The following is a 228,181-nucleotide window of genomic DNA, read 5'->3' on the forward strand; positions in this document are numbered from 1 at the left end:
AGCTTCAGCCGAAGCATCGCCGATGCTTGCTGCCTCGTGCGCGACGGCCTCAGCGGCTTCTGGCTGCGGCGCATCCGCGGCAACGGCGGTTTCCGCCTCGGCGACGACGCTTTCGGCAGCCGTCTCGGCCACGGACGCCTCGTCCGCCGCATCCGGCGTGACGAAATCGACGGTCGGCAGCGATGCCAGGGCCGACACCGACGCGGTTTCCGCCTGCTCCTCGCCGACCGCCGCGGGCACGGCGACGGTCTGCTCGGTCACCGGAGCGACGGCGGCCTCCGCGACGGTAGGAACCTGCTCGTCGGCCGGCTCGCCGGCGACAAGCGCGAGGTCCTCGCCCGGCACGGCCTGCGCTTCTGCCGGCTCAGCCGGGGCGGTCTCCACAGCAGCGGCCTCGGCAGCAGCAGCCTCGACGGGCTTCTCAGCCGGCTTGGGCGGCAGGGGCGGACGCTTCTCCATGCGATAGCCAAGCGCGCGCAGGATCGAGGCGAAGTCCTCGCCGGCCGAACCGGTGAGCGAGGTCATCGCCTGCGTCACTACGAAGCCGCGGCCGTCGAAGGCGCCGGCGGGCTTTTCGCCCGGTGCATTGTCGCGCCAGGCCAGGGCGGGACGAATCAGGTCGGCCAGCCGCTCCAGGATGTCGACGCGCACCGCGCGCTCGCCCGCCTGCTTGTAGCCGAGCACGCGATAGGCATCGCGCGGCAGCGCCTTGTCGACCGGGAACGAGGTCCGGCCCGAGCTCGCCAGATGCTGCGCGCCGGTCAGCGCGGACATGTCGACATTGCCCTGCTTCTCGGCCCACAGCAGCGCAGCGAGCGCGCGCGCCGCCGGCTTGAGCAGCGCCGGGACGTAGATGTGATAGGCGCCGAAGCGCACGCCATATTTGCGCAGCGTGGCGCGCGACGGCTGGTCGAGATCCTTCATCTCGGCCGCGATCTTGGCGCGCTCGATGACGCCGAGCGCCTCCACCAGTTGGAACGCGATGCCGCGGCCGATGCCGGTGATGTCCTCGGCCTTGGACAATTCGAACAGCGGGCCGAGCAGCTTCTCGATATGCGTCTTCAGCCACAGATCGAGCCGCGCCTGCACCTTGTCGCGCGCAGCACCCGTCAGCCGCTCGTCGGCGATGATGCGCAGGCGCGGATGCAGCGCGTCGTCGGCCGCGACCAGCTTGGCGACCGCGTCGCCGGTCCAGCGCACCGTGCCGTCGGCGGTGAGCACGATGTGCTCGTCGGGCGCGCTGGACAGCTTCTCGGCGCGCGCCTCGATCTCGCCGGCCAGCGCCTTCTGGGCAGCAGCCTGCAAGGCCTTGGCCTCCGAGCCGGCTTCGGCGGCGTCGGGCGCGAAGGTGAATCCATCCAGACGGCCGATCGCGTGCCCTTCAACGATCACTTCGCCGGTCTTGCCGATTTCCGTATTCAAAACACTGTTCTCCCGCAGGCGCCGCATCAATACACTGGTACGACGATCAACGAAACGCTCCGTGAGCCGTTCATGAAGGGCGTCTGACAATTTATTTTCGAGCTCGCGGGTAATCCCCTGCCAATAATCAGGGTCGCGCAGCCAGTCTGGCCGGTTGGCCACGAAGGTCCAGGTACGAATCTGTGCAATCCGCCCCGACAGCGTGTCGATGTCGCCATCGACGCGGTCGGCCTGATCGACCTGTGCGGCGTACCAGGCGTCCGGAATACGCCCCTTCTGCATCAGGAAGCCGAACACGGTGGTCACCAGCTCCGCATGGGCGGCCGGCGACAGCCTGCGATAATCGGGGATCTGGCAGGTCTCCCAGAGACGCTCGACCGCGGACGCGCCATGCGCCATGTCGCGCACCTCGGCGTCGCGCGCGGCATGATCGAGCACGCGCAGATCCTCCGCGATCGGCGCGCGCGTCAGCGCCTCATGCCCCGGCGCGATCGCCAATGAGACCTGAAGCGCGCTCAAGGACGCGAAATCAAGCCTGGAGTTCCGCCATTGCAGCACCTTCACGGTATCGAAGGTGTGGTTCTGGAGCGCATTGACCAGCTCGGGCTCGAACGGCGCACAACGCCCGGTGGTGCCGAACGTGCCGTTGCGCGTCGCCCGTCCGGCACGGCCCGCGATCTGGGCAAACTCCGACGGCGTGAGCCGGCGGAACTGATAGCCGTCATATTTGCGGTCGGACGCAAAGGCGACGTGGTCGACGTCGAGGTTGAGCCCCATGCCGATCGCGTCGGTGGCGACGAGATAGTCGACGTCGCCGTTCTGGAACATCGCCACCTGCGCGTTGCGGGTTCGCGGCGACAGCGATCCCAGGACCACAGCGGCGCCGCCATGCTGGCGGCGGATCAGCTCGGCGATGGCGTAGACCTCGTCGGCCGAGAAGGCCACGATGGCAGTCCGGCGCGGCTGTCGCGTGATCTTGCGGTCGCCGGCGAATTCGAGCTGCGACAGCCGCGGCCGCGTCACGGTCGATACGCCCGGCAGCAGCCGCTCGATGATGGGGCGCATCGTCGCAGCCCCGAGCAGCAGCGTCTCGTCGCGGCCCCGCCGGTTGAGGATGCGGTCGGTGAAGACGTGGCCGCGCTCGAGATCGGCGGCGATCTGGATCTCGTCGACGGCGAGGAACGACACGTCGAGATCCCTGGGCATCGCCTCGACGGTCGACACCCAGTAGCGCGGGTTCTTCGGCTTGATCTTCTCCTCGCCGGTGATCAGCGCAACGGCCTCGCTGCCGACGCGATCGGCGATCTTGTTGTAGACCTCACGCGCGAGCAGCCGCAGCGGCAGTCCGATGATGCCGGAGGAATGCGCGAGCATGCGCTCGATCGCCAGATGCGTCTTGCCGGTGTTGGTGGGGCCGAGAACGGCGGTAACGCCGCTTCCGGGAGCACGGTCGGACGCGCGCTCGAAAGGCGAGGCTGCCGAAGAAGACGAAAAAGCCATTCGTTAAATTGGGTCTCGAGGCCGGCGTTGCAGGCGCGCGGGTCAGGCGCGATGGATGCTGGATTTATCGTCGTTCTGAGAGGCTGCGATCCTCACACCTGTGTCACATTGCTACGCATATAGGGACGCAGCTTAAGCTTCGGAACGCCTTGAGAACGAATCACGCCCGAATCGCTGACTCCAGCGCCTTTCCGGCTTCGTTCACCGCAACATCTCGCGCCGCGCGATCAAGGCAGCACTAGATCAAGTTTTCACGGTCTCGACAAGCAACGCTTTCGCGAGGGAACTGGCGCTGTTTCGAGCAGGCCCGAGTCGAATCAGAATCGGCGAAGAGTCAAACGGATTCACGCGAGCCGTCGTTCAGGCCGCGCGCCGGATCACACATGCTGGCTTTCCGGACGGCCTCGCAATGACGGCGCCGGCCGGACAACGAGGATTCCGCCGCGCGCTACTGCGTTTTCGCGACGTGCGGCGAAGCCTGGGTGATGAAGGAGGTCGCCTCGAGCATCGCCTTGCCGAAAGAGGTCGGAATCACGACCCGGAACGGCACCAGGATGCGCGTGCCCGCGAGCGGCACGAAGAAGATCTCCATGTTGCGGGCCTGGGCGAGATATTTGATCACCGGCCGGTCCGGGATGTAACCCGCAACCGGCGTGAAGTAGACCGCGCAGACCAGCGCCGGGCCGCGATAGCCTTTGTCCGCCTTGACGTTCTCCATGCGCTTGTAGTCGAGCTTGAGCTCGTAGCGCATGCGGCCGTCGAACACGGGCGCAGCGCCGCGGCACGAGTCCGGCGACAGCAGCTCGCCATTGCCCGGCACCCGCACCAGCGAGGCCGTCATCGGATCGAGCACGCCGCGCTTGTGGGCATCCGTTACCGGAATGCGGTCGGGATCGACCGGCGGCGTCGGCTCGATGGCGAAATCCTTCACGGTGCCGTTCTGCAGATTGATGCGGATCTGCTCGGACTTCTTTCCCGTGGTGGTCGAGGCCTGGTAGCTCTGCCCGACCAGGGCGCCGTTGACGACGCGTCCCTGCACCGACCCGGTGCCCGATCCTTGGGAGAAGCTCTTGAGCAGGCCCGCGGTGCCGCCCTGAGCTGCGGCGCCATACTGATCATCCCCGATTTCGACCGCCCAGGTGCCCTTGCCGACGGGGATGCCAGCCAGCGAAGCCTCATATTGGGCGTCCAGCCGGGCCTGTGCTCGGGCGCCGTGGGGGGCCAGCAGCAGGAGCGCCGCGATGGAGCCGGCCACCGCCAGGCGCCGGAAACGGAAGAAGGCCGTGCTGTTGGTCACGTCGAAATGGTCCTGCCGATCCGCTTGTCGGGCCCCGGCCCCTGTGCCGCGCCACTGCTGTTACTTACGCCAAAAACGCTCCTGAACAACGCGAACCGGTCACATCCTGGCCGATTGTCCAGCGCTTTACGTCCGGCTCCGCTTCCGGCGAAGCCGCATCGGGCGGCCCAACTCCCCATGAGCCCCTGCAGTCCGCCGGGCTCGAGGGGCCGGTTTGACGCGCCATCGCGCGAACGTCCACTCATCACGCCCGAATACGCCCTTTATGTGGTCTCCTGCGATCGGCTAAGATTTTGATTGTACGACGTCTTTCGGCGAAAAACGGCCATGCGGACGCCTATGGCCGGACGCCGTGCCGCGGACGCAAATACCGCCGCCGTGAAGCGAGGCAGCCCTGCGATTCGGCGCGTGGCAAGGTGCCACCGGCCCCATCCCTCAAAACCTTGACGAAAAGCCGCATCCCCCCTATAGGACCGCATCTCCCAGAGACGAGCTGGACGAGTTTTGGACCCCCGCGGCCCGCCGACACAGGCGGACGAAGGGTGCGGGGATGAGAGAGGATTTACTGCCATGTCGCGGCGCTGTGAACTGACGGCCAAGGGCCCCCAGGTTGGCCACAAGGTCAGCCACTCCAATATCAAGACCAAGCGGCGCTTCCTGCCGAACCTGTGCAATGTGACCTTCATCTCGGATGTACTCGGCCGCAACGTGCGCCTGCGCGTCTCGACCAACGCGCTCAAGAGCGTCGACCACAATGGCGGCCTCGACGCCTATCTGCTCAAGGCCAACGCTGCGGCGCTGTCGCCGCGCGCGCTGGAGCTGAAGCGCGCCATCGAGAAGAAAGCGGCGGACGCTGCCCCGGTCGCCAAGGCGAGCTGAGAGAGCAAGCCGAAATCCACGATTGATGCAGAAGCCGGACGCGTCACAGGCGGGGCTTCGAGCGAAGCGAGATGTCGAAACGGCCGGATCGAGAGATCCGGCCGTTTTGCTTGCGGATGCCGTGACCAGCCGACAACTCTGGACACGGCAGCCGGCGCGGGGCGACCGGACACGTCGAGTGACCATCCGTTCGTACGGCGGCGCCATTCGATCACTTCGCTATGTCCGTCGCGCGGCGCGCAACAGCGACCCAGACGAAGTGCCATAGGAACCGACCTCCCCAACACCAGCCCGATGCTCTACACTCGTTGCGGTAGCATTATCGCGGACATTCCTTTGTCATGAAGAATATTGTCATCTGCTGCGACGGCACCGGCAACGAGATCAGCGAAAACATCTCGAACGTGCTCAAGCTCTATCGCTGTCTGCGCAAGACCGACAAGACGACGCCACTCCAGGCCGTGTTCTACGATCCCGGCGTCGGCACCCTGACACAGCCGGACAGCTGGCATCGCTTCAGGGCCAATTTCAACATGGTGCTGGGGCTCGCCACCGGGTACGGCCTCGACGACAACATCATCAGGGCCTACTGCTTCCTCGCCACGCATTACCAGCAAGGCGACCGCATCTTCCTGTTCGGCTTCTCACGCGGCGCCTACACCGTGCGCGTGCTTGCCGGACTGATCCACAAGGTCGGGCTGATCTCGCCCGATCAGATCAATCTCGCCGGCTCGGGCGTGATCGCCTACAAGAAGTACTCCTCCGACAATCCGAAGGCCGGACGCGGCATCACCACCGAGGTCGAGAGCACCGAGGACGACGGGCCGATTCCCGAGAGCCGCGACGACCAGGCCGCGCAATTCGCGCGCATCACCTCGACACGCTGGCCAACGATCCATTTCGTCGGCGTGTGGGACACGGTGGCCAGCGTCATCGTGCCGCGCACCGACCGGTTCCTCGCCCTCCCCAGCCTCGAGGAGCTCGCCTTCTCGATCGAGAACCCGAGCGTGAAGATTTTCCGGCAGGCCGCTGCGATCGACGAACGGCGCTGCATGTTCCGGCTGAAGCCGTGGAACATGCCGCAGACCTTCACGCCGAACCGCTTCAACAAGGCGCATGCGGGACCGCAGGACGCCAAGCAGGTGTGGTTCGCCGGCGTACATTGCGACGTCGGCGGCGGTTATCCCGAGGCGCAGTCGGCGGTCTCGAAGTATCCGCTGCTGTGGATGATCGACGAGGCGGTCGAGGCGGGGCTGGCGGTCAATCCGCGCACGGTGAACCAGCTCGCCTGGGGCGTGCAGCGCAAGAACAGCCCGTTCTCCTATGTGGCGCCGAGCATCCAGGGCCCCCTGCACGATTCGATGAGGCCGGCCTGGCGGCTGCTCGAATGGCTGCCGAAGAGCGCGACGTACAAGGAGTGGCCGGAGCGCAAGGCGCGTTTCGGATTCTACATTCCGAATTGCGAGCCGCGCTTCATTCCCGAGGGCGCGTTCATCCACGAGAGCGTGCTGATGCGGATCGCGGAATCGCAGGACTACCGGCCCGTCAATCTGCCCGCGTCCTATGAGCGCGTACCGCTTCCGGTCAAACAGAAGGCGGAGTAGCAGCAACAGCGCGTTGCGGGTCGAGCAGCGTCTTCGGAGGCTCGCGCGTGGCGGATCGCCTCAGATCATGCGCAGATGGATGACGCCGTCGGTCACCTCGCCACGGGCGAACTGCTCGCGCGCCATCTGCTCGAACGCCGTGCGGTTTCGCTGCAGATAAGCGAACGCCTGATTGCGTGTGCCGAAGCAGGTCTCGAGATGACAGACCTGCCGCGTAGCGCCGATTGCAAGCGCAAATGCGATCGTCTGGCCTCCACGCTGCGTCTCGTCCTTTGCAATGCGAACGTCTGTAGCTGTCAACTTGGCCACGTCAGCCTCCTCGGTACGAAGGTCGGATCTGTACGCGGGACGCGGTTGAGGCGTAATGATCAGGCATGGATCGCCCGTCTGTTCGAGCACCAGCAACGGATCTGAAGTTCCGCTAGTTCCACCGGCGCAGCCGACGTCGGAAGGCGAGATGAAGCAGCCCTAGCGAGCGACCTTCTTCCGCCGCTTCGGCGCAGGCGCAGCAACAGGACCCGCTTGCGCAGCTTCCGCTTCCTTGGCGAGCCGCAACACGCGCAGCCGCTCCATGTTCTTGCGGACCGCCGTCGCGCGCTGATCCCATTCGGCGCGCGCCTTCGCCCCGTCCTCGGCGGCGACGCGCTGGCGCTCTGACCGCGCAATGCTTTCGGGGGAGCGTTCTGACATCTTCTTGGTGGCCATCGACTGATCCTTCCGGAGATGCGGGTTACCGTCGAGACGCAGAAAGCCCGCTCAATACAGGATCGAGCGGGCAAACCAGCCATTTCAGTACATCCGTGAAATGGCCCAAGACGTCAGATCAGTACGATCAGACCAGCGCGAGATTTTCTGCGCTGGTTTTACCGCGCATCTTGTCCGTCTTGACCTCAAAACTGACTTTCTGGCCTTCAGCCAAGCCAGCGAGACCAGCGCGTTCAACCGCGCTGATGTGAACGAACACGTCGTTCCCGCCATCCTCCGGCTGAATGAAACCAAAGCCCTTCTGGCCGTTGAACCACTTGACGGTACCCTGCATGTCTATCTCCAAATCATTAATCGCGCGACCATCACGCGATCCTCATTCAACTGAGCAATGACTTTTGGAAATAGCCCACGGGCACATTCAGAAAGGCACAGCGGCTAATCGAACTACCTCAAAGTAGAGATTTTCTGGGGGATTACAAGGCCGCGCGGCAAATATAGTTTGCCGAGGGCTGGGACCGTGAGTCGGCTCGCGCTGGCAATATCAGCAAATTGCCCTTATCTTCACAGGACCATCGGTAACGGCCTGGCCATCGATGGCTGAGAGACACTCGTGCTCCCGCCTTCCGACGAAGGGGATCAACGTGTCTTGCACGTATCGTGGCTCATCACATTGTGAGCAACACGTTTCATTGACGCCGCTCTGCTGAGCGCGCCGCTCCCCCGCCGCCGCGCCGATCGGCTTCGCCAACCTAATTTCATCGATAGAGATGAAGACAAGGAGGACACTTTTGCAGGTTCTTGTTCGTGACAACGACGTCGAGAAGGCGTTGCGCATCCTGAAGCGGAAGATGCAGCGCGAAGGCGTATTCCGCGAGATGAAGCGCCGCAGATCCTATGAGAAGCCATCGGAACGCAAGACGCGCGAGAAATCCGATGCGATCAGGCGCCAACGCAAAGTCGCGCGCAAGCTGGCCATCCGCGAAGGCCTGCTGCCTGCGCCGGTCAAGAAGGTACCTGCGTCGCGGCCGGGCGTGCTGCCCTCCACGACCTCGACGCGCCCCGATCGTGATCGGCCGCGGGATTCACTCACCTCTGCAACGCCGCGCAGCTGAGCGAACGACGGCATGTCCGCCGAAAACGACGGACCCGACGGACCCGACGGAAAGAGGCTGGCGTTCACGCCAGCTTTTTCGGTTGTTTACCGGCGTTGTCGGCCGCTTCGCGCGCCAGGCGCTCGGCCTTCAGTCGCTCGCGGTTCTGATCGAACGCGGTCTGAGCCTTTTCATAGTCGCTCCTCGGCGGCTCGGCCGGCTTGAAGGCCTTGTGAGCCTCGCGCACGGCGGCCGTTGGCTTGCGCTCCGACATGATGACAGTCCTCGTTGGAATGGTGAACGCCGCTGCGACATCCTGTCGAGACTGGCATAGCATGGGCACGGTTCAATGACGGCCTCGGGTAGGCGGAGCCCGCTGTCTTGGCGCGGACCGGCTTGGACGACCACCCTGCGGCCTCATCGGGGGGCCCTTCCTATTATAATCCAAATACGCCGAAGATGTTGCAAGGAATTGAACCCGACCCGGCGCTCCATCGTTCCGACCGGCCGACGGCTTACGCACAATCACGCCATCCCGTGCTTGCGGCCGGGCACGGCAGCGAGCAGCTCGCGCGTATAGACGTGTTCGGGATTGGCGAACAGCGCCGCGGTCGGCTTCAGCTCGACGATCTCGCCCTTCTGCATGACGGCGATCCGATCGCAGATCTGCGCGGCCACCCGCAGGTCATGCGTGATGAACAGCATCGACAGACCAAGGCGCGCCTTCAAATCTTCCAGCAGCCGCAGCACCTGCGCCTGGACGGACACGTCGAGCGCCGACACCGCTTCATCCGCGACGATGATCTCCGGATCGAGCGCGAGCGCGCGCGCAATGCCGATGCGCTGACGCTGGCCGCCGGAGAATTCATGCGGGTAGCGGCCGATGGCGCCGGCGTCGAGCCCGACCATGCCGAGCAATTCCTGCGCGCGTTTCAGCGCTGCGTCGAGCGCGGTGCCGCGCGCAACCATGCCGTCGGCGATGATGCGGCCGACCTTGCGGCGCGGGTTGAGCGAGGCGAACGGATCCTGGAAGATCATCTGGATGCGATGACGCTGCGCGCGCAATGCGCGGCCGTCCAGCGCCGTGAGATCGACATCGCCGATCCGCACCGTGCCGCGATCGGCCTCGATCAGCCGCATCACGAGACGCGCAACGGATGACTTCCCCGAGCCGGACTCGCCGACGAGTCCGAGCGTCTCGCCCTGATGGATCGCGAAGTTGACCGCATGCGCCGCGCGGGTCTCGCGCTTCGGACGGAACCAGCCGGTCGGCGTCACATATGTCTTGTCGAGGCCGATCACCTCCACCGCCCGAGGCGCATCCTCGCGTGATTGCCGTGGCGGCGGATCGAACGACGGCACGGCGGCGAGCAGCGCCTTGGTGTAGTCATGCTGCGGATGGCCGAGCACGGCGGCGGCCGTGCCCTCCTCCACCACCTTGCCATGGCGCAGCACCACGACCTCGTCGGCGATATCGGCGACGACGCCGAAATCATGGGTAATGAACATCACCGCCATGTTGTGGCTGGCCTGCAGGTTGCGGATCAGCTTGAGGATCTGCGCCTGGGTCGTGACGTCGAGCGCGGTGGTCGGCTCGTCCGCGACGAGCACGGCCGGCTCGAGCGCGAGTGCCATCGCGATCATCGCCCGCTGGCGCTGGCCGCCGGAGAGCTGATGCGGATAGGCGCGGATGATCCGTTCGGGATCGGGCAGCCCGACCTCACGCGCCAGCTCCAGCGCCTTGGCGCGGCGCTCCCGGGGGCTCAGCAGATCATGCGCTTCGAACACCTCCATCAGTTGCTCGCCAATCCGCATCAGCGGATTGAGCGCGGTCATCGGCTCCTGGAACACCATGGCGATGCGGCGGCCGCGCAGATCGCGCCAGCCTTCGGCATCGACGGCAAGCAGGTCGCGTCCCTCGAAGCGGATCTCGCCGCTTTCGACTCTGACAGTATCCGGTAGCAGGCCGAGCAGCGCATGCGCGCACATCGACTTGCCCGAGCCGGATTCGCCGACCACGCAGACGATTTTGCCGGCGGAGAGATCGAACGAGACGCCGTCGACCGCATGGGCGCGCTCTGCGCCCGGCGGCAAGGCGATACGGAGGTTCCTGATGGCAACGACGGGATCGGCCATCTTCTCACCTGCCCTCGCGCGACAGGCGCGGGTTGAGCGCATCGTTCAGCCCCTCGCCGATCAGATTGAGGCCGAGCACCGACAGCAGGATCGCGACGCCAGGAAACACCGTGATCCACCACGCCTGACGAATGACGGTGCGACCGGCGCCGACCATGTAGCCCCAGGAGATCAGGTTGGGATCGCCGAGGCCGAGGAACGACAGCGAGGATTCCAGGAGGATCGCGGTCGCGACCATCAGCGAGGCCAGCACGATCACCGGCGACAGCGCGTTGGGCAGGATCTCGCGCCAGATGATCCAGGCATTGCTCTGTCCGGTGACGATGGCCGCCTGGACATATTCGCGGGTGCGCAGGCTCAGCACCTCGCCACGCACCAGCCGCGCCACAGGCGGCCAGCTGACGAGGCCGATGGCGGCGACGATCGAATAGATCGACGGCTGCAGGATCGCGACCAGCACGATGGCGAGCGCGAAGCTCGGGATGGTCTGGAAGAACTCGGTGAAGCGCATCAGCGCATCATCGACGCGGCCGCCGAAATAGCCGGCGATGGCGCCGAGCGGCACGCCGACGATCAGCGCAACGAGTGTCGAGACGAGACCGACCAGCAACGAGACGCGGGCGCCGAAGATCAGGCCGGCGAGCACGTCGCGTCCGAGCGCATCGGTGCCGAGCGGGACCTTCGACAGCGTGAACGGCGGAACGAACGGCCGCTGCACCATGCGCCATGGTGAATTGGGGAAGTAGACCGGCCCGGCCACCGCGATCACGATCGCCAGAACGAGAATGATCAGCCCGATGATGCCGCTCGGGCTGCGCAGCATGGTGCGCCAGAACTGCCTCATGAGGCGTACTCAATGCGCGGATCGACCAGTCGGTAGACGAGATCGGTGACGAGATTGAAGATCAGCACCATGGCCGAGGAGACCACGAACACGCCAAGCAGCAGGTTGTAGTCGCGCTGGATCAGCGCGTCGTACATCAGCCGGCCGATGCCCGGCCAGGCGAAGACCGTCTCGGTCAGCACCGCGCCGCCAACCAGGGTGCCGGCGTGCACGCCGGCGAGGGTCACCACCGGCAGCAGCGCGTTGCGCAGCACGTGGCGGCGCAGGATGACGCCATCGCGCAGGCCCTTGGCGCGCGCGGTCTTGACGAAGTCGAGGCGCTTGACTTCGAGCATCGAGGCGCGGGTCATGCGGGTGTAGGTCGCCATGAAGAACAGGCCGAGCGTGGCAGCCGGCATGGCGAGATGTGCGGCGACGTCGAGCGCGTGGCGGACTCCCGTATAGCCGGCACCGACCGTTTCATAGCCGAAGCTCGGCAACCAATCGACCCAGACCGAGAACAGCAGGATCGCGATCAGGGCGATCCAGAACAGCGGCGTCGCGTAGAAGATCAGCGCGAGCACAGTAATTGCAGTATCGAGGATCGTGCCGGCGAAGCGCGCGGCGAGCGCGCCGAACAGGATGCCGAGACCGAGCGAGATCGCGAACGCGGTGAGCGTCAGCAGCAGGGTCGCCGGCAGCCGCTCGGCGATCAGCCTGGCGACCGGCGCCTGCTGGCGGAACGAGAAGCCGAGGTCGAGGCTGGCGATGCCCTTGACGTAGATGAGGAGCTGTTCCGGCAGCGGACGGTCGAGGCCGAATTTTTCGCGCAGCTGCGCCACGAAAAGCTGGTCGGAGGCGCCGGCTTCGCCGGCCATCACCACGGCCGGATCGCCCGGCGCCAGCCGGATCAGGAAGAAATTCAGCACGATGATGGCGAGAAGGACGATGACGCCCTTCACGACGCGCTGGGCGATGAAGGAGAGCATGAAAGCCCCGTGGAAGTCAGCTCGACGGAACAGCGAAACACCGGAGCGCGGGGATCATGGCCGCGCCCCGGAACGCACCGCTATTTGTCGAGCCAGGCATCGCGAAAGCCGTCGTTGACGCCGATGCCGGTGGTGATGAGGTTCTTCACCTTGCACTTGGTGATGGTCGGGAACTGCAGCTCGAGCAGCCAGGCCACGGGCACGTCCTCAGCCAGGATCTTCTGCACCTTGTCGTAGGCCTCCTTGCGCTTGGCATCGGTCGGCGCCGTGGCGCCCTCCGCGAACAACTTGTCGACCTCCGGGTTCGAATAGCCCTCCACATTGTTGAACAGCTGGCCCTTGGCGATCGCCGAGGTGATGTAGTTGCGGGAGACGCCGAGCGCGGGATCGCCGTACTGATAGAGATAAGTGAAGGCGATGTCGTAGTCCCACTCCATGATCTTCTGGTTGCCGCCTGGGACGTCGGTCGCGATCGTCTCGATGTTCATGCCGACATCCTGCAGGTTCTGCTTCACCGCCTCGCCCCAGCGCTGCCAGGTCTCGCCATAGGCCAGCGGCAGCATGCGGATCTTCTCGCCCTTGTAGCCGGCCTCCTTGAGCAGCGCCTTCGCCTTGGCCGGGTCATACGGATATTTCGGCACGTCGTCGCTGTAGAACTTGATGGTCGACGCCGACGGGCCGGTGGCCACCTTGCCGAGGCCGTTCCAGATCACGTCCTTGGCGAAGTCGCGGTCGATGGCGTACATGATCGCCTGACGCACCTTCTTGTTGGCCAGGATCGGATTGCGGTTGTTGAGCCACATCCAGGCCAGCGGCGAGAAGAACTCCCAGCCGGCGCCGGTGACGCAGGCGCCCGGCAGCTTGGAGACGCGCGGCACGTCGAAATTCTCGATCGAGCCGCCCGGCAGCACGTCCACCTTGCCGGTCTCGAAGGCGACCGCGCGCGCGGCGGCGTCGGGAATGATCTGCCAGTAGACCTCGTCGAGATAGGGCTTACCCTTCTCATGGTAGTTCGGATTTTTCACCATCCGGATGAAGGAGCCCTTCTGCCATTCCTTGAACATGAAGGGGCCGGTGCCGACAGGCGCGTTGTTGTTCGGATTGGTCTTGTAGTCGGTGCCCTCATACAGGTGCTTCGGCACCATCGGCATCGAGCCGACCTCGAAGATGCCGATGAAGGGACCGAACGGCTCCTTCAGCGTGAACACCACCGTGAGATCATCCGGCGCCTCGACTTTCTCGACCATCACGAGGTTGTTGCGGGCGCGCGCATGCGTCTGCCTCAGCATCTCGATCGAGAACAGCACGTCGGCCGAGGTGAACGGCTTGCCGTCGTGCCAGGTCACGCCGGCCTTCAGCTTGAAAGTGTAGACCTTGGCATCCGGGCTGATGGTCCAGCTCTCGGCGAGGCCGGGCAGCGGCTCGAGCTTGGGGCTGTAGCGCAGCAGGCCTTCGAAGATGTTGCCGGCGACCATCTGCGTCGGGCCGTTCTGGACCATCGCGAGCATCAGGCCCGGCGGCTCGGGCTGAATCACCGCGTTGACCACGCCGCCGACCTTCGGCTCCTCCGCTTGCGCCGCGGACAGTCCGCAGCCAATGACTACACCCAGCAGCACCCGTTTCAACATGATGAACTTCCCAAATGTCATTGCGGGCCGCGATGCATCAAGCGCGCCAAGGTGCGCGATATCGCCATGCGGCTTCTGATGTGATGCCTGCTCTGGGCGCATGGGCTGTTGGATCGTCCGCGCGCAGCGCCGTAGAACGGGCTCCAATACGACCGCGAGCAACGCTTTGGAAACGTCGCCAGGACCTGTGTCAGTCGCGCAATGCGCCCCCGGACGACGCGGCTCACAGGTCGAGCCCCTTGATGCAAAGGCTCACACGATCGCAATCGCGGCCGCAAGATGAAACTCGCGACAGCGTTAGCCCAAAAATTGAACAGGGAAAATCAGCGCCGCAGACGCGCGATCGCGCCGGAAACGATCTGCATGATCACGCCGATGATCCAGCCGACCATGATCAGCGACGTCCAGACGATGTGCGGATCTTCGCGCAGGATGATGATGGCGACGGCGAAGAACGCCGTCAGGGTCGCAAGGAAGGTCCCGACGGCGCTCAGGAATTCGGCCGTATCGATCTTCGTCTCCGCAGGTGAGTCCTCGTCATGCGGATGAAAAGGGAGTTGCGGCGTGTCGATGCCGAGATAGAAGCCCAGTGCCCCAGATAGCATCATCACGATCAGGAAGCCCTGCGTGGTCAGCAACGGAACGCTGGAGCCGACATGCGCCCCGACGAAGACGCCGCAGGCGGCCCCCGCCAGAGCCAAACCCGAGCGTTCGAGGATATGGGCAAACTTCCTGACGCGAAACCGCATGACCTGCCCCCAAATGTCAGACCCGCCACGCGCATGCAGCGGATTCGACGCCTGGACCGTCCTAACGGCAAGACCGTCACCCAAACGTCAAATCTGAAGCTGCACTCGCGCGAAAATTTTAGCTACATTTCTTTTGACGCCAGCACTGCCCGAAAGGGAGGGCGAATGCTGGCGCGAACATATTAGGCGGCCCTGGTCAGGTCGGCATTGAGGTGGCTCAACCTCGGCATGACCTCCTGCTTCAAGAGGCGCAGCGAGTTGTGCCAGGCTTCCGGCCTGTGCTTGTAGTCGAAGCCGAACACGCACAGCGTGCCGAAGCCGCCGACCTCATGCCAGATCTTCTCGATCTTCTCGGTCACCGTGGCTGGCGAGCCGACGATCCAGTTGCGCTTGGCGCAATAATCTACCGTCACGTCGGAATCAGGCACGTCGGGTGAGTGCTTCAGATAGTCCTTGAAGCCGAAATGACCGAGCAGGGGCAGGAAGTATTCGCCCATCATCCGTCCCATCATGTCGCCGGAGGACAAGCGCCAGGCTTCCTCGTCCGTATCGGCGACGAATACCTCGCGCACCAGCCGCCAATCGCTGCGGCTGGGCTTGCGGCCGGACTTGGCGGCGCCGGCCTCGACCGAGTCCCAGTGCGACGACACATAGGCGGGGTTGAGGTTGAGGCTCATCGGGATGAAGCCGCGCTCGCCGGCGAGCTTCAGCGTGTCGGAGTTCTTCGACAGGCCGGCGACGCCGATCGGCGGATGCGGCGTCTGGATCGGCTTGATGTGTGGCTTGAGGAAGTCGAACATCACATCGGGCTTGGTCACCGTCCAGTACTTGCCCTTGTACGTCCATGGCGCGTCCTCGGACCACATCTTCAGGATGATCTCCAGCGCCTCGCGCGTCATCTCGCGGTTCTGGCCGCTCATGCCGTCGACGTTGAACATCGCCCAGTCGCTCGGCAGGCCGGATGCGGCAATGCCGAAATTGAGGCGGCCGTCGGAGAGGTGATCGAGCATCGCGACGCGATTGGCGAGCTCGGCCGGGTGATGATAGGGCAGCAGGAAGCCGCCGGGCCCGAGCCGGATGTTCTTGGTTTCGCGGAAGGCCTGCGCCAGAATCAGGTCGGGCGCCGGATGCGGCTCCCAGGGCGCGGTGTGATGCTCGCCGATCCAGGCTTCCTGATAGCCGAGCTCGTCGAGCCACCGCAGGACCTGCAGGTCCCACTCCTGCCCCTCCTTCAATCCGCACTCCGGCGGATGCGAGGGCATCGTGAAATATCCGATTTCCATGGCGCTTTCCTCTCGCGTTTATATTGCGGCGCATCTTTGCGATGCGCTCATCGTCACGCGAGACGAAACACGACCAGACGAGTCGGCATCGCCGCACGTGGTCTGCGAAGTCTAGCACTTCGTCCGACAGCGACAATCGTCAGCCGTGTCGCGGGCGGAATGATGACCGCAGAATTTTGCAACGCTGATGCGCAACATTGCGGTCATCAATTGCACGTCAGCGTGCGCCGAACGTCGTCCTGCCGAACAGCTCCTTCTGCGTCGACGGCTGCGAGCGCCAGTATTGCGGAGGTGCGGCGACTTGTCCGCCGAGCTCCGCTGCGGCGTGCCAGCCCCAGCGCGGGTCATAGAGCATGCCGCGGGCCAGCGCGACCATGTCGGCCTTGCCCGAGGCCACGATCTCCTCGGCTTGCTGCGCCTGCGTGATGAGACCGACCGCAATGGTGGGAAGCGCCGTCGCCTGTTTCACGGCCGCGGCGAACGGCACCTGATAGCCGGGTCCGAGCGTGATCTTCTGCAACGGCGCCACGCCGCCCGAGGAGACGTCGATCCAATCGGCGCCGCGGCGCTTCAGCTCTTGCGCAAACGTGATGGTCTGATCGAGATCCCAGCCGCCGTCGACCCAATCGGTCGCCGAGACGCGCACGCCGACCGGTCTGTCCGCCGGAAATACCGCCCGCACCGCATCGAACACGTCGAGCGGAAACCGCATGCGGTTTTCGAGCGAGCCGCCATAGGCGTCGCTGCGCTGGTTGGCGATCGGCGACAGAAACTGATGCAGCAGATAGCCATGCGCGCCGTGGAGCTCGATCGCGTCGATGCCGAGGTGCGCGGCTCGTTGGGCTGCGGAAACGAACGCATCGCACACCCGCTTCAGTCCGGCTGCATCGAGCTCCTGCGGCGCGAGCTCGCCATCCTTGTGCGGCAGGGCCGAGGGCGCGACCGTCTGCCATCCGCCGTCCGCGAGCGGAATCTGCTGTCCGCCATCCCACGGCTTGTGGCTGGAGCCCTTGCGGCCGGCATGGGCGAGCTGCATCGCAACCGCAGCCTTCGCATGTTTGCGAACCGAGGCCAGGATCGGCTTCAGCGCAGCTTCCGTCGCATCGTCCCACAGCCCGAGGCAGCCGGGGGTGATGCGCCCGATCGGCTCGACATGCGTCGCCTCGATGCAGAACATCGCCGCGCCCGACAGCGCCAGCGTGTTGATGTGGGTGAAGTGCCAGTCGTTGGCCGCACCATTCTCGGCCGAGTACTGGCACATCGGCGACACCATGATGCGGTTGGCGAGTTCGAGACTGCGCAGCTTGATCGGAGTGAACAGGGCGCTCATGCTGAGTTCCAGGTTGCGACGGTTGACGCGATGATCTGATGGCGGCGAGTGTCGATCATGGACGAGGCGCGGTCAACGCGAGCCGCCGCAGCGGCGCCGCGGCTCACTCCACCAGCGTGAACTGCAGCAGCAGCGTGCGCTGGATCATCGAGAAATTGTCGTCGGACACCAGCGTCAGCACGGTCTCGCCCTCCGGCGTGACATGCGCATCGATGCCCTCGAGATTGTCGATCTCCTGCCCGAGATCAGCGGAGAAGATCGCCGGACCATCGACCAGCGCGCCCGGCGCGATCTGCGCAAGCATCAGCCGGCGGATTCGAATGCCGACCCCGTTGAACAGCGAGAACTTGCGTTCGAGCACCAGCAGATCGCCCGACGGCAGCAGCACGGCATCGCTGACGTCGAACTCGTTGCTGCGGACGATGCTGAACTGTCCCGCCGCGGGTCCGCCGATCAGGAAGGCGAGCAGATTGCCGTTCGGGTCCAGACCGCGCTCGGAGAGCGCGATCAGGGCGCCGGCGAGCGGCAGGCCCTTCGGCACGACTACCAACGCTTCCAGTCCCTTGTTGTGGGGTAGCCGCTTGGCGGCCGGCGGCAGCGGCACGATCTCGCCGCGCGCGCCGGTTCCGCCCTTGGCGAAATCGTAGCGCAAGAGCTGGTTGACGCGCTCGAGGCCGACATAGACGATGTCGCCATCGCGAGCGAGCGACTCGGAATCATACCAGCCGCGATCGGTGATGGGCCGTCCGTCCGGACCGAGCAGCGGCGCCGCTTCGACATCGGCGAGCCCCGCGATTTCGCGGCCGGAATAAGCAATGCGGCCGGTGAACCAACCGCCCTTGTCGCTGACCGCGAGGAAGCGTTCACCCTTGGCATCGAGCCGGATGCCAGACAGGCCGCCGAAGCCGGGATAGGACGAGGTCAGCGCCACGCCGCTGCGATACTGCAGCATCCCGAAGCGCAGATGGGTCCTATCGCGGAGGTCGAACGCAGGCAGCGGTCGCGCATTGACCTCGATCTTCACCGGCGACGTGACGGAGTGCTCGTCGGAAACTGCGCGTCTGCGGACAGGCGTCGGAGCGAGTTGCGCACGAGCCGTCGTGGACCATGCGAATGCCGACACTCCGCCGATGGTCAGCGCGAGAAAGCGCCTGCGGTCGGCAATCGCCTGCAGCGACATCGTCAGCGGAGCCCCCTCCCCCACCTCCTCCGAGGCGGAGGAGGGACGCAGCCGGCCGACGGCCGCTTACGAATGCAGCCTGCGCTTTTGCCCCGGCGCAGGCTGCGGCGCAGCGTGGGTCTCCGTGAACAATTCGGCGAGCTTCTCGGTGATGGCGCCACCGAGCTCCTCGGCATCGACGATGGTCACCGCACGACGGTAGTAGCGCGTGACGTCGTGGCCGATGCCGATCGCGATCAGCTCGACCGGCGAGCGAGTCTCGATCTCCTCGATGATGTGGCGCAGATGCCGCTCCAGATAGTTGCCCGGATTGACCGACAGCGTGGAGTCATCGACCGGCGCACCGTCCGAGATCATCATCAGGATCTTGCGCTGCTCGGTACGCCCGAGCAGGCGCTTGTGCGCCCAGTCGAGCGCCTCGCCGTCGATGTTCTCCTTCAGCAGCCCCTCGCGCATCATCAGGCCGAGATTCTTGCGCGCCCGCCGCCACGGCGCATCGGCCGACTTGTAGATGATGTGGCGGAGATCGTTGAGGCGGCCGGGATTGGCCGGCTTGCCGGCGGCGAGCCACGCCTCGCGCGACTGCCCGCCCTTCCAGGCCCGCGTCGTGAAGCCGAGGATCTCGACCTTGACGCCGCAGCGCTCGAGCGTGCGGGCGAGAATGTCGGCGCAGGTCGCGGCCACCGTGATCGGGCGTCCGCGCATCGAGCCGGAATTGTCGAGCAACAGCGTGACGACCGTATCGCGGAAGGTCGCCTCCTTCTCGCGCATGAACGACAGCGGCTGATAGGGATCGATGACCACGCGCGACAGCCGCGCCGGATCGAGGACGCCTTCCTCGAGATCGAACTCCCAGGCGCGGTTCTGCTGCGCCATCAGCCGGCGCTGCAGCCGGTTGGCGAGCCGCGCCACGATGCCTTGCAGGTGCGCAAGCTGCTTGTCGAGATAGGAGCGCAGGCGCTCCAGCTCGTCGTGGTCGCACAGGTCCTCCGCCGCGATGATCTCGTCGAACTTCGGCGCGAAGGCGTGATATTCGGGGCCGCGCGGCTCGTTCGCACCGCCGCGGTTCGGACGCGTCGCCTCACCCGGCGTCTCGTCGTCGCCGAGTTCGCCGTCATCGAGCGTGTCGGACGCCGAGGCCTGTGCCGCCTCCATGGCGCTCTCCGACATCTCGTCCGACGTCGTCTGCGCCTGGTCTGCGCTCATCTCCTGCGCAGCGTCGGATTCGGGCGAGCCCTCGGCGCCGGACTGCTCATTGTCGCCGTCGCGGTTGTCGTCGTTGTCCTCGTCCTCTTCCGAATCGGCGTTGCGCTCATCGCCGAGATCGAGCGCCGACAAGAGATCGTGGACGAGGTCGCCGAACTTGGCCTGATCCTCGGTGAAGCGGCCGAGCTCATCAAGACGCTGGCCGATCCTGTCCTCCAGGAACGGACGCCAGAGATCGACCACCTTGCGCGCCGCATTCGGCGGCGCCATGCCGGTGAGGCGCTCGCGCACCATCATGGCCAGCGCATCCGACAGCGGCGCGTCGGCGCGGTCGGTGATCTCGTCATATTTGCCGCGATGGAAGTGATCATCGAGCATCGCCGTGAGATTCCTGGCGACGCCGGCCATGCGTTTTGCACCGATCGCCTCGACGCGGGCCTGCTCGACCGCCTCGAACACGCCACGCGCCTGCGGATTGCCCGGGATCAGCTTGCGATGGATTTTCGGATCATGACAGGCAAGCTTCAGCGCGATCGAGTCGGCATGGCCGCGCACCACGGCGGCGTCACGCTTGGTCATCTTGCGCGCCGGCTCGGGCAGCCGAGCCTTGCCCGGCGCAAGGCCGGGACGCTCGGCCGCGAAGGAGACTTCGAGCTCGGGCGCCCTGGCGATCGCGCGCAGGCACCCCGTGACCGACCTCTTGAAAGGTTCGGTCGGTGCTTCCTTGACGCCAGGACGGGGCTTGTTGCTCGGTGTGGTCATCTGATTCCTGCGGCTATCGTCCCGGCGAACGCCAGGCCCGATAACCACCGGCGTTCGTTTGTTCGCACTCGCTCTCCCGCATCACCCGACGAGAGAGGCCGCGGCGTATGGGTCCCGGCCCGAGGCCAGGAGGACGCCGGTGTGTCAGCTCAGCGCCACGTTGATGGAGGATTCCGGCAGCTCCGCATTGAAGCAGCGCTGATAGAATTCCGCGACCAGCGGACGCTCGAGCTCGTCGCACTTGTTGAGGAACGTCACACGGAAGGCGAAGCCGATGTCGCCGAAGATCTCGGAGTTCTCGGCCCAGGTGATCACCGTGCGCGGGCTCATCACCGTCGACAGATCGCCATTGGCGAAGGCGTTGCGCGTGAGGTCGGCGAGCCGCACCATCTTGTTGACGGTGTCGCGGCCCTGTGCGTTCTGATAGTGCTTGGCCTTGGCCAGCACGATCTCGACCTCCTCGTCATGGGCGAGGTAGTTGAGCGTGGTGACGATCGACCAGCGGTCCATCTGGCCCTGGTTGATCTGCTGCGTGCCGTGATAGAGGCCCGAAGTGTCGCCGAGCCCGATGGTGTTGGCGGTCGCGAACAGACGGAACGCCGGGTGCGGCTTGATCACCTTGTTCTGGTCGAGCAGGGTCAGCCGGCCCGACACTTCGAGCACGCGCTGGATCACGAACATCACGTCCGGACGGCCGGCATCATATTCGTCGAACACCAGCGCGACGTTGTGCTGCAGCGCCCAGGGCAGGATACCATCCCGAAACTCGGTGACCTGCTTGCCGTCTCTGACCACGATCGCGTCCTTGCCGACGAGGTCGATACGGCTGATGTGGCTGTCGAGGTTGACGCGCACGCAGGGCCAGTTGAGTCGCGCCGCGACCTGTTCGATATGGGTCGACTTGCCGGTGCCGTGGTATCCGGTCACCATCACACGGCGATTCTTGGCGAAGCCGGCCAGGATCGCAAGCGTCGTGGCGCGGTCGAAGCGGTAGTCGGCGTCGACCTCGGGGACATGCGGGTCGCTTGCGGAAAAAGCCGGCACCTCAAGGTCGCTGTCGATCCCGAACACCTGCCGCACCGACACCTTCATGTCGGGCACACCGGTCATCTCCTGCGCATTGGTCGTAGCGGCGGTCGTCATTCATCCTCCGGGGTCCCGGGCATTCCCGAAACCAGATTTCATGTTTGGCTGCGGTTGAAGGGCTTCGACGCCAGCCTAGCAGAGAGCACGCGCGGGCAGAAGCCTAAGCCTTGATCAAAGTTCCGTCGTTATATCATCGAGATAGGCATGAGTGGCCGTTTTCGAAAGGCTGCCCTGCGAATCGTGCCACCTTTTCGCCCACCGGCTCTTCCCAGGATCTCGACGTGGCACCCGGAGCCGGGGTTCCTACTTATCGAGGAGCTCCAGCCCACCCTCTCCACCAACAGGAACCGCGTGGCCCATCTGTTCGATCCCCTCATTGCCTTCGTCTCAGCGCATGCGGGACTGGCCTATCTCACCCTGTTTCTGGCCGCCCTGCTGGAGGCGATCCCGATCATGGGCTCGGTGGTTCCAGGCACGACCATCATCCTGGCGCTGAGCGCGTTGATTCCGGGCGGCGAGCTGACCCTGCAATGGGTGCTGGCGGCGGCCATCCTGGGCGCGGTGCTGGGGGACGGCGGGGCGTTCTGGGTCGGCCATCGCAGGCAGCGCGAGATCCTGACGAGTTGGCCGTTCTCGAACTATCCGCGCCTGGTGGCGCAGAGCGAGGCCTTCTTCCACCGTTTCGGCACCCTGGCGATCTTCTTCGCCCGCTTTGTCGCGCCGATCCGCGCCGTCGTGCCGATCACGGCCGGCGCGCTCGACATCCCTCCGCCGCGCTTCTACGCCGTGAACATCCCTGCCATCGTGCTGTGGGCCTGCGCCCATGTCCTGCCCGGAGTATTCGCCGTGCAGCTGTTGCACCGCTATGGCGGCATTCCGCATCATAGCCATATCGCCAAATCCACCTGGATCATCGCGGCGATCGCCGGAACGATCGTGGTCTGGCTGGTCCTCAGATTGATGCGGAAGCGGCGCGAGACGCAGCTGGCGGCCGGCGCCGCGGATTAGAACGGCTACAGCGAATCCAACATGGCGCCGCGGCCGGGTGCGGGTCCGATATAGCGGGCGCGCGGGCGGATCAGGCGGCCATGCTGCAGCTGCTCGCAGGCGTGGGCGATCCAGCCGACGCAGCGGGCCATCGCGAACAGCGCCAGCTCGCTGCCGGCGGGCAGACGCAGACTATGCACCAGCACCGCAAGCGCGTAGTCGATGTTAACGAACTCGCCGGTCGCCTCTGCGATCCGCTCCGGCACCTCGCGGGTGAATTTGCGCGGCGCGCCGGCCCGCGTCAGCGCCTCCAGCAGCGAGATCGCGCGCGGATCACCGCGCTTGTAGACGCCATGCCCGAACCCGGCGAAGCGCTCGCCCAGCGCCACCCGCTCGCGGATCAGCGGCGCGACATCGCGATCGATGAGTGCCTTCACCAGTTGCGACGCCAGCACGCCGGCACCGCCGTGCTGCGGCCCTTTGAGCGCCGCAAGACCCGCGATGACGGCATCGTAGAGGCTGAGGCCCGTCGACGCCGCACAGCGGACGGTGAAGGTCGACGCGTTCAGCTCATGATCGGCAAGCAGCACCAAGGTGCGGCGGATCAGGTCCGGCGCATGTTCGTGTCCGGGCGCCCAGCTCCGCGCTACCTGAACATGGAGCGGATCGGCTGACGCGGGCTGGTTCAGCATGGTTGCGACCACAAGCCGAACGATGCGGGCGCCGACCAGCGCCCGACCGTCGGGTGCGCGGTTGAAGGCCGCGGGATCAGCATGTGTCGCCAGCGCCAGCACCGCGATGGCGCGGTCGATCGGCGCCGCGCGCCGCGCGGCATCGGCGATGAGACTCATCTCCTCCGACACGGCCGTAAGGTTGTCTGGCGCAAACGGATCGAGCGCGGTCACGTCCCACAACAGTGTCGCGGCATGCTCCAGCGTGTCGCGCGCGGCCAGGTCGACGCAATTGACGCCGCGATAGATCGGACCGGCTTCGGTGATCGTCGACACGGCGGAATCGAACACGGGGAGATCCGCATCGAAGCTGCGGAAAGCGCGCGGCTCGGGGGCCGGCGCACGACGCTCCTTCAGGGCGCGGATGTCCTCGGCGCGATAGCGGCTGCTGCGCGAGTTCGGCGACGGCTCGGAGCGGACCAGGCCGCGGCTGACATAGGCGTAGAGGGTGGCCGGCGAGATCGCGAGCTCGGCCGAAGCTTCACGGGCAGATAGGTAAAGTCCGTTGTCTTTTTTCATATTGATCAGCTTAATCAAGATTGATCAAGTTGTCGACTGAGCGGATCTTGCCGGCGTGACCACTCGTGAAGGAGACCCGCCATGACCATCCACCTCGGCAAGACCCCGATCGGCCTCGACGGCATCGCCGCCGCCGAGACCGTGCTCAGCCACGTCGACGGCCAGCAGGGAGAGCTCATCATCGCCGGCGCCCGTGTGGCCGATCTCGCCGCCGCCAGCGGCTTCGAGGGCGTGACCGCCCGGCTATGGAGCGCGGCCACGAAGCGCACCGTCGGCGAGGCCGAGGTCCGCGCCAGCCTTGGTCGTGCCCGCGAGCGTGCCTTTGCCCGGCTGCCCGAGCTGCTCGCCGCGACCTCCGGCCTGTCGATCATCGACGGCTTCCGCGCCGCCGTCGCGGCGCTGCGCCACGAACCCGGGCTCGACGACGAAGCCACGATCGTCGGCGCCTGCCCGGTGATCGCCGGCGCCTTGGTCCAGCGCGCACAGGAAGCGCAGCCGATTGCCCCCGACCCTGATGCCAGCCACGCCGCCGATACGTTACGGATGGTGCGTGGCGATAGGCCCGAGAGCGGGGAGGTGGCGGCCTTGGACACCTATCTCGTCACCGTCAGCGATCACGGCATGAACGCCTCGACCTTCGCCGCGCGGGTCGTGGCCTCGACCCAGGCCGACCTGTTCGCGTCGGTGACCGCCGGCTATTGCGCGCTCACCGGCCCGCTGCATGGCGGGGCGCCGGAGCCGGTGCTGGAGATGCTGGACGCGATCGGGACGCGCGACCACATCAAGCCGTGGGTCGATGCGGCGCTCGGCCGCGGCGAGCGGCTGATGGGGTTCGGGCATCGGATCTATCGCGTGCGCGATCCGCGCGCCGACGTGCTCAAGGGCGCGATCGAGCGGCTGGCGGGCAGCGGGGCTGATCTGCCGTTTGCGAGCGAGGTAGAGGCTTACATCCGCCAAGCGCTGCGGCAGAAGAATCCGGAGCGCGTGCTCGACACCAACGTCGAGTTCTTCACCGCCATCCTGCTCGATGCGCTGAAGATGCCGCGCCAGGCGTTCACGCCGATCTTCGCGGTGGCGCGTGCGGCAGGCTGGACGGCGCATGCCCGCGAGCAGCAGCGGACGGGGCGGCTGATCCGGCCCAGCTCGGCCTATATCGGGCCGAGGCCCTGAACCGTCGAGCGCGACGCGCGGCAGCCTCGCGCGCTGTCGCGCATCAGCCCCTCACCACCGTCTTCAAGTAGTTGTAGGCCTTGATGATCTCGATCAGGCGATCCTCGGTGGAGCGGTCGCCGCCATTGGCGTCGGGATGGTGCTGCTTCACCAGCGCCTTGTACTTGACCTTGACGTCTTCGAGCGTCGCATCGGGACCAAGGCCCATCACCTGCAGCGCCTTGCGCTCGGCGTTGAAGACCTTGCGCGTCTCGGCTTTGGGGGCCGACTGGGGATCCGGACGCCAGCTGCCGCGGCCGTTGATCTCGGCGAAGACGCTGAACGGATCGGCGGCATCGCCGAGATCGCCCTCGGCGCTGCCGGTGCCGCGCTTGGCCGACGTGTTGGCACCCATCTTCCAGGTCGGGCGATGTCCGGTCAGCGCATCCTTCTGATAGCGCGCGACCGCCTCGGCGTTCATCCCCGAGAAGAAATTATAGGACTGGTTGTACTCGCGCACGTGGTCGAGGCAAAAGTGCCAATACTCGCGCACGTTCTCGCGTCCCTTGGGCGCGCGGTGCGAGCCCTTGTTCTTGCAATCCGGCCACTGACAGGGCTGGGCCTCCTCGCGCACCACCGGCTGCCGCGCAGCCTGCTTCTTGGGCTTGATGCGGATGGAGTCGAAGAATTTGTTTGAATCGATCGGCATGGCGGACTTTGACTACGCAACGCCGAAAGCTTCAAGTCTTGACATTGCGAATACCTCTGGCGGGGACCGCCGATTGACGAAAAATAATTTGATGCGTATTTCCAGAGACCATGCGGACCCGAGATGCTATCATTGAAAAGTTGCGCGAAGCTTTCTCGCCGGAAAGCCTCGATGTTCAGGACGAATCACATCTGCACGAAGGCCATATGGGCCATCAGCCGAGCGGTGAGACCCATTTCCGCGTGTATATTGTGTCGCAGGCCTTCGCCGGCAAGAGCCGTGTCGACCGCCACCGCCTGATCAACGCCGCATTGGCAGCGGAACTTGCCGGCTCGGTGCACGCGCTCGCGCTGCATGCGAAGGCGCCGGGCGAGGCTTGATCCCCAATTAGAACGCCGTGCCTGCACGGCGCGGCCGCGTCTCCTCGGTTTCGCCGCGGGGCACCGGTACGATGCGCAGCGCGGTGATGCGATTGCGCTCCCGGCGCAGCACGCGAAAGCGGAAGCCGTAGAACGTGAAGCTCTGGCCGCGCTCGGGGATCGAGCGCGCCTCGTGAATCACGAGACCTGCGACAGTGGTCGCCTCCTCGTCCGGCAGCGTCCAGTCCATCGCGCGATTGAGATCACGGATCGGCACCGAACCGTCGACGACGACGGATCCGTCTGGCTGCACGCGCACGCCGGCGACCTGCACGTCCTGCTCGTCGGAGATGTCGCCGACGATTTCTTCCAGGATGTCCTCGAGCGTGACGATGCCTTCGACCTCGCCATACTCGTCGACCACGAGCGCGAAATGCGTCTTGCGGCGGCGGAACGCTTTCAGCTGTTCCGACACCGAACGCATCTCCGGCACGAACCAAGGCGGCAGCGCCAGCGAGGCGACGTCGATGTGCGACACATCGCCCTCGGCGGCGCGGATCGCACGCAGCAGGTCCTTCGCATGCAGCACGCCGATGATGTTCTCCGGCGTCCCGCGCCATAGCGGGATGCGGGTATACTCGGTGGCGAGCACCTCGCGCACCAGTTCCTCCTGCGGCAGGTCCGCATTCACCATCACCATCTCGGTGCGATGGACCATCACGTCGGACACCTGCAATTCGCGCAAGTCGAGCAGGCCGCCGAGCATGTCGCGGTCCTGCTTCTCGACCTTGCCTTCATGATGTAGGAGATCGACGGCGCCGCGCAGGCGTTCGGTCGGCGACAGGATCGGCTGATTGGCCCCGACCTTGAAGCCGATCAGCCGCATCAGCCCACGCACGATCGCTTCGATCACGGCCAGCACGGGACCGAGCACGATCACGGCGGCCCGCATCGGTCTGGCAACCGTGAGCGAGACGCGATCGGGCGCATTGATCGCGATCGTCTTCGGCAGCACCTCGGCGAAGATCACCACCAGCGCGGTCATCACGCCGGTCGCATAGAGCACGCCGACCTCGCCGAACCAGGCGGTGAAGATGCCGGTCGCCAATGCGGACGCGGCGATATTGGCGATGTTGTTGCCGAGCAGCAGCGCGCCGATCAACCGCTCGCGCATGTCGAACAGGCTCGACACCACATCGGCGTCGCGATTGCCCTGCTTCGACAGCCGCAGCATCGAGGCGCGGGAGGCACCGGTCAGCGCGGTCTCGCTCAGCGCAAAGAAGGCAGAGGCGGCGAGGAGGATGATGACGACGGAGAGTGTGATCCAGTCCATGACGCCGATGTCGCTCTGTAGGGAGGCCGCCGATGATCCTTTGGCACTGCTCAACACGGCGTAAAGCCCGGGATCAGCTTCTGCTGCGCAATTTGGCCTGCAGGAAGTCGCGAACGCGCGCCGGATCGACGTCCTTCGCGATGACGGCGCGGCCGATGGCTTCCATCAGGATGAAGGTGAGCTTGCCCCGCTTGACCTTCTTGTCCTGCGCCATCAAGGCCAAAAGCCGGTCGGCGTCGCCGATCCCCTCCTGGGCGAAGCCGGCGATGTCCTGCAGATGGGTCGGCAGACCGACCGCGGCAAGGTGACGCTCGATGCGTGTGACGTCGTCGGGCGGCAGCATGCCGAGCTCGGCCGAGAACTGCGCCGCCAGCACCATGCCGACCGCGACGCCCTCGCCGTGGAACAGCCGGTCGGAGAAGCCGGTCACGGCCTCCAGCGCATGGCCGAACGTGTGGCCGAGATTGAGCAGCGCCCGATCACCGGTCTCGCGCTCGTCGCGGGCGACGATCGCCGCCTTGGCGCGGCAGGAGGTCGCGACCGCGTGCTCGCGCGCCGCACCGCCCTTGACGACGTCGGCGTGGTTGGCTTCCAGCCAGGCGAAGAAGCTGGCATCGCCGAGCAGGCCGTATTTGGCGACCTCGGCATAGCCGGCGCGGAACTGGCGCGGCGACAGCGTGTCGAGCACCGCGGTGTCGGCGATCACCAGCACCGGCTGGTGGAAGGCGCCGAGCAGGTTCTTGCCCTGCGGCGAGTTGATGCCGGTCTTGCCGCCGACGGAGGAATCGACCTGGGCCAGCAGCGAGGTCGGCACCTGCACGAAATCGACCCCGCGGCGCAGGATGGCGGCCGCAAAGCCGGCGAGATCGCCGACCACGCCACCGCCGAGCGCGACGACGAGGTCGTTGCGCTCGATCCTGGCCGCGATCAGTGCCTCGCTGACCTTCTCGAGGCCGGCATAGGTCTTGGAGCCCTCGCCCTCCTCGACCACGATCGTGGACGACGGGATTCCCGCCTCCGCCAGGATCGCCTCGGTCGGCTTCAGCCAGTGCGCGGCCACGGTGCGGTCGGTGACGATGGCCGTCCGGACACCCGGCCGCAGCGCCGCGATGCGCTGGCCGAGCGAGGCGAGCACGCCACGGCCGATGACGATGTCATAGGCTCGCTCGCCGAGCGCGACGTCGACGATGATCGGATCGGAATGCTTCAGTGGTGCCGTCATCGGAGCGCGCCCATCGCTTGCCCAGGATCGGGGAGAACTGGATCGGGTTGCGGTCCGGCAGGCTGCGCATCAGCCTCCGGTGGGGAGAGGAATGACTGCAGGGCCTCGAGGCAGTCCTCGACGACCCGGTCGTGCGGCACGTCGCGCGAGAAGATCGTCAGGTCCGCGAGCTGGTAGATCGGCTCACGCTCGGTCAGCAGGCGCGCCACGGTGCCTTCGGGATCGGCGGTCTGCAGTAGCGGCCGGTCCGCCCGCCGCCTGACGCGGCGCATGATCACATCGGCATCGGCCTTCAGCCACACCGAGACCGCCTTCTCATGGATGCGGCGCCGCGTTTCCTCGCGCATGAAAGCCCCGCCGCCGGTCGCCAGCACACCGGGCCCGTTTTCAAGCAGGCGGGCGATCACCCGCGCCTCGCCATTGCGGAAATAGTCCTCGCCGCGCGATTCGAAGATTTCCGGTATGGTCATGCCGGCTGCGGTCTCGATCTCGGTATCCGCATCGACGAACGGCAGCCGGAGCCGCGCCGCGAGCCGCCGGCCCACGGTCGACTTGCCGACCCCCATCATGCCGACCAGCACGATCAGCCGCTTGCCGAGGCCTGCGAGAATCGCGGCCTCCTGGGCGACAGGTCCAGATGCTGGTTGCGTCGGTTCGGTCATTTCTCCGCTTCTAACCCAGGCCCTGCTGCTTTCAAAGGCATCCTGTTCCGCTCCCCGAGCCAAGGCGAGCTGCCCGGTCTGCCCGACGGGCTTGCAAGGCCGATGCGAACATGTTGGATGAAACCGTTCCCTTTCTGGTGGCCTGCGCGACCGACATGCCCAGCCTGTTCCGCTTCCTGACCGTCATCGCCATCATCGTCGGCGTGGTCTATGGCGCGATCTACGCGCTGGCGAATTTCGTCAACCCGAAGCCGCGCGAGATGACGGTGACGATCCCGCCGGACAGGTTCCAGAAGAGATGATCGGCACCGCTGCGGCGAACCGAAAAGCCACAGGGCATTGATTAAGAATTTTACGATTGTCTGAAGCAGCCGGGCGCCGCGATATCGGCCAGATTTGCAGTCACCGCTCGACGTGCCGGCACGAATACCTCGTAGTGATTCGATCGCCTCGGACGCAGCGGATTTCACGACATGAAGGTCAAGGCCTCCGACGCCAGGCTGATGAGCCTGTTCCTCGACATGATGGCCGCCGAGCAGGGCGCCGGTCAGAACACGCTGGACGCCTATCGCCGCGACCTCACCGATCTCTCCGACTTTCTCGGCGGCAAGGCCAACGGCTTCGCCACGGCCGACACCCAGGCATTGCGCGACTATCTCGCCGATCTCGACACCAGGGGCTTCAAGTCCTCCAGCGTGGCGCGGCGGTTGTCGGCGATGCGACACCTGTTTCGCTTCCTGCTGAGCGAGCGCATCCGCAGCGACGATCCCGCCGCGATCCTGACCGGCCCGAAACGCGGCCGGCCGCTGCCCAAGGTATTGTCGATCGGCGATGTCGACCGGATGCTGACCCGCGCGAAGGAGCTGAGCGAGGGCACGGACGCTTCGCCGGCGCAGCGGCTGCGCGCGCTGCGGCTGTATTGCCTGCTCGAGGTGCTCTACGCGACCGGCTTGCGCGTCTCCGAGCTGGTGGCGCTGCCGCGGACGGCCGCCCGCAACGATGCCCGCATGATCGTGGTGCGCGGCAAGGGCAACAAGGAGCGGCTGGTACCGCTGAACCAGGCCTCGCGCCAGGCGATGGCCGACTATCTCGCCGCCCTGGATGCGCTGAAGCCCGAGAAGAAGGCCAGCGCGACGTTTGGCAAATGGCTGTTTCCCTCGTTCGGCGAGAGCGGCCACCTCACCCGCCAGCACTTCGCCCGCGACCTCAAGGAGCTCGCGGTGGCGAGCGGCCTGCCAGCCCGGCTGGTGTCGCCGCACGTGCTGCGCCATGCCTTCGCCAGCCATCTGCTGCACAACGGCGCCGACTTGCGCATCGTCCAGACCCTGCTCGGCCACACCGACATCTCGACCACCCAGATCTACACCCATGTGGTCGAGGAACGGCTCAAGAGCCTGGTGCGCGACCTGCACCCGCTGGCCGAGACCTGACCTCGCTTCACACCTTCCCGAAACCAAATCCGCCGGCGTGACGCCCGGCCGGCTTGACTTCGCGCCCGTCTGCCCTGAAAGAGCGCCATCCTGCCCGCGATCCCGGCGCGATGCCGGGAGGCTGGGCACCGATCGTACCCTAAGCTCCTGAAGTCCTTCGGCTTCAGGTCCGAAGGCCGAACCGATTTCGTCTCCCAGCGCTCTTCCTTCAGCTCTTCCATGCCGGATCCCATGCGCAGCTACCTCGATTTCGAAAAGCCTGTTGCCGAGCTCGATTCCAAGGTCGACGAACTCCGCGCGATGGCCGCCTCCGGCACCGATATCGGCGAGGAGGTCAGCCGGATCGAGGAGAAGGCCGGCCAGGCGCTGGCCGAGCTCTACGCCACGCTCACGCCGTGGCAGAAGACCATGGTGGCCCGCCATCCGCAGCGACCGCACTTCACCGATTTCGTGGGCGGGCTGATCACCGAGTTCACCCCGCTCGCCGGCGACCGCAAGTTCGGCGAAGACGCCGCTTTGCTCGGCGGCTTCGGCCGCTTCCGCGGCGAGCCGATCTGCGTCATGGGCCAGGAAAAGGGCGCCACCACCGAATCCCGCCTCAAGCATAATTTCGGCATGGCCCGCCCGGAAGGCTACCGCAAGGCGGTCCGCCTGATGGAAATGGCCGAGCGGTTCGGCATCCCCGTGCTGTCGCTGGTGGATTCCGCCGGCGCCTATCCCGGCATCGGCGCCGAGGAGCGCGGCCAGGCCGAGGCCATCGCGCGCTCGACCGATGCCTGCCTGGCGCTCGGCGTGCCCAACGTTGCGATCATCACCGGCGAGGGCATGTCGGGCGGCGCCATCGCGCTGACCACCGCCAACCGCGTCCTGATGCTGGAGCATGCGATCTACAGCGTGATCTCGCCGGAAGCCGCCTCCTCGATCCTCTGGCGCGACGGCACCAAGGCGCAGGAAGCCGCCAACAGCATGAAGATCACCGCCCAGGACATGCTGCGCTTCGGCGTGGTCGACACCATTCTCAAGGAGCCGGTCGGCGGCGCCCACCGCGATCCCGCGGCGATGATCGCGGCCACCGGCGAGGCGATCGCCCAGGCGCTTGACGAGCTGAAGGGCCTCGACGCCGACGCCATCCGCAAGCAGCGCCGGCAGAAGTTCATCGAGATCGGCCGCAAGCTCGGCTGAGCGGGCGGGAGCCGAGCCCTCGGCGCTCGCGGTTTTGTGAGTCTTTCCAGCCGTTTGGCCGCATTTCGGCCCCGCCAGCGGGCTCTGCTGTTTAGGAGTTGTTGACCAAAGCGGCCAGGGCCTCGCGGCACCGCCGGAGCGCGGGTTGCGGGTCGTGGGGTCAAAGGCTACAATTTTAATCAATGGTTTGACGGCATGACGCAGGGTCGACCCGTGATTTATCCAGCTTTCGGGCCGATCGGGCGAGATGAGACTGGGGTGTTGCGGCATGCCGGGTTTGCGGGGAGCATTGTCTTGATCAACCGCGCTTTCGTCCGGGTTCTCCTGACCTCGGCGGCGTTGGCCGCCGGTGCGCTGCTGACGGGTTGCAACAGCGATCAGGTCGCGCTCGCCACCAACGCCAAGGCCAACCAGCCGGTGTCGCCGAAGCTCGTCGCGACGATGGGCGAGAAGGACATGGATCTGCAGTCGCCGATCCTGGTTCGCGTGTTCAAGCAGGAGGCCGAGCTCGAGGTCTGGAAGCAGGACCGCTCCGGCAAGTTCGCGCTGCTCAAGACCTATCCGATCTGCCGCTGGTCCGGCGACCTCGGACCCAAGGTGCGCGAGGGCGACCGCCAGGCGCCGGAGGGCTTCTACTCGATCAATCCGAGCCAGATGAATCCGCAGTCGGCCTACTACCTGTCCTTCAACACCGGCTATCCGAACGCCTTCGACAAGGCGCTGGGCCGCAGCGGCTCGCAGCTGATGGTGCATGGCGACTGCTCCTCGCGCGGCTGCTTCGCGATGACCGACGAGCAGATCGCCGAGATCTATGCGCTTGGGCGCGAGTCGTTCTTCGGCGGCCAGCGGGCCTTCCAGTTCCAGGCCTATCCGTTCCGGATGACGCCGGTGAACATGGCCAGGCACCGCAACAATCCGAACATGCCGTTCTGGCGCATGATCAAGGAAGGCTACGACCATTTCGAAGTCACCCGGCAGGAGCCGAAGGTCGACTTCTGCGAGAAGAAGTACGTCTTCGACGCCCAGAAGCCGCCGGGCGCGACGCATGATCCGGTGTTCGACGCCGCCGCCAAGTGCCCGGCCTATGTCGTTCCCGACGAGATCACCGCCGCCGTGCGCGACAAGCAGCAGGCGGACGAGGTGGAATACGCCAAGCTCGTCGCCAAGGGCACGCCGGTCGCCAAGCTCAACACCGGCATCGATGGCGGCATGAATCCGATCTTCGCGAGCCGCGTGCCGGGCGCCTCCACCGGCCTGTCCGATGCCGGCGAAGCGCCGGGCCTGTCGCTCGCCAACTTCTCGCCGGCGCCAGGCACGATCCCCGGTCATGTCAACCCGCCGCGCGCGCCCGGCGCCGACGAGGTTGCCGCGATGCCGGCCAGTGCGGCTCCGGCTCCCGCAGCGGCGCCCTCCACCCGCGTGGCAGCCGTCAGTGCGCCGGAGAAGCCGAGCTTCATGTCGAGCCTCGCCCGCAAGGTTGGGATCGGCGGCAATGCGGCGGCCGACACCAAGGCTGCGACGGCGAAGCCCGAGACCAGGACCGCGGAAGCCAGGCCCTCGGAGATCAAGCCCGCCGAGATCAAACCTGTGCCCAAGCCGGTCGCGGCGAAGCCCGCCGAGACCAAGCAGGCTGCCGCGCGGCCGCCGTTCAAGCCCGCCGCCGGCGACGCGCCCGCCACCACGGCCTCGGCCCCCGCCCAGACCCAGACCGCACTGGTCTCCGGCGCCGTCCCGGTGCTGCAGTCGAACTCGTTCGACAGCCGGTTCGCAGGATTCAAATAGTAAGTCGTCCATCGAGCGCCGCTTTTTTGCGAGACACCGAGGGCCGCCGGACACGCGCAAGCTAGCCGCGCGCTCGGTGCCACCCTCCCCTGGAGGGGGAGGGTCGATCGCACGCGAAGCGGGCGAGCGGGGTGGGGTGATCTCTCCACGCATGCTTTTGCGCGCGGAGACATCACCCCACCCCGCCTCACGTTTCGCTTCGCTCCTCGTGAGGCGACCCTCCCCCTCCAGGGGAGGGTGAGCACCGCGTTTGTGGTGCCGTCGTGGTCAGCAATCTCAAACTGCATTTGGGGATGCGCGTCATTGTCCTCGCGGCGCTCTTCGCGTCCGAGTGATGCATCGATCTCACCCTCCTCCGAAGCGAGGGTGCAGGGAAGGCCGGACCTCGACTGAGGCCCGTGGCCCGCCTGCGAAAAAAAATGCAGGCGGCAGGTACCACAGGTCCAGCCGGACGACCCGGCCCTCCCTGCGCGATAGTCTTAACGGCTGCTTCGCGATCTCCCTGGGGACCGGGCTGTCTTGCCCCCATCACCGGCGAGATGCGCGGGGCATCATCAGCCGACTTGACCTCAGCATCGGGAGGCCAGGACCACGCGACTTGACCGTGCGAGCCGATGTTGTTCGTCCGCGCGAATGATCACGCTGCAAACCGGCCCGCCCATCGCATCCCGCACTCCACGCTTCGTGACGACCGCGCAGCGCCCCTCGTCGATGAGGCGGGACGAACGGAATAAATCACGAAATTCCGAAAACGAGAAGCGGCATATTTTTGCTGATGGGACTGGACAGCCCAAATCAGCTTGACCGCGCAGGAAAATTCAGTTTTTCCGCGCGGCGCGTTTCTCATCGCTGCGAGGCATGGACCCGCCCGCCGCACGCGGGACGCAGGACCGAATCGCCCGACGGGCAGAGGCGCCAGCGTCGTCGCCCAAGCCTTCATGGCCAAGCCGGCCGGTTGACGGCTGGAATATCATGTCATATTAAAAGTTACATGAGACCCAACAGCCAGCTGTCCGGCATCCTGCACGTCCTGCTCCACATGGCGGAGCACGACGGCCCGGTCACGTCCGAGGCGCTCGCAGCGATGATGCAGACCAATCCGGTCGTGATCCGCAGGATCATGGCCGGCCTCCGGGACAGCGGCTATGTGCGCTCCGAGAAAGGCCATGGCGGCGGCTGGACGCTCGCCTGCGATCTGGCGACCGTCACCCTGCGCGACGTCTACGATTCACTCGGGCGCCCGTCGCTGTTCGCCATCGGCCATCGGAGCGAGACTCCCGACTGCCTCGTCGAGCAGGCGGTCAATGCGGCGCTCGACACCTCCATCCGGGCCGCCGAGACCTTGCTGCTGTCCCGTCTCGGCGCCATCACGCTGGCGGCGCTGAGCGCTGATTTCCACGACCGCCTCGAACGACGGAAGCGACCCCGCAAAGGAGACATTTGTCATGCCGGCTGACATCGCCGACGGCGCCCAGCAGTTCATCCGCGCGTTTTCCGATCCCGAGTTCGTCGCGCGCTACACGGATGGTCCGCGGCGCTTCGTGCCCGGTCTCGACGGGCTGCACCGGATGACGGCGGTCTTGCTGGCCGAGCGGGCGCCCGAACACGCGAGGGTGCTCGTGCTGGGCGCGGGCGGCGGGCTCGAGCTCAATGCGTTGGCGGAAGCGCAACCATCGTGGACCTTCGTCGGCGTCGATCCGGCACCGCAGATGCTGCGACTCGCCGAACGCACGCTCGGCGCGCGGACGAGCCGGGTCGAACTGATCGAGGGCACCATCGACGACGCGCCGGCCGGCCCGTTTGACGCGGCGACATGCCTGCTGACGCTGCATTTTCTGGCAGCGCCGGAACGGTTGCGGACAGTCCGCGCCGTGCACGACCGGCTCCGCCCTGGAGCGCCGTTCGTGGTGGCCCATAGCTGCCTGCCCAACGAGCCAGTCGAAAGGTCGCTGTGGCTGGATCGGTACGCGGCCTATGCCGTTGCGTCCGGCACGGACCCCGAGCAGGCCAGGACGATGCGCGCGACCGTCGATGCCAGCGTCAACATGCTGAGCCCAGGGGAGGATGAAGCCATCCTGCGTGACGGCGGCTTTCGCGATGTTCGTCCATTCTTCACAGCGCTGACCTGGCATGGCTGGATCGGCCACGCCTGAACCGCCGCCGAGCATCACGCCTATGCCGCCCTGAACGATCGCGATCAGGGCCTGCTAATTAGTTGCCCGGCCTGCGCCGGCATCCACGCATGTCCCTCCCTGCGCCCCCTGAAGCGGTGGATGACGCGGCTTACGGACAGGCTTCGCACCGGAGCCCTGCCACGTCTCAGCTTGCGTGACGTCGCGCACGGAGCGCGGGGCCGCGATCTGCGACAAACGGCGCCGTCACCCGAGGCGAGGTGACGCAACCGAGAGGAGCAGGTCATGAGCTTTTGGGATGATATCGGAGATGCCGTCAGTTCCGCCGTGGACGACGTGAAGGACGTCGCGAAGGATGTGGCGGGTGCGGTCGGCGGTGCGGCGGGCGCCGTGGTCGATACGGTCGAGCACGTCGCCGGCGATGCGGCCCATGCCGTGGGCAGCGTGGTGCATGGCATCGGCGCGCTCGGCGGCGAGGCCATCCATACCGTGGGCGGCGTACTCGGCGCGATCGGGCACGGTGCCGAGGCGATCGGCGGCGGCCTGCTTCACACCGTCGGCGACGTGGCTTCGACCGTGGTCCATGTCGGCGGCGACGTCCTCCATACCGGGATCAACGTCGCTGGCGACGTGGCGTCCGGGGTCGGCCATCTGGTGCATGGTGACATCGACGGCGTCATCAACGACGTCAAGCATATCGGCGGCGACATCGTCGATGGCGGACTCAAGGTCGGGGGCGACGTGGCGCATGGCGCCCTCGACGTCGCCGGTGACCTCGCACACACCGCGGTCGGCCTCGGCGAGGCCGGGCTGGAGGCGGCCGGCGCAGTCGGCCACGGCGCGCTCGGCATGGCCGGCACCATCGTCGGAACGGCCGGCGAGGTCGGCATGGACGCGCTCGACGCCGCAGGCGCGGTGGTGAAGGGCGGCTTCGACGCCGGCGTGGCGGTGGCCGACGGCGCCATCGGCGTGGTCACCGACACGGCGTCGGCGGCGGGCCACCTGATCGGCGGACCGATCGGCGAGGCGATCTCAGGCATCGCCCACGGCGCCGATGCGGTCGGCACCGGCATCGTCGATGGCGTCGGCCATTTCGTCGGCGAGGGGCTCAACGGGCTGGCACAGACCGCCGGCAATTTGAGCCACTCGCTGGGGCAGCAGCTCGACGCGATCGGCCACGACCTGGGCTCGCTGGTCAACGACCTCAGCCATGGCGATCTCGGCGCGGCGATCGGCGACGTCTTCAAGCTGGCCCAGGACGGCCTGCGCAGCGACGGCAGCATCCAGATCGCTCATGCGGGACAGGACGGCGGCAGCCATGGCGGGTTCTGGGACTCGATCGCGCAGGCGATCCATCAGTCCGGCGACAACGTCCAGGGCGGCCAGGGCCCCGGCCCCGGCTTCCCCGGCCCGTTGCACGGCGAGGGCTCGTCGCACAACCCGATCATCGTCGACAATTTCGGCGACCATGGCCATGGGGGCAACACCGGCATCGTGCCGCCGAATTTCGACCACGCGCCGGTGGCCGTGCACGACGCGCCGCACGCCGACTACAGCCACATCGTCCAGATGGACGATTCGCATCACTTCGCGATGCATGGCTGAGACACCGGCGCTCAGCCGGCAGGCATCCCGCCGTGACCGTCACGGCGGGATGTCGCGTCAGGACCGATCGGCGGCGTGCTGGACGATGGCCGGCGGCGCGCCGATCGCCTGCGCGCGATCATGCGGCTGATCGTTCATCGCCGAGAGCGCACACAGCGCCAGCGAGCCCCAGACAGCCGCGCTGAAATACAGCGACATCCAGGCGATCTCTTCCTTCCAGTGCTCGAACTCGTGGGTGACGGTCCAGCGCGTCGCGGAGTCGCGCAAACCGGCGAGCGGATGCAGGAGTGGCGTGCCGGCGGCGCGCTCGATGCGCCAGCGCTTCACATACATCGGGACGTCGATCACGACCAGGAAGGCGAGATAGCAGGCGATGCCGACGAGGCCCGCGATCAGAAGCCCGCGAACCATGCCGTCGAACTCCGGCAGCAGCCGGCCGAGGCCGATGCCGACGAACAGGAAGGCCACCGCCCACAGCGAGTTCTCGATCGCGTTGTAGAGGAAATTCCTGGTGACGACCGCATACCAGGAACAGATCTCGGCAACGACGATCAGCGGCACGATGATGCGGGCCATGTTGACCGCGGTCTCGGCATCCGCGATCGCGCCGAGCTGCGCCAGGATGATGGCCCATTGCGCCGCGAAGGCGATCTCGGCGATGGTCGCCACGGTGCGGCCGACGAACACGCTCGACAGCCAGCTGTCGACCAGACAGATGCGCTGCACGTCGGCGCGCGGCAGCACCGAGCGGAAGGCGCAGCCGAACACATAGGCCGCCGACAGCGCCAGCATCGAACCGGTCTGGGAAGCCTGGCCCAGGGTATTGCTGCCGCCGTTGAGCTGGCGGTACAGGATGAACCAGAACGCGATGTTGGCGAGGCTGACGAGCGTCAGCATCGCCCACCACAGGGCGACGGGATTCGACAGGGCTCGCGACTGCGCACGCATCCGGGCACTCCAACTTTCATGTGACTGACATCCGATCGTATTAATTCCGTCACGGAGCAGCAACCCGTTCCGGCCACGGAGGGTCGCAAAAGGCCGTGTGCCGGCGAGCCCTGCGGCCGGCGTTGGGAGTTTCGTCACGATGTCCCGAGTTCCTTGCAGGAACCCGCACGGCAGCGCCTTGCGCCTTGCTGACCGAAGGCGACGAGACCGCCCATCTGGTCGTGCTCGCGATCGACCTCGACCGCTTCAAGCCGGGCAGACCGGCCTGATCGTCGACATTGGCGCCTGGGTGCTGCGCACCGCCTGCGTCACCGCCGCGACCTGGAGCCAGCCGTTCAAGGTCGCCGTCAACGTCGCGCCAATGCAGCTCAACCACGACCTGCCGAAGCGTGTCGCCGAGGTGCTGCGCGAGACTGGATTGGCGCCGGAGCGGCTGGAGATCGAGCTGACCGAGACCGGCATCATCGCCGACCGCCAGCACGCGCTGCAGGCATTGAGGAAGGCTGCACCAGCGTGCAAGGCTATCTGTTCGGCAAGCCGACGCCGCACGAGGCGATCAGCCGGTTGATCCGCGACGTCGCGCCCGCGCCTGCCAAGAGCGCTGCGGCTGCCTGAGCAGGCCGACGTCTCAGTACGTCCGGATGATCTTGAAATCGAGCCCGTCGGCGGCGGCGAGATGCATCGCCATGCCGGCACGACCCTGGCGGATCGTCACCTCGCCGCGCGCGCCGGAATAGACGATGTTGCGGCCGGCGGCGGCGAGCGGTCGCAGGGACAGCGAGCCGGCGCGCTCGGCGGCCGCCTTCAGGAAGCGCAGGCCCTCGTAGTTCGACTGGCCGACCGATCCGACCGGCGGCGCATCGGCGCCGAACATCGCGGTGTAGCGGCTCATGAACGCGTCATTGGCCTTGGAGCCGATGCAACTGAAATAGCCGGAGGCCGAATACAGGTTCTCGGTGTTGTCGGCGCCGATGCCGAGCAGCACCGTTTCGTCCACCGCGCCGGCGAGACGCAGGGTGGTCGCGGCGAGGCCCGACTCGCCGAAAGCGCGATTGAAGGTGATGCTGTCGGTGCCGATCAGCGAGATCAGCACGACATCGGGCCTGGCGGCGCGGATGCGCGCCAGATGCGCCTCGTGATCATCCTCGCCGACCGGCACGAACTCCTCGCCGACCACCTGGCCGCCGGCCTCGGTGATGTAGGTCTTGGTCTGAAGGTGGGACTGCCAGGGCCAGACGTAGTCGCTGCCGATCAGATACCAGCGCCGGGCGCGCTTGTTCTCCGCCAGCCAGTGGATCGCGGGGCGGGTCTGGCTGTGCGGCGTCTCGCCGATCGCCATCACGCCGGGCGTGCGCTCGCCGCCTTCATAGACCGGCGTATACACATACGGGATGCGGCCACGCGTGAGCCGGCGCAGCGCCAGCCTGACGGCGCTGATATGCGAGCCCATGACGACGTCGATGTCGCCGAATTCGAGCGCGTCCCTGGCACGATCGGTCACCTCGTCCACCGGCCCGCCGGAATCGTAGAACGACAACTCGATCTCGCGCCCGAGAATGCCACCGTGGCGGTTGATCTCGGACACCGCAAGCAGCGCGCTGTTGGTCGCGGCCGGCCCCCAGATGCCGGGCGAGCCGGAGAAGGTAAGGAAATTGCCGATGCGCAGCCGGTTCTGGGAGCCGCGCCGCTGGAGACGGTCAGGATCGAACGGGGCGAGTGCGGGAAGGCCGGCCCGCCGGGGCGGGCTCCTGAACAGCAGGGATGGCGGCAGACTGAGACGCCCGGCCGTGACAGATCCTGTCGAGAGCACACCCACTCCTTGGCCGCAACCGTGTCTGGCCCATTGTGGACCGGCGGTCATACGCCGTCAAAATCAGCACGTGTTCGGCAAATATCCTATTCGAAAATGTTGAATGTTCAAGAATTGGGATGCATATAGATCGGGCAGCAACTGCCGGACATTCATTCAAGTCGGGACCGCAAGCGAAATTCACCGTGGCCAAACCGCCCCATCCCAACACCCCCCTCACCGAGCATCTCGCTTACCTGCTCGCGCAAGCCAACCGAGAGATCAACCGGCAGTTGGAGTCGCGCCTGAGCACCGAGGGCGTGCCCGTCGAGCAGTGGCGCATCCTCAAGGTGCTCTCCGACGGCGAGGGGCACTCGATGGGCGATCTCGCCGACGCGGTGCTGCTGAACCACCCGACCCTGACCAAGATGATCGACCGCATGGTGTCGGACTCGCTGGTCTACCGCCGCCAGGACGCCCATGACCGCCGCAAGGTGCTGATGTTCATCAGCGATCATGGCAAGGCGCTGTGCAAGCGGCTGAACTCGCTCGCTGCCAGCCAGGAGGCGCACATCCTGGAGAATTACGGCGACAAGGCCACCGGCGAGCTGAAGCGGCTGCTGGAGAATCTGATCGACGCGGCGAGCTGAGCGGCTGCTGTAGGGTGGGCAAAGGCGCGCCGAGCTACTGATTTGACTAAGACTGACTCTCGCGCCGTGCCCACCATTGCACACCGAGCACGCCGATGGACGGTGGGCACGGCGCGTTGACTGCATACCGCGGAGCAGCACCGGTGGACGCGCCTTTGCCCACCCTACCGCATCCCGCCTGCGGCAAATGTGTCTGCTCGCCCCGGCAACGCCGGGATAGACGCAAGACGAATCCTCCCTCATCCTGTCCTGTGACGATCGCGACGAACGGGCCGCCAACAGAGCCCGCGCGCGATCCCGGTTGGACCCGTCGTCCGGCCGGACGAGGACACGCCAGAGGGAGGACAGGCCATGGGCATTCATTTGCTCGATCGCGCCATTGGCAGCGACTATCCGACATTCGCCAGCACGGCTGACATCCGCGCCTTCGAGCAGACGCCGTACAGCGAACGGATCGCGGCGCAGAGCACCTATGAGGCGCTCAAATGTGGGGCGTCCGCCAATCCGGACGCGCCGGCGATCCAGTTTCTGCAAAATGCCGATCCGGCCGATACGCCGGTCGTGATCTCCTATCGCGACTTCATCGCCAGGGTCACCCAGGCCGCGAACATGTTTCATGCGCTCGGCGTCGGCCCCGACGATGTCGTCAGCTTCATGCTGCCCCTGGTGCCCGACGCCTTCGTGACGCTGTTCGGCGCGGAGGCCGCCGGGATCGCGAACCCGGTCAACCCGCTGCTGGAGCCGCACCAGATCGCCGAGATTCTCGATGCCGCCAAGACCAAGGTGCTGGTGGCGCTGGGCCCCCTGCCCGGCACCGACATCTGGCAGAAGGTCGAGAAGGTCCGAGGCGGCCTCAAACACCTCAAGGCGATCGTGCAGGTCCATGGCGGCGGCGGTGATCCGGCGAACGGCATCCACGCCTTCAACGACCTGATCAAGCCGCAGCCGGGCGATCACCTCGTCGGCGGCCGGCAGATCAAGGCCAGCGATACCGCGGCCTATTTCCACACCGGCGGCACCACCGGCACGCCGAAGCTGGTGCGGCACAGCCATGGCAACCAAGTCTACCAGGCCTGGGGCATCAACCTGGTCCTGAAAGCCAAGCCCGGCGGGACGCTGCTGTTCGGCATGCCGCTATTCCATGTCGGGGGATCACTGACGCAGGCGCTGCAGACCCTCTCCGCGGGCGGCAGCCTCGTCGTGCTCTCCGGCGCAGGCTGGCGCAACCCGAACGCGGTACGCAACATCTGGGGCCTGGTCGAGCGCTTCAAGCCGGAAACGCTGTCGAGCGTGCCGACCGTGCTCGCCGCGACACTGGCTGTGCCGCAAGGCGCGGCCGACATCTCCAGCCTGCGCTATGCCGCCGGCGGCGGCTCGGCGATTCCGGTCGCCGTGGGGCAGGCGATCATGGACAAGCTGAAGCTGCCGGTGATCGAAGTCTATGGCATGACCGAGACCGCGAGCGTGCACACCATGGCCTATCCGGACCAGCCGATCCGGCTCGGCTCGGTCGGCCTGCCGCTGCCCTATGCGCAGGTGCGCATCGTCAAGCTCGATGCCGACGGGCGCTACGAGCGCGACTGCACGGCGGATGAGATCGGCGTCGTCATCATGGCCGGGCCCGGCGTGTTCTCAGGCTATCTCGACGACGCCCACAACAAGGGCGCGTTCATCGACGGCCATTGGGTGAACTCCGGCGATCTCGGCCGGCTCGATGCCGACGGCTTCCTCTGGATCACCGGCCGCGCCAAGGACCTCGTGATCCGCGGCGGCCACAACATCGATCCGGCGCCGATCGAGGAGATTTTGTTTCAGCATCCCTCCGTCGGCTTCGCCGCCGTGGTCGGCCAACCCGACGCCTATGCCGGCGAGCTGCCGATCGGCTACGTCCAGCTCAAGCCGGGGGCTGCCGTGCAGCCGGGCGAGCTGGAGGACTGGGTGCGCGCCCGCACGCCCGAGCGCGCCGCGGTGCCGGTGCAGATCATCCCGATCGACCCGATGCCGGTCACGGGCGTCGGCAAGGTGTTCAAGCCGCAATTGCGCTGGGACGCCGCGACGCGCGTGTTCACCAAGGTGCTGTCGCAGCTCACCGACCGCGGCATCGATTGCAGTGTGAAGGTCGGCCCACACGGCAGCCATGGCAGCATCGCGACGGTGACGTTGCGCAACGTGCCTGCGGACACCCGCGAGGCGGTCGAGAACGAGGTGCACACCTTGCTGGCGCCGTTCGTGATCCGGCACGAGGTGGTGATGGGGTGAGCCGCGATTGCGCGTGAGACAGCCGTCTCGGCATTTGATCGGGACGGTGGTGCTCTGGCACGATGCTGACGCGTTTCGTCACGTTTGCCAGGCCGGAGACGATGAACCCAACCGACATCACCATCGCGATCGAAGATGCCAGACAGGCTGATGTCGCCGACCTCATCGCGGAGGCCAATGCCTATCTGCGGACGCTATACCCTGCTGAAAGCAATCATCCCGTCGATGCCCACGCGCTCTCGGTGCCCGGAGCCGCATTTTTTGCCGCCCGCCGTGACGGGACGCTGCTCGGATCGATCGCCCTTCGGCTCATTGGCCCAGGACATGCCGAGATCAAGCGATTGTTCGTCCGCGAAACCGCCCGCGGCTGTGGGCTCGGACGCAGGCTCCTCATGACATTGGAAGACGAGGCCCAAGGTCGCGGGCTTGGCCGCGTAAGCCTCGAAGTGGGTATCAGACAGCCGCAGGCGATCCAGCTCTATCGCAGCTCCGGCTATGGGGACTGCGGCCCCTTCGGCACCTACCGCCTCGACCCGCTCAGCCTGTTCATGACCAAACGGCTGGTGGCTTGACCAGGCTGACCCGAATGGTGCTTGGGTGTCCGGATGCATCGAACGTGCAGTCAGGGGGAGTGACGAAAGGTCGGACAACAAAGTCTCCCCCGCGCGGCGGCGCCTCACCCCGACGCGTGAGAACTCTCGGCTCCGCTACTCCGGATGCGCCTTTGGCTTCGTCGATTGCAGCCGCAGCTCACCTGTCGGATTTGCCACCCCCTTGTCGGCAGCAACCTTGCGCAGCACATCCGGCCGGTCGGAGATGATGCCGTCGACGCCGTCATCGATCAGTTGCGCCATGTCCGCGGGCTTATTGACCGTCCAGACCACGACCTCCAGGCCAAGCGCATGCGCCTCGGCAATCAGCTCCGGCGTGACATCGGCAAAAAAGGGCGACCACACCTTGCCGCCGGCCGCGTGAATCGTCCGCGGCAGCGAGCCGCCGTGATCGGCGGGGTTGAAGCCCGCGGTCCAGCGCGTCGCCTCGGTCGGCGACACCGTGGGCGTCTTGCCGCTTTGCCGTGACAGATAGACGGTGGAGATCCTTGGCGCGCGCTGCTGCACCAGTTGCAAGGTGCGCCAGTCGAACGACTGGATCATGACCCGGTCGGTGAAGTGCTCGGCCTCGATCAGGCCGAGCAGCAGGGATACGAACCGATCGGGGTCCGGCGCTTCATTCGGGAGCGCTGGATCGAGCTTGGTCTCGATGTTGAGGCGCACACGATCCTTGCCCGAGCCCCTGACGAGATCGATGACCTGCTTCAGGGTCGGAATGCGCGGCGGCGGGACGTCCCCAGAGATCACCTGCTGCTCCGGAAACTGCCTGGCGTAGTCGCTGCCCGGACGGATCTGGCCGACGTCGTAGGACTGCACCTCCGCAAGCGGCAGATCAATCAGCAGCGGCCCGGGCGGCGCAACGTAGTTGCCATCGGGGGCGCGGGCGAGATCGGGATTAAGCCGTCGCTCATGCGAGACCACCAGCACGCCGTCCCTCGTGACGCCGACGTCGAGCTCGAGCGTGTCGACATGAAAGGCCAGAGACATCTTGAAGGCCTGCAGCGTGTTCTCCGGATACAGCGCGCGCCCGCCGCGATGGGCTTCGATGTCAAAGGCCATGACAGGGCTCGCAAGCCCGAGCAGCGACAGAGCGGCGGTGAGGAACAGGGTGGGACGGTGCATGGCACCAGCCTACCACGGCAGCGCGGAATGCCCATTCCCCTTGTCTCCGCCGGGCATCTGAACTAGGCCTTTCACCATCGGACCAGCCGACAACGCTGGCCAAGGACGGATCGAAGGGAGACGATCCGCACGCGCAGCAGCGCCGTGCCTGCATCCCTTTGCCCCTCCTTTCGCGTTCTGCTTTCGAGTTCACGTGCGACGGACCATGCCCATGACCGATCTTCCTGTCCTCATCGCCGGCGGCGGCATCGGCGGCCTCGCGACCGCACTCACGTTGCAACAGATCGGCGTGCCCTGCATCGTCTACGAAAGCGTGCGCGAGATGCGGCCGCTCGGGGTCGGCATCAACCTGCAGCCCAACGCGGTGCGGGAATTGTACGACCTCGGCATCTCGGCCGACGATCTCGACCAGGTCGGCGTGCCCGCGCGCGAATGGGCGCTGGTCGGGCTGAATGGCAACGACATCTATTCCGAGCCGCGCGGCCTGCTCGCCGGCTACGGCTGGCCGCAATATGCCGTGCATCGCGGCAAGCTGCACATGCTGCTGTACAGCCGACTGGTCGAGCGCGCGGGCGCTGCGGCCGTGCGGCTCGGCAGTCGCGTTGCGGGCTACGAGAAGAAGTCGGACGGATCGGTAACGGTCCGCATCGAGCATGCCGATGGATCGCGCATCGAGACGCGCGGCCGGCTGCTGATCGGCGCCGACGGCATCCATTCGGCGGTACGCGCGCAGATGCACCCCACACAGCCGCCGATCCATTGGGGCGGCGCGGTGATGTGGCGCGGCGTCACCTGGGCGAAGCCGATGCGCACCGGATCGTCCTTCGTCGGGCTCGGCACCCATCGCCATCGCGTCGTGGTCTATCCGATCTCGCATCCTGATCCGAAGACGGGGCTGGCGCTGATCAACTGGATCGCGGAAGTCACGATGGACAACACCGAGGGCTGGACGCAGACCGGCTGGTTCCGCCAGGTTCCGGTGAGCGAGTTTGCTCACCAGTTCGCCGGCTGGACCTATGACTGGCTCGACGTGCCCGCGCTGATCGCCGGCGCCGACGGCGCCTATGAGAACCCGATGATCGACCGCGATCCGGTGCCGACCTGGGTCGACGGCCCGGTGGCGCTGATGGGCGACGCCGCGCACGCGATGTATCCGACCGGCTCCAACGGCGCCAGCCAGGCCATCGTCGACGCCCGCGTGCTCGGCGCCTCGCTGCTGGCGCACGGCGTCACACCGGCGGCGCTCGCGGCCTATGACGAGAAGCTGTGCGGCCCGATCTCGCAAGTCATCCTGCGCAACCGCGGCGCCGGCCCGTTCGGCCTGCTCAACCTGGTCGACGAGCGCTGCGGCGGCACCTTCACCAACATCGACGACGTCATCCCGCCCGCCGAGCGCGAGGCGTTCATGGCCGGTTACAAGAAGGCCGCGGGATTCGCCATCGAGCAGTTGAACGCGGCGCCGCGGACGATTGCGGAAGGCGCGCGCGTTGAGGTGGTGAAGGCCGCCTGATCCGAACTCAGCTGAGGCCACGAGCAAGCACGCGACGCAGGAGCGCGACTGTTGACCTTCCATGACTTGTTGCTGGCAGAGTTAGAGTTTATGAGTTGGGCAGTGTAGATCGCAGCATCGATTTGGACCCAACGGCTGGCCGGCAAGCTCCGCAGGACCCCACGGCACTGTATTCCAGCGATCGGACTCCCTCCGCCAATAATCGGCGGAGGCCTCTGTAATTTTTTTGGTGAGTTGACGGATCATGCAACGACCGGACTACGCGGCGAACTACGAAACTTTAATGGCGGTAGTCACCCATCTTGCAGTGAACAAGTGGCCAGCTCGCCAACCGAAAGGCATTGCGAAAGATCTATCGATAGAGAATGTCGATGCGGTGCGCGGTGTGTTAAGGACCTTCAAAGGGCTCTTTCGAGAGTCGAGAGGCGTGTCGCGAGATCATGGAGAACCGCTCTACTCACTTCATTTGAGACATTCTCGATTCGTCGTTGCTGACGAAGAGCAGGAACGCCCCCCGCTCAATACTGAAGATTTATTCGCTCTTCTTCGTTTGGTTTCAGAGAAGGCAGCTCAGCAGACCCAACAAGCTTCCGCCCTCAGGATCGCAGCTCTTACTTCAATAATCTCGCTGATGGTTGCTGCCGCATCGCTACTCGTGGCCCTTCACAAGGGTTTATGACGCATTCCTTAGGCAGGCTTCGACATCCGCTCCAACCCAGAACGAATTATTCGTCAACGCGAGCGTTGCTAAGCAATCCAGAGCTGATTGCGAGACTCTGAAATTGCTTCGCTTACGCTCGCAATGACGATGGAGAGACTGCCTCAGTCCGCGCTTAAGCGTATCGACCGTGGCAGTGCTTGTACTTCTTCCCCGAGCCGCAGGGGCAGTCCTCGTTGCGGCCGATCTTGCCCCAGGTGGTGGGGTCGTTCGGGTTGCGCGCTTCGGCCGGGACCGGAGCGACGCCGGAGGACGGCACCACGGAGACGTTGGCGAAGGCCAGTTCGTCTTCGCCAGTGTTCGGATCGACGTGATGCGCCTGCATCGGCGGCAGCACCGGCTGCTGCTCCTCCGGCGGCACGATCTCGACGCGCATCAGTTGCGCGGTGACCGCCTCGCGCAGATGCGCGATCATGGCCTCGAACAGCGTGAAGGCTTCCGACTTGTACTCCTGCAGCGGATCGCGCTGGCCGTAGCCTCGCAGGCCGATGACCTGGCGCAGATGGTCGAGCATCACCAAGTGCTCGCGCCAGAGGTGGTCGAGCGTCTGCAGCAGGATGGTCTTCTCGACGTAGCGCATCACGTCGGGGCCCCATTGCGCGACCTTGGCGGCCATGCGCTCGTCGGCATGGGTCTCGATGCGCTTGAGCAGCTCCTCGTCGGCGATGCCCTCTTCCTTCGCCCATTCGTCGACCGGCAGGTCGATGTCGAGCACACGCTTCAGCTCCTCCTTCAGGCCGGCGACGTCCCACTGCTCGGCATAGGCATGCTCGGGCACGTGCTTGGCGACGAGGTCGTCGATGAAGGCGTGACGCATGTCGGTGATCGTCTCGACCACGCTCTCGTCCTGCATCAGCTCGACGCGCTGGTCGAAGATCACCTTGCGCTGGTCGTTCTGGACGTTGTCGAACTTCAGGAGGTTCTTGCGGATGTCGAAGTTGCGCGCCTCGACCTTCTGCTGCGCCTTCTCCAGCGCCTTGTTGATCCAGGGGTGGATGATGGCCTCGCCTTCCTTGAGGCCGAGGCGGGTCAGCATGCTGTCGAGCCGGTCGGAGCCGAAGATCCGCATCAGATCGTCTTCCAGCGACAGGAAGAACTTCGAGCGGCCGGGATCGCCCTGGCGGCCGGAGCGGCCGCGCAGCTGGTTGTCGATGCGGCGGGATTCGTGGCGCTCGGAGCCGATGATGTAGAGGCCGCCGGGCTTGGTCACGGTCTTGGCCGGCTTGGAGCCCTTGGCGGGCTCGATCTCGACGGTCTCCTCGGCCTTCAGCACGATCTCGCGGAAGCGGGCGATGTCGGCCTTGATCTGCTCGATCTTGGCGGCCTTCTCGGCCTCGTCGGTGATCCCGGCGGTCTCCTGCTGCAGGCGCATCTCGAGCGAGCCGCCGAGCTTGATGTCGGTGCCGCGGCCGGCCATGTTGGTCGCGATCGTGATCGCGCCGGGCACGCCGGCTTCGGCCACGATATAGGCCTCCTGCTCGTGGAAGCGCGCGTTCAGCACCGCGAACAGCTTGGCCGGCTTGCCGGCGCGGGCCGCCGCATAGAGCTTGTCGAGCGCACGCTCGCTGCCGAAGTCGATCTGCTTGTAGCCGTGCTGCTTGAGATAGGCGGCCAGCACTTCCGACTTCTCGATCGAGGCGGTGCCGACCAGCACCGGCTGCAACCGGGAGTTCGCCCGCTCGATCTCGGCCAGGATCGCGGCGTATTTCTCCTGCTGGGTACGGTAGACCTCGTCGTCCTCGTCAAGACGTGCGACCGGCAGGTTGGTCGGGATCTCCAGCACCTCGAGCTTGTAGATGTCGAACAGCTCGTCGGCCTCGGTCGCGGCCGTGCCGGTCATGCCGGCGAGCTTGGCGTACATGCGGAAGTAGTTCTGGAACGTGATCGAGGCCAGCGTCTGGTTCTCGGGCTGCACCGGCTGGTGCTCCTTGGCCTCGAGCGCCTGGTGCAGGCCTTCGGAATAGCGCCGGCCCGGCATCATGCGGCCGGTGAACTCGTCGATGATCACGACCTCGCCGTCGCGGACGATGTAGTCCTTGTCGCGGGTGAACAGCGTGTGCGCGCGCAGCGCCTGGTTGATGTGGTGGACGACGGATACGTTCTCGACGTCGTAGAGCGACTCGCCCTTGAGCTGGCCGGCATCGCGCAGCAGGGTCTCGATCTTCTCCATGCCGGCTTCGGTGAGCGTCACCGTGCGCTGCTTCTCGTCGACCTCGTAGTCGGTCTTGTCGAGCTTCGGCACGAAGGTGTCGATGGTGTTGTAGAACTCCGAGCGGTCGTCGAGCGGGCCGGAGATGATCAGCGGCGTGCGCGCTTCATCGATCAGGATGGAGTCCACCTCGTCGACGATCGCGAAGAAGTGTCCGCGCTGGACCATGTCCTCCAGGCGGTACTTCATGTTGTCGCGCAGATAGTCGAAGCCGTATTCGTTGTTGGTGCCGTAGGTGATGTCGCAGGCATAGGCCGCCTTGCGCTCGGCATCGTCGAGGCCGTGCACGATCACACCTGTGGTCAGGCCGAGGAAGCCGTAGATCTGGCTCATCCAGCCGGCGTCGCGGCGGGCAAGGTAGTCGTTCACCGTCACGACGTGGACGCCCTTGCCGGCCAGCGCGTTCAGGTAGACCGCGAGCGTCGCCACCAGCGTCTTGCCTTCGCCGGTCTTCATCTCGGCGATGTCGCCCTCGTGAAGCACCATGCCGCCGATCAGCTGGACGTCGAAATGGCGCTGGCCGAGGGTGCGCTTGGAGGCCTCGCGGACGGTGGCGAAGGCCGGGACCAGGATGTCGTCGAGCGTCTTGCCGTCGGCGAGCTGCTTCTTGAACTCCTCGGTGCGCGCCTTGAGCTGCTCGTCGGTCAGGTTTGCGAGCTCCGGCTCCAGCGCATTGATGGCGTTGACACGGGACTGATAGCCCTTGACGCGACGGTCGTTGGCGGAGCCGAATAGCTTACGGGCGAGCGCGCCGATCATTGCTGAAATCCTGCCTCTATGGGTCTGCGTTGCAGCCGTAACTCATGGTTTGGGTTTGCTGTTCCCGACGTGATGCACCGCAGCACCCGCGCCAGCCTCGACCTTCGGCGCCGGGCGGCGTCCGCCAGATGAGTGGGAGACAGGCAAACCAGGGTTCAACGGCCAAAAACGCAGCAAAATAAGCGCTATCGCCCTTGAAGCGACCGGGGAGAGATATGGCTGGGGGGGAACGTTGTCAACGGCGCCCGACAGCCGGGCCGTCGCCGTCCACCTGTCGCCGATTTCACGAAATTGACAGACTTTTCGCGTTGCCAAGGCACGGCGATTGGGCGAGTGTCCCGGCCGCCCTGAGGCCTCCCCCCTCGAGCCCCCTCTTCTCAACAAGGATTTTCCATGACCACGTCGTTCCCGGTTACGAAAACCGGCCTGCGCCTCGGCCTCGCCACCGCTCTCGCCGGAAGTCTCGCGTTGTCCCTGCTTGCCGCGCCCGCACGCGCCGCCGACGATGCCAACCCGGTGCTGGCCAAGGTGAACGGCGCCGAGATCCGCAAGAGCGACGTGACGCTCGCCGAAGAGGAGCTCGGACAGAGCCTCGCGCAGATGGATCCGGCGACCAAGGACGAGAACGTGCTGTCGTTCCTGATCGACATGAAGCTGGTCGCCAAGGCGGCCGAGGACAAGAAGGTCGCCGACAGCGAGGAGTTCAAGAAGCGCCTCGCCTTCACCCGCAACCGGCTGCTGATGGACAGCCTGCTTGCCAGCGAGGGCAAGGCCGCGACCACGCCGGACGCGATGAAGAAGGTCTACGAGGAGGCCGCCAAGCAGATCGGCGGCGAGCAGGAGGTGCACGCCCGCCACATCCTGGTCGAGACCGAGGACGAGGCCAAGGCCGTCAAGGCCGAGCTCGCCAAGGGTGCCGATTTTGCCGAGCTCGCCAAGAAGAAGTCCAAGGACCCCGGCGCCTCGGACGGCGGCGACCTCGGCTTCTTCACCAAGGAGCAGATGGTGCCGGAGTTCGCCAACGTCGCCTTCTCGCTCGAGCCGGGCAAGATCTCCGATCCGGTGAAGACCCAGTTCGGCTGGCACATCATCAAGGTCGAGGAAAAGCGCAGCCGCAAGCCGCCGGAGTTCGACCAGGTCAAGAGCCAGATCGAGACCTACGTGACCCGCAAGGCCCAGGCCGACTATGTCGGCAAGCTGCGCGAGACCGCCAAGATCGAGCGCCTGGACAAGCCCGCTGGCGACGCTGCCAAGCCGGCGGAGGCGAAGCCCGCTGATGCCAAGGCCGCCGAGCCGGCGAAGAAGTAAGCGGTTCGGCTACTTGGCTTGAGGCGCGACATGGTCGCGTCATAAATGGTGTCGTCCCGGCGAAAGCCGGGACCCATAGCGCGTGATGTTTGAAACAGGCACGCGGCCGATACCGGGGCTCCCAACTGGACCCTGTGGTTATGGATCCCGGCGTTCGCCGGGATGACAGCAGTGGGTGCAGTGACATCCACTCCCACAGCGACGACCGAGATGATACAGAGCGCTTCCCGCTCATTCCTGCCGGAAGCCCTCGATGTCCTCAACCGTCTCCCCGCTCGCCCCCACCGATGTCCCCGACATGCCCGCCGTTGCGGGCGTCAAGCTCGCGACCGCGGCGGCCGGCATCCGCTACAAGAACCGCACCGACGTGCTGCTGGCGCTGCTCGATCCCGGCACCACCGTGGCCGGCGTGTTCACGCTGTCGAAATGCCCGTCGGCGCCGGTCGAATGGTGCCGGGCCAAGCTGAAGGGCGGCAAGGCGCGCGCCCTGGTGGTCAACTCCGGCAACGCCAACGCCTTCACCGGCAAGACCGGCAAGCAGTCGACGGCGCTGACGGCGGCGATCGCCGCCAAGGCGGTCGGCTGCAAGCAGGACGAGATCTTTCTCGCCTCGACCGGCGTGATCGGCGAGCCGCTGGATGCGACCAAGTTCGACGGCGTGCTCGAAGGGCTGGCCGGCACCGCGGCGCCTGAGGACTGGATGGGCGCGGCGCGCGCCATCATGACCACCGACACCTTCCCGAAGGTCGCGACCGCGACCGTCAAGCTCGGAAAGGCCAAGGTGACGATCAACGGCATGGCCAAGGGCGCCGGCATGATCGCGCCCGACATGGCGACGATGTTGTCGTTCATCTTCACCGATGCGCCGATTTCGGCACCCGCGCTGCAGGCCCTGCTCAAGGCCGGCGTCGAGGACACCTTCAACGCGGTGACGATCGACGGCGACACCTCGACCTCCGACACGCTGCTCGCCTTTGCCACCGGCGCCGCCGCGGCGAAGGGCGCACCGAAGATCAGCCGCGCCAGCGACCCGCGCGCGAAAGCGTTCGTGAAGGCGTTCAATGCCGTGCTGGCCGACCTCGCCGAGCAGGTCGCGCGCGACGGCGAGGGCGCCCGCAAGCTGGTCGAGATCATCGTCGAGGGCGCCAAGAGCAAGCCGTCCGCCCGCAAGATCGCGATGTCGATCGCCAATTCGCCGCTGGTCAAGACCGCGATCGCCGGCGAGGACGCCAATTGGGGCCGCGTCGTGATGGCGGTCGGCAAGGCCGGCGAGCCGGCCGACCGCGACAAGCTCTCGATCTCCTTCAACGGCATCCGCGTCGCATCGAAGGGCGCGCGCGATCCGTCCTATGACGAGACGGAAGTCTCCGAGGCGATGAAGGCGCAGAAGGTGCAGATCAAGGTGGCGCTCGGCCTCGGCAAGGGCCGCGACCGCGTGCTGACCTGCGACCTGACCAAGGAGTATGTCGCGATCAACGGCGACTACCGGTCCTGATTCCGCAACCGCAGCAAGGAAGCGCGCAGATGCCGGCGCGCTTCCGGGGGCCGAGTCGATCAGCTCGCGATCCGTGCGTCGGCGACCGCCTTCTGGAACAGCGCCTTCATCGCCTCCGCGATGCCCTGCGTCGGCGACACCTCGAAATAGAACCCGTCCGAGGCGCAGGCCTGCATCTTCTGCGCGATCTCGCTGTTCGGCGACGGGCCGAACGGCCCCTTGTTGAAGGGATCGATCCAGCTCATGTACCAACTGTTGGTCGGCAGCTGCAGATAGGTGGTGTAGAGCACCGCGATCTTGATGCCGCGGTTCTTGAGCGTGGTGCAGAGCGCCGGATTGATCGGCGACTGGCAGCGGTTGCCGCTGGCCTTTGGCTTCAGGCAGGCGGCGTTGCTCTCGTCCGCGACGCCATCGGAGACGAAGAACAGGTATTTCAACGGCGAGCCGGTGGTGCCGTCGCCCGGCGTCGAGATCTCGTTGTTGATGGCGGGGAACACCGTGGTGAATGGCGTATCCTTGTCGGCCGTGTAGGAATCATTGTTGCCGTAGACGCCCATCAGGTCGATGTTGCCTGCGGCGCTCTTGGCGCTGGACAGGCTCGACGACAGCGAGAACAGCGCCCGCAATCCGATCGTCTTCGACGCCGCGCCGAAATCGTAGATCGCCATGCGGAACTGGTTCGTATAGGTCTGCGTCTGCTGCGCCGTGTCCATCAGCTGCTGGGTGGCGCTGCGCAGCACGTCGATCCGGGTGGTCACGCCGAGCGTCTTGGCGAGATTATAGTAGTTGTTGGAGTCGTTGTAGTCGTGGCATGCGAAGGCGCATTTGTCCGAAGTCGCATTGACCATCTTGGTCACGTCCGCCGGCGTCGCCGCCACACCCATCGACGGCGAATTGTCGAGCAGCAGGTAGAAATCGATGTATCGCGGCATCGAGGCCTTCGCCGTCGACGAGCCGTTCAGGGTCATGGTCTTGAACCCGACGATGTTCATGAACATCATGGGCACGGTGGCCGAGAACGACACGGTGGCGCTCAGCACCGAGCCGGCCTTCTTCACCTCCGGCGTCAGGCTGGTCAGCGTATAGCCCGATGTGCCGGACATGTTGCCGTTGAAGATCTTCGCCGCGTCGTCATTGCCGGCGGCGATCACCCCGTCCGAGGTCATCGCGCCCGCGGCGATGAAGGCCGGCGCCGTCCGGGACACCGCGCCGACCGATGCGGCGTCGACCGCCGCCTGCAGCTTGGCGCGCATCTGGTTGGCGCGGCTGTAGTCGACGCCGCAGCCGACCGCCGTGATCAGCGGAACGCAGACGATGGCGAACGTCACCGCGACGTTGCCGCTGACGTCGCGGCGAAGGCGGGCAAGCAGGCTGGATACAATTCGCATGAATGATGCCTAACGAACCATGAGGGGGTCACGGCGTTCACCCGTGAAAATACGCGGGCGGCCATTAAGGTTGGCTTATTTCAACCGTGGAAACGGGGCTCAAAACGGCCTAGGTTAAAACTCCCTCAACAGGCGCGCCTGGTTCTCGGACCGGCCCATCCCTCTCGAAACCCGATCGGACCATGCCCGACCTGAAACTCACGCTCGTGGTCGCCTGCGCGCTCGTCGACGCCGACAATCGCGTGCTGCTGGCGCAGCGGCCGCCCGGCAAGGCGCTCGCGGGCCTCTGGGAATTTCCCGGCGGCAAGCTCGAGCCCGGCGAGCGCCCGGAAGCCAGCCTGATCCGCGAGCTCGACGAGGAGCTCGGCATCACCGTGCGCGAGGCCTGTCTCGCGCCGCTGACCTTCGCCAGCCACGCCTATGAGACGTTCCATCTGTTGATGCCGCTCTACATCTGCCGGCGCTGGGAAGGCCTGGTGACCGCGCGCGAGGGCCAGCAACTGGCCTGGGTGCGGCCCAACAAGCTGCGCGACTACCCGATGCCGCCCGCGGACATCCCGCTGCTGCCGCATCTGATCGACTTGTTGATGTGAGCCGCGGCGACAGCCTCACGCTCACGCGTCATGCGCGGGCCTGACCCGCGCATCCATCTACATTTCGGACTCTTCAAGAGGGATGGATCGCCGGGTCAAGCCCGGCGATGACGAGAGTGGCTATTCATCCGCTCCCGCGCGAGGGCTCCGCTTCACTGCCGCCTCTAGGCTCGCCGTCGCCGAACCCGGCTTCAGCGGCTTCTGCTGGCTCTCATGCGGGGCCCAGCCTGACAACCAGATGATGTCGAAGGTGGCGCGGATGCGGCCGTCGGGATCGGCGAAGCGCTCGGCATAGATCTCGGCCATGCGCAGCAAGGTCGCGCGGCGCGTCGGCGTGCGACGGCGCTCGACCAGGCTGTTTGTCGCGCCCATGCGGCGGAGATCCTGCATCAGGCCGAACGCGCTGGCATAGCGGACCACGACCCGGTCGACATCCGTCACCGGCAACGCGAAGCCTGCACGCTGCAGCAGGCCGCCGACGTCGCGCAGATCGGCGAACGGCGCGACGCGCGGTGATACGCCGCCCTCGCACTCTGCCTCGGCGGCGGCGAAGGATTGCCGGAGCTCGGTCAGCGTATCGCCGCCGATCATGGCCGCCAGCAGCAGACCATCGGGGTGCAAGGCCCGGCGAATCTGCACCAGCAGTCCGGGCAGATCGTTGACGAATTGAAAGGCCAGCGCCGACAGCGCGAGATCGAGCGATTGCGCGGCCAGCGGCAGCCGCTCATCCGCCGTTTCGGGCGCAGCGATATGTGCGAGCTGCGAGAGGCGTCCCGAAAGATACGGCTTCAAGCCCGCGGCCGGCGTCCAGACGTCGGCAGCCGCGGTGAAGGACCGGTTCACTGCCGCAAGCCGATCCTCGATGTCCTCCGCAACGCGCTCCAACAGGAAGGTCTCCGGCGCTGCCGCAGCCCGCCGCTGCCTGAGCGCGAGCAGGCTGCGATCGAACAGAACGGGAGTGGTGACGGACTGGATCATTGGGGCTGGTTACGCCGATCCTCGCGGCCGGGCAATGCACCGCTTGAGCAGCGTGGGTTGCGGCGCTAGCCTCAATACATGGGTGTGACGTTTGCTCCAATCGGCGTCGGACGACTTCGTGCAGCCGTAGGCGCGCTGCACGGCGGTCTCGCGCATGTCGCGAAGCTCGCGCTCGACGTCGCGCTGCCGACGCTGTGCATCGCCTGCCGCGAGCCGGTCGACGGCGAGGGCGTCTGCGCGGCCTGCTGGGGCAAATTGTCGTTCATCGAGCGGCCGTATTGCCCGAAGCTCGGCATCCCCTTCGTCTACGATCCCGGCCCCGAGCTGCTGTCGATGGAGGCGATCGCGGCGCCGCCGGCCTATGCCCGGGCGCGCGCCGCCGTGCGCTATGACGAGGTCGCGCGCACCCTGGTGCATCAGCTGAAATATCAGGACCGCACCGATTTGGCGCCGATCATGGGCCGCTGGATGGCTCGCGCCGGCCGCGAGCTGCTGGCCGAGGCCGACCTCGTGGTGCCCGTGCCGCTGCACTGGCGGCGCGGCTTCAGCCGCCGCTACAACCAGTCCGGCGCGCTGGCGCGGGTGATCGCCCGGTCCAGCGGCGTCCGAATGCAGGGCGATGCGTTGCGCCGCGTGCGGGCGACCGAGCAGCAGGTCGGCCTGTCGCGCGCCCAGCGCGCCAGCAATGTGCAGGGCGCATTCCAGGTATCTTCAGACCGCCTGCATGACGTGCAGGGGCGCCGCATCGTGATCGTCGACGACGTGCTGACCACCGGCGCGACGGTGGATGCCTGCGCCCGCGCTCTGCTGCGCGCCAAGGCGGCCGAGGTCAGCGTGCTGGTTTTCGCCCGGGTTGTCGATGCCCCCCGCGCTCCCATATAATCTGTCGTTCCGTAACAGCTGAGCGCGACATGACCGCTGCGATCGAAATCTATACCCGTCCGGGGTGCGGCTACTGCACGGCCGCCAAATCGCTTCTGACCCGCAAGAACGTTCCCTTCACCGAGCATGACGCGGGCAAGGATCCGACGATCCGGCAGAAGATGTATGATCGTGTCGGCCCGGGCTCGACCTTTCCGCAGATCTTCATCGGCCACACCCATGTCGGCGGCTGCGACGATCTCTATGCGCTCGATCGCGAGGGCAGACTCGACGCCATGCTGGCGGGAGACAAGGCGACATCATGAGCAACGACCGCAGCTTTACCGCCGCCATGGTGCAGATGCGCACCTCGCTCCTGCCCGAGCCGAGCCTCGAGCAGGGCACCAGGCTGATCCGGGAAGCGGTCGCGCAGGGCGCGGAGTACGTCCAGACGCCGGAAGTGAGCAACATGATGCAGCTCAACCGGACGGCGCTGTTCGAGCAGCTCAAGAGCGAGGCGGACGATCCCTCTCTCAAAGCCTATCAGGCGCTCGCCAAGGAGCTGAGCATCCATCTGCACATCGGATCGCTGGCGCTGCGCTTCTCGGCAGACAAGGCCGTGAACCGCTCGTTCCTGATCGGCCCCGAGGGCAACGTGCTGGCGAGCTACGACAAGATCCACATGTTCGACATCGACCTGCCGGGCGGTGAGAGCTATCGCGAGTCGGCCAACTATCAGCCGGGCGAGACGGCCGTGATCTCGGATCTGCCCTGGGGTCGTCTGGGGCTGACGATCTGCTACGACGTGCGCTTCCCGGCGCTGTATCGCGCGCTGGCCGAGAGCGGCGCCTCGTTCATCAGCGTGCCCTCCGCCTTCACGCGCAAGACCGGCGAGGCGCACTGGCACACGCTGCTGCGCGCCCGCGCCATCGAGACCGGCTGCTTCGTGTTCGCCGCCGCCCAATGCGGCCTGCACGAGAACAAGCGCGAGACCTTCGGCCACTCGCTGATCATCGATCCATGGGGCGAGATTCTCGCCGAGGGCGGCGTCGAGCCCGGCGTGATCGTGGCGCGCATCGATCCGTCGCGGGTCGAGAGCGTGCGCCAGACCATTCCTTCGCTGCAGCACGGCCGCCGGTTCGGCATCGCCGATCCCAACGCGGGTCCGGACTATCTGCACCTGGTGCGGGGCTCGGCATGATCCGCTATGCGCTGCGCTGCGAGCGTGACCACACGTTCGAAAGCTGGTTCCAGAGCTCCTCGACCTACGATTCGCAGGTGAAGCGCAAGCTGGTGGAATGCCCGACCTGCGGCTCGACCAAGGTCGAGAAGGCGATCATGGCGCCGCGCATCGTCAGCAAGAAGGGCCGCGAGGCCGTGCCAGTGCCGGTGCCGGCCTCACCGCCACCAGCGCAGGAAGTGATTCCGCCGGGATCGACCGCGCTGATGATGGCGCAGGAGCGCGAGCTGCGCGCCAAGCTCAAGGAGCTGCGCGACCACATCGTCAAGAACGCCGACGACGTCGGCGAGCGTTTCCCGACGGAAGCGCGCAAGATGCATTACGGCGAGACTGAGCACCGGCCGATCTATGGCGAGGCCTCGCTCGACGAGGCCCGCGAACTGATCGAGGAAGGCATCGAGGTCGCCCCGATCCCGGTGCTGCCGGACGATAGGAATTGAGCAATCGAGAAGGCCTTTTCGTCATTGCGAGCGAAGCGAAGCAATCCAGGAGTCGAGGACAGATTCTGGATTGCTTCGCTTCGCTCGCAATGACGGGGGAGAGATCTCGGCCTGCACTCTCTCTTTCGCCGGTGTGACGACATGTCCCCCCTCTCCTCCTCCTGGCAGCTCTGGGCTCTGCTGTCGGCGCTGTTTGCGGCCCTGACCGCCATCTTCGCCAAGGTCGGCGTCGAAGGTCTCAACTCCGATCTCGCCACGCTGATCCGCACCGCGATCGTGCTGGTGACGCTGGCCCTGATCCTGTTCGCGACGGGCCAACTGACGAGCCCCGGCCCGATCTCGATGAAGAGCTGGATCTTCCTGACGCTGTCGGCGCTTGGCACCGGCGCCTCGTGGTTGTGCTATTTCCGTGCCCTGAAGCTCGGCCCCGCGACGCTGGTCGCTCCGATCGACAAGCTCAGCGTCGTGCTGGTCGCCTTGTTCGGCGTCGTGTTTCTCGGCGAACGACCGAGCCTGCAGGGCTGGATCGGCATCGCCCTGATCGCGGCCGGCGCCGTGCTGATCGCGATCAAGGGCTGACTACACTGCGATCAGCAGCGCTACCCCGGCAACGATCAGCACGATGCCACAGATCTCGCGCAGCGAAACCGGCTGCTTGAACGAGTAGTACGACACGCCCTGCGCGAACAGTACCTCGATCAGCGCGAGCGTGCGGACGTTGGCGGCCGCGGTCAGCGCAAACGCCAGGAACCAGAATTGCGACGCGAAGGCGCCGACGAAGCCGGCCATCATCGACGGCCGCCACAGCGACAGGATTCCGCGCAGGATGTCCGGCGCGCGCGCCAGCAGGTAGACGGTCAGGATCGCGGTTTGCACGAACAGGCCCCAGACCAGCGTGTACGATGCGGCGGTCACGAAGGAGACGCCGTCGACGGCGATGATGGCGCCGCGGAAGCCGACCGCCGACAGGGCGAACGCCGCCGCCGCAACGAGGCCGGTCACGGTCGGCTTCAACTCCGCAAAGCTCTTGTCGCCACCGGGCCGAAGCGCCGTGACGACGACGCCGATGGTGGCGATCAGGATCGCGATTACCTTCGGCACCGAGAGCGGATCGCCGAGGAAGATGAAGCCGAAGATCGCGGTCTGGATCGCTTCGGTCTTCAGATAGGCCGTGGTAACGACGAAGGAGCGGTCGGTCATCGCCAGCAGCATCAGCCCGGTGGCGATGATCTGGCTGAGCGCGCCGAGCAGCAGCCACGGCCAGAACACAGAAGGCGGCCACGGCAGGTGGTCGCCGGTGGCCAGCAGCACCGCGGTCAGGAACACCAGCGAGAACGGGAAGCCGAACAGGAAGCGGATGTTGGTCGCGCCCCAGGTGCCGAGCTTCGCCGTCAGCGACCGCTGCATCGCATTGCGTGCGACCTGACCGGCCGCAGCCACCAGCGTGAAGGGAATCCAGAGCGAGGCGATGGTGAGCATGCGCGGCACTGTGCGACGGTGAGGCCGGCACCGTGACGAGCGCGGGGCGTCGGGTCAACAGGACAGGCGACGATTCGGTCGCATGTCAGGATTGCAAGTCAGCGGCGGGACGACGCGCACTTGTCCGAGGTTTATGGTACGCTCGTGCCGCACGACCAGTGTCGTCCCTGCGAACGCAGGGACCCATAACCACTGGCTTCAATTGGTTCAGACGATGTCTCCACACGATGGTGCGGCGATGTATTACGTCTACATTCTCGCCAGCGGCCGTCACGGCACCCTGTATATCGGTGTTACCAACTCGATACAAAAACGGATTGGGCAGCATCGCGATGGCGAAGGCTCGGATTTCGTCAAGAAGTACGGCGTGTTTCGGCTGGTCTACATCGAGACCTACAATATCGCCGAAGAAGCAATCACCCGCGAAAAGCAACTCAAGCGCTGGAAACGCGACTGGAAGATCGAGCTGATCGAACGCGACAACCTCGAATGGCGCGATCTCAGCAACCTGATCTCCTAGCGTGCCTCAAACCACTCCCTGGGGTTATGGGTCCTTGCGTTCGCAGGGACGACACCTTTGGTGGAGCGGCATCTGGCTGGACCGACGACAACCGAGAATATAGCTGGCGAGGGGGAGCAAAGCTGTCGTCCCGGGCAAGCCCGATGACGCGACGCTTCAGCGGGCGTAGACCCGGGACCCATACCGCGTGATCTGTCTTGGGGCAGGCTGCACGTTGAACCTGTCGCGCCACGGAAAGCCCGCCAGCGACCTGATCTCCTAGCGTGCCCCGAACCACTCCCTGGGGTTATGGGTCCCTGCGTTCGCAGGGACGACACCGGTTGTGGAGCAGCATCCCGGCCGAACCGAAGCGCGACGCCGCGCTACACCATCTGCTCGGCAACCATCATGTAGTTCACGTCCATGTCGGTCGACAGACTCCAGCGGTCGGCGAAGGGGCTGTAGACGACGCCGCTCTGCTCGGTGATGACCAGACGATTGTCGAGCAGGTATTTCGTCAGCTCGTCCGGCGTGACGAACTTGCTCCACTCATGCGTGCCGCGCGGCAGCCAGCGCAGCACATATTCGGCACCGACGATGGCGAGCGCAAAGCTCTTCCAGTTGCGGTTCAGCGTCGAGACCACCATCATGCCGCCCGGCTTCAGCACGGCGGCACAGCGGCCGAGGAAGGCACCGACATCGGTGACGTGCTCGACGACCTCCATCGCCAGCACGATGTCGAAGCGCTCACGCGGATCCATCTCCTCGATCGTGGTGCAGCGGTAGTCGATCGACAGATGGCCCTTTTCCGCATGCAGCCTGGCAGCGGCAATGTTGCTGGCCGAGGGATCGACGCCGACGACCTGCGCGCCCAGCCGCGTGAACGGCTCGCACAGCAATCCCGCGCCGCAGCCGATGTCGAGCATGCGCAGTCCCGAGAGGCAGTTCAGGCTCTTGGCGTTGCGCTCGAATTTCCGGCAGGCGGCATCGCGGATGTAGGTCAGGCGCAGCGGGTTGATCTTGTGCAGGGGCGCCATCTTGCCCTTGGGGTCCCACCAGGTCTCGGACAGTTTCGAGAACTTCGCGATCTCGGCCGGATCGACGGTCGAGCCGGAGGGAACAGAAGTGCTGCGGGAATCCTGAGGCATTGTCATCGCTGAATACTCAATGATCGAAGCTGCGGCGCCGTACCGGGGCTAACGCGCCGTGATGGCGTTCCGGAACGCCAGCGGCTCCGCGATGGTCGAAATGGTTTCCTTGCCCTCGCCCACCCCCAAGATGGTGACGTCGCCGTAATTGAGAACCCGTCCCATGATGGTCTGGTTGACGTCGACGCTCTCGACCTTGTCGAGGGCCATCTCGAAGGTACGGCGCTTGATGAAACCGGTTTTATGGACGACGCGACGATTGGTGACGTCCGTCTCCGTGGTGAGGCGATGGAACCAGGCCCGGACCGTCCAATACAGGGCGACAATGGCGATGACGGCGGCGGTGGCCAGGCACAGCATGACCAAACTGTCGTTCACGGTCATGCGGGAGAGGACGAGCAATCCAAACACGACGATCCAGGCCCCGATCGCGGGCAGGTAGAACATCCAATGCGCATTGGTCGAATACAGCACCTTCTCGCCGGGTTGCAGGATTTCGTCGATGTAACGCGCCATTCCAAGCCTCTCACCTGACCCTGTCACCACAAGGAACCGTCTTGCCCCCAGCCGCGGCGCTATGTATACGCGCGTTTCGGCTGGCGCGCCTCCGGTTTCGCGCTCAGCCGGTCAACTTATCCTCCTGATGGGAATGAGCGCGTCGTCATGGGTCGCCTCGTGCTGAAATTCGGCGGCACATCCGTCGCCAACATCGACCGCATCCGCAACGTCGCGCGCCACGTCAAGCGCGAGGTCGATGCCGGTCATGAGGTTGCCGTCGTCGTCTCGGCGATGTCGGGCAAGACCAACGAGCTGGTCGCCTGGTGCACCGAGGCGTCGCCGATGCATGATGCGCGCGAATACGACGCCGTGGTGGCCTCGGGCGAGCAGGTCACGTCCGGCCTGCTGGCGATCGTGCTGCAGAGCATGGGCATCCAGGCCCGCTCGTGGCAGGGCTGGCAGATCCCGATCAAGACCAGCGACGCCCATGCCTCGGCGCGAATCGTCGATATCGACGGCGCCGAGCTGATCCAGCGCTTCCGCGACCGCAAGGAAGTTGCGGTCATCGCCGGCTTCCAGGGCATCAACGCCGAAACCGGGCGAATCACCACGCTCGGCCGCGGCGGCTCGGACACTTCGGCGGTGGCGATCGCGGCCGCCATCAAGGCCGACCGCTGCGACATCTATACCGACGTCGACGGCGTCTATACCACCGATCCCCGGGTGGTGCCGAAGGCCAAGCGGCTCGACAAGATCGCCTTCGAGGACATGCTGGAGCTGGCGTCGCAGGGCGCCAAGGTGCTGCAGGTCCGTTCGGTGGAACTGGGCATGGTGCACAACATGCCGATCTTCGTCCGCTCCTCATTCGACAAGCCTGAGGATATCGACCCGCACGCCAACCAGCCGCCGGGGACGCTGATCTGCAGCGAGGAACAAATCATGGAAAATCACGTCGTGACCGGCATCGCCTTCTCCAAGGACGAGGCCCAGATCTCGGTGCGCCAGATCGAGGACAAGCCGGGCGTTGCCGCGTCGATCTTCGGACCGCTGGCGGATGCCAACATCAATGTCGACATGATCGTCCAGAACGTCTCCGAAGATGGCAAGACCACCGATCTGACCTTCACGGTGCCGGCGACCGACTACAACCGGGCGCGCGAGACCATCACCGCGGCCAAGGACAAGATCGGCTACCAGCGCTTGGATACCGCAACCGACGTCGCCAAGGTCTCGGTGATCGGCTCGGGCATGCGCAGCCATGCCGGCGTCGCCGCCAAGGGATTTGCCGCGCTCGCCGCCCGCAACATCAACATTCGCGCGATCACGACCTCCGAGATCAAGTTCTCGGTGCTGATCGACGCCGCCTATACCGAGCTCGCCGTCCGCACGCTGCACACGCTCTACGGACTGGACCAGGCCTAGAAAATCCTCCTCCGCAACCACACCTGTCCCGTTATGTGACAGCGGGACGGGCCGGAGGTCGTTCGAAAGCCGTTGACGCCGCCCGCGGTGGCAGGCGTTTTGCTTGGCAAAACAAGCCCTAATTCGCTATACGCCATCGCAGGATGGCAGCCGCAAACTGTGCTCCAGTGATGGTTGTTCTGGTTCGGGCCGGCACTCTGAGCGTGCGATAGTGCCGAATCGAGAAAGCTGTTCGATGCCGCGAGTTTAGCGCCAGATCCGGCCGCGTGCCGGGCTGGCCCCAGGAAGGGGGATTGTGCCACATGCGAAGCGCGTCGGGAGGCCCCCGCGTCCTGCTCAGACGGCTTCGCGAGACCATGGCGGAGCAGGTCTCGGCACAGGAGCGACTCGACAAGATCGTGGTGCTGATCGCGGCCAACATGGTCGCGGAGGTCTGCTCGGTCTATGTGCTTCGCGTCGACAACACGCTCGAGCTCTACGCCACCGAAGGTCTGAACCGCGACGCCGTGCACATGACCGTGCTGAGCGCGCATGAGGGCCTCGTCGGCCTCGTCGCGAGCGAGGCGACGCCGCTCAATCTGAACGACGCGCAGAGCCACCCCGCCTTCTCGTACCGGCCGGAAACCGGCGAAGAGATCTACCACTCCTTCCTTGGCGTGCCGATCCTGCGCGCCGGCAACACGCTCGGCGTGCTGGTGGTGCAGAACCGCGCCAAGCGCACCTATGTCGAGGAAGAGGTCGAGGCGCTGCAGACCACCGCGATGGTGCTCGCCGAGATGATCGCCTCCGGCGAGCTCGCAGCGCTCGCCCAGCCCGGCGCCGAGCCGGCGGCGCGGCACTCGATCCACAAGACCGGCACCGTGCTGTCCGATGGCATCGCGCTCGGCCACGTCGTGCTGCACGAGCCGCGCGTCGTCATCAACAACTACATCGCCGAGGACCTGCCCAAGGAGATCAAGCGGCTCGACGCCGCGCTGCTCAAGCTGCGCGCCGACCTCGACCGCATGCTGGAGCGCGGTGACGTCGCCGATGGCGGCGAGCACCGCGAGGTGCTCGAAGCCTATCGCATGTTCGCCAACGACCAGGGCTGGTCGCACAAGCTGCACGAGGCGGTCGCGACCGGCCTCACGGCGGAAGCCGCCGTCGAGCGCGTGCAGTCCGACACCCGCGCCCGCATGCTGCGCTCCACCGATCCGTATCTGCGCGAGCGGCTGCACGATCTCGAGGACCTCGGCTACCGGCTGCTGCGCCAACTGGTGGGCCAGGACCACGCGCCCCGGCGCGAGCACCTGCCCGACAATGCCATCCTGATCGCGCGCGCAATGGGCCCGGCGGCGCTGCTCGACTACGACCGCAAGCGGCTGCGCGGGCTCGTGCTCGAGGAAGGCACTGCCAACTCGCATGTCGCGATCGTGGCGCGTGCGCTCGGCATTCCCGCCGTCGGCGAGGTGCCGAACGCGCCGGGTATCGCCGATCCCGGCGACGCCATCATCGTCGATGGCACGTCGGGCTCGATCTACGTTCGGCCGTCGTCCGAGATCGAGTCCGCCTATGCCGAGCGGGTGCGCTTCCGCGCTCGCCGCCAGGCGCAATATGGCGAGCTGCGCAACAAGCCCTGCGTGACCAAGGACGGCCAGCCGATCGAGCTGATGATCAATGCAGGCCTGGTCATCGACCTGCCGCATATCGAGGACACCGGCAGCGCCGGCATCGGCCTGTTCCGCACCGAGCTGCAATTCATGGTGTCCGCCAGCCTGCCGCGCTCGAGCGACCAGCTGGCGCTGTATCGCACGGTTCTCGACGCCGCCGGCCACAAGCCGGTCACGTTCCGTACTTTGGACATCGGCGGCGACAAGGCGCTGCCCTACATGGAGACCGTGATCGAGGAGAATCCGGCGCTCGGCTGGCGCGCGATCCGCCTCGGCCTCGACCGCCCGGGCCTGCTGCGCGGCCAGATCCGGGCGCTGCTGCGCGCCGGCGGCGGCCGCTCGCTGCGCATCATGTTCCCGATGATCTCGGAAGTCGCCGAGTTCGACACGGCCAAGGCGATCGTCGAACGCGAGCTGACTTACTTGCGCCAGCACGGCCACACGCTACCGGAGCGCGTCGACGTCGGCACCATGCTCGAGGTCCCGGCGCTGCTGTATCAGCTCGACGAGCTGCTTTCGAAGGTCGATTTCATCTCGGTCGGCTCGAACGACCTGTTCCAGTTCCTGTTCGCGGTCGATCGCGGCAATGCCAAGGTCTCCGAGCGCTTCGATACGCTGTCGACGCCGATCCTGCGGGCGTTGCAGCAGATCGTGCACAAGGCCAAGGCGGCCAAGCGGTCGGTGTCGCTGTGCGGCGAGATGGCCTCCAAGCCGATCGGCGCGCTGGCGCTGATCTCGCTCGGCTACCGCTCGCTGTCGCTGTCGGCCACCGCGCACGGCCCCGTGAAGGCGATGATCCTCGAACTCGACGCCGGCAAGGCGGCGACGAAGATGGCCGAATGGCTGGCCGCACCGGCTGGCAGCTTCTCGATGCGGCAGAAGCTGACCGAGTTCGCCGAGAGCGAAGGCCTCGCGCTGTAGCGGGCCCGTCGCGCCAGGCGTCTTCCGTTCGTATCGTTTGCTCCTAGATCAGATTGCATCATGTCGTCGCTTCCCCAAGCCAAACTGGATGTCCTGCTCGCGCATCACGCCTCGCTCGAGGCGGAGCTGCTAGGCCAGGTCAATTCCGACCGCTACGTGCAGATCACCCGCGAGCTCGCCGAGCTCAATCCGCTGATCGACGCGGTGAAGGCGTATCGCGCCGGCGTCAAGGAGCTCGCCGAGACGGAGGCGCTCATCGCCGATCCCGCGACCGATGCCGAGATGCGCGCGATGGCCGAGGCCGAGCGCGACGAGCTGATCGCGCGCCGCGGCGAGCTGGAGCAGCAGATCCGCGTCGCGCTGCTGCCGAAGGATGCGATGGACGACCGCAACGTCGTGCTTGAAATCCGCGCGGGCACCGGCGGCGACGAGGCCTCTTTGTTCGCCGGCGACCTGTTCCGGATGTATGAGCGCTTCGCCGCCCTGCAGGGCTGGAAGGTCGAGGTGATCTCGGCCTCCGAAGGCACCGTCGGCGGCTACAAGGAAATCATCGCCGAGGTGCAGGGCCGCGGCGCCTTCGCCAAGCTGAAATTCGAATCCGGGGTGCACCGCGTGCAGCGCGTGCCCGATACCGAGACCCAGGGCCGCATCCACACCTCGGCGGCGACAGTCGCCGTGCTGCCCGAGGTCGAGGATGTCGATGTCGACATCAAGCAAGACGACCTGCGCATCGAGACCATGCGCGCCCAAGGCGCCGGCGGCCAGCACGTCAACAAGACGGAATCGGCGATCCGCATCACCCATATCCCGACCGGGATCGTCGTGATGATGCAGGACAGCCGCTCGCAGCACAAGAACCGCGCCTCCGCGATGAACATCCTGCGCTCGCGCATCTACGACGCCGAGCGGCAGAAGGTCGACGCGGCGCGCTCGGCCGAGCGCAAGGAGAAGGTCGGCTCCGGCGACCGCTCCGAGCGCATCCGTACCTATAATTTCCCGCAAGGGCGCGTCACCGACCATCGCATCAACCTGACGCTCTACAAGCTGCCGCAGGTGATCGCGGGCGAAGCGCTGGGCGAACTGATCGATGCGCTGACGACCGAGCACCAGGCAGCCCAGCTCGCCGCGCAAGGTGCGGCGGCGTGATGCGCACCGGCGCATTGCAGGAGGCGATGCGACGCTGCCCCGACACAAACGGTGTCGTCCCGGCGAACGCCGGGACCCATAATCACCGGCCTTCGTGGCTGTCACAGAAGGCAACTCCGACCGCCCGTCCCGCAACGGCACGGCGTATGGATCCCCGCGTTCGCGGGGATGACGCGTGGAGGGAGCTTGCGCGATGACCGGCCTCATCGCCGGCGTGACCATCGATGCCGCCCGCCGTGCCCTGGCCGCGCGCTTTGCAGATGCGGGCCTCGACTCGCCCGAGCTGGATGCGCGGCTGCTGGTCGGCCATGCGCTGCAGCTCGACCTCACCGGGCTCGTGATGCACGGGAGACGACAGCTCTCCCATGACGACGCGCAGCGCCTGGAAACGCTTATGCAGCGCCGGCTGGCCGGGGAACCGGTCGCCCGCCTCCTCGGCACCAAAGAGTTCTGGGGCCTGGACCTGCGATTGTCGGCCGATACGCTGGTGCCGCGACCGGACACCGAGACCGTGGTCGAGCTGGCACTGGAACATCTCGCGGCCGGCGGCGGCCTGAAGCGTCGCTTGCGCATCGCCGATCTCGGCACGGGCTCCGGCGCGATCCTGCTGGCGCTGCTGTCCGAGCTGCCGCGGGCCTTTGGACTGGGCACCGACATCAGCTTGGCCGCGCTGACGACCGCGCGGGACAATGCGCGCGCGCTCGGATTGGCCGACCGCGCCGGCTTCGTCGCCTGCTCCTACGCCGCAGCGCTGGCTGTGGGTTTCGACCTGATCGTGTCGAACCCGCCCTACATCCCGTCGTCCGAGATCGGCGCGCTCGACGCCGAGGTGCGCGCTCATGATCCGCTACGCGCACTGGACGGGGGCAAGGACGGGCTCGACGCCTACCGCGCGCTGATCCCGCAGGCAGCGGCCCTGCTTCAGCCCGGCGGCGCTGTCATCGTGGAGGTCGGGCTTGGCCAGAGTGACGACGTCGCTGCATTGATGGTGAGGGCCGGCCTGACGGCCGATTCCTCGACGATCCGGGCCGATCTGGCCGGTATTCCCCGAACCGTCATGGGCTTAAAAAAGCTCCGGTAAAGGTCGGGGGATAGAGAAAAAGCTCTTGGAATATCCCCCGGGAGCGACTACGTTCCACCCATAGCATCGGCGCAGGCCACGACGAGCGGTATTCACGGAACACCGCAGCAGTCAGATGCCAGAGAGCCGCGCCGGGCGATAGGTTCCAGAACGCAGATCTGCTGAGCGCGAGAGCCGGATGGCTGCGCAGCCCGCGACTGCAAAGCGAACGAAAGCCTGACTTTGCACTTGAGGTCTTACGCTAAGCAAACTGGGTCGGTCGTGGCGCATCTCGCCGTGGCTGGCTGAATGACGTGGTTCGCTGGTCCCAGGGGGCTGGCGGGTGGGGAACGCGTTTTGAACGCGATTTTGTCGAGAGAATCGGCTGTCGATCACATCGGCATGGGTCGAACCGGCATGTCGGAACCGGCATGGGTCGGATGGGCCATTTGGACCGCGCACGAGGCGTCCGAGCCCGGCGAAGGTATTTCAATACGCTTTCGGTATTCCGATAACAATCAGTACTCACTATCAGTGCTCAGCAATCGGTGCTCCTAACGCAGGGTTGGAATAAAGGCAGGACATGAGAAACGGTCAGAACAACAAGCGGATGCGCAACCGGAACAGCGGCGGTAACAACAACAATAACCGGCGCGGCCAGAATCCGCTGACCAGGGTGTTCGAGTCCAATGGACCGGACATCAAGATCCGCGGTACCGCCTCTCATGTCGCCGAGAAATATGTCCAGCTTGCCCGCGACGCCCGCTCCTCGGGTGACCCCGTTGCCGCCGAGAACTACTACCAGCACGCCGAGCACTATTTCCGCCTGATTGCCGCCGCGCAGGAGCAGTTCCGCCAGAACCAGCCGCAGCAGCAACCGCGCAACGCCGATGACCTGACCGTCGACGACCTCGATGATGAAGGCGAGAGCTTCTCGCATTTCGGCCAGGAGCCCGGCTTCGTTCCGGCCCAGCCGCAGCCTCAACCCCAACCCTTCATGCGCGATCGCGAAGGCGGCCAGCGCGAGCGCGGCGACAACCAGCCCTATCAGCGCGAGCAGCAGCCGCGCGAGCATCGCGAAGCGCGTGAGCATCGCGAGCCGCGCGAACACCGCGAGCCGCGGGAGCACCGTGAACCGCGTGAGCATCGTGAGCGGGAGCCGCGCGAGCACCGCGAGCGTCCGCAGCCCGTCCAGTACCAGCCCCAGCCGCAACCCCAGCCCGTCATCGCCGACAGCGGGGTCGATCGGTTGCCGTCCTTCATCACCGGCCCGCAGCCGCAGATCGCCAATGCCCCGGCCGCCTTCGAGGGCGCTGCCGAGCGCTATCCGCGCCGCCGCCGGCGTCCGCATGGTCCGCGCGGTGAAGCAGCCGCTGCTGCGCCGGCGCCGAGCGAGGACCTCAATCCGGGCGAATAGCGATTTCGTTCCGTCATGACGAAACGGGTGGGCCCTGAGCCCACCCGTTTTTCTTTGCGCTGAGAGGCACGCAGGGAGCGACCCGGTATCATCCGTCGCGCGACGGCAGACCGAACTCGCGGCGGCCGGAGCCACCGGATCCTGGGGCCGACGGTGACGGCGCCAGCACGGGTTCGAGTCGTGGGATCAGCCGGATGCGCTCGCGGCGCGCCGGGATCACCCGGTAGACCTGCTTGGTCGCCTCGACGATGTGGACACCGGCGAACGGCAGCGACAGCGCCGCGCCGACGCGCTCCCAGGCCATCGCCGATTTCAGGAACCAGCCGCCGACCGGGGGCATGAACAGCGCCTCGCCCCAGCCGGTCGGCGTGAACCAGGTCTGCCGCAGCAACTGCGTGATCTGCGAGCGCGAATAGGGCCGGCCATGGCCGAACGGCGTGTTGTCGGTCCGCGTCCAGACGCCGCGCCGGTTCGGGATCACGATGATCATGCGTCCCGCCGGCGCCAGCACCCGCCACATCTCGCGCAGCAGCCCGGCCGGGTCGTCCGACATCTCCAGCGCATGCACGATCAGGATGCGGTCGACCGCCGCATCGGGCAGCGGCAGCGAGAACTCGTCCACCAGCGAGGCCAGCGTCGGCCGCGCCGTCGGCCATTTCAGCACCCCCTGCGCCGCCGGCATAAAGGCGATGCAGCGTTCGGAATCCTCGCGGAACAGGCCGAGATAAGGCGTGGGATAGCCGACGCCGAGCACCCGCTGCCCGGCCGCGCTCGGCCAGCGCGCGCGGATACCGCGGTTGATCAAGAGCCGCGCGACGATCCCGAGGCGACCCGAATAGAAATTTCGCAGATCGATCACGTCCATGACGTCAATGTATCATGCGAGCGCGCGCTGCCGCGCGCCGAATATTGCGTTGCGCCTCCAGCGTTAACGCCATATCTCTGCGCGGGACGTCGGAGGCCGCCCCGCAGCGCTGCGCCTGGGCTCCGCTTCCACGACCTTCTGGCATCGCGAGCGCGACCATCGTGCCTCGCCCGGTCCCGCCGACGGAGACATCATGGCCGCCGACATCCGCGCCTTCACCTGCCTGTCCGACAATTTCGGCTATCTGATCCATGACCCTGCGACCGGTGCGACTGCCTCGATCGACGCCCCCGAGGCCGGACCGATCGTCCGGCAATTGGACGCCGAAGGCTGGACGCTCACCGACATCCTGATCACGCATCATCATCACGACCATGTCGGCGGCGTCGCCGAGCTCAAGCAGAAATATGGCTGCCGGGTGGTCGCGCCGCACGACAAGACGACGGCGATCGCCAACGTCGACCTGCGCGTCGCCCATGGCGATGTCGTGAAGATCGGCGAGCTGCTCGCGCGCGTGCTGGAAACGCCCGGCCATACGCTCGACCACGTCTCCTACGTGTTCGACGCCGACAAGGCGTTGTTTGCGGCCGACACGCTGTTCTCGGTCGGCTGCGGCCGCGTGTTCGAAGGCACCTATCCGATGATGTGGGACTCGCTTCTCAAGCTGCGCGCGCTGCCGGACGACTTCCGGCTCTATTGCGGTCACGAATACACAGCCTCGAACGTCAAATTCGCGCTCACCGTCGACGGAGACAACGAGGCGCTGAAGGCTCGCGCCGAGGAAGTCACGCGGCTCCGTGCCGCCAACCGGCCGACCATTCCGTCGCTGCTCGGCGACGAGAAGACCGCCAACGTGTTCCTGCGCGCCGACGATCCGGCCGTCGCTTTGCGGCTGCGCATGAAGGGCGCCAGCGCCGAGCAGGTGTTCGGCGAGCTGCGCGAGCGCAAGAACAAGTCGTAAGGCTGAGGAAGACGATGACCACGCTCTCGGCTGCCGACATCATCGCGCGCCTTGGTCTGCAGCCGCATCCGGAGGGCGGACATTTTCGCGAGACCTTCCGCGATCGGGCCGTGGACGCCTCCGGCCGCGCCGCGTCGACCCTGATCTATTTCCTGCTCGCCCGCGGCGAGCGTTCGCATTGGCACCGTGTCGACGCGGTCGAGACCTGGCACTTCTATGCCGGGGCACCGCTGACCTTGCGGATCGCCGCCGAAGGCCTGGCGCCGCAAACGACGACGCTGGGGATCGACCTCGCAGCCGGCCAGCAACCGCAGGCGGTCGTCCCTGCCCATGCCTGGCAAGCCGCCGAGAGCACCGGCGATTGGACGCTGGTGGGCTGCACGGTGGCGCCGGGCTTCATGTTCGAAGGATTCGAACTCGCGCCGCCCGGCTGGGAGCCGGAGGTCTGAGTCAGGCGCTCGCGCCCGCGACCTTCGCGGCGGGCTCGGCAAAGCGCTGGCGCTCCTGGGCGAGGAAGCCGGAAATCGCGTCGGCCGGCATCGGCTTCGCGAAGTAGTAGCCTTGGATGTAGTCCGCGCCCAAACGCCGGAGGCTGTCGAGCTGCTCCTTGGTCTCGACACCTTCGACCACACACGAGATTTCCATGTCGGCGCAGAGGCCGGTCAGCGACTTGATGATCTTGTGGCTGATCGGGTTGGCATTGACGTCGCTCACGAAACTGCGGTCGACCTTGAGCTTGTCGAGCGGCAGCCGGTGAACGTGGCTGAGCGACGAGTAGCCGGTGCCGAAATCGTCCAACGAGATGCCGCAACCGATCGCCTTCAGCGCCGCGATCGACTGCTCGGCGCGGGCGAAATCAAAGGTGACGGCGGTCTCCGTGATCTCGAACTCGATTCGGCGCGGCGGAACGCCGCTGGCATGAATGACCGCCAGCAGTGGAAGAACACCGTCCGGCGAACAGATGTCGTGCGCGGAGAGATTGAACGACACGCGAATGTCGTCCGGCCAGGTCCGCGCCGCCGCGAGCGCCTTGACCAGCAGACAGCGCGTCAGGCTGCGGATGACGCCGATCCGCTCGGCCGCCGGGATGAAGCTTGCGGGCGACACCGTCCCCAGCTTGGGGCTGTGCCAGCGCGCCAGCACCTCGAATCCGGTGGTGCGCGAATTCGTCGCGTCCATGATCGGCTGAAACGCCAGATCCATCTCGGCTTCGAAATCGGCCGTGCGCAACAGGTGCTCGATCACGCTGCGGCTGCGGATCTCCGCCTCGAGCTCGGTCGAGAAGATGATGGCCTGGCCGCGGGCGCGGCGCTTGGCGTGGTAGAGCGCATAGTCGGCGCATTCGTACAGCGCATCCGCGGCCATGGCCGAGCGCGGATATAGCGCAAAGCCGGTCGAGCACGACAGGCCGGTATGCGTCGTGTCGAACTGATAGGGCAGCTTGATCAGCTCGGTGATCTGCCGTCCGAGGTTGAGCAGATCGTCGTCCGTGGGGTTGCCGGCGACCACCAGTCCGAACTCGTCGCCGCCGAGTCGGGCGAGATGGACCTGGCCGCCATGGCCGGCACAGGCGTCGCGGACGCGGCGCGCGGCCTCCATCAGCACGCGGTCGCCGACCGTATGTCCGTAGGTGTCGTTGATCGGCTTGAAGCCGTCGAGATCGATGATGCCGACGGCGAGCCGCGTGCCGTCCCGCTCGGCCTCGGCGAATGCCTGCGTGAGCTCCGAGAAGAAGCGGCGGCGATTGGGCAGATCGGTCAGCGCGTCCAAATTGGCGAGGCGGAAGTTTTCATCCGACAGCGCTTGCGTCGCGGCCTGCTCCGCGAGCAGCGATTTGCGGCTGGCGACGAGCGCGGCGAAATCCCGATAGTAGATGAACAGCACCGTGACCATGGCGCCGGACACGAGCAACTGATTGACCGCGATCGCACGCAGCGCGTGAACGCCTGTGGACATGAAGAAGATGACGTAGGGGACGATGACCACGAGGGTCACGATCAGCGCCGCGGAGCGCAAATGCATCAGGCAGAAGATGATGCCGATGACCGTGACCGCCATGTAGAACGCGACCTGCCCCTTGGCGAACGGATCGCCATAGGGAAACAACGCGAATGACCAGACGACGAACAGCGCCCCGATCGGGCCGGCGATCCGGTTGGTGACGCGCAGGTTGCGCAGCACCTCGGCGTCGTTGCTGGCGGCCTCGCCCTGCCGCAGCCACCACAGCATCCGCGCGCCGGTAATCGTCGATAGCAGGGCCGGCACCGAAATCGTGAGCCACGTCGGCGCCAGCGGCAGGAAGGTGTAGGCGAGCGCCAGGCTGTTGGTGATGAGAATGAAATAGAGCAGCGGCACCTGCTTCGAGAACGCCTGGAACTGCGCGCGCGTCAGCTCGGGATTGTCGGCGGGGACGCGAAACAACTCCCCCGCGCGGGCCATGTAACGTCTCACGTCCGGCATCGCCGCCCCGTTGTCAGCACCATTTGCCGCGAACTATCGCGCGGGACGGGTAAAGGGCGGGTTAGGTGCAGACCGCGCCAAACCGTAATCGGCGGTTGTGAGCTACCGGCCGGCGCGCTGGTTTTGCGCACGGTTAAGTGCGCATCAAGGATAACCGGCGGATTCGGGCCGCCGTACCGAAGTCCGCATGCGAGCGGGCACCGCCTGACTTTCGCTCAACCTGACGCGGTCAGCGCTTGCGCAGAAGGAACATGTCCTTGGCCGCGACCAGACCGCCGCCGGCGATCAGCAGCGCCGCCACGGCGATGGTCGCGCTCGGCCGCGCGTAGCCGGCAACGATCAGGAACGCCGTCGACAGCAGCGGCGTCGCATAGGACGCCGCACCGAGCACCCGAATGTCGCCCCGCTTCATGCCGATGTCCCAGGCGTAGAACGCAGCACCCACCGGGCCGATGCCGAGACCGGCAACAGCGAGCCACTGCGTCGGGCTGTCGGGCCAGACCGTTCGCTCGACCGCAACATGGACCAGGGCCGCCAGCGCGGACGTCGCCAGGCAGAAGCCGGCGACCGCATCGGTCGGCACCGCCTTCAGACGACGCGAGAGCACCGAATAGATCGCCCACACGAACGCCGCGACGAAGGCGGCCGCAAGCCCCGGCAACTGGCTCGCAGCGAAGCTCGCACCGTTGCCGAGCAACAGCAGCGCGGTTCCGACGAGACCGATCGCGGCGCCGATGACGTGATGGACCGCCAGGCGCTCGCCCGGCAGGAAGGCCGAGAACAGCACGATCAGCAGCGGCCAGAGATAGTTCAGCAGCCCGGCTTCCGCCGGCGGCGCGAAGCGCAGCGCCAGGAAATACAGCGCGTGATAGCCGAACAGGCCGCCGACGCCCACGGCCCACGCCCTCGCCGGCTGCCGCAACACCTGCAGCCCATCCGGTCGACGCAACACACTGAGCAGGCCGACCGCGCCGCCGACAGCAAAGGTCATTGCCGCAAGCTGGAAGGCGGGGATCGTACCCGTCGCCACCGTCAACAAGGCGAGCAGCGACCACATCAGGATCGCGGTCAGACCGATCAGGGTCGCAGTTCGCTGGGACATCAGGCGGCAGGCTCCGTCACGGCCGGCTCATGCCGGCCACCCACGCCTTCGTCCGTGCGGGGAGCGTCCAAGACGTGAATGCCCGCGGCGAGCGCGGGCGTTCGATTTCCTTAACCGCAGAAGGCGGCCGGAGGCAACGCCGCCGGCGCGGATCACACCATGTACTGGCCGCCATTGACCGACAGCGTCGAGCCGGTGATGGCTCCCGCCTCATCCGCCGCGAGGAACACCACGGCGCGCGCGATCTCCTCGGGCTCGCCGAGGCGCCCCACCGGAATCAGCGGCAGAATGGCTTTCTCGAGCACGTCCTTCGGCACCGCCTGCACCATTTCGGTGTTGATGTAGCCCGGGCAGATCACGTTGACGGTGATGCCGGCCTTGGCCGTCTCCAGCGCGAGCGCCTTGGTGAAGCCGATGTCGCCGGCCTTCGCCGCGGAGTAGTTGACCTGCCCGAACTGGCCCTTCTGGCCGTTGATCGAGGAGATGTTGATGATGCGGCCGAACTTGCGCGCGCGCATGCCCTCGATGACCGGGCGGGTCATGTTGAACAGCGAGCCGAGATTGGTGTTGATGACGGCGCTCCACTGCTCGAGCGTCATTTTGTGGAAGGCCGTGTCACGGGTGATGCCGGCATTGTTGATCAGCACGTCGATGGGACCGAGATCGGCCTCGACCTTCTTGATGCCTTCGCCGCAGGCCTCGAACGAGCTGACGTCCCATTTGTAGACGGGGATCTCCGTCTCGCTCTTGAACTTCTCCGCAGCGGCATCGTTGCCGCCGTAATTCGCCGCGACCTTGTATCCCGCCGCCTTCAGCGCCTTGCTGATCGCCGCTCCGATACCGCGCGTCCCCCCGGTCACCAACGCCACACGTGCCATGTCGAATCCTTCCCTCGATGACTGATCGCACAGGACAACCTCTGGCTGCCACCGTGCATACCGTTGTTATTGGATCATGAAACGTCGTGCGACGATCAACTTGCCGCATGACCATCGATGCTCGCTCAACTCCATTTTTTTAGTGGTCGATTATGCGACGTGTTTGACGGACATCAAGAACAAAACGCCCGGCGAGATCGCCGGGCGTTGATCTTTAGTTGAGCTGGACGCGATTGCGAAGACTGAACGGTTCGCAGTCAGTGCCGGCTTTTTAGTCGCGTGCGACGCACAGCGCGATGCCCATGCCGCCGCCGATGCACAGCGTCGCGAGGCCCTTCTTGGCGTCGCGCTTCTGCATCTCATGCAGCAGGGTCACGAGCACGCGCGCGCCGGATGCACCGATTGGATGGCCGATCGCGATCGCACCGCCGTTGACGTTGACCTTGGCCGGATCCCAGCCGAGGTCCTTGTTCACGGCACAGGCCTGCGCGGCGAACGCCTCGTTGGCTTCGATCAGGTCGAGGTCGGCGATATTCCAGCCGGCCTTCTTCAGCGCCGTGCGCGACGCCGGGATCGGGCCGGTGCCCATGATCTTCGGGTCGACGCCGGCCTGTCCCCAGGACACGATCCGGGCGAGCGGGGTCTTGCCTTCTTTGGCGGCCTGCTTGGCGGTCATCAGCACCACGGCCGCTGCGCCGTCATTGATGCCCGACGCGTTGCCGGCGGTGACCGTGCCGTCCTTCTCGAATGCCGCACGCAGCTTGGCCATGGCCTCGACCGTCGCGCCATGACGCGGGTATTCGTCGGTGTCGACCACGGTGTCGCCCTTGCGGCTCTTGACCGTCACCGGCGCGATCTCGTCCTTGAACCTGCCGGATTTCTGAGCGGCCTCGGCCTTGTTCTGCGATGCAACGGCGAACTCGTCCTGCTGCGCGCGGGTGATCTGATATTGCTTCGCAACGTTCTCGGCGGTGTTGCCCATGTGATAGCCGTTGAAGGCATCCCACAGACCATCCTTGATCATCGTGTCGACCAGGTCGAGCGAGCCCATCTTCACGCCGGCGCGCAGGTATTGCGCATGCGCCGCCATGCTCATCGACTCCTGGCCGCCGGCAACCACGATGTCGGAGTCGCCATTGACAAGCGCCTGGTAGCCCAGCGCGACGGAGCGCAGGCCCGAGCCGCACAGCTGGTTGATGCCCCAGGCCGGGCTTTCCACCGGAATGCCGGCGGCGATCGAGGCCTGACGGGCCGGGTTCTGGCCCTGAGCTGCGGTCAGGATCTGCCCCAGAATGACTTCGGACACACGGCCCGGCTCGATGCCGGCGCGTTCCAGTGCGGCCTTGATGGCGACAGCGCCCAGCTCATGGGCCGGAACACTGGCAAAGGCACCGTTGAAGCTTCCAACCGGGGTACGGGCGGCGCTGACGATGACGACATCGTCTGACATGGGCATCTCCTGGGGTTCTTGATCTTGGACGTGAAAGCGAGGGCTTGAGAACTTGAGGGTATTTGAAATGAAAATGATCTTTTCAGTTCACGGTCGTGCCGGCCGTCCGCAAGCCCCGGATTGGCGAGTGCGAAAGCTTCGCGCTTCATCCTGTTAACGTCGTTGCGACATGTCAATTGGCGGCATCAGCAATTCCTGTTGCAGCGCATTCAAATTGGGATGCTTGGCCGTTTCGTGAGCAAGATTTCTGCTGCGGGATTAACCGTTCCGCACAAAACCGTAGCCGAACTCGCCCGAAAGTGATTACGTTATTGCATTGCGTAGCTCTTCGCCCTGCGGCGACGCCGCCGGGTTCCCTGTTCTCGGTTTGCATGTGTGAGCTCATGGCGAAATCTGACCAACCCACCACAATCAAGAAATACGCGAACCGGCGGCTCTACAATACCGGGACGAGTACCTACGTGACCCTCGAAGATCTTGCCTCGATGGTTAAGAACGGGGAGGATTTCCTGGTCTACGACGCCAAGACCGGCGACGACATCACGCGCTCCGTACTCGCCCAGATCATCTTCGAACAGGAGAACAAGGCCGGCCAGAACCTGCTGCCGACCACGTTCCTGCGTCAGCTCATCCGCTTCTACGGCGACAGCATGCAGATGGTGGTGCCGAAATACCTTGAGCAGTCGATCGATACCCTGACCAGAGAGCAGGAAAAGTTCCGCAAGCAGATCGCTGACACCTTCAGTGGGACGCCATTCGCGCCGCTCGAGGAGCAGGTGCGCCGCAACATGGAGCTGTTCCAGCAGACCTTCTCGATGTTCAAGCCGTTCGCGCCGCCGGCCCGCGGGGAGGAAAAGGCGGCCGAGCCGACCCCGGCCGCCGACGACAACATCGACGAGCTGCGTCGTCAGATGAAGGAAATGCAGGACCGGCTCGACCGCATGTCCGAGCCGAAGAAGGACGAGCAGCAAGGCTGACGCCGAAGGCCGGCGGCCGATCAGCTCGCCGCCGGCAACTCGACGGTGCCGTTACCGATCCACGGCCGATCGACCGAGGCGAGGCCGATCACCCGGCCCTGGATGTAGTCGCAGCCCCAGTCGCGCAGCAGCGCGACCGACGCCTCGTCCTGCACCCATTCCGCGACCGTCTTGATCTGCAGCCGTCGCGCCAGCTCGACCAGCGTCTGCACGAAGGCGCGGTCGTCAGCCGAGCGCACGAGATTCTGCACGAAGGCGCCGTCGATCTTGACGATGTCGACGCCGAGCTTGCGCAGATTGCGGAACGAGGTGTGTCCGGCGCCGAAATCATCGATGGCAATTCGGCTGCCGAGATCTTTCAGCCGCGTCACGAAGCCGCGGAGATCGTCGACGTCCTGGATCTCGACCGTCTCGGTGATCTCGACGATCAGCCGTTCGGCGACCCCCGGATGGGCGCGCATCATGGACTCGATCGAGGCCCACCAGTCCGGATCCATGGTGGTCTCAGGCGAGATGTTGAGGCTCAGGGTGACGTCGGGCGTGCTCGCAAGCTCCGCCACCACCAGCTCCAGAATGCGGTGATCGACCAGACGGATCAGGCCGAGACGTTCGGCGACCGGCACGACGTCCGGCGCCAGGAGGGCCCGACCGTCATCCTGGCGCATCCGCACCAGGCATTCATAGAAGGCGGGCGCAAGCGTGTTGGCATTCACCACCGGCTCGAACGCCGTGACGATGCGCCGCTCATTGAGCGCGGTCACGATCTCATCGGTGACGCGGATGTTGACCTTGCGCTGCGCGTCGCGCTCCACGTTCGGCCGCCAGGTCGAGAACGATCCGATGCGGCGGCGCTTGGCGGCGTCGAGCGTCTCATGGGCGCGGTTGACCGCCTCCTCGACCGAGCGGGCGTGACGGGGAACGCTGACTGCGCCGATCGTCGCGGTGACGGCGACCGGACCAGACTTGGTCGGCACCACCTCGTCGCGCACCGTCGCGAGGAAGCGTTCGGCGGCGGTGTTCATGTCGTCCATCGTACAGTTCTTCAGGATCAACCCGAACTTGTTGCCCGAGAACCGCCCGAGCGTGTCGCCGCCGCGGAGCCGGCCCCGGATGCGCTGGGCGATCTCCAGCACGACGCCGTCGGCGACGTCGAAGCCGAAGGCGTCGTTGATGCGCGCGAGATGATCGATGCCGACCAGCATGAAGGCGCAGGAGAAGCGGAAGCGCTGCGACTCCTCGATCACCTCGGCAAGCGTCGCCAACAGGTGCGTCCGGTTCAGCTCGCCGGTCAGCGGATCGTGGCGTGACAGCTTGAGCAGTTGCTCCTCGCGGGCGTGGCGCTCGTTGTTGATCCGCACGATGCCCTGGGCACGCGATGGCCGCCCATCGGGGCCGGCGAACCAGCAGCCGGTCTCCTCGACCCAGATCAGCGGCGCACCGGCGTGGGTGCGCACGCCATATTCGATCCGGTACGGCGTGCCGGCGGCGCCATGCAGCGGCGCCGCCTGGTGCATGATCTCGGAGCGGATGCTGCGGTCCGGCTCGATCAGCTTGCTGAATTCGGCGCCGTTGCAGAGTTGCGGCAGCGGAACGTCGGCAAACACCGCCCCGACGTGATCGCTCCAGACGATCACGTCGCTCGCCAGATCCCAGACGAAGGCAGCTTGGCCCAGGGACGCCAGGATCATCGCGGTCTGTGGCAGTTCGGATGTCAAGATCGCCTCGTTTCGGCACAGGCCGGCAAGACCGGCGCTGATTTGGGAACGGCCGACGCGCATCTGCGCGAGCGGCGGCGGCCGACTTCGCGAATCAGACTACGCATCTCTGGTTAACGGAGAGCATGCCGAGGCGACGGGCGCGTGTCCGAGACGCGTCAACCATCTTTGGAACGTACAACGCCCGACGCGCTTGGAACGGCATTGGCTTTGCGAGTTGGAATGGCGAAAGGCTCCGGCGTCCCATAACGTGACACGCGCGCCGGTAATGGTTGGGCAATGTTAACGATTGATCAGGACGAGGGCCGCCTGGACCGAACGGAGGAGACGTCGCGCTCGGTCGTGCTGCTGCCGGCCGGCACCAGCGACGAGCATCGCGCGCGCATGGTCCGCGCCTCCCGCCCCGACGCCAGCTTCGTCACCCATCTGATCGCGACCGCCGAGCAACTGCCACAGACCCGCACGCTGAGGCGTGCCGCGCCGGCAGACGTACACAACGCCTATGCGGCGAGGCTTCAGCCGGTGACGCGGGCCGTCGGCCGGACCCGGCAGGTGATCTGAGCGCGGCTCGCCTGCGCGTCAGGCCTTTGGCGTGTCGGTTTTTGGCGGCTCATGGGCCCCCGGGCCGGTCACCTCGGCCTGCAACTCCGGGGCGGCGCCTTTCGGCTCCGCAGCAGCCGGTCGGGGCACCGAGCGATCGAGCAGCACCGATTCGGCGACCGAGGCCGCTGCCGGCACGGCATCGGTGGACTCCTCGTCGGGTGCAGGAGGGGCAGCGGCATCCGCCGGCTGAAGCTCCGCCCTGGCCGGTTCTTTGGCCGATTCTTCGATCAGCTCGGGCTCGGGATCAGAGATGGGCACGTCGGCAGGAACCGGCGCGGGAGCAGGCGCGGCTACGACGGCGCGGGCGGCGCGCTTGGTGCGCAGCGAGATGCCGCCGAAGAAATCGACCATCGCCAGCAGGGTCAGCATCAGAAAGGTCGAATTCCCGAACTTCTGCCACATCACGAATTCCGCCGCGGCGCCGCCGAAGACCAGCAGCGACAGCAGATGATCGGTCAGATATTTCCCGTTCGGCTTCGCCGCCTTGATGATTTCGAGCAGCAGCAGCAGCACGCCCAGGCCCAGCAGCATGTCGCCGAGCGAGATCGTCCAGATCTCGCCGGACGGAAGCTGAAGGCGCAGCAGCGTCTCGCTGAAGGCGACCCCCGGCATCAGGAAGACGATCATGTTGTAGATCGCCAGCGGGATCAGCAGCAGCGGGAAACCGACCATGGACATCGGTTGAAGCCTTGGATGGCGCGGGCGGCGGCCCGGCGCAAAATCAATCGGTGCGAAGATGATGACAGCGAGACGGGATCACGCGGCACAGATACGCAGCGGTCCCGGCGAATCACGTCGCACGGGACCGCTTTCAACCCCATCGATGGCCGAATTCGGGCAGCTTGGAAAGCGGCCCGCGCGGACAATCAGGCGTCTTTCTTCTTCAGAACCTGGCGGCCCTTGTACATGCCGGTCTTCAGGTCCAGGTGGTGCGGACGACGCAGCTCGCCGGAATCCTTGTCCTCGACATAGGTCGGCTTCTTGATGGCGTCAGCCGAGCGGCGCATGCCGCGGCGCGACGGCGAAGTTTTTCTTCTGGGGACGGCCATATCGGTATCCTCTAGGGGTATTTCGGAAGGCATCGTCCGCAAAGGACGGCTGCAGCCATGAAGCTGGCGAGCCCGGATGCCGATCAAGGCCGCGCTTATAGAGGAAGGGGTGCGGCATGGCTAGGGCTCTCCGAGGCATTTTTGGCCAAAATTGCGCCCGCTCGGGTCTCAACGCCGCTCCCCCCAGCAGGTCTGCAGGCTGGAGGCCTGGGCCCGCACCATGTAGGTCGCCGACAGCCGCCGCACGCCCGGCCCCGGAGCCCGGGCACTGCGCCGGACGGGGTTCGGCAGGATCGAGGCCATCAGGGCCGCCTCGCGCGGGCCGAGCCCCGCGGCGGAGCGGTTGAAGGCGTAATTTGCGCCCGCCTCGACGCCGAACTGGCCGGATGGGCCAAGCTCGGCGATGTTGAGATAGATCTCGAGAATGCGCCGCTTGCTGAGCACGAGATCGATCCACAGCGCCAGCGGCAGTTCCAGCGCCTTGCGGACATAGCTGCGGCCCTGCCAGAGGAACAGGTTCTTGGCAACCTGCTGGGTGATGGTCGAGCCGCCGCGGCCAACCTCGCCGTCCTCGGCGTCGTCCATGACCTCCCGCAGCGCTCCCCAGTCGATGCCGTGATGGGCACAAAATTTGGCATCCTCCGCGGCCACCACAGAGCGGGGCAAATACGGCGACATCGCCGAGAGGTCGATCCAGTGCCGCGTTACCGGCTGCCCCGTCACCGACCGCCACAGCATCAGGGTCGAGACGGGGTGACCCACGGCATAGAACGGCGTCAGCGCGTAGGGCACGAGCAGCACCAGCACGACGATCAGGAGGATGGTTCTGACGGTACGCAAGGGCAGGCGTCGCTCGGGTTCGACCGCCGCGGCGGCGGACAATTGGCCGGGATTATCCGACATCTCGATGTGGTTTCCTGCTTTTTTCCGCCGTTGCGGCCGAAAGCCGCCACCGCTCCGGCAATTGACGAAGTCGCCGCCATCAACGATTGTCCGGCGAATTTTGCCCCTGGAGCTCTTGTTAAATGACTGCGACGGCCCTCACCGACTTCACCCAACGCCTGGACAAGACCGCGGAAGAGACCGAAGCCCTGCTCGGCGAGCTCCTCGGCGATGCGCCGCTGGCGGACGAGATCATCAGGCCGAAGCGGCTGATCGAGTCGATGCGCTATTCGAGCCTCAACGGCGGCAAGCGGCTGCGCCCGTTCCTGGTGGTCGAGAGCGCTGCCGTGTTCGGCGTGCCCCGGCGGGGCGCGCTGATGGCGGGCGCGGCGCTCGAATGCATCCACTGCTATTCCCTGATCCATGACGACCTGCCGGCGATGGACAATTCCGACCTGCGCCGGGGACGTCCGACCCTGCACAAGGCCTATGACGACGCCACCGCGATCCTGGCGGGCGACGCGCTGCTGACCATCGCCTTCGACATCATCACCCGCGACGAGATCCATGCCGACGCCGGCGTCCGGCTGGCGCTGACTCGGGCGCTGGCCCGCTGCGCCGGTGTCGGCGGCATGGCCGGCGGCCAGATCCTCGATCTTGCCGGCGAGGGCCGGTTCGGCGACCGCGACCCGGTCGACGTCGCCCGCGTGCAGCAGATGAAGACCGGCGCCCTGCTCCGCTTCGGCTGCATCGCCGGCGCCCTGCTCGGCCAGGCCTCGGCAGCCGAGTACCAGGCGCTCGACGATTACGGCCGGGCGCTGGGCGAAGCCTTCCAGATTGCCGACGACCTGCTCGACGTCGAGGGCGATGCCGCGACGCTCGGCAAGCCGGCCGGCGCCGACGCCGAGCTCGGCAAGACCACTTTCGTCACCCAGCTCGGCGTCGAGGGCGCCAGGCAGCGCGTCCGCGACCTCCTCGCCCGCGGCGATGCCGCGCTGTCGATCTTCGGCGCCAAGGGCGACGTGCTGCGGGCCGCCGCCCACTTCGTCGCCGAGCGCAAGAGCTGAGGCGAGGCGTTGGCCGGAGTCCATCCCGACGATCCGGACCTCGCCCGCTTCGCAAGCATGCCGGCTGCGTTGCGCGTCATCTATGCGCGGCCGCGCACCTTCGTTTCGCTGGGCATCGCGATCATCGCGTTCTTCTTGCTGCCGCAGGCGCTCCGCCTGATCACGCGGCTGCTGCTCGCCTGGGACATCTTCACCGCGCTCTACCTCGTGCTGGTCGCGGCGATGATGCTGCGCAGCGAGCATCATCACATCCGCCGCAAGGCGATCATGCAGGACGACGGCCGTTTCGTGATCCTGCTGGTCACGGCGCTCGGCGCCTTCGCCAGCATCGCGGCGATCGTGCTCGAGCTCGGCGCCTCCAAGCGCGACGCCCCGGCGCTGACGCTGGCGCTGCTCACCGTCTCGCTGTCCTGGGCCGCGGTGCATGCGACCTTCGCCCTGCACTACGCTCATGACTACTACCGCGGCGCCAAGCCCGGCGGCCTGCAATTCCCCAGCGGCGACACGGACGAGCACGCCGACTACTGGGACTTCGTCTACTTCTCCTTCGTCATCGGCATGACCGCCCAGGTCTCCGACGTCGGCATCACCGACAAGATCATCCGCCGCACTGCGACCGTGCACGGCATCATCTCGTTCATCTACAACACCGCGCTGGTCGCCCTGATGGTCAACATCGCCGCCAGCGTAATCTCGTCCTGATCAGTTGCACACCTCGACGCTGGCGTTGTTGGCCGGACCACCGCCGCCACGATATTCGAGACGGCAGCCGGGCCTGACGGCGCGGCACAGATAGGCATCGCAATAGATCTGGCCGGTGGACTTCGGCGGCCGAGCGGCCTGGGTCTGCGGCCTGGCGTAGCCCGGGGCCGACCCGATGCCGACGCCGACGCCGACATTGGGAAGCGGCAGGCCGGGCTCGAGAGCAGCACGGCCGCGACGGCGCGACGGCACGTCCCCGTCGTCCTGCCCGCGCCTGGCAACCGGCTTCTTCTCGCGCCGCTTCTCGCATTCATTGTCGTCGTTGACGAACGAGCCCTCGGCGCAAACGACGCGCGTGCAGCGGTCGCCGTCCGACTTGTAACCATGCTGGCAGACCAGCGGGCAGACGCGGGCCTGCTTGAGCTTGATCGCCTGCAGCGCATCGGCCGAGGCGGCCTGGGTATCGAGCTTGGTGCCGGCATAGCGGTTGAACTGCGACAGCGAGCGGCGCGAGGCCGAGCCCCAGTCGCCATCGGCGTCCTCGCTGAGGCAGCCGACGCGGCGCAGCTCGAGTTGAACGGATTTGGCGAGATCAGCCGGCTGCGATGGGGGAGTCAGCGAGGCGACCTCCGGCCCCTGCTGTAGGGCTGCGGCCGCCGGCGCGCCCGGCGATGTCGCCGCGCGCGGATTGTCGGCCGCCGCGAGCTGCTGCTCCTGCCGCTTCTTCTCGGCGTCGGCCGCCTGCTGCTGTGCCAGCTGATTGGCCTTCTCGGCAGCAATGCGCGCCTGCTCGGCCGCCTTGGCCTCGGCCTCCGCCTTGGCGAGGGTGTCCTTGCGCGCGCCCTCCGCGACGAGTCGCGCGCGCTCGGCCTCGGTGGCGCGGGCCTTCTCGGAAGCGGCGGCGCGATTCTCCTCGGCGGTGAGCTTTTCGAGCTGCAACTTGGCAAGGCTGGCGTAGAAGCCGTCCGGATATTGCGCCAGGAACGCGTTCAGCGCGCCCCTGTTGCCGACCTGCATCGCAAGCTCGTAGTCGCGCCGGATGTCGGCCTGCGGATTTGCGGGCGGCGCCACCGGCATCTGCGTGACGACGCGCGGCACGCCAGGAACCAGCGGCACGTCCTCACCGCCAAGCGAGCCATACACGAACGGTTCCTGGCGGTTGCCGGTCGATTTCAGCACCTCGTCGCGCACGAAGCCGAACGCCTTGCGGACGTCGAGGCCGGGGGTCGCGATGTGCCGCGACAGCGCCAGTGTAAAGGGGCTGTTCTTGCCGTCGCCGTCCTGCGCCGTGGAGCCGGCCTTGGCGGAGTAGGCGATCAGCGTATTGGGGCTGGTCGGCTCGACCTTGGCGAGGCCGCGGCCGAGGCTGCGGGTCGCCACCGTCCGCTGCATGTTGCGGGTGAACGGATTGTCGCGGCAGGCATCGAGAATGACCAGCCGCAGCTTCTTGGCCGGCTCGACGGCAACCAGGATGCGGTCGAGCGACAGCGTCTCGTCATAGACGTCGGTGTCGCGCTCGAGCCGGGCATCGATCGGGATCAGGTAGTTGGCCCCTTCGACTTCCATGCCGTGGCCCGCATAGTAGACCACGGCGATGTCGGCATCGCGCGCGGCGTCGGCAAAATCGCGCAGCGCCCGCCGGGTCTCACGGGCGGTGAGATCGCGCCTGTAATCGACGACGTCGAAGCCGGCGCTCTTGAAGGTCGCGGTCATCACCGCGCCGTCATTGGCGGGGTTCGTGAGCTGCGGCACGTTCTGATAGGCGGAGTTGCCGATGACGAGCGCCACCCGCTTCTCGGCGAGCGCGGGGTGGCCGATCAGCAGCAGCGCTGCCGTCAGGATGTAACCGCCCAATCGAAGTGACCAAGACATCGTACCTACCCCATACCGCTGGGAGACCTGCTGGGACGTGCCTATCAGAGTGCAGCCCATTCGGCTTGTGACCGGGATCACGCAGATTTATTCCCGATCGACCTGGCCTCGGCCATTATAGTCTGTCGCTGGCGCAATGACGCCAGTTCATGCCTTGCCAAGCGCCGTTTTGCATCGAAAATGCGATCCTTGTTTGTCCAGGTTCCCAGGGAGTTGGCCGTGAGCACAGACCGTTCCACCGTCGAGGCCGTCGTTCAGGGCTATTTCGATGCGCTCTACGAGGGCGACGCCGACAAGCTCGGTGCCGTGTTCCACCCCACCGCTGACCTGCGCTGGGTCGAGAATGGCGAGCTCAAGATCCTGACCGTGCCAGATTGGCTGGCCTGGGTACGCAAGCGCCCGTCGGCGAAGGGCGAGGGCAAGCCGCGCGAGGACTTCATCGTCACCATCGATCGTTCGGACGACAAGACGGCCTTCATCAAGGTGCGCTGCCAGCTGCCGCCGCGCTATTTCACCGATTATCTCGTGGCGATGAAACTGAAGGACGGCTGGCAGATCGTGTCGAAGTCCTACCGCTACGATCTCAGGGACTGAGGCCGGCGCTGCGACGCCCGGCTGAGACCAATGGAAGCCCATTTTCAGATATTCCTGATCCTGCTGGCCGTGTTGGCGGGAACCGCCCTGATCGCGCGACGCGCCAATCTCGCGCCGGCGATCCTCTTGATGCTCGCCGGCATCGCGCTCGCCTTCGTGCCGACGATGCCGGCGTTCGCGCTGCCGCCCGAGCTCGTGCTGCTGGTGGTGCTGCCGCCGCTGATCTATTCGTCGAGCGTCGCGATGAGCTGGCGCGAGTTCAAGCGCAATCTGCGGCCGATCGTGCTGCTCGCGGTCGGCTGCGTGATCTTCACCGCCTCCATGGTGGCCACCGCGACCCACTATCTTCTCGGCCTGCCCTGGAGCCTCGGCTTCCTGCTCGGCGCCATCGTGGCGCCGCCCGACGTCGTGGCGCCGCTCGCCATCGCCCGCCGGCTGCATCTGCCGCGCCGGGTCACGGTGATCCTCGAAGGCGAGGGCCTCGCCAATGACGCGACAGCGCTGATCCTCTATCGCTTCGCGGTGGCCGCCATCACCACCGGCGCCTTCTCCTTTCCGGTCGCGGCCGGCGAGTTCGGCCTGATCGTGGTCGGCGAGATCGCGTTCGGCATCGGCGTCGGCTGGCTGATGCTGCGCGCCCGTCACTATGCCCGCGACCCGCAGGTCGAGATCACCCTGTCGGTGCTGACGCCGTATCTGGCGTTCTGGATCCCCGAGCATGTCGGCGGCTCCGGCGTGATCGCGACCGTGGCCTGCGGCCTCTACATGAGCTGGAACGGACCGCTGTGGATCTCCTCGGCGACCCGCCTGCAGGGCATCTTCTTCTGGGACCTGATGATCTACCTCATCGAGGGCATGCTGTTCCTGCTGACCGGCTTCCAGATGCGGCTGATCTACGAGAAGTCGAAGGTCTTTCCGCTCGACGACATCATAATCGCGACCGCGCTGGTGCTCGCCATCGTCGTGATCGCACGCTTCGCCTGGACCTTCCCGGCGACGATCCTGCCGCGCCTCCTGAGCAGTTCGCTGCGCGCGCGCGATCCGCTGCCGCCGTGGCGGCAGACCTTCATCATCGGCTTCACCGGCGTGCGCGGCACGGTCTCGCTCGCCACCGCGCTGGCGCTGCCGCTGACGCTCTCGACCGGCGATGCGTTTCCCTATCGCGACCAGATCCTGTTCATCGCCTTCGGCGTGATCTTCTTCACCCTGATCGGTCTCGGCCTGACCCTGCCGGCCGTCGTGCGCTGGCTCGGGGTCGGCAACCAGGGTCGCGCCGAGCATCAGCGCGAGCATGAGCAGGAGATCGCGGCCCGGCGCGAGGCGCTCGACAGCGCCTTGCGGTCGCTGGAAACGATGACCAGCGATCGCGAGCTGTCGGACGAGGTGGTGCGGCTGCTGCGGGCGCGCCACGAGGTACGGACCAACCAGCTCCCGGAAGGTCTGAAGCCCGAGGACAACGACGCATCGGCGCTCGGCATCGAGCTGACCCGCGAGCTGATCACGGCGGAACGCAAATTCATCCATGTGATGCTGCGCGACGGCAAGATCACCGACGAGACCCGCCGCCGCATCGAGCGCGATCTCGATCTGGAAGAGGCGAGCCTCGCCAATCGCGAATATGGGCACGTGCCGCTGTAGGAGCGGAGGGCTGGTGGCGGGGTTGTAGGACGCGATGTTGCGGCAAACGCCGTCATTGCGAGCGCAGCGAAGCAATCCAGAAATCCTTGCGCGGCCCTGGATTGCTTCGCTTGCACTCGCAATGACGTGGATAGAGCCGCGCACATCTCTCCCCGCTATCGAGGGGAGCCTCACCCTCACCGCTCGATCATCCAGCGCGTCACGGCCTGATGGTAGTTCATCGGGCCGGGCACGGTCTTGTAGGTCTTCAAGTAGCGGAAGCCGGCCTTCTGCAGCGCGCGGTTGGGGGCGGTGTTGTAGGCGTGCGGCTCGCAGAACAACTGCTTGAGCTGCAGCCGCTCAAAATAGAAATCGATGGTGCGGCGGACGCATGCGGTGCCGAGGCCGCGGCCGCGCAGCTCCGGCTCGGTGACGTGCAGATGCATGTGGGCGCGGTTGCCGAACACGATGCGGTCGCAACTGGAGAAGCCGATGGCGCGGCCGTCGAACCGCCAGATCACCAGCAGCGCCGCGCGCTCGGCCAAGGGCGTGTCGTAGAGCGTCTGGAACAGTCCGGTCCACACCTGCCTGGTCGGCATCCGCGTCGGATCGATGCCCATCAGGTCGAGCTGCTCGATGCTCGACGAATAGAAGTAGTCGATGACCATCGAGGTCTCGGCGAGTTCCATTTCGCGGATGTCGAGATTCATCGAGGCGTCCTCTTCAGCAAGCCTCAAGGTGCTGATCATGCGGGCGGCAGTGGGGCGGGCGCCGTTCTGATGGGGGCAACCGCGACATCACGGCGTGCGTTGCAGCCGATCCGCGTGCAAAAATTTCAGACCGCGGCGCGCGGCACAAGCAGCCGTCGGTTGCAGGTCGGCTGTCGCTCTCACGGCAAGCCGATTGGACATGAAATCTAGCTGAGGACTCTTTCTCAAGCTCCCCGCCTGCGACAGAGGGATCGCATATGACGATCGGAGTTGTGCGACCGTCTGCTGCCACATCGTCATGGCCGGGCTCGTCCCGGCCATCCACGCCGCTCGGCATCCTCGGAACGACGTGGATGCCCGGGACAAGCCCGGGCATGACGGAGTAACGAATGGTCAGGCCTTCTCGCCGCAAGCAACCGCGCGATCAACCCAGCGGACAGGAGCCGCCGCTGGCTGAGCCGGGACCAGCGTGCCGCCCTACTCCGCCGCGGTCACGTTCTCCGGCGCTTTCGCGCCGCTGCCGTATCGCTGGTCGATGTAGTCGATCACCAGCGCCTTGAAGTCGGCGGCGATGGTGGGCCCGCGCAGGGTGCGGAACTTCTTGCCGTCGACGAAGACCGGCGCGGCCGGGGCTTCGCCGGTGCCGGGCAGGGAGATGCCGATATTGGCATGCTTGGATTCGCCGGGGCCGTTGACGATGCAGCCCATGACGGCGACGTTGAGCGCTTCCACGCCGGGATATTGCGTCTTCCAGGACGGCATCTCCTCGCGGATGAAATCCTGGATCGAGCGCGCCAGCTCCTGGAACGTGGTCGAGGTGGTGCGGCCGCAGCCCGGGCACGCCGCGACCAGCGGCACGAAGGTGCGGAAGCCCATGGTCTGCAGCAGCTCCTGCGCGACCTGCACCTCGAGCGTGCGGTCGCCGCCGGGCTCGGGCGTCAGCGAGATGCGGATGGTGTCGCCGATGCCCTGCTGCAGGAGGATGCCGAGCGCGGCCGAGGAGGCGACGATGCCCTTCGAGCCCATGCCGGCCTCGGTGAGGCCGAGATGAATGGCGTAGTCGGAGCGTGCGGCGAGGTCCTGATACACCGCGATCAGGTCCTGCACGGCCGAGACCTTGGCCGACAGGATGATGCGGTCCTTCGGCATGCCGAGCTCCTGGGCGCGGGCGGCCGACAGCAATGCCGACTGCACCATCGCTTCGCGCATCACCGCGCGGGCGTCGCGCGGGCTCGCGGAGGCGGCGTTCTCGTCCATCAGCTTGCTGAGCAGCTCCTGGTCGAGCGAGCCCCAATTGGCGCCGATGCGCACCGGCTTGCCATATTTGTTGGCGAGCTCGATGATGGTCGAGAACTGGGTGTCCCGCTTGTCCTTGAAGCCGACATTGCCGGGATTGATGCGGTACTTCGCCAGCGCCTCGGCGCAGGCCGGATAGTCGGTCAGCAGCTTGTGGCCGATATAGTGGAAGTCGCCGATCAGGGGCGTGGTGATGCCGCGCTTGTCGAGCTGCTCGCGGATCTGCGGGACGGCCGCGGCGGCCTCCTCGCGGTCGACCGTGATGCGGACCATCTCGGACCCGGCGCGCGCCAGCGCTGCAACCTGGGCCACCGTCTGGTCGACGTCGGCGGTGTCGGTGTTGGTCATCGACTGCACCACGATCGGGGCGCCGCCGCCGACGGCGACGTTGCCGACCATGACGCGGGTGGTCTGATGCCGGGGAGCGGGTCCGGCGACATCGGACGCTGAGGTGTTCTCGGTCAGGATCTCGGGCTTGTTCATGGGCGCTCGGATATCAGGTTTTGGTGACATTCAGCAATGGATCAGTCGCGGCCAGGACCACGCGGTTCGGGCGGTTTACGAGAAAAAGCCCAACGATCACAAGCACGGCAGCCAGGCCAAAGGCCAGCGTCAGGGCGTCATGCAGGATGAAATAGCTCGCCACCACCCCGAATAAAGGGGTGATGAAGGTAAATGCCGACAATTTGCTGGCCGAGTAGGCCTTGATCAGGGCGAACCAGATCGTGAACGTGGTCCCGACCACCCAGATCGACTGGTAGGCCATCAGGCCGATCACGAACGGGCTGGGAACCTGGGTCAACCGCTCCCCGGCAATGAGGGCCGCCACGGCCATGATCGGGACGGAGACCGCCACCTGGTACCCCAATGCCCGCTCGGGCGCGATGAAGCGCAGTCGGGTGCCTTTGACGAACACCGTGGTCACGCCCCAGAGCAGGCCGCCGCCGACCACCAGGAGATCGCCGAGCAGCACGCGGCCGTCGACATCGGCCTGGGGAATGCCGATCGCCAGCGCCACACCGGTGAAGCTGAGCGCCAGCCCGCCCCATTGCGCCGGCCCCATCCGCTCGCCGAGGAAGCGGAACGAGCCGAGCGCGACGAAGAACGGCGCGGTATACAGGAACACGATGGCGCGCGACGCCGAGGTCAGCAGCAGGCCCTGATAGATCAGCACGAATTCCAAGCCGAACAGCAGGCCTGCCACCAGGCCGAGCCCCAGCGTGCCGTCGCGCTCGAACATCTTCACGCCGCGCACCCGCGCGAACACCAGCAGCACCGGCAGCGCACCGAGCGAACGGAAGGTGGCCTGCAGCAGCGGCGGAATTTCAGGCAGCGCGAGCTTCACCGCGATCTGATTGAACGCCCAGGACAGGCACAGCACGAGGATGACGGCGATCGCGCCCAGGCCGAGCGGCCGGGTCGCGGCGGATGAGGTTGACGTTGCGGACACGAGGACGTTGGCTCCCTGGCGCGCTTCTTTGTATTCGGACCGCCATCAAGGTGTGGTCAGCTTTGTCTTTGTCGGTCGGAGATGATGCGGAGGTAGAGCGGCGGCGGTGCTGGCCTCTCCCTGCGCGCACCGTTCTCGCGCTGAACCTCGAATACGACAGTCATTCACACGTGTATAGCTTCGGCCGCAGTGACGGACCTCACGCGACCCTCTGGCAATGCGCGCACAACCCGGTGATCTCGACGACGGAAAGCTTCGGTGTGAAGCCCGTTGCCGCAGCGGCCAGCTTCAGGCTTTCCGCGATCGGCGCAGCCGGAACCTCGCCAACGGCGCCGCAGCTCTCGCAGATCAGGAACGCCACCAGCGCGGTCTGCTCGTGGTCGTGGGCGCAGGCGAGGAAGGCATTTCGGCTCTCGATGCGGTGCACCAGGCCGTTCGCCATCAGGAACTCGAGCGCGCGGTACACGGTGATCGGCGCGGGCCGCGCGGTGACCTTGGCAAGTTCCTCGATGATCTCGTAGGCCCCGAGCGGCCGGTGGCTCGACAGCAGCGCCTCCAACACCTGGCGGCGCTGCGACGTGAACTTCTGGCCGCGCTGAGCGCAGATGCGCTCGGCATGGTCCAGGGCATCGGCCGCGCAGCGGCCATGGTCGTGGTCCGGCGCCGGGAAGGTGGGCTTTGCGAGGGTCATTGCTGACAATCTAGCATCTCGGGCCGGTCTCGCCAAAGGCCCCCGGCCGAGCCATGCATCTTCGGCGGGGTCGGTGCGCTCGGCGGGGCCATCAAATATTCATAAGCTTGCTTATTATATCGGAGGCTCATTACAGCCAAAGCTCAATTTCTTCCGCCACTGAATCGAGATCCGCCATGACCCGCACGTCCGCGGACGTGAATTTCCTGTTTACGCTCGGCGAGTTGCAGCGCCTGGTGCGCGCCTATGCCGACAAGGAGGCGGCGCGCTTCGGCATGACCCGCGCGCAATGGGCCGTGCTGGCCAAGGTGGAGCGCAACGAGGGGATGAAGCAGTCCGAGCTCGCCGAGCAGATGGAGATGCAGCCGATCACGCTGACGCGGCTGATCGACAAGCTCGCCGAGGCTGGGCTGATCGAGCGGCGCGGCGACGACACCGACCGCCGCGTCAACCGGCTCTATCTGAAGAAGGCCGCGCGTCCGCTGCTCGCGAAGCTCGCGGTGCTGCGCGGCGATCTGACCGACACCGCCCTTCAGGGCATCAGCGCCGACGACGCCGAGCGGCTGATGACCCACCTCGAGGCCATCAAAGAAAACGTGAGAAACGCCCTGCAGTCGTTGTGCGACGAGCAGCGAAAGGAGCAGCGCTATGGCTGAGCCCGCCCTGAAACTCGCCCCCGAACAGAAAGCCGGCTCGGATGCGGCGGCCGCCGCCGAAAAGCCGGCGCGCCCCGGATTCGTGCGCCGCTACCGTCGCACGCTGCTGCTGGTCGTGCTGCCGCTCGTCGCCGCCGTCGGCGGCCTCGCGCTCTATCTCAACGGCGGCCGCTACGTGACGACAGACGACGCCTATGTCGGCGCCCAGAAGGTGCTCATCACCCCCGACATCTCCGGCAAGATCATCAAGGTCGTCGTCAAGGAAGGCCAGCAGGTGCAGAAGGGCGACGAGTTGTTCGAGATCGATCCCGTGCCCTACCGCCTCGCGGTCGACCAGACCAAGGCGGCGCTGGAGCAGGCGCGGACCACCTACGACAACCTCACCGCCAACATCAAGATCTACGGCCAGATGCTGGACCTGGCCCAGCAGGGCATCGAGCTGAAGCAGAAGGACGTCGAACGCAAGCAGACGCTCGCCAAGAACAATTTCGGCTCTCAGCTCGACCTCGACAACGCCGCCAATGCGCTGGTGACGGCGAGCGCGCAGGCGCAGTACATCAAGCAGCAGCTATCGAACGCGAAAACGCAATTGCTCGGCAATCCCGAGCTGCCGCTGGAGCAGTTCCCGCCCTACATCCAGGCCAAGGCCAAGCTCGAGGACGCCCAGCGCGATCTCGACCACACCACGTTGCGCGCGCCGATGCCTGGCATCGCCACGCAGGTCGACCAGATCCAGCTCGGCCGCTTCGTCACCGCGGGCACGCCGGTGTTCTCGGTGATCGATGTCGGCAATCCCTGGGTCGACGCCAATCCGAAGGAGAGCGACTTCACCTATGTCGCGGTCGGCCAGCCGGTCGAACTCGACGTCGACGCCTTCCCGAACCATCGCTTCAAGGGCACGGTCGGCTCGCTGTCGCCGGGCACCGGCGCACAGTTCGCGATCCTGCCGCCGCAGAACGCGAGCGGAAACTTCGTCAAGGTCGTGCAGCGCGTGCCTGTGCGGATCCATTTCGACAAGACCGACAGGTTCGTCGCCAGGCTGAAGGCCGGCATGAGCGTCAACGTATCGATCGACACCGGCCACGAGCGCACGCTGGCCGGGCTGTTCGGAGCGGCGCATGCGGCGGAGAAGGAGGAGTAGCGCGCCATGACTGCGCCGGCGGCCTCATCATCGGCGGTTCCGGGATTCCGCCGCAACATGGTGACGATCTGCGCCATGACGGCGACGATCATGCAGGCGCTCGACACCACCATCGCCAACGTCGCCCTGCCCTACATGCAGGGTACGCTGTCGGCCTCGCAGGACCAGATCAACTGGGTGCTGACGTCCTACATCGTCGCGGCCGCGATCATGACCGCGCCGGTGGGATGGATCGCCAACCGCTTCGGCCGCAAGCGCACCTTCATCGTCTGCTCGGCCGGCTTCACCATCGCGTCCGTGATGTGCGGGCTTGCCCAGGACATCACGCAGATGGTGCTGTTCCGCCTCTTGCAGGGCGTGTTCGGCGCCTCCCTGGTACCGCTGTCGCAGGCCGTGATGCTCGATTCCTACGCGCTGCACGAGCGCGCCAAGGCGATGGCGATCTGGGGGATGGGCGTGATGCTCGGCCCGATCATGGGCCCGTCGCTCGGCGCGTGGCTGACCGAGTCCTATTCCTGGCACTGGGTGTTCTTCGTCAATCTGCCATTCGGCGCGGTCACGGTGCTCGGGCTGATGGCCTTCATGGAGGAGACCGAGCCGAACAGCGAGCTGACGTTCGACTGGTTCGGCTTCGCCGCGCTCGCTATCGGCACCGGCTCGCTGCAGATCGCGCTCGACCGCGGCGAGGACCAGGGCTGGCTCGAAAGCAACGAGATCATCATCGAGTTCATCGTCGCCGGCGTCGGCTTCTACTATTTCCTGGCGCATTCGCTGACGACGCAGCGCCCGTTCATCCAGTTCGCGCTGTTCAAGGACCGCAATTTCGTCGGCGGCTGCGTGTTCATGACCGTGATGGGCCTCGTGCTGTTCTCGACCATGGCGCTGTCCTCGCCCTATCTGCAGAACGTCATCGGCTATCCCATCATCACCGCCGGCGTGCTGTTGGCGACGCGCGGCTGCGGTACGTTCGTCGCGATGATGCTGGTCGGGCGGATGCTGCGCTATATCGAGGCCCGCACCTTGATCATCGTCGGGCTTGCGCTCACGGCGCTGTCGCTGTTCCAGATGACGGCGTGGACCGACCAGACCGGCGTGCCCGAGATCATCACCATCAGCATCATGCAGGGGTTCGGCTTCGGCCTCGTCTTCGTGCCGCTGTCGACGGTTGCGTTCCTGACGCTGCCGGGCGAGCTACGGACTGATGGAACCTCGATGCTGACCCTGGTGCGAAATGTCGCAAGCTCGATCGGCATCTCCATTGCGATCGCGCAGCTCACCGAGGGAACGCGGCGAAACCATGCGATCCTGGTCGAGCACATCAACCCGTTCAATCACGCGCTGCAGATGCCCAATGTTGCCGGCCTCCTGAACCAGTCCACGGATGCCGGCCGCGCGATGGCCGATGCGATGGTGATGGTGCAGGCGCAGATCCTCGCCTTCTCGCACGACTACCAGCTGGTCATGATGTTCATCCTGGTCTCGATCCCGCTCGCGGTCATGATCGGCTCGACTCGGACGGCACTGCGCGCGCAGGCGGCACCGGCCGATCACGCGGTGATGGAGTGACCGTTCCCCGCGACGGAAAAAGCGTGCGCTGTTGAGACGCAGCGGGACCGGGATAGCAAAAAGGTGACCGCGACGTGATGGATTTGTAACTTCAATCCGGCGCGTTTCCGGCTATCTTCTGCTCACCCCACTCGGTTCTCTGCGTATGAGTTGCGCGCAGGGACTGCACTTCATGAGCGCCCCACTCGTGATGTGCCGGGCGGGGGCGGTGGCTCCTCCAGCGCCGCCCCCAGCCCCGGGGGAATTGGTCGCTCGCGTCGCGGGCTGACGGTATCAAGAATCCCAAACCGAGAACCTCCGCTGTCGTCCCGGGCAAGCCCGATGACGCAAAGCGTCAGCGGGCGCCGACCCGGGACCCATACCGCGTGGTCTCGCTTGGGGCAGGCTCCATGCTGAGCCTGTCGCGCAACACACATCGGCCGGTGGCTATGGATCCCCGCGTTCGCGGGAATGACAGCGGAGTTTGACGCGGCGCCACGGGCAGCATCGTGATTGCTTACTCAAGGGGGCTGGTAGCGACGACGGCAAATGCACCGCAGTGACGTGTACCGACAAAGACCTCGCCGCGCGCGTGCGGCCCTGTCTCGAGGGAGGCACCGTCAGTCCAGCAATTCGCGGCAGCCGAGATCGTCGAACGCAAGGAAGATGCGCTCGAGATTATTCCACCAGATCACCGGCGGGAGCTGGATCGCCCATTGCCAGACCGGCTGGGCGATGTGCCAGAGCACGGCGAGACGATAGTCCTGATCCAGCGACGCCCTGTCGTAGCCGGTCACACCGCCTGCGACCAATGTCTGATGATAGCTGTCGAGCAACGGCCGCTCGATCCGCGCCCGACGGTCGGGATAGATCTGCAGCGCGATCATGTAGGCGAGATCGTTCGCGGGCACGCCGATCCGCCACTGGTCGAAATCAAACGCGCGCACGTCGTCGCTGTCGGCGGCCTTCGGCACCAGAAAATTCCAGACATGCGCGTCGCCATGCGCAATGCTGAGGTTTCGCCGCGACAGATGGCGTTCCGAGAGCCGCGGCGTCGCCGCCATCAGGCGTTCGTAGACCGCGCGCCGGTCCGCGCTCAGGCGGTCTCCCAACTGATCGGCGAAGCGCTGATAGTGGCCGGCAAAGGTCCTGCCGCGCTCGGCGCGCTCGTCCGCGGTCGCGAAGCTGCCGATGGACACGCCAAGCCGCGGATCGTCCCACCACGCCGCATGCAGCCGCGCCAGCGCCCGCACGATCCCCTCGGCCTGGGGCAGCGCGGGCGGCAGCGGCCATGGCGTCGCCGTCTGGTGCGTGTCGGTGAGATCCTCGAGCAACAAGTGCCAGGTGAGCGCGGCTTCGTCCCACGCGCCGCCGTAAGAGCCGGGCACCAGGCCCGTCGGCATGAGCCGCGCCAGTCCGCGATAAAAGTTGACCTCGTGGCGCCCGCCCCGCCACAGCGTCTTAGCGAAGGCCGGCATCGGGATTTTCAGGATCAGCGCCTTCGGCGCGTCCGGGGCCGCGCCGCTATAGGACAAACCAAGGCGGATGATGCGCGACAACAGCATCGGCCGGTCGCTGATCACGGCGACGTGCGAGACCGCGCCGGACTCGAGCACACCCGCCTCACGCATCGTCGCCGTCAACGCGGCAGGCTTGGCGACGGACGGCAAGTCGGTGGAGGACATGTGGGCGCCGTCCCTTCAGGGTTGCAGCTTGCCCACACTAGCATGGATATTCCGAAGCGCTACTTGATCGGCGCGCGCGGCAGCACGGTGTCGCCGATCTCCATCCGGTAGACGTGATCGAGCGAATACCAGGGCGTGGTGACGTCGGGCTCGGTCGGGTGCGGCGTGTCGTGGCGAATGAAGTTGCCGAGCAGCGCGTTGGTGACGCCGAACTGGACGTCGCTGTCGATGTGCGGGTCGTTGGGGTCGTAGACCTGCGAGATCAGGACCTTGAATCCCGGCTTGACGATCAGCGCATGCAGATGCGCCGGCCGATAAGGATGGCGGCCCTGCGCTTTCAGCAGTCGGCCGACCACGCCGTCGGTCGGGATAGGATAGCCGACCATCATCACCGAGCGAAACCAGAAGCGGCCGTCGGCATCGGTCGTGAGCTTGCCGCGCAGGTTCATGTCGGCCTGCTCCGGGTCCTGGTTCTCGTAGGTGCCGACCGGGGAGGCGTGCCAGACGTCGACCTCGGCGCCGGCGACCGGCGCGCCATGGGGATCGACGACGCGCCCGTTGACGAACAACGCCGGCCCTGGTGTCGCCGAGCGCACGATCGAGCCGCCGTTCGCGGTAACAGGCGAATTCAGCCGCCAGAACGGACCGAGCAGCGACTGCGCGGTCTCGGTGTTGCCGCCATCGCCATTGTTGAGCAGGCAGACCAGCGGCGAGACGCCGAGCGAGCCGGCCATCAGCACCACCTCGTTGTGGGTGTCGTTCGTGCGCTGACCGAGCTCGGCGACGAGGGCGGCGGCCTCGCGGAATTCGGCCTCGGTCAGCCTGACATCGCGGACGAAGCCATGCAGGTGCTTGATCAGCGAGACCATGATCTCGCGCAGCCGCGGATTGGTGGTCTGCTCCATCACCGCCAGCACCGCCGGCGTGACGTCCTGTTCGCGGGAGATGGTCATGGTCAATTCTCCGTCATTCCGGGGCGATGCGAAAGCATCGAACCCGGAATGACGAAGCGCTTAGCGCTTCGTCAGTTGATCGTCTCGACCGCCAGCGCGACGCCCTGGCCGACGCCGACGCACATCGTGGCGAGCGCACGCTTGCCGCCGCGGACCTCGAGGCCGTGCACCGCGGTCATCGCGATGCGCGCGCCGCTCATGCCGAGCGGATGTCCCAACGCGATGGCGCCGCCATGCGGGTTGACGAAATCGGCATCGTCGGCGACGCCGAGCTGGCGCAGGCAGGCGATGCCTTGAGACGCGAACGCCTCGTTCAACTCGATCAGGTCGAAATCGGTGATCTTCAGGCCGAGCCGCTCCATCAGCTTGCGCACTGCCGGCACCGGGCCGATGCCCATGATGCGGGGCGGCACGCCGGCCGAGGCGAGGCCGAGAACGCGCGCGCGCGGCCTGAGGCCGTGCTTCTTCACGGCGGCCTCCGACGCGAGAATCATCGCGGCCGCGCCGTCATTGACACCGGAGGCGTTGCCGGCGGTCACCGTGCCCGGATTGCGCACGATCGGCTTCAGCTTGGCGAGGCCTTCGAGCGTGGTCTCGGGGCGCGGATGCTCGTCCTTGTCGACGGTCACGGGCCCTGCCTTGCCGCCGGGCACCGACACCGGCGTGATCTCGGCGGCGAAATAGCCCGAGGCGATCGCCTTTCCGGCGCGCTGCTGGGAGCGGATCGCGAACGCGTCCTGGTCGGCGCGCGACACCTGGAATTCCTCGGCGACGTTCTCGCCGGTCTCCGGCATCGAATCGACGCCATACTGCTGCTTCATCAGGGGATTGATGAAGCGCCAGCCGATCGTGGTGTCGAAGATCTCGGCCGAGCGCGAGAACGCCTCGGTCGCCTTGCCCTGCACGAACGGCGCCCGCGTCATCGATTCGACGCCGCCGGCGATCGCCAGATCGACCTCGCCGGCGCGGATCGCACGTCCCGCCGCGCCGACCGCGTCGAGACCGGAGGCGCAGAGACGGTTCAAGGTCTGGCCGGGAATTGAATCCGGCAGGCCCGCGAGCAGCAGCGCCATACGCGCGACGTTGCGGTTGTCCTCGCCGGCCTGGTTGGCGCAGCCGAAGAACACCTCGTCGACCGCCGCCCAGTCGAGATTTGGATGCTTGGCCTTGAGCGCCTTCAGCGGTGTCGCCGCGAGATCGTCGGTGCGCACTTTCGCCAGCGCGCCGCCGAAGCGGCCGATCGGGGTCCGCACCGCATCACAAATAAACACGTCTCGCATCGCTCTCTCCCGGATCTCACTGTTTCTGGTCAAAATTGACGGCGGTTTTAGGAGTGCGATGGGAGCAGGTCAAATGACGGGGACGCGGGGTGGCATGCATGGAGCCCGTCATAGACGACGCCGTTGACCGCGCGACCGGTGCGCCCCCTCCCCCGCTCGCGGGGGAGGGTTGGGGTGGGGGGCAGCCCCAAGCGAGAATCCCCTGAGGAGAGACTTCCCCCACCCGTATCGCATCTTCGATGCGATACGACCTCCCCCGCAAGCGGGGGAGGTGCAACAGCAGGCACCGCTCATCGTGGAAAACCGGGACATCGCCCGCAAAGCGGTAGGACCGTCCGGGCAAATTGGCTAGTTTCCGCGCCATGACGATCCAGCAGCCCATCTCCGTCTCCGTTCCGCCCGACGCCGCGCCCGCCGAGGCGCCGGCCAAGCTCACGCCGATGATGGAGCAGTATCTCGACATCAAGGCGGCGCATCCGGGCCTGATGCTGTTTTACCGGATGGGCGATTTCTACGAGCTGTTCTTCGAGGACGCGGAAGTCGCGTCGAAGGCGCTCGGCATCGTGCTCACCAAGCGCGGCAAGCATCTGGGCCAGGACATCCCGATGTGCGGCGTGCCGGTCGAGCGCTCCGAGGACTATCTGCACCGGCTGATCGCGCAGGGCATCCGCGTCGCGGTCTGCGAGCAGATGGAGGATCCGGCGGCGGCGCGGGCGCGCGGCAACAAGAGCGTGGTCAAGCGCGGCGTGGTGCGCGTGGTGACGCCGGGCACGCTGACGGAAGACAATCTGCTCGATGCGCGCGCCAACAACTATCTGTTGTCGATCGTGCGCAGCCGCGGCTCGTCCGGCGGCGATCGGCTCGGGCTCGCCTGGATCGACATCTCGACCTCGGACTTCATCGTCACCGAATGCGCGTTCGCGGAACTGACCGCGACCCTGGCGCGCATCAATCCGAACGAGGTCATCGTCTCCGACGCGCTGTACTCGGACACGGCATTCGAGCCTGCGCTGCGCGAGCTCGCCGCGGTGACGCCGCTGACGCGCGACGTGTTCGACGGTGCCACCGCCGAGCGGCGGCTGTGCGATTATTTCGCGGTGGCCACCATGGACGGCCTCGCAGTGCTGTCGCGGCTGGAGGCGACGGCCGCCGCGGCCTGCGTCACCTATGTCGAGCGCACGCAGGTCGGCCAGCGCCCGCCGCTGGCGCCGCCGGCGCGCGAGGCGACCGGCAGCACCATGGCAATCGATCCGGCGACCCGCGCCAATCTCGAACTGACGCGCACGCTCGCCGGTGAGCGGCGCGGCTCGCTGCTGGACGCGATCGACTGCACGGTCACATCCGCCGGCTCGCGGCTGCTGGCACAACGGCTCGCGGCGCCCTTGACGGAGCCGGCGCAGATCGGGCGCCGTCTCGATGCAGTCGCCACGTTCGTCACCGACGGCGCCGCCCGCGAGGACATCCGCTCCATCCTGCGCGGCGCGCCCGACATGACCCGCGCCATGGCGCGGCTCTCGGTTGGCCGCGGCGGCCCGCGCGATCTCGCCGCCTTGCGCGACGGCATCCTTGCCGCCGACCAGGCGCTCGCGCGGTTGTCCGCGCTGGAGCAGCCGCCGCAAGACGTCACGTCCGTGATGGCTGCGCTGGCGCGGCCCGCGCGGGCGCTCGCCGAGGAGTTCGCCCGCGCGCTCGACGAGCAGCTGCCGCTGATCAAGCGCGACGGCGGCTTCGTCCGCGCCGGGTACGACGCGACACTCGACGAGACGCGCAATCTGCGCGATGCCTCGCGCCTCGTCGTCGCCTCGATGCAGGCGCGCTACGCCGACCAGACCGGCGTCAAGGCCCTCAAGATTCGGCACAACAACGTGCTCGGCTATTTCGTCGAGGTCACCGCGCAGCATGGCGACAAGCTGATGTCGGCGCCGCTGAACGCGACCTTCATCCACCGCCAGACCCTCGCCGGCCAGGTGCGCTTCACCACGTCGGAGCTCGGTGAGATCGAGGCCAAGATCGCCAATGCCGGCGAACGCGCGCTCAATCTCGAGCTCGAGATCTTCGACCGGCTCTGCGCGTCGGCGCTTGCGATCGGCGATGATCTGCGCGCTGCCGCGCACGGCTTTGCGATGCTCGATGTCGCGACCGCGCTGGCCAAGCTCGCGGTCGACGACAACTATGTGCGCCCCGAGGTCGATGGCTCGCTCGGCTTCGCCATCGAGGGCGGCCGCCATCCCGTGGTGGAGCAGGCACTCAAGCGCGAAGGCCAGCCGTTCATCGCCAATTCCTGCGACCTGTCGCCGACGCCGGGACACAAGAGCGGCCAGCTCTGGCTGCTCACCGGTCCGAACATGGCCGGTAAGTCCACCTTCCTGCGCCAGAACGCGCTCATTGCTTTGTTGGCCCAAATTGGATCGTTCGTGCCGGCGAGCCGGGCCCGCATCGGCATCGTCGACCGGCTATTCTCGCGCGTCGGCGCCGCCGACGATCTCGCACGCGGGCGCTCGACCTTCATGGTCGAGATGGTCGAGACCGCGGCGATCCTCAACCAGGCCGGCGAGCGCGCGCTGGTGATCCTCGACGAGATCGGGCGCGGCACCGCGACCTTCGACGGCCTGTCGATCGCCTGGGCCGCGATCGAGCATCTGCACGAGAGCAACCGCTGCCGCACACTGTTCGCGACGCATTATCACGAGCTGACCGCCCTCGCCGCCAAGCTGCCGAGGCTGTTCAACGCCACGGTACGGGTCAAAGAGTGGCAGGGCGACGTGGTGTTCCTGCACGAGGTGCTGCCCGGCTCCGCCGACCGCTCCTACGGCATCCAGGTCGCGAAGCTCGCCGGCCTGCCGCCGGCCGTGATCAGCCGCGCCAAAGCGGTGCTCGCGAAGCTGGAGGCCCAGGACCGCGGCCAGAGCGCGCGCGTTTTGGTCGACGACCTGCCGCTGTTCGCGGTGCCCTCGCGCGCGACTGCGGAGCCCGCGATGTCGAAGGAGGCAGAGGAACTGATCGCCGCCGTGAAGGCGCTGCATCCGGACGAGATGACCCCGCGCGAGGCGATGGACGCGCTGTATCAACTGAAGTCGAAACTGCCGAACAAGTAGTTGCCGTCATTCCGGGGCACGCGCAGCGCGAACCTGGAATCCATCCTTCGTCAGCGCATGCAGCCAGATGGATTCCGGGCTCGCCGCCTGCGGCGTCGCCCCGGAATGACAGAGAGATGAGTTCACGGTGCCGTAGGGTGGGCAAAGACGCGAGGCGTCGTGCCCACCATTTGCAGCGTGACATGCAACTCGGTGGGCACGCTTCGCTTTGCCCACCCTACGCAAGCTGAGGAGCTGCCTTCCGTCGCCCCAGCCACCACAGGCCGAGATTCCAGCCGACGCAGGTCGCGAGCGCACCGCTCAATCCGACTGTAGCGCCGAGGTGCAGGCTGCCGAGATGCAGCACGACGACGGCGAGCGAGAAGCCGATCAGGCCCCAGGCGCCATTGGCCAGCACGGCGGCGGTGGCGGGGCCGCCGATGCGCGGCTGCAGGATCAGCATCATGGAGGTGAAGACGATCGGAAACAGCGCCAGGATGCCGGAAACGCTGGGGCCGGCCCAGCCGGAGACCGAGGTGACGGTGGCGACGAGCGTTGCGACCAGCGAGGCACGCAGCGGCACGTCGTACCAGCGCCGCGTGAGTAGCGGCATCTTGGCATGGCGATAGCGCTGCAGCAGCGGCAGGCAGATGGCGAACGTCACGACGTTGGCGGCGATGCCCATCAACAACGTCCACTGCACGCTCTTGATCAGCACCGCGAGGCCGAGCCACACCGCCACCGCCGTGGCACTTGCCACCAGCACGCTGCGGCGCTGCGCCAGCACGGCATAGGCAAAGCTGAGGAAGATCGTCGCGGCGTTGATCGGCAGGCTGGTCAGCGCGCCCTGCGCGATGAAGGCGGCATCGTGGTCCAGCGCCAGGAAAACGTAGGTCGGCCCCGCCGAGATCGGCAGGGTCGCGACCAGCGCGCCGATGACAGGCCCGGTGCGCTCGGCGATCATCGACGCCGACACCACGAACGACGCCGCGATCGCCATGCGCAGGCCGAGCAGCAGCAGGAAGGAGAGATCGAGGGACATCAGCTCATGCGGCGCGGGCGGTGGGCTCCCTCCCCCGCCTGCGGGGGAGGGCCGGGGTGGGGGCGCGGCTCGGGTGGTGATGATGGGTGTGCCGTGTGGAGAGAAGTCCCCCACCCGCCGCGCATCTGCGATGCACGGCGACCTCCCCCGCACACGGGGAGGCGCAGACCGAGCGAGCCTCAACAGCTTGTCTCCTCAGCGGCAGCGCCGCCGTGCAACTACACCCGCTTCAGGCTCACCGACACTTTCGGGCCGTTCTTGATGGTCTGATAGACCACGCAATAGCGCTCGGTGAGCTTGAGCAGCAGGTCGAGCTTGTCCTGCGGAGCATCGGTGTCGACCTCGAAGCGCAGGCGGATTTCCTGGAAGCCGACCGGGGCCTCCTTGTCGACGCCGAGCGTGCCGCGGAAATCGAGATCGCCTTCGGCCAGCACGAGGCCGCTCTTGAGCGGGACTTCGACGGCGGTCGCGACCGATTTCAAGGTGACGCCGGCGCAGGCCACCAGGGCCTCCAGCAACATGTCGCCGGAGCACAGCTCGAGCCCCGAGCCGCCGGTCCCCGGATGCAGGCCGGCCACAGCCATTGCGCGCCCGGTCTCGAGCTTGCAGGTCAGGCCCTCACCGCCGACCTCGCCCTTGGCCTTCAGCGTGATGACGGCGGCGGACGGATCGGCCTTGTAGCGTTCCTTGATCGGCGCCTGCATGGCGCGCAGCTCGGCAGCATCCATTGTCGTTCTCTCCCGGAGTCATTTCGGACGAGATGTACCGGGCCGGGCCGCCAAAGTCACCACCACAGGCCGCCGCCGGCGTCACGCCTGCCCTGCGTGTCCGGCATCGTCCGGTCGAGCGAGCGGTCCAGTGCAGTGAGCACATGGCGCCTGAACTGGTCGAACAAGGGCGCGTTGCGGTCGCGCGGCCGCGACAGATTGATGGTGATCTCCTCGAACAGCCGGCCCGGATGCGGCCGCATCACCAGCACGCGGTCGGCCAGCACCACGGCTTCCTCGACGTCGTGGGTCACGAGCACCAGCGTCGGGCGCGTATCGGCCCAGAGGTCGAGCAGATGGTCCTGCAGATCCTTGCGCGTGAAGGCATCGAGCGCAGAGAACGGCTCGTCGAGCAGGAGCACCTCCGGCTGCGCCACCAATGCGCGGGCGATCGCGACGCGTTGCGCCTGGCCGCCGGACAATTCGCGCGGCCAGACCTTCGCTTTGTCGGCGAGGCCGACACGTTCGAGCGCGCGCGCGACGCGATCGCGGCGCCCGGCCGCCGGCAGCTCGGACAGGCCGAAGCCGATGTTGTCGGCGACCGTGAGCCACGGCAGCAGCCGCGGCTCCTGGAAGATGATGCCGACCTTGGGATGCGGCGCCGTGATCGCCTCACCGTCGAGCGTCACGGTGCCGGCGCTGGCGCGGTCGAGCCCGGCGACGGCGCGCAGCAAGGTCGACTTGCCGCAGCCGGAGCCGCCGATGATGGCGATGATCTCGCCGAGCTGGATCTCGGCCGAGAACCGCTCCAGCGCGTGGACGCCGTTGGGATAGACCTTGGTGACGGCTTGCAACGACAGCATCAGGCGGCCCCGCTCTGGCGTGCGAAGCTGTCCTGCCAGCGCAACAGCGGCGCGGTGGCGATCTCCAGGAGCCAGTCGGTCGCCTTGCCGATGATGGCGAAGATCACGATGGCCGCCACGATCTGCGCCGGCTTGCCGAGCTGCTGGCCGTCGATCAGGAGGTAGCCGAGCCCTTCCGACGCCCCCATGAACTCGGCGGCGACGACGAACATCCACCCCAAGCCGAGGCCGACGCGCAGCGACACGACGTACGCCGGCAGCACCGCGGGCAGCAGGATGCGGCGGATCATCGCCGGCCCGGAGAGACGGAAGATGCGGCCGACCTCGACGATCTTGCGGTCGACCGAGAGTATCGCGCCGGTCAGGCCGAGATAGACCGGGAAGAATACGCCGACCGCGATCAGCGCCACCTTGGAGGTCTCGAAGATGCCGAGCCACAGGATGAACAACGGCACCCAGGCGATCGAGGGAATCGCGCGCAACGCCTGGATGGTGGGATCGACCAGCCGCCGGGCGAGGCCCCAATAGCCGCAGATGCCGCCGAGGACAGTTCCGGCAATGACGCCGAGGCCAAAACCGACGCCGACGCGGGTCAAGGTCATCGTGATGTGGCGGGAGAGTTCGCCGGAGCGGGCGAGCTCGGCGATGGTGGTGAAGACCTTCGAGGGCGGCGGCACCAGCCGGCCGTTGGACCAGCCGGCCCGGACGGCAAGCTCCCAGGCGAGTGCGAGCGACAGCGGCAGCAGCAAGCCGAGCAGCGGGCGCGTCAGCCGCGTGAGCCATGGCTGGCTGGCGGTCTGCGGTGTGGCCGCCGCGGCGGGGGCCTGGAGTTCGACGGTCATGGTCATAGTGAGAACAGCGCTCGGGTGTGAATGCAAGGCGTGGGGGCGGATGGCGATGGTGGCCAAGGACGGCGCCCCAAACTCGCTGTCGTCCCGGCCTTGCGCCGGGACCCATACTCCGCGGCGGTCGTTGTGGAGCGAGATGCCGCTCCAACGTGGTCAACAACAGGCGTCACGGAGTATGGGTCCCGGATCTGCGCCCGCCAACGCTATCGCGTTGGCGGGCTTGTCCGGGACGACACCGGTTCTTGATCGCCGGCTCTTGGCACAGGCGATTTGGCGCAGCGGCCTATTGCCCGAGCCGTGCAAGCCCTAGTTCGTCGGCAGCGGGACCTGGTCGTCGATCAGGGCATCCAGCGTCGCCTTCACATCCACCTTGGCATCGACGACACCGGCCTGCTGCAAAGCGAGGCCAGCAGCCAAAATCGACTCGCGCTGGGGCGCGCCGATGCGGCTGTGGGTCAGCTCGGTGCGCTCCTTGAGTTGCTTGTCGACGACGGTCTCCGGCAGCTTGGTCACGGCGATGAAGGTCTTCCTCAGGTCGTCGTAATTCGCCAGCGCGTCCTTGCGTGCGACCTCGTAGGTGGCGAGCACGCGGCGGACGATCTCGGGATTGTCCTTCAGGAACTGCTCACGGACGTTGAGGATGCCCCAGGTGTTGGCGTCGGCCTTGCGGTAGAACAGCCTGGCGCCCTCCTCGACCTCGGCCTGCGCCATCATCGGATCGAGCCCCGCCCAGGCGTCGACGTCGCCGCGGATCAAGGCCGCCTTGCCGTCGGCGTGCTGCAGCAGCACGGGCGTGATGTCCTTGTCGGTGAGGCCCGCCGACAGCAGCGCGCGCACCAGGAAGATGTGCGGATCGGTGCCACGGGTCACCGCGACCCGCTTGCCCTTGAGGTCAGCCACGGAGGCAATCTTGGAATCCTTGGCCGTGACCAGCGCGGTCCATTCGGGCCGCGAATAGACGTAGACCGACTTGATCGGATTGCCGTTGATCCTGGCGACCAACGCGGCGGAGCCGGCGGTCGAGCCGAAATCGAGCGAGCCGGCGTTGAGGAATTCGAGCGCCTTGTTGGAGCCGGCCGACTGCACCCAGACGATGCTGATGCCGTCCTTCGCGAACTCCTTCTCCAACAGTCCTTTCTGCTTCAGCACCAGCGACACCGGATTGTAGGTCGCCCAGTCCAAGCGGATCTCCTTCACCGGCTCGGCCGCGCGTGCAGCGCCGCATCCCAGGAGAACCACGGCCGCAACCGCAGCAAATCCGCGCCTCGACAATCCACCCATCGTCACCCCTCCAAGCCTCAAGAAACATTGCTGTGGTTTCAATGAGTTATGCCAGGGGCGCGCGAGAATTGCTTTTCCTTTCGACGGCACCATTCAGAACGATCATCATCCCGTGACCACCGATGACAGCATGGATCGATTGTTGCATTGGAAGTTTCGTGACAGCACAGGCCTTGTTCGATATCCGGTTGCATCCATGGACAGCGTCGCCCCCAATTCCCACCCCGATAGCCTTTCCGATTTCGACAGCGCCGGCATCGCGGTTGCGGTCGACGCGTTGGCCGCGCAGCATTCGGGCCGCGAGGACATGTTCCGCGCCGCGGTGGTGCAATTCCTCAAGGCCGAGCTGGTCAAGGCGCGCGCAGCGGCCCAGGCGCAACTGCTGAAGGACCGCCACGGCCGGCGCTGCGCCGAGCAGCTCTGCTTCGTGCAGGACGAGATCATCCGCATCCTCTACGCCGCGGCCACCCAGCACCTCTACCGCTCGCAAGTGCCGAGCGGCGCCGAGCGCATGGCGGTGGTCGCCACCGGCGGCTATGGCCGCGGCCTGATGGCGCCGGAGTCCGACATCGATCTCCTGTTCATCCTGCCCTACAAGCAGACCGCCTGGGGCGAGCAGGTCGCCGAAGCCATCCTGTACTCGCTGTGGGACATGGGGCTGAAGGTCGGCCATGCGACCCGCTCGGTCGACGAGTCAATCCGCCAGGCGCGCGGCGACATGACCATCCGCACCGCGATCCTGGAGACGCGCTATCTCGCCGGCGACCGGCCGCTCTATGACGAGCTGGTCGCGCGCTTCGACAACGAGGTGGTGCAGGGCACCGCCGCCGAGTTCGTCGCCGCCAAGCTGGCCGAGCGCGAGGAGCGGCACCGCCGCGGCGGCCAGTCGCGCTATCTCGTCGAGCCCAACGTCAAGGACGGCAAGGGCGGCCTGCGCGACCTGCATACGCTGTTCTGGATCGCCAAATATGTCTATCGCGTGCGTGAGACCGCTGAATTGGTCGAGCGCGGCGTGTTCGACGCGCATGAATACCGCACCTTCCGGCGCTGCGCCGATTTCCTGTGGTCGGTGCGCTGCAACCTGCACTTCGTCAGCGGACGGCCCGAGGAGCGGCTGTCATTCGACCTGCAGCGCGAGATCGCGGTGCGGCTCGGCTACACCAGCCATCCCGGCATGCAGGATGTCGAGCGCTTCATGAAGCACTACTTCCTGGTGGCCAAGGAGGTCGGCAATCTCACCGCCATCCTGTGCGCCAAGCTCGAGGACCAACAGGCCAAGCCGGCGCCGGTGCTGAGCCGGATGATCTCGCGCCTGACCACCGGCTCGACCTGGCGGCGCGTGCCGGAGAGTGACGACTTCATCGTCGACAACAACCGCATCAACCTCGCCGCGCCCGACGTCTTCAAGCACGATCCGGTCAATCTGATCCGCATCTTCCGGCTGGCGCAGAAGAACAACCTCGCCTTCCATCCCGACGCGATGCGCGCCGTCACGCGCTCCTTGAACCTGATCAACACCGAGCTGCGCGACGATCCCGAGGCCAACCGGCTGTTCATGGAGATCCTGACCTCCAACGATGCCGAGGTCGTGCTGCGGCGAATGAACGAGACCGGCGTGCTCGGCCACTTCATCCGCGCCTTCGGCCGCATCGTGTCGATGATGCAGTTCAACATGTATCATCATTACACGGTCGACGAGCACCTGATCCGCTGCATCGGCTTTCTGCAGGAGATCGAGCGCGGCGGCATCGACGAGTTCACCCTGGCCTCCGACCTGATGCGCAAGATCCGGCCCGAGCACCGCGCCGTCATCTACATCACCGTGCTGCTGCACGACGTCGCCAAGGGACGGCCCGAGGACCATTCCATCGCCGGCGCCAAGATCGCGCGCCGGCTGTGCCCGCGGCTGGGCTTCAACAATGCCGACACGGAGCTGGTCGCCTGGCTGATCGAGGAGCATCTGACGATGTCGACGGTGGCGCAGTCGCGCGACCTGTCGGACCGCAAGACGATCGAGAATTTCGCCGCCGTGGTGCAGTCCGTCGAGCAGATGAAGCTGCTGACCATCCTGACCACCGCCGATATCCGCGGCGTCGGCCCCGGCGTCTGGAACGGCTGGAAGGCGCAACTGCTGCGCACGCTCTACTACGAGACCGAGCCGGTGCTGACCGGCGGCTTCTCCGAGGTCAACCGCGCCAAGCGCATCACCGCGGCGCAGGCTGAATTCCGCAACGCCTTCACCGATTGGCCCGAGGACGAGCTCAACACCTATATCGGCCGGCATTATCCGGCCTACTGGCTCAAGGTCGAGCTGCCGCGCAAGATCCGCCATGCCCGCTTCGTGCGATCGAGCGAGGATGCCGGCCACAAGCTCGCGATCAATGTCGGCTTCGATCCGGCGCGCGGCGTGACCGAGCTGACGATCTTCGCGATGGACCATCCGTGGCTGCTGTCGATCATCGCCGGCGCCTGCGCCTCCGCCGGGGCGAACATCGTCGATGCCCAGATCTATACCACGACCGACGGCCGCGCGCTCGATACCATCGCGATCTCCCGCGAGTATGAGCGCGATGAGGACGAGGGCCGGCGTGCGACCCGGATCGGCGAGACCATCGAGCAGGTGCTGGAGGGCAAGCTGCGGCTGCCGGACGCCGTGGCGCGGCGGACGACGCGCGGCAAGCAGCACAAGGCGTTCTCGGTCGAGCCGGAAGTGACCATCAACAATCAATGGTCGGAGCTCTACACCGTCATCGAGGTCTCCGGCCTCGACCGCCCCGGCCTGCTCTACGAGCTGACCACCGCGATTTCGAAGCTGAATCTCAACATCGCCTCGGCCCATGTCGCCACCTTCGGCGAACGCGCCCGCGACGTGTTCTACGTCACCGACCTCCTGGGCGCGCAGATCAACGCGCCGACCCGGCAGGCGGCGATCAAGAGCGCGCTGCTGCATTTGTTGGCGAACGACGACGCGGCCGCCCAACCGGCGGCATGAGAGACCATTGCGCGGCATTGAGCCGATCGGAGCCGATTTGAACGAGGGGGCCGGCACCACCGCCGGTCCCGGCAGGCTTGGGGGAGCCGAACCATGGCATTGATTGCAGACATCGTCGTCGGGCTGATCGGCCTGCTGCACGTCTACATTCTCGTACTCGAGATGTTTCTCTGGACCAAGCCGGCCGGCTTGAGGGCGTTCAACAACACGCCGGAGCGCGCGGAGCAGACCAAGGTGCTCGGCGCCAATCAGGGCCTCTACAACGGCTTCCTCGCCGCCGGCCTGTTCTGGGGCCTCGCGCAGCCGGCGCCTGCGTTCGCCTTCCAGGTCAAGATCTTCTTCCTGCTCTGCGTGCTCGTCGCCGGGCTCTATGGCGCCGCCACCGCCAGCCGCAAGATCCTGTTCATCCAGAGCGTGCCGGCGGCAATCGGCCTGGTGCTCGTCTGGCTGGCAGCTTGATCAGCACCGAGTCCGCGGCCGTCCTTCGAGACACCTGCGGACGATGTCGGTGCCCATGAGGACGTCATTCCGGGACATTCGCGCGCAAAATGGCGAAGCCGTTTTGAAGCAGCGACCACAGATGTCGTCCCGGGCAAGCACGGCGGCGCAACGCGACGGCGTGCGCCGACCCGGGACCCATACTCCCGGGCGACGCAGGATCGCAACTCCGAGTCTTCGCCACAGGGCGGCCTGTAGTTATGTATCCCGGCTCTGCGCCCTGACGTCGCTGCGCGACGCCAGGGCTTGGCCGGGACGACACTGAATGTCAGGGGGCAGCTTGGCTCGCAATGGCGCGAAGTCACGATCATCGAGCTTGCATCCTAAGCCCTCGCCCCGCGGAACCGCCGCAGTCCCGGGGGCGGCTCGCCTTGCGTCCGCCAAGCCGTTCCTCCACACTGCCTGTAGCGATGGCGCCCGTCCGGGCAGACCAGCCGCACAACAACATTCAGGAGGAATGCAGACCCCATGCGACAGGGATATTTCCGTCTCGCAGGCGCGGCCGCTTTGGCCGTCACCCTCTCCGTCACGTCAGCCTCGGCCCAGAAGAAGTATGATCCCGGCGCCTCCGATACCGAGATCAAGGTCGGTCAGACCGTGCCGTTCTCGGGCCCCGCCTCGGCCTATGCCTCGATCGGCAAGACCCAGGCTGCCTATTTCAACATGATCAACGAGCAGGGCGGCATCAATGGCCGCAAGATCAAGCTGATCCAGTATGACGACGCCTATTCGCCGCCCAAGGCGGTCGAGCAGGTCCGCAAGCTGGTCGAGGACGACGAGGTGCTGCTGACCTTCCAGATCATCGGCACGCCGTCCAACGCCGCGGTCCAGAAATACCTCAACGCGAAGAAGGTGCCGCAGCTGTTCGCCGCCACCGGCGCCACCAAGTTCACCGACCCCAAGAACTTCCCCTGGACCATGGGGTACAATCCCAACTACTTCACTGAGGGCCGCATCTACGGCCAGTACATTCTGAAGGAGCATCCCAACGCCAAGATCGGCGTGCTCTATCAGAACGATGATCTCGGCAAGGACTATCTGAACGGGATCAAGGCCGGCCTGGGTGACAAGGCATCGACCATGATCGTCGCCGATGCCTCCTACGAGGTGTCCGATCCGACCATCGACTCGCAGATCCTCAAGATCAAGGCGGCCGGCGCCGACCTGCTGTTCTCCGCCGCGACGCCGAAGCAGGCCGCTCAGGCCATCAAGAAGCTGCATGAGCTCGACTGGCACCCCGTCCACATCGTCGATATCAATGCCACCTCTGTCGGCGCAGTGATGCAACCGGCCGGCCTCGAAGCCTCCAAGGGCGTGATCTCGGTCAATTACGGCAAGGACCCGCTCGATCCGACCTGGAAGGACGATCCGGGCATGAAGCGCTATCTGGATTTCATGGCCAAGTATTATCCGGACGGCGACAAGAACTCCAATTTCAACGTCTATGGCTACGGGAACGCACAGCTCCTGGTGACAGTGCTGCAGATGTGCGGCGACAACCTGACGCGCGAGAACGTCATGAAGCAGGCGGCGTCGCTGAAGGACGTCGTCGGCGACCTGTCGCTGCCGGGCATGAAGATCAACACCTCGCCGACCGACTATCGCGTCAACAAGCAACTACAGATGATGAAGTTCAACGGTGAGCGCTGGGAGCTGTTCGGCCCGATCCTGGAGGACAAGGGCGCGGCGGGCTAGCTGCACTCGACGTCGTTCCAGGGCGTCGCGACAGCGACGAGCCCGGACCCTCGAGATTCCGGGTTCGATGCTGCGCATCGCCCCGAATGACGCGATCAACATCGATGGGACGGGGCTGCGGGATAGCGCGGCCCCGTTCTGCATTGCGGCACGGGTTGCGCCCGTTCGCCGCTGCGTGCGCTCGCCGACGGCCATTCGACCGCATCGCGGGTGACAACGGCTGTTGCGGTAGGATCCGCCGTCGCGTCGAGGAAGTGTCAGTCGTTGATGACCTCACCCTGGTCTCGTTGCTTGACGACCCGGTCGATCAAGCCCCACTGCAAGGCTTCGTCCGCGGTCATGAAGTGATCGCGATCCAGGGTGCGCTCGACGTCCTCATAGCTGCGTCCGCAATGCTCGGCGTAGAGCCTGATCATGCGGCGCTTGGTCTGCTCCATCTCCTTGGCGTGAATCAGGATGTCGGACGCCTGGCCCTGAAAGCCACCGAGCGGCTGATGCACGTGAAGGCTTGCATTGGGCAGCGCCGTACGCTCGCCCGGCTCGCCCGCCATCAGAAGAAACGACCCCATCGAACGCGCCGTTCCCATGCAGAGCGTGTGTACCGGTGCTTTGACGAATTGCATCGTGTCATACATCGCGAGGCCGCTGGTGATCACGCCGCCGGGTGAATTGATGTAGAGATGGATCGGCCGCTTTGGGTTCTCCGCCTCGAGAAACAGCAGTTGCGCGCAAACCAGGGCGGACACCGTGTCGTTGACCTCGCCGTTGAGGAAGACGATCCGCTCACGGAGCAGCCGCGAATAGATGTCGAAGGATCGTTCGCCCCGACTGGACTGCTCTATGACCATAGGGACGAGTTGCATCGTGTCGCGCATGCGCGAGCTCCCGGTTTCAGTGGGTTGTTAGTGAACTAGAGCGTCAAGCCGCGCGCATCAGGCTGCGCCGGTTGCTGTTCGCCGCCGGCGGCGTCCGCCGCATCAGCTTCGTGACGACCAGTCCGTGAATGATTCTCAGCCTGGTCCCGCCTGCGGCATTGGGCATGACCTGGAACGTCACGATGCTCTCAAGATACGGCGGTTCGTCGTCGCGCATCCGGTAGCGAACTTCTTCGCCGGGCGTCGAGGAGATCGGGGCGGCATCGGCCAATTCTCCTGAAGGCAGCCAGTTCTCGCGCAGCGCGGGAATGCTGATCGCCCGCCACACCTTCTCCGGCGGAGCGTCGAGCTCGTAGTCGAGCACCAGATCGTCGCTCTGCCGGTCAGCCTTGATATCGGTCATTGGTCCATGTCCTTCAGCACGGCCTTCAACGCATCGACCCGCGACGGCCAGTAGGCGCGGTACTTCGCCAGCCAGCGCGCGATCTGCGCCAGGCCCTCCGGATCGACCTCATAGTTGACGAAGCGACCCTGCCGTTCTTCCCTCACCAATCCCGCGCTTCTGAGAACCGCGAGGTGCTGGGACATCGCCGGCTGGCTGATCGTCAGACCCTCGCGAAGCGCGCTGGCATTCATGCTGCCGTTCGCCAGCTTCTCGAAGATCGCGTATCGCGTCGGATCAGCCAGGGCCCTGAAGATGTCACTCTCGATCATGCCAACACATAAGCATAAACTTATGTGTCATGCAAGCCGGCTTTTTCGATCGCTCGATCGTCAAAAGCATGCTGCGCAGTTCTCGCCGCTTCCTCCTTCACGTCATGCCCCGCGCAGGCGGGGCATCCAGTACGCCGCGGCGTCTCGGTCGATCACCACCGTCTCGGAATACTGGGTCACCCGCCTTCGTGGGTGACGACGGCGGCGATGAAGACACGCCCCGACCCAGCCCACCGCTGCGCTCCCTCCCCCCTTGTGGGGGAGGGTTGGGGAGGGGGGTAGCTCCGGGCGACCGTCTTCGCGGCTACCCCCCTCCCTAGCCCTCCCCCACAAGGGGGGAGGGAACGTACCTTTTCCTCAGCAAGCAGCGGTATCCAAAGATGGGCACGCCGAAAGCAGCCTACGCCGTCGGCACCTCGCCGAAATTCCTCCCCACCGGCAGCACGGCGTGGCGGATCAGGCGCGAGTCTTCGACCGCAGCCTGGCGGTGCTTCACCGCCTCGCGATAGACGGGATCGCGGATCATCTCGACGAAGGCTTGCACGCTCGGATATTCGGCGATGAAGCAGTGATCCCAGTATTCCTCCTGCGGACCGATCAGCATCAGTTCAAAACGACCCTGCCAGACGACGCGGCCGCCGAGGCGCTCGAACACCGGGCCGCTCTCGCGGCCATAGGCGGCATAGGCTTGCGCGCCGCTGACCTTGCGTCCATCGGGATAGGCCGCCTCCTTGCGCAGCCGCACCAGGTTCAGCATGTGGATCGGACCCGGGCGGTCATTCTCCCGGAACTGCGCGAACACCTCCTTGGTGGGATCGATATGGCCCATGAATTCCCTCGCCTGATTGTTGTTGACCTTCGCTTAACCATAACGCGGCGTTAGCGGCGCGAAACTCCTAATCGCGCGTTAAGCTCTTCCTAACTGCCCCTTAAACTCCGGACATTACCGTGGTCGGACGGCGGGGTCGCGGGCTCGGGTTGCGTATGGCGCGGGGACGGAAACAGAGCGGCGGACGCAAGGAGCCGCGATTCGGTCTTGCGGCCGCGATGGCCGATCTGCGCCTCGACCCCAAGGATCGCATCCCCTCCGGCAACAACGCGCCCAAGAAGTCCGCTGCGAAGAAAAGGCCGGTCGAGCCCGACGACGAGGACGATGTGCCGGCGCGCGAGCCGAAGACCTCAACACCGAAACCAAAGCCGAGCCGCGGCAGGTCGCGCTGGGGATTATCGATCGGGCGCATGTTCTACTGGGCGCTGGTCTGCGGCCTGTGGGGCGTGATCGCGCTGGTCGGCGTCGTGATCTGGGCCGGCGCGCATCTGCCGCCGATCCAGTCGCTGGAGATCCCCAAGCGGCCGCCGACGATCGAGATCGTGGGCTATGACGGCACCATGCTGGCGCAGCGCGGCGAGATGGCCGGCGCCAATGTCGCGCTGAAGGATCTGCCGCCCTATCTGCCGAAGGCCTTCATCGCCATCGAGGACCGCCGCTTCTACCAGCATTTCGGCATCGACCCGATCGGCATCGCCCGCGCTGTCGTCGCCAACATCCTGCATCGCGGCGTATCGCAGGGCGGCTCGACCCTGACGCAGCAGCTCGCCAAGAACCTGTTCCTGACCCAGGAGCGCACGCTGGCGCGCAAGCTGCAGGAGGCCGAGCTGGCGCTGTGGCTGGAGCGCAAATATTCCAAGCGCGAGATCCTCGAGCTGTATCTCAACCGGGTCTATTTCGGCTCCGGCGCCTATGGCGTCGAGGCGGCGGCGCAGCGCTATTTCGGCAAGTCCGCGCGGCAGGTGACGATCGGCGAGGCCGCGATGCTCGCAGGTCTCGTCAAGTCGCCGTCGCGGCTGGCGCCGAACCGCAACCCGGAGGGCGCGGCCAAGCGCGCGCAGACCGTGCTTGCGGCGATGGCCGAGGCCAAGTTCATCACCGACGCCCAGGCGCAGGCCCAGATCGCGCATCCTTCCGTGGCGGTGAAGCCGGCCGGCGCGGGCACCGTGAACTACGTCGCCGACTGGATCGGCGAGGTGCTCGACGACCTCGTCGGCCAGGTCGAGGAGTCGATCGTCGTGGAGACCACGATCGATCCGAAGCTGCAATCCGTCGCCGAGGCCGCCATCATCGACGAGCTCGCGGCCAAGAGCGTGAAGTTCAACGTCAGCCAGGGCGCGCTGGTGGCGATGACGCCGGACGGCGCCGTGCGCGCCATGGTCGGCGGCCGCAACTATTCCGACAGCCAGTTCAACCGTGCCGTGACCGCCAAGCGGCAGCCCGGCTCGGCGTTCAAGCCGTTCGTCTATCTCACCGCCATCGAGCAGGGCCTGACGCCGGACACGGTGCGCCAGGACGCGCCGCTCGACCTGAAGGGCTGGAAGCCGGAGAACTACACCCGCGAATATTTCGGCCCGGTGACGCTGACCCAGGCGCTGGCGATGTCGCTCAACACGGTCGCGGTGCGTGTCGGTCTCGAGGTTGGGCCGAAGAACGTGGTGCGGACCGCGCATCGGCTCGGCATCGCCTCCAAGCTCGATCCCAACCCGTCGATCGCGCTCGGCACCTCCGAGGTGTCGATGATCGAGCTGGTCGGCGCCTACGCGCCGTTCTCCAATGGCGGGGTCAGCGTCTCGCCGCATGTGGTGACGCGGATCAGGACGCTCGACGGCAAACTGCTCTACATGCGCCAGGCCGAGCAGCCGGTGCAGGTGATCGAGCCGCGCAACGCGGCGATGATGAACCAGATGATGCAGGAGACGCTGATCTCCGGCACCGCGAAGAAGGCGGAGATCCCGGGCTGGATCGCCGCCGGCAAGACCGGCACCAGCCAGGATTTCCGCGACGCCTGGTTCATCGGCTACACCGCGCGCCTCGTCACCGGCGTCTGGCTCGGCAATGACGACAACTCGCCGACCAGGAAGGCGACCGGCGGCGGCCTACCCGTCGAGGTCTGGACCCGCTTCATGCGCGCGGCGCATCAGGGCGTGCCGGTGGCGGCGCTGCCGAACGCGCAGGGCTCCGGCCTTGTGCCGACGCTGGCGCAGATCGCCTCGCAGATTTCAGCACCGTCGGCCCCCGCGCCCAATGCGGCCTACTCGGCGCGCTCGGCGGCGCCGAGCCCGAGCCGCAGCAATGTTCGTCCGGAGCCCGCGGCCGGGCTCGACGGCTGGCTGGTGGACCGGTTGTTCGGCGGCCGGCGCTGATTTGATTGCACCACGACCACCGTCATTCCGGGGCAAGGCCGCAGGCCTTGAACTCGGAATCTCGATGTTCAACGCGCGGATGCGCGTTGACGATTGCCCTGGAATGACGACGGAAGCGCAAATGCGCTGCGTGGTGCGACGCAACGAGCGATGCTCGTCAGGGGAAGACAGTGAGTCCGGCCTGATCAGCCCGCGGCGGCCGCAACGGGCCGCGATGACGGCTCGCTTTTCGCAGCACCCTCGCCTTTCGCATCACCGGAGGCCTGCGCCAGCGCGCGTCCGACGAGCCGCAGCATCAGGCTCGCGCGATGGGCGCTGTAGTCCAGCAGCCAGCGGCTGAAGGCGCTGGCGGCCATCGGCCGCGCGAACAGGAAGCCCTGCATCGCATCGCAGCCGAGCTCGGCCAGTAGCTTGCGCTGCGGCTCGGTCTCGACACCTTCGGCGACCACGGCCACGTCGAGGCTCTGGCCGACGCGCACGACCGCGGTCACGATCGCCCGCGTGCCGCTGTCGTTCTCGAAATCGCGCATGAAGCTGCGATCGATCTTCAACTCGTCAATCGGTAGCTGGGCCAGCCGGCTGAGGCTCGAATAGCCGGTGCCGAAATCGTCCAGCGACAGGCCGACGCCCATGTTGCGCAGCTCGTTCATGGTCGCGATCACGGTGGCGCGCTCGTTGAGGATCACGCCCTCGGTGATCTCCAGCATCAGCATCTTCGCCGGCAGATCGTTGGCGGCCAGGATCTGCGCCACCATCGCCGCCAGATTGACGTTCTGGAAGTTGATCGGCGACAGGTTCACCGAGATGCAGGGGATGTCGAGACCGGCACGCCGCCACGACGCCATCTGCTGGCAGGCCAGCTTGATCGACCACACGCCGATCTGCTCGATCAGGCCGCATTCCTCGGCAAGCGGAATGAACTTGGCGGGCGAGACCTCGCCGAGCACCGGATCGTGCCAGCGCGCCAGCGCTTCCACGCCGTGGATCGCGCCGTCGCGGGTGCGGATCTGCGGCTGATAGTGCAACGTCAGGGCCTCGCTGGCGATCGCCTCGCGCAGCGCGGTCGAATGCATCAGCCGTTCTTCGGCGAGCTTGTCGATGTCGGCGCTGAAGAAGCGGTAGGTCGCCCGGCCGCCGCGCTTGGCCTTGTACATCGCCGCGTCGGCCTGCTTGATCAGGGTCTCGATGTCCTTGGCATTATCAGGATAGAGGCTGAGCCCCATGCTCGCCGACATCGGCACCTGGCGCTTGCCGATCGTCAGCGGCATCGCCAGCGCGGCGGTGATGCGCGCCGCCGCGAGCGAGGCTTCCAGGGCATCGCGGTTCTGCAGCACGATCACGAACTCGTCGCCGCCGAGACGGCCCAGCATGTCGCCGTTGCGGATCTGCGCTCGCAGGCGGTTGGCGAAGCCGACCAGGAACTCGTCGCCGGCGGCATGGCCCAGCGTGTCGTTGACGTCCTTGAAATTGTCGGCGTCGAGGAAGGCGACGGCGACGTGTCCGCCTTCCGGACAGGCCTTGATGGCTTCGGCGATCAGCGACGGGATGCGGGCACGGTTGGGCAGGCCCGTCAGCATGTCATGATAGGCGACCTGTGAGATCGTCGAGCGGACCTCCTGGCGCTCGATGGCGAGCGCACCGAGCTGGACGCAGGCGGCCACGATCTGCTCGTGCCAGGGGCTGGGGCCGCGGCAGTCACGGAAGTAGAAGGCAAAGGTGCCGATGACACGGCCGTCCTTGCCCTTGATGGGCGACGACCAGCAGGCGCGCAGGCCGGCGGCGAGCGGGCCGGCCTTGTAGGGTTGCCAGCGCGGATCATTGTCGATGTCGTGCGACAGCACCGGCTCGCAGAGATGGGCGGCGGTGCCGCAGGAGCCGACGTCCGGCCCGATCGCGACGCCGTCGAGGCTGGCCGAATAAGCGGGCGGAAGGCTGGCGCCGCCGAGCGGATGCATGCGGCCATCGGAATCGACGTGCAGGATCGAGCAGACGACGTCCGGGGCGAGCTCTTCGACCCGGCGGCACAGCTGATCGGCGATGGTCGTGATCGAAACGTCGGACGCCAGCGACGCCATGATCAGCTGCTGCAGTGAGCGCAACTGCTTGGTCTCCCGGATGTCCGTGAGCAGCCCGAACAGATATCTGACCTTGCCCCGCTTGGTCCGGTGCGCCTTGACATAGGCGGTCGTCCAGATCTCGCGGCCGTCCTTGTCGTAGACCAGCACGTCCTCCTCGATACCGCGATCGTCCTCGAGGCATTGCCTCAGCCGGTCGACGATGGCGGGATCAGTGCAGGGGCCGGTCAGCAGTTCCTCGGCCCGGCGCCCGATCGCCTGTTCAGGCGTGTAGCCGAACAGGCTGGCAAAGGCGGCGTTGGTATAGAGGACGTTGAGCTCGCGATCGGTGACGATGACGGCCCGGTTGGTCCGGTCGGCGACCGACGTCAGCAGCGCATTGCGCTCGCGCATGTCGACTTCGGTGGTCACGTCACGAATGAACAGCAGCGAACGGACCGGCTCGTCGTCACGGCCCGGCGGGAGAGCGCACAGCGACAGGCGGAGGCGGGTCCGCCCGCCATCGGCATGGCGCATCGTCATTTCGCGGGCTTCGGACTGGTCCGCCTCCTGCTGCGCGTCCGTCGTCTCGTCGCAGGGGGGCGCCGGGATCAGATCCGCGGGCAGACCCAGGCTTTCGAGGTCGGCGCCGATCAGAGCGGCCGGCTCACGCCGCAGCAGCACCGACGCCGCCTGGTTGGCGTGCTGGACATGGCCCAGCGCGTCGAGAAACAGGATCGCCTCGGAGGCACCGTCGAGCGCGGCCGAGAGCAATTGTGTGGATGCGGCCGGTTGGAACTCGCTTGCAGGCATCGTTCGATTCGAAGCGCGCTGCACGTTTCGAGAGAAACGATCGGCGCTTTGGTTGCAGCGAACGACCCGGCAGCTCGCTGGGACGTCACCTTGGGGTTGATCGCGGTAAATCTGGCGAGCGCAGCGTTACGGCCGCGTTAAGGCGCCGCCGAATTGAGCAATATCCTCCGACTGCAGGCGAGAAGGCTTAAGAATTCGATAGTCCGCACGCGGGTTCTGAGTTCATCGATGCAGATTGGAACCCGACAAAGAAATGGCCCGGACCAGAAGGCCGGGCCATTGGGACTCGCATCGTCGAGATGCTCTATCGTCGAGACCTCAGTCGTCGATGCCATAGCGATGCAGATCGTTGCCGCAGGTGTCGAGCCACTTCTTGGCGCGCTCGACCGAGGAGCAGATCCTGCCACACACCTTCCAGAACCGCGGCGAGTGGTTCATCTCGATCAGATGAGCGACCTCGTGCGCGGCGAGATAATCGAGCACGAAGGGCGGCGCCAGGATCAGGCGCCACGAGAACGACAGCGAGCCGGCCGAGGTGCATGAGCCCCAGCGGCTCGACTGGTCGCGGATCGACAGCCGCTTGACCTTGACGCCGAGCTGCTCGGCATAGGCATCGGCGGCCTTCTGCAGGTCACGGCGCGCCTCGCGCTTCAGGAAGTCGAGCACCCGGCGTTCGGTGTGCTCGATCCCGCCGGCCACGCACAGGATCTTCTCGCCACTGTCTCGCGTCTCGGTCCACACCGTGCCGCGCTCGCCCGCGCGATGCACGATCTTGTGCGGCACGCCGCGCAGCGGCACCAAAGTGCCCGGCAGGAACGGCGCCGCCTTCGGCAGACGGCCAAGACGCGCCGCGATCCACGCGCCGTGACGCTGCGCGAAGTCTTTCGCTTCGATGATCGTGCCGCGCGGAGGCATCGTGAGGATCGCTTCGCGATCCGACGGATGAATTCTCAGGGTATAACGTCGCGCACGACGGTGACGCCGCAATCTAATCGAGTAGATTTGCGAGCCATGCTTGACGAGAAGACGCGAAGGTTCGGCGGGCCGCCGATAAAGTAGCGCGCGAGTGGCCATTTCTGTCAGTCCGGGAGGGAAGAACTCGCCCGGATTTTGCCATATCCATCGCCAGGGAAAGCGCTCGGCGCAAAAACAAATCATTTGCCCAACATACAGGGGTTCGGAAGGTTCCGCACCCTAGCGGTTGGGCCTCGCGCGCCCCCGAAAACATGAATTCAGATTCAAAAGCATCGCTCAAGAAGCGACGCCACATTCACTGCTTGAGTCACTCCTGAGTTCCGGTTTCTAGCGTCCCTTCAAAGGGTTACCCCGCATCCGGATTCGGATGCGCGGTGACCATCGTCTTCGCTCATTCAGCCGCAATGGCGAGCAGCGACTTCGGATCGGCTGCCGACAGCATGAAATCGTTGATGCGCGGCACGATCTCCGACTTGAATCGCGAGCCGTTGAACACGCCGTAATGACCGACACCCGGTTGCACGTAGTGAACCCGGCGGTGATCCGGGATCGACGAGCAGAGTCCGTGCGTCGCTTCGGTCTGACCGAGACCGGAGATGTCGTCCTTCTCACCTTCGACTGTCATCAAGGCCACGCGCGTGACCTTCGACGGATCGACCAGGGTGCCGCGATGGGTCATCTCGCCCTTCGGCAGCGCATGTTTGACGAACACGGTCTCCACCGTCTGCAAATAATATTCCGCAGCCAGGTCCATGACCGCGAGATACTCGTCGTAGAAGTCGCGGTGCTTGTCGACCTGGTCACCGTCACCCTTCACGAGGTTGGCGAACAGCGCCTTGTGGGCGTCGACATGGCGGTCGAGATTCATGCTGATGAAGCCGTTCAACTGCAGGAAGCCCGGATAGACGTCACGCATGACGCCTGGATGCGGGAACGGCACCTTGGTGATGACGTGGTTGCGGAACCAGTCGATGCCGCGCTCCTGGGCGAGATTGTTCACGCCGGTCGGGTTGCGCCTGGTGTCGATCGGGCCGCCCATCAGGGTCATCGAGATCGGTGCGAACGGATCGCGCTCGGCCTCCATGACAGACACCGCCGCCAGCACCGGCACCGCCGGCTGGCACACCGCCATGACGTGCATGTTGGTGCCGAGGAAGCGCAGCATCTCGATGACATAGTCGATGTAGTCGTCGAGATCGAAGCGGCCTTCGGCCAGCGGGACCATCCGCGCGTCAGACCAGTCGGTGATGTAGACCTCGTGGGTCGGCAGGAACGCTTCCACCGTGCCGCGCAACAGGGTCGCGTAATGGCCGGACATCGGCGCCACGATCAGCAGCCGGGGCTGGGGGCTGCGCAGCGGGCGGGTCAGCTTGCGGTCGAAATAGAGCAGCCGGCAGAACGGCTTTTCCCAGATCGAGCGGACCTCGACGGGGGTCCGGATGCCGTTGACCTCGGTCTCGTCGAGGCCCCATTCGGGCTTGCCGTAGCGGCGCGTGGTGCGCTCGAACAGCTCGCAGGCCGCCGCGACCGATTTGCCCATCTGGGTGTGGGCCCAGGGATTGAGCGGGTTCTGAAACAGGATCTTGGTGGCGTCGGTGACAGCGCGCGCCGGATTGAGCGAGGCGTGCGCCATTTCGTACATCCAGTACATCGGCGTCGTCAGGACCGGACTGCCTTCCGACGCCAGGGGCGGTGCACCGCCAAACTCACCTATCGGCATTCTCGTTCAACCTCTCTGCAATGCAGCATACTGCCGAATGCGCAATTAAGCGTCAATGCGGTGTTGTACGTGTCAACGCCGCAAAGCGACGAAATGAGCCCGGAAATCCACGGGAAAAGCGCAATTATTCCCCTGCCGCCAGCAACGAGCCGGCGCGGCGCGCGCTACGCAAAAGGGCAATGAATGCCGCAAACGACGCCAGCAGCAGGGCGGCATTGAGCCCGAGCGCCGTCAGCATCAGGTCCGATCGGAAGACGTGATCGGCCAGCAGCGCGCGCATGCCTTCGAACACGTAGGTCGGCGGCAGGGACCAGGCGACCAGTTGCAGCCAATGCGGCAGCACCTGAACGGGATAGTAGACGCAGGCGAGCGGCATCAGCGCGAACATCAGCGTCCAGACGATGCTCTCGGCGCCGAGCCCGTTGCGCAGCACGAGCCCCGACACGAAGATGCCGACCGCCCAGGACGTGAAGATCAGGTTGCAGAAGAAGGCGATCAGCGGCAGGCCGAGGCTGTAGAGGTTGAAGTCGAAGAACCAGACCGCGATCAGGGTCATCGGGATGATGCCGATGGCCAACCGGATCAGGCTCATCGTCATCAGCGCCAGCAGGAATTCGATCGGCGTCAGCGGACTCATCATCAGGTTGCCGATGTTGCGCGCCCACATCTCCTCGAGGAAGGAGATCGAGAACCCGAGCTGTCCGCGGAACAGGATGTCCCACAGGATGACGGCGCCTATCAGCGTGCCGCCGGCGCGGGCGAAGAAGCCGGCATTGGCGGTGATGTAGGTCTGCAGGAACCCCCAGGTGATGATCTGCAGGGTCGGCCAGTACATCAGCTCCAGCAGCCGCGGCCAGGACGACAGCAGCAGATACCAGTAGCGCAGGATCATCGCGCCGATCCGGTGCGGGGCGATGCGGAGCGAAAGATCGTTCATTGCGCGGCCTCCCGGTCGCGGCCGCGGGCGACGTCGAGGAATACGTCCTCGAGCGTCGAGCGGTTGTAGCGCGCCATGATCTGCGCCGGGCTGTCGTCGTCCTCGATGCGACCGCGCTTCATGATGATGACGCGGTCGCACAGACGCTCGACCTCCAGCATGTTGTGCGAGGCGAGCAGCACGGTGGCGCCACGGCGCTTGCGGTAGCTGTCGAGATGGCCACGCACCCAATCGGCGGTGTCAGGATCGAGCGAGGCGGTCGGCTCGTCCAAGAGCAGCAGCTCGGGATCATTGATCAGCGCCTTGGCCAGCGCGACGCGCGTCTTCTGCCCGGCGGAGAGCTTGCCATTGGCACGATCGATGAAGTCGGTCAGGTCGAGCTGGGCGGCGAGCTCCGCGATCCGCTCCTTGAGGTGGTCCACCGCATAGAGCCGGCCGAAGATGGTGAGGTTCTGCCGCACCGTGAGGCGCATCGGCATGTCGACATAGGGGCTCTCGAAATTCATCCGCCCCAGCACGGCAGCAGCCTCGTCCGGCATCCTGTGGCCGAGCACGGCGACCTCGCCCGAGGTCGGTTGCACCAGCCCCATGATCATCGCAATCGTCGTGGTCTTGCCGGCACCGTTGCCGCCGAGCAGCCCGGTGATGCTGCCGCGGCGGATCGCAAAGGAGATGCCGTCGACAGCGGTCGTCGTCTTGTAGACCTTGGTCAGCCGCGACACGGCAATCGCGGGCGAAACCGAGCTGGAATCGGATGAGAGGGTCGGCACTGCGTCATCTTGCGTCATGGGAGGGGTTCATTGAGGCATTGTGCCGCAAACCGCAACAGGCCACCAACGGCCGGCCAGATTTGTCGCCGCGCCTGCGCGGCATTAGGTTCCCGTCATGACCGACGACGCCCTGATCATCGACACGCCCGACACCGACTATCGCCATCCGCGACAGCGCGTCCGGCTCGACACCATCCTGCGGCTGCGCTGGCTGGCGGCGCTCGGTCAGTTGAGCGCGATCTTCATCGTGGTGCAGGGGCTGGAGTTCGACCTGCCGGTGGTGCCCTGTCTCGCGGTGATCAGCATCTCGGCGCTGCTCAATCTCGGCCTGCAGATCGCCTTCAACCCGATGCAGTTGTTGGAGCCGGCCCACGCCGGAGGCCTGCTCGCGCTCAACATCGTCGAGCTGACGGTGCTGCTCTATCTCACGGGCGGGCTGGAGAATCCGTTCTCCTACATGTTCCTGGCGCCGGTGCTGATCTCGGCGACCGCCCTCCCCGTCCGCCTGACGATCATGCTCGGCCTGCTCGCCGTGGCCTGCGCAACCGCCTTGTTCTTCATGCACCTGCCGCTGCCGTGGGAAGGCGAGGAGCCGCTGATCTTCCCGCCGATCTATCTGTTCGGCGTCTGGCTCTCGATCGCGCTCGCGATCGGCGTCACCAGCCTCTATGCGTTCCAGGTGACCGAGGAGGCGCGCAAGCTGTCGGACGCGCTGGCGGCGACCGAGCTGGTGCTGGCGCGCGAGCAGCACCTCACCCAGCTCGACGGTCTCGCGGCGGCCGCCGCGCACGAGCTCGGCACCCCGCTCGCGACCATCGTGCTGATCTCGCGCGAGTTGGAGCGCGCCCTGCAGGACAACAGCCAGGTCACCTCCGACATCAAGACCCTGCGCGAGCAGGCGCAGCGCTGTCGCGACATTCTCGGCAAGATCACCCAGCTGTCCTCGATCGGGTCGATGTACGACCGGATGAAGCTGTCGACCTTGATCGAGGAGACGGTGGCCCCGCATCGCGACTTCGGCGTCGACATCAAGGTGCGCGTCGCCGTGGCCGCGGCCAAGGAGCCGGTCGGCTCGCGCAACCCGGCGATCCTCTATGGCGTCGGCAACATCCTGGAGAATGCCGTCGACTTCGCGCGCAACGCCGTCGAGGTGAACGCCTGGTGGAACAATGAGACGGTCGAGATCGTGGTGTCCGACGACGGCCCCGGCTTCGCACCTGATATCCTGAAGCGGATCGGCGAGCCCTATCTGTCGCGACGGCCCAGCGCCGAGGACGGCCCGGGAGGTAACCAGGGCGGCGGCCTCGGGCTCGGCGTGTTCATCGCCCGCACCCTGCTGGAGCGGACCGGGGCCAAGGTCTCGTTCAGCAATCGCACCTTCCCCGACCATGGCGCCGTGGTCCAGATCGTGTGGCCGCGACGGCGCTTCGAGGCCAGCGAGGACGACGATGGCGAGGCGGAGCCGGAATGAAGCCTCGGCGGCAGCCGCCGCCGGCGTGGTCCTGGCATACAGCACACCCGCCCCGCGCGGCGTCACGCCGCAGACTGCGGCAACCCGCGATCTTGGCAGCGGCCGGTCGGCAGACCATATGAGGATGGACCAGACGTCTCGCAACCATCGAGCCTTCTTCTCAAGGATATGACCGTGGGCGCCATCGCCGAACTGACGAACCACCCGGACCGCTCTCTCCTCATCGTGGAGGACGACAAGCCGTTCCTGGAGCGCCTGTCGCGCGCCATGGAGACCCGCGGCTTCACGGTCACCTCCTGCGAAAGCGTCGCCGAAGGTATTTCACAGATCGGCAAGGCAGCGCCGGCCTTCGCCGTGGTCGACCTCCGGCTGGGCGACGGCAACGGCCTCGACGTGGTGTCGGCGCTGAAGCGCAAGCGCCCCGAGGCCCGCGCCATCGTGCTGACCGGATACGGCAACATCGCCACCGCCGTGACGGCGGTGAAGATGGGCGCCGTCGACTATCTCGCCAAGCCGGCGGATGCCGACGACGTCGTTGCAGCACTGCTGTCGACCACCAGCGAAAAGTCCGAGCTGCCGCAGAATCCGATGTCGGCCGACCGTGTCCGCTGGGAGCACATCCAGCGCATCTATGAGATGTGCAACCGCAACGTCTCGGAAACGGCCCGCCGGCTCAACATGCACCGCCGCACTCTGCAGCGCATCCTCGCCAAGCGCGCGCCGAAGTAGGCTTTTGCGGCTCGTCCGCACTCAGTGCGACTTCACGAATGCCTGCAGCGCATGGAAGACGGTGCGCCGCGGATTGCGGCTGCACCAATTGCGCATCCAGCTGTCGACCTCGGTCAGATCGAGCTTGATCTGCCGGCCCTCGTCGCCGCGGTCCGCATTGATGGCGGAGACGTAGCCCATCATCCACTGCTGATACTTTGAGATGGCGTTGACGTAGGGGCCGTCGGCATTGCCGATCGCCTTGTAGGTGCCGGGCGGCTGCTCCTCGGCGGCGGTGATGAAGCGCTCGCAGGAATCGGCGCCCACGCCCAGGACGTAGAACGCCATCTCCTCCGCGCGAACTCCGGTCGCGTAGAGCAGTGTCAACGCCAAGAGCACCCGTCGCATCTGTCGTCCCTGTTCGCACCCCTCGGCTGGATACCGCTCGAGCCTTAAAAATGTTCCGAGATGTTGCGCCCCATGCGGGGCATTTATCGGGCAGAGATGGGAAATTGCCGGGAGGGCGGGACAAGCGAATGTTGTTGCGCCAGCAACAGTCTTGGATCGGGCGGGGGATCCAAGGCCAGGCGGCGCCCCTAGCCTCGGCTCGCGTCAGCTCTCCCCCGTCAGCCGGGAGAAGTCGGCCAGGACGGCGGCGATCAGCTCCCGGTGCCTGGTATCCTGTTCCGCAAGGCTCGCGGCATACATGTTCAGGAGATAGCGCGCCTTCGCGGCGGCTTCCGGCCACGACGCAGCCGCGTTGGCGAGCAAGTGCTGCTCGAGAACAGCCTGTCGCTCGCGCAGGTCCCGCGCGTGACTCTCGGCCTCAGCCAGAGCGCGACGCAGGTCCACGGCCTTCTGCGCGCTCATCCCGCGGTGCCTGTCGAGATCGAGCGGTTCGTCAGTCATCCGACGCACTCGCGTCGACACGCTGCGCGTCTGCAAGATCGACCGAGCTGACGGACACCATCTCGACGGCCGCAGAGCGCGAGCCGGCGGCGGGCAGCATCATCATCGTCGCAACCCGGCGGTAGGCAGCAAAGGACAATCCTTCGATCAGCTCCTCGTCCGTGACCACCTCGTAGGTGCCCTCGGGCAAGAGACGCTCGATGCTTCTGATCCGGAACGGATGTTTGAAGGTGACGAATTCGCGCCGCGAGCGGATGCTCATCTGCGCCTACCTTTCGCGACAGCCTCGCTGTCGCTTGTCGCAACTTCGAGCTCTTCGAAGCATGCGCCTTACGGCCGGCAATAGCCACCGCTTTCTCATCAGCACGACGTGACGAGCGGCCCGGCGTCATCGGACCGTGTCGCTGCGCTTTGGTGCTCGCTATTGCAGGAGCCAGGGTGTATCAATGGTGATCACCGCCATTCCGACGGCATTCATCGGTGACTGAGGGTCACGAGCGCTCCCGCCGCAAACACGCGAGGGACAGCCAATGCCGCAGTTTCGTCTGAGCGAGTGGATCGTTCCACCCATCATTGTGCCGCTTCTGCTGATCCTGCTCGCGCTCGCAACTGCCGCGCTGCATTCGTAGATCAGACACCGTGCGCCCCGTCGGCAGCCGGTGGACGACGGCCACCCGGCCGATAGGCAGTGACGCCGCGCACGCAGGATCGACGCGTGCGCCCTCGTCCGATGCGTTGAACCAGCTCCAACCCGAGCCGAGAGGAGATCGACATGGCCAAAGGTCAGCAAAAAGGCAATCGCGAAGCCAAGAAGCCCAAGAAGGAAAAGCCCAAGAGCATTGCCGCAGCGCCGAGCCAGAAGACCGGAGCATGGCAGCCGGATTTTTCCAGCGACAAGAAGAAGCGCTAGGAGATTTCCGGCCCTCATCAGTCTGGATGGTTCTCCCGCAAGGCCGCAGGGCCGCGCAATCAACGCCGCGCGCAATGCGGCGACGCGGCCGACCGTACTCGACAGCCCAAAGGACAGAACATGGCGCGCGAAACGATCTATTTCGTTCAGGCGTTCAGTGCCGGCCGGGGCGGACGCGCGAAAGCCGAGACGCCGATCGCCTGCAAGACGGAAGCGAGCGCGCTCCGGACTGCGGAACGACTGGTGTCGAGCAAGGCAGGCGTCGTCGCCTTCTCATCCTCGGGCGATCCCGACATGGGTGACTATGACGATGAGCCGACGGTCCTCTTCCGCCACGGCGAATTGCCGTCGGCTTTCGATTGAGATGCGCGCAACCCTTTGTCGCCGGCGACCACCGCCGAACGACGCCCCTTGGATGACGTCCGCCCTATCGGCGGCGTCCTCCGAACCTGATCGGACACACACATGATTGAGTTTCCAAATCACAGCCGCTCCTATGACCGCACGCGACGTGCCGTACGGTTCTGGGGCTATGACAGCGCGATGGAAGCATCGTTCTTCGTCGACGAGGGCGCGTTGAGACGCCTTCAACCCGACACCCGTCCGGACGAGTCGGGCTTTCTGACCGCGTTCGATTCCAACCGCGAGCGGATCTGCGCCGCCGCCGCCAGGGTCTATGTCCGCGGCAGCCGGGGATCCTACGATCTCGTCGCTGCCAATTTTTGACGGCGATGCCTGGCGATCGATCGGCCAGGCTGGTGGTGATGCGGATCGGCTCTCAGCGATGCTGATGTCTCTCATCTTGAGACTCGTGACCTGACGGAGCCTCTGTCACCTACCTAGGCGGGCCCCCCGGCCAGTGGACCGCATTTGAGGATTCTCTAGAGGTCCGCGTGGCCCTGCGGGTCGATCAGCCGGTTGATCCGCTGCGCCGCCGCGAGCCCGAAGCGCACCGTCATGAGCTTGCGCGTCGGCGCCGGCAATCTGTGCTCTGGCGCCTCGCAATGCAGGTGGGCGCCATAGGCATCGGCCACGATCAGGCCGGTGTCCTGCGGAAAGATCTCGCACGGCAGATCCTGCGTGAAGGCGAAGAACAGCCGGTCGCAATGGGCACGGTAGTCCTCCCACTTGTGATCCGCGCGCAGATCCTCGACCGACGACTTGATCTCGACGATCCAGATCTCGCCGCGCTCGTTCAGCGCCACCAGGTCGGCGCGACGTCCCGACGGCAGCGGCAGCTCGCTGATGGTGGCAAAGCCGAGCGAGCGCAGCAAGCGCGAGGTGCCGCGCGCGATCGCCAGCGCCGTCTCCGACTGGCGTCGGTCGATGGGAACGAGGCTGATCCTGGCGGCTGACGATTCCATGCGCCACAGCATAGCCGATTCCGGGCGTCGCCCAAGCACGCTAATCACCGGGGAACCGGAACCTGACGCCAGCCTTCCGCTTAACAGACGGCCGCCCGCAGGGCGGCGCTCGAATCCAGGTCGACGTCGTAGCTCTGCGAACGTGACGACATGGCCGACGACAAGACTATGGATCACGGAGACATCGACCTCGTCGAAAAACGCCTGCACGTGCATGCGCCACCTTGGATCGGACATCTCCGTCCTCAGACACGCCAACAATGTCGCCTCGTCGATCCCGACCGGCATCGGCGTGTTGATCGTGGTCGCGGCGGCCGTCAGGCCGTCAGCCGTACTTTGCGGCCCACGAAGTGAAGATCGACGACAGCCAGATCGCATCGACATCGAGCGTCGAAAGAGTGGCAGGCGATGGATGATGCCGGTGAGGTGTCAGGTCGCCGTGACGCGGTGTTTTTCGCTTGGCGCACTGCGAAAAATCGGCATGCTGGCGCCATGAGCGAACCCGAAACCACCAAGGCGAAGGCCGGCGCGATGATCGTGCCCGTCACGCCGTTCGAGCAGAACTGCACCATCCTGTGGTGCGAGGCGACCCGGAAGGCGATCGTGATCGATCCCGGCGGCGACGTGCCCAACATCCAGGCCGCGATCGCGCAGGCAAAGGTCACCGTGGAGAAGATCTGGCTGACGCATGGCCATATCGATCACGTCGGCGGCGCGGCCGATCTGCGCGACGCGCTGAAGGTGCCGATCGAGGGGCCGCATGTCGCCGACAAGTTCCTGCTCGACAACGTCGTCACCAGCGGCGCGCGCTTCGGCATCACAGGCGTGCGCGATTTCACGCCGGATCGCTGGCTCGAGGAGGGCGACCGCGTCGAGATCGGCGAGCTCGTCTTCGATATCCTGCATTGCCCGGGGCATTCGCCGGGCAGCGTCGTGTTCTTCAACAAGGAGATGCGCTTCGCCCAGGTCGGCGACGTGCTGTTCAACGGCTCGGTCGGCCGCACCGATTTGCCCGGCGGCAGCCATGAGACGCTGATCAGATCGATCAAGGACAAGCTGCTGCCGCTCGGCGACGACGTCGGCTTCATCTGCGGCCATGGCGCCGGATCGAGCTTCGGCCAGGAGCGCATGACCAACCCATTCCTGACCGGCGACGTCTGACCCGCGCGTCCCTCGCGAGCGAGCTCTGAACGGCTGCGGTTGTGGCCGCCTACTTCAGGCCGGCCGCTTGCAGGGCACGGTCGATCACGGCAGCGACGTCGATGGTTCGGCGCCGCGGCCTGACGGTCGCGCCACTGCCGTTGATCGAAGATTCGCCGGTCGCCGACTCCAGCCGTTTCGGCTCCACGGGCTTGGAGACGGCCACGGGCTTGGACTCCGGCCTCTGGTCCGGCTTGGACTTGGCCGCTTTCCGCGACGGCGACTGGGGCTCGACCTCGGGCTGCGGGACCGCAGCGGATGCCGGTGCAGAGAGCAGCATGCCGGTCGGCGACATTCTGGGCTCGACCACCTTGATCTCGGCCGGCTTGACGTCGACCGGTTCCGCAGCGGGCGATGGAGCGTCCGCCGCGCGTCGCAAGGTCTTGGTGAAGGCCGGCACCGCCGAGATCGGCGACACCTGCGGGATCAGCTTCGTGCTCGGCGACGTCGTGGCCGCCTTGAGCGGACGAATCCAATCGGTGACGCCGAAGAATTTCGCGATGTGATAGGACGAGGAAATGCCGGCCTCGAGCAGGAACGGCCCGGCCTTGCCATAGCGCTTGTCGTTGGCCGCGATCCCGATCGGCGTGCCATGCGCCATGTTGGAGATCGTGAACGATTCCACGACGGTCTCGCCGTCGGCATTCCACCATTGCTCATGCGGATAGCCGTTCACCTCGGCCGCGGCCATCGGCGCCAGCGGCAGATGGTGCAGGTCCAGCCACTGCTTGACGATCTCGCCGGCATTGTCCGGATGCACGGTGTAGTCCGCTGTGCCGTGCCACACCGACAGCTTCGGCCACTTGCCGCGGTGGTTCGAGGCACGACGAACGAGATCGCCGAGCTCGCCTGCGGGGCGCGCCGGCGGCATCCGCATCTGCAGGATCGCGTCGCGCATGCTGCGCGCGGTGCCGAACGGCAGCCCGGCGATGACAGCGCCGGCAGCGAACAATTCGGGATGCGCCGAGAGCAGCGCCATGGTCATCGCGCCGCCCGCCGACAGGCCGGTGACGTAGATGCGCCTGGGATCGATGGCACAATCCGCCACCATGCGCGCAATCATCTGACGGATCGAGGCGACCTCGCCCTGATCACGCGTGATGTCTTCGGACTGAAACCAGTTGAAGCAGCGCTGCGGATTGTTGACCCGCTGCTGCTCCGGCAGCAGCAGCGCGAAGCCGAAATGCTTGGCGAGCGTCGACCAGCCGGCGCCGAGATCGTAGTCGGCGGCGCCCTGCCCGCAGCCATGCAGCACGACGACCAGCGGCGCCAGCGGCTGACGCTGCGCCGGCACATAGGCAAACATCTTCAGGCGCCCAGGGTTGGTGCCGAAGTGCTCGATCTCGATCAGGGGATTCTCTGGAGCGCGACGCGGCTGACGATGAAAATCGGCAAATCCGGTAATACTGTTCAGCTCGCGCAGCCGTCGCAAATACTCAACATTTTCGGCGAGGGACAACGGCAGCTCCTTAGGCATTCGCGTATTCACGGCAGCGGGTAGACAATCCACCATCACCCAGATGGTTGCTGCAGTGCAAAAGAAAAAGCCCACACCATCCCGGACGTCAGCAATTTGATTGCGAATTTCGGTCTTGCTGCGATCTAAATGCCACGCCGACGCGGCGCTTCACGCAGCAATCACCGAAATGCGAACCGAGCACCACGAATATCGCCGTTGGCGTGAACGCGACAGACTCCGCAACCGCAAAGGCCGACGACCGCGATTTGGAAATCATCATTCGAGCCACATCGCGAATCGACCATGTCAGCGGGAAGTGTGCCGTACCGATCGGCGATCAGTAAACAAACAAATGGCAGCCATGCACCGATCGGCATACGCGCCAAGGTGATTGCCTGACACCGATGCGCCAATTAGCCTGATCGGCAAGCAACAACGAATTCCGCTTGGGAGAAAACGCATGGCGCGGCTCAAATTCGGAGCGTTCCTCGCTCCGCATCATCCGATCGGCGAGCATCCGATGCTGCAATTCCGCCGCGACCTCGATCTGGTCGCGCAGCTCGACGAGCTCGGCTACGATGAGTTCTGGTGCGGCGAGCATCATTCCAGCGGCTGGGAGATGATCGCTTCCCCCGAGATGTTTCTCGCCGCCGCCGGCGAGCGCACCAAGCGCATCAGGCTCGGCACCGGCGTGATCTCGCTGCCCTACCATCATCCCTACAACGTCGCGCAGCGGATGGTGCAGCTCGATCACATGACCGGCGGCCGCGCCATCTTCGGCTCGGGCCCCGGCGCGCTCGCCTCCGATGCCCACACTCTGGGCATCGATCCGATGACGCAGCGCGACCGTCAGGACGAGGCGATCGCCATCATCCGCCGCCTGTTCAACGGCGAGCGCGTCACCGCCAAGAGCGACTGGTTCACGATGAACGATGCGGCCTTGCAGATCCTGCCGTTGCAGGAGGAGATGCCGTTCGTCGTGGCCTCGCAGATCTCGCCGTCCGGCATGACGTTGGCCGGCAAATACGGCATCGGCATCATCTCGCTCGGCTCGATGTCGACGCAGGGGCTGATGGCGCTGCCGCAGCAATGGGAGTTTGCCGAGGACGCGGCGAAGAAGCACGGCACGACAGTGAGCCGCGCCGACTGGCGCGTGCTGCTGTCCTGGCACATCGCGGAGACGCGCGAGCAGGCACGGCGCGAGGCCGGCGCGGGACTGATGCGCTGGCACAACGAGTACACCGTCGGCACCCTGATGCGGCCCGGCCTGAAGGCCTTCTCATCGCCGGACGAGGCCGTCGACAAGACCGCCTTCGTCGAGGGCGCGGCGTCGACGATCGGCACGCCGGACGATCTCGTCAAGACGATCAGGAACCTGATGCAGGTGTCGGGCGGCGTCGGCCACATCATCGGCTTCGTGCACGACTGGGCCAACCCGGAAGCTTCGCGGCGCAGCTGGGACATGGTCGCGCGCTACGTCGTGCCGGAGATCAACGGCTACATCGACGGCCTGCGCCGCTCGCAGAAATTCGTCATCGAGAACCGCGCCATCTTCGAGCGCGCGGGCCAGGCCGTGATGGCCAAGATCATGGACAACGACAAGGCCGCCGCCGCGCTGTCGCAGACGGGGCCAGGACGGATCGCGATTCCGGCCGTGAATGCCCCGGATCTGCAGGAGGCGGCGGCGAAACAGCGAGGGTGAGCGTGGGGCGAAGCCGCTCCGTGGCACGCGCAATATCGCGGCATTCGATGCCGCTAATTAGTTACTCGTCATGCCCGGGCTTGACCCGGGCATCCACGTCCATCCACCATCTCGAACGACGTGGATCGCCGGGACAAGTCCGGCCATGACGGCCTTAATGGTTGGACTCTAATATGGCGGCAAGGCGCAACTCGAACGGTCGAGCGCGTGACTACCTCACCGCCGCGACGAGCTTCTCGCAGTCGGCGATGGTCGCTATCTGCTTCAGCGTCTCGCGCAGGGCCGGCAGGTCGACCGGCTTCTGGAATTGCGGGTAGACGACGAGGCCGAGCACGGTGGCGAGGCGGACATTCTTCGTCGCCGGCGGCGTCGGTGTCGGCTTCGACGACCGCTTCACCGCGCATGTGACGACGCGAACGCATACGGCGACGGTCGGCGTCGGCTACAAGTTCTGAGGCGCGGCTAGTCCTGAAGCGAGCGGTCCTGCGCTCGCCGATGACGGTGAGAACAGTCAAACCATTGGGCAGGCGAGGCTTGGCTCCAAACTGCGCGGCGCTAGTTTGAGCGCCATGCCCGCTGCCAAACCCCAGTGCCCTCCGCAGCCGCCCGCTCCCTTGTCTGCTGATGAAGTCATTTTCATCAAGGACACGATCAAGCGCTTTTATGGCGACGACGCGATCGTGCGCAATTTCGGCCCAGACCCGGCCCGCATGGAATTGCACGTCGAAACAGGCCGCGACATTGGAATTGCGCATTATGACTGCTGCGGCGTCCTGATGACCCGAATCGACCGCGACCAAATCGCTCTCGAGGTCTCGCGGCGACGCATGCGGATAAAGGGCCGGGCCAAGCTCGCCTATCGTTATGGCGTCGCGCTTTGAAAACCGGCACCTCAAGCAGGCCGCGCGGATCCTTCCGGTCTGGACGACAGTTGGGCGACAGCTTCGCAGCCGCGGAAAGGGATGACACACCGCCCTCATCCGCACTCATAGCCGCTAGCTTAAGCGCTCCGCTATCGCGATATTTGGCGTCATACGTCCTAGCGCGTCACCGACATAGCCGCGCAATCATCCAATACTCTTGCCGATTTATAACACAAATGTATACGTCGTTTAGGTTGAGGGAAAAGAAATGGACAAGGCGGAGTTCGTGGCCCGAGCGCCAATTTACTATGCCCTGGCGATTGCAGTGGCATTGCACGAAGCGAGCACTCCTCTTCCGGAGTTTAAAATAAAGGGCCGGTATCCGGATTTAGATGATCCGAACCCCGAAGGAGGAAGCCTCATCGAGCGTTGGATGATCTGGGACCGTGCGGTGGCATGGCTGGTTAAACGTGAAATGATCAAGATTAAGCGCGACCCATTCGGACCCGCGATTTTTTCGTCAAGTCCCGAATTCGATGACGTATGGAATACTCTCATCCAGGACGAAGATCTTCCGTTCTCCACCTACGAAGCAGCCGGACGGAGCAATGATTGGCTTGTACCTGCGCTAATCTCTCTCGAAAACCATTTCGTCAACTTGGACATAAAGGTCCTGGATTTTGAGAATCCGGACGGCGAGTGGGCGCCCATTCAATTAGAGGAAGACGACCCGACAGCGAAGAAGGCGATCTCATCACTTGAAAATGTTATCGAAGAAGTCCGTTCTGATAACGGATATAGCGCCACGCACTCCCAAGAACGCGACTTTGCTCTGGAAGGCCTCCAAGGGACGCTCAACAAGCTGCGATCCCGAATTGTCAGCGCTGGCTACGTGAAGATCGCCCTTGAGCGGCTTGGGATGCTCGGCAAGCGGTTTGCGGGAACGATCAAAGAGGGGACAATTGCGGCGGCGAGGGCGGCTCTAATCGACTTTGCCAAGGCACATTTTGGCGATGCCTTGAACTACGTTTGGAAGATCTTCTTTTAATCGACCTACTAGCGCGTGCGCGAAAGCATGATCCGCGTCCGTGGTCCACAAGGCGCGGCACTCGGGATCGGCGCTGGCAGCCGACCTGCCCCTCGAAGCGCAGCCGCGGATGGCTGCGCCGTTGTGGTCGGCGGAAACTGGATCGTGCGTGCCGACTATCGCTCCGCCGATTTCGGCACCTGGACGCAGCCCTTCTTCACCACCGGCGGCGTCGGCTTCGACGACCGCTTCACCGCGCATGTCACGACACGCACCCACACCGCAACGGTCGGCATCGCCTACAAGTTCTGAGGTCGACTGATCGCCAGCGTTTGGTAGCAGTGGATCTCCACACCTCGAGCCGTCGGTGGCGACCTGGCGGCCATCGGCGATTGGGCGCCACGAGGATTTTCTTAACCCGGGCCTGCCATGCTCACTGCGAATCGAGCATGGCCTTGCAAGGGACCGCTCGCGCGTAGGACGCGTCAGGCAGCCCGCCGTCTCGACCCGGCGGGCTTTTCCGTGGGAAAGATCGCCAATGTCACTCTCCTCAGCCAAGAACTACGCGCTGCGCGCCGAACGGTCGCAGGACCCCAAGGAGGCCGCCGACCTCCTGGCAAAGGCGATCCTGGAGCTGGCGGCCTCGATCGAGGCAACCGACGCCAAGGTGAAGAAAATCAACAAATCGGGCGGCTGATGATCCTGACGCCCGCGTCGGAACGCGTGGCAGCTTCCGGCGGTGGCGGGACCTCCTCGCAGCGAGACATGATCCGCTGATCCTGCTGCGATCGATCGCCGATATCGCGGCGTCGCCCACCGGCGACAACAGCAGGAAGCTGATGGCGACCGTCGGGCCCGACGGGAAAATCGCTTCCAGCAAAACATCTTGAGAAAAGAAACACCACCGCGCCGGCCTGCCGATCACAGGTCGATCGCCGCGAGACGGTGCGCGCCGAAAAACTCATTTCGCGAACCACCTCAATCACATCACCCCTGTCCAGTCCTGCGCGCAAAAATAATCCTGTTTCTCTTTATCAGAATTCATGCTTCTCTCCCACCGTCCCGTCTCGATAAGAGGGGCGCTTCGCGGTCGTCACGAACGTTGAGGCGGGATGCGGTGGGCGTGTCGATGTCGCAGCGTGGTTGATGCCGCGCGGACGAACGACGGCGATGCGCACGGTCAAGTCGCGTGGTCCTGGCACCCCGATGCTGGTGTTACGCTTGCGGTGGCGCTCACGCGTCGCGCAGGCAACGGTGACCAACAAGCCCGGCGCACCGGGGAGCACGCGAAGCAGCCGTTCAAACCATCGCGCGGGGAATGCCGGGATGCCTCGGCTGAACCTATGGTACCTGCCGCCTGCATTTTTTTCTGCAGGCGGGCCATGGGTGCGGCCAGCGCCCGGCATTCCCCGTGCCCTCTGTCTGGAGGAGGGCGGAATATTCCATCCCTCGGACGCATCAACGCGCCGCGAGATCGCAGCCGCGTGCGACGCAGCACAACTGGCGGATCATGAGACACCGGAGCGTATTGCATCAGGGCCGCAACCGCCCGACAATGCAGGCCACGGTGTCTGCCACTGTGCCACTGACCGAAACGAAGTCAGATCCGAGACACCGGCCATCAGACGAGAGGAAGCCCCGCGATGTCGATGCAGCATGTGGTCTCTGATGCGATCAGGCTGACCCCGCCACGGCGCAATTCACTCACCCATATCCCCGGCGACGAAGGCTGGCCGATCATCGGCAAGACATTCGAGACGCTCGCCGACCCCAAGGGTCACGTCGAGCGCAACGCCAGGAAGTATGGTCCCGTCTACCGCACCCACATGTTCGGCGACGTCAACGTCGTGCTGCTCGGCCCCGAAGCCAACGAGCTTGTGCTGTTCGACCAGACCAAGCTGTTCTCGTCGGCGCATGGCTGGGGCCACATCCTCAATCTGCTGTTTCCGCGCGGCCTGATGCTGCTCGATTTCGAGGAGCATCGCATGCACCGCAAGGCGCTGTCGGTCGCCTTCAAGGCCGGGCCGATGAAGTCCTATCTCGCTGGCCTCGACCGCGGCATCGCCGCACGCATCGCGCAGTGGAAGGCAAATCCCGGCGAGATGCTGTTCTATCCCGCGATCAAGCAGCTCACGCTGGATCTCGCGGCGACGTCCTTCCTGGGGAGCGAGATCGGGCCCGAAGTCGATGCGATCAACCGCGCCTTCGTCGACATGGTCGCGGCCGCGGTGGCGCCGATCCGCCGGCCGCTGCCGGGCACGCAGATGGCGCGCGGCGTCAAGGGCCGCCAGCGCATCGTCGCCTATTTCTCCGAGCAGATCCCGCTGCGCCGCGCGCGCGGCGACGGCGAGGACCTGTTCTCGCATCTGTGCCGCGCCACCGACGACCGCGGCGCGCTGCTGTCGACGCAGGACATCGTCGATCACATGAGCTTCCTGATGATGGCCGCGCACGACACGCTGACCTCGTCGATCACCTCGTTCGTCGCCCAGCTCGCCGCGCATCCAGAGTGGCAGCAGAAGCTGCGCGACGAGGTCGCGAGCCTCGGCCTTGCAGAGGGCGATCCGATGAGCTCGGAGCATCTGGAGAAGATGAAGCTCACCGAGATGGCGTTCCAGGAGACCTTGCGGCTGATGCCGCCGGTGCCGTCATTGCCGCGCCGCCCGGTCCGGGACTTCACCTTCAAGGGCTATGCGATTCCCGCCGGCACCGGCGTCGGCATCAATCCGATGTTCACGCATCACATGCCGGAGATCTGGCCCGAGCCCGAGCGCTTCGATCCGATGCGCTTCACCGACGAGGCCCAGCGCGGCCGCCACCGCTTCGCCTGGGTGCCGTTCGGCGGCGGCGCGCATATGTGCCTCGGCCTGCACTTCGCCTACATGCAGGTGAAATGCTTTGCGCGGCATTTCCTGTCCAACATCGAGGTCTCCTTCGCCCCGGGCTATCAGCCGAGCTGGCAGGTCTGGCCGATCCCGAAGCCGCGCGACGGGCTGAAGGTGATGCTGAAGGCGGTGTGACCGGCGCGCATTGATACAGCAAGGGCGCCAAGGATCTTGGTTTGTTGCGGACGCTTTCCTCCTCGTCTTCCTCCTCGTCATGGCCGGGCTTGACCCGGCCATCCATCCTGCTGCAATTCGCGGATGAGAGACGTGGATGCCCGGGCATGACGAAATGTATACTTCGCCGTCCCTACTCCGCCGCATCCCCCAACAGCTTGCGCATCGCCTGATAGCCCTGCTGCTGCTGGGTCCAATTGCGGCCGCCGGTGATGGCGCCGTCGATGACGAGATCATGGCCGTTGATGAAACTGGCTTCGTCGCTGGCGAGAAACAGCGCGGCGTAGGCGATGTCGTCGGGCAGGCCGGCACGCGGAATCGGCTGCGCCGTGGCATAGGCGTTGCGGATCGTCTCCGGCGTCTTCTCGGCGGCCTCGGTCGACAGACCGAGCGCCTTGCCGAAGATCCCGGTGGCGATCAGTCCGGGCGAGATCGAGTTGACGCGCACGCCGGACTCGCCGAGCTCCATCGCCACGCATTTCGTCAGATGGATCACGGCCGCCTTCGCCGTGCTGTAGACCACCGAGGTCGAATAGCCCGCGAGCCGGCCGGCGATCGAGCCGTTGTTGATGATGCTGCCGGCGCCTTGCCGCTTCATGTGGGGCGCGGCGTATTTCATGCCGAGCATGACGCTGCGCACCAGCACCGCCATGGCCTGGTCGAAGCGATCGGCATCGAGCCCTTCGATGCCGCCGGTCTGCGCCGGGCCGCCGGCATTGTTGAACACGCAATCGAGCCGGCCGAAGCGCTCGGCCGCGCCATCGATCAATGCCCGCATCTGCTCGTCGACGGTGACGTCGGTCTGCCGGAAGACGCAGTCCGCTCCGAGCCGACGCGCCAGCGCTTCGCCCTCGGCGCTGCGCCGGCCTGCAACGACGACCTTCGCCCCCTCGGCCACGAAGATCTCCGCCGTCCGCAGCCCGATCCCGCTGGTCGCGCCCGTGATCACGGCGACCTTGCCCTCCAACCGTCCCATTCCCTGCTCCTTCCGTTGTTGCTGCGTGCTCATTCTTGGCGACGGAATAATAAGCGCCTGAGTTCCGCCGCGGAACCATCATCGTGCGCGCCAACCTGCAACACACGCAAGGCGGCTTCCATCAACCGGACAAATTACCGCCACGTCGGCCTTAATTTGGTTGCGCAGTTGAGGCTCATGGATGTCCATGACGCGACTCATCGACGACATCAAGCGGATCTGGCGCGGCGAGCAGCAGCCTTCCCTGACATGGAGCTGCATGTTTGCAGCGATGTGCCTGCTCGCAGCCACGGCGATTCGCTACGGCATGGCGCATCTGCGGCCCGACGTGTTCTTCACGCCCTACATGGCGGCCGTCTTCTTCGCCACCGCGATGGGCGGATCGGGCGTCGGCCTGGCAACGGCGATCGCTGGCGCAGCGCTCGGCCTGACGCTCGATTTTGGCGGCGGTCCGGCCGATGGCGCCCGGCTCGCGCTGATGGCGATGTATATGGTCGTGGCGATGCTGGTGATCTGGGGCGTCGATCACTACCGGCGCCTGGCCGGCAAGCAGCGCGAGATCGCCCGGCGCCTCGCCCAGGAGGAGCAGTATCGCAAGCTCCTGGTCGACGAGCTGCATCACCGGCTCAAGAACAAGACCTCGACCATTCACGCCGTGCTGCATCAGGTGCTGTACGACCAGCCGCAGGTATGGAGCCGCATCGACCAGCGCATCCGCGCGCTCGCGACCGCCGACGACCTGATCGCGCGCGCCGACGGACAGGGCTGCGACCTGAAGGATCTGCTGGTCTCGGAGCTCGGGCCATATGGCCATGTCCGCTTCGAGCTCAACGGCCCGCCGCTGTTCCTGCCTGCCAAGCTCGCCGTCAGCCTCGCTTTGATCTTTCACGAGCTTGCGACCAATGCCGGCAAGTACGGCGCCTTTGCCTCGCCGCGCGGCTTCCTTCAGGTGTCGTGGACGATGCAGGAGGACCGCCTCGATCTGACCTGGGACGAGGCCGGGGGTCCACCGATCGGTCCGATCGGCAAGCCCGGTTTCGGGAGCAAATTGCTGAAATCCGTGCTGTCGTCGTTCGATGGCAGGACCGAGACCAGGTTTCTCGAATCCGGCCTTCACTGCACCTTGCAGTGTCGCGTGCCACCGAACTGAACCGGCCGCCGGGCGGCCATTGCTGCCTACGACTTTCGCCGCATGCGTGCGGCCGCGTCGCTACTCCGATTCACGAACGGTTAATGACGCCGCGGCACAAAGCTCCGTCATTTCCAATACTTGGCTCGCGCGTTCCGTGTTTCTACGTAGCGCTTAACTAAAATGAAGCGGGAACTTTGCACAATCGGCGCATGTACAGCAGCGACCGATTCAACTTTTCCCCCGGACCGAACGAGGGGCTGGGCTCGACCGAGGCCGAGCTGCGCTTCCTGCGCAGCGTCCTCAGCCAGCTGCCGTCGGGCGTCACGGTCCAGGACGAGCACGGTCGCTTTCTGCTGGTCAACGATACGGCCGCCGTTCAGCTCGGCGCCGCCGCCAACAGCATCGACGGCCTCTCGGCACCGCATCTCCATAACCGGCGCACCGCCTGCCGCGAGATCCTCGGCCGGGGGCGAACGGTGATCGGCGAGGAAAAAGTGGCAGGCGAGCGCGGCGCGCAGACCCTGCTGACCGCGCATCGGCCGGTCCGCATCGGTGACCAGGTAGTCCTCATCTCCAGCTCGGCCGACATCAGCGAGCAGAAGGAGTTCGAGGACCAGCTTTTTCGGGCCGCCTATTACGACGAGCTGACCGGCCTGCCGATGCGCCGCGTGGTCGAGCATCGCGCCGACCATCTGGTCCGGCGCGGCCGGGTCGACGGACGCTTCGCGCTCGCCTTTCTCGATCTCGATAATTTCAAATACATCAACGACTATTACGGCCACGCCACCGGCGATGCGCTGCTGGTCGAGCTCGCCAAGCGTATCAGCCGCGACCTGCGCGAATCGGACCTGCTGTCGCGCATCAGCGGCGACGAGTTCCTGCTGCTGCTGCATCCGATCGAGCGCGCCGAGGAGGTCGCCGAATTCCTCCAGGACATGGTGAACCGCCTGAACGCGCCCTTCTTCATCGACGGCGCCGAGGTATTCGCCTCGGCGTCCGTTGGCGTCAGCCTGTTTCCCGAGCACGGCGCGAGCTACGACGTGCTGCGCCAGAACGCCGATCTCGCGATGTATCGCGTCAAGAACGGCGGCAAGGGCGCACTGGCCTTCTTCTCGAGCGCAATGGAGCACGAGGCGCTGGCGCGCATGAAGGTCGAGCAGTCGCTGCGGCTCGCGATCCTCGAAAAGCGCTTCTGCTGCGCGTTCCAGGCCAAGGTCGACATCCGCACCGAGGAGATCAAGGGCATCGAGGCGCTGGTGCGCCTGCGCGACAATGAAGGCGTGATCCAGGCTCCCGGCTCCTTCATCAATCTCGCCGTCGAGCTCGGCCTGATCGACGAGCTCGCCCATCTCGTGCTGGCCGAGATCGTCAAGTCGATCGATCTGATCAACGACGCGTTTGGACCCGAGGCGACGATCAGCATCAACGTCGCGGCAAAACAGGCGTCGAATCCGGAATTCATGCAGCCCTTCGCCCGGGCGATTGCAGCAACCGGCTTTCCCAAGCGGTTCATGATCGAGGTCACCGAGGACGCGTTCGTGACCCGCAGCCATTTCCAGGACGAGATCGTGCCGCTGCTGCGCGGGATCGGCGTCGGCATCTCGATCGACGATTTCGGCATCGGCTATTCGTCGCTGTCGGCGCTCGCCGACATCACGGCGGACGAGATCAAGATCGACCGTTCCTTCATCACCGACATTCATAAGCGGCCGCGCAGCCAGGGCATCCTGCGTGCGATCGAATCCCTGAGCGAGGCTCTGGGCATGACGGTAATCGCCGAGGGCATCGAGTCGTTCGAGGAGCTCGCCTATCTGCAGGCCGCGACCAAGATCCGCTATGCGCAGGGCTACTACTTCTCGCGTCCGATCTTCCTCGAGGAGCTGAAGCCGGCGGCCCCGCTTGCAAGCGAAGCGCGCATCAGTCTCGCCAGTCGCCCTGTGCAGGAAAATCGCCAGGCCTATGCGCGCAGCAGCCGCTATCGGCGCTGAGTTTTAGGAGGAAAAGCCCTCGGCCCGAGGAATGAGCCGTCACGGGGTGCCGCCGAAAGCGCCTTGACCCAGGCCGAGCCTGCACACTATCAGTTGCAGACAACAGCCGCCGGTAGCTGGGAGGAAGGCTCGTGAAGACGTCATATATACTCAAAGCCATTGTTTCATCACTGACTGCGGCCCTGCTGGCCACCGCCGCCCAGGCCGACGATCTGAAAATCGCTCTCATCTATGGCAAGACCGGCCCGCTCGAGGCCTATGCCAAGCAGACCGAAGCCGGCCTGCGCCTCGGCTTCGAATATGCCACCAAGGGCACCAACATGATCGACGGTCGCAAGATCGTCATCATCACCAAGGACGACCAGGGCAAGCCCGATCTGTCGAAGGCCGCGCTGTCCGAAGCCTATCAGGACGACGGCGCCGACATCGCGATCGGGACGACCTCCTCGGCAGCGGCGCTCGCCGACCTGCCGGTCGCCGAAGAGAACAAGAAGATCCTGATCGTCGAGCCGGCGGTGGCCGACCAGATCACCGGCGAGAAGTGGAACCGCTACATCTTCCGCACCGGCCGCAACTCCTCGCAGGACGCAATCTCCAACGCGGTCGCGATCGGCAAGCCCGGCGTCACGGTCGCCACCCTGGCGCAGGACTACGCCTTCGGCCGCGACGGCGTCGCTGCCTTCAAGGAGGCGCTGGCCAAGACCGGCGCCACGCTGGCGGCGGAGGAGTATGTGCCGACCACGACGACCGACTTCACGGCCGTGGCCCAGCGTCTGTTCGATGCGCTGAAGGACAAGCCGGGCCGCAAGATCATCTGGATCCTGTGGGCAGGTGCCGGCGATCCGCCGGGCAAGCTGCAGGATATGGACCCCAAGCGCTACGGCATCGAGCTGTCGACCGGCGGCAACATCCTGGCGGCGCTCGCCGCCTACAAGCGGCTGCCCGGCATGGAAGGTGCCACCTATTACTACTATGACATTCCCAAGAACCCGGTGAACGACTGGCTGGTGTCCGAGCACCAGAAGCGCTTCAATGCGCCGCCGGACCTGTTCACCGCCGGCGGCTTCTCGGCGGCGATGGCCGTCGTCACTGCCGTCACCAAGGCCAAGTCGACCGACAGCGAGAAGCTGATCGCGGCGATGGAGGGCATGGAGTTCGATACGCCGAAGGGCAAGATGATCTTCCGCAAAGAGGATCACCAGGCGCTGCAAAGCATGTATCACTTCCGCGTCAAGGTCGACCCGAACCTCGCCTGGGCCGTCAACGAGCCGGTGCGCGAGATCAAGATCGACGAGATGACCGTCCCGATCCGCAACAAGCGCTGAGATGCTGACATCCGTGCCCGGCCCTCGCGCCGGGCACGTCCACTTTGGAAGTCATACAGCTGACGATATGGCCCTCACCCTCGAAACCCGCGATCTCACCATCCGCTTCGGCGGCCATGTGGCGGTCAACAGCGTCAGCTGCACTTTCCGCCCGGGCGAGCTGACCGCGATCGTCGGGCCCAATGGCGCCGGCAAGACGACCTATTTCAACCTGATCTCCGGGCAGCTGCGTGCGTCCTCCGGCTCCATCCTGTTCGATGGCAAAGACATCACCACTCTCTCAGCGCCGCTGCGCACCCGCGCCGGCTTGGGACGTGCGTTCCAGCTCACCAACCTGTTTCCCAATCTCAGCGTCGAGGAGAATGTGCGGCTCGCCGTCCAGGCGCAGAGCGGCGTGCACTATGACCTGCTCCGCCCCTGGATGGCGCGGCGCGACCTGATTGCGCGCGCGGATGCGATCCTCGACCAGGTCGCGCTCGGCGGCCGCCGCAGCGTCACCGCGACGACGCTGTCGCATGGCGACCAGCGCAAGCTCGAGGTCGCGCTGATGATGGCGCTCGAGCCGAAGGTTTTCATGTTCGACGAGCCCACCGCCGGCATGAGCATCGACGAGGTCCCTGTCGTGCTCGACCTGATCGGCAGGCTCAAGCAGGACAAGAGCAGGATCATCCTGCTGGTCGAGCACAAGATGGACGTCGTGCGCTCGCTCGCCGACCGCATCATCGTGCTGCATAACGGCCAGCTGGTCGCCGACGGCGAGCCGGCGGAGGTCATCGCCTCGCCCGTCGTGCAGGAAGCCTATCTCGGCGTCGCGCCGCGGAGCGCGGCATGAGCACGCTACTGAAGCTTGCGGGCGTCGAGACCTATATCGGACGCTATCACATCCTGCAGGGCGTCGACTTCGAGGTGCCCGAGGGCCAGACCACGATGCTGCTTGGCCGCAACGGCGCCGGCAAGACCACAACCTTGCGCACCATCATGGGGCTGTGGCAGGCGAAGACCGGCACCATCACGCTCGCGGGCGAAGCGATCGAAAAGCTCGCGACGCCCGACATCGCACAGCGCGGCGTCGGCTACGTGCCCGAGAGCATGGCGGTGTTCTCCGACCTGACGGTCAAGGAGAACCTGGTGCTGGCGGCGCGCAACGGTCCGCTCGACGATGCCCAGCTCGCCTGGATCTTCGGCTTCTTTCCAGCCCTGAAGAAGTTCTGGCTGTCGCGCGCCGGCAGCCTGTCCGGCGGCCAGAAGCAGATGCTGTCGATCGCGCGCGCGATCGTCGAGCCGCGCAAGCTGCTGCTGATCGACGAGCCGACCAAGGGCCTGGCGCCGGCGATCGTGGTATCGCTGATCGAATGCCTCAAGGAGATCAAGCGCCGTGGCGCCACGATCCTGCTGGTCGAGCAGAATTTTCACGCCGCGCGCGAGCTCGGCGACCAGGTGCTGGTGATGGACAACGGCACCATCGTCCATCGCGGCGAGATGGCCGCGCTCGCGGCCGACGTGCCGCTGCAGGAGCGCCTGCTCGGCCTCAGCCTGGAGGCGCATCAATGAGCGAGATCGCGGCAACCGATGCGCTGCCCAAGCCGAAGCGCGACATCGCGCCGCTGCTGCTGCCGGTCGTGCTGGCGCTCCTGATGATCCCGCTGGTCGGGTCAGCGAGCTCCTGGGTTACCCTGACGGTTGCGAGCCTCGCGATGGGCATGATGATCTTCATCATGGCCTCGGGCCTGACGCTCGTATTCGGCCTGATGGACGTGCTCAATTTCGGCCACGGTGCCTTCATCGCCGTCGGCGCCTACGTTGCGACCCTGGTGCTGCTGCCGCTGGCGGGCTGGGCCCAGTCCGACTCGCTGCTGACCAATCTCGCCGTGCTCGTCCCGGCTGCGCTGCTGTCGATGGGCGTGACCGGCGCGCTCGGCCTGGTCGTCGAGCGCGTGCTGGTGCTGCCGGTCTACGGCCAGCACCTCAAGCAGATCCTGATGACCACCGGCGGCCTCATCGTTGCCGAGCAGACCCTGTATGCGTTGTTCGGCCCGCAGATCATTCCCATGCCGCTGCCCACGGCGTTGCGTGGATCCTTCATCATCGGTGACGTCGCGATCTCGAAATACCGGTTGCTGGCCATGCTCGTCGGCTTCGCAATCTTCGTCGCCATCGAGCTGGTGCTGAACCGGACCAAGATCGGCCTGTTGATCCGCGCCGGCGTCGAAAACCGCGAGATGGTCGAGGCGCTCGGCTATCGCATCCGCCGCCTGTTCCTCGGCGTGTTCATGACCGGCTCCGCGCTGGCCGGCCTCGGCGGCGTGATGTGGGGGCTGTATCGCGAGCAGGTGCATGCCTCGATCGGCGACGAGCTCACCGTGCTGGTGTTCATCGTCGTGATCATCGGCGGGCTCGGCTCCATCACCGGCTGCTTCATCGGCGCGATGCTGGTCGCGATGGTTGCCAACTATGGCGGCTTCCTGGTGCCGAAGCTCGCCCTCGTCTCCAACATCCTGCTGATGGTCGCCGTGCTGATGTGGCGGCCGCGCGGCCTCTATGCGGTGACCAGCCGATGATGATCCTGTCCGGCGACCCACCGCGCAGCCGCGCGCTGTCCATCCTGCTCACCGTCATCATCCTGGCACTGCTGGCGACACCCTTCATCTTTCCTGGCGCCAAGGCGCTCAACGTCGCCGCCAAGATCTGCATCTTCGCCGCGCTGGTCGCGTCCTACGACCTGCTGCTGGGCTACACCGGCTCGGTGTCGTTCGCGCACACGATGTTCTACGGCATCGGCTCCTATGCGATCGCGATCGCGCTCTATGGCCTCGGCCCCAATTGGACCGCGGTCGCGGTCGCCGTCGCGGCCGGGCTGCCGCTCGCATTGCTGCTGGCGCTCGCGATCGGCCTGTTCTCCCTGCGGGTCGAGGCGATCTTCTTTGCCATGATCACGCTCGCGGTCGCCTCCGCCTTCCTGGTGCTGGCGTCGCAATTGTCGTGGCTGACGGGCGGCGAGGACGGCCGCAGCTTCCAACTGCCGGAGCTGCTGCGCCCGGGCACGGTGTTCATCGGCAAGGAGTGGTTCGGCTTCCCGATCAACGGTCGCATCCTGACCTATTACCTGGTGCTGTCGGCCTGCGCGCTGATGATCCTGGCGCTGCTGCGCGTCGTCAACTCGCCGTTCGGCCGCGTGCTGCAGGCGATCCGCGAGAACCGCTTCCGCGCCGAGGCGCTCGGCTATCGCACCGTCTTCCATCTCACCTATGCCAACTGCATCGCAGCCATGATCGCGGCCTGCGCCGGCATGCTGAACGCGCTCTGGCTGCGCTATGCCGGCCCCGACACGTCGCTCAGCTTCTCGATCATGCTCGACATCCTCCTGATGGTCGTGATCGGCGGCATGGGCACGATCTACGGCGCCATCATTGGGGCTGCGATCTTCATCCTGGCGCAGAATTATCTGCAGGCCCTGATGGGGATCGCTTCGACCGCGGCGGCGGACGCCGGACTGCCGTTGCTGCCCGGCCTGCTGCACCCCGACCGCTGGCTGCTGTGGCTCGGCCTCCTGTTCATCGCCAGCGTCTATTTCTTTCCGACCGGCGTCGTCGGGCGCCTTCGCAACAAGCCGGGCGCGGCGCGCTGAGCTGCAAGTACCCTTAAAATTCCGCGCTGCGGCGCCGCCGCAGCTTCGGTCGCACGGTATTCGCATGCGGAAATTATCGTTTGCCGCGAAGTTTCGATGCGCGCTTAAGCGACGGCTAACCGCATTTCCTAACCGGTCCGGCACCAGTGCCTTGTTATCAAGCTTGCTTGCAACAAGTCATTTCCTCCCGGGTCGATCAAGGCATGCAGGGCGCAGCAGACACGTCAGGGACCGGCGGTAGCGAGCCGGAACGGATTGGCACGTCCCTCTGGCGCGGTCCGGTGCCATGGCTGATCGCGTGCGGCGCGCTTCTGATCGCAGCCATCGTCATCGGGACGATCGTCATGGCCAGCGGCTTTCGGACACGTGCGATCGCCAACAACGAGCGCGAGCTCGAAAATACCGTGCTGCTGTTGAGTCGGCATTTCGCGCAGCAGTTCGAAGATGCCGAGACCGCGGTGTCGCATGCGATCCGCCGCATGCAGCTCGCGTCGATTGGTTCGCCGGAGGCATTCCGGACCGAGATGGCAAAACCCGAGATCAGCGAGATGCTGCGCTCTCAGGTCAGTGGCCTGTCCTATATGGGAGACCTCACGATCATCGACGTCGACGGCAATTTCGTGAACTGGTCGTCCAACGACCCGCTGCCGGCCATCAACGTCGCGGACCGCTCCTACTTCAAGGACCTGCAATCGGCATCGCGGCCGGACAGCTTCGTGATCCTGCCCGTCATGAGCCGCGTCACCGGCGGCTGGGCGACCATCGTCGCGCATCGCCTGAACGGCCCGAACGGGGAATTCCTCGGCCTCCTGACCCGCCGCGTGGATCCGCACACCTACGAGACGTTCCTGGAATCGATGGCTCTCGGGAAGGGCTCGTCGATCATGCTGGTCCATTCCGACGGCGCCGTGCTGGCGCGCTACCCGCACGCCGAATCCCTGATGGGCGCCAGGATCGGGAACGACGAGCTGCTGAAGGGGGTCGCGGAGAGTGGCCTGCGCACGACCCTGCTCACGAGCTCCGTCGACAACCTGGAGAAGATCGCGTCGGCCTCCAGGATCGGGCGCTTCCCGCTCGTCATCTCGGCCAATAGGCTGGTCGACGATGCGCTCGCGGACTGGCGATCGCAGATGGTGCTGCTCGTGGGTGCGGCGATGCTTGCGATCGCGGTCATCGCCCTGACGTTCAGCCTGATGATCCGGCAGATCGTGCGACAGGGGCGTGCGGCAACGCGTCAACTGGAGACCGAGAAGCAACGGGTCGAGACTGCGCTGGACAACATGACGCAGGGGCTGATCTCGTTCGACGCGAACGCATGCGTCGTGATGTTCAATCAGCGCTTCATCGACCTGCTCGGCCTGTCCAGAGACGCGATCAGGCCCGGTGCCCACCTCAGCGAGGTCATCGCGCACTGCAAGGCGCGCGGATCCTTCAACGGCGACGTGACCGACTTCTGCGCCGACATCATCGACAGAGCCGCGGCAGGCGGCACGTCGCAGATGATCGCGGAGGGCGGAGCCGGACGCTTCTTCAACATCATCGACAAGCCGCTGGCGTCGGGCGGATGGGTCACGACGATCGAGGACATCAGCGAGCATCGCAGGATCGAGCAGGAGCGCGACCGCAATTACGCGTTCCTGCGCGAGATCATCGACCACATCCCGTCACACATCATGGTCAAGGACGTCCGCGACCGCCGCTACGTGCTGGTCAACCAGTCGACCGAGCAGCGCTTCGGCGTGCCACGCGACGAGATCGTCGGCAAGACGGCGTTCGACCTGCTGCCGCGACCGGTCGCGGAAAAGGTGACGGCGGACGACGACCGGGCTCTGGAGCAGTCGGACGGGCTGTTTCTCGCCGAACATCCCTGGCAGAGTCCGGGGCTGGGCTTGCGCTACATCACATCGCGGCGCATCGCCGTCGCGGATGATGCGCAGCAGCCGCGCTATCTGATCAACGTGATCGAGGACACCACGGAGCGGCGGCTGGCCGACGAGAAGATCGCCCATCTCGCACATTTCGATGCGTTGACCGAGCTGCCGAACCGCGTGCTGTTCCAGGAGCGCATCGACGAGGAACTGGAACGCGTGCGCCACGGCACCTTCTTCGCGCTGCTCTACATCGATGTCGACGAGTTCAAGGGCATCAACGATTCGCTCGGCCATCATGTCGGCGACGAGCTGTTGAAGACGATCGCGCGCCGCATCGAAAGCTGCCTCGCGCCGGAGGATATGGTGGCCCGGCTCGGCGGCGATGAATTCGCGGTGCTGCTGACCACCGTTGCGGACCGGGACGAGGTCATCGTGGCCGTGAAGGAGATCCTCGACTCGATCCGCGAGCCCTATAAATGCCTGGGCCACCAATTGTCGACCGACGCCAGCATCGGCATCGCGCTGGCGCCCCAGGACGGCGTCGAGCGCGACCAGCTGACCAAGAATGCCGACCTCGCAATGTATGCCGCCAAGGCCGGCGGCCGCCGCACTTTCCGTTTCTTCGAGCCGGCGATGGATGAAAACGCGCGCGCGCGGCTGCAGTTGCAGCAGGACCTGCGCCGGGCGATCACAGAAGGCCAATTCGAGCTGCACTACCAGCCGCTGCTCGGCTTCAGCGAGAACGTCATGACCGGCTGCGAGGCGCTGTTGCGCTGGCGTCATCCGGAGCGAGGGATGGTGCCGCCGCTCGACTTCATTCCGCTCGCCGAGGACACCGGGCTCATCAACGAGATCGGCGACTGGGTGTTACGCACCGCCTGCGCCGAGGCCGCGCATTGGCCCGCCGACATCCGCATCGCCGTGAACGTCTCGCCCGTGCAGCTCAAATCGCCGACCCTGGCGCTGCGGATCGCAGGCGCGCTGTCGGCGGCCGGCCTTGCACCCGAACGGCTCGAGATCGAGATCACCGAGGCGGTGCTGATCAGCGACGACGACGCCGCGCTCGGCATCCTGCACCAGTTGCACGACATGGGCGTGCGCATCGCGCTCGACGATTTCGGCACCGGCTATTCGTCGCTGAGCTATCTGAAGCGGTTCCCGTTCGACAAGATCAAGATCGACCGCTGCTTCGTCAGCGACATCGGCGCCGGCAGCTCGTCGGCGATCGTCCAGGCGGTGGTGAGCATCGCCGCCGCCAGCAACATGACGACCACGGCCGAAGGCGTCGAGACCGGGGCGCAGCAGACGGCGCTGCGCCAGCTCGGCTGCACCGAAATGCAGGGCTATCTGTTCAGCGCCCCGAAGCCGGCGGCCGAGCTGCGCAAGCTGTTTGCCCTGGAGGCGGCGGCAGGGGGCCTGCAGGTCGCCGGCTGAGCCGGCTCGCCGGCACGGTCCACGCCCGGCCGTCCCGGCCGAGGCTGCGGCGCGAGGCCACGCAGATTTCGACGACCGGCCCGCTACCGGCCTCGGCGCGGCGTTCCTATATCCGGAGCGGCAACAACGGAGTTGGCAGGTCGTCATGCAGCCGGTTTCCATGCTTCTGAACATCCTCTGGATCCTGTGCGGCGGCGCCTACATGGCGTTCGGCTGGCTGGTCGCCGCGGTCGTGATGGCAATCACGATCGTCGGCCTGCCCTGGTCCCGCGCCGCCTTCAACATCGCCGCCTATACGCTGCTGCCGTTCGGCTCGCGCGCGGTCCGCCGCGACGAGCTCACCGGCATGGAGGACGTCGGAACCGGCGTTCTCGGCCTGCTCGGCAACATCATCTGGCTCGTGCTGGCCGGCTGGTGGCTGGCGCTCGGCCACCTCCTGACCGCAATCGTGCTCGCGGTGAGCATCATCGGCCTGCCCTTCGCCTGGGCCCATCTGAAGCTCGCCGGGCTCGCCTTGTGGCCGATCGGCAAGACCATCGTGCCGGCGTAGGGCGGTCGGCGGGAGCGGGCCGGCCGCGCCCCCCGCCGAACTGCCCGCGTGCCTCGCGGCGCGAGCGGCCGTCCGCCCGGTCCGGGAGCATCCAAGGCCGTTGCCGTCGCCGGGGCAATCGGCTAAACGATTTGCCGTACGCACCCGTAGCTCAGCTGGATAGAGCGTTGCCCTCCGAAGGCAAAGGTCACACGTTCGAATCGTGTCGGGTGCGCCACTCAATCAATAGCTCTCTCGGAAGTCGGGAAGAGCCCGCGACACATCCCCCGCAGCTACTGACCGTATTTTGCGTTCAGCGCCAAAGGCGCCTTCGCCCCGATTGGATTTGGTCGTCAGAAGCCAAGTGATGTGCTTGAATTGCGTAGGCGTCCGGTGAAGGCCACGGGCCGAGCGACTGCTCTGGACGGTCTGGAGCGGCTCGATCAGGCGGCGGCCGATGTCTGGGCGGCCTGCCAGCTCCAGGGAAGCAGATCGGCGAGCTTGCTGGCCGGATGATCGGGTAGCTTGGCGAGGACGTCGGCGAGCCAAGCCTGCGGGTCGACGTTGTTGAGCTTGGCGGTCTGGATCAGCGTGTAGATGGCGGCAGCGCGGCGGCCGCCTTCGTCGGAGCCGGCGAAGGTCCAATTCTTGCGGCCGAGGGCCACGGCGCGCAGCTCGCGCTCGGCCGTATTGTGAACACCTCCCAGCGCTTGAAGCTGTAGTCGATTGCTTTTGCGGTCTCGCTCTTGCCGGACAGCTTGGTACGGCGTTCGCGCAGGAAGCCGTGGAGCTCGTCGACGAGTGGGCAGCTGCGTGCGTCGCGCACGGCTTTGCGTTCGTGGGCCGGTAGACCGTTGATCTCGCGTTCGATCGCAAACAGCGCGTCGATCTTCGCGATCGCTTCGATCGCGATCGGCGCCTTCTTCAGCCGTGCGATCTCAAAGAACTTGCGCCGTGCATGCGCCCAGCAGCCGACCTCAATGATCGGGCCCGGCTTGCGCGCAGCCGTGCAGCCCGTATTTGGCGAACAGGATGTGCGCCAACAGGCGCGGTCCCGCGCGTCCGCGCGAGATCGGATGGAATGGCGCCGGCGGCTGCGTGATCGCCTCGCAGGCGCGGCAGGAGAACTTCTCCCGTACATGCTGGATCACCTTCCACTGAGCGCCAGACCGTCGAAGCCCTTGCGCATGTCGGTATGGCCTGTCGCAAGCCAGACCCGGGTGCCGGAGGGGATCGGGATCGTCATCGCGAACCGCCTGGAGCGCCGCGATCACCGCGGTCACCGTCGCGACATCCGCCGCGCCGCTGATCCGGATCTTGGCCTCCGCCCCGAGCTCTACTTCGATCAGCCCCTGCGTTGGAGCTGCCGCCGCGTGAGGATCGGCTGCGATCGTCAAGGCGGCGAAACCCGGCGCGGCAGCCTCCTTGCCGCATAGCTGCTGGCGCCAGCGAAACACCTGGCTGGAATGCACCCCGAACGCTCGCGCCACCTCCAGGATCGTCGCTCCCGGTTCTAACGCTGCAGCAACGACACGCTCCTTATCGGCCCGCGACCAATGCCGCCGTCGCCGCTCCGACGTGATCACTTCCACTTCCGCTTTAGCCATAGGACTGGCTCCAGGACTAGTCCTATGGCTTCAACAAGCGTCAGCTCCGACGCAAGGCGGCCGTCGCCGGGGGCTTACCTTGCTCGCGGAAAACCGCGGCCGCTGCTCGCCGACCGTGAACGGTTCGAGCGCAACTATCAGGAGTGGCTCCTTGCGGTCGGCTGCACACATCCTCAAACGTCGAGTTAGGTCGGCACGAGACTGCAGCTAAAGACTAGTTTGCCAGTCCACACGAACGCAAACGACCCACCAGCTCGATCGATGGCAACGATCGACCATCGAACTTCGCGGGCGCCGTGAGTGCGAGACCATTAGGTGGGATGGTTCAGCCTGCAGCGGCGGCAATGGCCCAGCGCGATCTGGCTTCCCGTATCAATTCTGGCAAATTTGCAATCGTTCGGTGCATGTGGGCTTCCAGGCGTGCGCACGCGCGCGCGGCGTTCTGGCTGCGGACGCCGTCCGCGATATCAAGACAGTCACGGAGCTCGGAGTCCGGATCGGCGTCTCGGGAGATGACGAGGCATCGAATATACCGGCTGCGGTCGTTGAAGTTTTTTATCATTCGCAGCATCTCCTCGTTCCTCGATATCTGCGCGATCTGCTCGAACACACCCTCGATGGCGGCAGCATAATGCTTGGCGCGATTCCTTGCCGAATTCGCGGGCGGAAGCGCCGCCATTCTCATCGCGCTTCGGCCAAAGCGTACGGCCGACGATGGCTCCAAAGCCTTCCTGAGATTATGCGCGAGCACCAGCCGAGCAAACTCATAGAGGTCCTGCAGCTCCGCTGCGTCCGGGACCCTCGAGAAGAAGCCTCGCTTTGGAACGATATCAATCAGCCCCTCGCCATGAAGACGCTCGAGAGCTTGTCTCACCGGTGTCGCGCTCGCCCTGACATAATCAGCAAGCTGTTCGATGCGCAGGTGCTCGCCTGGCAAAATGATCTTCGACTCCGACGTCAACTCGTAGTGTGTGACCAATTCCTTGATTCGGGCGTAGGCAACATCGACTCGATTGAATTCGCTGTCCATATCGATACCTGCTGCGCGAGGATTGCTGATCCGGCGAGCTTGAGCCGAAGGCTGCGCGGCGCGTCGCGCGCTCATGCGACGCGTCGCTCATCGCGCTTTCTGCTCACGATCGATCGCCGAGTGCCGCCGGGTGTCGCGCATGGTGAGATAGACGACGAGAGAGGTCGCAATGCAGCCGGTGAGGTAGAAATAGAACCAGCTTTCGTGACCGATCGACTTGAACCAAAGCGCGATCGACTCTGCCGTGCCGCCGAAGATCGAAACGGTCAATGCATATGGCAGCGCTACGCCCGTTGCTCGAATTGCAGTTGGGAACAGTTCGGCCTTGACCACCGCATTGATCGAGGTATAGCCGGATACGATCAACCACGCCGCCGCGATCAGGAGGAACGCGGTGAACGGATCGTGGACTCCCTGCAGCGTGTTCAGAAGCGGAATCGTGAACAGAGTTCCGCCCAGTCCGAACCCGATCAACAGCCATTTGCGTCCGATGCGATCGGAAAGGGCGCCATAGAGCGGCTGCAGCACCATTGCGAAGATCAGGCTACAGGCCGTGACCATGGTCGTTTGATCATCGGTCAGCTTGACGGAGAGCTTCAGGTATTTCTGCATGTAGGTGGTATAGGTGTAGAAGGCCGCAGTTCCCCCCATTGTTAGTCCAACGACGAGCAAGACTTCACGTCGGAACTGACCCAGCGCGCGCAGCGAACTCCCCTGTCTTGCCGACTTCGCGCGGGTGAATACATCCGTTTCGTGCAGGTTGCGGCGCATGACAGCGGCCACGACGGCCAGCAGCGCGCCGATGACGAACGGAATACGCCAGCCCCATCCACGAAGCTGCTCCTCCGTCAGAAGCACCTTCTGCAGGACCAGCAGAACGACGATCGCGCAGAGCTGGCCGCCAATCAACGTCACATATTGGAAGCTGGAATAGAATCCGCGGTTCTTTTCGTCCGCGACCTCGCTCAGGTAAGTTGCGCTGGCGCCATATTCACCGCCAAGGCTGATTCCCTGCACGATTCGCGCGAAACCGAGCAGGACCGGGGCCGCAAAGCCGATCGACGCATAGGTGGGCGTCACGGCGATGATCAGCGAGCCGAAGCACATCATCAAGACCGACAAGGTCAGGGCATTACGGCGGCCATGATGATCTGCAAAATGGCCGAATAGCCAGCCTCCGAGTGGGCGGACAAGAAAGCCGGCGGCAAACAGCAGCGCGGCGTTCAACTGCTGCACGACCTCGTCGCCCTCAGGAAAGAACGATTTGGCGAAATACAACGCAAACGCGGCATAGGCGTAGAAGTCATACCATTCCACCAGATTTCCGATCGAGCCGACGAAGATCGCGCGCAAGCGGCTACCCATCCCAAGGCCGTCACGGCGTGCTTCATCGGCGGCCGCAACGAGGGTGGGGCTGATAGCTCGCTCAAACTTCATGGCGTCCTCCGAGTGCACGTTTTCTTAGGCTCTAAGGCCAATCGTGCTCATGCCTGAGCAACCCGCGTGCCAGCCGGCGGCGGCCGCCGATCGCGCCGCCAAACAAAGCCATTTCAGATGGTTGCATGCGCCTCGCGTGAAACGGGCTCGCCGCGCTAAGCGGAATTCCGCCGATCCGCGTCGGAGCGTGAGCGGGAATCCGCTTCGTGCCTAGCAGGAGGTTCGGCTGGGTCGCAGCAAGCCGTACCTTGCCATTTTTTCGTTGAGAGTCCGCCGTGGCACGCCGAGACTTTCCATAACCGCTGCAACTGACCAGTTGTGCTCCAGCAAGGACGCCTCGATCAGCATGCGCTCATAAGCTGCGACACGCTCAGAGAGCGAGCGCCTTGCGCCCGCTCCCTCGGCTCGCCGCAGAATTTCCGCGACGCGGCGACCCGTTGCGGCCAAGCCGAGCGCGTAGCGTTCAGCCACGTTCTTCAATTCTCGAACATTGCCAGGCCAGTCATGGGTCAGCAGTGCATCGAAATCCTCGGCTCCGAGTGGCGTCAGGTCACGGCCGCTGCGCCGGGCAGCTTCCCCGGCAAAATGCTGGAATAGCAGCAGCACGTCGTTGCCCCGTTCGCGCAACGGCGGGAGACGGATCTCCGCCGCTGCCAGGCGGAAGTAGAGATCGGCCCGAAAGCGGCCGCTGCGGCTATCCGCGGCGAGATCGGCTTTCGCGGCCGCGATCACACGGACGTCGACCGGGATCAGCCGGTTCGATCCCACCCGCTCGACCACGCGCTCCTGCAGAACGCGTAGGATCTTAACCTGGAACGCGTGTGGCATGCTTTCAATTTCATCGAGCAGGAGAGTTCCGCCGCTGGCATGTTCGAACTTCCCGATGCGCGCCCCGCGTGCGCCAGTGAACGCGCCCGCCTCGTGACCCAGCAACTCGCTCTCGAACAGCTCGGCGGGTATAGCCGCGCAATTCACCGCAACGAATGGAGCTCGTGCCCGCGGACCAAGGTCATGCAGTGCGCGAGCGACGACCTCCTTTCCCGTGCCGCTCTCGCCGAAGAGGATCACATCCCTGTCGTGCTCGGCGAGCTCGCCAACGGACTTTCGCAGCGTGGCCATCGCGGGCGATGTCCCGAGGAGACGTCGCTCCAGCTCACCTTCGGCGCCGAGCCGGCTGGTGAGTTGCCTGAGTTGACGCTTCAATCCTGATTGTTCTGCCGCCCGCGCCAGCACGGCAGACATATGGTCTGGGTTGGCAGGCTTCTGCAAAAAATCGTAGACGCCCTCGCGCATGGCCGCAACCGCGAGGGCAACGTCGCCGTGAGCAGTGAGCAGGACGACCGGAATGTCGGGATCGATTCGCTGCACGTCGCGCATGAGTTCGATGCCGGATCGATGCGGCATCCGGAAGTCGGTCAGTACCACGTCAGGCAGCTCGGCCTGAAGCATCGACAGCGCCTCGTCAGCATTTCGGGCTGTGCGCGCTTCGAAGCCGCCCAGCTCCAGCCATTGTCTGATCGAGCTGCGAACGATCTCCTCGTCGTCAACGACAAGAATCGATTTGCTCATCCACACACCCCGATAGGTCTAGGCCGGCTCGGGCGGCGTCGGCAAGGTCACCCGAAACCGGCTTCCGATTTGCAGTTCACTCTCAACCGAAATCGTGCCTCCGAGCTCCCTCACGATCCCATAGCTGATTGAAAGGCCGAGGCCGAGCCCTTCGCCGATTTCCTTGGTGGTGAAGAACGGATCGAACAGCGATTTCATGTGATCCGCGGAGATTCCGCTCCCGGTGTCTGCGACCTCGGTCGTAACGGTGCTACCCGCACGACGGATGGAAACCGTGAGAACCCGGCGCGGGCGATCACGCATCGACTGGACCGCGTTCGAGAGCAGGTTGACGAAGACCTGCTCGAGACGGATCGGATTCGCCTCAACGTGAGCCGGCTCCGCGGGCAAGTCCAAGACAACCTCGATACCTTCATTTCTGATCCGGTACTGCAGGAGCCGCATCGCATTGCCGAGTGTCACACCGACATCGACTCTGCTGGTTGCACCGGTCTCCTTGCGGGCAAACATGCGCAAGTGACCGATCAATGCCATCATTCGCTCGGCTATGGATGACATCAGGTCGAGGTTCAGGGCCGTTCGTTCGATCTCGTTGCGTTGCAACAAGACTCGGCTGCTTGCGATGTAAGTGGTGAGCGCCGCGAGTGGCTGGTTGATTTCATGCGCCACTCCCGCCAGGGCTTGTCCAAGACTGGCAAGCTTCGCACTCTGCACCAGGCTCTCGTGGGTTTGTCGCAATTCCTGCTCGGTGCGCGTCCGTTCCAGGACTTCACTTGTCAGTTGACGATTGGCTTCGCGCAGCTCCATCGTGCGCTCCGCAACACTTCGTTCCAGCAGCTCGTTAGCTTCGCCCTTGGCTTTCATCGATTGCCGCCATTGATGAGCGACAAGCCCAAGCAGCTGTACCGTGAGAACGGCAAAACCGGCCGTGACCGCGATGGTCATTGCATGCCGACGAGCCTCCCCGATGTCCGAAAAAATGAGCAGCTGCCATCCATGCGCCGGCAGAGGCCGCGCACGCAGCGCATATTCGTGGACGCCATCGTCGTCGCCCAGTTCGACCGATACCTCGCCCGATTCGGCCGACGAACCGAGGATCGGAGCATTCTCGATCGTGTCGCCGAACTGCCGGGACGCGTTCAGACGCGCGACCGCGGTCGAGGGTAGCCTTCGCAACGGATGATATTTCCACTGCGCGCGGCTGGCCAGGATGAGCACGCCTCCTTCATCTTCCATGGCCACCAGATCACCGGCCCTGACCCAATCGGCTTCCAGCGGCGTCAAATCGATCTTCACGACGGCGACCCCGATCGTAAGCTCGCCTTCGGTGATCCGTTGCGACAAGAAGTAGCCAGGCAAGCCGGTCGTCACCCCAACGGCATAGAGCTGTCCTTCCCCGTCACGGATTGCGCTCTGGAAATAGGGGCGAAAGTCGTACGCATGCCCGACGAAGCTCTTTGCTCCATCATAATTGCTTGCTGCCAGCGTCACCCCGGCCGTGTCCAGCACGTAGAGCTCGGCCGATCCCGCGGCCTGATTTAGCGACTTAAGATAGCGGTTGGCCGCTTCGACAACTGCCCCATCGCCCGGTGTCCGGAACAGCCGGCGCACCGGATCGGCGAGTGAAAGAACCGTGGGCAGATATCGGAAGCGGGCAACGGTTGCATCGAACGTGCTGGCGATCAACGTAAGCCGATCGTCGGAGTCGCGGCTCATCTGCGCGAGGCCAGCGCTCAGGGCCAATCGATAGGACAGCAGCGCGACTCCCACGATCGCCAGGACAGCAATTGCGGCGATAGCCGGCCAAGCCCTTGAGAGCCCACCCGGCAAGCCTAGTCGGCTCGAAAACCACGCCGACATCGCCACCCTCTCGCTCACGCCAGGGCTCAAATGATGGGCCTGATTTTGGCTTCGGTCGCCCCGCGAATTCTCCCCGCGCATGCCGGATCCAGAGCTTCACTCGCAACCGGGGTCTTGGACCCTCTCACAGGTCGAAGGTCGATGTACCCATGGGCATTACAATCAAACGTCAAACGAGATCTATATGGCCGCGGCCATCGTCCAGCGTGACCTAGCGTCCCTGATGAGCTCGGGCAGATCGACGATCATCCGACACATGTGCGTTTCCAATTTAGCGCTTGCACCTTTCGGATCTTGATCGCGGAGCAATTCGATCAGCTCGAGACATTCTCGTACCTGCGCGCCGTGATCCGGGCTTTGCAAGATCGAGAGGCATCGGACATACCGGCTGCGATCATTGAAGTTCCGCATCATTCTCAGCATCTGCCCGTTTCGCGACAGCTGCGTGATCTGCTCGAAGACGCTCTCGATGGTCATCGCATGATGCTTGACACACTTCGTTGCCGAGTGGCCCACTGCAACGGCTTCCACTTTCATCAAACCCCGGCCGAGACGCGCAACCGACGACGGATCGAGTGGCCTCGTAATATTGTGCTCAAGAACCAGCCGGGCAAATTCATACAGATCCTGCAGCTCGGACGCGTTCGGAACCTTGGAGAAGAAGCCTCGCTTCGCGATGCTGTCGATCAGCCCCTCGCCTTGTAGGCGCTCCAGCGCTTGGCGTACAGGCGTGGCGCTCGCATTGACGCGATCCGCCAGATCGTCAATATGCAGATGCTCTCCCGGAAGCACCCGGACCTTGCCGTCAGGTACCAGATCATAGTGGATGACGAGGTCCTTGAGCTTAGTGTAAGCGGTGTCTACCTTGCTGATATCCCCGTCTGTATCACGCATGCCACGTCCCCTTGAACCACCCTAGGCGGACGCGACTTGCCGGCCGCAGACGTAGCTCCCGAGAGGCGTCTGACTCGTCCCCGGGATGCTCCGACAGCGCCGACGAGCACGCGCGAAGGGATTCGACGACGCCCGACGTCGACTCCTTGCCCTGCTACTCGTTGTCCGCCCATGACTTTCATTTTTTTTACACACCGTAAGCTTACGCACTCATTGCAGCCGTCACCATCATAAAAACTATGCAATCGATGTGTACTGCTTCACTGGAGCATGCTGAGACGGTGTCTCATCGCGTAAGCGGTTGCTGCGGCGCGCGAGCTCACGCCGATCTTCATATATATGTTCGCAATGTGCCGATTGACGGTCGGCACACTGAGGCGTAGTTCCGCAGCAATGGCCTTGGAGCGGCTGCCGGCAGCGAGCTTGCTGAGGATCTCCATTTCTCGTGGTGAAAGATCATCCGGACCTCGCGCGTATAAGTTGCGTGACTCCGCCTCGACTCCCTCTATCCGTGCTCGATCAACGCGCTCCTGCCAGCTTCGCATGCCGAGTGCTACGAACTGCTCGCGTCCCCGCTGCAGCAGCGCACGCGATGACGGCTTGTCCCCTGAGGTTCCCGCAACGGTCGCCTCATCAAGATCGACGAGCGCTCGGAGGCAGACTTGGCCTGCCCGTTCAAGGTCGCCGCGGGCCTTTGCGAAGTGTGTGCGTGCCGCAACCGTGTGATCCTGAAGGGCCGCGAGGCGTCCGAGGATGAATTCACGGCATTCACCGGCTGCACCGATCGTGCTCCCGTGCTTTGGAGCGCGGACCAACGCTTCGAACCGGCGGGCACGTTTGACGTCCTCACGCTGCCAGGCGGCACAGACACCGAGCCCAAGCGCATCATCCGACAGCTGTCTGTCGGAATTTGTGTTCTCCAGGGATCGGAGCAACGCCTCAATGCGAACGTCGTATTCGTTTTCGTCAGGCAGGAATGCTTCGGTGAGAGCGGCGAAGCCAAGCACGATTTGCCCAAGGCGCACCGGATGATCCTTGACGATCTGTAGCGCACGCGAAGCGACTCGGCCAATCGCCGGCCAGTCGCCACCATACAAATAGGCACGCCATGCGACCGCGGAAAGCTCCAGGGCAATATGCAACCGGTGCCACGGTCCCAATCGGACGGCCAGCGCACGCGCGTCGCGCAGCGCCGCGTCTGAGCTTGCCAAATGACCCAGGCTCGCCTCGGCAATCGCGAGAGAGGTTAAAGCCTCGATCCGACCAGGAAGCGACCCGAAACACTTGGCATCCCGCAACAGGTCGTGCGCTGTTTCGACCCCCAGGGCGAGTTGCCCATGCCGATAGATCCAATCATGGGTCACGACCTCTCGAGCCCGGATGATGGCCGCCGGATTCTGCCATTCGGCGGCCCAACGTTGCACCTGCTCTGTCTGTTCGATGGATCGCGGAGCATACAGGTCGAGCGCCGAGGCACGATCCTCTTCGTCTCCAAGCTGACGAACGAGATCGAGCGCACGCGGATCCGGCGCGTGGTAGATCGCCTCAAACGTCCCGTCATTCCATCGGCACCGCCAGTCCTGTCGGAGCACCTCCAATCGGGCCCAGTGCAAATCTCGGCGATCATCGCAGGCTTCCAGTCCGCGCTCCACCAGAGGCTGCCACATCTCAGCGGGAGCGCCGGCGTCCCGCAGCCTGCGGACAATCGCCACCAGGAAACTCATGGTCCATGATGGCCGCCGCTCCCAGCATCGGCTGAACAGAAAGCGCGTCGTCGCATCGGCGGCTTCGACGTCGAGTGATGCAGCCTGCGCAAGCGCGAGATCACGGAGCATCTCGTCCGAGGCAGCATCGCCTGCGAGATCGCAAGCGATCCGAAGGAATACAGCTTCGTGCTCGCTGATATAGTTCGCTCGCGCGCGCTCGGCTGCGTTCAGTGCGAAGACCTCGCCGATTTCAGCACCCGGGATGCGCTGCGAAGCGTGATACTGATGCGCAATCTCTCCAGGATCGGCATCGAGCTCAGCGAGACGCGTCGCCGCGCGTCGATGCAAAATCGCTCTCCGATCGGGGTTCAGCTGGTCGTACAAGGCGCGCCGCAACAACGCATGCGCAAAGACGTAGCCATCACCGCGAACGACGAGTACCCCAGCCCTCATCGCCTCGTCGATATGGTCCAGAATCGTCTCTTCGGAATCCGATATCAGAAGCTGCAATCGGCCGAGATCGAACCCTTCGGGAAATATCGCAGCGATCCGCAGCATTCCCAAGGTCGGCCCCGAGAGCCGCGCGAACCGTCGCGACAGCAACGGACGCAGTCCGGCCGGGATGCCGATACCGTTGTTCACGAGATCGGCGGGCCATTGGCCCTGGCGCCCAGCAAGCTTTCCCTCTTCGACAAGGTGGTTGAAGAGCTGGCGCACATAGAACGGATTGCCGCCAGTCTCACGGTGAATTGCCGTGGCAAGCGATGCAGGCAGCCGCTCGTCTGCCAATGACTCCAGCATGCGCATCGTGTCCGCCGGCTCGAGCGAGCGAACCGCGATCCGATGAAGCTCGCTCTCGCGCATCAGCGCATTGAGTTCCAGAGGCTCGCCGCCGGTCTCGTCGGGACGGAGAGTGATGACGGTCAGCAGCGGCAGAGATCGCGTCGAGCGTAAGCAATGCAGCAACATCGACCAGGATTCGCGATCGGCCCAGTGCAGGTCCTCGAGCACGAGCAGTAGTGGAGACTCGACTGCAACCGCATGAAGCAGATGAACCGCGGATTCGAACAGTCGAAACCGCTCGTCCGGTCCGGAGAGTCCTTTGAGAGCAGGAAGATCCGCAGCGGCCGCGAACGCCGGCACCACGCGAGACAGCGGCCGAATCATGTCATTGCGAGCATGGTTGAGGAGTGTCGGCTGCTCGCGAGCCCATTGGGAGAACGTGTCGGCAAACAATCCATATGGCAGAGGTTCGGCCATCTCGTAGGCGGCCCCCCTCGCCACACAGAAGCCGCGCTGCTTCGCAGTTTGGGCCAGTGCCTCGACCAGACGGCTCTTGCCAATTCCAGCCTCTCCTACTAGGACCGCACCAACAGCGCGTCCATTCTTGTCCGGGAGAAGCCCGCGAAGCCGGTTCGACTCCTGGTCCCTTCCTATAAGCGGAACACCGCTATCCCTCATGCGCTAACCAATAGCCAACCTACACGATACTCTTTTCATGGCTGCGGCAAGACGCACTGCCGCCTGTGCGATTCAACCGCCCACGAAACTTAAGATTGCGTTGAGAAAATATCAGCTCGGCACGATAATACCAAGCGGCAAATCAATGTTGCGCTGCGCACATTGGGCTCATCTCGCGAAGACTGTCGCGCAATGGCGACCAGCGAGAGTCGAAGGACCGAGATCGATGACGATCTCCATGTCAACTTCAGCCAATGATTGCCTGCTCCGAAGGTCCACAACCCTTACGATTTTCAATAAATCGACTCAACTGAGGTTCGAACCATCATTGAGTCGCTTTCTTGACGATGCCTGCTTCGCGTCTCGCGTTTGTGGCGAGATTTAGCGCCCTCGCCGGCAGATGCGATCATGGCTGTTGTTGTCAAAGTGAAGTTCCGAAAGGGTTGCCGGGAGGATACGACTGCCACGCTTGGTGAGAGGCGGCTAAAGCAATCTTAGGAGGGCGTCGCTCCCCTACGCGGCACACGTCGACGTACTGCGGTCGCCGGCAAGGTGAGGTCGATCGAAACCTGCCAGCCGCCGGGGCTGGGCGCTCCGGGCGGACTGCGCATCTCTCCCATTACAGAACCATATACGCGAATCACCGCGCTTCGAGCGCGCCAGACGAATTGCTCGTGCGTCTGCACCGACGTCGGGGTCGCCGGCTTGAGGTTACTTAGGCCGAGGGTGCTCGACGTATGTCAATGTTGCCGAGGGCGCGTTGTCGCCACGACGTCCCGCCACTCGGCGCCCCCTGCAGAGAGGAGACGCATGGGATCCGTCACCTCTGTAACCAACTTAGTCCTTCCAGCCCTTTATCCTTGACGAAGGTCACAACGACATCGCTGACGTGCCCGAAAGCGGGCCAAGCGCGATTGAGCCCCTTCAGCGAGAAGGAAACAGACGTTACTACTTGATAGTTCGCCGGAGCTCTGCGGCGCAGCATCGCGTAGATCGATAAGCCGGATCCAACCGCGACGCCGACCGCGCCTGGGATAGCCCCGATATTACCGTGAATATCGTAGACAAGCTCAGTAACATTGCCAGCAATCAAACCGGCACTTCCGGTTATCTGCATGCGGCGAGACAGTCGAGTCGTGTCCCAGGAAGATGCTGGAGGGATATGTACGATTTCGGGAGCCGTCTCTCTGCTGTTGGTTCCGCTGGCCGCCCCATTAAGGGACTTCAACTGCTGCGCAGAACGGCCGGTTCGCCAGGCAATTCCTGTCCAAGATAGGCCTCGCGAGTTGTCAAACGACCCGGGAATCCTCAACCCCGCGCCGGTCCAAACTGCATGCGAATCGGGATTGCTTGTATACGTGCTTGGAATCCGATCCCGGTGCGCCTTGATGATCGCCCGCGCGGAGGAGCCATTTCTCGCTGCAAAGGCATCCAGGTCCTCGCCTGATTTGATCCGAGCGGTGATCTGCCTCCCCTTAGACGTGAATCGCCCGGGAATTGCCAGTTTCTCGCGACGCCCGACATCCTCGAGCACCTTCCTGACGGACTTATTTTCCTTTCTGGCGATCTGGCGGAAAGTGAGCTGCTCATCGTTGCTCTTGATGGAGATCGACTTATCTGGATTAATTAGTTTAAGCGGATGCGCGGGATCTCTCGCATTGACGCGTCCGATCACCTCGTCCGGTACGTTATTCCTGTCCGCGATTTCGCTCAGACTGGTGTCGGTTGACCGGACCGTATCGGTAGCTCCACGCGATCTAAGCGCGCCATAGCCACTGAAATAGCTCCGCGCTCCCAAGACGATTTGCGCGGAGCCGATGACAGCTGCTCCACCATATTGGAAGCTCAGCAGGTGGCCGCTCGTCACACTGACGATGTCGTTTGCCATGCCGTTGGCGATGAAGCTCACACCTGTTGCGGTTCGCAAATACGGGGCTGCTTTTTCGGGTATTCTCAACTTGGCAGCCAATTTCGGCTTGAGCTGAACGATGTTCAGCGGTCCACGAACTGTGGCGTTCCAGGCCGCCAGCATGCCTAGAGATCCGAACCGCGCGGCTGCTGCAAGGGCAACCGCATCGGAGGCCACTCCTGCAGCAACGGGCAGAGCCTGTCGGAGGCCTGACCTGCGCGGTGCCACTTGTCGATCGCCCACTCCCGTGTAGGGCTGATCCGTGACCACGACACGAAAATCCTTTTTCGGCAGATCGTAGCGTCGGCTGTATGTCTTGGCTGATTGCGGCGGACTTCCGCCCCAGTCAACAAAGCGGTCTGTTGCTCCGATCACTCCTCGCCGTGTGATGTTTGCGTCGTTCATGGCGAACGGTCGGCTTGGCTTGTTTCCTCGTGTCTCCACAACGTAGATATACCTGTCGGCGCTACTGCCGTATTTGGAGGGTTGGAGAGCGACCCGGTCCTGAAATCGTTCGAATGCCTTCGGGCTGAGCACAAGAGTCAAGCCGCTCGAGGCCGGCGGGGGCGAGGCCGGAGAGACCGCACCACCGCCGCTCGCGGGCGGCTTGCCGCCGCCACCACCCGCGGGCTGGGCTGCCGTCGAGGCGGCTAGGGCCCAATTTGCAGCCGAGTCTTCGCTGACAGGTCTTTCGTGCAACGCCAAAGCGGTCTGCCGGAACGATGCGAGTGCCGCTGGATCGCCTCCGAAAACCGCCTTATGGAAGTCGGTCTCCCCCATCCGGTCGCGAATGGCCTCCGCGATCTGCGCCTCCGTCGCATAGGGCGATGTGCCACGGCGCGGCACGACCTGCGAGGCGAGAAGCTCGGTCACACCTTCATTCAAGTTCGAATGCGGCCGGCTTGAATCAATGACCAACGTGCTTGCGAGCTTCTTGAACGATTCCGAGGTCAGTGCATGCACGGCCTCGTGTGCGACCACGTCCGGGCTCAATCTATCGGTCCGTACATAGACGCGATGCCCCTGATCCGATAAGATGCTGAAGGCATCGACGGACGCCGGATCGTGCTGGCCGCCGGCTTTTTGATATGCACGGGCGAAAGCGGCGGGATCCATGGCCTGCAGCCGGATGCCATTCGGCGATGTCCCGCTCGCCTGACCCTGATAGGCGTCAAACACCTTCCTTCCCGCGTCGAACGCGGCGGGCTGACCGGCAAGGCCCGTTTCGGCCACGGTGCGGGATCTGCTCTGCTGATAGTGATGAGAAGCCACACCGGAAACCGTATTGAGACCGATGGACAGATAGTCTTGGGCGGTCGGCACCTTGCCGGAAAGGAGGCCGGGGCCGGCAGTCAGCATGGTGTTCGCACCCAATTGGGAGGCTGTCTGATAAAGCGGGTTCGACACGAGTCCATTCGGCCGTGCCGCGCTTGCGGTCCGCACGGCCACCTTGCCGTCGACGAACTTCGTCAGACCTCCCGTCACGCCGGCCACCGCGAGATTCTTGAAGTATCCGGAGAACGCATCCTTCATCTGCGCCTGGGCTTCGTCCTGCGTGAGCCGCCCCTCCGAGAGCTGATATTGGGACTCGACATACGTCCCCGCCACGTTGCCGAGACCCATCACCCCCTGATTGGCAACCATGACCGTTGATCCGGTTGCGAGCTTCGAGACGACCGAGCTTGCAGCCTGGTCGAGGCCGCGCGTAAGGAAGGCCTCCGTGGCTCCGCCCGTCAACGCCCCCCCTGCTGCGCCGAGGGATTGCACGCCCGATACGGTCGCATCAACGCCCGCCTGCTTCACCTCATCCCAGCTGCCGCCGCCCTTGAAGAAGTTGTTGGTCAGCGCTGCGTCGAGTGAGATGTGAGGATCGCTGTGAATGTCGCCGCCACCGAACACAGTTGCTGCATTCTGGGCCGTGTCGATGGCTTCGGCCGTTCCCGTTCCCACCAATGTGCCCGCCGCAAGGGCGGCCAATACCGGCGCGCCGGCTCCGGCCGTGGCCATCGTAACCGCGGTCGCAGCCGCGGCGATCGCGACGTCGCGCACGACTTCCTGTGCACTCGACCAATTGGCGTCGGTCTTGCGCTCGTTCTCGAACATCCGATCATTCTGGGTGGCCAGATTACCCATGATGCTCAGATACTCGCCGTTGACCTCCTGGGCAGCCATCCCTCCCTGATTTTTCTGCAGGGCCGTGAGCGCCTCCTTCTTCTCCTGCAGATCCGACTCGAGCTCAGACCGGTTGGCACCGAACAGCCCCCCGACCCAATCGCCGCCCTTCTGCAGAAGGCTGCGGTTGCCGAGCGCTTTGTCTTCCCTGTCGATGGCATCCTGCAGCTCATGTAGCCCTTGACCGATATCCACTCGCGCGTTCGCGTCTTTGAGGCTCGCAAGCTGCTCAGCGACCGCGCCATCGCTCAAGGCGCCCGGATGCTGCGCAAAGAATGTATTGTACGCATGCGAGAGCGCGCTCTGGTCAGAGACCGTTTGCGGATCAAGTAGATTTTGCGGCAATGTCAGCCGAAACTGGGAGTCCAGCAGCTGATATTGAGCCAGCTTCTGTTGAAGCTTTGCATATTGAAGCGATTGCTGAGCCGTCGTCAGGGCGCTGCTCGCTTTGGTGAAACCCACAGCCTGTACATTGCCAGCTTGTACCGAATCAGTGTTGGCGGACTGCCGCGCGGTTGCGACCGCCGCCTCGCTCTGTGTGACACGATAATCCTGAACCAGCCTGTTGGTCGTTGCAGCCAGCTCTTTCGTGATCAAGCCGGCCGATGCCGCGTCAGTTCTTGCCTGCGCGATCTGCTGCAACACCGGCGAGTTTGAGGGCAAGGGAACATGGCTATAGGTCTGCTCCAGATTAGCCAATGTCGTATTCCGCTGGTCGGCGTAGGCAAGCCCGGTTGCCGACTTGAAGCCCGCCGTCGCAATGTCGGACATTGTCGAGAGCTCGCGCAACTGATGCTGCGCTTGGTTCAGCTTGAGCTCCGTGGCGGCCGTCGGATTCTTGATATAGGCGGCCTGCGCATCCGAGACGGCCTGGTGGCCCTTGATCAGGGCGAGGTCGGTCCCGACTTTGTTCTGATAGGCGCTTGCCTGATCGTAGTCGATCTTCGCCGTGGTAGCGGTCTGCCGGGCTTGCGGGGACAATTTGGCAAGATCGGAGTCCTGCGCTGCCTCAAGATCGGTCTGCGCTGCCGCCGCAAATGCCACCCGGTGCTGAGCTGCGGCCCAGCCTGCATTCTGGTAATCAGCGTTCCCGTTCGCGAGCTTGAGATCGAGCGATGCCTGCTGCGGATCGCTGCCGCGCGTTGCACGTATGGTGTATCCCAATGGATGCAGAGCGTCGTTCACCCGATCCTGGGCATCCTTCGCAACCGTCCCGTATTTCTCGGAATTCGAAGCATAATACTGGAGCTGGGCCTTGCCCTGCGCGACCATGCCGACATCGGCGTTGAGCTTGCTCCGCGCGACGGTGAAGTCGTCATAGGCGCGCAGCTGCGATGGCGTCAAATTCGCCTGGGTCGGATTGTCGTTCTGGTCGATCGTGACACCGGCTTTCTTCAGCGCTGTGGAAGCGCTCTCGAGCTCTTTCTTGTCCGCCGCGGCCTGCTGCCCGTAGACGACGCTTTTCCCTGCCGCAAGGTCGGCGCTCGCGGCATCAAGCTTGCGCTGGTCCGTCGCCAGCTTGTGTTGCTGCGCATCCTGCTGCTGATTCAGCAACGACAGACGGTGCAATGTTCCGGCGCTGATCCCCCGGTCCATCTCGGTGTCCAGACGGCCGAGCTGCGATTTGGTCTGTTCGAGAGCAGCCGTATCGGCGGTGACCTTGGCCTTTCCCGCGGAAACCTGGGCCGAGGCCGCGTCGACGAGCGGGACAACTTTCCGCGCGGCCGGATCTTTCACGGTGACCGGCGGCGGTGCCGGCTTGTAGTTCGCTGCGGCGGCGTCGATGCGTTGTGCGGCACTCAGATTGCTCTTGGCCGAACTCAACACCGCCTGGTCGGCGGTGACTTGCTGCTGAGCGGCCGCAACCTGCTTCTTCAGATCGCTGATATGGGCTTGATGCGCAGCCACCGCGGCGCCCGCGCCGCGACCGTACCCGATCGGAGCCTTCGTTCCCTGTGCATCATTCAGTTCGGTCTGCAGTTTATGCAGCTTTCCAGCATCACCGTCGAGAGTGGTCTGCGCTTTTGTCTGAACAGATTTTGCCTGCGAAACGGCGTCCGGGACCGGCGCCGCCGGCGCCGGGGCGGGAACTCCCGGACATGTTGCCGCCGCCTTCGGCGGAGCAGGCGGGCCAAGCAACACAGGCGTCGGCTGCAGAACCGGACCTATGAAAGGTCGAAGGGGCTGAAAGAGCGGCGAAGGTGCGGTCGATGATGATCCAACGCTGCGCGCCGAATTGCGATCGAGCATGCCCGACGACGATGCCGCGGACTTCGGCCGCGGCGGTGGCGGGGGAGGAGGCGGGGGTGGGGGTGGGGGCGGCGGCGGAGGAGGAGGCGGACTGGCGACAACCGAGCCACCTGCGTCATCTATCCGCATTCGTGCGTCTCCCCGTTAGCGGCGGCGGCTCTGCTCTGGCAGACGCAGTTCGTCAGCCATGCAGCCCGCTCGGCGATCATGTCCGAACGACAGTTTAGGACATCAGCCGGCGGCCGATCCGAAATATATTGTGAAAATACTGTGGGGCAGCACGGCTACACTCAGGACATGCCGCACGCGCGCAAGGCCGACACCACCGGCTGGAAAAACTCCTCGGTGATGTAATGGTCCTGAGCGATACGGCGATCGAGTTCCTCTGCGAGGTCTGGATTGCGGAAACGAGGAATGCCAAGCTCAGCCGCAGCTTCGGTGAGATTGTGCGCACGGACGGAACGTCCTTTGCACACGAGCCTTGGGACCTGTGTCTCGCCCGGAACATAACGCAGCCCGACCATCACATCGTCGCCCTCGATGACCACTGTTGCGCTTTCGATTCCTCCCCGCCCTCCACCGTGCGCCAGCGATTGCCGCTGACGGCGTTGCGCAGAGCGTACCTCCGGCAGGCCTTCCTGGTCTCTCCGCTCGCGCTTCGCCTCGCTTCGTGTCATCCGCATCTCGCGCATGAACAGTCCGCGCTGCACCAGAACGTCGATAAGGCCGCCCACCATCAGCATGACTATTGCCGCGACGAGGAGCGGTGCCATGACCGCCCCGGTCACTGGCACGAGGCACGAAAGACCGCATCCTGGCGTGTGAACCAAGGAGTTGAGCGACATCTCGAGGACGAAAACCGAGATCGTGACGAGGAGGGTCGTCTTGACCAGACTCTTCACCAGCTCGATCAGGCTCTTGAGCGCGAAAATCCGCTTCAAACCCTTTGCGGGATGCAAGCGCTCCGCGCGGGGCTTGATAGGGTCAAGGCTGAAGACGATCCCCTTGGTGACGGCGACGTTGACGACGAGGGACATTAGGACGACGATGGCCGCCCCCCTTGCAAGGTATGGCACGGCGGCCTCGTACATCATCGTTCCGATCGTGCCCGCAGCTTCCCGAAACGGTTGCCCGCCCGCATCGCCCACGAGCATCATGGCTCCCCGTAACCGCGCGAAAAGCTCCGGCAAGATCAGCCAGAGATAGAGCAGCATGGACGACAGGCATGCACCGGCGACCATATCGGTGCTGCGAAAGACCTGTCCCTTTTCGCGCGCCTTACGCAACTTCCGCTCGCTCGGAGGCAGCGTCCGCTCCTCAGTGCCGCCATCCTCACTCATCGCAGGAACTGCCCTAGTTGGTCCAAGATTCCGGTCAACTCTCCAAGCTGAGTACCGAAGTGATCGAGCAGAAAGGCCGCATAGAGCGGCAGAACCAGGAAATAGACCAAGTTGCGCGCCGCCATCGAAAGATCGAACACATTCAACTGCGGTGCGAAACGGGCAATCACCATCAGCGCGAACATCGCAACGAACATGGCCGCCAGCACTGGGAATGCCAGGATCAATGCCAGCTGCAGCACGCGGACGAGCATTTCCAGCGCCAATAGGCCGCTCTCCGCGCGCAGCAACGGCGCGAGCTCAATGACCGGCCAGAGCCTGTAGCTGCCATAAAGCGCTTCGACGACGCTATGAAAGCCGTCGGCTGCGACGAACAGAACCACCGCAGCGAGCATAAAAAGCGTACCAGACGCGGTGGACTCGGTCATGGCGTTGGGATCCTGAAGCTGGGCATCGGGCGCCTGACGTTCGTAGTCGAGCAGGTCGCCCGCGACCTCGGCGGCCCAGAACGGGATCCCAAGCAGCAGACCAAGGAGCCCTCCGATGATCGCTTCCTTGAACCCGACCGCGACCAATCGCAATGTTTGCGTGCCGATCGGAGGAAGCACCTCAACGAGTCCGGTCATGACCGGCAGCGAGATCGCGACCACGAAGGCACCCCGAATCAAGCCGGTCAGCCCGAGGCGAACAAACACGGGAAAGGTCATGACGAAGGCGCTGGGACGCGCGATGGCGAGCGCCAACGAAAGAAGATGACGGAAGACGAGATTGGCCCCCGCCTCGATGCTGTCCAACGGCATGAGGTCAAGCCCCATCGCCACTCCGCGTCGCCCATGTCCCTCCGAGCACGATGAAGGGAAGGCCCGTCAACGCGTCAGTGCAGGAAAATCCGCAAGGATCTGATCGGCATATTGGATCAGCGGTGCCGCCAACACTGCGCCGAACACCGCCAGCGTGGCCACGACGGCAATCAGTTTGATCGTCTGCGGCAGCACCTGATCCTGGATCTGGGTTGCGGCCTGAAGAATTGAGACGAGGAGGCCAACAACCATCGCCACACCCAGGGGAGGCATGGCAAAGATGAGAACGACCGTCAGACCCCTGACCAGATGATCGACGATTGTCGCTTGGCCCATTGCGTCCCCTACCCATCTCGCAGGCTATCCGTAACTCAACACCAGGCCATGCATCAGCTTGGACCAGCCCTCGACCATCACGAACAAGAACAACTTGAATGGGACGGAGATCGTCGATGGCGGCACCATCGACATGCCAAGGGACATCAAAACCGCGGACACCACGAGATCAATCGCGATGAAGGGCAGATAGAGCAGGAAGCCGATCTCGAAGGCGCGCTTGAGCTCCGAGCTCATGAAGGAGGGAACGAGAATAACGAGATCTTCGCTCGATAGCTTGGCCCTGCTGCTATCGGGCCATAAGCTGCCAGTGGCAGTGACGAAGAACTCTCGCTCCGCGACCGTCGTGAACCGGCTCAGATGTTCGCGAATTGGCTGGCCTGCCCGCTCAGCAGCATCTTTCCAGTCGGTAAAGGTTTGAAACTCGCTGGGACGATCATTGACGCGCTCATACACGGTCTGCACTAGCGGCGCGCTGACATAGGCCGTCAGAACCAGCGCAATGGCGTAGAGCACGAGGTTTGGAGGCGTCTGCTGCACTCCCAGCGCGTTCCGGATCAGGAACAGGACCACGGCGATCTTCACGAACGATGTCATCGTCACGACGACAAAGATGACAACGCCAAGTCCGGCGATGACCGCGAGAACAGCGAACAAATTGAACTGGGTCACGGCTTCAGCTCATTCGTGATTGAACAATCTGTTGATCCGCACGCCGATTGCCTCGCCGATCCTGACGATCTCGCCCTGCCCGATCCGCCGATTCCCCGCGTGAATCTCAATTGCATGTCGCGGACCCCGACCGAGATTGAAGACATAGCCGGGCGCGATCATGCGCAACTCGCCGAGAGGTATCTCGAGCTGGCCGATCTCAAATAGGAGCTTGATCTGGAGGTCGTCCAGGCTCACATCGTCTGCGCCTGTATCGACGCTTTCATGTGCCGTCATGTCCACAGCCGTCCAATGATGATGAAGATCGCCTCTGATCTGGTGCAACGTGTCCACCACTGTCGCGTCGCTTCCCTCGAAGCGGCATGAGGTGAGACGACGCTCGCCGAAGACGGCGGCGACGCGTCCATCCGGCATCGCGTGTTCGATGATCACGACGTCTCCCGGCCGTAAGCTCGCAAGCAAGCGGGCGCTGACGCGCGTAGCACCAAGCCGGAAGGCGGTGCAGATCGGAACTCCGGCGGCAGCAGCCGGACCCAATGCTTGAACTTGATTTGCCAAACGGGATTCGTATGGCTCTGGTAAAGACAGGTAAGCACTGAACGATCGTTCGCCAAACCTGCCGCGACACAGGATTCCGATCGAGTCCGGAACGCTGCCATCGAAGGAAGCATGCGTGAGGATGACGGGGAGGCCGAGCGCCTCCTCGATTGCATCAAGTATGGCGGCGCAGGCGAACTCGATCAGAAGCAGCAGATCTGGCTCGGCGAGCGTAGTTCGAGGCGGACCATCAATCGCCTGCAGCGTTGCATCGATCACCTCTACAGGCAGACTTACGGCGCATGGATCACCGCCGATCGTAAAATGCAGACGACACGCCGGCCGGCTCGAAACGCCCGAGGAGGCGCCCGAGAAGGAAATCCGCAGCGGCAGACCCGCCAACTCGCAGGTGAGTTCAGCCAGTCGCCGACACCAACGACGGGCACGTAGAACATCAGCAATGGATAGCACGTCCGGATGAAATTCGGTGATCTCACCGTCAGGCGCTCCGCGCCCGCGAGCGGGGAATGGCGCGTTCATGCTTGCCGCCCCGCCGCCCTGCCGTCCGAATTAGCCATCTCCTCTAGCAACGTCTCACGGCTCTCGCGACGGCGACGTGATTGCTGCGATAACTCATCCCACTTGCGACGCCTCCGATGAGCCTTCACGAATTCGAGGCGCAGACCCTGAACTTCGTTACGCGCCTGATCGAGCGTACGGATGCTCGCAAGGCGCTGCTCGGCAAGCGCCATTGCCAGCGACTCGAGGCGCCTGAGTTGCGCGTCAAGTTGGGTGATCTCCCACGCGGAAATTGGACGCCCTACCATCTGCTGGTAGATCTGACGTTCGCGTGCGCCACGCGCCGCTGCTTGCAACGCAACCGCATGATTGATCTGCGTCAATTCTGCAGCCGCTTCGACCTGTGCCTCCACGCCGCGCTGAAGCGCGGAATTCGCCCGCCGCTCCCTCTCTCCGAGAACGATCCGCATCCTGCGTATGCGCGTGAGCAGTGGATCGTACCTCATGACGCGAGCTGCTCGAGTTGATGGATCGTGCGATCCCACGGAACGGCCTCGCCGAGGCCCTGCCGCAGAAAGGACTTGATAGCATCCTGCTTGGCGATCGCCTCATCGGCGATCGGATCGGTTCCGGCCTTGTACTCCCCAACCTGCAGCAGGAACTCAAGCTCTGCATAGCGAGCTATGAGTTCACGCACCCTCCTGGCTGCAGAGCGATGACGGCTCGTCACGACCTGATCCATGACGCGGCTGAGGCTGGACACGATGTCAATCGCAGGGAAATGCGCCGACTGTGCGAGCTTAGGTGACAACGCGATGTGCCCGTCCAGAATGCTGCGCGTCTCCTCCGCGATCGGATCCGCGGTACCATCCCCCTCAACCAGCACGGTGTAAAATGCAGTGATTGAGCCGGCGACTCCGGGACCGGACCGCTCGAGCAACTCGGGCAATGCCGCAAACACCGACGGCGGAAAGCCCCGGCGCGTCGGCGGCTCGCCCGCGGCCAGTCCGATCTCACGCAATGCCCTCGCAAAGCGAGTGACACTGTCCTGCACCAGGAGCACGCGTGCGTTGCAATCCCGGAAGTACTCCGCGATCGTCACGGCGACATAGGCAGCCGTGACGCGCTCCGTCGGCGGCCGGTCGGAGGTTGCGACAATCACGACTGATCGCGCCCGAGCCGCTCCGGCCAGGCAGCGCTCGACCATTTCTCGAACTTCGCGCCCACGCTCGCCAATCAGCGCGACAACGCAGACGTCGACGTCCGCGTTCTGGACGATCTGGGCGACAAGCGACGATTTGCCCGCGCCGGGTTCGCCATAGATGCCGATCCGCTGCCCCTCGCCGCAGCTGAGCAGACCATCGATCGCCCGGATGCCAAGTGACAAAGGGCCGTCAACGAGCCGCCGTGCCAAGGGCGCCGGCGCAGCTCCGCGGACTCGTCGAATCTGGTCGAACTCGGGCCATCCTCGTTCCTGAACGTCGAGAGGGCGCCCGAGCCCGTCGACGACGCGGCCGAGCAGCGCTGGCCCAACCATGATGCCGAGGGCCTGCCTTGTCGAGACGACTTCCGTTCTTGTTGAGAGACCCGCCACGTCTCCGAGAGGCGTCAGCAACGCGACACCGCCTTCGATGCCCACGATCTCGGCCCGCAGATCAGCCGAGGCATGGGCAGACCGGAGCAAACAGATATCGCCAACACGCGCATCGGGAACGATCGCCCTGATGAGGGTCCCCGACACCTGAATCACGCGCCCGCGGATGGGGCGCAGTTGCGAACGGCCTGCAGCTTCACACAACTGCGGCAGGATTCGCGCGAGTCGGTGCGTGGCAGAGCCTGCCGGCATCATGGCTCCACCCCCTCGAAACCGGCACGCAGCGCCAAGGCGAGCTGCTCCAGTTGAGCGTCAACGGAAACATCGATCTGCCCGAACTCGCTCCAAAGCATACAGCGCCCCGGCGCAAACTGCGGGTCCGACACGATGGTGAGCTGGTCGGCCCCATCCTCCAGCAGCGTGGCCACTCGTACACGGATGGACTCCATCTCCTGCGGCGCAGTCATCAGCACGAGAGCCGTACCGGAACGCATCTCTTCGAGTGCTCTGGTGATGGCGCGCGCGGCGAGATCGTCCGGCTCAAAACTTCCGAGGATCTCCCTGATGATCTCGACGACGAGCGTGATAAGTTCGTCTTGCAGATCGGCGACCAAATCATCAACCGTGACCTTCGTTTCCGCAATCAGGCGGGCCGCCTCCTCAACTCCCGCGAGACGACCATCCTCGAAGCCTCTCATGCGCTGCTCTTCGAACGCGAGCCGGGCCTGCGCGGCGATCTGCTCGCATTGCCGCCGGGCGTCGGCAAGAGAGGCAGCCGCGGAAAACCAGGTCTCCGCCTCTTCGGCTCGAACCACGGGTCCGAGCGGATGGAACGTGCCGGCAGGCTTGTCACTCTCGGGGGCTTTCACGGCACCGTCCCATCGGCTAGAACGCGATCAACAATCTCCGGACCAAGCTGTTGGTGTCGCCGCGAGACCGAGGAGCCCAGCGGCGAGTCAATCGGAAATCGAAGAAGGATGCGGCTGCGCAGGGTGGCGGGGAGTCGCCAGATTGCGGCATTGAGACATTGCATCCCATCACCTCGGATGACGTCCGCAAGCGCAGATGGATTCGGGGGGCGATCGGGTTTAGGCGACAGATCGATATTGGCGAGCGCGACCTTGTGGAGTCGGGAATCGAATTCTCCGAGATGCTCCCGGAGCGTAGTCTTGAGGACCGTGGAACGAATTGCGTGGGCATGCCAAACACCGCCGGCCAGCTCACCGACGCGGCATAGCTGCTCGCAGTCGAGAAGCGCAATGCGACTGCGCGTGTCAGCGACGTCGGCTGCTGTGCAGCAATCAAGCTCATAATGCACAACGATCCGCTCTGAGATATCTCGGTGGAGTCGGTCGCAGGCGAGTATCCGTGCGGCAAGCCCGGGCGAAACGCCCGGTACGCACGCGAGAAATCGTTCAACGTGGATGTAGCGTGCCGGCAATCGGCAAAACGTGTCCATATCGATCACCGGCCGATGCCCCACCGGCGCGCCGGGTTCGCAGCCGCCGCCGACCTTCGGATCACGCAAACCAAGGGATGCTCCAGGTTGCACAAGCCTACTCATTTGCCGGCCACGCCCACTTCAATCGCACTAGGATACGACACGCAGCGGATCACGCGCCGGCCTTCGCGCCTCCCGACGCGGCGCGTTGCGTTGCGCATATCCCACGCGTGCCCGGCGCCAGAGCTGGAAGATTCCGATCGATCCCAGCAGCCCCACCCCTACCGCGGCTGACACCTGCAGGATGAGCGGACCGTCACGCAGGGCAGATCCGTCGTGAGATAGAACGGATGCCGTCGTCTCGATCGACGTGGAAGGGCTGACTTCGACGGGATCCGAACTGCCACGCACGAAAACCACGGCCACCCTGTCGTACGTCAGTCCTTCGACACTGTTGGCAATGAGGGTCTTGATCTGCGGTAGGAGCACGGCGATTTCGGCGCGCGCGTCATGCTTGATGAACACCGATGCCGCCGACGACGGAACCTGATCGTGACGCAACGGGTCTATCTTAGGCAGCACCACGTGGACTCGGGCAGAGATGACTCCGTCGATCTCCATGATCGTCCTTGCCAACTCTTGATTGAGCGCGTGAATCAACCTGACTCGCTCCTCTGTGGGTGACGACACCAGACCATTGCTTGAGAATATGCTGCCCATGTCTTCGAACTTCGCATGCGGCAACCCGGACGCATTCAGCAGCGTCACAGCGTCGGCAAATCGCTCCTGCTCGACCCTGACAGTATTGCTACCGTCCTTTGCCTGGAGTCGGTCGGCGGCGATTCCGTTGCGCAGCAGAAGGGCCATCATCAGATTAGCCTCCTTCTCGCTCAAGCGGCTATAGAGCTCACCCTTGCAACCGCTCAGCATGAACGCCAAGCCCAGCACCAGCGCCAAATTCAATCCGCGCCCTCGAGCGGCCAGCCATTGTTTGCCGCAACCGACCATTCTCATTGTCCCTTCAAGAACGTGTTGAAGATTCGGGTCGACTCGGTCGAGATTTTCGACATCAGCGTCGCCTCAATGGCAAACGAGAATGCGTGCTCCAGCATTTGCAGGGCCTGACGGCCCGCGTCTGGCTTGTCCGCTCCCAGGGCAGCTCCGCCAATGTTGGAAGATGCTGGACCGGATGCTGCCGGCTCCGGCATGAGATTGAGCTCGGGCGCGGCATTGCGCTGGACCCGCTCGTACGAGCTCTCCATCCACTCCATCACCTTGCCGCCGAGTTGGTCGACGGCGTGCTCAGGCTCCATAGGCAGTTTAGTGACCGATCTATGCAGAGCGTCCTGAAACGACTGCTGGGCGGCTGCTCCGGGCTCAACGGCTCCGAAACTGACACCAACTGTTCCGGAAGCTGTGACGCCACCCAACGGCGCAACCGTCGTCATGTCGCCGCTCCATGCCGTCTCAGGACTCCTCGTGCTTTCGCCATTGCTCGCTCCAAACAAATAATGACTCACAAGGACAGCCGGGTCATGGCTTGCACAACAGATCAGACAGAGTTTTGCACAGCACCCAGCGGGGCAGAGCATAATATTTTCCTAATATATTCTCCGACGCACCCGCGACCGCTGTGATTGAATGAGACGAGCTGATAGCAACAAGTACATGTGAGTCTGCTCGTGGGTACGCGCGATCAACTACACGATTGCCACGATTGTTCCGCGACAAGGTCGCACGAAGGCCACGTTTTCCCATGCGACCATTTGGCATCTCGGGTTCTGGTCCCATTGCGCAGCGTGGCTGCGATCGCGACTGTCTGCCTGACGCTCTCGGCGGCTGCAATCCACACCACGTCCGTAGACGCGGGTGAACCTGCTTGGCCGACCGAGTCCTACAGGTACACCATCGTCGACCAAGACCTTGGCAACGTTCTTCAGGAATTCGGACGGAATACCGGCCTGCGGTTAGAGGTGAGCCCGGACGTACGGGGACGTGTGCGCGGGCCTCTGCCTGAACTCAAGGCCAGAGAATTCATCGAGCATCTATCCCGAAACTACGGACTCGACTGGTATTTCGACGGCTTCCGGATTTATGTCACCAGCAACAAGGAAGCTTCGAGCAGGCTCGTTCAACTCGGTGCCGTGCCGCTCCAGCGTCTCGAAGCCGCACTTCGCGATCTCGCGCTCTCCGACGCGCGATTCTCGCTCAGATCCATCAAGCAGGCCGACATGGCCCTGGTCTCGGGTCCCCCGCAATACATCCAAGCGGTGGAGCGTACGCTCGCAGCACTGCAGCCTCGAGCTGACCAGCCATCGTCAGTCACCGTCTATCGCGGGGAGCACGTCCAAGTGGTCAAGCTCAACGCCCCAGGCGACGTGCCATGAAGCAAATCAACGGGTTCGCAAGTCCTGCCAGATCGACCGGACGGATCAAAGGAGTGTCAGAATGGCCGTAGAAGCATCGAGCATGACGACCGCGACGGCAAGCGCCCCGAGCAGCAGCGAGGCAGTCTCGGCTGAGGATCAAGCAAAGTTCGAGGAGGCGTTTCTCAGCGCAATGCCGCAGGCGGCCGCGTTCATGCTCATGACTGTTGCTCAGGACGGCATTCAGGAGATGGCATCCGTCGGCGACGAGAATAGTGCAACCCCGGATCCGTGACGGAGCATGCCGACCGACGCCTCGTTATGCCCTTTGCTCAGAACAAGACAGATAAGACATCGGATCGCAAACAAGGAGAGAGTTGCATGTCTAGGGTCAGCTCCCACGCATCATCCTCACGTGAAGCTCACACCGGTCACATGATGGGTCCGCACGGACACGCGTCGTCCTGGCCCGGCTTTGCAGGATTTCAGCCCACGCCCGGCGGGTCGTCAGCTCATCCGGCTCATCGCTGTGATGCGGGGGATTGGTGGCAGTCGTCGATGCCGCCCGCTTCGCAGCAGCAAGATCCGCGGACATCTTCCATAGCATCGGATGTTCTTGGATTGGTCGCGGACGCAAAGACACCTGCAGACAAGGCGGCTCTGATCTCGGCGGCCATCAGCATCCTGAGGGGCGGAACGGGCCAGTGCGACGCGCGGAACAACGGCCGCGTTGCCAAGATCCTTGGTGACCTGACCCATCAGATCACGAATTCCACTGGGCCCAGCGATCCCGCCAAAGGTCAGCTGCTCGACGGGATCGCGAAGATCCTGAAGCAACTCGTGTCCGGCCCATCCCATCAACCCGGCGCGAACAGCTCGATACTCAAGACGCTGAATCAGCTCGTCAGCCAAGTCTCAGAGGCAAAGGGCCTTGACCAAGCGACGAAGAACAACATCCTCGACAAGCTTTCCTCGATCATTCTGCAACTCGCGGATTCAAGCTCGGGATCGCCATGCGACCGCTCCGCGGGACACCTCTCGGCCGACAACCATATCACCGACAGAGCTGAGTAAAGCAACGAGGCCTCATTCTCGCAACGCGACGAGGGCGATGAGACCAGGACGTTGAAGGAAGCCGCGAGAGGCGCACCTCGCAAGGTGCGCCTCGGGACGGGATCCAAGCCGCCGCTTCAGCCGAGAGGTGATCAGCGTAGACAACGCTAACGATCACTTCCCGGCTGGAGGGCATTCCCCGACAGCCCAATCCTCAACGCAACACAAACATAGAGAGATAAAGCGATGTCCCACTCAACAGGCTCCGTTTCTTCGACGACGTCATCGAACTCGAGCATCGATAGCGCGATCGCGAAGATGAAGAGTGCCTTCGACGAAGCGATCAAGACGAATGCCGAGATCACGACCAAGAAGACGCACTGGGGATCGATCGAGACGGTCGCGCAGCAGCGCCCGAACGTCGGCTGATCCCGCGATCGCCCTCGGACAGCTACCAACCGCTTACGGCACGGGGCGTTCGTACCGAGCGCTCCGCTGCCAACATGGCTGCTAGGTCCTGATGGAGAGGCAGAGAATGCCGGCATCACCGTCCCCATTCGAACTCACGATCCGATCGGGCCTTCATGCCGGCGTCCGGCAAGAACTCGACGCCGGGACCTATCTGGTGGGTCACTCGATGGACGCCGATGTCGTTCTCATGGATGACTGTCTGGCTCCTTTGCACGCGCGGTTCGCGCTAGAGGCGGACTGTTGCGAAATCGAAGGCACCGCAGATAATGTTCTGCTGAACGGCACCCTGCTCGGTGCCGGAGAAGCACGGATCAGTCGTTATCCGGCCGATGTCGTTCTGAATGGAATTCAGCTGCGCTGCACCCGCAAGCGCAGAACGACCCGCTATACCTTCTTGAGGTATGGACTCGGCACCGCCGCGATCCTGGTCTGTCTAGCCCTGCTTCTGCAGGGATTTCCCGCTGGTGCGGACAAGGTGCCCGGCGATGGCGGCTATGCCACAGCTGAGCGGCTGAGATCCCCGCGCTGCGACTCCGACTGTTCGACGAAATATCCGAGCAGGCACGCGCCCAATTCGCCCGCCCCCACCCTTACCCCCGCATTACTGCCCGGCCAAGACAGAACGGGACGGGCCGGCGCGGAGCCCGGCGCGCCGGTGGCGGATTTGAACGGCGCGGCGGACGCGCTGCGCCAGCGATTGCTGACTGCAGGCCTCACGACCGTCGAGATTGTCAGCGACTCAAACGCCATCACGGCGAGAGGAAACATTGAACCCGCGGCGTTAGGCAAGTGGCGCGACATTGAGCGATGGTTCGACGGCACGTTCGGCATTGCCATCGTGTTGACGAGCCAGGTTGAGGCGAAATCTGTAAAGCGTAGCGCCCCTTTGACCGTTCAGGCGATTTGGGCCGGAAATGGGCCGTATGTCATTGATGGACGCGGTCAGAAACTGTTCGCAGGCGCCGTTATCAGCGAAGGGTGGATCGTCGATCGAATCGAACAAGACCGGGTCGTATTGCGTCGCGGCGCAGACCTGCTCGCCGTGAGCTTGTAAGACCATGCCGCTCTGCGTTTCGATCAATGTGACGAAGGTTTCGATCCCGCTTGGATGGAACCGCGGACTATGACGGCCATTGTCGAGAGCTTGACCCGCTGGTCGAACGACAAGCGCGAGCTTCTCGTCGTCATCCTGATCGTCACCACGATCATGGCGATGATCCTGCCGATTCCGACTGTGCTCGTCGACGTCATGGTGTCCGTCAACATCGGCGCGTCGATTCTGCTGCTGATGGTGGCGTTCTACTTGAACGCCGCGGTCGAGTTCTCCGCACTTCCGGCAATCATTCTCATATCCACGGTGTTCCGGCTCTCGATTTCCATCACCATTACGCGCCTAGTGCTCAGCCAGGCCGATGCCGGATCCATCGTTCAGACCTTTGGCGAGTTCGTCGTTTCCAGCAATGTCGTGGTTGGGCTCGTGGTGTTCCTGATCATCACGATCGTCCAGTTCGTCGTCATCACCAAAGGATCTGAACGGGTCGCCGAAGTTGCCGCCCGATTCACGCTCGATGCGCTGCCAGGCAAGCAGATGAGCATCGATGCCGACCTTCGCAACGGTGACATCAACCAGGCCGAGGCCCGGCGCCGCCGACGCCGGCTGGAGCGCGAGAGCCAGCTCTACGGAGCGATGGACGGTGCCATGAAGTTCGTCAAAGGTGATGCGATCGCCGGTCTCATCATCATCGCCGTCAACCTCGTTGGCGGCATCGTTGTCGGCACCGTGCAGCATAGGCTGCGTATCAGCGAAGCGATCCAGCTCTACTCGTTGTTGACGATCGGCGACGGCCTGGTCTCCCAAGTCCCGGCGCTGTTCGTGTCGATGGCGGCGGGAACGGTCGTGACCCGGGTTGCGACAGAAGCGCCGAGCAATCTTGGTTACGAGATCATGGAGCAGATCACGTCGCAGCCGCAATCCCTGCAACTGGCCGGTCTCATGATGCTCGGGCTGGCGTTCGTACCGGGTTTTCCGGCGCCGATTTTCCTTTTTATGGCCACCGTGTTCGGCGGCTCCGGCGTTGCGATGCTCTTGGCTCGGCGGCGCGCACAACGAACCTCCGGCACGGCGCAACGGTCCGACCCGTCAGAGCCCGCGAGAAGTTCGCGGATCGCTATCCCGGCGGCCAGGTCTGCACCGATCATGATCCTCGCGGAAGCCGCCTTGTGCGATGAACTGCGGGGAGCCGGTATTCATGATCGGATCAGGCGGACACGACAGGACGTGGCAGACTGGCTCGGATGCGCCTGTCCAGGGGCGGCAGTCGACGAAAGCAGCGACCTGGCGCCCGGTCATTTCAGGATCGAGCTGCATGGCGTGCCTCTTCTGCTCTCGTCCGGTGAACTGGATCAGCCGGCAGCCCGAACGGCGGGGGGACCGGCCATCTCCGCAGTCGATGCCGAGCTGCAGCGCGTTCTTGTCCGCTATGCGCCAGAGTTCCTCGGCATACAGGAGACCAAGCGCCTGCTCAACCAGTTAGAGGCTGACTACGCCGACTTGGTGCGCGAGGCCTTGCGTGTGGTCCCTACACAGCGCATCACCGATGTCCTTCGCCGGCTGCTCGACGAGCGGGTCTCCATCCGCAATCTGCGGCTGATTCTTGAGACGCTGGCCGAGTGGGGAATGCGGGAGCAGAGCAGCGTCATGCTGGTCGAGCACGTGCGGCTGGCGCTGCGCCGGCAGATCTGCTTCGAAAGCTCAGGCTTTGATCGGACCTTGCGCTGCTTCGTGCTTGATCGACAGACAGAGGAAGCGATCCGAACGGCCGTGCACGCCCTCGATGAAAACGCTCAGACGTCTCTCGATCCTGCCGTCAGCACGCGCCTGCTTGATGCGTTGACCCGGCAGCTTGCCGACGTCGATCACCTTGCCGCATCGCCGAGTATTGTACTGGCCTCCGCCGACCTGCGCCGGGTGGTCTGGACACTGCTTGCGCCGTCCGGTCTCAATGTGGTCGTGCTCTCCTATCAGGAAATCTCAAAGGACTTTCGGGTCGAGCCGATCGCCGTCCTTGGATTGGATGAATCACGCGAGCAGACTGAACCTTCCCCGATCCCGGCGATGCAATGAACCAGTCAACCCGCGACGACACCTGCGAGGTTTCGAGACCTGAACTATAAGACAGTGCAATATCCGTAGGAAGTACATGCGTAGCTCTGAAGGCCGGGAAACCGCGTTCAACAACCATCTGAAACCAAGTGCCGGTGTTTGCAGGCGAATGGCGCTGGCTGGCAGCATCGCCGGTCTGCTCTGCGCCTGTTCGTCGCTGAGCCCAGACATTGGCGGACCGGTGCCGACGCCCGCGACCGCACGCGCCTCGGTCGAGGGTCGCAATCTCCCGGCCTCCACGGCAGCCGCAGAAGCTCCCGCCAACCAAGTCGCCGGGATGGAAGACAAGGACAATCGAATCAGAAAAGCGCGAAGCGAGCTCGCCAGACATCAGGCCGAGCCCGCCCTGGCAATCTTTACCAGCGTGCTCGCCTCGGACCCCGAGAACATTCCGGCGCTCAACGGCCTCGGAGTGGCTCTCGACATGCTCGGCCGCCATGACGAAGCTCAGACAGCCTATCGTCAGGTGCTCGCAATCGCTCCCGCCGACATGATCGCAAGCAACAATCTGGGCCTGTCGCTTACCTTGACGGGCCGGTACGCCGACGCGATGACGGTTCTGCGGCCGATCGCGCTCGGTGAGAGCGCCTCGCCTCGTGCACGCCAGAACCTCGTGATCGCTATGGCGCTGAGCGGAGATCGCGATGGCGCCGCCAAGCTTGCGCGGGTCGACCTTCGGGAAGAGGACGTGAGGCTCAATCTCGAGATGCTCTCGGCGATGCGGCGCTGACGATGGGACCGTTTCGAATTTCGCCATCCGCCTGGCTGACCTCGATCGTGGTGATCCTTATGATGCTGGTTCATTGCGCGCCGGCATCATCCAACGCGCGGCAACAGGTGCGGATCTACGCGTCTCAGGGCGAGATGCTGACCTTGCCCCGTCCGGCTTCCAAGGTCTTCGTCGCCGAGCCGGCTGTTGCGGACGTCCAGGTCGCGGCCGCCAACCGCGTCTTCGTTTTCGGCAAAAAGCCCGGCCATACGACGCTCTTCGCGCTCGACGATTCCGGCGCGACCGTCGCGACGTTCCGGATTGCGATTGCCTATGACGAGAGTGATCTACGGCAGCTGCTGCGAGCTCAATTCGCAGACCTCGACGTCAGGCTGTCGCGGACGCCGCGCGGCGCGGTGCTGAGCGGGCTGGTGCCCAACGCCGACATCGCCGAGAAGGTTCGCTCCACCTGCGCGCAGTTCCTCGGCGAGGACGAGGTGCTGCTCAATCAGTTGAAGATCGGCGGGAGCACGCAGGTGAACCTGCGGGTCCGTATTGCCGAAGTCTCGCGCAACGCGGTGAAGCAACTCGGCGTCAACTGGGAGGCCGCAGGCTCGGCCGGTGGCTTCAGCTTTGGGCTCTCGTCGGCCGCCTCAGGGAGGATCAATACGCCGGCAAATGGCAGCTACAGCGTGACTGCCATCGTGGATGCGCTCGCTCAGGAGGGACTGGTTTCAATCCTGGCAGAACCGACGCTCACCGCTGTTTCGGGTCAGAAGGCGAACTTCCTGGCAGGCGGCGAATTTCCGATCCCCGTCGCCCAAGGGCTGGACCGCATCTCGATCGACTTTCGTCGCTACGGCGTGGGACTGGAGTTCACACCGACGGTGCTCTCCGATCGTCTGGTCAACCTGCAGGTCAAGCCCGAGGTCAGCGAGCTCTCGAACGAAGGCGCCCTGATCATGAACGGCGCCCGCGTCCCGAGCCTGATTACCCGGCGGGCGGAGACCACAGTCGAGCTCGGCAGCGGGGAGAGCTTCGTAATCGCCGGACTACTGCAGAACAAGTTCAACACCGGCCTGGACATGTTGCCGGGGCTGGGCGACCTGCCGGTACTGGGGGCTCTGTTCAGGTCGACACAGTTCCGGAAGAACGAATCCGAACTAATCATCATCGTCACGCCGACAATCGTTCGCCCGATCAGCGAATCGGCACGCATACCGGTCCCGACCGACTTCGTCGGGCCGCCTTCCGAGCTTGAGCGCATCATATTCGGCCGTCTTGGAACGACCCGCCCCGGGGCAGGCCCGATCGAGGTGCCGGTGCCGGGCCGGAGATTGCGTGGCGATGCCGGCTTCCTGATCGAATGACGGTCCTCCAAGGAGCGATAAACATGGCACCGATCAGAAGCGGCCTCGCCATCGCCCTCGCGGTGCTGGCTGCAGGCTGCGCTGTGGACCGGACGGCACCGCCACCGCAGCTCGCAGGTGAGACCGTTCATTACGTCTACGATGTACCTGCAGGACGCTGTTCTACGGCGAGTTCCGGCGTCGAACACTTCGTGGCCGCGACGGCGAATGGCCGCCCTGAAAGCGTCCGTGCCTGGATCGAAGGACCGCCGGGGCCATGCACGGCGGCGATCGAGCATTCCATCATCCGAGCCGGCGTGGATCGCTCCCACGTCAGGCACGACGTTGCCTCGGCAATGCACCACGCGACGCGTGTTCACATCGATCGCCTTCTCATCAGCTCCGTTCGCTGCCATCTGTCGGATGGCTTCAATCGCGGTATCTTCGCCGACAATGCTGCCGATCCGGCCCTCGGCTGCAGCACGGCTGCGGCCTTTGGCGGCATGGTTGCGGATCCGGAGGATCTTCAAGCCGGAAAAGGACGCAACCGCGCGGAAGGGGAACCGGCCACCCGCGCGGTCTCGAATTTGCGCGGGGAGCAACCAACCCGTGCCGAACCAACCGGCGAGGACCACCCGCAGACCACGGCTCATCCCGCGCAATGATTGTTCAAGCCGGAGAGCTCAGCCGTCGCCATTCCGACCTGAGAGACCTCAGCGTCGCACGTTGCTCAAGGATAAAGCGGAGGAGATGGTGCCGTTGATCAGCAGATTTCTTGATCGCAAGCCCTCGGAGAGCTCAAATATTTTCCTGCGAAAGAGGTCGGGGGCGAAGTATCCAGAGCAGGTACGCCTCCGACTTCCACGTGAAGACGCGGTCGGGTTCGAGGCAGCGGATCTCGACGTCGCAGCGTCTCGGCGTGCTGGCTCAGCTACCAAGTTGTACGTGTTGGATTACGCGGCTAAGTCGCTATCTCCCTCGGTCTCTTCGAGTTCACCGCACGAAGAAGCCCTCTGTAGGAAGCGGACGAGAGCGGCTTTCGAGAACTTCGGTCCAAAGCACGCGCCGTTTGGTTAAAATCCGTTCCGTCAAGGAGGCCTTGAATGTAGCCAGAGATTGTGTCTGCCGCGATGGTGAGCGCCGTATCAAGCATATGGATGTACTTGCTGGTCACCGAACCTTTGGCATGCCCCACGAGCGCAGCGATGGTTACCTCGGTAAAGCCGAGGTCGTTGGCGATACTCGCGAAGCTATGACGTAGAACGTGCGGGGTGATGTCCCATAGCGGGGAGTGTTCAAAGATGGGCTTCCATCGATTTGGGAAGCTGCCGAACGCATTGTCATCGCCTTGCCCCGGGAGCACGTATGTGCAGGAAGTATCTTTTCACTGGCGCGAGCATTCTGATCGTCGCGTGCCACCATCGCAGCAGCCCTAGGGCGGCATGAAGATGTGCCGCGTCGAACCATCTCGATCTTCACGGCCTGGAGCAGCGGCGATGGCGCAACGTTGCGCTCAGAACCATAGCGCAGACTCCAGTACGCGCGGCGAGAGGTTGATCGGCGCGCCGCAGTCCTGCAAGAAAGCGACACGATGACGAATTCGCCCTTGATCCTGCCGGACGCTGCCGAGGGACGCTGGCTCCTGGTCGTGGTCGGTCGTCTCGATGGAACGTCGCTGCCCCCCAAAGGACTCTTTTGCGAGCCTGTCCGCGGCTACATCGACGACATCGGCTTTTGCAGCGTCCTGGATCGGGCTTTGACGCAGCGACCGCCGCGCTACGACATCGTCCCTTACGATCACATGTGTTCGGACCGCTCCTTCTTTTTTCGGCCGGACGAGAGCGGCAGCTCACTGGGCAGCGTCGAGGTGAAGGAGGCACTGGTCTACGATCAGTACATGCGAGGCGACATCGACTTCACGGGCTTCAGGGTGACCATCTCGCTACGAGAGCAGGCCTACCAAGCCTATCTGAGTCATGTCGGCTTGATGCGGCAACCTGAGCTGCGCGATCGCGAGTCCTGGGATGGCCGCCTTCTCTTCCGCATCCCCTCGCGTCCTTTCGCGTTTCCCATGCCGCGCGGAAACTCCGATCCGTGGACGTTCGGAAAACGGGTGGTCGACCCATTGCAGGTGATCGCTCGCTTCGCCTTCGACGAGATCGAAATCCAACTGCTGCGTGACGACCGAGGCCGCCGCGTGACCATGGGCGAGGCTGCGTGCGACGGAGATCCCGGCTGGCAGGCGCCCTTGCGTCTGCGGGCCTGACGCGCAGCGCGCCTCAGCCGCGCACCACGCCGGCCCGCGCCTTCAGGAACTCGCGCGCGACGATCAGCTTCTGCACTTCGGTCGCGCCTTCGTAGATGCGCAGCGCGCGGATCTCGCGGTAGAGGCTCTCCACGATCTCGCCCTTGCGGACGCCGCGGCCGCCGAACATCTGCAAGGCGCGGTCGATGACGCGCTGGGCGGTCTCGGTGGCGGCGAGCTTGGCCATCGCCGCCTCGCGCGTGGTCGGCAGCTTCTGCACGTCGCGGCGCCAGGCCGCGCGGTAGGTCAGCAGCGCCGCGGCATCGGTCTCGGTCGCCATGTCGCCGAATGCGGCCTGCGTCATCTGCAGGTCGGCCAGCGCGCCGCCGAAGATCTGCCGGCTCGAGGCATGCGCCTGCGCCTCGTCGAGGGCGCGGCGACCGAAGCCGAGGGCCGCAGCCGCCACCGAGGCACGGAAGATGTCGAGCGTCTGCATCGCCAGCTTGAAGCCGCCGCCGGGCGCGCCGAGCCGGCGGCTGGCCGGGATGCGGCAATTCTGCAGGCGGAGCGTCGCCAGGGGATGCGGTGCGATCACCTCGATGCGCTCGGCGACGGAGAAACCGGGATCATCTGGAAACACGACGAAGGCGGAGATGCCGCGCGCGCCCGGCGCCTCGGCGGTGCGGGCGAACAGCGTGTAGACGTCGGCGATCCCGCCATTGGAGATCCAGGTTTTCTCGCCATCGAGCACGTAAGTATCGCCGTCCAGCCGCGCCGCGCAGGCCATCGCGGCGACGTCGGAGCCCGCCTCCTTCTCGGACAGCGCGAAGGCCGCGAGCCATTCGCCGGAGCGCACCTTGGGCAGCACGCTGGCACGCAGCTCCGGCGAGCCGCCGAGCGCGATCGCGCCGGAGCCGAGGCCCTGCATGGCGAAGGCGAAATCGGCGAGGCCGTCGGCATAAGCGAGGGTTTCGCGCGACAGGCAGATCGCGCGCGAGTCGATCGCGCCGGCATCCGCATCGGGCGCCACGACGGCGCTGTCGAGCAAGCCTGCGGCACCAAGCGCGCGCACGATCTTGCGGCAGGCGGTGTCGACGTCGCCGTGATCGACGTCGTCGAGGACGCCGGAGCCGACGAAGCGGTCGAGCTGGTCGCAAAGGGCGCGGTGACGCGGCTCGAAGAACGGCCAGTCGAGCCAGTCGCGGGGGATCACCTTCGCCGATGCACTCATGATGGACCTGTCCGCCAGATTATTTTAAGTATAAAATAATTGGCAATCGATCGGCTTGTCAAGGTTCCGGCAGCGTCATCCGCGACCCGCCGCGTCCGGTGCGCTTCACTCCGCCGCCTTGCCGAGCTTGCCGAACACGCGCGTCGGCGCCGGGAAGCCGCAGGACGTGCCGTCGGTGATCTTGACCTGATCCTCCCACGGCAATCGATAGGTGCCGGCGACCATGTCGTGCATGAAGGTGTAAGGGCAGTCCATCGCGCCGCCTTTCACCGCGACATAGCCGCGGTGCCAGAGCTGATAGATGTTGTTCTCGACGCCCCAGTTGATGCGGGCCTCGCGCACGAGATCGGGGCGCACCTCGGCGGTGATGATCTCGTCGGGCCGCCCCGTCGTGCCGTGCGCGAGAATGCTGCCGTCGAAATTGACGATCATGCCCTCGCCCATGGAATCGAACGAGCCATCGGAGCCGCACATGCAGACATTGGCGGTGACCATCAGGTTCTGGAACGCGTTGGCCTGGTTGGTGAAGCGCCAGCTGTCGCGGATCGGCGCGGTGTAGCCGGCGGTGCGGATCATGATCTCGGCGCCCTTGTAGGCGCATTCCCGCGCCATCTCCGGGAACATGCCGTCATGGCAGATGATGAGTGCGATCTTGGCGCCACGCGGTCCCTCGATCACGGGGATGCCGAGATCGCCGGGCTCCCATGGCTCGACCGGAATCCACGGATGGAGCTTGCGGTAATACAGCTTGATGTCGCCGTGGTCGTCGATGATCAGACCCGAATTGTAGGGGTTGCCGTCGGGGTTGTGCTCCATGATGGAGAAGCAGCCCCAGATCCTGTTGTCGATGCAGGCCTGCCTGAAGGCTGCGACCTCAGGCCCGTCGCGCCGGCACATGATCTCCGGATTGGTGTCCATCGACAGGCCGTGCAGCGAGTACTCGGGGAAGACGACGAGATCCATGGTGCCGAGATTGCGCCGGGCCTTGCCGACCATCCAGACGATCTTCTCGGTCTGCCGCGCGAGGTCCTCTTTGGTCGCGACCACGGGAAGCTGAAGCTGCACCAGCCCGATGACCACGCCGTTGTCGGATTTGTTGAGACCACCTAAGCCGTTCATGCCGGACCTCCCAGAATGTCGCCGCTGCGCGAGACGTTGCCCAAGACAACCACGATTTCACGAGAGTCGCGCGCCGATATTTCAGCCCGCCATTTGCCGCTTGCGGAGGCAGACGCCGCCGGCGTTTCGGGAGTCAGATGACAGATGATCGTTGCAGGCGCGCTTGGAACCGCGTCAGCGCGCGGCCGAAAACGGCCGCATCACCGGTCGCGCGCGCCAGCACCAGTGCGCCCTGGATGCCGAGCACCACCTCCTCGGCGCTATCGGCGGCCCGCGCCGCCGGCCAGCCGCCGCGGACCAGCGCCTCGCGCAAGGCCTCGATCCAGCGCGTGAAGTAGCTGGCGATGGCGGCCGCGAAACGATCCCGCGTCTCGTCGAGCGCAAACGCCCCGACGAGGCAGACGCGGCGGCCGGAGCGGAAATAGCCGTCGACGCCGCGCCACATCCGCGGGATCGACTGCTCCGGCGGATCATCGCGCAGCGGCGCATAGATCTCGCGCTCGAACCAGGCGTCGACATGCGCCAGCACCGCGCGCCCCATCTCGTCCTTCCCGCCTGGAAAGAAGTGATAGAGGCTGCCTTTGCCCAGTCCCGTCGTCTCGGTGATCCGGCTGAGCGAGGTGCCCTCGAAGCCGAACTCGCGGAACACCTCGGCGATCAGCGGGATGACGTCAGCGCGCTCGTTGAGCGTCCGCATGGCTCTGCCTGCTTCAAAGTCCCAATTCGGTCAGGCCGGGATGATCGTCCGGCCGGCGCCCGAGAGGCCAGTGGAATTTGCGATCGTCCGCCTTGATCGGCAGGTCATTGATGCAGGCGTAGCGGCGCTGCATCAGCCCCTGCGCATCGAACTCCCAGTTCTCATTGCCATAGGAGCGAAACCAGTTGCCGCTGTCGTCGTGCCACTCATAGGCGAAGCGCACCGCGATCCGGTCGTCGCTGTGGGCCCAGATCTCCTTGATCAGGCGGTAGTCGAGCTCCTTGGCCCATTTGCGGGTGAGGAAGGCGACGATCTCGGCACGGCCGGTGATGAACTCGGCGCGATTCCGCCACCGGCTGTCGGGCGTGTAGACCAGCGACACGCGCTCGGGGTCGCGGCTGTTCCAGCCATCCTCGGCCATGCGCACCTTCTGGGTCGCGGTCTGCAGCGTAAACGGCGGGGCGAGAGTGCTCACGGGACATCTCCTTGTGTACCAACTCGCATACTCTGTACCGATTGGTACAGATCGTCAAGCCGCTTATATCGAACGGAGCGCCCGACACAAGCTCGGCCGTACGCAATCCGCGTCAACGCGCGAAGCCTATGCCTGCGGTGCCCCTCTACCGAATGCGCGCGCCGCGACAGTCAGAACCCTTGTGTGCTCAGCGGAAATTCGATGTTCTGCTAAGGGAACCGACCGCGCCGCGGGGGCGACACGGTCCGCCGGCTACACTTTTGAGGATATCGGACATGTCGATGCTCACGCCGCACGGCGAGTGCCTGCTGTGGACACCTGAGCTGATCTGGGTGAACACGGTGTCCGACATCCTCATCTCGTTCGCCTTCTTCACCATCGCGTTCGTGCTCGCCTTCATCGTCTATCGCCGCCGCGACTTTCAGTTCAGCTACATCTTCTGGGCCTTCGCGCTGTGGGTGTCCGTGTGCGGGATGACACGCCTCATCGAGGTGCTCACGATCTGGGTTCCGGCCTACAGCCTGGAGGCGGCCACCAAGGGCTTCCTGGCCTTCATGTCGATCGGCATCGCCTCGGCGCTGCTGCTGATGCTGCCGCGGGTGCTGACGATGCCGTCCCGCGCCGAGCTGCGTAACGCCTATGCGCAGCTCGAGGAGGAGACGCGGCAGCGGCGCACCGCCGAAGCCATGGTCAAGCGCTTCCAGGAGATCGAGGCCACCGAGGCGCAGGTGCGGCAGGCACAGAAGATGGAAGCGATCGGTCAGCTCACCGGCGGCGTCGCCCACGACTTCAACAACATCCTGACCGTGATCACCGGCACCATCGAGATCCTGGCCGACGCGGTGAAGGACCGTCCGCAGCTGGTGCAGATCACCAGCCTGATCAACTCGGCGGCGGCGCGCGGCGCCGATCTGACGAAGCACCTCCTGGCCTTCGCCCGGCGCCAGCCGCTGCAGCCGCGCAGCGTCGACATCAACGGCATGGTGGTCGACACCGCCCGCCTGCTGCGCCGGACGCTCGGCGAGCAGATCGAGATCGAATCCATGCTGGCGCACGATTCGGCGCCGGCCATGATCGACCCCAGCCAGCTGTCGACCGCGATCCTGAACCTCGCGCTCAACGCGCGCGATGCCATGCCGGACGGCGGCAAGCTGACCCTGGAAACCAAGAACGTCCTGCTCGACGCCGCCTATGCGCGCATGAACCCGGAGGTGATCCCCGGCAATTACGTGATGATCGCGGTCAGCGACACCGGGGAGGGCATCCCCGCCAACCTGCTCGACAAGGTGTTCGAGCCGTTCTTCACCACCAAGGATGTCGGCAAGGGCGTCGGCCTCGGGCTGAGCATGGTCTACGGCTTCGTCAAGCAGTCCAACGGACACATCAAGATCTACAGCGAGCCGGGGCACGGCACCTCGGTCAAGCTGTACCTGCCGCAGGCCAATACCGATGCGGATGCGGCACTATCAACCGTCAGCGCCGAGGGCATGGAGCGCGGCGACGAGACGATCCTGATCGTCGAGGACGATTCGCTGGTGCGCGAATATGTCATCGCCCAGATCAAGCGGCTCGGCTACACCACGCTCGCGGCCAGCAAGGCCGACGAGGCGCTCGCCCTGATCGATAGTCCGGTCCGCATCGACCTTTTGTTCACCGACATCATCATGCCCGGCGGCATGAACGGCCGCCAGCTCGCGATCGAGGCGCTGAAGCGGCGTCCCAGCCTCAAGGTGCTGTACACGTCCGGCTATACGGAGAACGCGATCGTTCACCACGGCCGCCTCGATGCCGGCCTGCTGCTGCTCACCAAGCCGTATCAGAGCGCCGATCTCGCACGCATGCTGCGGACCGCACTGAACTCTTGACCGTGCGATGCGCGACGCATGATCCGGCTTGCGGGCACGCGCGTTTCCGGGCGGTGATGCGCACCTTCTTGCGGAGCTGAGGGACTTGAATGGCCGAGATGTTTTCACGCGGGCTGGCCGCCGTGCAGGCCTATGCGTCGGCCGATGACCCGCAGTCCGACATCGCCGCCAAGGTCGCGTTGGTCATCGTCTCCAACCAGCCGTTCTATCCGCTCTATCTCCATGCCACCGTGGGCACGGCGGCGTGGCCGGCCTGGCTGACGCTGCTCACGGCGCCATTGTTCGCCAGCGCGCCTATGCTCGCGCGGCGCAATCCGTTCGCCGGCCGCGCCCTGATGGTCCTGACCGGCACGGTCAACACGGTGTTCTCCGTCAAGCTGTTCGGCGTGCAGAGCGGCGTCGAGCTGTTCTTGCTGCCTTGCGCCCTGCTCGGCGCGCTGCTGTTCCGGCCAGCGGAACGCCTGATGTCGTTGCCTTTGTTGGGACTGCCATTCGTGTCCTATCTGCTGATCGATCCCCGCCTTGGCGAGCCGCTGATGAAGGTCGCCGACTCCAATTTCGCGTCGCTCGTCGCGATCAACGCGACCAGCGTCGGCGCGCTGACGGCCCTGATCGGGATCCTCGCTGCCGCACGCATGGCGGCGCAGTAAGGCGCAGCAAGCCCACCTCGTCCCTGCTCAAGACTTCGACGCCCAGATCGGCCCTGGCGCGCCGCCGCTGCGGCGGCGGTGCCACATCTGGTCGTAGAGATCCTGCAGCGACCGGGCATAGGCGGCAGCGTCGAACAGCGGCGCGGCCAGCCGGTTGCGCCAGAGCCTGGCCTTGGCCGCCTGCAGCAGATCCGGCTCGGCGGCGAGCGTCAGCGCCACCGCCAGATAGTCGGCCTCGTCCGATGCAATGAGCTCGGGACATCCGACCGCATGTAACAGGCTGCCGGCGACCCGCGAGGCAAACGTGTGCCCGGCGCAGCTCACGATCGGCACGCCAGCCCACAGCGCGTCGCTCGCCGTGGTGTGGGCGCCATAGGGCGCGGTGTCGAGCACGAGATCGGCGAGCTGGAGTCGGCGCAGATGCTCGCCTTGCGTCGCTTCCGGCGCGAACACCAGGCGACCGGGCGCCACGCCGCGCCGAAGCGCCTCGCCGCGCAGATTGCCCTCGGCCCGATCGGACGCCAGCAGCCACAGCACGCTGTCCGGCGTCGCGTCGAGCAGGCGGCACCACAGGTCGAACACCGCGGGCGTGAACTTGTAGGCCTGGTTGAAGCAGCAGAACACGATGCCGGCGTCCGGCAGGCCGACCTCCGCACGGGTCGGCGCCGGGCCCAGCGCTGCCCGGCCGTGCGGCTGGTACGAATGCGGCATGTAGGCAAAACTCTCCGAATAATCGGCCGCAACGGCCAGCGGTGTCATGAACGGATCGGTGATCATGTAGTCGCAGATGCCGCCACCCAGCGTCCCGGGATAGCCGAGGAAATTCACTTGGACCGGCGCCGGATGCAGCATCAGGATTCCGGTTCGGGCACCGCGCGTATAGCCCTTGAGGTCGACCAGAATATCGATCTGCGCGGCATGCACCGCGGCTGCGGCGGCGCTGTCGCTCAGCGCGGTCACGTCATGGAAGCCGTCGAAGACGGCGTGCAGCCGGCCCCGCATGGCGCCGCGATCGTCGGCGCCGAATGAGAAGGCGTGCAGCTCGCAGCGATCGCGGTCATGCGCCTCGAGCGCTTCGATCAGCAGATGCGCCGTGGCGTGGTCGTGGAAGTCGTTTGAAAGGTATCCGACACGAAGCTTGTCGCGGAATGTCAGATCGAAGCGAAAATCCAGCCGCGCCCGCTCGGCGCCGCTGGCGGCGATCCGGTCGCGAGTCCACAACTCGGAGCAAAGGCGATGCTCGCCGGCGCTCATGCCGGGCACCGAGAGCAGCAGGAACGGCGGAATCTGCCCCGATCGCGCCTGCGCCAGCGACAGCCGGACATCGGTCGACGACCGGGCGAAATCATCCCAGGCACACATGCCGCGGTCGCGCCCGAGCGATCTCATTCAGGTCCATCCATGGCGGAGGCTGAAATCAGACCCAGCAAGTCCTGCGCCAGACCCCGGCCTGCAGATGAAATGGAGGCGCGCTGTGACAACTCCCTCGCTGTAGCTCGGGCGCCGATCGCGCCGCGGGAATGACGCGCTGTGTCCGAAGAACTACGCGGCCGCCATCTGCAGGTGCGACGGCCGGGAGGAGGCTCCGTGATGGCTCATATTGTAGTTGATGTTCGCCGGCGGTTGCGACGGCGCCTGGCGAGCGACGAAATAATCCTCGAGCTCGGCGACCGCACGGCTTTCCCATTCGGCGGCCTGCATCAGCAGCGAGTCGCGCTGATGCGGGCGAAATGCCGCGGTCTGGCGGTACAAGGAGGCGATGGTCCGATAGCGCCTTACGTTCTCAAGAACCGCTTCCCCGTTCATGATGCACTCCCCTCTCCGTCCTCCAGGACGCGCCGAAGGTGCACGTGCGCGCTTTGCGAAATCGTTAGCGGGCGGGACAGCGTGTCCGGATGGTTGGCGAATCGTTGCCTAACGCACTGCGGCGGATTGTCCGGTTCGTGGAAAGAGGTCGGTATCAGTTGACCGCCCATCCGGATTTACAATGACTTAAGGTTAAGACCATACGCGCAGAAAGTGACGCCGTCACAGACACCTACGATCACGAGTGTTGTAGTTGGACTACAGCCTAACAGGCCAAATTGTGAGAAAAGCTTGTCTCAATGTTGCACATTTTAATTGAGGATTGTGACCGATGAAGACCCTTGCCTCAGCCGTCTCTTTGCTCCTCGCCAGCTCGCTCGGCGCATTCGCCGCGGATCTGCCGGCCCGCTACACCAAGGCTCCTCCCCCGGCCGTGATCTACAATTGGACCGGCTTCTACTTCGGCGGCAGCGTAGGCTACGGCTGGGGCCGGTCGAACTTGAACACGACGCTGGACCAGACCAGCAGCTGGGCGGTCGAAGGCGCCGCCTTCCAGAATCAGTTCGTCAACATCAGCAACAACCGGCTCAATCCAGCCGGCGTGCTCGGCGGTCTGCAGGCCGGCTACAACTGGCAGAGCGGCGCCGGCGTCTTCGGCATCGAGGCCGACATCAACGGATCGGACCTCAACAAACGGACGGTCTACACGGCGGCCAACCCGCCCACGACCCGCACCTTCAACGAGAGCATCCGGAACGACTGGTTCATGACCCTGCGCGGCCGCGCCGGCTACGCGGTCGATACAACGCTGTTCTACGTCACCGGCGGTCTCGCCGTCGGCAACGTCAAGGGCAGCTGGGATCTGACTTCGGCGAACGGCTACACCAAGACCGCCTCGGCCAACGAGACGCGGGTCGGCTGGACGGTCGGCGCCGGTGTCGAGCATGCGTTTACGCCGAACTGGACCGTCAAGGCTGAATATCTCTACACCGACCTCGGCAGCATCAACTACACTTCGGCCTACGTCCCGGGCAGCACCTTCGCCCCGCCCGGCTCGAACTACGTCGAGCGCCTGTCCCAGGACTTCTCATTCCACACGGTCCGGGTCGGCGTGAACTACAAGTTTGGTGGCCCGGTGGCCGCGCGTTACTGATCGCCGTCATCCATAGCGACGCCATTCAAGGAAAAGCCTCGGCCCAGTGCCGAGGCTATTTTGTTGGGGTCGAGGGCAGGTCAGGCCGCCGCGATCGCCGCCCGGAAGCGCCGCAAGGTCAGCGCCAGGACCACGGCGCCGATGGCGGCGACTGCAGCGAATTGCGGCCACACCACATCGATGCCGGCGCCGCGATAGAGGATCGACTGGGCGAACGACACGAAATGCGTCGACGGCGACGCCTTCATGATCGTGGCGAGCCACACCGGCTGGCTTTCCACTGGCGTCATCCCGCCCGACAACAGGTTCATCGGCACGGCGACGAGGATATAGAGCAGGCCCAGCTGGGGCATCGATCGCGCGATGGTGCCGAGAAACAACCCGACGGCGGTCGCGAAGAACAGATAGAGCACGGTGCCCACCATGAACAGCGGGATCGAGCCCATGATGGGCACGTGCAGGTACCACCGCACGACGGCATAGAGCGCGATGGCGACGGCGACCGCGATCACCAGCGCGTTGGCCCAGATCTTCGACATCGCGATCTCGAATGGCGACAGCGGCATGACCAGCAGATGATCCATGGTGCCATGCTCGCGCTCGCGCACCAGCGCCGCGCCGGCCAGGATGATCGCAAGCATGGTGACACTGTTGATGATGCCCATCACGCCTTCGAACCAGGCGGTCGTGACATTGGGATTGAACGCGATCCGCGTCACCAGATTGACCGGGGAGGGCGAGGATGTCTCGGATCGGGCCACGAACCAGGCGACCTCGGTGTTGATGATCTGCAGCGCATAGCCGGATCCGATTCCCGCCTGGATCATCGCGGTCGCATCGACGTTCAGCTGCACCGACGGCCTCCGCCCGGCAAGGACGTCGCGCTGGAAGTTCGGCGGGATGTCGAGCACGAACGTGAAGCGGCCGCTGTTCATGAGCCGCTCCACCTCGCCCTGGCTGATGTAGACAGGCGGCTGGAAGTAAGGCAGCTGGAATACGCTGGCGATCCGACGCGACAGCTCGGAGCTGTCCTCATCGACGACGGCGATCGAGGCGCGATGCAGCTCCTGCGAGCTGCTCTGCGCCTGGCTGATCACCGCCACCGTGAACGAATAGATCACGAGCCCGATCAGCACGACGTCGCCGAACAGGCTGCGCAGCTCCTTGGTTCCGAGCCAGAACACGTTGGAGAGCGAGTGCATCATGGCTCACGCCTCCTGCTTCGGCAGCATCGCCAGGCTGAACCCCGTCAGGACGGGAATGAAGATCAAAAGGATCAGGATGTCGGCGCCGACATCGGCAAAGCCCAGCCCCTTGGTGAAGGTGCCGACCGCGATCGGGCGGTAGTACGTCATCGGGAAGACCATGCCGATCAGCTTGGCCACACCGGACAGCGACGACACCGGGACCAGCATGCCCGAGAACTGCGTGGCGGGCAGCACGGTGAGGATGGCGGTCCCGAACAGAGCCGCAATCTGGGTGCGGCAGAAGGTCGAGATCAGCATGCCGAAGCCGGTGGTGGTGACGACATAGACGAACGTACCGACCATCAGCGGCAGAAGGGCGCCCTTGAGGGGCACGCGGAACAGGACCGTCGCCATCACATACATCAGCACGAAGTTCACCAGCGCAACGGCGATGTAAGGCAGCTGCTTGCCGAGCAGGAATTCGAGCCGCGTCACCGGCGTGACATAGAGATTGGTGATCGACCCCAGCTCCTTTTCGCGCACGACCGCGAGCGCCATCAGGATGGCCGGAAACAGCGCGAGCAGCAGCGCGATCGTGCTTGGGGCCATCGCGTAGATGCTGTCGAAGGATTGGTTGTATTTGAACCTGATCTCGACATTGACCGACGAGGCCGGCAACGGCTGCGTCGTCTTGACGGCGGGATCGGAGAGATAGAGCTGATGCGTGCCCTCGAGATATCCGCGAATGGTTTCGGCGCGGAACGGCATCGCGCCGTCGATCCAGGCCGACACGAAGGCCGGCCGGCCGCGCTTGATGTCGACACCGAAGTTCGGCGGGATTTCGATCGAGGCCTTGATGTCGCCGCTCTTCATCCGCCGTTCGAGCTCGGCATAGCCCGCGAGCGGTGGCCTTTCGACGAAATAGCGCGAGCCTCTGAGCTCCGACAGATAGGCACGGCTCTCCGGCGACTGATCGCGATCGAGCGCGGCGAAGGTCAGGTTGTTGACGTCCGTGGAGATGCCGAAGCCGATCACGATCATCAGGAACGCCGTTCCGAACAGCGCGAACATCAGCCGGATCGGGTCTCGGATCAGCTCGAGACCTTCGCGGATCGTATAGGCGAGCAGCCGCCGCAGACTGAGGGCGGCCTGCCCCCGGTCGTCCTGCGGCCGATCGACGAGACGCGGATCGGGCTTCGCCTGGGTCAGCGTGACCGGCGGATCGGCGACGCCGGCATCCTGCTCGAGGAAGGCGATGAACGCCTGCTCCAGCGTCTGCGCGCCCTTGGCGCGGATCAGCCCGTCCGGCGTATCGGTCGCCAGCACCCGCCCCTCATGCATCAGCGACAGCCGGTCGCACCGCGCCGCCTCGTTCATGAAATGCGTGGAGACGAAGATCGTCATCTCATCCTGACGCGAAAGTTCGATCAGCAGGCGCCAGAACTGATTGCGCGCGACCGGATCGACGCCCGACGTCGGCTCGTCCAGGATCAGCAGATCGGGTCCGTGGACGATCGCCACCGCGAGCGACAGGCGCTGGCGGATGCCGAGCGGAAGATCGGCCGCGAGGCTGTCGATATGGTCGGTGAGGTCGCAGCGCTCGACCAGTTCGGCAATCCGCTTCCCGGCAGCGGCCAGCGGCAGATGGAACAGCCGCGCATGCAGCACCAGGTTCTGCCGCACCGTGAGCTCGCCATAGAGCGAGAAGGCCTGTGACATGTAGCCGACGCGGCTGCGCGATTCATGATTGCCGGCCTCCATGGAGCGGCCGAAGATCAGCGCCTCGCCTTCGGTGGGCGGCAGCAGCCCCGTCAGCATCTTCATCGTCGTGGTCTTGCCGCAGCCGTTCGAGCCGACGAAGCCGAAGATCTCGCCCTTGCGGATCTGGAAATTCACGCGGTCGACCGCGGTGAAATCGCCGAAGCGGCAGGTCAGGTCGCGCGCGACGATCACGGTCTCTTGGCTGCCGTCGAGCTCGGACTTCGCCGGCATCTCGGCCCGGTCGCGCGCCGGGCGGTCGGGCAGCAGCGCGACGAACGCGTCCTCGATCGACGCCGCCTTGGTCTGCGCCTTGAGCTCCGCCGGCGTGCCGGTCGCGAGGATGCGCCCGTCGTTCATCGCGATCAGCCAGTCGAAACGCTCGGCCTCCTCCATATAGGCGGTCGCGACGATGACGCTCATGTCCGCCGCGCTGCGCGCGCGCAAGCGGTCGATCAGGTCCCAGAATTGCCGGCGCGACAGCGGATCGACGCCGGTGGTTGGCTCGTCAAGGATGAGAAGATCGGGATCATGGATCAGCGAGCAGCACAGGCCGAGCTTCTGCTTCATGCCGCCGGACAGCTTTTTCGCCGGCCGGTCGGCGAAATCGGACAGCGCCGTCGCTTCCATCAGCTCAGCGATGCGCCACTCGCGCTCGGATCTCGACTGGCCGAACAGCCGGGCAAAGAACGCGATGTTCTCGCGCACGCTGAGATCGGGATAGAGATTCTTGCCGAGGCCCTGCGGCATGTAGGCGATCCGCGGACACACCTGGGTGCGGGCGCGCCGGTCCGCCATGTCGACGCCGAGCACGCGCGCTTGGCCGTCCTGGATCGCGCGCGCGCCGGCCAGGATCGACAGCAGCGACGACTTGCCGACGCCATCGGGACCGATGAGCCCGACAACGCGGCCGGCGGGAATATCGATCGAGACATCGTCGAGCGCGACGACGTCTCGATAGCGCTGCGAGACGTTCCTGACGATCGCGACCGGAGGCGCATCGCCGATCGTGTCAGCCGTCATGGCGACACTTGCAGACGCGCCGGCCATGCGACGTCCGGATTCCACCGGACATACGCCACGCCCGGCAACCCGCTCCTCACGGCATCGGCGTGCGCGGCCAATCTGTCCTGATCGACGCGCACACGGATGCGAAACATCAGCTTGTCGCGCTCGCTCCGGGTCTCGACCGTCTTCGGCGTGAACTGCGCTTGGCTCGCCACGAACGACACTTTCGCCGGGATCGGACGATCCGGATAGGCGTCGAGCACGATGCGCGCCTCGGTGCCGATCTTGACCTTGCCGACCTCCTCGGTCGGCAGGAACACGTCCATGTAGACATAACCGATGTCGAGCATGGTGAAGATCTTACCTCCGACGGCGAGGACTTCGCCGACGTTGGCGAGACGATATTGAATGCGGCCGGGCTTCGGCGCGATCAGGGAGTTGTCGGCGATCTGGACGGTGTAGAGCGCGACGTCGTGACGAACCGCTTCGAGCGCGCGTTCGGCTTCGAAAATTCGCGCCTGCGCGCCGGCGAGGCCGGCGGTGGCATTGTCGAGCGCCTGCTGACGCTGATCGGCCAGCTCGCGTGTGGTCCAGCCGTTCTGCAGCAGGCTGCGCGTGCGCTCCATCTCCTGCTCGGCGAGCGTCTTGTGCGCCTGCAATTGCGCGAGATTGGCGCGGGCCTGATCGACGACGTGCTGCGCCTGCTCGGCCTGGGCCTGCGCCTTCGACAGCGACTGCTGCAGCTCCTTCGTGTCCATCCGCGCCACGATCTGCCCGGCCTCGACGCGATCACCGATATCGGCGCGCAGCTCGGCGACGCGCCCGGCAAATTTGGTCGCGATGTCGATCTGGTCAGCCTCGATGCGACCGTTGCTGACGCTGATGCCGAGCGGCAGCGGCGGATGCAGCCGCTGCCACCAGACATAACCGCCACCGCCGGCGACTCCGCCGGCGAGCACGAGCAGCAGAAGCGGCCACAACGCCCACCTGCGCCGCGGCTGATGGGACACGGGAACAGGCACCGCCGACGCGGGAACGACAGCGCCGGGCTCAGCACGCACGTCCTGAACGGGCCGGATGTCGCTGACGAGCTCGGATTCCTGCTGATTCATTCCAAAAACGCCTTCGTCGCTGAAGCAGGCGTTCCGTTTGCCATACGCACGCAGAAATCCGTTGACGCAGCTCAATCGCCATCAGGCGGCACGCGCCGGCGGCTCAGCCAGCCAATCACATTTCAGTTATGGCGTTGGTTGATGCTCAAGCGTTCATCAGGGGCTGAACGTCGCGAGCTGTGCGGCGAGCGCCTCGCGAACGCGCGCGACGACGTCGGCATAGTCACGTCGCGCATCCTGGCGGAACAGCCGCACGCTCGGATACCACGGACTGTCGTCACGGCCGAGCAGCCAGCGATAGTCCGGCGTGAAGGGCAGCATGATCCAGGTCGGCTTGCCCAGCGCGCCGGCCAGATGCGCCACGCTGGTATCGACGGTGATGACGAGGTCGAGATTATCGATCAGCGCCGCTGTATCGACGAAGTCACCGATGTCAGCGGTGAGATCGAGAATGTCGTCACGCGCGGCGAGTGCGGCCTTGTCGGACGGCCGAGGCTCCTTCTGCAGACTGACGAACCGCGCGCCGATCTCGAACAGCGGCGCGAGCGTCGGCAACGGCATCGAACGGTTGTGATCGTTGAGATGCGCGGGGTTGCCGGACCAGACCAGGCCCACCCGCAAGCGGTCATGCGGACCAAGTCGCTGTTCCCAGATCGCCCGGCGCGCCTCGGGAGGGCGCGGCAGATAGCACGGCGCGGCAGGGATCGTGTCGAGCCGAGTGTCAAACGCGAGCGGCAGGCTCGACAGCGGACAGTGATAGTCGATGGCAGGCAACGCATCGATGCCGCGGGCACGACACTGCGCCACGCCATCCAGGCCGGACAGAAGCGGCTGCAGCGGCGCGTCGACCTCGAGCACGACGCGCGCGCCCTGCGCGGCCACCATTGTGGCGTAGCGCGAAAACTGGATCGTGTCGCCGAGCCCCTCGTCGCTATGGAGCAGGATCGTCTTGCCGGCGAGGGGCGCATCCGCAAGCCACAGCGGCGCCTCGAAGCTGCGCTCGACGAAGCCGACGGCGCGACATTTTCGTCCCCATTCGCGCGCCGCCCAGCCACGGGCGAAGTCGCCGGTCAACAGCCGGAACAGCGCCGCGTTCCAGTGCGCATCGGCCAGATCAGGCTTCAACGCGACGGCGCGATCGAAGCTTTCGAACGCCTCTGCGAAGCGATGCAGCTCGGCCAGCGACGTGCCGCGATGATTGTGGAAATCCGCGGTCTGCGGCCGGAGCGCGATCGCCTTGTCGAACATGGCGACGGCGTCATCATGACGGCCGAGGTTCTGCAGGATGCATCCATAGCCATTGGCGAAGTCGGGATTGTCAGGCGCCAGCACCTGCGCGCGATGGCCGAGAGTCTCGGCTTCCTGGTAGCGGCGCAGCCGCCGCAGCGCGATGCCCTTCAGGTACAGCACGCCCGCCTGATCCGGCATCACCGCCAGCGACTGCCCGAAGCGCGAGATGGCCTGCTCGTAGTGGCCAGCATCGAAATGAAGCGCTCCGGCCTTGTTGGCCGCCTCGACATGATCTGGCTTGAGCTGTGCCATCTGATCGAAGGCCAGCGCCGCCTCGTCACGCCGGCCCTGGGCTTCGAGCACCTCGCCGAGACGAAACCACGTCGCGGCACGATCGGGCGCGAGCTGCAGCAGCCGATCGCAGGCCAGCGCCGCCTCGGCGTGCCGCTCCCTCAGTTGCAGCAGTTCGCCAAGCGCATCCCAGCTCTCCACCGCATCCGGCTGCAGCTGCAGCGCGCGATCATAGGCCTTGATCGCTTCATCGACGCGGCCGGAGTCCCGCAGCGCCTGCGCCAAGCCGACGAAGGACTCCGCTGCGGAAACGTCCTGCCGAACGGCGCGGGCAAACCACTCGATCGCATCATCGGCGCGCTTGAGCGCCAGGCAGACCCGGCCCATCGCACGTAGCGCGTCGATGGAAGCCGCGTCCAGCGTCAGGGCGCGGCGGCACGCATCCTCGGCCTGCTCGAGCTGTCCGGCGCGCAGCAGCCGCAAGGCGGCGGCACACAGCGCATCAGGCGTATCGCTGTGGCCCATCGATCCGGATTTGACCGGGGGCTTGCCGGCGGGCCGGCGCGGCTTGTGCTTCATCAGGGGATCTCTGCGCTCGTGCTGCAAGCGGTAGATGATTCCCCGATGCGCGGAAAGATTGCGTCGGCGTCAGGAGACCGGTGCCGGCGCCAGCGGCACCGCCTCGAGGCCGCCGAAGCGACGCTCGCGGCCGCGGAACGAGGCGAGCGCCTGCGCCAGATCTGCGGCATCGAAATCGGGCCACATCCGCTGGGTGAAATGCAGCTCGGCATAGGCGCCTTCCCAGAGCAGGAAATCGGACAGGCGCTGCTCGCCCGAGGTGCGGATGATCAGGTCGACGTCGCGCAAGCCGGCTTCGCCCGTCACGAGGTCGGAGAACGCCGCACGCGTCAGGCCGTCGATCTCGCGGGCCTTCGCTGCGGCCTCGAGGATCGCGTCGCGCGCCGAGTAGTCGACGGCGATGCGCAGGTGCAGGGTGCTGCCATTGCGGGTTGCCGCTTCGGCCCGGCCGATGGCGTCGGCGATGCCGCCGGGCAGCCGGTCGCGGCGGCCGATCACGGTGAGGCGGACGCTGTTGCGCACCAGCGACTCCACCTCGCTGGCGAGATAGACCCGCAACAGCGCCATCAAGGCGGCGACCTCGGCACGCGGGCGTCGCCAATTGTCGCTGGAGAACGCATACAGCGTCAGCGTCCCGATGCCCTGGTCGGGCGCGGCTTCGACGACGCGACGGATCGCCTCGACGCCCGCCTCGTGCCCGCGCAGCCGCGACAGGCCCTTGCGCGTCGCCCAGCGGCCGTTGCCGTCCATGATGATGCCGACATGCAGGCCATCCGACACAGCAGGCGATTTCGGTTGCAGACTACTTTGCATTGCAAAGCTCCAGGTCAAAAAAATGCGATGCGCGATTCAGACGCGGCCGGGGATCAGGCCGACCGACGATGGCGTATGCTCCTTGCCGGCAGCGGCCGCGGCGTCGCGGACGAGGCGCTCGAGCACGGCGAGATAATCGAGGAAGCGGCGGCGTCCCGCCTTGGTCAGCCGACAAGTGGTGTGAGGGCGATTGCCCTCATAGCCCTTGGTGACCTCGACGAGGCCGGCCTCCTGCAGCACCTGCAGGTGCCGCGACAGATTGCCGTCGGTCAGCCCGCAGAGCTGCTTGAGGTCGGCAAAAGCGAGACCCTTGGGGTGCGCCATCAGCGAGGTGAGCAGGCCGAGCCGGGCCTTCTCGTGGATGACGCGATCGAGGCCGTCATAGGAGAACGGCGCGCTGCCGTCAGTCTTCGACATCGGACTCTCCGGTCGCAAAATACAGAATGCCCGCCATCAGCCCCTGTCCGATCGCGAACGGAAGCCCCATTGTCCATGGCGACAGCGCATGCGTGGCGCTGCCCACCAGCAGCACCGCGAAGCCGGCCAGGAAATAGAACGCCCCGGCCAGCGCCACCGTGCGCGGCAGCGAGCGCACCGACGCGAACACGCCGAGCGACATCAGGATCTGCCACAGGCCCGGCAGCATCCACAGCGCCTCCGGCGCGAACTTCCACAAGAGCACCGCGAGCAGCACGCCTGCGATGCCCGCCGGCAGGAACTGCTCGACCGCCTGGTGGATCATCGCGTCCGCAAGGCCGGAATGATGCCGGCGCGACCGCGCCCGCATCTCGAACCAGATCATCGTCAGCGAGACACAGGCTGCCGCCGCCCATCCGAGCAGGAACGTCCACGCGTCCGCCGTCGGGTCGCGCAGAAACAGCTGCTGAAGCAGTGCCGTGACCAGCGCAACGGCCGAGGTCGCGGCCATCGTCGCCGGCCCGTAGCCGCGAAATGCCGTGCCCGCCGCAAGCTGGCTACGGATCGCAATGATGTCCGCCAGCGCCTTGTCGAGGTCGCGCATGTCTCACCTGAAGCCGGGACCGGCTCATTCAACTTTGCAATACAAAGTTAATACGAACGCAAAGTCGATGCAAGCCCGCGCGAACCCGGAGCGCGCCTGCGTCAGCCAATCGGCCGCGCGTGCCGAGTTCGGTCGAGGGTGTCAGTAATACGAATAGCGGTGCACGCGGCGCGGCGGCGGCATGTCGACATAGACCGAGGGGCCGCGGCGGGCAGGATCGAACGCGACGCGCGGATTGATGCCACAGCCTGCATTGCGCCCGGAGGCGCTCGCCCGGCACTGCTCGAAGGTGTGATAGGAGCAGTCGCCGGGATAGCCGACGCCCCGGCCCTGCACACACCAGGGATAGTCGTAACCGCCTGCGGAGGCCGGCGCGATACCGCCGCCAAGTGCAATGCCGACGAGGCCGGCTGCCATCATCATCACCTTGCGCATGATCTGTTCCTCTTCTGGCCGGAGGGTTGCACCACACCGGCATGGTCAAAAAACGACAAATCGGCGGAACGGATCACCAACCAAGGCAGTGACGTGTCGCATGCGCGGCGCCTCACCTTCAGCCCTCGACTCCCGTCTGGCGGGCCGGCGCCGCATCGAGAACATGTTGCGGCGGCCGACCAGCGATTGCGTCGCTTCGTCCTATTCGACCTTCAGGCCGGCGAACTCGACGACCTTCTTCCACTTCTCGGTCTCGGCGACGATCTGGGCGCCGAACTGCTCCGGCGACTGGATCAGCGGCTCGCCGCCGAGGTCGACCAGACGCGCCTTGATCTCTGGCTCGGCCAGGATGACGTTGACCTGCTTGTTGAGCTTCTCGATGATCTCCTTGGGCGTGTTCTTCGGCGCGCCGATGCCGAACAGCGCGCTCGCCTCGTAGCCGGGCACGGTCTCGGCGACGGCCTGGACGTCCGGCAATTGCGGCGAACGCTGCTGGGTGGTGACGCCGAGCGCCCGCAACGAGCCGGAGCGGATGTGCTGGATGATGGAGGGCATGTTGTCGAAGATGACCTGCACCTGGCCGCCGAGCATGTCGGTGATTGCGGGCGCCGCGCCGCGATAGGGCACGTGCTGCATCTTGGTGCCGGTCATCGCCATGAACATCTCGCCCGACAGATGCACCGAGGTGCCGTTGCCGGACGAGGCCATGTTCACCTTGCCGGGGTTCTCCTTCAGGTAGGCGATGAACTCGGCGACGTTCTTGGCCCCGATGTCCTTGTTGACGGTCATCACGTTGGGGACGCGGTTGAGCGAGGCCACCGGCGCGATATCGCGAACAAAATTGAACTTCAGGTTGGTGTAGAGGCTCGCATTGATGTAGTTGGCCGGATTGACCAGCAGCACGGTGTGGCCGTCGGCCGCCGCGTTCACGACGGCATCGGTGCCGATATTATTGCCGGCGCCCGGCTTGTTCTCGACGATGAACTGCTGACCGAGCGTCTCGGACAGCCGCTGGCCGATCAGCCGCGCCAGGATGTCGGTCGCGCCACCCGGAGGATAACCCACCACGAAGCGGACCGGACGGGTGGGATAGTCGGCCGCGGACGCTTTGCCAACGGCAGCGATGGACGGAACGGCGGAGGCGATCAGACCAAGCGCGGTACGACGTGAAATCATGCGTTTCCTCAGGCATTATCGTTGAGCGGCGGCTAACGAGCCGCCGGGATCGACTGTAACAGAGTGCCGCGATGGCGGCGAGATCGATATCCAATCAGGAGGGAAGAGCCCCATGCCGATCAAGGTCGATGCGCTCGATCATCTGGTCATCAATGTCGCCGACGTCGACCGCACGACGGCGTGGTACCAACAGGTGCTGGGCATGACGGTCCAGGTGTTCGATCCCGGACAAGGCAAGGTGAGGCGCACGTCGTTGCTGTTCGGGAACCAGAAGATCAACGTGCGACCGAAGGACGCGGACAAGGTCGACTGGTTCACGGCTGACCATGTAGCGGCCGGCAGCGACGACCTCTGTTTCCTCACCGCCAGCACCCCAGACGAGGTGGTGGCGCATCTCACGGCGCTCGGCATCGCTGTCGAGGAAGGTCCGGTCGCCAAGCAGGGCGCACGCGGCACCCTGCGCTCGGTATATTGCCGCGACCCCGACGGCAGCCTGATCGAGATCTCCTCGTATCAGGATTGAGCCGAGGCCGCCCTGAGGTCATTTCGTCACGGTCTCGCCGCTCTTGTCCATTTTCGCGACGATCTCGCTGCGCGACCATCCGGTCAGTTGCGCGAGATCCGTCGCCTGCGTGGCGAAACGTGCGGCGAGACTGTCCCGGTAGGTCTTCGCCGCGGCACAGGACGCCTCGCCGCGCCAGGGATGGCGCTGGACATAGCGGCCCTGGAAATTGCTGCGGTCCTTGGTCTCGGCGAAGACGATGTCCTCGGGGAAGGACTTCGCATCGTAGCGCACGTGCAGCCGGGTCACGAAGGCGTTGGCTCCGGCCGCGCCCCGGCGGAGGCTGAAGGCGGTGTCATCGTCGCTGCCGATCCAGCGCGCGCCGAGCTCGACCAGCTCCTTGTTGCTCATGGGGTCGGCGGCGCAGGGATCGCACCAGGCCATATCCCAGGCATATTCGACGAACACCGCCTGCATGTTCTCGCGCGCGACGGCCCGCTCGAACAGCGCCTTGTAGAACGGCCCGAACTCGTCCTTCACATAGAGCGGGACATCGATATCGGATGGGATCTTCACCGTGCGATAATTGGCCGCCTCGATGCGGCCACTCCTGGTGAGTGCATAGATGATCAGGTCCTGCGGTCCCCTGGCGTTGACCGTGCCGAGCCGCAGCGGCACCATGAACTTGGGACTCTGGTACCGCACCTGCAACGGCCGCAGGGTGCCGTTGCCGATGTTCTTCATCCGCTCGACATTGACCTTGGCGACGAAGAATCGCATGCCCTGCCTGATATAGCTGCCGAGCACCGCGTCCGCGCCCTGCGGAATGCGATAATTGTTGTCGGTCAGCCAGCGCGTCAGCCCGTCGCTCTCCTGCGCCGACAGGATCAGCACGTCGTATTCGGCGACGTCGTAGCTGGCCTCGACGGTGACGCCATAGTTCCGCCGGGCCATCTCATAGACAGCGCCTGCCATCATCGGCGCCGCCGGCATCGCCCGCGCCGCAACGACGACCGGCGCACATGGATCGGCGTCATGATATTCGACCAGCCGCGGCGCGGTGTATTTGTCGAGATGGTCGATCGTCTTCGGCTCGACCACGCCGATCTGCTTGCGCTCGATGAAGGTCGGCACGGGGACGACGACCGCGAACTCCTTCACGTCGCCCTCGAAGTCGCTGGCCATCGTGATCGCAGTCTGCTCGCCATCGCGGGCGAGCACGACCTTCGATGACTGGTTGAACAGCTTCGCGTCGGCCTGGGCGACATAGAAGCCGCAAAACGCATTCGCCGGCGCCATCGCCGCGTTCGCCAGGATCGCGATGGCCGCGACGCCGGTGCGGAAGAGCTTGCTGTAACGCAGGATCATGTCGAACCTCCTTCGGGAACGGACGAACGCCAGGAAAAGCGGGTCTCGGGCACGAGCCGATCGAGCAGTAGCGTGAGCGGCGACAGCGCGATCAGCGACACGTAGAGCGCCGGCCGCATCTGCAGGACGAAGGTGAGGTAGTACGCAGCGACCGCAACGCTCAGCGCGAACAGCAGCCGGCCCACGCGCGAGTCCGGCGAGGTGCGCGGGTCGGAGATCATGAAGAAAGTGAAGATCAGCAGCGAGCCGCTCTGCAGCTGATGCACGGGGATCGCCAGGGGATCGCCGAGCCAGTCAGCGCGCAGCAGCAGCAGCGCGGCGTGACTTGCGAAGAAATACACCGCGATATCCACCCGGCGGGATGCACTGAGCACCAGGATCGCGAAGAAGCCAGCCAGGCTTGCGAGCCAGATCTCCGTGCCCCATTGGCCGGGCGAGATCCACACGCCCTTGGCGGTGAACAGCAGCACCACGATGGCAAGCCCTGCCGGGTTGAACACGTGCTTGCCGTCGATGCGCAGCACGAATTTCGAGCCGATCGCGATCATTGCCGCCGCCGCATGCAGCCACAGTGCATCGGCGCGCAACAGGAGGCTGAGCGACAGGCCGGTGATCAATGGTGACTTGAGATCGAGCGGCGCGCCGGAGATGCGGCAGCAGGCCGCCTGCGTGAGCAGCGCCGCCGCGACCGCGATCACGCTCGCTGCGGGACGCGCGCCGAAATCGATCACGGCGAAATTGATCGCGAGCAGCGTCGCCAATGCCGCGATCTGGAAATAGCGGGCATCGGGCAGCCGCCATGGTCGTGGCTCGGCCTGCATGCAAACCTCCGGGCGTGTCTTGCCGCGCCATTGGTCGCCCGCGAACGGAGACGGGTTCAATCCCGATTTGATCGCAGCGACGCAAGGTGGCAGAAGATGACGACGAGAACGAAGCGGCCGGAGACAGGCCGTACTCAAGAACGACGGGAGCGAAGATGAAGGGAACGACGATGGCAGCGGGCACCGTGACGCCGTTCGACGGCATGGACGTGCCCTGGCTGTTGAAGCTGCGCAGCGAGACCCGGCGCGACCATCCGTTCCTGATCTCCGCGCCGTTCGATGCACCGGCGCGCCGCTGGACCTACGGCGCGTTTCACGAACGTGTCGGCGCCTTGGCGGCCGGTCTGGTCAAGCGCGGCGTCAAGCCTGGCGATGCCGTGCTGATCCATCTCGACAATTGCGTCGAGGCGATGCTGGCCTGGTTTGCCTGCGTCGAGCTGGGCGCGCTCGCCGTCACGACCAACACGCGCTCGGCGGCCGCCGAGATGAGCTACTTCGCCGACCATTGCCGTGCGGTGGCCGCGATCACCCAGCCGGCCGATGCCGAGATGATCTCGGCGCATTGCCGCGATCTCAAGTGGATGGCCGTGATCTCGCACGATCCGGGTCAGGCGGAGGCGTCGGACGTCGGGCGAGGCGAGCGCTTCGAATCGCTGTTTGCCGACAGCGCCGACCGACCGCGCCGTCCGGCCGATCCGCTGGCGCCATGCAGCGTGCAATATACCTCGGGCACGACGTCTCGGCCGAAGGCGGTGCTGTGGACGCATGCCAACGCGCTATGGGGCGCCAAGGTCAACGCCGTCCATGAGGACCTGCATCAGGGCGACGTGCATCAGACCTATTTGCCGCTGTTCCACACCAACGCGCTGGCCTACTCGATGCTTGCCACACTCTGGGTCGGCGCGACCTGCGTGATTCAGCCGCGCTTCTCGGCGAGCCGCTTCTGGAGCGTGGCGCTCGAGCATGGCTGCACCTGGACCTCGACCATCCCGTTCTGCATGAAGGCGCTGCTCGACCAGGAGGTGCCGAAGCATCACAAATTCCGGCTGTGGGGTACGGCGATGTCCGAGCCGCCCGCCTTCGCCAAGTTCGGCATCAAGATCATCGGCTGGTGGGGCATGACCGAGACCATCACCCACGGCATCGTCGGCGAGGTCGACCAGCCGAACACGCCGATGTCGATCGGCCGCGCCGCGCCGGAATACACCATCCGCATCACCGACGATGACGGCCGGCCGACCGAAGTCGGCGGCACCGGCAATCTCGCCATCAAGGGCGTGCCCGGCCTGTCGCTGTTTGCGGAGTATCTCTACAATGAGGAGGCGACGCGGACGAGCTACGATGCCGACGGCTTCTTCCTCACCGGCGACCGCGTCACGCGGCTGGAAAACGGCTTCATCAAGTTCGGCGACCGCACCAAGGACATGCTCAAGGTCGGTGGCGAGAACGTCGCGGCGTCCGAAATCGAGCAGGTGATCATCACCGTGCCCGGCGTGCGCGAGACCGCCGTCGTCGCCAAGAAGCATCCGATGCTGGACGAGGTGCCGGTGGCGTTCGTCATCCCGCAAGCCGGGGTCGCACGCGAGGAGCTAGCCGACAAGGTGCTGGCCGCCTGCCGCGCCGGCCTCGCCGACTTCAAGGTGCCGCGCGAGGTGAAGCTGGTCGACGAGATGCCGCGCTCGACCCTGGAGAAGGTCGCAAAGGCCGAGCTGCGCAAGTTGCTGGATTGAACCGAGGTTACGACACGCGGTCCTAGTGCGCGCCCATCGCGACCGGGCGAAACGCCTGCAGCAGCTGCTGGTCGAGCTTCGGGCCCATGTTCTCCATGATCTGAAACGCGCGCGCATGCGTGAAGGCCGGTCGATAGGCGCGGTGCTCGATCAGCGCGGCGTAGATGTCGACGATCGTGGTGAGGCGCACGATGTCGCTGATCTGCTCGTTGTGCAGCGCGTCGGGATAGCCGGAGCCGTCGAGGAACTCGTGGTGATGCAGGATCACGTCGAGCATCTCCGGCGGGAAGCCGCCCTGCCGCCACAGCGCCTCGTAGCCGCGGCGCGGATGCTGGCGCAGCAGCGCGATCTCCTCCGCCGTCAGCTTGCCCTGCTTGTCGAGGACGGCGACCGGAATGAACGCCTTGCCGACGTCGTGCAGCAGCGCCGCGCGGACCAGCCGGCGCTGATCGTCGTCGCGCATGCCCAGATGAATCGAGAAGCCGACCGCGAGGCCGGTCACGAACAGGCAATGCCGATAGGTGTCGTTGTGATGGCAGCCGACCACGGTCATCCACTCGCGCAGCGAGGAGTGCTTGATCGCCTTCAGGATCTTGTTCTCGGCCGCGACGATGTCCTCCATCGTCAACTGGACGCCGGCGGGCAGCTTCTCGAAGATCTTGACCATGACGGCCTGCGCCGCCTCGACGCCGCGATTGAGCAGCTTGCCGCGATCGGTCTCGTCATAGCCGTCGTCGGCGGGAAGCGCCGAGCGAATGCGCTGCAGCACGTCGGCGGGGCTGAACGGACGCGCAATGGTGTCGGTGGCGCCCAGCGCCCATGCCTGCATGGTGGCATGGTGCAGCGCCTCGGCGAGCACGAACAGGCGGGGCACCTCGCTATAGGCGCGCGACGAGAGCTTCTTGCGCACCCGCTGCACGCTCTCCGGCGAGCGCAGGTTGATGTCGACGATGACGCCGGAGAAGCGGTTGCCGGGGTTCTCGGGGATCTCGGTGGTCGGCATCATGTCGACATCGCCGACCGAGCGCAGGATGCGCGCCAGCTCGCTGCTCTGGTCACCGCGATCCGACGCGAGCAGGAGATGGCGCCTGGTCGCGGTCTGGGTCACGGTCTGCTTGGCTGTCGCGCTCATACGTGCTCGCCCCCTGCGGTTTGCTGCCCATGCAAGTTACCGGCATACGGGTTCGTCGCGGCTTAAGCCGATCATTCAAGCTGTATCGTTTCAGGTGAGCGAGACGTTAAGGGAATCGTTCAAATCGTGCGGCGCGGGGATGTGACTGCGGCGCAAGAAGCAACCGCCGGAGACGGGCTCCGGCGGTTCCCAGATACAGCGATGGTCTCGCGACGACGCTACGCCTTCATCGCCGCCTTGACCGCTGCGGCGGTGATCGGCAGCGAGCGCAGCCGCGCGCCACAGGCGTTGTAGATGGCGTTGCCGAGCGCCGGCGCGACCACGGTCACCGCGGGCTCGCCGACGCCGGTCGCCTTCTCGCCATTGGCGATCACGGCGATCGCGACCTCCGGCACCTGGCTCATCCTCAGCGGCGTGTAGCTGTCGAAGTTGGTCTGCTCGATGCCGCCGTCCTTCAAGGTCGCCTTCTCGTACATCGCGAGCGACAAGCCCCACAGCGCCGCGCCCTCGACCTGGGCGCGGATGTTGTCGGGATGGACCTGCGTGCCGACGTCGGTCGCCACCGTGAGCTTCTTCACCGTGACCGCCCCCGAAGGGGCAACCGCGACATGGGCGACGCACGCCGTCCAGCTCGCGGTGGCGCGCTCCTGCGACGACACGCAGGACACGCCCATGCCTTCGCCCGGCGGCAGCTTCTTGGCGCCGTAGCCGGACAGGCCCATCGCCGCCAGCAGCGTGTTGCGCAGCCGCTGCGCGCCGCCGTCGTTCTTGCCCTTGCCGTCGAGCAGCGCGATGCGGAACTGCGCCGGGTCCTGCCCCGAGGCCACCGCGATCTCGTCGATCATGCTCTCGACCGCCCAGAACGTCCAACCCGGCGCCACCGAGCGCAATTGCCCGGACGGCGTCGCATTGTGGGCGAGCTCGTTCTTGATCGCGCGCACATGGTGATTGGGCACCGTGTAGAAGAAGTCGGCACCGTTGACCGTGAAGGAGTCGAGCGGCCCCTTCTTGTCGACCGAGGGCGACAGGAAGTCGGGGATGCCCCAGCGCGCCGTCGGCCACGCCGAGACGACGTCATGGCTCAGGGCGATGAGCTTGCCATTGCTGTCGAGGCCCGCCTTGACCTTCTGGTAGGTGAGCGGCCGCGAGTAGTCCATCGTCATGTCGTTCTCGCGGGAGTAGATCACCTTGACCGGCTTGCCGACCGCCTTGGCCGCCTGCACCGCCGGCACCATCATGTCGGCATCGAGCCTGCGGCCGAAGCCGCCGCCGAGCCAGGCCTGGTGCATCACGACGTATTTCGGATCGATCCCGGCGGCACCTGCCGCGATCGCGCCGGAGCGGGTCGCGAACTGATTGCCGGAGTAGATGTGCAGGATGTCGCCCTTGAACTCGGCGGTCGCGTTCATCGGCTCCAGCGGCGCATGGATGTTGATGCTGGTGGTGTACTCCGCCTCCAGCACCTTGGCCGCGCCCGACAAAGCCGCCGTGGCATCGCCGTCCTTGACGAAGAACTGCCCGGCGTCGTCCTGCGCCTGCAGCCGCATCGCCTCGGTGATGATGGTGTCGGTGCTGACATTGGCATACGGGCCCTTGTCGTAGCTGATCTTGAGCGCGTCCGCCGCCCTTCTGGCGTTGGCATAGGTATTGGCGACCGCGACCACCCAGCCCGAGGTCGAGCCGGTCTTGTCGTCGAGCGTCACTGCCTTGATGAAGCCCGGCACCTTCTTGGCCTCGGAGTCGTCGACCGCCGTGACCGTCGCGCCGAAGCGCACCGGCGGCGTGACGACCTTGCCGTAGACCATGCCCGGCAGCATCGTATCGATGCCATATTTCGCCGTGCCGTTGGTCTTGGAGGGGATGTCGAGCTGCGGCACCGAGACGCCGATCATCGTGTACTGATCGGGAGTCTTGAGCGTCAGCGCCTTCAACTCGTCGGCTGAGAAGCTCTTGGTGATCTTGCCGCTCTTGACGATCTCGGCATAGGTCATCTGCTTCTTCGATTTCGGATGCATGACAACGCTGTCGCGCACCACGAGCTCCTTTGCCGGCACGCCCATCGCGGTCGCGGCCGCCTCGGTGAGCGCGATGCGGCCGGCGGCGCCGGCGCGGCTCATGGCGTCGAAGTTCATCATCGTGCTCCAGCTGCCGCCTGTGATCTGGGCGCCGAGCACGGGATCGTTGTACTTCGGATCGTTGGAGGCGAGTTGGACCCGCATGTCCTTCCAGGCGGCACCGAGCTCCTCGCAGACGATCTGCGCCATGGTCGACGCAATGTGCTGGCCCATGTCGGCCTTGCCGCAGGTCACGGTCACGATGCCATCCGGCGCAATCGCGTACCACACGCTGGGCTCGAAGTTCGCAGGTGCCGCTGCTGCGAGCGCGTGATCAGGCAGCCCGGCATAGCCGAGCACGAGGCCGGTGGCGGCGGTGCCGACCAGGAAGGAGCGGCGGCTGAGATCGGTGGCCATCGTCGGCGATGCTTTCACATGCTGGTTCATGTCGCCCTCCGGTCGCTCGTGTTGGACGCGGTGCGCATCTCGGACGCGGCGCGCTGGATCGCCTTCTGAATCCGCGAATAGGTCATGCAGCGGCAGAGATTGCCGTCCATATGCGCGACGATCTCCTCCTTGGTCGGGCTCGTGGTCTTGGCGAGCAGCGAGGCCGCCTGCATGATCTGGCCGGACTGGCAGTAGCCGCATTGCGGCACCTGCTCGGCGATCCACGCCTTCTGCAACGGATGATCGCCCTTCTGCGACAGCCCCTCGATGGTGGTGATCTTCTTGTTCGCGACGTCGCCGACCATGGTCTGGCACGAGCGCACCGCCTCGCCGTTGACATGCACGGTGCAGGCGCCGCACAGCCCGGCGCCGCAGCCGAACTTGGTGCCGGTCATCTGCAACTGCTCGCGGATGACCCATAGCAGCGGCGTGTCATGCGCCGCGTCGACGGACATGGTCCGCCCGTTGATGGTGAGATTGGGCATTTGGTTTCTTCCCCGCCCGGCGTGCGACTTCGCTTAGGGCGAAGTTCGGTTTTATCGATTCGCTGGGACCCACCGGATAGATGCCAGCCATCATAAGAATGATCGCGTTGCCACGACGACGCAACGGGATTTGACCGCCGGCTTGCGAATTGAATTGGCATTTTACGTTGTGCAGCGCGAACGATGCTGGGCTGATGGCGCCGGGCACGCTAGGAAGAGGTGCAGCCAACGCCGACAGCGAAAGGAGATTTCAGCCCATGAGACCATCCGCACGTATGACGCTGTGCCTGGCTGCGGCCATGCTGCCGAGCCTGTCGGCCGTTCCCCCTGCCGCGGCAGGGCAGACGCTGAGCGTCGCCGACGCGCCTTTCACAGCGACGTCATCCAACGTCACGCCGCTTGCCTTCGGCATGGATGTCGGTGAGACATCGCGCGTGCTGGAGCAGCCGTTGATCTATCTGAACGGCACGCCCGGCAACGAGACCTTTCTGGCACTGCGCAATCTCGGCGGCAGCGGACTGGTCTCGCACCATCACCGCCTCTACTTGAAGTTCCGCAGGGGACGGCTAACCGGCTGGAAAGAGGACTACGGCACCAACTGGATGTGGCGCTGACACGCGCCTGACGACCGCAAAGAGGACAGAACGTGAGACAAGACATCAAGCTGACGGCATCTGATGGCTTCCAGCTCGGCGCCTACCGCGCCGATCCGACCGGAACTGCAAAGCGCGCGCTGGTCGTCATCCAGGAGATCTTCGGTGTCAACCATCACATCCGCAACGTCTGCGACCGCCTCGCCGCCGAGGGTTACGTTGCGATCGCGCCGGCGATCTTCGACCGCGTCGAGCCCGGCTTCACCTCAGGCTATTCGCCCGACGAGATCGCGGTCGCGCGCAAGTTCGTCGCCAATCCGGATTGGGCGGCCTTTTTGCGCGACACCCAGGCCGCAATCGACGTCGTGAAGAATGTCGGGCCGGTCGGCATCATCGGCTTCTGCCTCGGCGGCAGCATCGCCTATGCGGCTGCGACCAAGCTGTCGGGCCTCCGCGCCGCCGTCGGCTATTATGGCGGCGCTGTCGCGCGGTTCGCCGACGACAAGCCGACGGTGCCGACCCAGCTACATTTCGGCGAGAAGGACGCGGGCATTCCCTTAAGCGACGTCGAGACCATCAAGGCCAAGCGGCCGGACGTCGAGATCTTCATCTACCCCGGCGCCCAGCACGGCTTCGGCTGCGACGAGCGCGCCAGCTACGACCAGCCGAGCGCCGATCTCGCCTGGACGCGCAGCTTGGCGTTCTTTGCCCAGCATCTGCGCTGATCACCGCACCACCGTCATTGCGAGGAGCGAAGCGACGAAGCAATCCAGAGCGTCGCGTGCGACTCTGGATTGCTTCGCTTCGCTCGCAATGACGAAAGAAGAGGGGGCGCATCGTTCTGCGCCACGCGTCATCGCGAGCGTGCAGCGATTCCTATGGAGGTCAGAACCAGCGCTCGCCGACCTGGATGGTGTCGCCCGGCTTGAGCGAGGTGCCGAGCGGCACCTCATAGCGCGCGGCGCCGGATGCATCGGTGTGGGTCAGGGTGACGACGTCGCGCCGCGCCCGCGGCGAGAAGCCGCCGGCAATCGCGATCGCGCTCTCGACCGTCATGTTGGGCACGTAGGGGTATTGGCCGGGCGCCTGCACCTCGCCGAGGATGAAGAACGGGCGATAGGCTTCGATCTCGACCGCCACCGAGGGCTCGCGGATGTAGCCGTTGCGCAGCTTGGCGGTGATCTCGGCGGCGAGGCCGGCGGTGGTGCGGCCGCGCGCCGGCACGCTGCCGATCAGCGGCATCGTGATCGATCCGGACGCATCAATCGCATAGGTGTTGGTCAGGCCCTCCTGGCCGTAGACGACGACGCGCAGCTTGTCGCCGGCATCGAGATGATAGGCGGAGTCGCGGCGCGCGGGCGCATAGCCGGCGGGAACGACATAGGCGTCTGCGCGGGTGGCGGCAGCGAACGAGTTGCGCAACGTAGGGATCGCTCCGCCCTGCCCGGTGGCGGCAACCGGGCCGGTGGAAGGCGTTCCATAGGCCATCGCGTCGAGATCGCTCTGCGGCTGGACGGCAGCGACGGGGGAGATCGTCTGCATGCAGCCCGACAACAGGATCGCGGACAGGACGGTAATGACCGGAACAAACAACGCGCGCACTCGAACAATCCTTGAATGAGGATGTGCGCTAGTCATGCGCGGTTAAGGTTAACAAACCGTTGGCGCCTGTAGTCCCCCGTCGCAAACGGGCCGCGGTGAAAGCGGCCCGGAAAAAAATCCCCCTCCCACGGCGTGGGAGAGGGATCCGATGTTCACGGTGATCGGGCGCGCTCGGCCCGGCCTATGCGCTCACGCCGACACCGATCGGGCACGCGACGCCAGTGCCGCCGAGGCCGCAATATCCGGCCGGATTCTTGGCCAGGTACTGCTGGTGATAATCCTCGGCGAAATAGAACGGCCCCGCCGGGACGATCTCGGTCGTAATCGCTCCGAGCCCCTTGGCGCGCAGCGCCGACTCGTAGGCCGCCTTCGACGCCTCGGCCGCCTCGCGCTGCGCATCGCTGAACGTGTAGATCGCTGAGCGATATTGCGTGCCGACGTCGTTGCCCTGACGCATGCCCTGGGTCGGGTCGTGGCTCTCCCAGAACGTCTTCAAGAGGCGCTCGTAGGACATGATCTTGGGATCGAACACCACCAGCACGACCTCCGTATGCGCCGTCTGCCCCGAGCACACCTCCTCGTAGGTCGGGTTCGGCGTATGGCCTCCGGCATAGCCGACGGCGGTGACGTGGATGCCGTCACCGAGCTGCCAGAACTTGCGCTCCGCGCCCCAGAAGCAGCCGAGCCCGAACACGGCCTGCTCGAGGCCGTCCGGATAGGGCGGCAACAGGCGGCGACCGTTGACGAAATGCGTCGCGGCGGTCGGGATCGGCAGGGCGCGGCCGGGCAGCGCCTCGGCGGCAGACGGCATGGCAGGGGCTTTGCGCATGAAGAACATGGGATGTCTCCGCTCATGGCCAGCGCCCGCGGGACGGCCCACGGCGCGATGACCTCTTGTCAGGGGAATATATAGGGCTCTACGGGACGAGCAGTAGCGCCGTTACGCCGCGCCGGCGGTTCCCGCGTCGCGCTCCGAGCGGAATCCAGTACTGCTGCCGGCGCGGCGAGACGAACCGCCGCGCTCAGTCGCGTCCATAGCCGATCAGCGGCTTGCGCGGCCGGAACAGCAGCATCAGCAGGATTCCGAGCAGGCCAAGCACCGCAAACACCGGCTGGTCCAAAAACACCTTGACGATCCACTCCCACAAGAACGGGGCCTTGGCCTCGATCCAGGCCTTGAAGGCGGCTTGGCTCGCCTGGTGGACGTCGTTCCAGAGCTGGCCGAACCGGGTGAACTGCAGGGTCTGGTCGGCCACCCAGCGCGCGCCGTCATAGACCAGGAAGATGAAGCTTCCGGCCAGCAGCAACAGCCCCACCAGACGGAAAAAACCGCGGATCATGCCTCACCTGCCCTCTCTCGCACGCCCTCTCGGGCAGCAAGGCCATAGCGGGGGCCCCGCAGAAATTCAACCTCGTCAGGGGCTTAGAACCGGGTTTTGGCCGATTCCAGCCGCGGCGGGGCGCTCCGAGACCGTTGACGCTCGCCAGGGCTGCCCCTATAAGGTCGCCAATGGCGGTGGGCGCAATCCCGCCGCCGCTGTTCTTTGAGCAGCGCCGATCCGCCGAGCAACTGCTCCGGTCATGGCATTCTCAGAGAGGCGTCCGAACAACCCACCGCGTCGATGGGGCCGCGTCAAGCGGGCCGCGCGCGTACCCGCAAGAGCGGCGACTGCTCGCCGCCGAAGGATATTTGAGAGCATGGCCAACACGACTTCCGCGAAGAAAGCGACGCGCAAGATTGCCCGCCGCACCATCATCAACAAGTCGCGCCGCACCCAGATGCGCGGCGCGGTTCGCTCCGTCGAGGACGCGATCAAGAAGGGCGATCGCGACGCCGCGCTGAAGGCGATGGCCAATGCCGAGCCGCAGCTGATGCGCGCCGCACAGCGCAACATCATTCACAAGAACAACGCGAGCCGCAAAGTGTCGCGCCTCACGCATCAGATCGCCAAGCTCGCGAAGTGACGCGATCGCGCGGCTGACGAACTATCAAGATGCAAACAGCCCGGCTCGCGCCGGGCTTTTCTTTTGTGCCATTTTCAATTGCGCGTTCCGCTGTCGCGCATCCCTCCATCGCTCGCCGCGCCTTCTCCATTTGATGGTCACATCTTGATGGTGATATCGCATCGCGAATACGATCTTCGCGCGTGGTGGAACCCGCGCGATATCGTGCGCGCCTGACACAGGTTCCGTCGGAACTACGTGAAGTTCCGTATTTTTACGCAGTGACAATATTGTCTCATCTGAAACAGCTGCGAATCTGCGCGCCGCGCTTGCGCATCGATGTCAAGAGCGCGCGATGCGCCGCTCACTTTGCGCACCGCGCATCGCGGGAGTTACCCGCTTCGAGCAATCGCGAAAAACATCGTTTCGAAAATGACTTAAGTGCATAGCGCGACCAAGTGATTGGAAAAGCGGGTGAGGCCGGTCGAAACATAAAAAAATTATGAAGAAATTTTGGGCAGACGATGTTGTTTGTCACATCCGAGATTCCTCGCGATGATTCAAAACGTTGCTTTCTTAACGCGCAACACCGCGTCGCAACCGCCGCGAAGACTCGTAACGCGTGCTCCGATCTTATGGATTGCGAGTCCCGACGCATCGTGTATTTCTTTAATCACTCGCGGCGCCCACGATCTTGAGACCAGCGCGGTTTTAGAAACGGGGTGGACGTGCAAATCGGCGGCGGTGTGCGCGTTGGCGACGCTTTCCAAAGCGATGGCCGGATCTGTACCCATAGCAATATGGGGAGCGACTGAACTTTGTCGAAATTTCTCGGGCGCAGCATCATCGTTGCGCCGCTTTGAACAAGAGAGATACGACATCGGTCGACCCGGCTGAAGCTCGTGGCGGCTTCGCTCACCGAGTGGACAAGTTGGACGGGATGTACGGCGGTGCGGCTGAATCTTGGGGTTCAGGCGCGGCGGCATTGGGATGACAACTTGCCGTGAGCAATCACGGCAGGGCGGGGAGGTTGCATGTTTTACGGACACATTGCGGGCACACACCATAGGCTGGTTCCGGATAACGCACCCTTGGCGGTCAACACTGAAGTGATCGACATCTCCAGCCCGGCCATTGCCAGCACGGCAATCGGCCCTCCCGTGTCCATCGCGCATCTGAGTATGCGCTGACCTCGCGGAGAAGCTTCTTCCACCAGCATTGATGGCCCGACGGCGTCCGCGCCGAACGGCGAGCCATGTCTGGAGTTGAGCCTCCGCTCGAGGTCTCGCTGCGGCACACGTGTCCTTTCACGGGACGTCTGCCCGGCGATCACACGACACCACCACTCAATTCGAAAAGTTGCGACTGCCATGACAAATTCGGAACAGGATCGCTGGTCTCGCGTGAAGGGGCGGCTGCGCTCGACCGTCGGCGAGGACGTCTATACGAGCTGGTTTGCCCGCATGGACCTCGAGGCCGTTCAGAACGAAAGCGTCCATCTGTCGGTGCCGACGCGTTTCCTGAAGAGCTGGATCCAGGCGCATTATGCCGAGCGCGTGCTGTCGTGCTGGCAGGCCGAGATGCCGGAGGTGCATCGCATCGATCTGTCCGTTCGCACCGCAATGCGCTGCGCGACGCCGGTCAAGGAAGCCCCCGTCGCCGTCGAAGCCCGCCGGGCCGAGCGCAACGACAACCGGCCGGCGACGAGCGCCGACACGCGAACTGCGTCGGCTGCGGCTTCGCTCGCCACGAGCCATGACGCGCTCGGCGGCTCGCCGCTCGATCCGCGGCTGACCTTCGCGAGCTTCGTCGTCGGCCGCGCCAACACGCTGGCCCATGCCGCAGCGCGCCAGGTCGCCGACGGCCGCCGCGGCGATCCCGTGATGTTCAACCCGCTCTACATCCATGCCGGCGTCGGGCTGGGCAAGACGCATCTGCTGCAGGCGGTCACCTGGGCCGGCAACGCCGGCGGCGAGCGCAAGGTGCTGTACCTCACCGCCGAGAAATTCATGTACGGCTTCGTCGCGGCGCTGAAATCGCAGACCGCGCTGGCCTTCAAGGAAGCGCTGCGCGGCATCGACGTGCTCGTGATCGACGACCTGCAGTTCCTGCAGGGCAAATCGACCCAGGCCGAGTTCTGCCATACGCTGAACGCGCTGATCGATGCGGGACGACAGGTCGTCATCGCAGCCGACCGGCCGCCGTCGGACCTCGAAAGCCTCGATGATCGCGTCCGCTCGCGGCTTGCCGGCGGCCTCGTCGTGGAGATGGGCTCGCTCGGCGAGGATCTGCGCCTCGGCATTCTCAAGTCGCGCGTCGCCGCGGCCCGCGCGCATCATGCGAGCTTCGACGTGCCGGAGCCGGTGCTCGACTATCTCGCCCGCTCCATCACCCATAACGGCCGCGATCTCGAAGGCGCGATCAACCGCCTGCTGGCGCATTCCAAGCTCAACAACCAGCCGGTCACGCTCGACATGGCCGAGCGCGAGGTGCGCGACCTGGTGCGGCCGCAGGAACCGAAGCGCATCAAGATCGAGGACATCCAGCGCGTCGTGGCGCGGCAATACAACGTCAGCCGCTCCGACCTGTTGTCGTCGCGCCGCACCGCCAACGTGGTGCGTCCGCGCCAGGTCGCGATGTACCTCGCCAAGACGCTGACCCTGCGCTCGCTGCCCGAGATCGGCCGCCGCTTCGGTGGACGCGATCACACCACCGTGCTGCATGCGGTGCGCAAGATCGAAGCGCTGGTCGGCAAGGACATCGCGCTGAACGACGAGGTCGAGTCGCTCAAGCGCCAGTTGCAGGACTAGACGGCACGCACGGCCAGGGAAGCGGACAGAAGGTTCGCCCCCAGCCGGGCCGTTGTCCCGGCCCTTCGACGCTGTCCTCGGACGTCATGCTCGGACGTCGTTCTCGGACCCGGCCTGCGGATCGCGGAAGCACCTGCCGAAACGTGGGAAATCGGCCCGCCATCCCTTGCGCTCGGGCCTCATCCGCGCCACTTTACGCCTCCCCCTCACGCTCCTGGACGCTGGCCAAGCGCCGTTCGGGCGCGAGGTGCCATCGGCCGCGGCGCTGCTCAGCCCGCCGGCATTCCAGGACAAGCTCAGTTGGAACGGGCGGGTATAGTGCAATGAAGGTGACCGTCGAACGCGCACAGCTCCTGAAGTCGCTGGGCCACGTCCATCGTGTGGTCGAGCGGCGCAACACCATCCCGATTCTGGGTAACGTGCTGGTCCGCGCCGAGAATGCCCGGCTGTCGCTGCGCGCGACCGATCTCGATCTCGAAGTGACGGAAACCCTGGCCGCCGAGACCGCCACCGCGGGCTCAACCACCGTTCCGGCGCACATGTTCTACGACATCGTCCGCAAGCTGCCGGACGGCTCGCAGATCGTGCTGGAGAGCGACGGCGAGCGCGCAGTGCTCGCGATCCGCGCCGGCCGTTCCAAGTTCACCCTGCAGACCCTGCCGGAGAGCGACTTCCCGGATCTCGCCGCAGGCGACATGACGCATGCGTTCGGGGTTCCCGCCAAGGACGTCAAGAGCCTGATCGACCGCACGCAGTTCGCGATCTCCACCGAGGAGACGCGCTATTACCTGAACGGCATCTATCTGCACGCCGGCGGCACCGCCAAGCAGCCGACCCTGCGCGCGGTCGCCACCGACGGCCACCGCCTCGCCCAGGTCGACCTGCCCCAGCCTGCCGGCGCCGCCGAGATGCCGGGCGTGATCGTGCCGCGCAAGACCGTGGGCGAGGTGCAGCGGCTGATCGAGGACAATGACAGCGAGATCAGGATCGAGCTGTCGCAGGGCAAGATCCGCTTCACGCTGGGACAGGTGGTGCTGACATCGAAGCTGATCGACGGCACCTTCCCTGATTACGGCCGCGTCATTCCGCAGAACAACGACAAGGAGCTGGTCGTCGACAAGGCCGATTTCGCCGCCGCCGTCGACCGCGTCTCCACCATTTCCTCCGAGCGCGGCCGCGCCGTGAAGCTCGCCCTCTCCCCCGGCAAGCTGGTGCTCTCCGTCACCAACCCGGATTCCGGCAGCGCGACCGAAGAGCTCGAGGTCGAGTACGCCTCGGACGCGCTCGATATCGGCTTCAACTCGCGCTATCTGCTCGACATCGCCGCGCAGATCGAGGGCGAGGTCGCGGTGCTCCGGCTCGCCGATCCGGGCTCGCCGACCCTGATCCAGGACCGCGACAACCGCAACGCGCTGTATGTGCTGATGCCGATGCGGGTGTGAGGCGAGACTGCTGCGAGATCGAGTTTAACCCGTCATGGCCGGGCTTCACCCGGCCATCCATCCTTACAAATGGCCTACTGGGTTTACACTCTCGCGAGCAAGCCGGGCGGCACGCTGTATGTCGGCGTGACCAATGATCTCGTCCGGCGCGTCTATGAGCACCGCGAAGGTCTCGCCGAGAGCTTTACGCGCCGCTATGGCATCAAGCGCCTCGTCTACTTCGAGACGCATGAAACAATCGCGGCGGCGCTGCAGCGTGAGAAGAATATCAAGCACTGGTCGCGTGAATGGAAGATCGACCTGATCGTCGCGAGCAATCCTGACTGGCGCGATCTATATGATGAAATAGTCCGCTGACGCGGACGATGGATTGCCGGGTCAAGCCCGGCAATGACGAATCAAGGTCCCAGCTCCTCCCGATGACCCCCTCCCGCATCAACCGCCTCGCGCTGACGCATTTCCGCAGCTATCGCGCTGCCAGCGTCAGCGTGCAGGCGGACATGGTCGCGCTGGTCGGGGCCAACGGCGCCGGCAAGACCAATTGCCTGGAGGCGATCTCGTTCTTCGCGCCGGGCCGCGGCCTGCGCCGTGCCACCCTGGAGGACGTCGCCGACAACCAGGGCGACGGGTCGTGGGCGGTCTCGGCGGAGGTCGAGGGCGCGCTGGGGCTGACGACCTTCGGCACTGGCATCGAGCCGCCGCGCAGCGATGCGAACACCACGCGCCGCTGCCGCATCGACCGCGAGCCGGTCGGCTCGGCGGCCGCCTTCGGCGACCACATCCGCATGGTGTGGCTGACGCCGGCGATGGACGGCCTGTTCATGGGCGCGGCATCGGAGCGACGGCGCTTCTTCGACCGCCTGGTGCTGGCGATCGACAGCGCGCATTCGAGCCGGGTGTCGGCGCTGGAGCGCTCGTTGCGCTCGCGCAACCGGCTGCTCGAGGTGCGCAATTTCGACGACCATTGGTGTGACGCCATCGAGCGCGAGACTGCGGAGCTCGCGGTCGCCGTCGCTGCCAGCCGCGGCCAGACCGCGGTGAAGCTCGCTGCGATGCTGCGTCAGCGCGGTGCTGCCTCCGCGTTCCCGTCCGCCGAGATTGCGCTCGACGGCTGGATGGAGAATGCGCTGCTGACCGAACCCGCGCTCGCGGTGGAGGACCGCTATCGCGCTGTCCTGCGCGACAATCGCGCGCGCGATGCCGCCGCCGGCCGCACGCTCGACGGCCCGCATCTGACCGATCTCCATGTCGTCTATGCGCCGAAGAACATGCCGGCGCGCGACGCGTCGACCGGCGAGCAGAAGGCGCTGCTGATCGGCCTCATCCTTGCGCATGCGACGCTGGTGGCCGAGACCACCGGCATCGTGCCGATGCTGCTGCTCGACGAGATCGTCGCCCATCTCGATCCCGGCCGCCGCACCGCTTTGTTCGCCGAGCTGGGTACGCTCGGTGCCCAGGTATGGCTGACCGGCGCCGATCCCGCGGCGTTTGCCGAACTACGCGAGCTCGGCGAGATCTTCGACGTCGAGGCGGGGCGGATCAGCGCGCGGCGGTAACTCGCTCCGCCGCTGAACCTGTCAGTTCGCCGGTTCAAGGAGCTGTCGTTGGACGGCAGGCACCTGCCGGCGCCCAAGCGCTCGGCGACGAGCCCCACATCCCTGCCGAGAGCCAGAGCGATGCCCGTGCTCGGCAAGGTCGGCGACTGAAGATCGCCCGGCGGCCCGCCGTGAGCGACACGCTGGAGCTCGCCGCCGGCGTGCCTCGGGCCTGATGGTTGGCCCGGGTGGCACCGCCCTGCCGCTACCGCTCTACTGAGGAGGCGCCTGCCGCGTCACGCGTGACTCGTGCCTTGAATCGCACGCGAAAGCGCCCCGCTGCACGCCTCAAAACCAGCCGCGAGAAGGGCCAGAATCCGGCTTTCGGAGGGGACGAAAACGACCCTCGCCAGGCCTTGAAAAACCGTTAAAAAGCGCTATCTCTTCAATGTCTTACGACGGGCCACTTTGCGCTAGGCGCGTGGCTTCTTTCGTGAGAGAAAGAGCGCTCTCGGCATGCGATCTGCAATGCCGATTCGACCACCCCTTCCGAAGGCCCCACATGACCGAACCCGCCCGGCAAACCATCGCCGACAACGAGCCTGCAACCGCGAACGAGTACGGCGCAGAATCGATCCGGGTGTTGAAGGGCCTGGATGCCGTGCGCAAGCGCCCGGGCATGTATATCGGCGATACCGATGACGGCTCCGGCCTGCATCACATGGTCTACGAGGTCGTCGACAACGCGATCGACGAGGCGCTGGCCGGTCACGCCACTGCGGTCGAGGTGGTGCTCAATCCGGACAATTCGGTCACCGTGCGCGACGACGGCCGCGGCATTCCGGTCGACATCCACAAGGGCGAAGGCGTGTCCGCCGCCGAGGTCATCATGACCCAGCTGCATGCCGGCGGAAAGTTCGACCAGAACTCCTACAAGGTGTCCGGCGGTCTGCATGGCGTCGGCGTCTCCGTGGTCAACGCGCTGTCGAGCAAGCTGCAGCTTCGGGTCTGGCGCGACAACAAGGAGCATCTCATCGAGTTCGCCCATGGCGACGCGATTGCGCCGCTGAAGGTGGTCGGCGAGGCCAAGGGCAAGCGCGGCACCGAGGTGACGTTCCTCGCCTCGACGGAGACGTTCAAGAACGTCGAATACGACTACGCCACGCTCGAGCATCGCCTGCGCGAGCTCGCCTTCCTGAATTCCGGCGTCAACATCGTGCTC

Annotated in this window: 202 protein-coding genes, 1 tRNA gene and 3 pseudogenes (2 of these 206 running past the window's edge); 93 read left to right on the forward strand and 113 right to left on the reverse strand. The window is 65.2% G+C overall.

All coding sequences use genetic code 11. The features are described 5' to 3' along the window. Both QX135_RS00260 and QX135_RS00265 read right to left on the reverse strand, forming a co-directional pair. Positions 1-2,922, reverse strand: partial view of a helicase-related protein gene (locus QX135_RS00260; RefSeq protein WP_316177586.1) — the 5' portion only. It extends 636 nt beyond the left edge of the window; only the first 2,922 of its 3,558 coding nucleotides appear in the window; the start codon lies at positions 2,920-2,922; the stop codon falls past the left edge of the window. A 448-nt stretch (positions 2,923-3,370) separates the two neighbouring features. Continuing rightward, positions 3,371-4,150, reverse strand: a complete 780-nt coding sequence (locus QX135_RS00265; protein ID WP_315756949.1) for a DUF3108 domain-containing protein — start codon at positions 4,148-4,150, stop codon at positions 3,371-3,373. Between the two features lie 639 nt (positions 4,151-4,789). Here QX135_RS00265 and rpmB point away from each other — a divergent pair. Continuing rightward, entirely contained in the window at positions 4,790-5,098 is a 309-nt protein-coding gene (rpmB, locus tag QX135_RS00270; protein ID WP_315735146.1) for a 50S ribosomal protein L28, read from the forward strand. Positions 5,099-5,439: 341 nt separating this feature from the next. Next, positions 5,440-6,702: a DUF2235 domain-containing protein gene (locus tag QX135_RS00275; protein ID WP_316161157.1), complete on the forward strand. Its 1,263-nt coding sequence runs from the start codon at positions 5,440-5,442 to the stop codon at positions 6,700-6,702. Positions 6,703-6,762: 60 nt separating this feature from the next. Here the strand turns inward: QX135_RS00275 and QX135_RS00280 are convergent, their stop codons facing one another. The 3 genes from QX135_RS00280 to QX135_RS00290 form a co-directional block, all read right to left on the reverse strand. Then, the gene (locus tag QX135_RS00280) at positions 6,763-7,011 is read right to left on the reverse strand and encodes a hypothetical protein (protein ID WP_315775675.1); all 249 of its coding nucleotides are present in this window, start codon (positions 7,009-7,011) and stop codon (positions 6,763-6,765) included. 159 nt (positions 7,012-7,170) lie between these two features. Further along, the gene (locus QX135_RS00285) at positions 7,171-7,407 is read right to left on the reverse strand and encodes a transcriptional regulator (RefSeq protein ID WP_315775676.1); all 237 of its coding nucleotides are present in this window, start codon (positions 7,405-7,407) and stop codon (positions 7,171-7,173) included. Between the two features lie 127 nt (positions 7,408-7,534). Continuing rightward, the gene (locus QX135_RS00290; RefSeq protein ID WP_315735153.1) at positions 7,535-7,741 is read right to left on the reverse strand and encodes a cold-shock protein; all 207 of its coding nucleotides are present in this window, start codon (positions 7,739-7,741) and stop codon (positions 7,535-7,537) included. A 457-nt stretch (positions 7,742-8,198) separates the two neighbouring features. On the opposite strand from QX135_RS00290, the gene rpsU reads away from it, so the two are divergent. Beyond that, the gene (gene rpsU / locus QX135_RS00295) at positions 8,199-8,522 is read left to right on the forward strand and encodes a 30S ribosomal protein S21 (protein WP_315773200.1); all 324 of its coding nucleotides are present in this window, start codon (positions 8,199-8,201) and stop codon (positions 8,520-8,522) included. Positions 8,523-8,586: 64 nt separating this feature from the next. Here the strand turns inward: rpsU and QX135_RS00300 are convergent, their stop codons facing one another. The 11 genes from QX135_RS00300 to cobS form a co-directional block, all read right to left on the reverse strand. Then, the gene (locus QX135_RS00300; RefSeq protein ID WP_315735157.1) at positions 8,587-8,775 is read right to left on the reverse strand and encodes a hypothetical protein; all 189 of its coding nucleotides are present in this window, start codon (positions 8,773-8,775) and stop codon (positions 8,587-8,589) included. A gap of 251 nt (positions 8,776-9,026) precedes the next feature. Next, a complete protein-coding gene (locus tag QX135_RS00305; protein ID WP_315775677.1) occupies positions 9,027-10,637 on the reverse strand; it encodes an ABC transporter ATP-binding protein in 1,611 nt (536 codons plus the stop codon). Positions 10,638-10,641: 4 nt separating this feature from the next. Then, on the reverse strand, positions 10,642-11,481 hold the full coding sequence (locus QX135_RS00310; RefSeq protein WP_315773198.1) for an ABC transporter permease: 840 nt from the start codon (positions 11,479-11,481) through the stop codon (positions 10,642-10,644). Next, entirely contained in the window at positions 11,478-12,449 is a 972-nt protein-coding gene (locus QX135_RS00315; protein ID WP_315756918.1) for an ABC transporter permease, read from the reverse strand. The genes QX135_RS00310 and QX135_RS00315 overlap by 4 nt, the downstream gene beginning before the upstream one ends. 80 nt (positions 12,450-12,529) lie before the next feature. Next, on the reverse strand, positions 12,530-14,077 hold the full coding sequence (locus QX135_RS00320; protein ID WP_316177590.1) for an ABC transporter substrate-binding protein: 1,548 nt from the start codon (positions 14,075-14,077) through the stop codon (positions 12,530-12,532). A 323-nt stretch (positions 14,078-14,400) separates the two neighbouring features. Continuing rightward, positions 14,401-14,826, reverse strand: a complete 426-nt coding sequence (locus QX135_RS00325) for a hypothetical protein (RefSeq protein WP_315735167.1) — start codon at positions 14,824-14,826, stop codon at positions 14,401-14,403. Between the two features lie 182 nt (positions 14,827-15,008). Then, positions 15,009-16,109: an LLM class flavin-dependent oxidoreductase gene (locus QX135_RS00330; protein WP_315735169.1), complete on the reverse strand. Its 1,101-nt coding sequence runs from the start codon at positions 16,107-16,109 to the stop codon at positions 15,009-15,011. A gap of 217 nt (positions 16,110-16,326) precedes the next feature. After that, positions 16,327-17,439 carry an NADH:flavin oxidoreductase/NADH oxidase gene (locus tag QX135_RS00335; protein WP_316177592.1) on the reverse strand — a complete coding sequence of 371 codons (1,113 nt, stop codon included), beginning with the start codon at positions 17,437-17,439 and terminating at the stop codon, positions 16,327-16,329. 103 nt (positions 17,440-17,542) lie between these two features. Beyond that, a complete protein-coding gene (locus QX135_RS00340; RefSeq protein ID WP_316177594.1) occupies positions 17,543-18,619 on the reverse strand; it encodes an esterase-like activity of phytase family protein in 1,077 nt (358 codons plus the stop codon). A 66-nt stretch (positions 18,620-18,685) separates the two neighbouring features. Then, complete coding sequence (gene cobT / locus QX135_RS00345; protein ID WP_315735175.1) at positions 18,686-20,587, reverse strand: cobaltochelatase subunit CobT; 1,902 nt, start codon at positions 20,585-20,587, stop codon at positions 18,686-18,688. Between the two features lie 144 nt (positions 20,588-20,731). Next, complete coding sequence (gene cobS / locus QX135_RS00350) at positions 20,732-21,730, reverse strand: cobaltochelatase subunit CobS (protein ID WP_315735178.1); 999 nt, start codon at positions 21,728-21,730, stop codon at positions 20,732-20,734. Positions 21,731-22,024: 294 nt separating this feature from the next. Between cobS and QX135_RS00355 the strand changes: the two genes are divergently transcribed. Beyond that, entirely contained in the window at positions 22,025-22,681 is a 657-nt protein-coding gene (locus tag QX135_RS00355; RefSeq protein WP_316161166.1) for a DedA family protein, read from the forward strand. A 5-nt stretch (positions 22,682-22,686) separates the two neighbouring features. On the opposite strand, the gene QX135_RS00360 is transcribed toward QX135_RS00355, so the two are convergent. Then, positions 22,687-23,910, reverse strand: a complete 1,224-nt coding sequence (locus QX135_RS00360) for a citrate synthase family protein (RefSeq protein ID WP_316177597.1) — start codon at positions 23,908-23,910, stop codon at positions 22,687-22,689. A gap of 81 nt (positions 23,911-23,991) precedes the next feature. Here QX135_RS00360 and QX135_RS00365 point away from each other — a divergent pair, with 81 nt between their 5' ends. Continuing rightward, complete coding sequence (locus QX135_RS00365) at positions 23,992-25,080, forward strand: citrate synthase/methylcitrate synthase (RefSeq protein ID WP_316177598.1); 1,089 nt, start codon at positions 23,992-23,994, stop codon at positions 25,078-25,080. A 43-nt stretch (positions 25,081-25,123) separates the two neighbouring features. On the opposite strand, the gene QX135_RS00370 is transcribed toward QX135_RS00365, so the two are convergent. Continuing rightward, positions 25,124-25,768, reverse strand: a complete 645-nt coding sequence (locus QX135_RS00370; protein ID WP_316233900.1) for a J domain-containing protein — start codon at positions 25,766-25,768, stop codon at positions 25,124-25,126. A gap of 110 nt (positions 25,769-25,878) precedes the next feature. Between QX135_RS00370 and QX135_RS00375 the strand changes: the two genes are divergently transcribed. Beyond that, positions 25,879-26,148 (forward strand): BolA family protein, encoded by a 270-nt coding sequence (locus tag QX135_RS00375; protein WP_315797294.1) that lies wholly within the window; start codon positions 25,879-25,881, stop codon positions 26,146-26,148. 7 nt (positions 26,149-26,155) lie between these two features. Here QX135_RS00375 and QX135_RS00380 read toward each other — a convergent pair whose 3' ends face one another. From QX135_RS00380 to QX135_RS00390, 3 genes are all read right to left on the reverse strand, one after another. Further along, positions 26,156-27,460 carry an HlyC/CorC family transporter gene (locus tag QX135_RS00380; RefSeq protein WP_315735190.1) on the reverse strand — a complete coding sequence of 435 codons (1,305 nt, stop codon included), beginning with the start codon at positions 27,458-27,460 and terminating at the stop codon, positions 26,156-26,158. A gap of 73 nt (positions 27,461-27,533) precedes the next feature. Further along, complete coding sequence (gene aroB / locus QX135_RS00385; protein ID WP_316233901.1) at positions 27,534-28,682, reverse strand: 3-dehydroquinate synthase; 1,149 nt, start codon at positions 28,680-28,682, stop codon at positions 27,534-27,536. Beyond that, positions 28,679-29,344 (reverse strand): shikimate kinase, encoded by a 666-nt coding sequence (locus QX135_RS00390; RefSeq protein WP_316233902.1) that lies wholly within the window; start codon positions 29,342-29,344, stop codon positions 28,679-28,681. The genes aroB and QX135_RS00390 overlap by 4 nt, the downstream gene beginning before the upstream one ends. A 155-nt stretch (positions 29,345-29,499) precedes the next feature. Here QX135_RS00390 and QX135_RS00395 point away from each other — a divergent pair, with 155 nt between their 5' ends. The 7 genes from QX135_RS00395 to QX135_RS00425 all read left to right on the forward strand — a co-directional run bounded on the left by QX135_RS00395 (position 29,500) and on the right by QX135_RS00425 (position 37,475). Continuing rightward, positions 29,500-29,646 (forward strand): histidine kinase, encoded by a 147-nt coding sequence (locus tag QX135_RS00395; protein WP_315735738.1) that lies wholly within the window; start codon positions 29,500-29,502, stop codon positions 29,644-29,646. Between the two features lie 171 nt (positions 29,647-29,817). After that, entirely contained in the window at positions 29,818-30,774 is a 957-nt protein-coding gene (gene xerD, locus QX135_RS00400; protein WP_316233903.1) for a site-specific tyrosine recombinase XerD, read from the forward strand. A gap of 219 nt (positions 30,775-30,993) precedes the next feature. Beyond that, the gene (locus QX135_RS00405; RefSeq protein ID WP_315756907.1) at positions 30,994-31,956 is read left to right on the forward strand and encodes an acetyl-CoA carboxylase carboxyltransferase subunit alpha; all 963 of its coding nucleotides are present in this window, start codon (positions 30,994-30,996) and stop codon (positions 31,954-31,956) included. A gap of 294 nt (positions 31,957-32,250) precedes the next feature. Continuing rightward, a complete protein-coding gene (locus QX135_RS00410; RefSeq protein ID WP_316233904.1) occupies positions 32,251-33,738 on the forward strand; it encodes a L,D-transpeptidase family protein in 1,488 nt (495 codons plus the stop codon). A gap of 991 nt (positions 33,739-34,729) precedes the next feature. Next, complete coding sequence (locus QX135_RS00415; protein WP_315735202.1) at positions 34,730-35,194, forward strand: Rrf2 family transcriptional regulator; 465 nt, start codon at positions 34,730-34,732, stop codon at positions 35,192-35,194. Further along, the gene (locus QX135_RS00420; protein WP_316177603.1) at positions 35,184-35,891 is read left to right on the forward strand and encodes a class I SAM-dependent methyltransferase; all 708 of its coding nucleotides are present in this window, start codon (positions 35,184-35,186) and stop codon (positions 35,889-35,891) included. The genes QX135_RS00415 and QX135_RS00420 overlap by 11 nt, the downstream gene beginning before the upstream one ends. Before the next feature lie 264 nt (positions 35,892-36,155). Then, positions 36,156-37,475: a hypothetical protein gene (locus tag QX135_RS00425; RefSeq protein ID WP_316177605.1), complete on the forward strand. Its 1,320-nt coding sequence runs from the start codon at positions 36,156-36,158 to the stop codon at positions 37,473-37,475. A gap of 57 nt (positions 37,476-37,532) precedes the next feature. Here the strand turns inward: QX135_RS00425 and QX135_RS00430 are convergent, their stop codons facing one another. Further along, positions 37,533-38,423: a hypothetical protein gene (locus QX135_RS00430; RefSeq protein WP_316177607.1), complete on the reverse strand. Its 891-nt coding sequence runs from the start codon at positions 38,421-38,423 to the stop codon at positions 37,533-37,535. 289 nt (positions 38,424-38,712) lie between these two features. Here QX135_RS00430 and QX135_RS00435 point away from each other — a divergent pair, with 289 nt between their 5' ends. Then, positions 38,713-38,991, forward strand: coding sequence for an EAL domain-containing protein (locus tag QX135_RS00435; RefSeq protein WP_316177609.1), 279 nt, complete (start codon positions 38,713-38,715; stop codon positions 38,989-38,991). Between the two features lie 60 nt (positions 38,992-39,051). On the opposite strand, the gene QX135_RS00440 is transcribed toward QX135_RS00435, so the two are convergent. Beyond that, positions 39,052-40,233 carry a substrate-binding domain-containing protein gene (locus QX135_RS00440; protein WP_316177610.1) on the reverse strand — a complete coding sequence of 394 codons (1,182 nt, stop codon included), beginning with the start codon at positions 40,231-40,233 and terminating at the stop codon, positions 39,052-39,054. A gap of 185 nt (positions 40,234-40,418) precedes the next feature. Here QX135_RS00440 and QX135_RS00445 point away from each other — a divergent pair, with 185 nt between their 5' ends. The 3 genes from QX135_RS00445 to QX135_RS00455 all read left to right on the forward strand — a co-directional run bounded on the left by QX135_RS00445 (position 40,419) and on the right by QX135_RS00455 (position 43,693). Next, complete coding sequence (locus tag QX135_RS00445; protein ID WP_315735215.1) at positions 40,419-40,862, forward strand: MarR family winged helix-turn-helix transcriptional regulator; 444 nt, start codon at positions 40,419-40,421, stop codon at positions 40,860-40,862. A gap of 351 nt (positions 40,863-41,213) precedes the next feature. Then, the gene (locus tag QX135_RS00450) at positions 41,214-43,121 is read left to right on the forward strand and encodes an acyl-CoA synthetase (protein ID WP_316177612.1); all 1,908 of its coding nucleotides are present in this window, start codon (positions 41,214-41,216) and stop codon (positions 43,119-43,121) included. A gap of 62 nt (positions 43,122-43,183) precedes the next feature. Beyond that, complete coding sequence (locus QX135_RS00455) at positions 43,184-43,693, forward strand: GNAT family N-acetyltransferase (RefSeq protein WP_316177614.1); 510 nt, start codon at positions 43,184-43,186, stop codon at positions 43,691-43,693. Positions 43,694-43,828: 135 nt separating this feature from the next. Here QX135_RS00455 and QX135_RS00460 read toward each other — a convergent pair whose 3' ends face one another. After that, positions 43,829-44,854 (reverse strand): glycerophosphodiester phosphodiesterase, encoded by a 1,026-nt coding sequence (locus tag QX135_RS00460; protein ID WP_316177615.1) that lies wholly within the window; start codon positions 44,852-44,854, stop codon positions 43,829-43,831. Between the two features lie 211 nt (positions 44,855-45,065). Between QX135_RS00460 and QX135_RS00465 the strand changes: the two genes are divergently transcribed. Both QX135_RS00465 and QX135_RS00470 read left to right on the forward strand, forming a co-directional pair. Then, on the forward strand, positions 45,066-46,364 hold the full coding sequence (locus QX135_RS00465) for a flavin-dependent oxidoreductase (RefSeq protein ID WP_316177617.1): 1,299 nt from the start codon (positions 45,066-45,068) through the stop codon (positions 46,362-46,364). 244 nt (positions 46,365-46,608) lie between these two features. Then, positions 46,609-47,043, forward strand: coding sequence for a hypothetical protein (locus QX135_RS00470; protein WP_315775699.1), 435 nt, complete (start codon positions 46,609-46,611; stop codon positions 47,041-47,043). Positions 47,044-47,197: 154 nt separating this feature from the next. On the opposite strand, the gene secA is transcribed toward QX135_RS00470, so the two are convergent. Then, on the reverse strand, positions 47,198-50,050 hold the full coding sequence (secA, locus tag QX135_RS00475) for a preprotein translocase subunit SecA (protein WP_316177620.1): 2,853 nt from the start codon (positions 50,048-50,050) through the stop codon (positions 47,198-47,200). A 393-nt stretch (positions 50,051-50,443) separates the two neighbouring features. Here secA and QX135_RS00480 point away from each other — a divergent pair, with 393 nt between their 5' ends. Both QX135_RS00480 and argJ read left to right on the forward strand, forming a co-directional pair. After that, positions 50,444-51,358 carry a peptidylprolyl isomerase gene (locus tag QX135_RS00480; protein WP_316177621.1) on the forward strand — a complete coding sequence of 305 codons (915 nt, stop codon included), beginning with the start codon at positions 50,444-50,446 and terminating at the stop codon, positions 51,356-51,358. Positions 51,359-51,611: 253 nt separating this feature from the next. Beyond that, entirely contained in the window at positions 51,612-52,853 is a 1,242-nt protein-coding gene (gene argJ, locus QX135_RS00485; protein ID WP_316177623.1) for a bifunctional glutamate N-acetyltransferase/amino-acid acetyltransferase ArgJ, read from the forward strand. A 59-nt stretch (positions 52,854-52,912) separates the two neighbouring features. Here the strand turns inward: argJ and QX135_RS00490 are convergent, their stop codons facing one another. Next, positions 52,913-54,241: a TadE/TadG family type IV pilus assembly protein gene (locus tag QX135_RS00490; RefSeq protein WP_315773186.1), complete on the reverse strand. Its 1,329-nt coding sequence runs from the start codon at positions 54,239-54,241 to the stop codon at positions 52,913-52,915. A gap of 182 nt (positions 54,242-54,423) precedes the next feature. Between QX135_RS00490 and QX135_RS00495 the strand changes: the two genes are divergently transcribed. Continuing rightward, a complete protein-coding gene (locus QX135_RS00495) occupies positions 54,424-54,834 on the forward strand; it encodes a (deoxy)nucleoside triphosphate pyrophosphohydrolase (RefSeq protein WP_315735232.1) in 411 nt (136 codons plus the stop codon). A 120-nt stretch (positions 54,835-54,954) separates the two neighbouring features. On the opposite strand, the gene QX135_RS00500 is transcribed toward QX135_RS00495, so the two are convergent. Continuing rightward, positions 54,955-55,812, reverse strand: a complete 858-nt coding sequence (locus tag QX135_RS00500) for a methyltransferase domain-containing protein (protein ID WP_315773184.1) — start codon at positions 55,810-55,812, stop codon at positions 54,955-54,957. Between the two features lie 78 nt (positions 55,813-55,890). On the opposite strand from QX135_RS00500, the gene QX135_RS00505 reads away from it, so the two are divergent. The 5 genes from QX135_RS00505 (at position 55,891) to QX135_RS00525 (ending at position 58,932) form a co-directional block, all read left to right on the forward strand. Beyond that, positions 55,891-56,694, forward strand: a complete 804-nt coding sequence (locus QX135_RS00505) for a ComF family protein (protein WP_315775703.1) — start codon at positions 55,891-55,893, stop codon at positions 56,692-56,694. A gap of 29 nt (positions 56,695-56,723) precedes the next feature. Continuing rightward, positions 56,724-56,999, forward strand: a complete 276-nt coding sequence (grxC, locus tag QX135_RS00510; RefSeq protein WP_315735238.1) for a glutaredoxin 3 — start codon at positions 56,724-56,726, stop codon at positions 56,997-56,999. Further along, positions 56,996-57,874, forward strand: a complete 879-nt coding sequence (locus QX135_RS00515) for a carbon-nitrogen hydrolase family protein (RefSeq protein WP_315735240.1) — start codon at positions 56,996-56,998, stop codon at positions 57,872-57,874. Before grxC ends, QX135_RS00515 begins: the two co-directional genes overlap by 4 nt. After that, the gene (locus QX135_RS00520) at positions 57,871-58,353 is read left to right on the forward strand and encodes a DUF1178 family protein (protein WP_315773180.1); all 483 of its coding nucleotides are present in this window, start codon (positions 57,871-57,873) and stop codon (positions 58,351-58,353) included. Before QX135_RS00515 ends, QX135_RS00520 begins: the two co-directional genes overlap by 4 nt. Before the next feature lie 141 nt (positions 58,354-58,494). Beyond that, on the forward strand, positions 58,495-58,932 hold the full coding sequence (locus QX135_RS00525) for an EamA family transporter (protein WP_315756890.1): 438 nt from the start codon (positions 58,495-58,497) through the stop codon (positions 58,930-58,932). Here the strand turns inward: QX135_RS00525 and QX135_RS00530 are convergent, their stop codons facing one another. Further along, positions 58,933-59,832, reverse strand: a complete 900-nt coding sequence (locus QX135_RS00530; protein WP_316177626.1) for an EamA family transporter — start codon at positions 59,830-59,832, stop codon at positions 58,933-58,935. 238 nt (positions 59,833-60,070) lie between these two features. Between QX135_RS00530 and QX135_RS00535 the strand changes: the two genes are divergently transcribed. Further along, positions 60,071-60,352: a GIY-YIG nuclease family protein gene (locus QX135_RS00535; protein WP_316177879.1), complete on the forward strand. Its 282-nt coding sequence runs from the start codon at positions 60,071-60,073 to the stop codon at positions 60,350-60,352. 362 nt (positions 60,353-60,714) lie between these two features. Here QX135_RS00535 and ubiG read toward each other — a convergent pair whose 3' ends face one another. Both ubiG and QX135_RS00545 read right to left on the reverse strand, forming a co-directional pair. Continuing rightward, positions 60,715-61,479, reverse strand: a complete 765-nt coding sequence (gene ubiG, locus QX135_RS00540) for a bifunctional 2-polyprenyl-6-hydroxyphenol methylase/3-demethylubiquinol 3-O-methyltransferase UbiG (protein ID WP_409997692.1) — start codon at positions 61,477-61,479, stop codon at positions 60,715-60,717. Positions 61,480-61,527: 48 nt separating this feature from the next. Next, positions 61,528-61,995, reverse strand: a complete 468-nt coding sequence (locus QX135_RS00545) for a PH domain-containing protein (protein WP_315735252.1) — start codon at positions 61,993-61,995, stop codon at positions 61,528-61,530. Between the two features lie 147 nt (positions 61,996-62,142). On the opposite strand from QX135_RS00545, the gene QX135_RS00550 reads away from it, so the two are divergent. From QX135_RS00550 to QX135_RS00570, 5 genes are all read left to right on the forward strand, one after another. Then, positions 62,143-63,399 carry an aspartate kinase gene (locus tag QX135_RS00550; RefSeq protein WP_315775706.1) on the forward strand — a complete coding sequence of 419 codons (1,257 nt, stop codon included), beginning with the start codon at positions 62,143-62,145 and terminating at the stop codon, positions 63,397-63,399. Positions 63,400-63,701: 302 nt separating this feature from the next. After that, positions 63,702-65,969, forward strand: coding sequence for a phosphoenolpyruvate--protein phosphotransferase (gene ptsP / locus QX135_RS00555; RefSeq protein WP_315735256.1), 2,268 nt, complete (start codon positions 63,702-63,704; stop codon positions 65,967-65,969). Between the two features lie 60 nt (positions 65,970-66,029). After that, positions 66,030-67,115 carry a peptide chain release factor 1 gene (prfA, locus tag QX135_RS00560; RefSeq protein ID WP_316177629.1) on the forward strand — a complete coding sequence of 362 codons (1,086 nt, stop codon included), beginning with the start codon at positions 66,030-66,032 and terminating at the stop codon, positions 67,113-67,115. Between the two features lie 193 nt (positions 67,116-67,308). Further along, entirely contained in the window at positions 67,309-68,196 is an 888-nt protein-coding gene (gene prmC / locus QX135_RS00565; RefSeq protein WP_316177631.1) for a peptide chain release factor N(5)-glutamine methyltransferase, read from the forward strand. A gap of 562 nt (positions 68,197-68,758) precedes the next feature. Further along, on the forward strand, positions 68,759-69,592 hold the full coding sequence (locus QX135_RS00570; protein WP_315775709.1) for a DUF4167 domain-containing protein: 834 nt from the start codon (positions 68,759-68,761) through the stop codon (positions 69,590-69,592). An 88-nt stretch (positions 69,593-69,680) separates the two neighbouring features. Here the strand turns inward: QX135_RS00570 and QX135_RS00575 are convergent, their stop codons facing one another. Then, entirely contained in the window at positions 69,681-70,457 is a 777-nt protein-coding gene (locus QX135_RS00575; RefSeq protein ID WP_316177633.1) for a class I SAM-dependent methyltransferase, read from the reverse strand. 193 nt (positions 70,458-70,650) lie between these two features. On the opposite strand from QX135_RS00575, the gene gloB reads away from it, so the two are divergent. Together gloB and QX135_RS00585 are read left to right on the forward strand one after the other, a co-directional pair. Then, positions 70,651-71,418 carry a hydroxyacylglutathione hydrolase gene (gene gloB, locus QX135_RS00580; protein ID WP_316177635.1) on the forward strand — a complete coding sequence of 256 codons (768 nt, stop codon included), beginning with the start codon at positions 70,651-70,653 and terminating at the stop codon, positions 71,416-71,418. Positions 71,419-71,432: 14 nt separating this feature from the next. Next, positions 71,433-71,867 carry a cupin domain-containing protein gene (locus tag QX135_RS00585; protein ID WP_316177636.1) on the forward strand — a complete coding sequence of 145 codons (435 nt, stop codon included), beginning with the start codon at positions 71,433-71,435 and terminating at the stop codon, positions 71,865-71,867. A 1-nt stretch (position 71,868) separates the two neighbouring features. On the opposite strand, the gene QX135_RS00590 is transcribed toward QX135_RS00585, so the two are convergent. From QX135_RS00590 to QX135_RS00605, 4 genes are all read right to left on the reverse strand, one after another. Continuing rightward, complete coding sequence (locus tag QX135_RS00590) at positions 71,869-73,878, reverse strand: putative bifunctional diguanylate cyclase/phosphodiesterase (RefSeq protein WP_315735270.1); 2,010 nt, start codon at positions 73,876-73,878, stop codon at positions 71,869-71,871. A 229-nt stretch (positions 73,879-74,107) separates the two neighbouring features. Continuing rightward, positions 74,108-74,980 carry a DMT family transporter gene (locus QX135_RS00595; RefSeq protein ID WP_315735272.1) on the reverse strand — a complete coding sequence of 291 codons (873 nt, stop codon included), beginning with the start codon at positions 74,978-74,980 and terminating at the stop codon, positions 74,108-74,110. Between the two features lie 152 nt (positions 74,981-75,132). Continuing rightward, entirely contained in the window at positions 75,133-75,858 is a 726-nt protein-coding gene (locus QX135_RS00600; protein WP_315715178.1) for a beta-ketoacyl-ACP reductase, read from the reverse strand. Between the two features lie 271 nt (positions 75,859-76,129). Further along, complete coding sequence (locus tag QX135_RS00605) at positions 76,130-77,308, reverse strand: acetyl-CoA C-acetyltransferase (protein ID WP_315775712.1); 1,179 nt, start codon at positions 77,306-77,308, stop codon at positions 76,130-76,132. Positions 77,309-77,691: 383 nt separating this feature from the next. Here QX135_RS00605 and phaR point away from each other — a divergent pair, with 383 nt between their 5' ends. Beyond that, positions 77,692-78,285, forward strand: a complete 594-nt coding sequence (phaR, locus tag QX135_RS00610; RefSeq protein WP_315735740.1) for a polyhydroxyalkanoate synthesis repressor PhaR — start codon at positions 77,692-77,694, stop codon at positions 78,283-78,285. Positions 78,286-78,305: 20 nt separating this feature from the next. On the opposite strand, the gene QX135_RS00615 is transcribed toward phaR, so the two are convergent. After that, a complete protein-coding gene (locus tag QX135_RS00615; protein ID WP_315735742.1) occupies positions 78,306-79,973 on the reverse strand; it encodes a bifunctional diguanylate cyclase/phosphodiesterase in 1,668 nt (555 codons plus the stop codon). 306 nt (positions 79,974-80,279) lie between these two features. Between QX135_RS00615 and QX135_RS00620 the strand changes: the two genes are divergently transcribed. After that, positions 80,280-80,561 (forward strand): hypothetical protein, encoded by a 282-nt coding sequence (locus QX135_RS00620; RefSeq protein WP_315756875.1) that lies wholly within the window; start codon positions 80,280-80,282, stop codon positions 80,559-80,561. Positions 80,562-80,579: 18 nt separating this feature from the next. On the opposite strand, the gene QX135_RS00625 is transcribed toward QX135_RS00620, so the two are convergent. The 3 genes from QX135_RS00625 to QX135_RS00635 all read right to left on the reverse strand — a co-directional run bounded on the left by QX135_RS00625 (position 80,580) and on the right by QX135_RS00635 (position 82,492). Further along, on the reverse strand, positions 80,580-81,281 hold the full coding sequence (locus QX135_RS00625; RefSeq protein ID WP_316177638.1) for a hypothetical protein: 702 nt from the start codon (positions 81,279-81,281) through the stop codon (positions 80,580-80,582). 188 nt (positions 81,282-81,469) lie between these two features. Continuing rightward, the gene (gene rpmF, locus QX135_RS00630; protein WP_006610266.1) at positions 81,470-81,652 is read right to left on the reverse strand and encodes a 50S ribosomal protein L32; all 183 of its coding nucleotides are present in this window, start codon (positions 81,650-81,652) and stop codon (positions 81,470-81,472) included. A gap of 168 nt (positions 81,653-81,820) precedes the next feature. After that, positions 81,821-82,492: a transglycosylase domain-containing protein gene (locus QX135_RS00635; RefSeq protein WP_316177882.1), complete on the reverse strand. Its 672-nt coding sequence runs from the start codon at positions 82,490-82,492 to the stop codon at positions 81,821-81,823. Positions 82,493-82,677: 185 nt separating this feature from the next. Between QX135_RS00635 and QX135_RS00640 the strand changes: the two genes are divergently transcribed. Further along, the gene (locus QX135_RS00640; protein WP_315756873.1) at positions 82,678-83,601 is read left to right on the forward strand and encodes a farnesyl diphosphate synthase; all 924 of its coding nucleotides are present in this window, start codon (positions 82,678-82,680) and stop codon (positions 83,599-83,601) included. Between the two features lie 9 nt (positions 83,602-83,610). Continuing rightward, on the forward strand, positions 83,611-84,303 hold the full coding sequence (locus tag QX135_RS00645; RefSeq protein ID WP_315735282.1) for a DUF1345 domain-containing protein: 693 nt from the start codon (positions 83,611-83,613) through the stop codon (positions 84,301-84,303). Here the strand turns inward: QX135_RS00645 and QX135_RS00650 are convergent, their stop codons facing one another. Further along, positions 84,304-86,175, reverse strand: coding sequence for a caspase domain-containing protein (locus QX135_RS00650; protein WP_316177640.1), 1,872 nt, complete (start codon positions 86,173-86,175; stop codon positions 84,304-84,306). Positions 86,176-86,394: 219 nt separating this feature from the next. Here QX135_RS00650 and QX135_RS00655 point away from each other — a divergent pair, with 219 nt between their 5' ends. After that, on the forward strand, positions 86,395-86,769 hold the full coding sequence (locus QX135_RS00655; protein WP_315775717.1) for a nuclear transport factor 2 family protein: 375 nt from the start codon (positions 86,395-86,397) through the stop codon (positions 86,767-86,769). A gap of 30 nt (positions 86,770-86,799) precedes the next feature. After that, positions 86,800-88,407 carry a Na+/H+ antiporter gene (locus QX135_RS00660; protein ID WP_316177644.1) on the forward strand — a complete coding sequence of 536 codons (1,608 nt, stop codon included), beginning with the start codon at positions 86,800-86,802 and terminating at the stop codon, positions 88,405-88,407. 176 nt (positions 88,408-88,583) lie between these two features. On the opposite strand, the gene QX135_RS00665 is transcribed toward QX135_RS00660, so the two are convergent. The 4 genes from QX135_RS00665 to QX135_RS00680 form a co-directional block, all read right to left on the reverse strand. After that, positions 88,584-89,096, reverse strand: coding sequence for a GNAT family protein (locus QX135_RS00665; protein WP_316177646.1), 513 nt, complete (start codon positions 89,094-89,096; stop codon positions 88,584-88,586). Between the two features lie 477 nt (positions 89,097-89,573). Continuing rightward, the gene (gene ispG / locus QX135_RS00670; protein WP_316177648.1) at positions 89,574-90,875 is read right to left on the reverse strand and encodes a flavodoxin-dependent (E)-4-hydroxy-3-methylbut-2-enyl-diphosphate synthase; all 1,302 of its coding nucleotides are present in this window, start codon (positions 90,873-90,875) and stop codon (positions 89,574-89,576) included. 13 nt (positions 90,876-90,888) lie between these two features. After that, a complete protein-coding gene (locus QX135_RS00675) occupies positions 90,889-91,842 on the reverse strand; it encodes a DMT family transporter (protein ID WP_315735294.1) in 954 nt (317 codons plus the stop codon). A gap of 199 nt (positions 91,843-92,041) precedes the next feature. After that, positions 92,042-92,533, reverse strand: a complete 492-nt coding sequence (locus tag QX135_RS00680; protein WP_315735296.1) for a Fur family transcriptional regulator — start codon at positions 92,531-92,533, stop codon at positions 92,042-92,044. Between the two features lie 176 nt (positions 92,534-92,709). On the opposite strand from QX135_RS00680, the gene QX135_RS00685 reads away from it, so the two are divergent. The 3 genes from QX135_RS00685 to QX135_RS00695 are packed head-to-tail and all read left to right on the forward strand — an operon-like array spanning position 92,710 to position 95,896. Then, complete coding sequence (locus QX135_RS00685) at positions 92,710-93,189, forward strand: MarR family transcriptional regulator (protein WP_316177651.1); 480 nt, start codon at positions 92,710-92,712, stop codon at positions 93,187-93,189. Further along, the gene (locus QX135_RS00690) at positions 93,182-94,330 is read left to right on the forward strand and encodes an HlyD family secretion protein (RefSeq protein WP_316177653.1); all 1,149 of its coding nucleotides are present in this window, start codon (positions 93,182-93,184) and stop codon (positions 94,328-94,330) included. Before QX135_RS00685 ends, QX135_RS00690 begins: the two co-directional genes overlap by 8 nt. Positions 94,331-94,336: 6 nt before the next feature. Next, positions 94,337-95,896: a DHA2 family efflux MFS transporter permease subunit gene (locus QX135_RS00695; protein WP_316177654.1), complete on the forward strand. Its 1,560-nt coding sequence runs from the start codon at positions 94,337-94,339 to the stop codon at positions 95,894-95,896. Positions 95,897-96,495: 599 nt separating this feature from the next. On the opposite strand, the gene QX135_RS00700 is transcribed toward QX135_RS00695, so the two are convergent. The 3 genes from QX135_RS00700 to pcaF all read right to left on the reverse strand — a co-directional run bounded on the left by QX135_RS00700 (position 96,496) and on the right by pcaF (position 99,793). Continuing rightward, the gene (locus tag QX135_RS00700; protein WP_316177656.1) at positions 96,496-97,560 is read right to left on the reverse strand and encodes a phosphotransferase; all 1,065 of its coding nucleotides are present in this window, start codon (positions 97,558-97,560) and stop codon (positions 96,496-96,498) included. A gap of 59 nt (positions 97,561-97,619) precedes the next feature. Continuing rightward, entirely contained in the window at positions 97,620-98,513 is an 894-nt protein-coding gene (locus QX135_RS00705) for a dioxygenase (RefSeq protein ID WP_316177658.1), read from the reverse strand. Between the two features lie 71 nt (positions 98,514-98,584). Then, positions 98,585-99,793, reverse strand: a complete 1,209-nt coding sequence (gene pcaF, locus QX135_RS00710) for a 3-oxoadipyl-CoA thiolase (RefSeq protein ID WP_316177661.1) — start codon at positions 99,791-99,793, stop codon at positions 98,585-98,587. 362 nt (positions 99,794-100,155) lie between these two features. On the opposite strand from pcaF, the gene mutS reads away from it, so the two are divergent. Next, positions 100,156-102,888 (forward strand): DNA mismatch repair protein MutS, encoded by a 2,733-nt coding sequence (mutS, locus tag QX135_RS00715; RefSeq protein WP_316177663.1) that lies wholly within the window; start codon positions 100,156-100,158, stop codon positions 102,886-102,888. A gap of 217 nt (positions 102,889-103,105) precedes the next feature. Here mutS and QX135_RS00720 read toward each other — a convergent pair whose 3' ends face one another. The 5 genes from QX135_RS00720 to QX135_RS00740 form a co-directional block, all read right to left on the reverse strand. Then, positions 103,106-103,909 (reverse strand): hypothetical protein, encoded by an 804-nt coding sequence (locus QX135_RS00720; protein ID WP_316177665.1) that lies wholly within the window; start codon positions 103,907-103,909, stop codon positions 103,106-103,108. A gap of 218 nt (positions 103,910-104,127) precedes the next feature. Next, a complete protein-coding gene (locus tag QX135_RS00725; RefSeq protein ID WP_315756858.1) occupies positions 104,128-104,637 on the reverse strand; it encodes an OsmC family protein in 510 nt (169 codons plus the stop codon). Between the two features lie 56 nt (positions 104,638-104,693). Then, positions 104,694-105,479 carry an ABC transporter ATP-binding protein gene (locus QX135_RS00730; protein WP_316177667.1) on the reverse strand — a complete coding sequence of 262 codons (786 nt, stop codon included), beginning with the start codon at positions 105,477-105,479 and terminating at the stop codon, positions 104,694-104,696. Further along, positions 105,479-106,327, reverse strand: coding sequence for an ABC transporter permease (locus tag QX135_RS00735; protein WP_316177669.1), 849 nt, complete (start codon positions 106,325-106,327; stop codon positions 105,479-105,481). Before QX135_RS00735 ends, QX135_RS00730 begins: the two co-directional genes overlap by 1 nt. Before the next feature lie 306 nt (positions 106,328-106,633). Then, a complete protein-coding gene (locus QX135_RS00740; RefSeq protein WP_316177670.1) occupies positions 106,634-107,608 on the reverse strand; it encodes an aliphatic sulfonate ABC transporter substrate-binding protein in 975 nt (324 codons plus the stop codon). Positions 107,609-107,804: 196 nt separating this feature from the next. Between QX135_RS00740 and QX135_RS00745 the strand changes: the two genes are divergently transcribed. The 3 genes from QX135_RS00745 (at position 107,805) to QX135_RS00755 (ending at position 112,793) form a co-directional block, all read left to right on the forward strand. Continuing rightward, positions 107,805-110,600: a [protein-PII] uridylyltransferase gene (locus QX135_RS00745; RefSeq protein ID WP_316161210.1), complete on the forward strand. Its 2,796-nt coding sequence runs from the start codon at positions 107,805-107,807 to the stop codon at positions 110,598-110,600. A gap of 93 nt (positions 110,601-110,693) precedes the next feature. Beyond that, on the forward strand, positions 110,694-111,059 hold the full coding sequence (locus QX135_RS00750; protein ID WP_316161212.1) for a DUF1304 domain-containing protein: 366 nt from the start codon (positions 110,694-110,696) through the stop codon (positions 111,057-111,059). A 507-nt stretch (positions 111,060-111,566) separates the two neighbouring features. Continuing rightward, positions 111,567-112,793, forward strand: a complete 1,227-nt coding sequence (locus QX135_RS00755; protein WP_315735318.1) for an ABC transporter substrate-binding protein — start codon at positions 111,567-111,569, stop codon at positions 112,791-112,793. A 257-nt stretch (positions 112,794-113,050) separates the two neighbouring features. Here QX135_RS00755 and QX135_RS00760 read toward each other — a convergent pair whose 3' ends face one another. The 4 genes from QX135_RS00760 to QX135_RS00775 form a co-directional block, all read right to left on the reverse strand. Then, positions 113,051-113,668 (reverse strand): ATP-dependent Clp protease proteolytic subunit, encoded by a 618-nt coding sequence (locus QX135_RS00760; RefSeq protein WP_315773171.1) that lies wholly within the window; start codon positions 113,666-113,668, stop codon positions 113,051-113,053. 43 nt (positions 113,669-113,711) lie between these two features. Continuing rightward, positions 113,712-114,071: a polyketide cyclase gene (locus QX135_RS00765; RefSeq protein ID WP_315735323.1), complete on the reverse strand. Its 360-nt coding sequence runs from the start codon at positions 114,069-114,071 to the stop codon at positions 113,712-113,714. After that, positions 114,068-114,382 (reverse strand): metalloregulator ArsR/SmtB family transcription factor, encoded by a 315-nt coding sequence (locus tag QX135_RS00770; RefSeq protein WP_315715146.1) that lies wholly within the window; start codon positions 114,380-114,382, stop codon positions 114,068-114,070. Before QX135_RS00770 ends, QX135_RS00765 begins: the two co-directional genes overlap by 4 nt. Positions 114,383-114,782: 400 nt before the next feature. Next, entirely contained in the window at positions 114,783-115,211 is a 429-nt protein-coding gene (locus QX135_RS00775; protein WP_315797350.1) for a DUF1330 domain-containing protein, read from the reverse strand. Between the two features lie 155 nt (positions 115,212-115,366). On the opposite strand from QX135_RS00775, the gene QX135_RS00780 reads away from it, so the two are divergent. Continuing rightward, positions 115,367-117,577 carry a penicillin-binding protein 1A gene (locus QX135_RS00780; protein WP_316233905.1) on the forward strand — a complete coding sequence of 737 codons (2,211 nt, stop codon included), beginning with the start codon at positions 115,367-115,369 and terminating at the stop codon, positions 117,575-117,577. Between the two features lie 185 nt (positions 117,578-117,762). Here QX135_RS00780 and QX135_RS00785 read toward each other — a convergent pair whose 3' ends face one another. From QX135_RS00785 to QX135_RS00805, 5 genes are all read right to left on the reverse strand, one after another. Continuing rightward, positions 117,763-120,444, reverse strand: a complete 2,682-nt coding sequence (locus QX135_RS00785) for an EAL domain-containing protein (RefSeq protein WP_316233906.1) — start codon at positions 120,442-120,444, stop codon at positions 117,763-117,765. Between the two features lie 318 nt (positions 120,445-120,762). Next, entirely contained in the window at positions 120,763-121,602 is an 840-nt protein-coding gene (locus QX135_RS00790) for a SprT family zinc-dependent metalloprotease (protein ID WP_315735333.1), read from the reverse strand. Between the two features lie 208 nt (positions 121,603-121,810). Next, positions 121,811-123,139 (reverse strand): polyhydroxyalkanoate depolymerase, encoded by a 1,329-nt coding sequence (locus QX135_RS00795; protein ID WP_315735335.1) that lies wholly within the window; start codon positions 123,137-123,139, stop codon positions 121,811-121,813. Between the two features lie 124 nt (positions 123,140-123,263). Then, the gene (locus QX135_RS00800) at positions 123,264-124,076 is read right to left on the reverse strand and encodes an ABC transporter permease (RefSeq protein ID WP_315735337.1); all 813 of its coding nucleotides are present in this window, start codon (positions 124,074-124,076) and stop codon (positions 123,264-123,266) included. Beyond that, a complete protein-coding gene (locus tag QX135_RS00805; RefSeq protein WP_315756844.1) occupies positions 124,073-124,864 on the reverse strand; it encodes an ABC transporter ATP-binding protein in 792 nt (263 codons plus the stop codon). The genes QX135_RS00800 and QX135_RS00805 overlap by 4 nt, the downstream gene beginning before the upstream one ends. A gap of 97 nt (positions 124,865-124,961) precedes the next feature. On the opposite strand from QX135_RS00805, the gene QX135_RS00810 reads away from it, so the two are divergent. Further along, positions 124,962-126,317, forward strand: a complete 1,356-nt coding sequence (locus QX135_RS00810) for an ActS/PrrB/RegB family redox-sensitive histidine kinase (RefSeq protein ID WP_315735341.1) — start codon at positions 124,962-124,964, stop codon at positions 126,315-126,317. Between the two features lie 174 nt (positions 126,318-126,491). Further along, positions 126,492-127,046 (forward strand): ActR/PrrA/RegA family redox response regulator transcription factor, encoded by a 555-nt coding sequence (locus QX135_RS00815; RefSeq protein ID WP_315715137.1) that lies wholly within the window; start codon positions 126,492-126,494, stop codon positions 127,044-127,046. Positions 127,047-127,067: 21 nt separating this feature from the next. Here QX135_RS00815 and QX135_RS00820 read toward each other — a convergent pair whose 3' ends face one another. The 3 genes from QX135_RS00820 to QX135_RS00830 form a co-directional block, all read right to left on the reverse strand. Beyond that, positions 127,068-127,433 (reverse strand): hypothetical protein, encoded by a 366-nt coding sequence (locus QX135_RS00820; protein WP_315735343.1) that lies wholly within the window; start codon positions 127,431-127,433, stop codon positions 127,068-127,070. Positions 127,434-127,637: 204 nt separating this feature from the next. Next, complete coding sequence (locus QX135_RS00825) at positions 127,638-127,934, reverse strand: hypothetical protein (protein WP_315735346.1); 297 nt, start codon at positions 127,932-127,934, stop codon at positions 127,638-127,640. Continuing rightward, complete coding sequence (locus QX135_RS00830; RefSeq protein ID WP_315735348.1) at positions 127,927-128,196, reverse strand: hypothetical protein; 270 nt, start codon at positions 128,194-128,196, stop codon at positions 127,927-127,929. Before QX135_RS00830 ends, QX135_RS00825 begins: the two co-directional genes overlap by 8 nt. Positions 128,197-128,706: 510 nt before the next feature. Here QX135_RS00830 and QX135_RS00835 point away from each other — a divergent pair. The 3 genes from QX135_RS00835 to QX135_RS00845 all read left to right on the forward strand — a co-directional run bounded on the left by QX135_RS00835 (position 128,707) and on the right by QX135_RS00845 (position 129,570). Further along, positions 128,707-128,844, forward strand: a complete 138-nt coding sequence (locus QX135_RS00835; protein ID WP_315735351.1) for a hypothetical protein — start codon at positions 128,707-128,709, stop codon at positions 128,842-128,844. 120 nt (positions 128,845-128,964) lie between these two features. Further along, positions 128,965-129,207, forward strand: coding sequence for a hypothetical protein (locus QX135_RS00840; RefSeq protein ID WP_315812110.1), 243 nt, complete (start codon positions 128,965-128,967; stop codon positions 129,205-129,207). A 102-nt stretch (positions 129,208-129,309) separates the two neighbouring features. After that, positions 129,310-129,570, forward strand: coding sequence for a DUF1488 domain-containing protein (locus QX135_RS00845; RefSeq protein WP_315735356.1), 261 nt, complete (start codon positions 129,310-129,312; stop codon positions 129,568-129,570). Between the two features lie 155 nt (positions 129,571-129,725). Here the strand turns inward: QX135_RS00845 and QX135_RS00850 are convergent, their stop codons facing one another. Next, a complete protein-coding gene (locus tag QX135_RS00850; RefSeq protein ID WP_315735358.1) occupies positions 129,726-130,208 on the reverse strand; it encodes an MmcB family DNA repair protein in 483 nt (160 codons plus the stop codon). Positions 130,209-130,700: 492 nt separating this feature from the next. On the opposite strand from QX135_RS00850, the gene QX135_RS00855 reads away from it, so the two are divergent. After that, complete coding sequence (locus tag QX135_RS00855; protein WP_316177676.1) at positions 130,701-131,369, forward strand: MBL fold metallo-hydrolase; 669 nt, start codon at positions 130,701-130,703, stop codon at positions 131,367-131,369. A 49-nt stretch (positions 131,370-131,418) separates the two neighbouring features. On the opposite strand, the gene QX135_RS00860 is transcribed toward QX135_RS00855, so the two are convergent. Further along, a complete protein-coding gene (locus tag QX135_RS00860) occupies positions 131,419-132,885 on the reverse strand; it encodes a PHB depolymerase family esterase (protein WP_315797249.1) in 1,467 nt (488 codons plus the stop codon). 442 nt (positions 132,886-133,327) lie between these two features. On the opposite strand from QX135_RS00860, the gene QX135_RS00865 reads away from it, so the two are divergent. After that, entirely contained in the window at positions 133,328-134,569 is a 1,242-nt protein-coding gene (locus QX135_RS00865; protein ID WP_315797248.1) for an LLM class flavin-dependent oxidoreductase, read from the forward strand. A gap of 211 nt (positions 134,570-134,780) precedes the next feature. Here QX135_RS00865 and QX135_RS00870 read toward each other — a convergent pair whose 3' ends face one another. Then, positions 134,781-134,966 carry a hypothetical protein gene (locus QX135_RS00870; RefSeq protein ID WP_315756833.1) on the reverse strand — a complete coding sequence of 62 codons (186 nt, stop codon included), beginning with the start codon at positions 134,964-134,966 and terminating at the stop codon, positions 134,781-134,783. 172 nt (positions 134,967-135,138) lie between these two features. Between QX135_RS00870 and QX135_RS00875 the strand changes: the two genes are divergently transcribed. The 5 genes from QX135_RS00875 (at position 135,139) to QX135_RS00895 (ending at position 139,479) form a co-directional block, all read left to right on the forward strand. Continuing rightward, complete coding sequence (locus QX135_RS00875; protein WP_316177679.1) at positions 135,139-135,450, forward strand: hypothetical protein; 312 nt, start codon at positions 135,139-135,141, stop codon at positions 135,448-135,450. Between the two features lie 250 nt (positions 135,451-135,700). Beyond that, on the forward strand, positions 135,701-136,480 hold the full coding sequence (locus QX135_RS00880) for a hypothetical protein (protein WP_315735372.1): 780 nt from the start codon (positions 135,701-135,703) through the stop codon (positions 136,478-136,480). Between the two features lie 144 nt (positions 136,481-136,624). After that, complete coding sequence (locus tag QX135_RS00885; RefSeq protein ID WP_315735374.1) at positions 136,625-136,771, forward strand: hypothetical protein; 147 nt, start codon at positions 136,625-136,627, stop codon at positions 136,769-136,771. A gap of 226 nt (positions 136,772-136,997) precedes the next feature. Continuing rightward, positions 136,998-137,156, forward strand: a complete 159-nt coding sequence (locus QX135_RS00890; RefSeq protein ID WP_213737209.1) for a hypothetical protein — start codon at positions 136,998-137,000, stop codon at positions 137,154-137,156. 946 nt (positions 137,157-138,102) lie between these two features. Beyond that, positions 138,103-139,479, forward strand: coding sequence for a cytochrome P450 (locus QX135_RS00895; RefSeq protein ID WP_316177682.1), 1,377 nt, complete (start codon positions 138,103-138,105; stop codon positions 139,477-139,479). Between the two features lie 172 nt (positions 139,480-139,651). Here the strand turns inward: QX135_RS00895 and QX135_RS00900 are convergent, their stop codons facing one another. After that, complete coding sequence (locus QX135_RS00900) at positions 139,652-140,494, reverse strand: SDR family oxidoreductase (RefSeq protein WP_316177684.1); 843 nt, start codon at positions 140,492-140,494, stop codon at positions 139,652-139,654. A 181-nt stretch (positions 140,495-140,675) separates the two neighbouring features. Here QX135_RS00900 and QX135_RS00905 point away from each other — a divergent pair, with 181 nt between their 5' ends. The 10 genes from QX135_RS00905 to QX135_RS00950 all read left to right on the forward strand — a co-directional run bounded on the left by QX135_RS00905 (position 140,676) and on the right by QX135_RS00950 (position 152,636). After that, positions 140,676-141,644 (forward strand): sensor histidine kinase, encoded by a 969-nt coding sequence (locus QX135_RS00905; RefSeq protein WP_315735382.1) that lies wholly within the window; start codon positions 140,676-140,678, stop codon positions 141,642-141,644. Between the two features lie 191 nt (positions 141,645-141,835). Continuing rightward, the gene (locus tag QX135_RS00910; RefSeq protein ID WP_315797244.1) at positions 141,836-143,614 is read left to right on the forward strand and encodes a putative bifunctional diguanylate cyclase/phosphodiesterase; all 1,779 of its coding nucleotides are present in this window, start codon (positions 141,836-141,838) and stop codon (positions 143,612-143,614) included. Positions 143,615-143,745: 131 nt separating this feature from the next. After that, the gene (locus QX135_RS00915) at positions 143,746-144,939 is read left to right on the forward strand and encodes a substrate-binding domain-containing protein (protein ID WP_316233907.1); all 1,194 of its coding nucleotides are present in this window, start codon (positions 143,746-143,748) and stop codon (positions 144,937-144,939) included. A gap of 67 nt (positions 144,940-145,006) precedes the next feature. Beyond that, entirely contained in the window at positions 145,007-145,771 is a 765-nt protein-coding gene (locus QX135_RS00920) for an ABC transporter ATP-binding protein (RefSeq protein WP_315735388.1), read from the forward strand. Beyond that, a complete protein-coding gene (locus QX135_RS00925) occupies positions 145,768-146,490 on the forward strand; it encodes an ABC transporter ATP-binding protein (RefSeq protein ID WP_316230297.1) in 723 nt (240 codons plus the stop codon). Before QX135_RS00920 ends, QX135_RS00925 begins: the two co-directional genes overlap by 4 nt. Then, positions 146,487-147,497 carry a branched-chain amino acid ABC transporter permease gene (locus tag QX135_RS00930; protein ID WP_316177691.1) on the forward strand — a complete coding sequence of 337 codons (1,011 nt, stop codon included), beginning with the start codon at positions 146,487-146,489 and terminating at the stop codon, positions 147,495-147,497. The genes QX135_RS00925 and QX135_RS00930 overlap by 4 nt, the downstream gene beginning before the upstream one ends. Continuing rightward, on the forward strand, positions 147,494-148,564 hold the full coding sequence (locus QX135_RS00935) for a branched-chain amino acid ABC transporter permease (RefSeq protein ID WP_316233908.1): 1,071 nt from the start codon (positions 147,494-147,496) through the stop codon (positions 148,562-148,564). Before QX135_RS00930 ends, QX135_RS00935 begins: the two co-directional genes overlap by 4 nt. 203 nt (positions 148,565-148,767) lie before the next feature. Beyond that, entirely contained in the window at positions 148,768-151,869 is a 3,102-nt protein-coding gene (locus tag QX135_RS00940) for an EAL domain-containing protein (protein ID WP_316233909.1), read from the forward strand. A 145-nt stretch (positions 151,870-152,014) separates the two neighbouring features. Further along, positions 152,015-152,419 (forward strand): YccF domain-containing protein, encoded by a 405-nt coding sequence (locus QX135_RS00945; protein WP_315735400.1) that lies wholly within the window; start codon positions 152,015-152,017, stop codon positions 152,417-152,419. Between the two features lie 140 nt (positions 152,420-152,559). Next, positions 152,560-152,636, forward strand: a tRNA-Arg gene (locus tag QX135_RS00950). Positions 152,637-152,841: 205 nt separating this feature from the next. Here the strand turns inward: QX135_RS00950 and QX135_RS00955 are convergent. The 20 genes and pseudogenes from QX135_RS00955 to QX135_RS01045 form a co-directional block, all read right to left on the reverse strand. Beyond that, positions 152,842-153,558, reverse strand: a pseudogene (locus QX135_RS00955) (transposase); the annotation flags it as partial. 159 nt (positions 153,559-153,717) lie between these two features. Next, positions 153,718-154,005 (reverse strand): annotated as a pseudogene (locus QX135_RS32400) (transposase); the annotation flags it as partial. 325 nt (positions 154,006-154,330) lie between these two features. Next, positions 154,331-155,110, reverse strand: coding sequence for a GntR family transcriptional regulator (locus QX135_RS00960; protein WP_315735405.1), 780 nt, complete (start codon positions 155,108-155,110; stop codon positions 154,331-154,333). Between the two features lie 12 nt (positions 155,111-155,122). Then, positions 155,123-156,400: an MFS transporter gene (locus QX135_RS00965; protein WP_316177884.1), complete on the reverse strand. Its 1,278-nt coding sequence runs from the start codon at positions 156,398-156,400 to the stop codon at positions 155,123-155,125. Between the two features lie 282 nt (positions 156,401-156,682). Then, positions 156,683-158,041, reverse strand: a complete 1,359-nt coding sequence (locus tag QX135_RS00970; protein ID WP_316177731.1) for a sigma-54 dependent transcriptional regulator — start codon at positions 158,039-158,041, stop codon at positions 156,683-156,685. 18 nt (positions 158,042-158,059) lie between these two features. After that, entirely contained in the window at positions 158,060-159,919 is a 1,860-nt protein-coding gene (locus QX135_RS00975; protein ID WP_316177733.1) for an ATP-binding protein, read from the reverse strand. Positions 159,920-160,081: 162 nt separating this feature from the next. After that, the gene (locus QX135_RS00980; RefSeq protein ID WP_315735411.1) at positions 160,082-160,795 is read right to left on the reverse strand and encodes a GntR family transcriptional regulator; all 714 of its coding nucleotides are present in this window, start codon (positions 160,793-160,795) and stop codon (positions 160,082-160,084) included. A 260-nt stretch (positions 160,796-161,055) separates the two neighbouring features. Further along, positions 161,056-163,962, reverse strand: a complete 2,907-nt coding sequence (locus tag QX135_RS00985) for a helix-turn-helix transcriptional regulator (protein ID WP_316177735.1) — start codon at positions 163,960-163,962, stop codon at positions 161,056-161,058. Positions 163,963-164,782: 820 nt separating this feature from the next. After that, positions 164,783-170,293 carry a hypothetical protein gene (locus QX135_RS00990; protein ID WP_316177736.1) on the reverse strand — a complete coding sequence of 1,837 codons (5,511 nt, stop codon included), beginning with the start codon at positions 170,291-170,293 and terminating at the stop codon, positions 164,783-164,785. Between the two features lie 290 nt (positions 170,294-170,583). Next, positions 170,584-171,633 carry an EscU/YscU/HrcU family type III secretion system export apparatus switch protein gene (locus QX135_RS00995; protein WP_315735417.1) on the reverse strand — a complete coding sequence of 350 codons (1,050 nt, stop codon included), beginning with the start codon at positions 171,631-171,633 and terminating at the stop codon, positions 170,584-170,586. Beyond that, positions 171,630-172,448, reverse strand: coding sequence for a type III secretion system export apparatus subunit SctT (gene sctT, locus QX135_RS01000; RefSeq protein WP_315751851.1), 819 nt, complete (start codon positions 172,446-172,448; stop codon positions 171,630-171,632). Before sctT ends, QX135_RS00995 begins: the two co-directional genes overlap by 4 nt. Before the next feature lie 51 nt (positions 172,449-172,499). Next, positions 172,500-172,769, reverse strand: coding sequence for a type III secretion system export apparatus subunit SctS (sctS, locus tag QX135_RS01005; RefSeq protein WP_316177738.1), 270 nt, complete (start codon positions 172,767-172,769; stop codon positions 172,500-172,502). A 24-nt stretch (positions 172,770-172,793) separates the two neighbouring features. Beyond that, positions 172,794-173,441 carry a type III secretion system export apparatus subunit SctR gene (gene sctR, locus QX135_RS01010; RefSeq protein WP_316177741.1) on the reverse strand — a complete coding sequence of 216 codons (648 nt, stop codon included), beginning with the start codon at positions 173,439-173,441 and terminating at the stop codon, positions 172,794-172,796. A 9-nt stretch (positions 173,442-173,450) separates the two neighbouring features. Further along, positions 173,451-174,518: a type III secretion system cytoplasmic ring protein SctQ gene (sctQ, locus tag QX135_RS01015; RefSeq protein ID WP_316177743.1), complete on the reverse strand. Its 1,068-nt coding sequence runs from the start codon at positions 174,516-174,518 to the stop codon at positions 173,451-173,453. After that, on the reverse strand, positions 174,515-174,967 hold the full coding sequence (locus QX135_RS01020) for a hypothetical protein (protein ID WP_316177745.1): 453 nt from the start codon (positions 174,965-174,967) through the stop codon (positions 174,515-174,517). Before QX135_RS01020 ends, sctQ begins: the two co-directional genes overlap by 4 nt. Positions 174,968-174,999: 32 nt before the next feature. Further along, on the reverse strand, positions 175,000-176,343 hold the full coding sequence (locus tag QX135_RS01025) for a FliI/YscN family ATPase (protein ID WP_410052017.1): 1,344 nt from the start codon (positions 176,341-176,343) through the stop codon (positions 175,000-175,002). Continuing rightward, a complete protein-coding gene (sctL, locus tag QX135_RS01030; RefSeq protein WP_316177749.1) occupies positions 176,343-176,960 on the reverse strand; it encodes a type III secretion system stator protein SctL in 618 nt (205 codons plus the stop codon). The genes QX135_RS01025 and sctL overlap by 1 nt, the downstream gene beginning before the upstream one ends. Continuing rightward, positions 176,957-177,619, reverse strand: coding sequence for a SctK family type III secretion system sorting platform protein (locus QX135_RS01035; RefSeq protein ID WP_316177750.1), 663 nt, complete (start codon positions 177,617-177,619; stop codon positions 176,957-176,959). The genes sctL and QX135_RS01035 overlap by 4 nt, the downstream gene beginning before the upstream one ends. Before the next feature lie 63 nt (positions 177,620-177,682). Continuing rightward, positions 177,683-178,546: a type III secretion system inner membrane ring lipoprotein SctJ gene (gene sctJ, locus QX135_RS01040; protein ID WP_316177752.1), complete on the reverse strand. Its 864-nt coding sequence runs from the start codon at positions 178,544-178,546 to the stop codon at positions 177,683-177,685. Continuing rightward, positions 178,543-178,980, reverse strand: a complete 438-nt coding sequence (locus QX135_RS01045) for a hypothetical protein (protein WP_315773265.1) — start codon at positions 178,978-178,980, stop codon at positions 178,543-178,545. Before QX135_RS01045 ends, sctJ begins: the two co-directional genes overlap by 4 nt. Before the next feature lie 351 nt (positions 178,981-179,331). Between QX135_RS01045 and QX135_RS01050 the strand changes: the two genes are divergently transcribed. The 8 genes from QX135_RS01050 (at position 179,332) to QX135_RS01085 (ending at position 187,308) form a co-directional block, all read left to right on the forward strand. Then, a complete protein-coding gene (locus QX135_RS01050; protein WP_316177755.1) occupies positions 179,332-179,919 on the forward strand; it encodes a nodulation protein NolW in 588 nt (195 codons plus the stop codon). Positions 179,920-179,980: 61 nt separating this feature from the next. Continuing rightward, positions 179,981-180,193: a hypothetical protein gene (locus QX135_RS01055; RefSeq protein WP_315715064.1), complete on the forward strand. Its 213-nt coding sequence runs from the start codon at positions 179,981-179,983 to the stop codon at positions 180,191-180,193. A 263-nt stretch (positions 180,194-180,456) separates the two neighbouring features. Next, positions 180,457-180,972, forward strand: a complete 516-nt coding sequence (locus QX135_RS01060) for a hypothetical protein (protein ID WP_316177757.1) — start codon at positions 180,457-180,459, stop codon at positions 180,970-180,972. Positions 180,973-181,486: 514 nt separating this feature from the next. Further along, entirely contained in the window at positions 181,487-182,476 is a 990-nt protein-coding gene (locus QX135_RS01065) for an FHA domain-containing protein (RefSeq protein ID WP_315784308.1), read from the forward strand. 69 nt (positions 182,477-182,545) lie between these two features. Further along, positions 182,546-184,546, forward strand: a complete 2,001-nt coding sequence (locus QX135_RS01070) for a flagellar biosynthesis protein FlhA (RefSeq protein WP_316177759.1) — start codon at positions 182,546-182,548, stop codon at positions 184,544-184,546. A gap of 76 nt (positions 184,547-184,622) precedes the next feature. Further along, the gene (locus QX135_RS01075) at positions 184,623-185,315 is read left to right on the forward strand and encodes a tetratricopeptide repeat protein (protein WP_316177761.1); all 693 of its coding nucleotides are present in this window, start codon (positions 184,623-184,625) and stop codon (positions 185,313-185,315) included. Positions 185,316-185,374: 59 nt separating this feature from the next. Continuing rightward, positions 185,375-186,664 carry a type II and III secretion system protein family protein gene (locus tag QX135_RS01080; RefSeq protein ID WP_316177763.1) on the forward strand — a complete coding sequence of 430 codons (1,290 nt, stop codon included), beginning with the start codon at positions 185,375-185,377 and terminating at the stop codon, positions 186,662-186,664. Between the two features lie 23 nt (positions 186,665-186,687). Beyond that, positions 186,688-187,308 (forward strand): hypothetical protein, encoded by a 621-nt coding sequence (locus QX135_RS01085; protein WP_316177765.1) that lies wholly within the window; start codon positions 186,688-186,690, stop codon positions 187,306-187,308. A 288-nt stretch (positions 187,309-187,596) separates the two neighbouring features. Here the strand turns inward: QX135_RS01085 and QX135_RS01090 are convergent. Beyond that, positions 187,597-188,018: pseudogene (locus QX135_RS01090) on the reverse strand (tyrosine-type recombinase/integrase); the annotation flags it as partial. A 216-nt stretch (positions 188,019-188,234) separates the two neighbouring features. Here QX135_RS01090 and QX135_RS01095 point away from each other — a divergent pair. Then, on the forward strand, positions 188,235-188,909 hold the full coding sequence (locus QX135_RS01095; protein WP_316177767.1) for a hypothetical protein: 675 nt from the start codon (positions 188,235-188,237) through the stop codon (positions 188,907-188,909). Between the two features lie 13 nt (positions 188,910-188,922). On the opposite strand, the gene QX135_RS01100 is transcribed toward QX135_RS01095, so the two are convergent. From QX135_RS01100 to QX135_RS01115, 4 genes are all read right to left on the reverse strand, one after another. Beyond that, on the reverse strand, positions 188,923-190,119 hold the full coding sequence (locus tag QX135_RS01100; protein ID WP_316177769.1) for an acyl-CoA dehydrogenase family protein: 1,197 nt from the start codon (positions 190,117-190,119) through the stop codon (positions 188,923-188,925). A gap of 105 nt (positions 190,120-190,224) precedes the next feature. Then, positions 190,225-191,238 (reverse strand): formamidase, encoded by a 1,014-nt coding sequence (locus QX135_RS01105; RefSeq protein WP_315735457.1) that lies wholly within the window; start codon positions 191,236-191,238, stop codon positions 190,225-190,227. A 133-nt stretch (positions 191,239-191,371) separates the two neighbouring features. Further along, positions 191,372-191,935, reverse strand: a complete 564-nt coding sequence (locus QX135_RS01110; RefSeq protein ID WP_316177771.1) for a TetR/AcrR family transcriptional regulator — start codon at positions 191,933-191,935, stop codon at positions 191,372-191,374. Positions 191,936-191,948: 13 nt separating this feature from the next. After that, entirely contained in the window at positions 191,949-192,410 is a 462-nt protein-coding gene (locus QX135_RS01115) for a nuclear transport factor 2 family protein (RefSeq protein WP_315756784.1), read from the reverse strand. Positions 192,411-192,685: 275 nt separating this feature from the next. On the opposite strand from QX135_RS01115, the gene QX135_RS01120 reads away from it, so the two are divergent. Together QX135_RS01120 and QX135_RS01125 are read left to right on the forward strand one after the other, a co-directional pair. Further along, complete coding sequence (locus QX135_RS01120; RefSeq protein WP_316177773.1) at positions 192,686-194,275, forward strand: ATP-binding protein; 1,590 nt, start codon at positions 192,686-192,688, stop codon at positions 194,273-194,275. 89 nt (positions 194,276-194,364) lie between these two features. Beyond that, entirely contained in the window at positions 194,365-194,925 is a 561-nt protein-coding gene (locus tag QX135_RS01125) for a hypothetical protein (protein ID WP_315775777.1), read from the forward strand. Between the two features lie 27 nt (positions 194,926-194,952). Here the strand turns inward: QX135_RS01125 and QX135_RS01130 are convergent, their stop codons facing one another. After that, positions 194,953-196,314 (reverse strand): UDP-N-acetylglucosamine-peptide N-acetylglucosaminyltransferase, encoded by a 1,362-nt coding sequence (locus tag QX135_RS01130; protein ID WP_316177774.1) that lies wholly within the window; start codon positions 196,312-196,314, stop codon positions 194,953-194,955. 153 nt (positions 196,315-196,467) lie between these two features. After that, positions 196,468-196,731, reverse strand: coding sequence for a hypothetical protein (locus QX135_RS01135; protein WP_315773280.1), 264 nt, complete (start codon positions 196,729-196,731; stop codon positions 196,468-196,470). Positions 196,732-197,062: 331 nt separating this feature from the next. On the opposite strand from QX135_RS01135, the gene QX135_RS01140 reads away from it, so the two are divergent. Continuing rightward, positions 197,063-197,884 carry a porin family protein gene (locus QX135_RS01140; protein ID WP_316177777.1) on the forward strand — a complete coding sequence of 274 codons (822 nt, stop codon included), beginning with the start codon at positions 197,063-197,065 and terminating at the stop codon, positions 197,882-197,884. Between the two features lie 80 nt (positions 197,885-197,964). Here the strand turns inward: QX135_RS01140 and QX135_RS01145 are convergent, their stop codons facing one another. From QX135_RS01145 to QX135_RS01185, 9 genes are all read right to left on the reverse strand, one after another. Beyond that, the gene (locus tag QX135_RS01145) at positions 197,965-199,089 is read right to left on the reverse strand and encodes an ABC transporter permease (RefSeq protein ID WP_315773284.1); all 1,125 of its coding nucleotides are present in this window, start codon (positions 199,087-199,089) and stop codon (positions 197,965-197,967) included. Between the two features lie 3 nt (positions 199,090-199,092). Beyond that, entirely contained in the window at positions 199,093-201,852 is a 2,760-nt protein-coding gene (gene rbbA / locus QX135_RS01150; protein WP_315735474.1) for a ribosome-associated ATPase/putative transporter RbbA, read from the reverse strand. Beyond that, positions 201,849-202,949 carry an HlyD family secretion protein gene (locus QX135_RS01155; protein ID WP_315735477.1) on the reverse strand — a complete coding sequence of 367 codons (1,101 nt, stop codon included), beginning with the start codon at positions 202,947-202,949 and terminating at the stop codon, positions 201,849-201,851. Before QX135_RS01155 ends, rbbA begins: the two co-directional genes overlap by 4 nt. A gap of 156 nt (positions 202,950-203,105) precedes the next feature. Continuing rightward, on the reverse strand, positions 203,106-205,049 hold the full coding sequence (locus QX135_RS01160) for a tetratricopeptide repeat protein (RefSeq protein ID WP_315735479.1): 1,944 nt from the start codon (positions 205,047-205,049) through the stop codon (positions 203,106-203,108). Positions 205,050-205,118: 69 nt separating this feature from the next. Next, positions 205,119-205,862, reverse strand: coding sequence for a di-trans,poly-cis-decaprenylcistransferase (locus QX135_RS01165; protein WP_316177781.1), 744 nt, complete (start codon positions 205,860-205,862; stop codon positions 205,119-205,121). A gap of 36 nt (positions 205,863-205,898) precedes the next feature. Next, entirely contained in the window at positions 205,899-206,279 is a 381-nt protein-coding gene (locus QX135_RS01170) for a transcriptional regulator (RefSeq protein ID WP_315735483.1), read from the reverse strand. Then, positions 206,266-206,883 (reverse strand): hypothetical protein, encoded by a 618-nt coding sequence (locus QX135_RS01175; protein ID WP_315735485.1) that lies wholly within the window; start codon positions 206,881-206,883, stop codon positions 206,266-206,268. Before QX135_RS01175 ends, QX135_RS01170 begins: the two co-directional genes overlap by 14 nt. Before the next feature lie 141 nt (positions 206,884-207,024). Further along, the gene (locus QX135_RS01180; RefSeq protein WP_316177783.1) at positions 207,025-207,318 is read right to left on the reverse strand and encodes a DUF3551 domain-containing protein; all 294 of its coding nucleotides are present in this window, start codon (positions 207,316-207,318) and stop codon (positions 207,025-207,027) included. Positions 207,319-207,519: 201 nt separating this feature from the next. Further along, the gene (locus QX135_RS01185) at positions 207,520-208,494 is read right to left on the reverse strand and encodes a tripartite tricarboxylate transporter substrate binding protein (protein ID WP_315735490.1); all 975 of its coding nucleotides are present in this window, start codon (positions 208,492-208,494) and stop codon (positions 207,520-207,522) included. Positions 208,495-208,606: 112 nt separating this feature from the next. Here QX135_RS01185 and QX135_RS01190 point away from each other — a divergent pair, with 112 nt between their 5' ends. Continuing rightward, positions 208,607-209,017 (forward strand): VOC family protein, encoded by a 411-nt coding sequence (locus tag QX135_RS01190; protein ID WP_315775782.1) that lies wholly within the window; start codon positions 208,607-208,609, stop codon positions 209,015-209,017. An 18-nt stretch (positions 209,018-209,035) separates the two neighbouring features. Here QX135_RS01190 and QX135_RS01195 read toward each other — a convergent pair whose 3' ends face one another. Further along, positions 209,036-210,364 (reverse strand): DUF2330 domain-containing protein, encoded by a 1,329-nt coding sequence (locus QX135_RS01195; RefSeq protein ID WP_316177786.1) that lies wholly within the window; start codon positions 210,362-210,364, stop codon positions 209,036-209,038. Then, the gene (locus QX135_RS01200) at positions 210,361-211,185 is read right to left on the reverse strand and encodes an RnfABCDGE type electron transport complex subunit D (protein ID WP_316177788.1); all 825 of its coding nucleotides are present in this window, start codon (positions 211,183-211,185) and stop codon (positions 210,361-210,363) included. Before QX135_RS01200 ends, QX135_RS01195 begins: the two co-directional genes overlap by 4 nt. Positions 211,186-211,340: 155 nt before the next feature. Here QX135_RS01200 and QX135_RS01205 point away from each other — a divergent pair, with 155 nt between their 5' ends. Beyond that, positions 211,341-212,915 carry an AMP-binding protein gene (locus QX135_RS01205; RefSeq protein ID WP_316177790.1) on the forward strand — a complete coding sequence of 525 codons (1,575 nt, stop codon included), beginning with the start codon at positions 211,341-211,343 and terminating at the stop codon, positions 212,913-212,915. Between the two features lie 22 nt (positions 212,916-212,937). Here the strand turns inward: QX135_RS01205 and QX135_RS01210 are convergent, their stop codons facing one another. From QX135_RS01210 to QX135_RS01220, 3 genes are all read right to left on the reverse strand, one after another. Next, entirely contained in the window at positions 212,938-214,047 is a 1,110-nt protein-coding gene (locus QX135_RS01210; protein WP_315735500.1) for an HD-GYP domain-containing protein, read from the reverse strand. 218 nt (positions 214,048-214,265) lie between these two features. Then, on the reverse strand, positions 214,266-216,548 hold the full coding sequence (locus tag QX135_RS01215; protein WP_316177793.1) for a xanthine dehydrogenase family protein molybdopterin-binding subunit: 2,283 nt from the start codon (positions 216,546-216,548) through the stop codon (positions 214,266-214,268). Next, positions 216,545-217,033, reverse strand: a complete 489-nt coding sequence (locus QX135_RS01220) for a (2Fe-2S)-binding protein (RefSeq protein WP_315735504.1) — start codon at positions 217,031-217,033, stop codon at positions 216,545-216,547. Before QX135_RS01220 ends, QX135_RS01215 begins: the two co-directional genes overlap by 4 nt. 299 nt (positions 217,034-217,332) lie before the next feature. On the opposite strand from QX135_RS01220, the gene QX135_RS01225 reads away from it, so the two are divergent. After that, positions 217,333-217,647, forward strand: a complete 315-nt coding sequence (locus QX135_RS01225; protein ID WP_410052018.1) for a hypothetical protein — start codon at positions 217,333-217,335, stop codon at positions 217,645-217,647. Positions 217,648-217,679: 32 nt separating this feature from the next. Continuing rightward, positions 217,680-218,351, forward strand: a complete 672-nt coding sequence (locus QX135_RS01230) for a dienelactone hydrolase family protein (protein WP_316177795.1) — start codon at positions 217,680-217,682, stop codon at positions 218,349-218,351. Between the two features lie 160 nt (positions 218,352-218,511). Here the strand turns inward: QX135_RS01230 and QX135_RS01235 are convergent, their stop codons facing one another. The 3 genes from QX135_RS01235 to QX135_RS01245 form a co-directional block, all read right to left on the reverse strand. Then, positions 218,512-219,228, reverse strand: coding sequence for a polysaccharide biosynthesis/export family protein (locus QX135_RS01235; protein WP_316177797.1), 717 nt, complete (start codon positions 219,226-219,228; stop codon positions 218,512-218,514). A gap of 181 nt (positions 219,229-219,409) precedes the next feature. Continuing rightward, complete coding sequence (gene msrA / locus QX135_RS01240; RefSeq protein WP_315735512.1) at positions 219,410-220,066, reverse strand: peptide-methionine (S)-S-oxide reductase MsrA; 657 nt, start codon at positions 220,064-220,066, stop codon at positions 219,410-219,412. A gap of 184 nt (positions 220,067-220,250) precedes the next feature. Further along, complete coding sequence (locus tag QX135_RS01245) at positions 220,251-220,568, reverse strand: hypothetical protein (RefSeq protein WP_315715027.1); 318 nt, start codon at positions 220,566-220,568, stop codon at positions 220,251-220,253. A gap of 358 nt (positions 220,569-220,926) precedes the next feature. On the opposite strand from QX135_RS01245, the gene rpsT reads away from it, so the two are divergent. Beyond that, positions 220,927-221,193, forward strand: coding sequence for a 30S ribosomal protein S20 (gene rpsT / locus QX135_RS01250; protein WP_315715026.1), 267 nt, complete (start codon positions 220,927-220,929; stop codon positions 221,191-221,193). Positions 221,194-221,732: 539 nt separating this feature from the next. Here rpsT and QX135_RS01255 read toward each other — a convergent pair. Beyond that, the gene (locus QX135_RS01255) at positions 221,733-222,053 is read right to left on the reverse strand and encodes a hypothetical protein (RefSeq protein ID WP_316177799.1); all 321 of its coding nucleotides are present in this window, start codon (positions 222,051-222,053) and stop codon (positions 221,733-221,735) included. 489 nt (positions 222,054-222,542) lie between these two features. Here QX135_RS01255 and dnaA point away from each other — a divergent pair, with 489 nt between their 5' ends. From dnaA to gyrB, 5 genes are all read left to right on the forward strand, one after another. Next, the gene (gene dnaA, locus QX135_RS01260; protein ID WP_315735520.1) at positions 222,543-223,982 is read left to right on the forward strand and encodes a chromosomal replication initiator protein DnaA; all 1,440 of its coding nucleotides are present in this window, start codon (positions 222,543-222,545) and stop codon (positions 223,980-223,982) included. 323 nt (positions 223,983-224,305) lie between these two features. Further along, the gene (dnaN, locus tag QX135_RS01265; protein ID WP_315735522.1) at positions 224,306-225,424 is read left to right on the forward strand and encodes a DNA polymerase III subunit beta; all 1,119 of its coding nucleotides are present in this window, start codon (positions 224,306-224,308) and stop codon (positions 225,422-225,424) included. Between the two features lie 69 nt (positions 225,425-225,493). Then, the gene (locus tag QX135_RS01270; RefSeq protein ID WP_316161280.1) at positions 225,494-225,781 is read left to right on the forward strand and encodes a GIY-YIG nuclease family protein; all 288 of its coding nucleotides are present in this window, start codon (positions 225,494-225,496) and stop codon (positions 225,779-225,781) included. Between the two features lie 62 nt (positions 225,782-225,843). After that, the gene (gene recF / locus QX135_RS01275) at positions 225,844-226,980 is read left to right on the forward strand and encodes a DNA replication/repair protein RecF (protein WP_315735526.1); all 1,137 of its coding nucleotides are present in this window, start codon (positions 225,844-225,846) and stop codon (positions 226,978-226,980) included. Between the two features lie 541 nt (positions 226,981-227,521). Continuing rightward, positions 227,522-228,181, forward strand: the beginning of a protein-coding gene (gene gyrB, locus QX135_RS01280; RefSeq protein WP_315735528.1) for a DNA topoisomerase (ATP-hydrolyzing) subunit B. Its footprint extends 1,776 nt past the window's final position; 660 of the gene's 2,436 nt are visible here — the first part of the coding sequence; it begins with the start codon at positions 227,522-227,524; the stop codon falls past the right edge of the window.

It is taken from the genome of Bradyrhizobium sp. SZCCHNR1098 (assembly GCF_032489375.1).
Taxonomy (GTDB): Bacteria; Pseudomonadota; Alphaproteobacteria; order Rhizobiales; family Xanthobacteraceae; genus Bradyrhizobium.

What these genes read in the sequence shown, in the direction of transcription:
- rpmB (WP_315735146.1), top strand. Translation starts at nt 4,790, where the DNA reads ATGTCGCGGCGCTGTGAACTGACGGCCAAGGGCCCCCAGGTTGGCCAC.
- QX135_RS00275 (WP_316161157.1), top strand. Translation starts at nt 5,440, where the DNA reads ATGAAGAATATTGTCATCTGCTGCGACGGCACCGGCAACGAGATCAGC.
- QX135_RS00285 (WP_315775676.1), bottom strand. Translation starts at nt 7,407, where the DNA reads ATGGCCACCAAGAAGATGTCAGAACGCTCCCCCGAAAGCATTGCGCGG.
- QX135_RS00290 (WP_315735153.1), bottom strand. Translation starts at nt 7,741, where the DNA reads ATGCAGGGTACCGTCAAGTGGTTCAACGGCCAGAAGGGCTTTGGTTTC.
- QX135_RS00300 (WP_315735157.1), bottom strand. Translation starts at nt 8,775, where the DNA reads ATGTCGGAGCGCAAGCCAACGGCCGCCGTGCGCGAGGCTCACAAGGCC.
- QX135_RS00305 (WP_315775677.1), bottom strand. Translation starts at nt 10,637, where the DNA reads ATGGCCGATCCCGTCGTTGCCATCAGGAACCTCCGTATCGCCTTGCCG.
- QX135_RS00310 (WP_315773198.1), bottom strand. Translation starts at nt 11,481, where the DNA reads ATGAGGCAGTTCTGGCGCACCATGCTGCGCAGCCCGAGCGGCATCATC.
- QX135_RS00315 (WP_315756918.1), bottom strand. Translation starts at nt 12,449, where the DNA reads ATGCTCTCCTTCATCGCCCAGCGCGTCGTGAAGGGCGTCATCGTCCTT.
- QX135_RS00320 (WP_316177590.1), bottom strand. Translation starts at nt 14,077, where the DNA reads ATGTTGAAACGGGTGCTGCTGGGTGTAGTCATTGGCTGCGGACTGTCC.
- QX135_RS00325 (WP_315735167.1), bottom strand. Translation starts at nt 14,826, where the DNA reads ATGCGGTTTCGCGTCAGGAAGTTTGCCCATATCCTCGAACGCTCGGGT.
- QX135_RS00330 (WP_315735169.1), bottom strand. Translation starts at nt 16,109, where the DNA reads ATGGAAATCGGATATTTCACGATGCCCTCGCATCCGCCGGAGTGCGGA.
- QX135_RS00335 (WP_316177592.1), bottom strand. Translation starts at nt 17,439, where the DNA reads ATGAGCGCCCTGTTCACTCCGATCAAGCTGCGCAGTCTCGAACTCGCC.
- QX135_RS00340 (WP_316177594.1), bottom strand. Translation starts at nt 18,619, where the DNA reads ATGTCGCTGCAGGCGATTGCCGACCGCAGGCGCTTTCTCGCGCTGACC.
- cobT (WP_315735175.1), bottom strand. Translation starts at nt 20,587, where the DNA reads ATGACCACACCGAGCAACAAGCCCCGTCCTGGCGTCAAGGAAGCACCG.
- cobS (WP_315735178.1), bottom strand. Translation starts at nt 21,730, where the DNA reads ATGACGACCGCCGCTACGACCAATGCGCAGGAGATGACCGGTGTGCCC.
- QX135_RS00360 (WP_316177597.1), bottom strand. Translation starts at nt 23,910, where the DNA reads ATGAAAAAAGACAACGGACTTTACCTATCTGCCCGTGAAGCTTCGGCC.
- QX135_RS00365 (WP_316177598.1), top strand. Translation starts at nt 23,992, where the DNA reads ATGACCATCCACCTCGGCAAGACCCCGATCGGCCTCGACGGCATCGCC.
- QX135_RS00370 (WP_316233900.1), bottom strand. Translation starts at nt 25,768, where the DNA reads ATGCCGATCGATTCAAACAAATTCTTCGACTCCATCCGCATCAAGCCC.
- QX135_RS00375 (WP_315797294.1), top strand. Translation starts at nt 25,879, where the DNA reads ATGCGGACCCGAGATGCTATCATTGAAAAGTTGCGCGAAGCTTTCTCG.
- QX135_RS00380 (WP_315735190.1), bottom strand. Translation starts at nt 27,460, where the DNA reads ATGGACTGGATCACACTCTCCGTCGTCATCATCCTCCTCGCCGCCTCT.
- aroB (WP_316233901.1), bottom strand. Translation starts at nt 28,682, where the DNA reads ATGACGGCACCACTGAAGCATTCCGATCCGATCATCGTCGACGTCGCG.
- QX135_RS00390 (WP_316233902.1), bottom strand. Translation starts at nt 29,344, where the DNA reads ATGACCGAACCGACGCAACCAGCATCTGGACCTGTCGCCCAGGAGGCC.
- QX135_RS00395 (WP_315735738.1), top strand. Translation starts at nt 29,500, where the DNA reads ATGCCCAGCCTGTTCCGCTTCCTGACCGTCATCGCCATCATCGTCGGC.
- xerD (WP_316233903.1), top strand. Translation starts at nt 29,818, where the DNA reads ATGAAGGTCAAGGCCTCCGACGCCAGGCTGATGAGCCTGTTCCTCGAC.
- QX135_RS00405 (WP_315756907.1), top strand. Translation starts at nt 30,994, where the DNA reads ATGCCGGATCCCATGCGCAGCTACCTCGATTTCGAAAAGCCTGTTGCC.
- QX135_RS00415 (WP_315735202.1), top strand. Translation starts at nt 34,730, where the DNA reads ATGAGACCCAACAGCCAGCTGTCCGGCATCCTGCACGTCCTGCTCCAC.
- QX135_RS00420 (WP_316177603.1), top strand. Translation starts at nt 35,184, where the DNA reads ATGCCGGCTGACATCGCCGACGGCGCCCAGCAGTTCATCCGCGCGTTT.
- QX135_RS00425 (WP_316177605.1), top strand. Translation starts at nt 36,156, where the DNA reads ATGAGCTTTTGGGATGATATCGGAGATGCCGTCAGTTCCGCCGTGGAC.
- QX135_RS00430 (WP_316177607.1), bottom strand. Translation starts at nt 38,423, where the DNA reads ATGCGTGCGCAGTCGCGAGCCCTGTCGAATCCCGTCGCCCTGTGGTGG.
- QX135_RS00450 (WP_316177612.1), top strand. Translation starts at nt 41,214, where the DNA reads ATGGGCATTCATTTGCTCGATCGCGCCATTGGCAGCGACTATCCGACA.
- QX135_RS00455 (WP_316177614.1), top strand. Translation starts at nt 43,184, where the DNA reads ATGCTGACGCGTTTCGTCACGTTTGCCAGGCCGGAGACGATGAACCCA.
- QX135_RS00460 (WP_316177615.1), bottom strand. Translation starts at nt 44,854, where the DNA reads ATGCACCGTCCCACCCTGTTCCTCACCGCCGCTCTGTCGCTGCTCGGG.
- QX135_RS00465 (WP_316177617.1), top strand. Translation starts at nt 45,066, where the DNA reads ATGACCGATCTTCCTGTCCTCATCGCCGGCGGCGGCATCGGCGGCCTC.
- QX135_RS00470 (WP_315775699.1), top strand. Translation starts at nt 46,609, where the DNA reads ATGCAACGACCGGACTACGCGGCGAACTACGAAACTTTAATGGCGGTA.
- secA (WP_316177620.1), bottom strand. Translation starts at nt 50,050, where the DNA reads ATGATCGGCGCGCTCGCCCGTAAGCTATTCGGCTCCGCCAACGACCGT.
- QX135_RS00480 (WP_316177621.1), top strand. Translation starts at nt 50,444, where the DNA reads ATGACCACGTCGTTCCCGGTTACGAAAACCGGCCTGCGCCTCGGCCTC.
- argJ (WP_316177623.1), top strand. Translation starts at nt 51,612, where the DNA reads ATGTCCTCAACCGTCTCCCCGCTCGCCCCCACCGATGTCCCCGACATG.
- QX135_RS00490 (WP_315773186.1), bottom strand. Translation starts at nt 54,241, where the DNA reads ATGCGAATTGTATCCAGCCTGCTTGCCCGCCTTCGCCGCGACGTCAGC.
- QX135_RS00495 (WP_315735232.1), top strand. Translation starts at nt 54,424, where the DNA reads ATGCCCGACCTGAAACTCACGCTCGTGGTCGCCTGCGCGCTCGTCGAC.
- QX135_RS00500 (WP_315773184.1), bottom strand. Translation starts at nt 55,812, where the DNA reads ATGATCCAGTCCGTCACCACTCCCGTTCTGTTCGATCGCAGCCTGCTC.
- QX135_RS00505 (WP_315775703.1), top strand. Translation starts at nt 55,891, where the DNA reads ATGGGTGTGACGTTTGCTCCAATCGGCGTCGGACGACTTCGTGCAGCC.
- grxC (WP_315735238.1), top strand. Translation starts at nt 56,724, where the DNA reads ATGACCGCTGCGATCGAAATCTATACCCGTCCGGGGTGCGGCTACTGC.
- QX135_RS00515 (WP_315735240.1), top strand. Translation starts at nt 56,996, where the DNA reads ATGAGCAACGACCGCAGCTTTACCGCCGCCATGGTGCAGATGCGCACC.
- QX135_RS00520 (WP_315773180.1), top strand. Translation starts at nt 57,871, where the DNA reads ATGATCCGCTATGCGCTGCGCTGCGAGCGTGACCACACGTTCGAAAGC.
- QX135_RS00525 (WP_315756890.1), top strand. Translation starts at nt 58,495, where the DNA reads ATGTCCCCCCTCTCCTCCTCCTGGCAGCTCTGGGCTCTGCTGTCGGCG.
- QX135_RS00530 (WP_316177626.1), bottom strand. Translation starts at nt 59,832, where the DNA reads ATGCTCACCATCGCCTCGCTCTGGATTCCCTTCACGCTGGTGGCTGCG.
- QX135_RS00535 (WP_316177879.1), top strand. Translation starts at nt 60,071, where the DNA reads ATGTATTACGTCTACATTCTCGCCAGCGGCCGTCACGGCACCCTGTAT.
- ubiG (WP_409997692.1), bottom strand. Translation starts at nt 61,479, where the DNA reads ATGCCTCAGGATTCCCGCAGCACTTCTGTTCCCTCCGGCTCGACCGTC.
- QX135_RS00545 (WP_315735252.1), bottom strand. Translation starts at nt 61,995, where the DNA reads ATGGCGCGTTACATCGACGAAATCCTGCAACCCGGCGAGAAGGTGCTG.
- QX135_RS00550 (WP_315775706.1), top strand. Translation starts at nt 62,143, where the DNA reads ATGGGTCGCCTCGTGCTGAAATTCGGCGGCACATCCGTCGCCAACATC.
- ptsP (WP_315735256.1), top strand. Translation starts at nt 63,702, where the DNA reads ATGCGAAGCGCGTCGGGAGGCCCCCGCGTCCTGCTCAGACGGCTTCGC.
- prfA (WP_316177629.1), top strand. Translation starts at nt 66,030, where the DNA reads ATGTCGTCGCTTCCCCAAGCCAAACTGGATGTCCTGCTCGCGCATCAC.
- prmC (WP_316177631.1), top strand. Translation starts at nt 67,309, where the DNA reads ATGACCGGCCTCATCGCCGGCGTGACCATCGATGCCGCCCGCCGTGCC.
- QX135_RS00570 (WP_315775709.1), top strand. Translation starts at nt 68,759, where the DNA reads ATGAGAAACGGTCAGAACAACAAGCGGATGCGCAACCGGAACAGCGGC.
- QX135_RS00575 (WP_316177633.1), bottom strand. Translation starts at nt 70,457, where the DNA reads ATGGACGTGATCGATCTGCGAAATTTCTATTCGGGTCGCCTCGGGATC.
- gloB (WP_316177635.1), top strand. Translation starts at nt 70,651, where the DNA reads ATGGCCGCCGACATCCGCGCCTTCACCTGCCTGTCCGACAATTTCGGC.
- QX135_RS00585 (WP_316177636.1), top strand. Translation starts at nt 71,433, where the DNA reads ATGACCACGCTCTCGGCTGCCGACATCATCGCGCGCCTTGGTCTGCAG.
- QX135_RS00590 (WP_315735270.1), bottom strand. Translation starts at nt 73,878, where the DNA reads ATGCCGGACGTGAGACGTTACATGGCCCGCGCGGGGGAGTTGTTTCGC.
- QX135_RS00595 (WP_315735272.1), bottom strand. Translation starts at nt 74,980, where the DNA reads ATGTCCCAGCGAACTGCGACCCTGATCGGTCTGACCGCGATCCTGATG.
- QX135_RS00600 (WP_315715178.1), bottom strand. Translation starts at nt 75,858, where the DNA reads ATGGCACGTGTGGCGTTGGTGACCGGGGGGACGCGCGGTATCGGAGCG.
- QX135_RS00605 (WP_315775712.1), bottom strand. Translation starts at nt 77,308, where the DNA reads ATGTCAGACGATGTCGTCATCGTCAGCGCCGCCCGTACCCCGGTTGGA.
- phaR (WP_315735740.1), top strand. Translation starts at nt 77,692, where the DNA reads ATGGCGAAATCTGACCAACCCACCACAATCAAGAAATACGCGAACCGG.
- QX135_RS00615 (WP_315735742.1), bottom strand. Translation starts at nt 79,973, where the DNA reads ATGATCCTGGCGTCCCTGGGCCAAGCTGCCTTCGTCTGGGATCTGGCG.
- QX135_RS00620 (WP_315756875.1), top strand. Translation starts at nt 80,280, where the DNA reads ATGTTAACGATTGATCAGGACGAGGGCCGCCTGGACCGAACGGAGGAG.
- QX135_RS00625 (WP_316177638.1), bottom strand. Translation starts at nt 81,281, where the DNA reads ATGTCCATGGTCGGTTTCCCGCTGCTGCTGATCCCGCTGGCGATCTAC.
- rpmF (WP_006610266.1), bottom strand. Translation starts at nt 81,652, where the DNA reads ATGGCCGTCCCCAGAAGAAAAACTTCGCCGTCGCGCCGCGGCATGCGC.
- QX135_RS00640 (WP_315756873.1), top strand. Translation starts at nt 82,678, where the DNA reads ATGACTGCGACGGCCCTCACCGACTTCACCCAACGCCTGGACAAGACC.
- QX135_RS00650 (WP_316177640.1), bottom strand. Translation starts at nt 86,175, where the DNA reads ATGTCTTGGTCACTTCGATTGGGCGGTTACATCCTGACGGCAGCGCTG.
- QX135_RS00660 (WP_316177644.1), top strand. Translation starts at nt 86,800, where the DNA reads ATGGAAGCCCATTTTCAGATATTCCTGATCCTGCTGGCCGTGTTGGCG.
- QX135_RS00665 (WP_316177646.1), bottom strand. Translation starts at nt 89,096, where the DNA reads ATGAATCTCGACATCCGCGAAATGGAACTCGCCGAGACCTCGATGGTC.
- ispG (WP_316177648.1), bottom strand. Translation starts at nt 90,875, where the DNA reads ATGAACAAGCCCGAGATCCTGACCGAGAACACCTCAGCGTCCGATGTC.
- QX135_RS00680 (WP_315735296.1), bottom strand. Translation starts at nt 92,533, where the DNA reads ATGACCCTCGCAAAGCCCACCTTCCCGGCGCCGGACCACGACCATGGC.
- QX135_RS00685 (WP_316177651.1), top strand. Translation starts at nt 92,710, where the DNA reads ATGACCCGCACGTCCGCGGACGTGAATTTCCTGTTTACGCTCGGCGAG.
- QX135_RS00690 (WP_316177653.1), top strand. Translation starts at nt 93,182, where the DNA reads ATGGCTGAGCCCGCCCTGAAACTCGCCCCCGAACAGAAAGCCGGCTCG.
- QX135_RS00695 (WP_316177654.1), top strand. Translation starts at nt 94,337, where the DNA reads ATGACTGCGCCGGCGGCCTCATCATCGGCGGTTCCGGGATTCCGCCGC.
- QX135_RS00700 (WP_316177656.1), bottom strand. Translation starts at nt 97,560, where the DNA reads ATGTCCTCCACCGACTTGCCGTCCGTCGCCAAGCCTGCCGCGTTGACG.
- QX135_RS00705 (WP_316177658.1), bottom strand. Translation starts at nt 98,513, where the DNA reads ATGACCATCTCCCGCGAACAGGACGTCACGCCGGCGGTGCTGGCGGTG.
- pcaF (WP_316177661.1), bottom strand. Translation starts at nt 99,793, where the DNA reads ATGCGAGACGTGTTTATTTGTGATGCGGTGCGGACCCCGATCGGCCGC.
- mutS (WP_316177663.1), top strand. Translation starts at nt 100,156, where the DNA reads ATGACGATCCAGCAGCCCATCTCCGTCTCCGTTCCGCCCGACGCCGCG.
- QX135_RS00720 (WP_316177665.1), bottom strand. Translation starts at nt 103,909, where the DNA reads ATGTCCCTCGATCTCTCCTTCCTGCTGCTGCTCGGCCTGCGCATGGCG.
- QX135_RS00725 (WP_315756858.1), bottom strand. Translation starts at nt 104,637, where the DNA reads ATGGATGCTGCCGAGCTGCGCGCCATGCAGGCGCCGATCAAGGAACGC.
- QX135_RS00730 (WP_316177667.1), bottom strand. Translation starts at nt 105,479, where the DNA reads ATGCTGTCGTTGCAAGCCGTCACCAAGGTCTATCCCAACGGCGTCCAC.
- QX135_RS00735 (WP_316177669.1), bottom strand. Translation starts at nt 106,327, where the DNA reads ATGACCATGACCGTCGAACTCCAGGCCCCCGCCGCGGCGGCCACACCG.
- QX135_RS00740 (WP_316177670.1), bottom strand. Translation starts at nt 107,608, where the DNA reads ATGGGTGGATTGTCGAGGCGCGGATTTGCTGCGGTTGCGGCCGTGGTT.
- QX135_RS00745 (WP_316161210.1), top strand. Translation starts at nt 107,805, where the DNA reads ATGGACAGCGTCGCCCCCAATTCCCACCCCGATAGCCTTTCCGATTTC.
- QX135_RS00750 (WP_316161212.1), top strand. Translation starts at nt 110,694, where the DNA reads ATGGCATTGATTGCAGACATCGTCGTCGGGCTGATCGGCCTGCTGCAC.
- QX135_RS00755 (WP_315735318.1), top strand. Translation starts at nt 111,567, where the DNA reads ATGCGACAGGGATATTTCCGTCTCGCAGGCGCGGCCGCTTTGGCCGTC.
- QX135_RS00760 (WP_315773171.1), bottom strand. Translation starts at nt 113,668, where the DNA reads ATGCGCGACACGATGCAACTCGTCCCTATGGTCATAGAGCAGTCCAGT.
- QX135_RS00765 (WP_315735323.1), bottom strand. Translation starts at nt 114,071, where the DNA reads ATGACCGATATCAAGGCTGACCGGCAGAGCGACGATCTGGTGCTCGAC.
- QX135_RS00770 (WP_315715146.1), bottom strand. Translation starts at nt 114,382, where the DNA reads ATGATCGAGAGTGACATCTTCAGGGCCCTGGCTGATCCGACGCGATAC.
- QX135_RS00775 (WP_315797350.1), bottom strand. Translation starts at nt 115,211, where the DNA reads ATGGGCCATATCGATCCCACCAAGGAGGTGTTCGCGCAGTTCCGGGAG.
- QX135_RS00780 (WP_316233905.1), top strand. Translation starts at nt 115,367, where the DNA reads ATGGCGCGGGGACGGAAACAGAGCGGCGGACGCAAGGAGCCGCGATTC.
- QX135_RS00785 (WP_316233906.1), bottom strand. Translation starts at nt 120,444, where the DNA reads ATGCCTGCAAGCGAGTTCCAACCGGCCGCATCCACACAATTGCTCTCG.
- QX135_RS00790 (WP_315735333.1), bottom strand. Translation starts at nt 121,602, where the DNA reads ATGATTTGTTTTTGCGCCGAGCGCTTTCCCTGGCGATGGATATGGCAA.
- QX135_RS00795 (WP_315735335.1), bottom strand. Translation starts at nt 123,139, where the DNA reads ATGCCGATAGGTGAGTTTGGCGGTGCACCGCCCCTGGCGTCGGAAGGC.
- QX135_RS00800 (WP_315735337.1), bottom strand. Translation starts at nt 124,076, where the DNA reads ATGAACGATCTTTCGCTCCGCATCGCCCCGCACCGGATCGGCGCGATG.
- QX135_RS00805 (WP_315756844.1), bottom strand. Translation starts at nt 124,864, where the DNA reads ATGACGCAAGATGACGCAGTGCCGACCCTCTCATCCGATTCCAGCTCG.
- QX135_RS00810 (WP_315735341.1), top strand. Translation starts at nt 124,962, where the DNA reads ATGACCGACGACGCCCTGATCATCGACACGCCCGACACCGACTATCGC.
- QX135_RS00820 (WP_315735343.1), bottom strand. Translation starts at nt 127,433, where the DNA reads ATGCGACGGGTGCTCTTGGCGTTGACACTGCTCTACGCGACCGGAGTT.
- QX135_RS00825 (WP_315735346.1), bottom strand. Translation starts at nt 127,934, where the DNA reads ATGACTGACGAACCGCTCGATCTCGACAGGCACCGCGGGATGAGCGCG.
- QX135_RS00830 (WP_315735348.1), bottom strand. Translation starts at nt 128,196, where the DNA reads ATGAGCATCCGCTCGCGGCGCGAATTCGTCACCTTCAAACATCCGTTC.
- QX135_RS00835 (WP_315735351.1), top strand. Translation starts at nt 128,707, where the DNA reads ATGGCCAAAGGTCAGCAAAAAGGCAATCGCGAAGCCAAGAAGCCCAAG.
- QX135_RS00840 (WP_315812110.1), top strand. Translation starts at nt 128,965, where the DNA reads ATGGCGCGCGAAACGATCTATTTCGTTCAGGCGTTCAGTGCCGGCCGG.
- QX135_RS00845 (WP_315735356.1), top strand. Translation starts at nt 129,310, where the DNA reads ATGATTGAGTTTCCAAATCACAGCCGCTCCTATGACCGCACGCGACGT.
- QX135_RS00850 (WP_315735358.1), bottom strand. Translation starts at nt 130,208, where the DNA reads ATGGAATCGTCAGCCGCCAGGATCAGCCTCGTTCCCATCGACCGACGC.
- QX135_RS00855 (WP_316177676.1), top strand. Translation starts at nt 130,701, where the DNA reads ATGAGCGAACCCGAAACCACCAAGGCGAAGGCCGGCGCGATGATCGTG.
- QX135_RS00860 (WP_315797249.1), bottom strand. Translation starts at nt 132,885, where the DNA reads ATGCCTAAGGAGCTGCCGTTGTCCCTCGCCGAAAATGTTGAGTATTTG.
- QX135_RS00865 (WP_315797248.1), top strand. Translation starts at nt 133,328, where the DNA reads ATGGCGCGGCTCAAATTCGGAGCGTTCCTCGCTCCGCATCATCCGATC.
- QX135_RS00875 (WP_316177679.1), top strand. Translation starts at nt 135,139, where the DNA reads ATGCCCGCTGCCAAACCCCAGTGCCCTCCGCAGCCGCCCGCTCCCTTG.
- QX135_RS00880 (WP_315735372.1), top strand. Translation starts at nt 135,701, where the DNA reads ATGGACAAGGCGGAGTTCGTGGCCCGAGCGCCAATTTACTATGCCCTG.
- QX135_RS00890 (WP_213737209.1), top strand. Translation starts at nt 136,998, where the DNA reads ATGTCACTCTCCTCAGCCAAGAACTACGCGCTGCGCGCCGAACGGTCG.
- QX135_RS00895 (WP_316177682.1), top strand. Translation starts at nt 138,103, where the DNA reads ATGTCGATGCAGCATGTGGTCTCTGATGCGATCAGGCTGACCCCGCCA.
- QX135_RS00900 (WP_316177684.1), bottom strand. Translation starts at nt 140,494, where the DNA reads ATGGGACGGTTGGAGGGCAAGGTCGCCGTGATCACGGGCGCGACCAGC.
- QX135_RS00905 (WP_315735382.1), top strand. Translation starts at nt 140,676, where the DNA reads ATGTCCATGACGCGACTCATCGACGACATCAAGCGGATCTGGCGCGGC.
- QX135_RS00910 (WP_315797244.1), top strand. Translation starts at nt 141,836, where the DNA reads ATGTACAGCAGCGACCGATTCAACTTTTCCCCCGGACCGAACGAGGGG.
- QX135_RS00920 (WP_315735388.1), top strand. Translation starts at nt 145,007, where the DNA reads ATGGCCCTCACCCTCGAAACCCGCGATCTCACCATCCGCTTCGGCGGC.
- QX135_RS00925 (WP_316230297.1), top strand. Translation starts at nt 145,768, where the DNA reads ATGAGCACGCTACTGAAGCTTGCGGGCGTCGAGACCTATATCGGACGC.
- QX135_RS00930 (WP_316177691.1), top strand. Translation starts at nt 146,487, where the DNA reads ATGAGCGAGATCGCGGCAACCGATGCGCTGCCCAAGCCGAAGCGCGAC.
- QX135_RS00935 (WP_316233908.1), top strand. Translation starts at nt 147,494, where the DNA reads ATGATGATCCTGTCCGGCGACCCACCGCGCAGCCGCGCGCTGTCCATC.
- QX135_RS00940 (WP_316233909.1), top strand. Translation starts at nt 148,768, where the DNA reads ATGCAGGGCGCAGCAGACACGTCAGGGACCGGCGGTAGCGAGCCGGAA.
- QX135_RS00945 (WP_315735400.1), top strand. Translation starts at nt 152,015, where the DNA reads ATGCAGCCGGTTTCCATGCTTCTGAACATCCTCTGGATCCTGTGCGGC.
- QX135_RS00960 (WP_315735405.1), bottom strand. Translation starts at nt 155,110, where the DNA reads ATGAGCGCGCGACGCGCCGCGCAGCCTTCGGCTCAAGCTCGCCGGATC.
- QX135_RS00965 (WP_316177884.1), bottom strand. Translation starts at nt 156,400, where the DNA reads ATGGGTAGCCGCTTGCGCGCGATCTTCGTCGGCTCGATCGGAAATCTG.
- QX135_RS00970 (WP_316177731.1), bottom strand. Translation starts at nt 158,041, where the DNA reads ATGAGCAAATCGATTCTTGTCGTTGACGACGAGGAGATCGTTCGCAGC.
- QX135_RS00980 (WP_315735411.1), bottom strand. Translation starts at nt 160,795, where the DNA reads ATGCGTGATACAGACGGGGATATCAGCAAGGTAGACACCGCTTACACT.
- QX135_RS00985 (WP_316177735.1), bottom strand. Translation starts at nt 163,962, where the DNA reads ATGAGGGATAGCGGTGTTCCGCTTATAGGAAGGGACCAGGAGTCGAAC.
- QX135_RS00990 (WP_316177736.1), bottom strand. Translation starts at nt 170,293, where the DNA reads ATGCTCGATCGCAATTCGGCGCGCAGCGTTGGATCATCATCGACCGCA.
- QX135_RS00995 (WP_315735417.1), bottom strand. Translation starts at nt 171,633, where the DNA reads ATGAGTGAGGATGGCGGCACTGAGGAGCGGACGCTGCCTCCGAGCGAG.
- sctT (WP_315751851.1), bottom strand. Translation starts at nt 172,448, where the DNA reads ATGGGGCTTGACCTCATGCCGTTGGACAGCATCGAGGCGGGGGCCAAT.
- sctS (WP_316177738.1), bottom strand. Translation starts at nt 172,769, where the DNA reads ATGGGCCAAGCGACAATCGTCGATCATCTGGTCAGGGGTCTGACGGTC.
- sctQ (WP_316177743.1), bottom strand. Translation starts at nt 174,518, where the DNA reads ATGAACGCGCCATTCCCCGCTCGCGGGCGCGGAGCGCCTGACGGTGAG.
- QX135_RS01020 (WP_316177745.1), bottom strand. Translation starts at nt 174,967, where the DNA reads ATGCGGATCGTTCTCGGAGAGAGGGAGCGGCGGGCGAATTCCGCGCTT.
- QX135_RS01025 (WP_410052017.1), bottom strand. Translation starts at nt 176,343, where the DNA reads ATGCCGGCAGGCTCTGCCACGCACCGACTCGCGCGAATCCTGCCGCAG.
- sctJ (WP_316177752.1), bottom strand. Translation starts at nt 178,546, where the DNA reads ATGAGAATGGTCGGTTGCGGCAAACAATGGCTGGCCGCTCGAGGGCGC.
- QX135_RS01045 (WP_315773265.1), bottom strand. Translation starts at nt 178,980, where the DNA reads ATGACGACGGTTGCGCCGTTGGGTGGCGTCACAGCTTCCGGAACAGTT.
- QX135_RS01055 (WP_315715064.1), top strand. Translation starts at nt 179,981, where the DNA reads ATGGCCGTAGAAGCATCGAGCATGACGACCGCGACGGCAAGCGCCCCG.
- QX135_RS01060 (WP_316177757.1), top strand. Translation starts at nt 180,457, where the DNA reads ATGCCGCCCGCTTCGCAGCAGCAAGATCCGCGGACATCTTCCATAGCA.
- QX135_RS01065 (WP_315784308.1), top strand. Translation starts at nt 181,487, where the DNA reads ATGCCGGCATCACCGTCCCCATTCGAACTCACGATCCGATCGGGCCTT.
- QX135_RS01070 (WP_316177759.1), top strand. Translation starts at nt 182,546, where the DNA reads ATGACGGCCATTGTCGAGAGCTTGACCCGCTGGTCGAACGACAAGCGC.
- QX135_RS01075 (WP_316177761.1), top strand. Translation starts at nt 184,623, where the DNA reads ATGCGTAGCTCTGAAGGCCGGGAAACCGCGTTCAACAACCATCTGAAA.
- QX135_RS01080 (WP_316177763.1), top strand. Translation starts at nt 185,375, where the DNA reads ATGATGCTGGTTCATTGCGCGCCGGCATCATCCAACGCGCGGCAACAG.
- QX135_RS01085 (WP_316177765.1), top strand. Translation starts at nt 186,688, where the DNA reads ATGGCACCGATCAGAAGCGGCCTCGCCATCGCCCTCGCGGTGCTGGCT.
- QX135_RS01095 (WP_316177767.1), top strand. Translation starts at nt 188,235, where the DNA reads ATGACGAATTCGCCCTTGATCCTGCCGGACGCTGCCGAGGGACGCTGG.
- QX135_RS01100 (WP_316177769.1), bottom strand. Translation starts at nt 190,119, where the DNA reads ATGAGTGCATCGGCGAAGGTGATCCCCCGCGACTGGCTCGACTGGCCG.
- QX135_RS01105 (WP_315735457.1), bottom strand. Translation starts at nt 191,238, where the DNA reads ATGAACGGCTTAGGTGGTCTCAACAAATCCGACAACGGCGTGGTCATC.
- QX135_RS01110 (WP_316177771.1), bottom strand. Translation starts at nt 191,935, where the DNA reads ATGCGGACGCTCAACGAGCGCGCTGACGTCATCCCGCTGATCGCCGAG.
- QX135_RS01120 (WP_316177773.1), top strand. Translation starts at nt 192,686, where the DNA reads ATGTCGATGCTCACGCCGCACGGCGAGTGCCTGCTGTGGACACCTGAG.
- QX135_RS01125 (WP_315775777.1), top strand. Translation starts at nt 194,365, where the DNA reads ATGGCCGAGATGTTTTCACGCGGGCTGGCCGCCGTGCAGGCCTATGCG.
- QX135_RS01130 (WP_316177774.1), bottom strand. Translation starts at nt 196,314, where the DNA reads ATGAGATCGCTCGGGCGCGACCGCGGCATGTGTGCCTGGGATGATTTC.
- QX135_RS01135 (WP_315773280.1), bottom strand. Translation starts at nt 196,731, where the DNA reads ATGAACGGGGAAGCGGTTCTTGAGAACGTAAGGCGCTATCGGACCATC.
- QX135_RS01140 (WP_316177777.1), top strand. Translation starts at nt 197,063, where the DNA reads ATGAAGACCCTTGCCTCAGCCGTCTCTTTGCTCCTCGCCAGCTCGCTC.
- QX135_RS01145 (WP_315773284.1), bottom strand. Translation starts at nt 199,089, where the DNA reads ATGATGCACTCGCTCTCCAACGTGTTCTGGCTCGGAACCAAGGAGCTG.
- rbbA (WP_315735474.1), bottom strand. Translation starts at nt 201,852, where the DNA reads ATGACGGCTGACACGATCGGCGATGCGCCTCCGGTCGCGATCGTCAGG.
- QX135_RS01155 (WP_315735477.1), bottom strand. Translation starts at nt 202,949, where the DNA reads ATGAATCAGCAGGAATCCGAGCTCGTCAGCGACATCCGGCCCGTTCAG.
- QX135_RS01160 (WP_315735479.1), bottom strand. Translation starts at nt 205,049, where the DNA reads ATGAAGCACAAGCCGCGCCGGCCCGCCGGCAAGCCCCCGGTCAAATCC.
- QX135_RS01165 (WP_316177781.1), bottom strand. Translation starts at nt 205,862, where the DNA reads ATGCAAAGTAGTCTGCAACCGAAATCGCCTGCTGTGTCGGATGGCCTG.
- QX135_RS01170 (WP_315735483.1), bottom strand. Translation starts at nt 206,279, where the DNA reads ATGTCGAAGACTGACGGCAGCGCGCCGTTCTCCTATGACGGCCTCGAT.
- QX135_RS01175 (WP_315735485.1), bottom strand. Translation starts at nt 206,883, where the DNA reads ATGCGCGACCTCGACAAGGCGCTGGCGGACATCATTGCGATCCGTAGC.
- QX135_RS01180 (WP_316177783.1), bottom strand. Translation starts at nt 207,318, where the DNA reads ATGCGCAAGGTGATGATGATGGCAGCCGGCCTCGTCGGCATTGCACTT.
- QX135_RS01185 (WP_315735490.1), bottom strand. Translation starts at nt 208,494, where the DNA reads ATGATTTCACGTCGTACCGCGCTTGGTCTGATCGCCTCCGCCGTTCCG.
- QX135_RS01190 (WP_315775782.1), top strand. Translation starts at nt 208,607, where the DNA reads ATGCCGATCAAGGTCGATGCGCTCGATCATCTGGTCATCAATGTCGCC.
- QX135_RS01195 (WP_316177786.1), bottom strand. Translation starts at nt 210,364, where the DNA reads ATGATCCTGCGTTACAGCAAGCTCTTCCGCACCGGCGTCGCGGCCATC.
- QX135_RS01200 (WP_316177788.1), bottom strand. Translation starts at nt 211,185, where the DNA reads ATGCAGGCCGAGCCACGACCATGGCGGCTGCCCGATGCCCGCTATTTC.
- QX135_RS01205 (WP_316177790.1), top strand. Translation starts at nt 211,341, where the DNA reads ATGAAGGGAACGACGATGGCAGCGGGCACCGTGACGCCGTTCGACGGC.
- QX135_RS01210 (WP_315735500.1), bottom strand. Translation starts at nt 214,047, where the DNA reads ATGAGCGCGACAGCCAAGCAGACCGTGACCCAGACCGCGACCAGGCGC.
- QX135_RS01215 (WP_316177793.1), bottom strand. Translation starts at nt 216,548, where the DNA reads ATGAACCAGCATGTGAAAGCATCGCCGACGATGGCCACCGATCTCAGC.
- QX135_RS01220 (WP_315735504.1), bottom strand. Translation starts at nt 217,033, where the DNA reads ATGCCCAATCTCACCATCAACGGGCGGACCATGTCCGTCGACGCGGCG.
- QX135_RS01225 (WP_410052018.1), top strand. Translation starts at nt 217,333, where the DNA reads ATGCTGCCGAGCCTGTCGGCCGTTCCCCCTGCCGCGGCAGGGCAGACG.
- msrA (WP_315735512.1), bottom strand. Translation starts at nt 220,066, where the DNA reads ATGTTCTTCATGCGCAAAGCCCCTGCCATGCCGTCTGCCGCCGAGGCG.
- QX135_RS01245 (WP_315715027.1), bottom strand. Translation starts at nt 220,568, where the DNA reads ATGATCCGCGGTTTTTTCCGTCTGGTGGGGCTGTTGCTGCTGGCCGGA.
- rpsT (WP_315715026.1), top strand. Translation starts at nt 220,927, where the DNA reads ATGGCCAACACGACTTCCGCGAAGAAAGCGACGCGCAAGATTGCCCGC.
- QX135_RS01255 (WP_316177799.1), bottom strand. Translation starts at nt 222,053, where the DNA reads ATGTCGTATCTCTCTTGTTCAAAGCGGCGCAACGATGATGCTGCGCCC.
- dnaA (WP_315735520.1), top strand. Translation starts at nt 222,543, where the DNA reads ATGACAAATTCGGAACAGGATCGCTGGTCTCGCGTGAAGGGGCGGCTG.
- dnaN (WP_315735522.1), top strand. Translation starts at nt 224,306, where the DNA reads ATGAAGGTGACCGTCGAACGCGCACAGCTCCTGAAGTCGCTGGGCCAC.
- QX135_RS01270 (WP_316161280.1), top strand. Translation starts at nt 225,494, where the DNA reads ATGGCCTACTGGGTTTACACTCTCGCGAGCAAGCCGGGCGGCACGCTG.
- recF (WP_315735526.1), top strand. Translation starts at nt 225,844, where the DNA reads ATGACCCCCTCCCGCATCAACCGCCTCGCGCTGACGCATTTCCGCAGC.